The following is a 226,196-nucleotide window of genomic DNA, read 5'->3' as shown; positions in this document are numbered from 1 at the left end:
AGGCCGGTTGTGGCGCAGCGTCGTGAGATAGACACGCCGGATCCGGCGGTTGCGCGCGAAGGTGATCAGGCGCTGGAACAGCTGCGTGCCAATGCCCCGGCCCTGCACCGGCGCCTCGACACTGAAGGCCAGCTCGGCCTGCCGGGGCCAGTCCCGGGCGAGGATCTGGCACTCGCCGGCGGCACGCAGATCACCGCCGACGAAGGCGCCGAAGACGGTGCGCTGCAGCCAGTCGCTGCGGTTGGCGTATTCGATGAGAAAGGCATCGTTGACACGGCCACCGAAGCGCAGATAGCGATCGGTCTCCGAGAGGCGCTCCAGGTGCGCGGCCAGCGCGCCGCGCTCCTGCCAGAGCAGTCGCCGAATGACGACGGGCTGGCCGTCGATGGTGTTCGATTCGTCGTTCACGTTGCATACCCGCTGTGTTGGTGCGGACGATGCGCACGCAAGGGGCCGGCCGCGCTTGTGGCGTGGCGGCGCTTTTGCTGCATCGCAAAAAACAGTATACCAGAGGTCCGGGCGGGCGACGCCCGCCACGCCTCGACAACCAGAACGGGAGAACCTACCCATGCGTTCCGTTTCCATGAGAGCCGGTGCCTTCGCACTGCTGACCGCCACCCTGCTCGCCGGCTGCCAGACCACCGATCCATACACGGGCGAGCCGCAGACCAGCAATACCACCACCGGCGCCGCGGTGGGGGCGGTCGCCGGCGCCGTGGTGGGACTGGCCACCGGCGATGATGCCACCGAGCGCCGGCAGCACGCGCTCATCGGCGCCGGGATCGGCGGCCTCTCCGGGGCGGCAATCGGCAACTACATGGACCGCCAGGAGGCGGAGCTGCGCCAGCGCCTGCGCAACTCCGGTGTGAGCGTCACCCGCAAAGGGGACCGCATCATCCTCAACATGCCCGGCAACGTCACCTTCGCCACGGACAGTGCCGACCTGCGCTCGCAGTTCTTCGACGTCCTCGACTCCGTCTCGCTCGTGCTCAAGGAATATGAGAAGACCGTGATCAACGTCGCCGGCCATACCGACAGCACCGGTCCGGCGGACTACAACCAGCGCCTCTCGGAGCGGCGGGCACAGACCGTGGCGGACTACCTCCGTAACCGTGGCATCAACAGTCAGCGGATCATCGCCCGAGGCTACGGGGAGGACTACCCGATCGCCAGCAACGACACCGAGCAGGGCCGTCAGCAGAACCGCCGCGTGACCCTGGAGCTGACGCCGCTGCGCGCGCAGTAGGCGTACCGCCGGACGGGAACGTCCGGTTTTTTGCGCGATCCCGGGCAAAACGCCGTGTGATGCGGTATGTTGTCGGGCCAGGGAGACACCGGCCTGCCTGCCCGGCCCATGACACGGGCGCACGGCGACGGCGCGCGGCCGCGCACGATCCTTACGCCCGCGGATGCGGGCAACACGGCGTGCGCCCGCGCCCGGGCCGGGATCGCCCACCGGCGCACAGGCAGGGCACCGGCACGGCCGGTGCAGCGGCACACGGCTAGCAGGAGGTGGCCACCATGTATCCGTTCCTCGATTACAAGGTGCATCACGTCATGGTGCGTGACGTAATCACCATCGCCCCGGACCAGCCGCTGTCCGCACTGGATGCCCTGTTCGCGCAGTACGACTTCAACAGCATTCCTGTGGTCGACGACGGTGGCACGCTCTGCGGCGTGATCACCAAGCTCGACCTGCTCGCCGCCTTCCGTTTCGACACCGCGCACATGATGCCGCCCTACGAGGAAATCATGTGCCGTCCGGTGGCGGACGGCATGACCCGGGACCCGCTGTGGGTCCCGCCGGAGCTGCCCCTGACACGGGTGCTCCAGCGCATGGTGGAAATGCGCAACAAGGCCTTCCCGGTCCTCGACGAGGAGCGGCTGGTCGGCATCATCGCGCGCGAGGACATCCTCGCCGCGCTCCACCGCGCCGCGCGCGGCGAGACGCCGGCCGGCATGAACTGATCCACGCCGGGCGCGTCGAGGGGGACGCGCGGGGCATCCACTCACGCGGCAGACAAGGCAGAACCATGAGCCGTGAGCGTCGGGCATACCAGAGACACCCGGTCCAGTGGCCGGCGGAGATTGTCGATCAGGGGCAGAACCGGGTCGCCGTGACCCTGCAGGACGTCTGCGTCGGCGGCGTATTCGCCGCCGTCGACGATTCGGGCGCAGCCGCGTCGCTGACGATCGACGATCACCGCCACGTGTGTTTCTACGATCCCGTCGCCGGCGAGACCCGCGAAATCGCCGCGCGCATCGCCCGCAGCACCCCGGCCGGGGTCGGCCTGGCGTTCGAGAGCCCCCAGCCGGAGCTGGTCGGCACCCTCCAGTCCGTCGCGGGCGCCGGCGCACCGCCGCGGCCGGAATCGCCGGCACCGCGCAGCGGCGCGAACGCCCGGGTCCGCTGGGTCCACGAGGTCTGCCGGCGCCACGCCGAATGGCTATGCAACGAAACCATCCCGACCTTCGCCTCCGACGTGGTGGACGAGCTGTTCAACCGCTCGCGCACCGTGGCCACGACCCAGGAGCAGACGAGCGTCTTCAAGACCTTCCAGATCGTTCGTCGCCAGCGCGAGACACTGCCCACAACCTTCCTGCGTCATGTCCTCGACGGTGTCGACCACCTCAGCGAGGGCAGCGGCGAGATCGACGAGGAGCCCGAGCACGACCCGACACCCGGTGAGCTGTCACTGGTCGACGAGCAGGAATTCGACGACTGGCTGCGCCGCTCCGAGCTCGTCGGCGACGCCGAGCGGCGCAACCGGAATGCGCTGCGCGCGCTCAATCGCCGCCTGAATTACGCCCTGGACGCCTCCCTGGACGATTCGACCAACCCGGTCTCGCCGGAGGGCCTGACCCGCGCCCTCAGCGAGACCCTGGGCCTCGACCGCGTACCGTCGATCGCCGTCCATACCATCTACGAGGTGTTCGGCCAGAAGGTCTTCAGCGCCCTGCCACGTTTCTACGAGCGCATCAACGCCGAGTTCCGCGAGGCCGGGCTGCTGCCCGACGCCGAGAAGGAGCGTCCGGAGATCCGGATGCTCGGCGGCGGACGGGCCCTGTCCGACGACAACGCCCGCTCCGCCGGCAAACGCGGCCGCTCCCGCATTACCGGCCACGGGGTGGCGACCGGCCGCGCGACGGAGGTCACGGAACCGCACCCGACGGCCGCGGCGGGTGGCGGCCACGACGGCGAGCGGGTCACCACCGCCGCGCTCACCAGTGTTGCCCGGGAGCTCGAGACCCTGGCCAACGACACCGGCGGGGCCGGCCCCTCTGATAGTGCCGGCGACCACGGCCCCGCGGCCGCCCCGGCCGACGGCGACACCGGCATCGCGGGACCGACTCCTGCCGCGACGCGCCCGGCCTCGGTGGACCAGCGCCAGAACCTCGCCGCAGTGGATCGCTGGTTCCGCCAGATCCGTGCCGACCGCGCCACCCCGGATTACGTCCGTGACTGGGCCGACGAGCTCGCCGCCGCCGCCCGTCAGGAACAGATCGACAGTGGCGCCTTCCTCGCCGGCGGCACCAGCCCGGTCAACCGGCTTATCGATGCCATGGAGCGCGCCGGGGTGGCCATGAACGTCCTCCCGGAACGCAACGCCCTCGGCCTGCGCCAGACCGTGGACGCGCTCGTTCGCCCGGCACTGGAACGGGGCGAAGCGACGATGGTGGACGACGCCGCACGACGGGTCGCCGAGGCAGCGGCGGAACCACTGCGCGAGCGCGCCCAGCAGATCGAGCGGATTGACAGCCAGCTCGCAGGCCGGGACCGGCTGGAGCAGGCCCGTGAGGCCGTCGACGCTGTCCTCGCGGAGCGTATCGACGGGCATCGCGTACCACAGCTGCTCTCACAGCTGATGACGGACGGCTGGCGGAACCTGCTGGTGCTCGTGCGGCTGCGCTTCGGTGGCGAGCACGATACCTGGCGGCGCTGCGTGGCCGTGATCGACCGGCTGCTCGCCGGACTGGGACACGACGACGAGGCACCGGGCCCGATCCGCGATGCCGAGCGGGTGGTCGAGTACGCACGCTTCCAGCTCCGCCAGTTCTCGCGCCTCACGCCGGGGCTGGCGGACACTCTGGACGCCATCGAGTCGGCGGTGCTCGCCGTGTGCCGCGGCGAGTCCCCGGAGCCGGCGATCGACTACACCGACGCACCACCGCGTCCCCACGGCCCCCCGGAACGCCCGGGCCTGTGGCAGGCACGGGCGCGCCTGCTCGGCATCGGCGACTGGCTGGTCCCCGCGCGCGAGGGCGAGCCGCTCCAGCTGCGCTGGATGGACACGCACCGCCGCCGGTTCGTTTTCCTGGCGCGCGATGGACACACCACCCGGGAGCTGGGGCTGGACGAGGTCGCCAACACCCTGCGCGACGGCTGCCGCGTGGTCGACGACCTCGACGAGGCCCCCTTCACCGAACGCCAGTGGCGCGAGACGCTGGTGCAGGCCCATGACACCCTGATCCGCCGGGCGACACGCGACCCGCTCACCGAAGCCTACAACCGCAAGACCTTCGCGCGGGCCCTGGAGCAGCTCGCGCACTACGGCGCCGGCCGCCGCTACGCGGTGGTGCAGATCGCGCTGCGCGACCTCAATGCCATCAACGAGCGCGCCGGGCGCGTGACCGGCGACCGGCTGCTGCGGCGCGCCGCGCACCTGATCCGCCGTGCCGCCGGCGCCCACGGCATCGTCGCCCGGGTCAGCGGCGACGAGTTCGCCGCGGTGATCGACGTCGCCGACACCGAGGCCGCGGAGCTGCTCACCGAGCGCCTGCGCCGCAGCGTCAGTGCGCTGCCCGGACGCATCCGCGGCGAGCTGGCCGACACCCCCTGGCGCGTCGCCGCCGTGGTCACCGTCTTCGACACCGACAACAGCATCCCGGACCGGCTCCTCGAGCGCCTCGGCGAGGCGTGCGCCCGCGCCCGGGACAACGAGGCCAGCGCACTCGTGCCCGCACCGAGCCACGAGTCCCCGGTGGACCAGGACTATCTCTGCCGGCTCATCGACGACGCCATCCAGGCCGACTCGCTCTCCCTGCGCGCCCAGCGCATCCAGCCACGGGACGGTGAGCGTCAGCGCGAGCAGCGCTACGAGCTGTTCCCCGCCCTCTACGACCGTGGCGGCGAACAGCGGCTGCTGCCCGGAGAGTTCCTCGGTGTCGCCCGCCAGCGCGGGCGCATGCCCCAGCTCGACAGCACAATGATCCGTCACGGCATGGCCCTTGCCCGGCGCCTGGCGGCGCGGGATGGACGCGATACGGTGGTCCACGTGAACATCGCCGCGGCAAGCGTGGATGACGACACCGTCCTCGATACCCTCTCCCGCCTCTCCGCCGGGCGGGAACGCGACGGCAACGCCCGGGTCTGCCTCGAGATCAGCGAGGCCACCGCGGCCGGCCAGCTCGAGCGCGTGGTGCGTTTCCTCGACCGTGCCCACGGCCTTGGCGTGGAGCTGTGCATCGACGCCTTCGGCACCACCCTCGCCGGCTACGATTTCATGCGGCTGCTCCCGGTGGACCTGTTAAAGCTCGACCCCCAGGTGGTCGAGCGCATCGATCTCGACCGCGCCGATCAGGCGATGACCCAGACCGTCACCGAGATGGCCCACCTCCTCGGGCGCCGGATCATCGCCGCGGGCGTCGAGCGCATCGACCTCTTCGACCGGCTCCGCGAGATCGACGCGGACTATCTCCAGGGCTACGCCATCGAGCGGCCACAGCCGCTGCGCTGACACGGCGGCTCACCGACGCCGCCCTGACACGCCCTTGACGACGGCCGGAACGGCACACGGACGTGCGCCCGGACACGCCGCCGGATAACGCCCCGGACCGCGCGGCAATGCTGGCGCGGGACGTGAATTGACTTATTCAATCCCCCGTCGCGGCCATCTATGCTGCAATAACAAACCCCTCACCGGAGGCGGCATTGCCCCCGGCGGGGTGCGCGCGGGCGCTACCGGGAAGAGACAGCACAACCGGCCAGCACAAGGCAGGGAGGAGAGCATCATGAGACGCTATCAGGACGTCTATCGTCAGTCCGTCGACGACCCGGAAGGCTTCTGGCGAGAGCGCGCCCGCGAGATCGACTGGTATGAATTCCCGCAGACCATCCTCGGCCGCGACGAGCGCGGCCACTACCGCTGGTTCCCGGACGGCCGCCTGAATACCTGCCACCTCGCCGTGGATCGCCACGTCCAGCGCGGTGCCGGCGAGCAGACCGCGATCATCCACGACTCGCCGGCCACCGGCACCCAGCGGCACATCAGCTTCACCGAGCTCCAGGATCAGGTCGCCCGCTTCGCCGGCGCCCTGCGGGGGCTCGGCGTGGAGCACGGCGACCGGGTCGTGATCTACATGCCGATGATCCCGGAGACCCTCATCGCCATGCTCGCCTGCGCGCGGCTCGGCGCGATCCACTCGGTCGTCTTCGGCGGCTTCTCCCCCCACGAGCTGGCGGTGCGCATCGACGACGCCCGGCCCAAGGTGGTGGTGTCAGCGGGCTGCGGCATCGAGTTCGACCGGGTCATCCCCTACAAGCCCCTGGTCGACCGGGCACTGGAGATCGCCGCCCACCCGCCGGCACACACCGTGATCGTGCCGCGGGAGCAGGCGGAGGCGACGCTGGAGCCCGGGCGCGACCACGACTGGTTCGAGCTCATGGAAAGCGCCTCCCCCGTCGATCCGGTATCCGTGGCCGCCACCGACCCGCTCTACATCCTCTACACCTCCGGCACCACCGGTAAACCCAAGGGGGTGGTGAGGGACAACGGCGGCCATGCCGTGGCCATGAACTACAGCATGGACGTCGTCTACGACACCCATCCCGGCGAGGTCTACTGGGCGGCCTCCGACGTGGGCTGGGTCGTGGGCCACTCCTATATCGTCTACGCCCCGCTGATCCGCGGCTGCACGACCATCGTCTACGAGGGCAAGCCGGTGCGCACCCCCGACGCCGGGGCGTTCTGGCGGGTGATCGCCGAGCACGGCGTAAAGACCTTCTTCACGGCCCCCACCGCCTTCCGCGCGATCAAGAAGGAGGACCCGGAGGCCAGGCACAAGCAGCGCTACGACCTCTCCGGACTCGCCAACGTGTTCGTGGCCGGCGAGCGCCTGGACCCACCCACCTACGAATGGCTCGACGAGCACCTGGATTGCCCGATCATCGACCACTGGTGGCAGACCGAGACCGGCTGGGCCATCGCGGCCAACCCCATCGGCGTCGAGCGGCTGCCAATCAAGCCGGGCTCCGCCACCGTGCCCGCCCCCGGCTACCGCGTGCGCGTCCTCGACGACGACGGCGAACCCGCCGCCGGGCAGATCGGCAACATCGTCGTGCAGCTGCCGCTGCCCCCGGGGACGCTGCCGACGTTGTGGAATGACGACGAGCGCTTCGAGCGCAGCTACCTGAGCACCTTCCACGGCCATTACCTCTCCGGTGACGGTGGCTATCTCGACGAGGACGGCTACCTGTTCGTGATGGGCCGCACCGACGACGTCATCAACGTCTCCGGTCACCGCCTCTCCACCGGCGCCATGGAGGAGGTCATCGGCGGCTACGAGGCGGTCGCTGAGTGTGCCGTGGTGGGCCTGCCCGACGAGCTCAAGGGACAGGTGCCGGTGGGCTTCGTGGTGCTCAAGGACGGCGTCGACATGACCCCGGAGGCGGTCGAGGCCGCCCTGGTCGCCCGGGTGCGCGAGGAGATCGGCGCCGTGGCCGCCCTGCGCCGGGTGATGGTCGTCCCGCGACTGCCCAAGACCCGTTCAGGCAAGATCCTGCGCAAGACCATCCGCAGCCTTGCCCAGGAGGACGACGTCCCCGTGCCCTCCACCATCGACGACCCGGCGATCATGGACGAGATCCGCGACACCCTCGAGGACGCCGGGGTCGGACGCTTCTCCTGAGTGCCGCGACGGCGCCGTGCGGGGTTGTCTCCCCGGCGCGGCGCCTCCATCCATCTCCGGTAGAGAACCGGAGGTGAGCATGGCAGCACAACAGCCTGTCCGGGTCGACCGGGAGCGTTCCGCCCTGATCGTGGTCGACATGCAGCCGGACTTCATGGAGGGCGGCGCCCTCGCCACCAAGGGTGGCTCGGAGATCCTGGACGGTGTCGCCACAATCATGCGCGACAGCGACTTCGGCCAGATCGCGGCCACCCAGGACTGGCATCCCGCGGGGCATATCTCCTTCGCCAGCAGCCACGAGGGCCGTCAGCCCTTCGACATCATCGAGCTCTACGGCCACGAGCAGGTCCTCTGGCCGGACCACTGCGTACAGGGCACCGCGGGCGCGGCGCTCCACGACGGCCTGCCCTGGGAGCGCGCGTCGGTGATCGTCCGCAAGGGCGAGGACCCGGCGGTGGACAGCTACAGCGGCTTCCGCAACAACGTCGACGCCCAGGGCGAGCGCCCGCCCACGGGGCTGGCCGGTTACCTGCGCGAGCGCGGGGTCACGGACGTGTTCGTCTGCGGGCTGGCCCGGGACTTCTGCGTGAAATGGACCGCGGAGGATGCCGTGGCCTTGGGCTTCAACACCTACCTGCTGTGGGATCTCACCCGGCCGGTGGACCCGGCCAACGACGACGGCGTACGCCAGGCCCTGGCCGACGCCGGCGTGAACGTGACCGACAGCAGCGCCCTCAACTGACGCCCCCGACACCGCGGGGGCACTCAGTGCTCCCGCGTGGCGTGAAAGCCGATCTCCGGCCAGCGTTCCTCGGTGAGCTGAAGGTTCACCCGGGAAGGGGCGATATAAGTGAGGTTGCCGGCGACGTCCTCGGCGAGGTTCGCGACATTGCGCTCGCGGAACTCCTCCAGGCGCTTCGAATCGTCGCTGTCCACCCAGCGGGCGGTCGCCACGTTCACCGGCTCGAAGCTGCACTCCACGCCGTACTCGTTCTTCAGCCGGAAGGCGACCACGTCGAACTGGAGCACGCCCACGGCGCCGACGATCAGGTCGTTGCCCTGCAGCGGCCGGAACAGCTGCGAGGCCCCCTCCTCGCAGAGCTCGACCAGTCCCTTCTGCAGCGCCTTCATGCGCATGGGGTCGCGCAGAACCGCCCGGCGGAAGAGCTCCGGGGCGAAGTTCGGGATGCCGGTGAACTTGAGCTTCTCGCCGGCGGTGAAGGTATCGCCGATCTGGATGGTGCCGTGGTTGTGCAGCCCGATGATGTCGCCGGGATAGGCATTGGCGATGTTGTCCCGGTCCGAGGCCATGAAGGTGATGGCGTTGGCGATCTTCACGTCCTTGCCGATGCGCACGTGATGGACCTTGGCACCCTTCTCGTAGACCCCGGAGCACACCCGCAGGAAGGCGATGCGGTCACGGTGGTTCGGGTCCATGTTGGCCTGGATCTTGAACACGAACCCGGAGAACGTCTCCTCCTCGGCGGCCACCTCGCGGGTCTCCGTCTCCCGGGGCTGGGGCGAGGGGGCGTCCTCAACGAAGCGGTCGAGGAGCTCGCGCACGCCGAAGTTGTTGATCGCCGAGCCGAAGAACACCGGCGTGAGCTCGCCGCGGCGGTAGGCCTCGACGTCGAAGGGATTGCTGGCCTCGCGGATCAGCTCGACCTCCTCGCGCAGGGTCCCGGCGTCGTCGCCGAGCACCTCGTCGAGGCGCGGGTTGTCCAGGCCCTCGATGGTCTCGCCCTCGTTGATCCGCCCCTCGTGGGTGGCGCTGAACAGGTGCACGCGGTCATCGAGGAGGTGGAACACGCCCTTGAAGCCCTTGCCCATGCCGATGGGCCAGGTCACCGGGGCGCAGCGGATACGCAGCACCTCCTCGACCTCGTCCATGAGCGACATCGGGTCGCGCCCCTCGCGATCGAGCTTGTTCATGAAGGTCATGATCGGCGTGCTACGCAACCGGCAGACGTCCATGAGCTTGATCGTGCGCTCCTCGACGCCCTTGGCCGCATCGATGACCATCAGCGCCGAGTCCACCGCGGTAAGCGTGCGGTAGGTGTCCTCGGAGAAGTCCTCGTGCCCGGGGGTATCGAGCAGGTTGACGATCCGCTCCTTGTACGGGAACTGCATCACCGAGGAGGTCACCGAGATACCGCGCTGCTTCTCCAGCTCCATCCAGTCGGAGGTGGCATGGCGATCGGACTTGCGCCCCTTCACGGTCCCGGCGATCTGGATCGCGCCGCCGTAGAGAAGGAGCTTTTCGGTGACGGTGGTCTTACCCGCGTCCGGGTGTGAGATAATCGCGAAGGTGCGCCGCCGGGCGACCTCCTGGAGAAACTCGCTCATGGGGTTCCGTGCGCTCGGGCGTTGGAGTGTGGCATCGTCAAAGCGCCGCGATTATACATGACCCGGCGGATCCGCACCGAGCCCCGGAAACACCGCGCCGACGACGAGGACGACCCGCGCATGACTGGCAGCTTTTCCGGCGCCGCCGAACGCCCGTTCTGGGAGCGCAAGCGCCTCGACGAGCTCTCCGCGCCCGAGTGGGAGGCCCTGTGCGACGGCTGCGGCAAGTGCTGCGTTCACAAGCTCGAGGACGAGGACGGCGACTACCACTTCACCGAGCTGGCCTGCCGGCTGCTCGACACCCACACCGCGCTGTGCAGCGACTATGCGCATCGCCACCGCCACGTGCCGGACTGCATCACCCTCACCCCGGAGCGGGTGGAGCGCTTCGGCTGGCTGCCGAAGAGCTGCGCCTACCGCCGTGTGGCCGAGGGTCGCGGGCTGGCGTGGTGGCACCCACTGGTCTCCGGCGACCCGGAGACGGTACATCGCGCGGGCATGTCCGTGCGCGGCCGGGTGGTCGGCGAACAGGCGGTAGCGCCGCCCTACGATCTCGAGGACTTCATCGTCGAGGACCTCGACGACGACACGGACTGACCAGGGACATCATGACACCCGGAGACTACCCCCTGCTCGAAGGCATCGACTCCCCCGAGGCCCTGCGCGCCCTGTCCGCCGGCGAGCTCCCCGCGCTCGCCCGCGAGCTGCGGGACTTTCTGCTCCACAGCGTGGCCCGCTCCGGCGGCCACCTCGCCGCCGGCCTCGGGGTCGTGGAGCTGACCATCGCCCTGCACTACGTCTACCAGACCCCGGAGGACCGGCTCGTCTGGGACGTCGGCCACCAGTGCTATCCCCACAAGATCCTCACCGGGCGGCGCGAGCGCATCGGCACCGTGCGCAAGACCGACGGCCTCGCCGGCTTTCCCAAGCGCGACGAGAGCCCCTACGATACCTTCGGCGTCGGTCACTCCAGCACCTCACTCAGTGCGGCGATCGGCATGGCGCTCGCGGCCCGCGCCCGCGGCGACGGCCGGCGGGTCTGCGCGGTGATCGGCGATGGCGGCATGACCGCGGGCCAGGCCTTCGAGGCGCTGAACCACGCCGGCGACGCCCGCCCGGACATGCTCGTGATACTCAACGACAACGAGATGTCCATCTCCGAGAACGTCGGCGCGCTCTCGCGTACCTTCGCGCGGCTGCTCGCCGGCGGCCTCTACGGCAACCTCCGTCGCGAGAGCAAGCGCGTTCTCGAGCACATGCCCCCGGCGATGCGCGAGTTCGCCAGGCGCGCCGAGGCCCATGCCAAGGGCATGGTCGTGCCCGGGACCTTCTTCGAGGAGCTCGGCTTCCAGTACTTCGGGCCGGTGGACGGCCACGACCTCTCGGCCCTGCTCCCGGTGCTGCGCCGTCTGCGCACCACGCCCGGACCACTGCTCCTGCACGTGGTCACCCGCAAGGGCAAGGGCTACGCCCTGGCCGAGGAGGATCCCATCGCCTACCACGGCGTGAAGGCGTTCGATCCCGCCGAGGGGCTGACCGGCGGCAGTGGCGGCGGCCGGCCGAGCTATACCCAGGTATTCGGGGAGTGGCTGTGCGATATCGCCGAGCGCGACAGCCGGGTCTGGGGCATCACCCCGGCCATGCGCGAGGGCTCCGGCCTGGTGGAGTTCGCCCGGCGCTTCCCCGGGCGCTACCTGGACGTCGGGATCGCCGAGCAGCACAGCGTCACCCTCGCCGCCGGCCTCGCCTGCGAGGGCGAGCGCCCGGTGCTCGCGATCTACTCGACGTTCCTGCAGCGCGGCTACGACCAGCTCATCCACGACATCGCCCTCCAGGAGCTGCCAGTACTCCTCGCCCTCGATCGTGCCGGCCTGGTGGGCGCGGACGGACCGACCCATAACGGCAGCTTCGACCTCTCGTACCTGCGCTGCATCCCCAACCTCGTGGTGATGGCCCCCGCGGACGAGAACGAGTGCCGACAGATGCTCTACACGGGCTACCGGCACGACGGTCCCGCGGCGGTCCGCTACCCCCGGGGAACGGGCCCCGGGGTCACGGTCTCCCCGGAGATGCAGGCCCTGCCCATCGGCCGTGCAGAGCCGCGCCGGAACGGCCACCGCGTCGCCCTGCTCGCATTCGGCAGCATGCTCGCGCCTGCCCTGGCGGCCGCCGAGCGACTGGACGCCACGGTGATCAACATGCGTTTCGTCAAGCCGGTGGATGAAGACGCGGTGCTGAAGGCCGCCGCCACGCACGAGCTTCTGGTGACCGTGGAGGAGAACGTGATCGCCGGCGGCGCCGGCAGCGCGGTGGCCGAGGCGCTGGACGCCGCCGGGGAGACGGCCGTCTGCCGCCACATCGGCCTGCCGGACCGATTCACCGATCACGGCGACCCGGCCACCCTGCTCTCGCGGCTGGGCCTGGACGCGGACGGTATCGCCGCACAGGTCGGGGAATGGCTGGGGTCGGAGAAGGCGGCGGCCCCGGACACGGGTCGTGGCCGGGGATGCGCCCGGTCTGCGGGTGCCGGGCGGCACCCGCAGACCCGGTGGAGGCGGGGTCTAACCAGACCGTCAGGTTACCGGGAGCCGGCCCGACGGGCCGGGGACGTCATCACATACAGGCCGGGACGGGGCCCCGGCGCCGACACTCCCTCTGCCCTGACGCGGTTTGGTGCGACGGGCTGTCTCTAGACGTTGGCGTCAACGAACTGGGTCAGCTGCGCCTTGCTCAGGGCGCCGACCTTGGTATCCGCGACATCGCCGCTGCGGAAGACCATCAGCGTGGGGATGCCACGCACGCCGTACTTGGGCGCGGTCTCCGGATTGTCGTCGATGTTGAGCTTGCAGACCTTGAGCTTGCCCGCATACTCCTCGGCGACCTGCTCGAGCACGGGGGCGATCATCTTGCAGGGGCCGCACCACTCGGCCCAGAAGTCCACCAGGACCGGGCCATCGGCCTTGAGAACCTCGTCCTCGAAGTTGCCGTCGGTGATGCTGACGATGTTTTCGCTCATCAATGCCTCCAGGGGAACTGAAAAAACGCGCGAAGGATAACGCGCCTGTGGTGGCTTGTATAATCGACGCGGGCGCGGAAGTCGATAGCCAGGATCAATCATTCTACCGGATAATCGCCGGCCAGGGATGTGCCGACGTCATCACGGCGCGATCGTGTCTTGCCTCGCCGCGGGTCTCACAGTAGGGTTAGCGCGAAATTACTAGACCTCTTTCTAGACGCCGGCAACCACCCCCGTCAAGGCGGCACCGCCGCAACACCGGGCAGGGACCTGCCAGGGCCATCGGCCGGACCGCCCGCGGCGCGATCCGGTTCCCCCAGTGGATACGGTTGGGAGACGCATGACAGGACAACCCAGTTACAGCTACGAGGAGCTGCTCGAGTGCGGCCACGGCAAGCTCTTCGGTCCGGGCAACCCGCAGCTGCCGGTGCCGAACATGCTCATGTTCGACCGCATCAGCAGGATATCCTCCGAAGGCGGGGCGTACGGCAAGGGCGAGGTCCAGGCCGAGCTCGACGTCCATCCGGACCTGTGGTTCTTCCACTGCCACTTCCCCGGCGACCCGGTGATGCCGGGCTGCCTCGGGCTCGACGCCCTCTGGCAGCTCCTCGGCTTCTACCTGGGCTGGACCGGCGGCCAGGGCAAGGGGCGCGCGCTCGGCTGTGGCGAGGTAAAATTCACCGGTCAGATCCTGCCCCGTAACCGGCAGGTGACCTACTTACTGGACATCAAGCGCCTGATCCGGCGGCGTCTGACGATGGGTATCGCGGACGGCCGAGTCCTCGCCGACGGCGAGGAGATCTACCGGGCCACCGATCTCAAGGTCGGCCTGTTCATGGACCCGGATAGCGCGCTGTAGGTGCGTTGAGCAAACAGCGAGGAAGGTATCGTGCGACGAGTCGTCGTCACCGGACTGGGCATCGTCTCCTGTCTCGGCAATGATCGTGAAACGGTTACCCGATCCCTGCGCGAGGGCCGCAGCGGCATCCGCTTCCGCGACGCGTATGCCGAGTACGGTCTGCGCAGCCAGGTCGCCGGCGTGGTCGACATCGACCTCGACGAGCGCGTCCCGCGCAAGCCGCGCCGTTTCATGGGCGGCGCCGCGGGGTATGCGTATGTCGCCATGGAGGACGCCATGCGCGACGCCGGCCTGGACGCGGAGCAGATCTCCGATCCGCGCATCGGTCTGATCGCGGGCTCGGGAGGCGGTTCCACCTCCAATCTCGTCCAGGCCGCGGACACGCTGCGCGAGCGTGGCGTGCGCAAGCTCGGCGCCTTCGCCGTGCCGAAGGTCATGGCGAGCACCGTCTCCGCATGCCTGGCCACGCCGTTCGGCATCCGTGGCGTCAACTACAGCATCTCCTCGGCCTGCGCGACCAGCGCCCACTGCATCGGTTCCGCCATGGAGCAGATTCAGCTCGGCCGCCAGGACGTCGTCTTCGCCGGCGGCGGCGAGGAGGAGCACTGGTCGATGACCATGCTCTTCGACGCCATGGGCGCCCTGTCCTCGAAGTACAACGACACCCCCGAGCGGGCGTCCCGCCCCTACGACGCGGATCGTGACGGCTTCGTGATCGCCGGCGGCGCAGGCATGGTGGTGGTCGAGGCCCTCGATCACGCCCTGGAGCGCGGCGCGCCGATCTACGCCGAGCTCGTCGGCTATGGCGCGACGTCGGACGGCTACGACATGGTCGCACCCTCCGGCGAGGGCGCGGTGCGCTGCATGCGCGAGGCCCTCACTCACACCGAAGGCCCGGTGGACTACGTCAACGCCCACGGCACCAGCACCCCGGCAGGGGATATCACCGAGCTGCAGGCGATCCACGAGGTCTTCGGCGAGTCGATGCCGGCAGTGAGCTCGACGAAGTCGCTTACCGGCCACTCGCTCGGTGCGGCGGGAGTGCAGGAGGCGATCTACTCGCTGCTGATGCTCAAGGAGGGGTTCGTCTCCGCCTCCGCCAACATCGAGAACCTGGACCCGGACGCCGAGGGCATGCCCATCGTCTCGGAGTACCGCGAGCAGCCGCTCAACACGGTGATGTCCAACAGCTTCGGCTTCGGCGGAACCAACGCCACCCTGGTATTCCGCCGCTACGAGGACTGACGCGCCGCATCCGCCGGCGGCGCCCCACGGGCGCCGTCAGGCGGAGGCGGCGACCGCCGAGTCCAGCCGCCCGCGCAACGCCGCCACCGCCGGCAGCGGCGCCGCCGACAGCTCCGCCGCCACCGACTCGCCCAGCGCCTGTAACGCCTTCGCCGGCAGGTTGGCCTCCAGCAGTGGGAACAGACCCTCCTCCTCGCGCTGCTCGTGGTGCGCGCTCATGTCCGCCACCCGCCGCGCCGCCGCGATCAGCCCGAGTGCCTCACGCCGCCCCGGTCCGTTGCCGGCGGCATGCTCCGCCACGGCGGCACGATGCGCGCCGGCGAGCTGCTGGAGCCGCGCGTGCTCCGCCCGATAGACCCGCGCGGGCCACGGCGTCTCCCAGTCCGCGCTCTCGAGACACGGCAGCAGCCACGCCTCCTCGGCCCGCGCATGCGCGCGCAGACGCTCGAACCAGGCATCCCATATCTCCACCGCAACAGCGCAGCGGCGCTCCAGAAGCGCCTCCTGGTGGAGCCACAGCAGCTCCTCGAATACGGCATGATCACCACTCAGCCAGCGGACGGGATCGCTGTTCCGCGGGGTATTCCTCACCTTGGCCACCTTCCCTGCAGGGCTTGTACGGCGATGGTACCATTCGCGCCCGTCGACGGCGCGCGGACACCGCTCGCCTTCCAGTCGCCGGGGTGGTACGTTTCGCCCCGCGCAACAACAACGGTCCGGGGTTCACAGGGGATGATGCACAGCATGGCGCCGGTAGCAGACATCAACGCGGCCTTCGAGGCCTGGCTCGACGCCACGGAAGAGGCGGAGCCGATCGGGCAGGACAACACGGGGTTGCGCCACCGCCGCATCGGGCATGCGATCGGCGCGGTGGACACCGAATCCGACTACCTCGTGCTCTGCCGCATCGAGACCGATCCCGGCCACCGCGGCGAAGGCGAGGCAACCCGGCTGCTGGAGCTGCTCAAGGGGATCTGCGAGCGCTACAACGTCACCCTGCTCGGGCAGGCGACGGCGTACGACGATACCGGACTGGATCAGCAGGCCCTGCTGGAGTGGTACCGCCGGCACGATTTCGAGATCGACCACGGCCGCACCGCCCAGCCCCTGGTCTGGTACCCGGCACGGCCGTGATTCCGATCCGTGTCGCCGGCGCTCAGCCGGCGACGCGCACCCTCGCCTCGCGCCCGAGCACCCAGCGCTGCAGCCCGGCCAGTACCACCCCGTACAGCGGCACGAAGAACGCCAGGCTCACCACCAGCTTGGTGGTGTAGTCCACGGCGGCGATCTCCGTCCAGTGCGCCGCCATGAACGGGTCCGGACTGGCATAGAACGCCAGTGAAAAGAACGCCACCGTGTCGGCGAGGTTGCCCAGCACCGTGGACGAGGCCGGCGCCACCCACCAGGCGAAACGGCGCTGGCGCAGGCGGTCGAAGACATGTATGTCGAGGATCTGGCCGAGCACGTAGGACATGAAGCTCGCCATGGCGATACGGGCGACGAACACGTTCAGCCCGACGAGCCCTGCCAGGCCCTGGAACTGCCCCTGCTGGAAGGCGGCGCCGAAGACATAGGACACCAGCAGCGCCGGCAGCATTGCCATGAAGATGATCCGCCGCGCGGGCCCCTTGCCGAACACCCGCACCGTCAGGTCCGTGACCAGGAATATGAACGGGAAGGAGAATGCACCCCACGTCGTATGGACACCCCAGACCTGGATCGGGAGCTGCACCAGGTAATTGCTGGCGGCGATGATCAGGATGTGAGCGGTCACCAGCACCGCCAGGGCACGGCGCAGCTGGGCCGGGGTGAGGGAAAGCATGGGGGCGGTCTACCTCCGGTATGTGTCGGATCTCGGCGCCTGCGTCCCGGCGCCCGGAGAACATAGCGAATGCAGGGCACAAAGGCAAAAACGCTGAATCGAAAGGCATCCTCCCGGGTGGTCGCCCTCGCCTGGCCGCTGATCCTGTCCAACGTCACCGTGCCGCTGCTGGGGCTGGTGGACACGGCGGTGATGGGCCATCTGCCGGACAGCGACTACCTCGGCGCGGTCACCCTCGGTGCGACCCTGTTCAGCTTCCTCTACTGGGGCTTCGGCTTCCTGCGCATGGGCACCACCGGCTTCGTCGCCCAGGCCCACGGGCGCAACGACGCCGACGCCCTACGCGAGCTGCTCGCCCAGGGCCTGGTCATCGCCGCTGCCATCGGCGCCGCCCTGATCGCCCTGGCTCCGTGGGTCGTCCCCGCCGCGCTGAGCCTCTTCGACGCCAGCCCGGCGGTAACCGGGCTGGCCAATACCTACGCCACCTGGCGCATCGCCAGTGCCCCCGCGGTACTCGCCAACTACGTGCTCATCGGCTGGTTCCTCGGGCTGGCACGCACCCGGGTGACCCTGGTGCTGATGCTGGTCAATAACGTGATCAACATCGTGCTGGACCTCTGGCTGGTCGTCGGCCTCGGCTGGACGGTCGCCGGCGTCGCCCTCGCCAGCGTCATCGCCGACTACCTTGCCCTGGCGACCGCACTGGCCCTCGCCGCGGCGCACCTGCGCCGCCTCGGCGGACGACTGCTACCGGCACGGCTCGCCGAGCCTGCACGTTATCTGCGGCTGCTGCGGGTGAACGCGGCGCTGTTCGTGCGCACGCTCTGCCTGCTCTTTGCGATCGCCTTCTTCCACGCCCAGGGGGCACGGTTCGGCGACGACATCCTCGCCGCCAATGCCGTGCTCATGCAGTTCCTGATGCTGACTTCCTACGCCCTGGATGGCTTCGCTCATGCCGCCGAGGCGCTGGTCGGGGAGGCACTCGGGCGTGACAGCCGCCGGCGGCTGGCCGCCGTGGTCCGCGCCGCCACGCTCTGGTCTCTGGTGAGTGCGGTGCTGGCGAGCGTCGCCTTCGCGATGGCGGGTGAGGCGATCATCGCCCTGCTCACCGACCTCCCCCGGGTGCGGGCTATCGCCGCCGACTACCTGCCCTGGCTCATCGCCCTGCCCCTGGTCGCCGTGTGGAGCTACCTCCTGGATGGGCTGTTCATCGGCGCCACCCGGGCCCGGGCGATGCGCGACACCATGCTGGTGGCGGTGATCGCGGTCTACCTTCCGGCGTGGTGGCTGACCCGCGGCTGGGGCAACCACGGCCTGTGGTTCGCCTTCCTGCTGTTCACCCTCGCCCGCTCCGGCGGGCTCGGACTGGTCTTCCGCCGGGCGGACTACGGCGCCGGCTGGCTCCCGGCGGACCCGCTCACCCCAGGGGGGCGAGGCGGGTGAGCACCATGAAGACCGCGGTGCCCGCGGCGATGCTCACCAGCGCGTTGCGCCAGCGCAGGTGGCAGAGCGCGGTCACCGCGATCGCGGCGAGATGGTAGAGACCGAAGGGCGGCGCGAGCGGCTCGACGTCGCGGACCGCGTAGACCACCAGCAGCAGCATCACCGCCGGCGGCAGGTAGCGCCCGAGGTGGCGCACCAGCGGATGCTCCATGTAGCGCCCAAGCACCAGGAACGGTGCCGCACGGGTGAAGAACGTCGCCACCGTCATCGCGGCGATCACCGCCAGTAGGTAGCCGTCCGCACCACTCATGCCGCCTCCCGGGAACCATCGGCCAACAGCACCGCGGTCACGAACGCCAGCGCGACGATGAGCATGTAGTCCCGTCCGCCGAACACGAAGCCGGCCGCGGCGGCGGCCGCGGCGATGACGAAGGGCCGCACGGCGCGCACGGTCATGGCCTGCTCGATGGTCAGGACCACGAACAGCGCGGTGAGCGCGAAGTCGAGGCCCGCGACGTCACCGCCCAGCCCGCTGCCCAGCCAGGCCCCGAGGCTCGTGCCGAGCACCCACCAGAACTGGTTCAGCGCGGCGACGGTCACGCGGAATCGCGCCGGGTCCGCCCCCGGTGGTGCCTGGATGCTCGTGAGCAGGGAGTAGGTCTCGTCGGTCAGCGCGAACACCGGGTACCAGCGCGTCACGCCCCGACGCGGCAGCCGCGGCCCGAGGGACAGCCCGTAGAAGGCGTGGCGGGCGTTGATCACCACCGTAGTCACCGCGATCTCGCCGACGCCGGCCCCCGCGGCAAGCAGCGTCACCGCCATGAACTGCGCAGCGCCCGCGAACACCGCGATGCTCATCAGCGTCGCATACCACCAGGCGTAGCCGAGCTGGACGAAGAGCACACCGAAGACCATGCCCAGGGGCACGTAGCCGAAGAACACCGGCAGGCTCGCCCGCGCCGCCGCGGCCAGCCCCGGTGTGCGCTCGCTCATGCGGACAAACGCGTTCATACGCGGTAGCCCAGTGCCTCGGGCAGCCACAGCGCGACGCCCGGGAAGACGATCACCAGCGCCAGTGCGACCACCATCGCCGCCACCATCCAGGCCGCCCAGCCCAGGGTGCGTTCCATGGGCACCTCCGCGACCTTGGTGGTCACCATCAGGTTCACCGCCACCGGTGGCGTGAACTGCCCCACCGCGATGGTCATCGCCATGAGGATGCCGAACCAGGTGGCGTTCCAGTCGAAGGCACGCATGACCGGCATGAGCATGGGGATGAGGATGAGATAGATGGATACCCCGTCGAGCACCATTCCCGCGACGAGGAGCAGCAGCATCACCATTGCGAGCACGATCCAGCCCGTGTCCGACACGGATAGCATCGCGTGCGCGACGTCGTCGAAGGCCCCGAGCGTGCTGCCCGCCCAGGCGAAAATCCCGGCCAGCGAGATGATCAGCAGGATCACCGCCGAGAGCACGGCGGAGTCCACCAGCGCCCGGTAGAGGGTCCGCAGGTCCAGGTTGCGGTAGACCACCATGCCGATGAACACGCCGTAGGCCACCGCCACCACCGCGGCCTCCGTCGGCGTGAACAGCCCGCTGCGCAGGCCGCCGAGGATGATCACCGGGGCGAACAGCGCCGGCAGCGCACCGACGAAGCTCTCCCGCAGCGGCGGCCGCTCCTCGGCGTCGCGCCGCTCGAAGCCGTTACGCCGCGCCAGCCAGATCGCCGGGACCACCACCGCCAACCCCGCCAGAAGGCCCGGGAAAACGCCCGCGGCGAACAGCGCCCGCAGGTCCACACCGGGGACCAGGATCGAATACAGGATCAGCGCCACGGACGGCGGGATGAGGATCGCCGTGGACGCCGAGGCGGCGATCACGGTGGCACTGAAGGCCCGCGGATAGCCGGCCCGGGTCATGCTCGGCACCATTACCATCGCCACCGCGGCGGCGTCCGCCGGCCCGGAGCCCGACATCCCGCCCATGATCAGGCACACCAGGGTCGCCACCACCGCCAGCCCGCCGGGACGCGGACCGATCAGCGCGCGGGCGAAGCGCACCAGGTTGGCGGCGACACCGGCGCGCTCGAAGATGGTGCCGGTGAGCACGAACAGCGGGATCGCCACCAGCGGGTACTTGGCGATGGCGTTATAGGTGTTCGTCCCAAGGGTGCCGAGCATCTGCGCGGGCAGTCCCATGACGATCCCCACCGCACCGGCGAGCGCCAGCGCGATGGCGATGGGCGAGCCGATCACGATCAGCGCCGCCAGCACGAGGAAGAGCATGACGTCCGGCGTCGGCAGCATCAGTCCGGCCTCCCGCCGCGGAGCTGGCGCAGGAAGCGCCCCACTACCCGCAGCAGCACGACCAGCGCCCCCAGGGGCAGCCAGACGCTGTAGATCCAGTTGGGCACGCCGAGCCCCGGGGACGAGGACTGCCAGCGCCACTCGTCGTAGGCGAAGCCGGTGCCGTAGTAGATGATCAGCCCGAGCACCGTCAGGGTCGCGAGGAAGGTCGCCACCGTGGCCGCCCAGCGAAGCGGCCGGGGCAGGCGCTGCTGGAAGAACCCGATGCGGATGTGCTCGTCGCGCGCGAAGGCAACCGCCGAGCCGAAGAAGGCCATGAACACCAGCAGGAACACCGAGACCTCCTCTGTGAAGGCGAAGGAGGCGTCCGTGGCATAGCGAACCACCACGTTGGCGAGGCTGATGAGGCAGATGATCGCCATGGCCGCCGCGGCCGCCGCCTCCTCGACGGCCAGCGGCACGCGCGGACGATCACGACGGTCGTTGTCCGGCTCAGGCATTTCGGGTCCCCGAACGACGGACACCGGGGCACCCTCGGGCGGCCCGGCGTCCGGTTGGATCACCCGGGGGCACCGGCCCCCGGCTTCGTGCGGCCCGCGGGCCGCTCACTCGGCGTCGCGGTTGGCGACGGCCTCCTTCGCGGTCTCCACGAGGTCCTCGCCGATCCGCGGCGCCCAGGTCTCGTAGACGCTGGCGGTGGCCTTGCGGAAGGCCTCGCGCTGGGCGTCGGTCAGCTCGGTGAGCTCGATACCCTGCTCCCGCAGCGCGGCAAGACGCTCCTCCACGCTGGCCCGGGAACGCTCGATCTCCCACTGCCCGGCGTCGATGGCCGCCTCGCGGATGATCCGGCGGTCCTTCTCGGGCAGGCTCTCCCAGGTGCCACGGCTCGCGGCGAAGATCAACGGATCCGCCATGTAATGCCAGCGGGTGAGATACTCCTGTCCCACCTCCCACATCTTCGCGATCTGGATCACCGACAGCGGGTTCTCCTGACCGTCGACCGCGCCGGTGGCCAGCGCCGGCTTGGCGTCCGCCCAGCTCATCTGGGTCGGGTTCGCACCCAGGGCCTCGAAGGTGTCCTGGAACAGCGGCGAGCCCACGACGCGGATCTTCATCCCCTCCAGGTCGTCCGGATGGGTCACGGGCCGCACGGAATTGGTGAGCTCGCGGAAACCGTTCTCGCCCCAGGCCAGTGGCACGACGCCCTGACGCTCGATGGCCTCGAAGATGCGCTCCCCCACCTCGCCCTGGGTCAGCGCGTCGATGGCGGCATAATCCGGCATCAGGAACGGCAGGGAGAAGACGTTGAGCTCGCTGACCTGGGGCGACCAGTTGATGGTGGAACCGACCGCGAAGTCGATCAGCCCGCTGCGCAGGGCCGCGAACTCCTTGGTCTGGTTCCCCGAGACGAGCTGCGCCCCCGGATAGACCTTGAGATTGATACGCCCGTCACTGCGCTCCTCGACGAGCTTCACCCAGCGCTCGGCGGCCTCGCCCCAGGGGAACGGGGTGGGCAGGACGGTCGAAACGGTATACTCGGACTTGTAGTCCGCGGCACCCGCACTGCCCCCGGCGAGCAACAGGCCCGCCAGACAGGCGACGATGATCGGCGCTTTCAAACGCATGCTCTCCCCCCATGAAATGCGATAGTGGATACGGGCGGCACCCCGGATTGTCCCCCGGCATTGCCGACCGCGCCCGTGCCAATATGTCCACCACGTCGTGAAAATGCAATCCACGGCCGCAACGGCCAACCGCAATCAAGGAGACGAGATGCCCGATACCCGACGACCCGGCCCGCCCGCACGCGAGCCGCAGATCCGCACCATCGCCATGCCCGCCGACACCAACCCCTCCGGGGACATATTCGGCGGCTGGCTGATGTCGCAGATGGACCTGGCTGCCTCCAGCGTGGCGACCCGCGCCGCGCGCGGCCGTGTCGCCACCGCGGCGGTGGATGCCATGAGCCTGATCGCCCCCGTGCACGTGGGTGACGAGGTCAGCCTCTACGCGGAGCTGCTGCGCACCGGGCGCACCTCGCTGACCATCGCCGTGGAGGCGTGGCGGCGGGACCGTTTCTCCGAATCGGCGACGCAGGTGACCGAGGCCACCTTCACCTTCGTTGCCATCGACGAGGATCGCCGCCCCCGGCCGCTGCCGCAGCCGGTGGGCGACGGCCTGCCGCCGGCACCGGGGTGTTGCGGGCCGGGGGCCGGGCGGGGGGGGGCCGCGGGGCGGGGGGGCGCGCCCCGCCCCCGGCCACGCCCGTGACCGGCCCCGGGGCCAGGCCGGGGCTCAGCCGCGGGCCTTGCGCTCGCGGCGGCGGGCGTGGAGTACCGGCTCGGTGTAGCCGTTGGGCTGCTCGCGACCCTTGAACACCAGGTCGCAGGCGGCCTTGAACGCCACCCCGTCATAGCCCGGTGCCATGGGCTCGTAGTTGGGATCGCCCGCGTTCTGGCGGTCCACCACCTCGGCCATGCGCTTCATGGTGGCCATCACCTGCTCCTCGGTGACGACGCCGTGGTAGAGCCAGTTCGCCATGTGCTGGCTGGAGATGCGCAGGGTCGCCCGGTCTTCCATGAGGGCAACGTCATGGATGTTCGGGACCTTCGAGCAGCCGATGCCCTGATCGATCCAGCGGACCACGTAACCGAGCACGCCCTGGGCGTTGTTGTCGAGCTCCTGCTGGATCTCCTCCGCGCTCCAGTCCGCGTTCTCCGCCACCGGGATGGTGAGCAGGTCGTCCAGCCCGGCCCGGCGCTGGCCGGCGAGCTCGCCCTGGCGGGCCATCACGTCCACCTGGTGGTAATGGATGGCGTGCAGGGTCGCGGCCGTGGGCGACGGCACCCAGGCACAGTTGGCGCCGGCGCGGGGATGGCCGATCTTCGCCTCCATCATGTCCGCCATCAGGTCCGGCATCGCCCACATGCCCTTGCCGATCTGGGCGTGGCCGCGCAGGCCGCAGGCGAGACCCACGTCCACGTTCCAGTCCTCATAGGCATTGAGCCAGCGCGAGGACTTCATCTCGCCCTTGCGGATCATCGGACCGGCTTCCATGTCCGTGTGGATCTCGTCGCCGGTGCGGTCGAGGAAACCGGTGTTGATGAAGATGAGGCGCTCGCGGGCCTCGCGGATGCAGGCCTTGAGGTTGAGCGTGGTGCGTCGCTCCTCGTCCATGACGCCGATCTTGAGGGTGTTGCGCGCCAGCCCCAGCGCATCCTCGACGCGGTTGAACAGCTCGCAGGCGAAGGCGACCTCTTCCGGGCCGTGCATCTTGGGCTTGACGATGTAGACGCTGCCGGCGCGGGAGTTGCGCACCGAGCCGTTGCCCTTGAGGTCGTGCACCGCGATCAGGGCGGTGAACAGGGCATCCAGCATGCCCTCGGGGATCTCCTCGCCACTGGCGTCGAGCACCGCGGGCGTGGTCATGAGGTGGCCGACGTTGCGCACCAGCATCAGGCTGCGCCCCTGCAGGGTGAGCTCGCCGCCGTCCGGCCGCTGGTAGCGGCGGTCCGGGTTGAGCCGGCGCGTGACCTGGCGGCCGCCCTTGTCGAAGACGTGCTCGAGCGTGCCCTTCATCAGGCCCAGCCAGTTACGGTAGACGTTGGTCTTGTCCTCGCCGTCCACCGCGGCGACGGAGTCCTCGCAGTCCTGGATGGTGCTGACCGCCGCCTCCATGAGCACGTCCTTGACGCCGGCGGGATGGTCGCGGCCGACGGGGTGCTCGGGGTCGATCTGGATCTCGGCGTGCAGGCCGTTGTTGGCCAGCAGGACGCCGGTCAGGGGCTGGCCGCCGGTATAGCCGGCGAACTGGGCCGGATCCCGCAGGCCCGTCTCGCTGCCATCGCCGAGGGTGACGACGAGCTCGGCGCCGTCCGGGCTCAGGCCGAAGCCGGCGACGTCTGCGTGGCTGCCACGCGCGAGCGGCGCGATCTCGTCGAGATAGGCCGAAGCGTGGCTCATCACCTTCCTGCCACGCACCGGGTTGTAGCTGCTCCCCTTCTCGGCGCCATCGTCCTCGGGGATGATATCGCTGCCGTAGAGCGCGTCGTAGAGGCTGCCCCAGCGGGCGTTCGCGGCGTTGAGGGCGTAGCGCGGGTTGCTCACCGGGACCACGAGCTGCGGGCCGGCGACCTCGGCGATCTCCGGGTCGACGTTTTCCGTGCTGACCTGGAAGTCCCCGCCCTCGGGCATGAGGTAGCCGATCTCCTCGAGGAAGGCCCGGTACGCCGCGGCGTCGAAGGCGCCGTTGTGCTCCCGGTGCCAGGCGTCGATCCGCGCCTGGATCTCGTCGCGGCGGGCAAGCAGCTCCCGGTTGCGCGGCCCCAGGTCGGCGACGATGTCCGCCAGGGCCCGCCAGACCGACGCGGCGTCGACCCCGGTGCCCGGCACGATCTCGTTTTCCAGCAGCTCGTGGAGGGGGCGGGCGACCTTCAGGCCCGCCGCTTCGATACGTTCGCTCATCGACTGTCTCTCCCGTGATGGTCAGGGCGTTGTGACGGGGGACGGCACAAGCCCACGACCGACCCCGTCGCCGCCCTCAGTCTACCGCCGCTGACGGGCACCGGCAATTTTATGGAAAGCGTTTCCACGATAGCTCCGACGCGCGGTCGGCGGAGCGGCGGCCGCGGCCGGCCGTTTCGACCCGGACGGCCCGCCCGGCTATAATGCCCGCTTCGGCCCGGCCGCCGAGCCATGGACGGCCCGGGCCCGATGCGCCATGCACTCGATCAGCGGGACGGTCCATATGAGCGGCAAGCACTTCCATACCATCGTCATCGGCAGCGGCCCCGGCGGCGAGGGCGCGGCGATGAAACTCGCCAAGGCGGACAAGCGCGTGGCGGTGGTCGAGCGCCACAGCGAGGTCGGCGGCGGCTGCACCCACTGGGGCACCATCCCCTCCAAGGCGCTGCGCCACAACGTCCGCCGGATGATGGAGTTCAACAACAGCCCGCTCTTCCGCGAGGTCAGCGAGCCGCGACACTTCTCCTTCCCCACGGTGATGCGCACCGCCGAGCGGGTCATCGACCAGCAGGTGGGGCTGCGCACGAGCTTCTACAGCCGTAACGAGGTGCCGGTGTTCCGCGGCACGGCGCGTTTCGCCGACGAGCACACCCTGGAGGTCGAGGGCGCCAACAACCGGATCACACGCCTCACCGCCGATCACTTCATCCTCGCCACCGGCTCGCGCCCGTACAATCCGGCGGACGTGGACTTCACCCACCCGCGGGTATTCGACAGCGATCAGATCCTCTCCCTGGACCATACGCCGCATACCATCACCATCTACGGTGCCGGCGTGGTGGGCAGCGAGTACGCCTCGATCTTCCGCGGTCTCGGCGTGAAGGTGGATCTCATCAACACCCGCGAGCGCATGCTCGCCTTCCTCGACGACGAGATCTCCGACGCCCTCTCCTACCACCTCCGCGAGCTCGGCGTGCTCATCCGTCACCGCGAGGAGTATGCCCGGGTCGTCCCGGGGGACGATCACGTCATCCTGGAGACCCAGTCGGGCAAGCGCATCAAGAGCGACATCCTGCTCTGGGCGAACGGGCGCACGGGTAACACCGATCGCATGGGCCTGGAGGCCCTCGGGGTCCAGCCCAACGGCCGTGGCCAGGTGGAGGTCAACGAGGATTTCCAGACCGAGCAGCCGCATATCTATGCCGTCGGCGACGTGATCGGCTACCCGAGCCTCGCCAGCGCCGCCTACGACCAGGGCCGCTACGTCGCCCATCACATCATCTTCGGCGAGTGCGATTACCGCCTCGCCCAGGACACCCCCACCGGGATCTACACCATCCCGGAGATCAGCTCCGTGGGCCGCAGCGAGCGCGAGCTCACCGAGGCGAAGATCCCCTACGAGGTCGGTCACGCCTTCTTCAAGGACCTCGCCCGGGCGCAGATCTCCGGACAGACGGTCGGCATGCTCAAGATCCTCTTCCACGTGGAGACACTGGAGATCCTCGGCATCCACTGCTTCGGCGACCAGGCCTCCGAGATCGTGCACATCGGCCAGGCGATCATGGCCCAGCCCGGCGAGGCGAACACGCTGATGTATTTCATCAACACCACGTTCAACTACCCGACGATGGCCGAGGCGTACCGCGTGGCGGCGCTCAACGGCATCAACCGGGTGCCCTGAAACCGTGGCGGCGACTAACGGCAGCGCTACCGGCGGCGAGGATCACCGCATCCCGGTGGTCTTCTATTTCGACTACATCTGCCCGTTCTGCTACGTGGGCGCCCATCGCCTGCAGCGGATCACGCAGCGCTACCCGGTGGCGGTGGAGTACCGCTTCGTCGAGATCCACCCGGACAGCCCCGCCGGCGGGCGGCCGGTCTCCGAGCTCGGCTATCCACCGGAACAGTGGCGGCGGATGAACGAGGCGCTCACGGCGATGCTCGAGGCGGACGGCCTGCTCATGGCCGAGCGTACCTTCACCACCAACTCCCGCCAGGCCCTGCTGCTGGCACGCACAGTGCTTCAACGCCGGCCCGGGCGTTTTCTGGCACTGCACAACGCCCTCTTCCATGCCTACTTCGTCGACGGCCGCAACATCGGCGAGACGGCCGTGCTCGAATCGATAGCGGCGGATCATGACGTCGGCGACTGCCTGATGCCGGTGGACGACCGCCAGGCCCTTGCGGGCCTGCTGGAGGACGTGGAGGCGGCCCGCAGCACCGGACTCACCGGCGTGCCCACCCTGATCGTCGGCGACCGGGCCTTCCCCGGCGCCGTGTCCATGGACACACTGGCCGCGGCCATGGAAGAACACACCCGCGGCGGGGCCCCGGGGGAGACCCACTGATGGCCCGCCTCAAGCTGCCGCTGCCGGAACGCTTCGCCTTCTGCCACGAGCTGGACGTGCGTGTCACGGACCTGAACTTCGGCGGCCACATGGGCAACGAAATGGTCCTGGTCTACGCCCAGGAGGCCCGCGCGGCGCTGCTGCGCCATCACGGCTACTCCGAGAGCGACATCGAAGGGCTGGGGATCATCGTCGCCGACGCCGTGGTCGTCTTCCGTGCCGAGGCCTTCGCCAACGACCCGCTGCGCATCCACGTCGCGCTGGATGACTTCAACCGCTACGGCTGCGATATCCTCTACCGCCTGGAGCACGCCGGGGACGGCCATGAGATCGCGCGGGCGAAGACGGGGATCGTGTTCTTCGACTACGGCGAGCGGCGCATCGCCCGCGCACCGCAGGCGTTCGTCGAGCGCTTCGCCCCCGCCGGGGAGTGAGCCGGTCGGGCAGCGCGGCGGGATCAGCCGCCGAGCATGCCCGATTTGACGTCCTCGTCCGCCGGGTGGGCACCGACGAAGATCGCCAGCCATGCCCGCGCGAGGGCACGGCCCGGTACGGTCCCGGTGACCTTGCCGTTGTACACCACCCGCGTGCCCTGCCCCGGCAGGTAATCGATGGCGATCTCATCCCCGGCCTCGGCGTCGCCGAACAGCTCGTTGAACGCCTCGATCCGCTCCGCCAGGGCCTTGCGGCGGTCCTCTGAGAGGTTGTCCTCGAAACCGTCGTTCCAGGCCTCCACCAGCTTCTCCCGGGAGACGTGATCGTAGACCAGGTGCAACACCACCCGCCGGGGACCGTCCAGCGAGAGCACGTCGTCCGCCCTGCCGGTGGTCTCGGGCAGGTAGAGCCCGCCGACATAGATGTCGAAGAAGAACTTCTCGCGCAGGCCGAGGCCATTGAGGGAGAGGCTCTCCCCGTCCACCTCCATGCGCTCCGGCATGTGCACGCCGGCGAGCTCCGCGGCCGTCGCCGGCCCCGCCAGCAGAACGCCCGCGAGCACCAGTGCCGCGGCACGGCACCCTCTGATCGTGGTAGTCAGCATCGCTCGAACACCCCCGCTGCGCCCATGCCGGTGCCCACGCACATGGTGACCATGCCGTAGCGCAATCCCTGCCGGCGCAGCCCGTGCAGCAGGGTGGCGGTTCGGACGGCACCGGTGGCACCCAGGGGGTGCCCCAGGGCAATGGCGCCGCCCAGCGGATTGACCCGGGCCGGATCCAGCTCCAGCTCGCGCATCACCGCCAGGCTCTGCGCGGCGAACGCCTCGTTGAGCTCGATCCAGCCGAGATCGTCCCGGCCGATGCCCGCGGCGCGCAGGGCCGCCGGGATCGCCTCGACCGGACCGATGCCCATGATCTCCGGGGGCACACCCACCACGCGGTAGCCCGCGAAACGGGCCATCGGGGTAATGCCCAGCTCGCGTACCCGGCGGCCGCTCATCACCACCACCGCCCCGGCACCGTCACTGGTCTGGGAGCTGTTGCCCGCGGTCACCGAGCCCCGCGCGGCGAACACCGGGCGCAGCTTCGCGAGCCGGGCCGCGTCGGTGTCACGCCGCGGGCCTTCGTCCGTCGCCACCGCGCGCTCGCTGATGCGCACGCTCGCCCCTTCCGCCGCCGGGGCGTAGCTGCGCGCGGTCACCGGCAGGATCTCGTCGGCGAAGGCGCCGCCGTCGATGGCCGTGACCGCCCTGCGATGACTCTCGAGTGCGAAGGCGTCCTGGTCTTCCCGGCTGACGCCGTAGCGCTCCGCGACCCGTTCAGCGGTCAGGCCCATCCCGTACGCGATGCCCACGTCCTCGTCGCGTTCGAAGATCGTCGGGTTCAGCGACGGCCGGTGACCCATCCAGGGGATGGCGCTCATGCTCTCCGTGCCGGCGGCGAGAATGCAGTCCGCCTCGCCGCTGCGGATGCGCCCGGCGGCCTGGGCGATGCTCTCGAGCCCGGAGGCACAGAAGCGGTTGACCGTCACCCCGGGCACGCTCTTCGGCAGCCCCGCGAGCAGCGCGGCGATCCGCGCGACGTTGAGTCCCTGGCTCCCTTCGGGCATGGCGCAGCCGGCGATGACGTCCTCGATGCCCTCCGGCGCCAGCTCCGGCACCGCATCCACGGCCCCGCGGAGCACATGGGCCAGGAGGTCGTCCGGGCGCGTGCCGCTGAGCGCGCCCCGGGGCGCCCGCCCCACCGGGGTACGCACCGCGGCGACGATATAGGCGTCCTGCATTTCACTCATTGACGGTTCCCCTCCCCGTGCCGCCGTCGCCGGCGACGTCCAGGCGGTTGTCGGTTCGTTCAGTTGCGCAGCGGCTTGCCGGTGCGGAGCATGTGCGCGATCCGCGCCTGGGTGGCCTCGCTCCTGAGCAGCGTCATGAAGCCGTCCACCTCCAGCTCCAGCAGCCACGACTCGTCGACGCTCGAGCCGGTATCCACCTCGCCGCCGGTGAGCGCCCGTGCTGCGAGGTGGGCGACCCGGGCGTCGTGTCCGGAGATGAAGCCGCCGTCACGGAGGTTCACGATCATGGCCTCCAGCGTCGCCAGCCCATCGCGCCCGGCGACCCGAACCGGCGGCACCAGCGGCAGGCGGTAGGCGCCGGCGGCGAGTGCCCGGGCGTGCTGTATGGCGACATGAAGCACCTCGTCCTCATGAGGCACGACGGTGGTGTGCGCCGGCAGGAACCCGTAGTCCACGGCCTCGACGGCACTCGCCGCCACTTCCGCACGTGCCACGGTCTCGAAGCGCCGCTGGATCGCCGGAAAGGGATCGCCGTCCACCGCCGTGGCCGCCGCGTGGCGCGCCAGCGCCCGGCAGCCGCCCCCCGCGGGGATCAGGCCGACGCCCGCCTCGACCAGTCCGACGTAGCTCTCCAGCGCGGCGACCACGTGGTCGCAGTGCATGAGGAACTCGCAGCCACCCCCGAGGGCCATGCCCCGGGCGCCCGCGACCACCGGTATCGAGGCATCGCGCACCCGGGCGGTGGCCTGCTGGAAGCGCCGGACCATCCGCTCCAGGGTGTCGAAGTCGCCGGCCTCCAGCGCCCCGCTCACCTCCTTGAGGTTGGCGCCGACGGAGAACGGGGCCGAGGGCTGCCACAGCACGAGGGCGTCGTAACGTCCCTCCGCGGCCTCGACGGCCTCCATCACGCCGTCGAGCACGTCCCGGCCCACCGCGTGCTTCGGGCCGCGGAAGCTGAGCACGCCGACGTCACCCTCGAGATGCCACAGCCGCACCCCCGGATGATCCAGCACGGTCTCGCCCCGGGGCGGATGCGGCCCGCCCAGCAGCGCCGGCGGGAAATACTGGCGGCGGTAGACCGCCAGGCCGGAGGGCGGGCGGTAATCGCCGGCCCCGGGCGACCAGGCCCCGGCCGGCGTGTGCGCGGCCTCGATGGCGAACACCCAGTCCGGCAGGGGAACGTCCGCCAGGGTCCGGCCCGCCTCGCGGTCGGCGTCGATGGCCTCCGCCGTCTCCTGCCAGCCGGCGGCCTGCCAGGTCTCGAACGGCCCCTGCTGCCAGGCGAACCCCCAGCGGATGGCGAGGTCCACATCGCGGGCATTGTCGGCGATGGCGCCCAGCAGGTGGGCGGCGTAATGGAAGGTGTCGCGGTGGATCGCCCACAGGAACTCGGCCTGAGGGTGTTCCGAGGCGCGCAGCGCACGTAGCCGCGCCGCCGGGTCGCTCTCGGCGAGGATCTCGCTCACCGCCGGGTCGATCTCCCCCGAAGCCGTGCGATAGTCACCCTGCACCGAATCCACGACCTCGATGCCCTCGCGGCCCTTGCGGTAGACGCCCGCGCCGGCCTTGCGCCCGAGGGCCCCCGCCTCGATGAGCCGTACCATCCAGTCGGGCAGGCGGAGGTAATCCACCCACGGGTCATCCTGCAGCCGTGGCACATTGCCCTCGACCACGTGCCGCAGGGTGTCCAGGCCCACGAGGTCGGCGGTGCGGAAGGTCGCGCTCCTGGGCCGGCCGATCGCCGGACCGGTCAGCGCGTCCACCACGTCCGGCGCTAACCCCAGGCGCTCGGCATGGGCCATGGCCGCGACCACCGCAAACACGCCGATCCGGTTGCCGACGAAGTTCGGGGTGTCACGCCCGCGGATCACGCCCTTGCCGAGGGCCGTGGTCAGGAATGCCTCCAGGCCGTCCACCACCGCCGGCTCGGTCCGTGCCGTGGGGATGAGCTCCACGAGGTGCATGTAGCGCGGCGGATTGAAGAAATGGATGCCGCAGAAACGCCCGTGCAGCGCCTCCGGCAGGGCCTCGGCCAGCGCCTCCACGGACAGTCCCGAGGTGTTGCTGCCGACCACCGCCCCCGCCGGCAGATGCGGGGCAACGCGGCGGAACAGGTCCAGCTTGACGTCCAGCCGCTCTGCCACCGCCTCGATGACGAGGTCGCAGTCCGCGAGCGCGACCAGGTCGTCCTCGTAGTTCGCGGGCCGGATGCGCTCGGCGTACGCCGGACTCGCCAGCGGGGCCGGCTGCAGGTTCCCGAGCCGGCGGATGGCCTCGCGCGCCCCGGAGCGCCGGTCGTCGCCATCGCCGGCGAGCTCGAAGAGCACCGTCGGGATGCCGGCGTTGGCCAGGTGGGCCGCGATCTGCGCGCCCATGACCCCGGCGCCGAGCACCGCCGCCCGCCGCACCGAAATCGCCTCGCTCATCTGTTCTCTCCTCTGCTCGTTTCGGTCAGGCCACGTCCCGGCCGTGTCCGGCACGCGCCTCCAGCACGCTGCGCGGCGTCAGCGCCTCCGCCGGGAACGCGTCGGTGCGCACGGTATCGGCGCGGGCACGCTCGTAGTCGCTCACCAGCGCCGCCGTATCCGTATCCAGCACGCCCGCCTCCACGGCGTTGGCGATCTGCTCGTCGAAGGTGTGCCCGCCCACCTCACCGCGGGCGACCGCCTTGCGGAAGCGCACGTAGTGCGGCTCCGCCTCCTGCAGCAGCCCGAAGGTGTGTTCCACGCGGCCGACGGCGTCGTTCGGACCGCCGATATAGACCAGGTTGGTGATCCGGTCGCGAACCCCGCCGGGCGCCATCATGCGCTCGGCCACGGCCCGCCCGAGGGCGTCCGCGGGGGCGCGGTACGGCCGCCCGAGCGGGAACACCACCCAGCGCAGGACCCGCGCGATGCCCCGGTTCGGGAAGTTGGCCAGGAACTCGTCGAACGCCCGGGTCATCTCCGCGAGGGCGTGGTCCACCGCCCAGCACACGTGGTCCAGCTCGTCCGGATCGCTGCCGCCGTCACGGTGGAACTTGAGCACGGCGGAGGCGAGGTAGAGCTGGCTCAGCACGTCGCCGAGGCGCGCGGACAGGCTCTCGCGGCGCTTGAGCTCGCCGCCGAGCACGCCCATCGCGACATCCGAGACGAATGCCAGCGCCGAGCTCATCCGGGTGAGCGCGCGGTAGCGGCCGGCGAGCGGCCCGCCCTCCGGCGCCCGCGCCAGGCGTGCCCCGGTAAGCCCGAGCAGCAGCGCGCGCGTGCCGCGGCTCAGGGAATAGCCGATGTGCCCAAACAGCGCCCGGTCAAAGGACGTCAGGTCGTCGTTCTGGGCGGCGGTCATCTCCTCGAGGACATAAGGATGGCAGCGGATCGCACCCTGGCCGAAGATCATCATGCTTCGGGTGAGGATGTTCGCGCCCTCGACGGTGATCGCCACCGGTGTCGCCTGGTAGGCATAGCCGAGGTAGTTGCGCGGCCCGTAGATGATGCCGCGGCCGCCGTGGATATCCATCGCGTCGTCGATGATCCGGCGCATCCACTCGGTCATGTGGTACTTGGCGATGGCGGAGACCACCGACGGCTTGACCCCCATATCGCCAGCGCTGGCGGTGAGCCGCCGCGCCGCCTCCAGGGTGTAGGTGCCGCCGCCGATACGCGCCATGGCCTCCTGCACGCCCTCGAACTGGCCCACGGAGAGGTTGAACTGGCGGCGGATGCGCGCGTACGCGCCGGTGGTGCGGTACGCCATCTGGCTGGCGGAGGCGCCCAGCGCCGGCAGCGAGATCGCCCTTCCCACCGACAGGCACTCCACGAGCATTCGCCAACCGGCGCCGGCCATTTCGCGGCCGCCGATGATCCACTCCAGCGGGATGAACACGTCCTCGCCCTCGACCGGACCGTTCATGAACGCGAGCCCCATGGGGAAATGACGGTCGCCGATACGCACACCGGGGTGACCGGCCGGCACGAGCGCACAGGTGATGCCCACGTCCTCCTCGTCGCCGACGAGGTGCTCCGGGTCGTAAAGGCGGAAGGCCAGCCCCACGACCGTGGCCACCGGGGCGAGCGTGATATAGCGCTTACTGAAGCTCACGCGCACGCCGAGGACCTCCTCGCCCTCGTGCTCGCCGCGGCAGACGATGCCGTAGTCCGGCATGCCGCCCGCGTCGGAGCCGACGTCCGGGCCCGTGAGCGCGAAGCACGGGATCTCCCGGCCATCCGCGAGCCGCGGCAGCCAGTACGACTTCTGGTCGTCGGTGCCGTACTTCATCAGCAGCTCACCGGGCCCCAGGGAGTTGGGGACCATGACGGTCACCGCCGCGGAGAGGCTGCGGCTGGCAATGCGGGAGACGATGGTGGACTGCGCCAGCGAGGAGAACGCGAGGCCGCCGTAGGCCTCGGGGATGATCATCCCGAAGAAGCCCTCGTCGCGGATATAGCGCCAGGCGGCCTCGGGGAGATCGTGCTCGCGACGGACGATGTCGTCCTCGTCGAGCATGCCGCACAGCGTCGCCACGGGGCCGTCCAGGAAGGCCTGCTCCGCGTCGGTCAGCGAGGTCACCTGCATACCGTGGAGGCGCCGCCAGTCCGGGTTGCCGCGGAAGAGATCCGTTTCCCACCAGGTGTCACCCGCCTCCAGGGCCTCCTGCTCGGTCCGGCTCATGCCGGGCAACACCCGCTGAAAGACGGGGAAAAGGTGGCGCGTGATCACGCGCCGGCGCAGAGAGGGGCTGTTGAGCACCACCGCCGGCACCGCACCGAGCACGGCGAGCACGATGGCGGCGATAACGCCGATCCCGCCGGTGATCCAAAGGCCGGCCAGGTAGAGCGCCGCCACGGCGGTCGCGCCACGCAGGCCAATACCGCGATAGCAGACGACGAGGATGGCCGCGACCGCGGCCAGGATGGCGATCAGGGCGTACATGAGACACTCCTCCCGGCCCCGGCGGGGCCCGCATTCCTTGTTCGGACGCGCGCGGGCGCAGCCGGCTCAGCGCCGGACCAGCGCGCGCTCGTAGCCGGGGATCAGCGCCTCCCCGACCAGATGCATGTACTCATGGAAGCGCTCGCCCTCCGGGATGGCCTCGGGGGCATCCCGGCGCAGCTGAAGCATGCCGAGGAACATCGAATACGCCATCGCCGCGCGCGCGGCCGCCGTCTCGGCGTCCGCACCCATCGCGGCATAGCACTCGCGCAGGAAGGCGAGCCGGTGCGCCATCACCCGGCGGACCACCTCGGTGATCAGCGGGCTGTCGGTGGCGTTGGCCAGCGCAAGATAGAGCCGGCCCGCCCGGCGGCTGCCGTCCGCCTCGCGGAACAGCCGTGCCAGGCGCTTGCGCGGATCGGTCTCTTCGGCGGCGCGGGCGAGGACCTCATCGGTCTCGCGGCGCTCCCACAGGGCCAGGGCCGCCTGGAGCAGCATCCGCCGGCTGGAGAAATGCCAGTAGAAACTGCCCTTGGTCACGCCCAGGCGCCGCGCCAGCGGCTCCACGGCCACCGCACGCACACCGTCCTCGGCCAGCGCGTCGAGCGCGGCCTCGGCCCAGTCGTCTGCGGTCAGTGTCTGCCTGATCGTGCTCATGAGGCGAACCCTAGTCCGTACGCTGCCGTATGGCAAGCATTGGCGACATTACTCCATACGCTAGCGTATGGCAACCGCCGCACCCGCTTCCCGCCCGGGAATCACTGTCGGTCAGCACAATCGTAGGGTGCGTTCGGACGGAGGCGTCGCACCCGCCCGACGTAAACAGATCTCATCACCCGGTGCGGACGATTCCGCCGGGGGACTGCAACGGCCCCGGGACGCCGGGCGGCGGCGCCCGGCGTCCCGGGGCAGAGGCTGCGAAAGGAACGCGATATAACGCCGGGGGTTACTCTCCCGCCTCCCGCGGGATGTGCGTACGCCGGCGACGGTTACGGAAGCTCACCTTCACCTCCTTGTTCCCCGTCTGGCGGTAGGCCGGGCCGGCGGGTTCAGGGGACTCCGGCGCGGGCGCCGGGGTCGGCGTGAGGCTGCGCGCAGTGGCGCCTTCTTCGGAGACGGTGTCGTCGCGCCCGGACGGACGGGGACGGCTGCGCCCGACACGGGGCGGCCAGCGCCGGAACCGCTTTTTGTTGCTCTCGTCGTGAGGCATTATCGAGGTCCTTGGGGATGGGTTGTCGAATAAGGGCTGGGGGCGTTTAACACGACTTTCAAGCGCCTCCCCTATCATGGCGCGAGTGGGCGTATACGCCCGCGGCAAACCCAGACACATCAACGACGACGGAGTAGAGTGCCCTCCATGGACACGCCCGATCTCAGGAGCCCCGAGCTGTACTTCAACCGCCAGCTCAGCCTGCTGGAGTTCAACCGCCGGGTCCTTGAGCAGTCCCGCGATACCACCAATCCGCTGCTGGAACGGGTCAAGTTCCTCTGTATCGCCAGCAGCAACCTCGACGAGTTCTTCGAGATCCGGGTCGCGGGCCTGAAACAGGCCATGGAGATGGGCGCCTCCCAGTCCGGCCCGGACAACCGGACGGCGCAGGAGGTGCTGCGCGAGATCGGCGTACGCACCCACGAGATCGTCGCCGAGCAGTACCGCGTGCTCAACGACGAGCTCATCCCCGCCCTCGACAACGCGGGGATCCGCTTCCTGCGCCGCTCGGAGTGGAGCCGCGAGCAGGCGGCCTGGGTGAAGGACTACTTCTACCATTCGCTGCTCCCGATCCTCAGCCCCCTCGGGCTCGATCCGGCACACCCGTTCCCGCAGGTGCTCAACAAGAGCCTGAATTTCATCGTGGCCCTGGACGGCAAGGACGCTTTCGGGCGCAACAGCGGGCTTGCCGTGGTCCAGGCACCGCGGGCACTGCCGCGCATCATCCAGCTCCCGCCGGAGCTCTCCGAGGACGGCGGCTGGGACTTCGTATTCCTCTCCTCGATCATCCACGCCCACGTCAACGACCTGTTCCCCGGGATGGACGCGCGCGGCTGCTACCAGTTCCGGGTGACGCGCAACAGCGACCTGTTCGTCGACGAGGAGGAAGTGGACGACCTGCTCCGGGCAATGGAGGGCGAGCTGCCCTCGCGCCGCTATGGCGACGCCGTGCGCCTGGAGGTGGCGGCCAACTGTCCGGCACACATGTCGGACTACCTGCTCGAGGAGTTCGAGCTGACGCGGGACGACCTCTACCAGGTCAACGGACCGGTGAACCTCAACCGCCTGCTCGCGGTCTACGACCTCATCGACCGTCCGGAGCTCAAGTACGCCTCATTCACCCCGGGGCTGCCGGCCCAGCTCGCCCACGCCAGCGACCTGTTCAAGGTCCTCCGCGACCGCGACGTGCTCCTCCACCACCCCTACGAGTCCTTCGCGCCGGTGGTGGAGTTCATCCGCCAGGCGGCATCGGACCCGGAGGTGCTCGCCATCAAGCAGACCCTCTACCGCACGGGCCCGGACTCGGTGATCGTGGATCACCTGGTCGCCGCCGCCCGCGCGGGCAAGGAGGTGACCGTGGTGGTGGAGCTGCGCGCGCGCTTCGACGAGGAAGCGAACATCAAGCTCGCCAACCGCCTCCAGGAGGCCGGCGCGCACGTCGTCTACGGCGTGGTCGGACACAAGACCCACGCCAAGATGATCCTGGTCGTGCGCCGCGAGGGCGGCCAGCTGCGCCACTACATGCACCTGGGAACCGGCAACTACCACTCGCGCACGGCGCGGCTGTACACGGACTACGGGCTGTTCACCGCCGACCCGGTGATGGGTGAGGACGTCCACCGGGTGTTCCTGCAGCTCACCAGCCTGGGCAAGGTGAGCACGCTTTCGAAGCTGCTGGAGTCGCCGTTCACGCTGCACGAGAGCATGCTCGCCAAGATCGAGCGCGAGGCGGCCCATGCCCGCGCCGGACGGCCGGGCCGGATCATCGTCAAGGTGAATTCACTGGTGGAGTCACGCACCATCCAGGCCCTGTACGCGGCGGCCATGGAGGGCGTGGAGATCGACCTGATCGTGCGCGGGATGTGCTCGCTGCGCCCCGGGGTGCCAGGCGTGTCCACCAACATCCGCGTGCGCTCGGTGATCGGCCGCTTCCTGGAGCACACCCGGGTGTTCTACTTCGCCAACGGTGACGCCCCCGAACTCTACTGCAGCAGCGCCGACTGGATGGAGCGCAACTTCTTCCGCCGGGTGGAGACCTGCTTCCCCATCGTCGACCCGGACCTGCGTCAGCGCATTCTCGAGGAGCTGCAGTGCTACCTCGAGGACAACTACCAGGCCTGGGAGCTGCAGCCCGACGGCCAGTACCACCGCTGCACGCCGGCCGAAGGCGAGGCGCCCTACGCCGCGCAGCTCGAGCTGCTGCGCCGCTACAGCGAGGGCGGCTGAGCGGGCATCGCGGCCACCCTGCCCTGCCATGAGGCGGTTCCGCCTGGACCGGACCGCCGCCGCGGTCCCCGTGGCGGCGGTCCCGGCGGCTCAGCCCCCGACAACCAGCTCCACCCCGGCGGAGGCCAGGTAATCCTGCTCCGCCGCCAGGTCGGCGGCGGCCAGCGGGTAATCGTCCAGCCAGCCCTCAGGGAAGGTCAGGCGCAGACGGTCGGCGCCCTCCGCCGCGAGGCGGACGGCCGGCAGCGCCGCCGCGCCCCGCCCGCGGTGCAGGAGCACCGCCAGGCGCAGGAGCACCGCCAGGCCCCGGGCCCGCCGCGCGCGCTCGCCGTGGAGGTCACGGAAGGCGGACGCCGCGAACTTGCGCCGGTGCACCCTTACCAGGGCGGCGAGCTTGACCTGCTCCTCCCGGGAGAAGCCGGGCATGTCGCTGTAATGCAGGATGTAGGCGCCGTGCTTGTGGTATTGGCTGTGGGAGATGTCCAGGCCGACCTCGTGCAGCCAGGCCGCCCAGGCAAGCATGCGCGCCGCGGCGGCGTCCTCCAGCGCCCATTCGGCCGCCACATCGGACAGCAGCGCCGTGGCGGTACGCTCCACCCGCCGGGCGTGGGCCACGTCCACGTGATAGCGCGCCGCCAGCGCCTCCACTGTCGCCTCGCGCACGTCCTGGTGGCGGATACGCCCGACCAGATCGTAGAGTACGCCCTCGCGCAAGGCACCGTCGGCGGCCTCCATGCCCTCGATCCCCAGGGCCTCGAACACGGCCCCCAGCACCGCGACGCCGCCGGGCAGCACCTGGGCCCGGCGCTGGCTGACGCCCTTGAAATCGATATCGTCCAGGCTGCCGGCCTTGCACAGCGCCTTGGTCAGACGCTGCAGGCCGGCGAAGGTCACGGTGCCGTCGGTCCAGCCCTGCTCGCGCAACGCGCCGGCGATCGCGCGGATGGTGCCGGAGGCGCCGACAGCGCGGTCCCAGCCCCGGGCGAGGAAATGCCCCTGCACCGGCTCCAGCTCCATGAGCGCGGCCATCCGCGCCTCCTCCATGGCACGCCGGGTGATCCGCCCGTCCGGGAAGAACCGCTGCGTGAAGCTCACGCAGCCCATGTGCAGGCTCTCCATGTAGCCCGGTACCAGCCGCTCACCCAGTACCAGCTCGGTGCTACCGCCGCCGATATCCACGACCAGCCGGCGCTCGCCGCCCTCGGCCAGGCTGTGGGCCACGCCGAGATAGATCAGCCGGGCCTCCTCGAAGCCCGAGATCACCTCGATTTCGTGGCCGAGCAGCGCCTCCGCCTCCTCGACGAAGGCCGTCGCCGCCCGGGCGCTACGCAGGGTGTTGGTCCCCACGATCCGTACGGCCTCCGGCGGCAATGGCTGGAGCCGTTGACCAAAACGGGCCAGACAGGCAAGCGCGCGTTCGCGTGCGGCCGTGTCCAGCCCCTTCTCCGCGGTGAGTCCGGCGGCGAGGCGAACGGGTTCACGCAGGCGGTCGAGCACCGTCAGGTGGCCGTCATGCACACGCGCGACCACGAGGTGGAAGCTGTTGGAGCCGAGGTCCACCGCGGCGACCTCGCGCCGCTCGCCGTTATCCGCCATCACGTCTCGCCCAACTGCCGGGCGAGACGCGGCGGCAGCAGCCAGCGCAGCCCACCGCGCCCGGGCGTTGGTACCCCCGGGAAACGCACCAGGGCACTCCCCGCCTTCTTGAGCGGGATCGCCGGCCCCGTCCGGCCCCCGAGTGCCGAGCCCAGCCACTCGCCGAGATCGGGCTCGTGGCCGACGATGGCGACACCGTCCTCGCCCTGGGCAAGCATCTCGTAGACCGCCGCCTCGCCCGCGCCCGGCGCCAGGGCCCGCGTCTCGACCAGGCGTGCCTTAGGGAACACCACCGCGAGGAGCTCCGCAGTCTCCACCGCGCGGCGCAGTGGGCTGTGCAGTATCCGCGCCGGGGGATCGGCGACGCGGGCAAGCCCGGCGGCGACCTCCCGCATCCGGCGGATACCCCGCTCGGTAAGCGCGCGCCGTTCGTCCGTAACGCCGAGCCGTGCCGCCTCGTCGCGGTCCTCGGCGATGGCGTGGCGGAGCACCAGGACTTCTCGCATGGATCACGCCCTCATCGGTTGAGTGCCTGCATCGCGGCCTCGAGGCCGTCCGGGGTGAGCGGATACATCCGCTCGCCGATGACCTCGCGGATCATGGTATTGGACTGGGTCGCATCCCAGAACCGGGACGGCTCCGGGTTCAGCCACACGAGATGCGGGAAGGTATCCACGATCCGCCGCAGCCAGGTCTCGCCGGATTCCTCGTTCCAGTGTTCGACACCAGCCCCGGGGAGCTTTACCTCGTAGGGGCTCATGGCGGCGTCGCCAACGATGATCACGCGGTAGTCGGGATCGAAGGTGTGCAGCACCTCGTGGGTGGGCACCGCGTCCGCGTGCCGACGGGTGGCGTCGCGCCAGAGCGTCTCGTAGGGGCAGTTGTGGAAGTAGTAGTAGGTCAGGTGCTTGAACTCGCTGCGTGCCGCCGAGAACAGTGCCTCGCAGATCGCGACGTGGTCGTCCATGGACCCGCCGATATCGAAGAACACCAGCACCCGCGCAGCGTTGTGGCGTTCGGGCACCATTCGCAGGTCGAGCTGGCCGCCGCGGCGCGCGGTGGCGTGGATAGTGTCGTCCAGGTCCAGCTCCTCGCCGGCGCCCTCGCGGGCGAAACGGCGCAGGCGCCGCAGCGCGAGCTTGAGGTTACGCGACTCCAGGGCCTGGTCGCCGTCCAGGTTGCGGAAGGTGCGCTGGTCCCAGACCTTCACCGCGCGGCGGTGACGGGAGCGGTCCTGGCCGATGCGCACGCCCTCCGGGTTGTAGCCCCAGGCGCCGTAGGGCGAGCGGCCCGCGGTGCCGATCCACTTGTTGCCTCCCTGGTGACGCTCGCTCTGCTCCGCGAGGCGCTCGCGCAGGGTGCGCATGAGCTCGTCCCAGCCCATGCCCTCCAGCTCGGCCTTCTCCGCTTCGCTCAGGCTCAGCTCCGCCTGGCGCCGCAGCCACTCCTCGGGAATGTCGGCGCCCAGCGCCGAGGCGATGTCCTCGACGCCGCTGAACCACGCGGAGAAGACCTGATCGAAGCGGTCGAAACGCGTCTCGTCCTTGACCAGGCACGCCCGTGCCAGGAAGTAGAAGTCCTCGACGCTGCCCGGCGTGACCCGGGCCTGCAGCGCCTCGAGCAGGGTGAGGAACTCGGTGACACTCACCCGCAGCCCCGCCTCGCGCAGCGCCTGCAGGAACGAGATCAGCATGATGCCCCTCCGGCTCAGCCCTGCCGGCGACGGCGGGCCATGAACATCAGCCGCTCGAACAGCTGGGTGTCCTGCTCGTTCTTCAGCAGCGCCCCGTACAGCGGCGGCAGGGTCTTCTCCTGGTTGCTCTCGCGCAGCACCGAGGCATCCACGTCCTCGGCCATCAGCAGCTTGAGCCAGTCCAGCAGCTCCGAGGTCGAGGGCCGCTTCTTCACGCCGGGCATCTCGCGCAGGCCGAAGAACAGCTCCAGGGCCTCGCGCACCAGGCCGCCCTTGAGGCCCGGGAAGTGCACCTGGACGATGCGCTCCATGGTCTCCCGGTCGGGGAAGCTGATGTAGTGGAAAAAGCACCGGCGCAGGAAGGCGTCCGGCAGCTCCTTCTCGTTGTTGCTGGTGATGATGATCACCGGGCGGTGACGGGCGGTCACCGTCTGCTGCGTCTCGTAGACGTGGAACTCCATGCGGTCGAGCTCACGCAGCAGGTCATTGGGGAACTCGATGTCCGCCTTGTCGATCTCGTCGATGAGCAGCACCGGCGGCCGCTCCGACTCGAAGGCGCGCCAGACCGGGCCCGGGACGATGTAGTTGGCGATGTCGTGGACCCGCTCGTCACCGAGCTGGGAGTCGCGCAGGCGCGAGACCGCGTCGTACTCGTAGAGCCCCTGCTGGGCCTTGGACGTCGACTTGATGTGCCACTCGTAGTACGGCATTCCCAGCGCCGTCGCCACCTCCTCGGCGAGCAGCGTCTTGCCGGTACCCGGCTCGCCCTTGATCAGCAGCGGGCGCTTGAGCGTGGCGGCGGCGTTGACCGCCATGGTGAGGTCGCCGGTGGCGACGTAGCGTTCGGAACCCTCGAAGCGCATCGGTGCGTTCCCCCTCTGGGGCGCCGCGCCCGGCGGGCGCCGGCGCATGGTGACGGTCGGGCGTGCCCGGAGCGGCGTCAGTAGCCGTCCTCGTCCCGGGGCACGCAGAGGAAGTGCTCGCGGTAATAACGCAGCTCGGCGATGGAATCGCGGATGTCATCCATGGCCAGGTGCGAACTGCGCTTGCTGAATCCGTTCAGGATCTCCGGCGTCCACCGCCGCGCGAGCTCCTTGAGTGTGCTCACGTCCAGGTTGCGGTAGTGGAAGTAGGTCTCGAGCTCCGGCATGCAGCGGTGCAGGAAGCGCCGGTCCTGGCAGATGCTGTTGCCGCACATCGGCGAGACGCCGGCGGGCACCCACTGGCGCAGGAACGCCAGGGTCTCCGCCTCCGCTTCGGCCTCGTCCACCGAGCTCTGGCGCACCCGGTCGGTCAGCCCGGAGCTGCCGTGCTGGCGGGTGTTCCACTCGTCCATGGCGTTGAGGACCTCATCGCTCTGGTGGATCGCGAGCACCGGGCCCTCGGCGAGGATGTTCAGGGTCCGGTCGGTGACGATCGTGGCGATCTCGATGATGTGGTCCCGGTCGGTGTCCAGACCGGTCATCTCCAGATCGATCCAGATGAGGTTGTCCGGGGAGTGCGGCATGCCTGATTCCCGTGGTCCGCGCGAATTGTGCCGCATTCTATCAGAGGCTATCCTGCGGTGCCGGCCGCGGGGCGACGGTTGCTGGAGGCGATGAGCGGAAACACAACAGCGCGCGTGGTCGTGAGCTACGGCCGGGAGGTCATCGTCGAGACCGGCGACGGTGAGCTGCTCGCCTGCCTGATGCGCCGCCGCACCAACGCCCGCCCCGTGTGCGGCGACCGCGTGCGCGTCGCGCACACCGACGGCGGTGGCGTGATCGAGGCGGTCGTGCCCCGGGAGAGCGTTATCGAACGCGGCGATTTCCGCGGCCGTCCGCGGCCGCTCGTGGCCAATGTCGACCGCCTCGTGATCGTGCTCGCCGATCCCCCCGGCCTCGAGCGCCTGCTCCTCGACCGCTATCTCGTGCTCGCCGCCCATGCGGACGTCGCGCCCCTGCTGGTGGTGAACAAGGCCGACGCCCTGGACGACGCGGCGCGCGGCCGGGTCGAGGCGACGCTCGCCTTCTACCGTGATGAGCTCGGGCTGACACCGCTGTACGTCAGCGCGCGCTCCGGCGAGGGGCTGGAGGCATTGCGCACCGCCCTAGCCGGCCACACCGCGATACTCGTAGGGCACTCGGGGGTGGGCAAGTCCTCGCTCATCAACGCCCTGCTCCCAGAGCTCGCGCTGCGCATCGGGGCGCTCTCCGCGGCGAGCGGACAGGGCCGCCACACCACCACCGCGACCACCCTCTTTCCGCTGCCGGACGGCGGCGCGATCATCGATTCCCCGGGGGTGCGCACCCTGCGTCTGGACCACGTGCCCGCGGCGACGGTGCTCACCGCGTTTCCGGAGGTGGCACGGCATGCCGGGCGCTGCCGCTTCAACGACTGCCGTCATGCCGGCGAGCCCGGCTGTGCGGTGGCCGCCGCGCGGGAGCGCGGCGAGATCGCACCGGAACGGCTCGAAACCCTGGCAGTGCTGCTCGCGGAGGCCGGGGACGGCTGAGGCCGGCGGTCAGTCGTAGCGTCGCCGTCCCGCGAAGGCGTGGGAGAGCGTACCCGCGTCAACGTACTCCAGCTCGCCGCCCAGCGGCACACCGTGGGCGATGCGGCTGACGTTCACGCCGTGACCGTGGGCCATCTCCGCGAGGTAGTGGGCGGTGGCCTCGCCCTCGACGGTGGGATTGGTCGCGAGGATGATCTCGCGCACGCCGCCGTCGGCGAAGCGGCCTTCGAGCACGTCCAGGCCCAGCTCCTCGGGGCCGATGCCGTCCAGCGGCGAGAGCTGGCCCTTGAGCACGAAGTACAGGCCGCCGTAGTCGGTGGCCTCCTCCAGCGCATAGACATCCGCCGGGTTCTCGACGATACAGAGCACGCCGTGGTCGCGGCGGGTGCTGGCGCACAGGGCGCACACCCGCTCCTCGGTGAGAATGCGGCAGTGCTCGCACTCGCCCACGCGGTCCGCCGCCGCGGTGACGGCGGCCGCGATCCGGCGGGCGGCATCACGGTCACGCTGGAGCAGGTGCAGCGCCATGCGCTGCGCCGAACGGGGACCGACCCCGGGCAGCTCGCGCAGCGCGTCCATGAGCTCCGAGACGAGGGGCGAGAAGCTCATCGGCTCAGAACGGGAGGTTCATCCCCGGGGGCAGGCCCATGCCCTCGGTGAAGCCTTCCATCTTCTCCTTGCTCACCCGCTCGAGCTTCTGGGCGGCATCGTTGAAGGCCGCCGCGACCAGGTCTTCGACCATCTCGCGATCGTCGTAGACGCTCTCGTCGATACTCACCCGGCGGACCTCGTGGCGCCCGGTCATGACCACCTGGACCATGCCGCCGCCGGCCTCGCCGGTGATCTCCATGTGCTGAAGCTCCTCCTGGGCTTTCTGGAGCTTCTCCTGCATCTGCTGGGCCTGCTTCATCAGGTTGCCGATGCCACCCTTCATTGCCGTTACTCCTGTTCTCGGTCCAGGGGGCGAACGCTCTCGGTGACGACCTCGCCGTCGAACGCCTCCCGGATCGCGGTTACGTTGGGGTCCGTTTCGATGCTCTCCCGCGCGGCGGCCTCGCGGGCCTGGCGCGCGCGCTGCGCGCCCTCCGCCGGCGTCTCGCCCTCGGCGCTGCCCTGGCGGATCTCAAGACGCAGGCTCTCGCCGAAGTATTCGCCGAGCACCCGCGCCAGGCGCGTACGCATGGACTCATTGTTGAGGTGCTGGTGACCCTCTTCAATATACAGACGGATGCAGTCGCCCTCGCGCCCGCCCCAGCGGCAGTGCTGGGCGAGCGCGCGGACCATGCCGCCGACGCGGAGCCCCGCGACCACCGCGTTCCAGTCCACGCCGTCGGCACCCGGCGCCGGCTCGGCCTGTGCCGCGGGTCCGGGAGGCGCGGGTTCCGGGGCCGGGGACTTGGCCACCGGGGGCTCCGGTGCCACGGCCGGCGCCGGCGACTCCGCCGGCATACTCCCGGACGTCGCCTCCGCGGCCGCGACCGGCTCCGGTCGCCCACCGGCCGGTGCACCCGCCTGCACCGCGGCGGCCCCGGCCGGGCCCCCGGCGACGGACGGCAGCCCCGTCCTGCCCGTGGCGCCGGCGCGTGGCGCCGTGGCGGGCCCCGCCGCCCGGTGGGGATCGTTCCGGGGCTTAGCCGCCGGCGGCGACGCGGGCCGGCCACCGCCCTGCCCCGCCTCGCCGGCCGGCACGTCCGCCGGGCGGAAGGCGAGCATGCGCAGCATGGCCATCTCGAAGCCCGTGCGCGCCTCCGGCGCCCAGGGCAGGTCACGGCGGCCATGGAGCGCGATCTGGTAGAAGAGCTGCACGTCCTCCGGGCTCAGGCGTTCGGCGAGGCGGTGCAGGCGCTCGTCCTCCGGCGCCTCACTGCCCAGGGCGTCCGGGGCGAGCTGGATGACGCTCAGCCGGTGCAGCGCGGCGAGGACCTCGTTAATGCCCTCCGCGAAATCCGGGGCGCGTTCGGCCATCTCGGCGATGACCCCCATCACTGCGCCGGCATCCTCGTCCGCCACCGCCTCCAGCAGCGACAGCACGAACTCGCTGTCCAGACTGCCGAGCATGGCACGGACGTCGTCGTCCGTGACCTGGCCGCCGCCATACCCCAGCGCCTGGTCCAGCAGGCTCAGGCCGTCGCGCATGCTGCCGTCGGCGGCGCGGGCCAGGCGCATCACCGCACCGGACTCCGCGCCGATGCCCTCGCGCTCGAGGATGTCGTTCAGGTGCTCGGCGATGAGCGAGGCCGGCAGGTGCTTGAGATTGAACTGCAGGCACCGGGAGAGAATGGTCACGGGCAGCTTCTGCGGGTCCGTGGTGGCCAGCAGGAACTTCACGTGGGGCGGCGGCTCCTCCAGCGTCTTGAGCAGCGCATTGAAGCTGTGCCGCGAGAACATGTGGACCTCGTCGACGAGGTAGATCTTGTAGCGCCCGCGCGTGGGGGTGTACTGGACGTTGTCCAGCAGCTCCCGGGTATCGTCGACGCCGGTGCGCGAGGCGGCATCCACCTCGATCAGGTCGACGAAGCGGCCCTCGTCGATCTCCCGGCAGGCCTCGCACTCGCCGCAGGGCTCGGTGGTAACGCCCTCGCGCTCGCAGTTCAGGCACTTGGCGAAGATGCGCGCGATCGTGGTCTTGCCCACGCCGCGAGTGCCGGTAAACAGGTACGCGTGATGGAGACGATCGTTCGCGATGGCGTTGGCGAGCGCCCGCCGCACGGGGGTCTGCCCGACCAACTCCGCGAAGGTGCGCGGACGCCATTTGCGTGCGAGAACCTGGTAGGCCATGGGATTCGCCGAAGCTGTCGAGACGGCGATTCTAGCACCGCCCGACGGCGGGGTTCACGCGCCGATGCGGGGAAACCCGCCGGAGGGATTGGGTGGCGGCGACGCCAGCCGCACCCCGGCGCCCGAGTCCACTGCTACCGCTGCTCCCTTCCGGGCCTGACGGGGTTCGCAGTCTGTCGTCGCGGGGGGACCGACGCCACCACCATTGTGACGCCGCCATCGTCATGACGGCGGCGAGAGACTACCAGCATTCCGGGGCTCAGACAATCGCCCCGAACGCCGCTCAGCCGCAGAGGCGCTCGCCCTCGACACCGTCCGCCGCCGCGGCCAGTGCCTCGCCGTTCATCAGCTGCAGCCGCCGCCCCTCGAGCTGGATCATGCCCGCGCGCTTGAACTGCGAGAGCGTGCGGCTCACCGTCTCGATCGTGAGGTCGAGATAGGCGGCGATCTCGCGACGGCCCATGCCCAGACGGATCCGATCCGCGGATAACGAACGCCGCTGCCGGCGCTCGGCGAGATCCAGCAGGAACGCGGCCACGCGCTGGCGGGCGGAGCCGCGGCACGCGCGCAGCAGCCGCTCACGCTCGACGGTGATCTCCTCGCGGAGCATCTGGTTGACCGCCTCGCGGACGTCGCCGTCCTCCTCCATGAGGCCCTCGATCCGCTGCCAGGGGATATGGCAGACGTGGGCCTGCTCCAGCGCCACGTAGCGCTCCTCCTCCTGGCCGGCCGGGGACCATTCCAGGCCCAGCGTCTCGCCGGGGAAGTAGAAGCCGGCGATGATCTCCTCGCCGTTGCGGCTGTAGCGGCAGCGCTTGAGCGCCCCTGAGCGGAGCACCGAGAGCCCCTTCAGGCGCGCACCGTCCACGGGCTGGCCGGCCCGCAACGGCTCATGACCGCGCCGGACGACCCCCTGGCGTTCGTGACGCTCGCCGCCCTCGAGCCGGCGCGCAAAACAGATCCGGTACAAACCGCAACGCCGACAGGTAATGGCGTTGCCGCTGTCCCCTGTGGCGGAGTGCTGCTGTCCCTGTCGCATGATCCCTTCACCCAATAGCCTGCATGATTCGACGAGGCGTTTCGGGCACCGCCGGCACCGCGGTGCAACACGCATGTGTGGAGAATATCACACAACGGTGGGCGCGCAGCAGCACCCCCGGTCAGGATTCAGCCGCCCCTTCCACCAGTCCGGCGGCGCCATGCCAGTAGCCGTTGCAACCGCCGACGCCGGTAAGTGGCGCGAGCTCCTCGGCCACTTTCTCCGGCGCGGCGCCGTTGCGCAGCGCATCGAAGCCCGCGACCACCTGTTCCATGTCGTGACTCTGGGGGACCAGCCGAAGCACGCCGGCGCCGGCGTTGCACAGCGCCGGATAGTCGGCGGCGAGGTTCTGCGTCATCGCCGACTGGGTCTGGATGCCGTTAAGGGTGAGGAACGGCTGGCCATCCTGGGTTCGCACCACCCGCCCGTCCGGGTCATCGCCACAGGCGAAGCCGCAGTCGTCCCGGGAGCGGTTCTCGGCCCGCGCGGTGAAACAGCGCGCTGACCACGCCAGGGGCAGCCGTCCCCACGCCAGGATCTCCGACTCCAGCGCCGGCACCGCCGAGGTCAGCGCCCCGGCGGTCTGCGCGCCGAGCTCCACGGGCAGCACCCAGCGCCTGGCGCCGGCGGCGCGCATGCGCTCGAGCGCCGCGGCGTTGTAGAGGTTCAGGGTGGGGCCCGCCACGAATCCACGGCTCTCGCGCTCGAGTACGCCCACTGCGGCCATGTCGTTGGCCTCGACCGTGAACGGGCTGTCCCGGCAGAGGCTGCGCAGGCCGCCCAGCTCCGAGCCCGCCTCGATGAGCGTGAGCGTGGAGATCACCACCTCCTTGCCGGCAGCCGCGAGGGACTCGCCGATGGCGAAGTAGTCGGTGCTGCGCAGGCGGCGGCGCTTCGGGCAGACGGTCTCGCCGAGATAGACCACGTCCACGGGCCAGTCGCGGGCGGCCTCGTAGAAGGCCATCACCGCCTCACGGCTCCAGAAATACGGGATCGGAGCCAGGGACAGGCGCGGTGTGCCGGTTGCGTTCATCGTGCTCACCCCCACTGCCGGTGATAGGCGCCCAGGGTGACCTGCGCGCCCTCGGAGACACTGCGCAGGCGCTCCTGCCATTCCTTCCGGGGCGCACCGGTCCGCCCGGCCATGCAGGCATCGATGGCCTCGCGCAGGACCTCGGTGACCTGGCGGACATAGGCCGGGCTGCGCTGGCGGCCCTCGACCTTGATCGCGGCGACACCAGCCTCCGCGAGCTCCGGGAGGATGTCCACCGTGCTCAGGCTGGTCGGCTCCTCCAGCACGTGCCACGGTGCCGCGCCGTCGAGCTGGAAACGCCCCTTGCAGATGGTTGGGTAACCGGCGCGCTCGCCGCTGCCGTAACGGTCCACCAGCACCCCGTTGACCCGCGCCTCCAGGCCGTCGCCGGTGACCTGCCAGCGCACGTGGGAGGCCGGCGAGCAGGCGCCGTAGGTGTTGGGCGAACGCCCGGTGGCGTAGCTGGAGAGCAGGCAGCGCCCCTCGACCATGATGCACAGGCTGCCGAAGCCGAAGACCTCCACGGGCACCGGCGACTCCGCGGCCACCTGGGCGACCTGGCGCACGGACAGTACCCGCGGCAGCACCGCGCGGCGGATATTGAAGTGGCGGTGGTAGAAGGCCAACGCCTCCGCGTTGGTCGCCGACGCCTGCACCGACAGATGCAGCGGCAGCGCCGGGTGGCGCCGGCTGGCATAGTCGAGCACCCCGACGTCGGCTGCGATGAGCGCATCGACGCCGAGCTCCGCGGCACGATCCACGGCCGCCTCCCACGCGGACCAGCTGCCCGGCTGCGGATAGGTGTTCACGGCGAGGAACACGCGGCAGCCGCGGGCGTGGGCCTCGGCGATGCCGCGCTCCAGGTCGTTCTGGGTGAAGTTCAGGCCCGCGAAGTGCCGGGCGTTGGTGGCGTCGCGAAAGCCGGTATACACGGCGTCCGCACCGGCCGCCACGGCGTTGCGCAGCGCGGGGAGGCTTCCGGCGGGGCAGACGAGCTCCATCGTGGCTCCTCAATGATCGGCGGGTTGGCAATCGCCACACGCTAGCGTATCGCCGCCGCCATGCCTTTGAGCCAGCGCAAACCCGTCGTGGCCACACGGTGCTATGTTGAAGCGCTTTGTCGCTACCCCACAGCGGAGTCACGCATGCGGTTGCACGCCCTCCTGCCCAACGCCGCGCGGATACTCACCCGGACGGTGCCGACCAGCCTGCAGCGCGCGATCATCGAGGACGCGCTCAATCATGCCCTGGCGGAGGCGATCGCGGACGCGCGTTTCGACTTCATGGAGGCCCGGGTGCTCGCCGTCGCCGCCGACGACGCCGGCGTGATCTGGCCGATGACGCTGATTGCCGGCCGGCTGCTGGTCCTGCCGCCGCAAACCCCGGCGGAGACGACCATCCACGGACCGTTGTCGGTGTTCGTCGCCCTCGTGCGCGGGCAACTGGACCCGGATACCGCGTTCTTCCAGCGCGAGCTGATCGTCGAGGGCGATACCGAGCTGGGGCTCGCCGCCAAGAACACCCTCGACGCGCTCGATCCGGAGATCCTGCCGGCACCGGTTCGCCGGCTGCTGGTGCCCTGAATCACGACTCACCGTCCCACCCAAAGCACGGGACGACGGCGCCAGCCGCGGTGGTGCCCTGCGTCGTGCCGTGGCATTCGCCCACCGCCGCCCCGGACCGGGCCGCGGTGTCAGCGCTTGCCATGCCCCGGTGAATGCCCCGCTCCGCTCTCCTCTCCCAGTACCTGCTCGCGCCAGTCCGGCCCCAGGCGCGTCTCGATGTAGTCACGGATGAACTGACGCACCATCTGCGAGGGGGTCACGTCCGCTTCCGCACACAGCCGCTCGAAAACGGCCTTCTTCTTCGGATCGATCAGCAGCGTCAGCCGCGCCGTACGGTTCTCCACGGTCTATCTCCAGATCTAATATGTTAACCACATTAACATTGATTGTTATATATAAGCACATAAAATAGAAATACGTTTAACATCCCGGACCACCACCCGATGCCCCACCGCGCCCATCTGACCCGCGTCTCCATTGCGAGCGCGTTCCGACAGGCCTGCCTGCGCGAGCGCTACACCCTGACCCGCCTGCGCGCCGACGCCCTCGCCGGCGTGAGCGTGGGCATCATCGCCATCCCGCTGTCCATGGCGCTCGCCATCGCCAGCGGCGTACCGCCGCAGCACGGGCTCTACACCGCGATCGTCGCGGGCGTCGTCATCGCCCTCACCGGCGGTTCGCGCTACAGCGTCTCCGGCCCCACCGCCGCCTTCGTAGTTATCCTCTACCCGATCTCGCAGACGTACGGGCTGGCCGGCCTGCTCACCGCCTCGCTGATGGCGGCGGTGATCCTCGTCGCCATGGGGCTGGCGCGGCTGGGCCGGCTGATCGAGTACATCCCGCCCCCGGTCACGCTGGGCTTCACCGCGGGCATCGCCGTGGTGATCGCCACGCTGCAGATCCCGGACTTCTTCGGCCTGGAGACCGGCGCGCTGCCGGAGTTCTACCCGGAGAAGCTCACCCACCTCGCCGCGGCACTACCGGGGCTGGACCCGGCAACCACCACCGTGAGCGCGGTGACCCTCGCGGTGCTCGTGATCTGGCCGCGGCTGCGCCTGCCGGTGCCCGGACACCTGCCCGCGGTGCTCGCCGGCGTCGCCGTCGCCGCGCTGTTCGCTGCCGGCGGCGATCCGGTGGAGACCATCGGCTCGCGCTTCACCTTCACCCATGCCGACGGCACCCTCGGCATGGGCATCCCCGCGGTGCTGCCGGAGTTCACCTGGCCCTGGAACCAGCCGGGCCCCGGCGGCGAGCCCGTCGCGTGGACGCTGGAGCGCGTGCGCGCGCTCCTGCCCGCGGCGTTCTCCATCGCCGCGCTGGGCGCCATCGAGTCACTGCTCTGCGCGGTGGTCCTCGACGGCATGACCGGCCGGCGGCACAGCGCCAACGGCGAGCTGCTCGGCCAGGGCCTGGGCAACCTGGTGGCGCCGCTGTTCGGGGGCATCACCGCGACCGCGGCGATCGCGCGCTCCAGCGCCAATTACCGCGCCGGGGCGGAGAGTCCCGTCGCCAGCGTGATCCATGCGCTGGTGGTCCTGGCTGCCCTGGTGGTCCTGGCGCCGTGGCTGGCCTATCTGCCCATGGCCTCCATGGCGGCGCTGCTGATGATGGTCGCCTGGCAGATGAGCGAGGCACACAAGGTGGTGCGGCTCATCCGCCGCGCCCCCGGCGGGGACATCGCGGTGCTCGCCACCTGCCTCGGGCTGACGGTGGTCTTCGACATGGTCATCGCCATCGGTGTCGGCGTGGTCCTCGCCGCGCTGCTGTTCATGCGCGACGTCGCGACCATGACCCGCGTCACCGACATCACGTCGTCGTCGCGCTTACGCTCACATGCCGTCCCGGACGGCTGGGCGGTGTTCAAGGTCACCGGCGCGCTGTTCTTCGCCGCCGCGGAACGGGTGTTCGCCGAGCTGGAGGCGGAGGCGGCGGGGCGGGACGGGGTGATCGTCTACATGGACGGCGTGCCGGTGCTCGACGCCGGCGGGGTCAGCGCGCTCGAGCGTTTCGTCGAGCGCATGTCGGAGGCCGGTACCCGTGTGATCGTCGCCGACCTGCAGTTCCAGCCGCTGCGCACCCTGGCCCGCGCCCGGATCCGGCCGGTGCCGGACCGCCTGGTCTTCACACCCACCCTCGACGAGGCCGTCCGCCAGGGCCGCGACATGAGCGCTCCCGGCGGGAGCGCCGCGGTACTGTGACATAGTCACTGACCGCGGCACGCCGCGCGCCGGAGACTCTCCGCCAGGCCCCGGGGAATCGCCCCGGGGCACGGCAACCGGTAAACGGGAGGTCCCCATGCGCGCACTCCTCAAGCCCCTGCTCGTGTTCATCGCCCTGCTCGTCACCGCCGGCGTCGCCGACGCGGCGGAACGGCGGCTGCTCACCGTCATCACCGCGGACAGCCCCCAGACGCAGGCCATGGCGCTGATCCTCACCCGCCAGTGGGTCCGCGACGGCGGCGACGCCCGGATCCTGCTGTGCGACGCCGCCGGCGGCATGGCGGTGTCCGCCTCCGACGAGGGCGGCGAAACCGTCCAGCCACCGGACATGGCGCCCCGGCAGATGCTCGGCGGGCTCGTCGACGCCGGTGTGCGGGTGGACGTCTGCGCCATCTACCTGCCCACCGAGGGCCTGTCCGACCGGGACCTGCGCCCCGGCGTCGGCGTGGCCACGCCGTCGGATATCGGTGCAGTGATGGCCGACCCGGCCACCCGGCTGTTCACGTTCTGAACCGGCGAACGCGCCCCTGGAGGTGACACCATGAACGACGCCCGACTGCTGCGCACGCTACGCAACGCCGCCGCGGCTGCGCTGATGCTGCTGCCGACGGCCCTGCCCGCGGCCACCGCTCCGCTGGTCTCCGCCGACTGGCTGGGGGCGCACCGCGACGACGTGACCGTGATCGAGACCGCCAAGGACCCGGCGCTCTTCGACGGGGTCGGCCACATCGCCGGCGCCGTGTTCGTGCCCTACGGCGACATCGCCGTGGAGCGCGAGACCGACGACGGCCCGGTGGACTACCTCGTCCCCGACGCCGGCGCCTTCACCGCACTGATGCGCGACGCCGGCGTCGACGCCGGCGGGACCGTCGTGATCGCCCCCGCCGGCACCCGGGTCGCCGGGGACATGACCGTCGCCGCACGGCTGTACTGGGCCCTGCGCTACTACGGTCACGACGACGTCGCGGTGCTGGACGGCGGTGCCGCGGCCTGGGCCGCCGCCGGCGGCGGGACCGCCGACTCCCCGGCCGGCCTGCCGGGAGACGGCGACTTCGCGGCCCGTCTGGCCCGTCCCGGCATCCGGGTCTCCACCGCGGACGTGGCCGACGTCCTGGAGAACGGCGGCGCCACCCTGGTGGACAATCGTCCGCTGACGCAGTACACCGGCCTCGCCGGCAAGGACTACGTCGACGGCCTCGGCCATCTGCCCGGTGCCCGTCCGGTACCGTTCGACCTGTTTTCCGTCAGCCGCGACGGCATCCACTACTGGCGCGACGGCGAGGCGGTGCGCCGGATCCTCGCGGCGATGGACGTGGGCGAGGATCAGCCGGTGATCGCCTACTGCAACTCCGGCCACGTCTCGTCCATGGCCTGGTTCGCGATCAGTGAGATCGGCGGCCGGGACGACACCGCGCTCTACGACGGCTCGCTCCACGCCTGGACCCGTTCGGCGGACCGGCGGGCCATGCTCCGGCCCTGAGACCATGACACGGCGCCGGAGCGTGCCCCGCGGCCGTACGGGGGTCGCCCCCGACGGTCACGCGCACGGCCGGCGCCCCGGCGGCAGCGCCCGCGGGAGTAAGGCCATGAAAGCACTCGCCCCCGGACCGGGGGATCGGCTCGGTCATTTCCCGGTGAGCATGTTCGCCATCGTCATGGGGCTCGCCGGCCTGGCCATCGCCTGGGAACGCGCCGCCCGGGTCACCGGTGTGCCCGCGGCGGTGGCGCCGGTGCTCGCGACCTCGGTCGCGGCGGTGTTCATCGTGCTGCTCGGCGTCTACGCGGCGAAACTGCTGCGCCGGCGCGCCGATGTCCTCGCCGAGCTGCACCACCCGGTGAAGCTGAGCTTCTTCCCGACGATCTCCATCAGCCTGGTGCTGCTGGGCACGCTGGCGCTGGTCCACGCCCCGGCCGTGGCGCCGTGGCTGTGGGGTGCGGGCGCGGCCGCGCAGCTCGCGTTCACCCTCTACATCGTCGGCGCCTGGCTCCACCAGGAGCGCTTCGAGATCGTCCACGTGAGTCCGGCATGGTTCATCCCCGCGGTGGGCAACATCCTGGTGCCGATCGCCGGCGTACCCCTGGGACTGGCGGAGCTGTCGTGGTTCTTCTTCAGCGTGGGCGTGATGTTCTGGCTGGTGCTGCTGACCATCGTGGTCTACCGCATGATCTTCCACCAGCCGCTGCCGGCGACGCTGATGCCGACGCTGTTCATCCTCGTCGCCCCGCCGGCGGTGGGCTTCGTGGCCTACGTGCAGCTCACCGGTGGCGTGGATGCCTTTGCCCGCGTGCTCTTCCACACCGGGCTGTTCCTGCTGCTGCTCCTGCTCACCCAGTGGCGGCGCTTCACGCGGCTGCGCTTCGCGATCTCGTGGTGGGCGTATTCGTTCCCGCTGGCGGCGATGACGGTCGCCGCGTTCGGCCTCCATGCCAGCGACAGCCGGAGCTGGGTGCTCGTGCTCGCCTGTGCCCTGCTCGCGCTCGTGACCGCGGTCGTCGCCGGGCTCATCGTCCGCACGGGAATCGCCGTTCTGCGCCACGAGATCTGCCGCCCGGAGCCCGACACCGAACGGACATCGGCCGCCTTATATCTCATTTAATTATATATATATAACCATTTATTGACTTATCCCCCGGACGGACCTATAGCTCTCCTATGGGTCCCGCATCGGACCATCCGGACAGAGGAGTATCCCGTGATGAGCCAGCCCGACGTCACCGCCTTCTTCGACGAGGAGACGTTCACGGTGAGCTACGTGGTCGCCGACCCGGCGAGCCGCGAATGCGCCATCGTGGACTCCGTGCTCGACTACGCCCCCAACTCCGGGCGCACCAGCCACGACAGCGCCGATCGCATCGTCGCGTTCGTCCAGGAGAACGACCTGCGCGCGACCTGGATCCTGGAGACCCACGTCCACGCCGATCACCTCACCGCCGCCCCCTACCTCCGGGAACGGCTCGGCGGTGCCATCGGCATCGGCGCCAACATTACGACGGTGCAGAACGTCTTCGGCGACCTCTTCAACGTCGAGGCCGCGTTCGCCCGCGACGGCAGCCAGTTCGACCACCTCTTCGCCGACGAGGAGACGTTCCGCATCGGCGGAATCGAGGCCCGCGCCCTGCACACCCCGGGACACACCCCCGCGTGCATGACCTACGCCATCGGCGACGCCGCCTTCGTGGGCGACACCCTGTTCATGCCCGACTACGGCACCGCCCGTGCGGACTTCCCCGGCGGCGACGCCCGCCAGCTCTACCGCTCCATTCGCCGCGTGCTCTCGCTGCCCGGCGAGACCCGGCTGTTCATGTGCCACGACTACAAGGCCCCGGGCCGGGATGAGTACCGCTGGGAGACCACCGTGGCCGAGGAGCGCGCCACCAACGTGCACGTCCATGACGACGTGGACGAGGAGACGTTCGTGCAGATGCGCACCGAACGCGACGCCACCCTCGACATGCCGCGGCTGATCCTGCCGTCCGTCCAGATCAACATGCGCGCCGGTGCCTTTCCGCCGGCGGAATCCAACGGCGTGCGCTATATCAAGATACCGCTGAACGCGCTCTGAGCCCGCGCGTTCCACGGCAGGGAGGAGAGAGACCGTGGAGACGAGAAAACCGCTGTCGCCGTTCTACGCGGTGACCACCCAGCTCCGGGCGAGCGACCTCGGCGCGCTCGCCGCCGAGGGCGTGCAGACCGTCATCAACAACCGTCCCGACGGCGAGAGCGGGGATCAGCCTGCCGGTGCCGAGCTCGCGGCGGCCGCCGAGCGCCTCGGCATCGCCTATCACTACGTCCCGGTGGTCTCCGGTCAGATCACGGACGACGACGTCCGCGCGTTCGCGACGATCCTCGCCAATGCCCGCGGCCCGGTGGTTGCCTTCTGCCGCACCGGCTCACGCTCCACCAGCCTCTGGGCCCTGAACGAGGCCCGCCACCTCGCGCCGGACGCGGTGCTCGCCACGTGCGCCACTGCGGGCTATGACCTGTCCGGCCTGCGCCCGCGACTGGAAGCGGCCTGGTCCGCCGACACCACCGGCGAGGCCACCGACACCGGCAACGGCCGCCGGTACGACGTGCTCATCGTCGGCGGCGGTGCCGCCGGCCTTGCCACCGCCGCCAGCCTGCTGGCCCGGCGTCCGGCGCTGGATATCGCAGTTATCGAGCCCCGCGAGCAGCACTACTACCAGCCGGGCTGGACGCTCGTCGGTGGCGGTGTCTTCAGGCGCGAGCAGACGGTACGCCCCATGGCCGACCTCATGCCCGCGGGCGCGCGCTGGATCCGGGCCGCGGTCGCGGCCTTCGAGCCCGGGCAGAACCGGGTGGTACTGGAGGACGGCGAGCGCCTGAGTTACCGGACGCTGGTCGCTGCTCCGGGGATCCGGCTGGATTGGGCCGCCATCGAGGGCCTGTCGGAGACCCTCGGCCGCAACGGTGTAACCTCCAACTATCGCTACGAGATGGCCTCCTACACCTGGGATCTCGTACAGGGCCTGCATGGCGGGCGGGCGCTGTTCACCCAGCCACCGATGCCCATCAAGTGCGCGGGGGCCCCGCAGAAGGCGATGTATCTCGCGTGCGATGAGTGGCGTCGCCGCGGGGTGCTCGACGCCATCGACGTCGAGTTCAAGAGCGCCGGCGCCGTGCTCTTCGGCGTCGAGACGTTCGTGCCGCCGCTGATGCGCTACGTCGAGCGCTACGGCATCGATCTGGCGTTCAACAGCAACCTCGTCGCCGTCGACGGCCCGGCGCGGACCGCGCGCTTCCGCGTGCAGGACGCCAGTGGCAACGAGCGGCTGGTGGACAAAGACTTCGACATGCTCCACGTCTGCCCGCCCCAGACCGCGCCGGACGTGGTGCGCGAGGGCCCGCTCGCCAATGCCGGCGGATGGATCGACGTCGATCCGGAGACCCTGCAGCACGTGCGCTACGGCAACGTCTTCGGCCTCGGCGACGCCTGTGGCGCGCCCAACGCCAAGACCGCCGCGGCGGTGCGCAAGCAGGCACCGGTGGTGGCGGAGAACGTCATCGCCACCCTGGACGGGCTGCGCTGCCGCGCCGTCTACGACGGATACGGTTCCTGCCCGCTGACCGTCGCCCGCGGTCGGGTGATCCTCGCGGAGTTCGGCTACGGCGGCAAGCTGCTGCCGACATTCCCGCTGGATCCGACGGTGCCGCGCTGGAGCATGTGGATGCTCAAGGAGAAATGGATGCCCGGCATCTACTTCAACCTCATGCTCCGCGGCCGTGAGTGGCTCGCCAGGCCCCGCCGCCTGCCCCACGATCCGGAGGCCCGGGAGGCCCGCGACGCCCTCCGCGAGGGCCCCGCGCGCCACCGCTGAGCCATCGTCGGCGCGGCGTCAGCGTCCGTCCCCGGGCGCATCCGGCCCGGAGGTGCTCGTGCCGAGGTCCTCGGGGCGGTTCTCCGCCGGTGTGTCCTGGCGGGTGTCCCGCCGCGTGACGGTCGAGGTCTCGCCGAGCACCACGTTCGCCGGCGGCGCGGAGCCGTCCTTGTCCTGGCCGAAGTACATCGTCATGTGCGGGAACGGGATCTCAATGCCGGCATGGTCGAAGTGGCGCTTGACCAGGCGGTTGTAGGCGCGTCCCACCGCCCACTGGTTGCCCGGCGTGGTGCGAATGCGTACGCGGATATTCACCGAGCTGTCGGCGAGCGCGGTGACGCCGTCGATCTCCACGTCCTCCAGGATCTCCGGGCCCAGCGTGGCATCGCTGCGCAGCTCCTCGAACGCCGAGCGCAGCGAGGCGATGGCCTCGTCGATGTCCTCGCGGTAGGCGATGCCGTACTCGCCCATGTGATAGGCGAAGCCGCGCATGTAGTTGGCGACATTATCCACCGACGAGAACGGGATCAGGTGGTATGTGCCGGCGAGGTCGCGCACCCCCACCGAGCGCACGGTGAGCTTCTCGACCGTGCCCGTCACCCCCGAGATCGTCACCACGTCCCCGGTGTTCATGGCGTTTTCGAGCTGGATGAACACACCGGTGATAATGTCCTGGACCAGCTTCTGGGCACCGAAGCCGATGGCGAGACCGAGCACACCGGCGCCGGCCAGCAACGGACCGATGTTGATACCGATCTGGGAGAGCGTGATCATCACCGTCATCGCCACGATGGCGATCACCGCCGCGTTGCTGAACAGTGCCAGCAGGGTCTTCTCCCGCGCGCTGGGCTCGCCGGTCCCGGTCTCCGGACTCATGCGATGCTCGATGACGCTGGCGATGGCCACCCATACCGCCGCGGCGATGAGCAGTGTGATCGCCACACGGACCGCCACCTGGATCACGGCGAGGCCGAACGGCGAGTCGAACCACGCGCCGATATCCATCACCGACCATGCATCCAGCACCCCCAGGGCCACGATGAACGTCACCACCCCGCGGGCAGCGCTCACCATCGCGGGCACGTAGGCGTTCAGGCGATGCTCCAGCATCGGCATGCGCCGCTGCCAGTCCTCCGGCAGTCGGATATGCCGGCGCTTGAGCCGGCCCAGTCCGTCCGCCGCCAGCAGTCCCGCCAGTGCCATCGCGAGGCTCATGCCCGTGGCACGCACCACGAAGGCCAGGGTCCCCGCCGGATCGACCTGACCGCCCACGAACAGCACCGTGGCATAGACGGCGGCGATCAGATGCCAGGTCCGGGCCAGCCCGCCCAGCAGGGCCCGTCCCGGGCCGGTACGCGCGTGGGCCGCTGCGCGCTGAATCACGCCGCCGACCGAGCGCCGGTGCCGGAACACGAGCACCAGCACGTACATGTAACCCACCGCCATGACGACGAGTCCCACCGTACGCTCCGTCTCCGCCACCGTGGCGTGACGGTTCGCCAGCGGCAGGGCCAGCAGCAGACCGTAGCCGAGCCAGGCGATGACCCGGCCCGCGCGCACGTAGACGTAGCGCGCCTGCTCCGTGGCCAGCGGCACCGGCCGCAGGCCGTCGAAACGCGGCGAGAGGACCGCGCGCACCACCACCCGCAGCCCTTCGACCACGATGAAGGCGTTGACGAACAGCGCCGCCCAGTGGGGAAGCCGGGTGCCTCCACCCGGCAGCGACAACGCAATGACGTAGGCGGCGACCGCCGCTGCGACGATGGTCAACGCGTCGACCACCACGCCCACGACCACGCCGGTCAGTGCCCGGCCGGGGTGACGCCGGTAGCCCGCCGCCGCCCACGACGCGACGCGCCGGTACAGCGGGGCCGCGAGCCGGCGAAGCACGGAGAAGATGACGAAGGTCGCCACCACCAGGCCCGCAAAGGGCAGCACGCCGCGAAGCAGCTCGCCGTAATCCCGACCCGGCCGCCAGAGTGCGGCCGCAGCGGCGGCAACGGCGGTGGCGGCGCTGGAGACACGCTCGATCACGCCATGCACCGCGGTCTCGGTGACCGAGGCGACGCGCTGCGGCAGCGAACGTATACGCGCGACCGGGCTGTCCGGCGCGATAGCACCGGACTCGCCCTCTTCCCCGCCCTGCGAGCCGCCCTCATCCTGCTGTTTGCGGGCCAGACGGCGCAGCTCGCCGATCAGCTGCTCGCGGGCCTGCTTGTCCTCGAGCATATCCGCGAGCGCCGCGTAGTCCGGCCGGCCCCCGTTCTCCGCGGACGCCGCACCACCACCGGCCGGGACGGCGCCCGTCTGAGCGGCGGCGGTAGCGGCAGCGAGTGCCAGCACGAGGAGCAGTACGACGTCACGAAACCAGCGCAGTCCTGTTCTCACCGTTATCCCCTTCCCTGCCGAAGGCCGCGCCCGCCACACGGACCGCCCCGCCAAGGTACTAATCCGGGACGGGTTAGTCACGGCGGCACCCGGGACGCGACAGCGGGCGGAAACGAAAAAAGCCCGGCAGGGGTGGCAGACCCTGCCGGGCTTCATATCTGGCGGAGAGAGAGGGATTCGAACCCTCGATGGGCGTTAGCCCATACTCCCTTAGCAGGGGAGCGCCTTCAGCCACTCGGCCATCTCTCCGGGGGCTATGCCGCGTCGGCGGCAACGGGGGCAAAGCTTACGCAAATTGCCCCGCTGCGTAAACCCGGTTCAGTCCCTCTCGCCGGCACTCTCGTCCTGGGCGCCCGGTTCATCCTCGTGCTGGATGCGGTCGTAGATCTCCTCGCGATGCACGGATACATCCCGCGGCGCGTTAACGCCTATACGCACCTGATTGCCCTTGACGCCGAGCACCGTCACGGTGACATCGTCGCCGATCATCAGCGTTTCCCCGACTCGTCGTGTAAGAATCAACATTCCTTGATCACCTCCTTGCCGAAACGGCCCCCCTTAGCCCCCCTGTCATGTCCCGCAATAGCGGTCGGCAGGGTTTCGCGAGCTGCCGATACTCTCGTTGTACACAGTGAACCCGAAAAACACGAACGTCACGCCGTCCATCGGCGATCCATGCCGGACGGCGGGACGACTCGTTCGTCGAGGCGTTACTGCGGCTCGCCTTCCACGCGAACCGTCTCGCCCTCCTTGTTATCCAGCTCGAACGCCCGGTGCAGCGCACGCACGCCGAGCTCGAGGTACTTCTCGTCGATAACGACCGAGACCTTGATCTCGGAGGTGGAGATCATCTGGATGTTGATCCCTTCCGCCGCCAGGGCGTCGAACATCCGGCTCGCCACCGCCGCGTGGGAGCGCATGCCCACACCCACGATCGAGAGCTTGACGATGCCCGTATCTCCATAGACCTCGCGCACGTTCAGCTGTTCCGCCTGCTCGCGCAGGATCTTGAGGGCGTTCTCGTACTCGTTGCGGTGAACGGTGAACGTGAAGTCCGTCAGCCCCTCGTTGCTGATGTTCTGCACGATCATGTCCACGTTGATGTTCGCCCGCGAGATCGGGCCCAGCAGCTGCGCGGCGATACCCGGATGATCCGGCACGCCGATGACCGTGATCTTCGACTCGTCGCGGTTGAACGCGATCCCCGAGATAAGCGGTTCTTCCATGCCTTCTTCCTCATACATGATCAGTGTGCCCGGCCCCTCCTCGAACGTGGAGAGGACACGCAGGGGCACCTTGTACTTACCCGCGAACTCGACGGCGCGGATCTGCAGCACCTTCGAGCCGAGGCTCGCCATCTCCAGCATCTCCTCGAAGGTGATGCGATCGAGACGGCGCGCCTGCGGCACGACCCGCGGATCGGTGGTGTAGACACCGTCCACATCGGTGTAGATCTGGCACTCGTCGGCCTCCAGCGCCGCCGCCAGGGCGACCGCTGTGGTATCGGAGCCGCCGCGACCCAGGGTGGTGACGGAGCCGTTTTCGTCGACCCCCTGGAAGCCGGCGACCACCACGATGCGGCCTTCGTCGAGGTCCTCGCGGATGCGCTCGTCGTCGATGTCCTGGATGCGCGCCTTGCTGAAGGCGCTGTCCGTGAGGATGCGTACCTGCGGGCCGGTATAACAGCGCGCCGGCGCACCGAGGCGCTCCAGTACCATGGTGAGCAGCGAGATCGTTACCTGCTCGCCGGTGGACAGCAGCAGATCGAGCTCCCGCGGGCGCGGGGACTCGGACTGCGAGGCCGCATGCGCCAGCTCCATGAGCCGGTCGGTCTCGCCCTTCATGGCCGAGACCACGACCACGACCTTGTGCCCTGCATCCCGGGTGGCGATGGCCTTGCGGGCGACATGCTCGATGCGCTCGATATCGCCGACCGAGCTGCCACCATATTTCTGAACTATCAGTGACATGTCCGTGTTTCCTGAATGGGTTTGTCAGTTACCCGGCCGTCTCGCCGAGGGCCTCGCCGACCCAGCCGGATACGGCACCGAGCGCCTCGCCCAGCCTGGAGGGGTCGTTACCGCCCGCCTGGGCGAAGTCGGCGCGACCGCCGCCGCGGCCGCCGACGCGTTCGGCGACGCGGTTGACCATATCCCCGGCGCGCACCCGGTCGGTAAGGTCCGAGGTGACACCGGCCACGATGCGGACCTTCTCCCCGTCGACCCCGGCGAGCACGATCACGCCACTGCCGAGCTTGTTCTTGAGCTGGTCCAGGGTGTTCCGCAGTGCCTTGGCGTCCGCGGCGTTGACCTGTTCGGCAAGCACGCGCACGCCACCGACCTCGACCGCCTTGTCCACCAGGTCGCTGCCCGTCTGGCTGGCGAGCCGGGCCCGGGCCTGCTCCAGCTCCTTCTCCAGCTCGCGGTTGCGATCGAGCACCTGGCCGAGGCGCACCTCGATGTTCTCCGGGCTCGCGCGCAGGCGCTCGGCCACCGCGTCGATGCGCCGCTCCGCGCCCTGCGCCCAGGCCAGCGCACCCTCGCCGGTGACCGCCTCGATCCGGCGCACGCCCGCGGAGATGCCGACCTCGGAGATGATCTTGAAGAAGCCGATGTCGCCGGTACGGCCGACGTGGGTGCCGCCACAGAGCTCGGTGGAGAACTCGCCGAAGCGCATCACCCGCACGTCGTCACCGTACTTCTCGCCGAACAGCGCCACGGCACCGAAATCGATGGCCTCGTCGTAGGCCATATGGCGGACGTCCGCGGGCTCGTTGGCCCGTATCCACTCATTGACCCGGCGCTCGATGGTCCCGACCTGCTCCGCGCTCACCGGCTCGAAATGGCCGAAGTCGAAGCGCAGGCGGTCCGGCGCCACCAGTGAGCCCTTCTGGGTGACGTGCTCGCCGAGGATTTCCCGCAGTGCCGCGTGGAGCAGGTGCGTCGCCGAGTGGTTGAGCACCGTGGCCTGCCGCCGGGCCTCGTCCACGTGGGCGGTGACGCCGTCGCCGGCCTGCACGCGCCCCTGGCGGACCACGCCGACGTGGCCGTGGGCGTCGCCGTACTTCACGGTGTCCTGAACATCGAACTCGAAGCCCTCGCCGCTGATCGTGCCGCGGTCGCCGACCTGGCCGCCGGATTCGGCGTAGAAGGGCGTGCGATCGAGGATGATCATGCCCTCTTCACCGGTCTCCAGTGCGTTCACGGCCCGCCCCCCGGCATACAGGGCATCCACCCGGGCGCTGTCGCGCAGGTGCTCGTAGCCCGTGAACTCGGAGCTGCCCTCGTAGTCCGCACCGCCGCCGTGATCCGCCTTGAAGCTGCTCGCCGCCCGGGCACGCTCGCGCTGCTCGGCCATGGCCCGGTCGAAGCCCTCGGTGTCCACCTCCAGGTCCCGCTCCCGGGCGATGTCCGCGGTGAGATCCACCGGAAAGCCGTAGGTGTCGTAGAGCTTGAACACCGTCTCGCCGGGGATGATGGTGCCCTCGAGATCGCGCAGGTCCTCCTCGAGGAGCTTGAGCCCCTGCTCCAGGGTCTCGCGGAAGCGCTCCTCCTCCTGGCGGAGGATCTTCTCGGCCTGGGGCTGGCCGCGCACGAGCTCCGGGAACGCCGCACCCATCTCATCCACCAACGGCTGGACCAGGCGATGGAAGAAGGTCCGGCTCACGCCGAGCTTGTAGCCGTGGCGCACCGCGCGACGGATGATGCGGCGGAGCACGTAGCCGCGCCCCTCGTTGCTCGGGAACACGCCGTCGACGATCAGGAAGGCACAGGCGCGGATGTGATCGGCAATCACCCGCAGCGAGCTGTTGGTGTGATCCTCGCAGCCGGTGACCTCGCCCGCGGCGGCGACCAGGCGCCGGAACAGGTCGATGTCGAAGTTGTTGTGCACGCCCTGGACCACCGCGGCGATGCGCTCCAGGCCCATGCCGGTGTCGATGGACGGCTTGGGCAGGGGCGCCATGTTGCCGTCGGCATCCCGGTCATACTGCATGAACACGAGATTCCAGATCTCGATATAGCGGTCGCCGTCCTCGTCCGGAGAACCGGGTGGGCCGCCGGGCACCTCGGGGCCGTGGTCGTAGAAGATCTCCGAGCACGGCCCGCAGGGACCGGTATCGCCCATGGACCAGAAGTTGTCGTGGGCGCCGATACGCGAGAACCGGGACGGGTCGACGCCGATCTCCTTGAGCCAGATATCGGCGGCCTCGTCGTCCTCCTCGTACACCGTCACCCACAGCCGCTCGGCCGGCAGGCCGATGACCTCGGTGAGGAAGGTCCAGGCATAACCGATCGCCTCGCGCTTGAAGTAGTCGCCGAAGCTGAAGTTGCCCAGCATCTCGAAGAAGGTGTGATGCCGGGCGGTGTAGCCGACGTTCTCGAGGTCGTTGTGCTTGCCGCCGGCGCGCACGCAGCGCTGGCTGCTTACCGCGCGCGTGTAGCCGCGCTGCTCACGGCCCAGGAAGACGTCCTTGAAAGGCACCATCCCCGCGTTGGTAAACAGCAGCGTCGGGTCGTTGCCCGGCACCAGCGGCGAGCTCGGCACGACCTCGTGGCCGCGCTCGTGGAAGAAGTCCAGGAAGGCCTGGCGGATCTCTGCGCTCGTCTTGATCATGTCCCCTCAGCCATTTGCAAGTACGCGGCGGGTCTACTCGTCGTCGGCGAGCCCACCCAGTACGCGCCGTACCTGGTCCGCGCTGAAGCCGCGGTTGGACAGGTAACGCCCGCGCCGGGCCTTCTCGCGCAGCCCCTCGGGGGGGCGGGGCCCGAACCGCTTGTCGTGGATCGCCCGCAACTGCTCCAGCCAGAAGTCCTCATCCGGCAGATGCGGGTCGATCAGCGCATCGTCAACGCCCCGGCGGGCGAGCTCCGCACGGATGCGCAGCGGGCCGTATCCCTGGGCGCTGCGGGAGCGCACGTATTCCCCGGCGAAACGTTCGTCGCTGACCAGCCGCTCGCCGGCCAGCGTCTCGACCACCTCCCCGACAAGGTCCGCGTCGTAGCCGCGCTGCTCGAGCTTGCGGCAGAGCTCGCGGCGCGAGTGCTCGCGGCGGGCGAGCAGCCGCACGGCGCGTTCGCGGACCTCCCCGCAGAGATCGCCGTCGTCCCCGTCGTCCATGCGTGACGGCTCAGGCGCCGTCGCCGCCGGAGGCGCCGCTCTCCTCTTCGGCCGTCTCCTCGGCAGCCGGGCGACCCAGCAGCATCTCACGGAGCTTGCCGTCGATCTCGTCGGCGATGTCCGGGTTGTCCTTGAGGAAGTTGCGGACGTTGTCCTTGCCCTGGCCGATGCGGTCGCCGTTGTACGAATACCAGGCACCCGCCTTGTCCACCAGGCCGTGCTTGACGCCCAGGTCGATGAGCTCGCCGTGGCGCGAGATGCCTTCGCCGTAAAGGATCTCGAATTCCGCCTGCTTGAACGGCGGCGCCATCTTGTTCTTCACCACCTTCACGCGGGTCTCGTTGCCGATGACCTCGTCGCCCTTCTTGATCGCACCGAGACGACGGATATCCAGGCGCACGGAGGAGTAGAACTTAAGTGCATTGCCGCCGGTGGTGGTCTCCGGGCTGCCGAACATCACCCCGATCTTCATGCGGATCTGGTTGATGAACACCACCAGCGTGTTCGAGCGCTTGATGTTGGCGGTGAGCTTGCGCAGCGCCTGGGACATCAGCCGCGCCTGCAGGCCCACGTGGGAGTCGCCCATCTCGCCCTCGATCTCGGCCTTCGGCGTGAGTGCCGCCACCGAGTCGACCACGACGATGTCCAGCGCCCCGGAGCGCACGAGCATGTCCGCGATCTCCAGCGCCTGCTCACCGGTATCCGGCTGCGAGACCAGCAGCTCGTCGACGTCGACCCCGAGCTTCTCGGCGTAGTCCGGATCGAGGGCGTGCTCGGCGTCGACGAACGCCGCCGTACCGCCGGCCCGCTGCGCCTCGGCAACCGCGTGCAGGGTGAGCGTGGTCTTGCCGGAAGACTCCGGCCCGTAGACCTCGACCACCCGCCCCCGCGGCAGACCGCCGACACCGAGCGCGAGGTCCAGGGTCAGCGATCCGGTGGAGACCACCGGCACGTCCACCGCCCGCGCATCGCCCATGCGCATGACGGCCCCCTTGCCGAACTGCTTCTCGATCTGCCCCAGCGCGACGCCGAGGGCCTTCTTGCGGTCTTCGTCCATGTTTTTCCTCTGCGACTGAAGCCCAGCGCCTATGCCAAATGACCGGTCATTATTTCACAAAGGGGGTTCGCCTCCCACCCCGCGCCCGGCGAGCGGCCAGTGCCCCAGACACCGATAGCGCACCCCGTCCGGCCCCTGCTCGGAGGCGAGCAGGCGGAATCCCGTGACCGGCCAGTCGACAGGATCGGGCTCCGGCGGCGGCGTCCCGGCGCGGCGTGCCAGGGTCACGTGGGGCCGGAACCGGCGCCGCTCCCGCGGCAGCCCGTGGGCCGCCAGCGTCGAGGCCAGCCCCTCTGCCAGATCCCCCAGTGCCTCCGGCGGAGCGCCCGGCGCCAGATAGGCGATCCCCTGCCGCCGCCACACCCCCGCCCGGTCCAGGTGCAGCCGGAACGCCGCCGGTACCGAGGCGGCAAGGACGTTCGCCGCGGTGACCGCACGCACCCGTGCCGCCGCGTCGCAGCGCCCCAGGAAGACCAGGGTGAGATGAAGGTTGATCGCTGGTACCCGCCGCCCCCGCTGCACCCGCCACGCTACCGCCTCGAGACGCCGGCGCACGCCCGCCGATGGCCACAGCGCGAAGAACAGGCGCTGGTGCGGGACCTCGCCGCTCACGCCCCGGTGGCCTCGATAAGCCCGTCCAGCGCGACCGCCACGCTCTGCCGGCGTACCGCCTCGCGGTCGCCGTCGAATCTGTGGCAGCGGCACTGCACGCCGCCACCACGGCGGCCCCAGGCAAACCAGACGGTGCCCACCGGGCGCTCCGGCGTGCCGCCGTCCGGGCCGGCCACGCCGGTGACCGCCACGGCGAGCGCGGCGTCGGAAACGGTGAGCACGCCGCGTACCATCGCCGCCGCGGTGGCCTCGCTCACCGCCCCATCCGCCTCCAGCGTCGCCGCGGGCACGCCGAGGAGGTCGCGCTTGGCGGCGTTGCCGTAGACGATGAAGCCGCGCTCGAACCACGCCGAACTCCCGGGGATGTCGGTGAGCACCTTGCCGATCCAGCCGCCGGTGCAGGACTCCGCGGCGCTGACCAGCCAGCCGTGCGCCGCGAGCGCCGCGCCCAGGCGCCGGGCACGGTCGTCGAGCCCCGCGTCGTCCACACCGATGCCCGGACCGTCACCGTCGATTCCCGTCATTCCTGTCTCCCGTCTGCCGTGGTGTGCCCGCGACCGCGCTGCACAGCGCGCGGTACGGGCGGTATACTGCCGCGCACCCGTCGCCGGCAGCCACACCTGCCGTGATCCACCGACCCAGCGCGGAAAGCACGCCATCACCAGTATGACCGACAACGCCACCGCGTCGCGCAAGCACACACCGATGATGCAGCAGTTCCTCCGGATCAAGGCCGAGCACCCGGATATCCTGCTGTTCTACCGCATGGGCGACTTCTACGAGCTCTTCTACGACGATGCGCGCCGGGCGGCGGAGCTGCTGGACATCACCCTGACCACCCGGGGCGAATCTGCCGGCGAGCCCATCCCCATGGCCGGGGTGCCGGTCCACGCCTACGAATCCTACCTCGCCCGGCTGGTGCGCCTCGGCGAGTCAGTGGCGATCTGCGAACAGATCGGCGACCCCAACACCAGCAAGGGCCCGGTGGAGCGGCGCGTGGTGCGCGTGGTCACGCCGGGCACGCTCACCGACGAGGCCCTGCTCGAGGAGCGTCGCAGCAACCTCCTGCTCAGCGTCGCCGCCGGTGACGACGAGTATGGCCTCGCCGCGCTGGAGCTCTCCAGCGGGCGCTTCGTGGTCACCGAGGTCAACGGCGAGGAGGCCCTGGTGGCCGAAATCGAGCGCCTCCAGCCCGCGGAGGTGCTGGTCAGCGAGGAGCACGCTCCGCCGGAGCCCCTGGCCCAGCGCGCCGGGCTCACCCGGCGCCCGCCCTGGCAGTTCGAGCGCGACGGCGCCGAGCGCACCCTCACCCGGCACTTCGACACCCGGGACCTCGCCGGCTTCGGCGTGGCCGGCCTGGACCGCGCCATCGCCGCCGCCGGCTGCCTGCTCCAGTACGTCAGCGAGACCCAGCGCTCGGCGCTGCCCCACATCCGCGCCATTCAGGTGGAGAACCGCGACGAATCGGTGGCCATGGACGCGGCGAGCCGCCGCAACCTGGAGCTGGACTACAACCTCGGCGGTGGCACCGAGCACACCCTGGCCTGGGTGCTCGACACCACCGTCACCGGCATGGGTGCACGGCTGCTACGCCGCTGGATCCATCGGCCGCTGCGCGACCGCACGGTGCTCAATGCCCGCCAGGAGGCCATCGGTATGCTGCTGGAGACGGCGGGCACCGGCGCGGTACGCGACGCCCTCGCCGGCCTCGCCGACGTCGAGCGCATCGCCGCGCGCATCGGCATGCGCTCCGCCCGGCCCCGGGACCTCACCGGCCTGCGCGAGGCCGTGCGCCGGCTGCCCGCCGTGCAGACCGCCCTTGCTGCAATGGATGCCGAACTACTGCTCCAGCTCCGCGCCGACCTCGCCCCCCGCGAGGCGCTGCTGGAGCACCTGGAACGCGCCCTGGTGGACCAGCCGCCGGTGGTCATCCGCGACGGCGGGGTGATCGCCGACGGCTACGATGACGAGCTCGACGAGCTCCGTGGCCTCGCCCGTAACGCCGACGAGTACCTGCTGGAGCTCGAGACCCGGGAGCGCGAGGCCACCGGCATCGCCAACCTCAAGGTCAGCTACAACCGCGTCCACGGCTACTACATCGAGATCAGCCGTTCACAGAGCGACAACGTCCCGGATCACTACATCCGCCGCCAGACCCTCAAAGGCTCGGAGCGCTACATCATCCCTGAGCTCAAGGCCTTCGAGGACAAGGTCCTATCCGCGCGCGAGCGCGCCCTCGCCCGAGAGAAGGCGCTCTACGAGGGCCTGATCGAGTCCCTGGCGGAGGAGATGGACGGCCTGCTGCGCCTCGCCGAGGGCCTGGCGACGCTGGACACCATCGGCGCGCTGGCCGAGCGCGCCGACACCCTGGACTACGCCCGCCCGGAGCTGGTGCGCGACGGGGGCATTCACATCGAGGGCGGACGTCACCCGGTGGTGGAGCGGGTGATGAGCGAGCCGTTCGTGCCCAACGACGTCCATCTCGACGACACCCGGCGCATGCTCATGATCACCGGCCCCAACATGGGCGGCAAATCGACCTACATGCGCCAGGTCGCGCTGATCACGCTGCTGGCCTGCATCGGCAGCTTCGTGCCCGCGGCGGCGGCACGGATCGCGCCGGTGGACCGGATCTTCACCCGCATCGGCGCCTCCGACGACCTCGCCGGCGGGCGCTCGACCTTCATGGTCGAGATGACCGAGACCGCCACCATCCTCAACAACGCCAGCGACCACAGCCTCGTGCTCATGGACGAGATCGGCCGCGGCACCTCCACCTTCGACGGCCTCGCCCTGGCCTGGGCCAGCGCCGCCGAGCTGGTCGCACGCATCCGCGCCTACACGCTGTTCGCCACCCACTACTTCGAGATGACCGCCCTGCCCGAGCACTACCCGGCGGCGGTGAACGTACACCTCGACGCGGTGGAGCACGGCGAGCGGATCGTGTTCCTGCACTCGGTCAAGGACGGCCCGGCCAACCAGAGCTACGGCCTCCAGGTCGCCGCCCTCGCCGGCGTGCCGCGGGAGGTCATCCAGGCGGCCCGGCGCAAGCTCGCCGCGCTGGAGACCGATACCCGGCCGGCGGGCCCGGAGCCCGACGGCCAGCTCGCGCTGTTCGACGCCGCCCCGCCGGACCCGGCGGTGGAACGGCTGCGCGAGACCGACCCGGACGACCTCAGCCCCCGGGACGCCCTCGCCCTGGTCTACGAGCTCAAGCGCCTCAGCGAGGAGGCGCCCTGAGCGGGGCTATTCCCCCCCGGCGTGTGGGTTGATGGCGCCGGGTAACTTGATACGATACCCGCAAACGCTCTCATAAGGTGTCAAAACAATGACTTACGTCGTCACAGAAAACTGCATCAAGTGTAAGTACACGGACTGCGTCGAGGTCTGCCCCGTGGACTGCTTCCACGAGGGGCCGAACTTCCTGGTCATCGACCCGGAAGAGTGCATCGACTGCACCCTGTGTGAGCCGGAGTGCCCGGCGGAGGCGATCTTCTCCGAGGACGACCTGCCCGCCGAGCAGTCCAGGTTCCTCGAGCTCAACGCCGAGCTTGCCCAGCAGTGGCCGGTGATCACGGAGATGAAGGACCCGCCGGAAGACGCCGAGGAGTGGGACGGCAAGTCGGACAAGCTCCAGTACCTGGAGCGCTGAGCCGCGGCCGCGGCGCCCGGGCGCTCAGCCGCCCGGCGCCCGGCGCACGTCCACCACGTTGCGCAGCCCCGCCAGCCGGTCGATCAGCCGGCCGAGCTGCGCCAGATCGCTCACCCGCACCGTCAACGTGATACGCGCCTGCTCGCTGTCCGGGTCGGTGTGTGTGTTCACCGCATCCACCCGCACGCCCTCGTTGCTGATCAGCGTGGTCACGTCCCGCAGCAGGCCCTGACGGTCGTAGGCCAGCACCCGCACGTCCACCGGGTAGCTGCTGTCGGTCTCGTCGTTCCAGCTCACCTCGATGAACCGCCCCGGATCCTCCTCTTCCTGCAGGCGCGCCAGGCTCGCGCAGTCCCGGCGGTGGACCGTCACGCCCTGGCCCCGGGTGATGAAGCCGACGATGGGATCGCCGGGGGCCGGCTGGCAGCATCCGGCCAGGCGCGTCAGCAGGTTGCCGACGCCGTAGATGGTGACGTCGTCGCTGCCGCCGGCCGAGCGCTGCGGTCCGGGACGCCGGCGTGCCGGCGGCGGCGTCTCCCGGCGCGGGCGGAGCTGCTCGTCGAGCAGCCCGGCGATCTGCCCGCCGGTGACATCACCACGGCCGAGCGCGGCGAAGAAGGCGTCGAGCTGGGGGTAGCGCGAGCGTGCCGCCAACCGTTCCAGGTTGACGTCCTGCAGGCCCAACCGGCCGAGCTCCCGGTCGACGATCGCGCGGCCATCCGCCACGTTCTGATCGAAGTCCTGCTGGCGGAACCAGGTGCGCACGTGGGCCCGGGCGCGCGGCGTGACCAGGTAGCCCAGCGCCGGGTTGAGCCAGTCACGGCTCGGCTGGCCGTTGCGGGCGGTGAGCACCTCCACCTGGTCGCCGTTGTGGAGCTGGTAGGTCAGCGGCACGATCCGGCCGTTGACCTTGGCCCCGCGGCAGCGGTGACCGACCTGGCTGTGCACCGCGTAGGCGAAGTCCAGCGGCGTCACCCCGCGCGGCAGGTCGAAGACGTCGCCCCGGGGGGTGATCACGTAGACCCGGTCCTCGAAGACCTCGGCCTTGAACCGGTCGAAGAGGTCCTCGCCGCCCTCCTCCGGGTTCGTCTCCAGGAGCTGGCGGATCCAGGCGATCTTGCCGTCGAAGCCCGGGTCCTGGCCGCGGCCCTCCTTGTAGCGCCAGTGCGCGGCGATGCCGAGCTCCGCGCTCTGGTGCATCTCCCGGGTGCGGATCTGGATCTCCACGTTCTTGCCGCCCGGGCCGACCACCGCGGTGTGCAGGGACTGGTAGTTGTTCTCCTTGGGCGTGGCGATGTAGTCGTCGAACTCCCGCGGGATGGGCTGCCAGAGGGCGTGCACCACGCCCAGGGCCGCATAGCACTGGGCCACGGTATCGACCATCACCCGCAGCGCACGAATATCGAAGAGTTCCTCGAAACTCAGCCCCTTGCGCTGCATTTTTCGCCAGATACTGTAGATATGCTTCGGCCGCCCTTTGACCTCCGCATCGATGCCGGCGTCCCGCAGGGCCTCCGCCAGCGCCTCGCGCACCTCGCCGATGTAACGCTCGCGGTCGACACGCTTCTCCGCGAGGAGCCGGGCCACGCGCTTGTAGGTCGCCGGCTCGGTGAGCGCGAACGCGCGGTCCTCGAGCTCCCACTTGAGCTGCCAGATGCCGAGGCGATTGGCCAGCGGCGCATACAGGTCGAGGGTCTCGCGGGCGAGGGCCGAGCGGGCATCCTCGTCGAGGTGGCGCACCACGCGCATGTCCTGGAGACGCTCGGCGAGCACGAGGAAGACCACACGGATGTCCCGCGCCATGGCGAACAGCATCTTGCGCAGCGCCTCGGTGCGGTCCTCCCCGGTCCCGCCGGGATGGCTGTGCAGCTCGCTGACCACACCGATGCGCGCGGCACCGTCCACCATAGTCGCGATGTCACCGCCGAAGCGTCGGCGCAGGGTCTCGCTGTCGTAATCCGGGAACGACGGCAGGTCGTGGAGGAGCGCCGCGGCCACGGTCTCCGCGTCCAGCCGCAGCGAGGCCACCACGCCGGCCACGGCGACGGCATGGGCCATATACGACTCACCGGAAGGACGTTCGGCCTCGCCGTAGCCCGCAAGGGCGTCCGTCCACGCGCGCTCCAGCAGTGCCCGCCCGCCGTCGTCCGGCGACAGCGGCAGCCGCTCGACCCACTGCGGGAAATCGAGCTCGACGTCGGCGATATCGCCAAGCTCACCGGTGACCTGAACCATGGCTCGCATCCACAGGCGTTGCGAACAAAGCCGGTTATTATACTACCGAGAAGCCCGCGCGTACCGCCTGACGCGGATCAGCGGATGGACGAATGGCGCCTCGCGGCGGCGACGTGCGCCGCCGGCCGCCACTACCGCCCCGCCATGCGGCGCAGGATGGTACAGAAGTGGCGCACCGGCTCGCTGAGCGCCTCGTTCTTGCGGGTCAGGATCCCGAACGGCGAGAGCGTCTTGCCCACCGAGATCGGCAGGGCGACGATCTCGCCGAACGCCAGGTAATCGCGCAGCACCGACTCCGGCAGCACCAGCACGCCGTCACCGCGCTTGACCAGCTGCAGGGCCGCATAGATCGACCCGCACTCGATGATATCCCGGGGCGACATCAGCCCCGCGGTCTCGAACTCCTTCTCGAGCACCTGGCGCAGCGGGCTCTCCAGCGGCTGGAGGATCCACGGCCAGTCGTCCAGCAGCGACGCCAGCGACAGGTCCGCCACCCCGACCAGCGGATGATCGTGACGCACCACCGCCAGCACCGTCTCATTGCCGAGGGACTCGAAGTCGAACAGGTTGTGCTGCAGCGCGGTCACGTAACGGGCGATGGCGACGTCGATGCGGTTCTGTGCCAGCAGTTCCACGAGCTGGTCACTGGTCTCGCCGAGCATGCGCACCTGCAGCAACGGATGCTGGCGCTTCATCTCGACCACCGCCTCGGCGACGAGATCGGGCGCCGCCCCCATGATCGCGCCCAGCACCAGCTGCCCCTGATCGCCCAGGTGATGGCGGTGCAGCGACTCGGCGCAGCGCTCCAGCCGGTTCACCGCCCCCTGGGCGAACTCGATCAGGACCTCGCCGGACTGGGTCGGCCGCACGCCCCGCGAGGTCCGTTCGAAGAGCTGGCATTCGAAGGTGGTCTCGATCTCGCGCAGCATGCGCGTCGCCGCCGGCTGCGACATGTTCAGCGAACGCGCCACCTGATGCAGATTGCGGCACTCGTCGAGCAGCGAGATCAGCAGCAGGTGCTTGTAGCGCAGGCGGTTGAGGACCACCTGGTGGTGCAACTCCTCCGACATCCCTCCCCCGTCGGCAACCCTTGATACGCCCTGGCTATCGCTGCCCTTCCCGCCGGACCTTCGCATTCGGTCAGAAAACCGCGCACTCATGGCGACAGCACACGGAAGGCGTGATAGCGGGCTCACGGCCGCGAAATAAGGCAAAGGTATCAGAAAGCACGGCATTCGTATTAGTCGAGCCCGGACCCCGGTGTTACAAGTCAGTGCACGAAATCGGCCATTCATCCGTCGCAGGGCCGTCGTCGCGCTCGACTCACGAGAGACTCGCATGACCAGGCACGCCTCTCCCGAAGTCACCAAGATGCTCAAGCGGCTGATGCCCTTCCCGCTGCCGGCCTCCGCCCGGGCCTTTCCCGGCCGGACCGGCGGCGGCCCCTGCCTGCTCACCGTCACCACCGTGATCCCCGGTCTGCGGGGCCTCGGCGTTTCCGGCCTGGTGGCGACGCCTCACGGCGAACACCACGACGCGTCAAGACAGGAGACCCGATCCCCATGAAGACGACCATCAAGCACGTCCGCGCCTACACCGTCCGCGGCGGCGGTGCCGACTACCACGATCAGGGCGATGGTCACTGGATCGACGGCCAGATCTCGACCCCGATGAGCAAGTACCCGGAATACCGCATGACCCGCAGGAGCTTCGGGCTCAACGTGCTCGGCACGCTGGTCGTCGAGGTCGAGGCCAGCGACGGCACGGTGGGCTTCGCGGTGACCACCGCCGGCGAGATCGGCGCCTTCATCGTCGAGCGGCACCTGGCCCGGTTCGTCGAGGGCCAGCGGGTCACCGACATCGAGAAGATCTGGGACCAGATGTTCAACGCCACGCTCTTCTACGGCCGCAAGGGCGTGGTGCTCAACACCATCTCCGGTGTCGACCTGGCGCTGTGGGACCTGCTGGGAAAGCTCCGCGACGAGCCGGTGCACGCCCTGCTCGGTGGCCCGGTACGCGAGGAGCTGAGCTTCTACGCCACCGGCGCGCGGCCCGATCTGGCCAAGCGGATGGGCTTCATCGGCGGCAAGATGCCGCTCCGGCACGGCCCCGCCGAGGGCGACGCGGGGCTGAACCGGAACCTCGCCCAGCTTGCCGAGATGCGCGAGCGGGTCGGCGACGACTTCTGGCTGATGTTCGACTGCTGGATGAGCCTCGACGTCAACTACGCCACCCGCCTGGCCCACGGCGCCCGGGAGTACGGCCTCAAATGGATCGAGGAGGCCCTGCCCCCCGACGACTACTGGGGCTACGCCGAACTCAGGCGCAACGCGCCCCCGGGCATGCTGGTCACCACCGGCGAGCACGAGGCGACCCGCTGGGGCTTTCGCATGCTCCTGGAGATGGAGTGCTGCGACATCATCCAGCCCGACGTCGGCTGGTGCGGCGGGATCACCGAGCTGATCAAGATCTCGGCGCTGGCCGACGCCCACAACAAGCTGGTGGTGCCCCACGGCTCCTCGGTCTACAGCTACCACTTCGTGATCACCCGCCAGAACAGCCCGTTCGCCGAGTTCCTGATGATGGCCCCCGGTGCCGACGAGGTGGTGCCGATGTTCAACCCGCTGCTGCTCGACGAGCCGGTGCCGGATAACGGCCGCATTCCCGCCTCGAAGCTCGACGCCCCGGGCTTTGGCGTGCGCCTGAACCCGGGGAGCGACCTGGCGCGCCCCTACACGCACTGACACGCGGGAGACGGCCATGATCGTTCGCGCCTTTCGCATGACCCTGCACCCCGGCCGGGAAGCCGAGTACCGGCGCCGCCACGACGCCATCTGGCCGGAGCTGGTCGACGCCCTGCGCGAGGCGGGGGTCGAGGAGTACCGCATCTTCCTCGACCCGCAGTCACGCCACCTGTTCGCGATCATGTGGCTCGCCGACGACCATCGCGTCGACGACCTGCCGGCGCTGCCGGTAATGCAGCGCTGGTGGTACGCCATGGCGGACATCATGGACACCGAGGCGGATACCTCGCCGCAGAGCGTGCCGCTGGACGAGGTATTCACGCTGCTGCCCGAGGAGTGACGACGATGCAGGTCATCGACGCCCACGTACACTTCTGGAACCTCGGCCTGGGCAACCAGCCCTGGCTCGAGCACCCGGAACCCAACCTGCTCGGCGACTACCGGCCGATGGCCCACGACTACGGCCCCGCCGGGCTGCGCCGCGACAGCGACGCCATCGACCTGCTCGGCGCCGTGCACATCGAGGCCGACGCCGTCGACCCGGTAAAGGAGACCCGCTGGCTGGCGGGGCTCGCCGAGGGGGGCGACCCGCCGCTGCCCTCGGCGCTGGTGATCGGCGCCGACCTCTCGCGGCCGGACGCCGCGCGGGTGATCGAGGAGCAGCTCGCGCTGAGCCCGCGGGTGCGTGGCGTGCGCCAGATCCTCAACGTCCACGACGACCCGCTGTACGACTACGTCGGCCGCCACTACATGAGCAAGCCGGCATGGCGCGACAACTTCCGCCTGCTCGGACGCCACGGGCTGTCGTTCGACCTGCAGCTCTACCCCTCGCAGATGCCCCAGGCGGCACGGCTCGCCGGCGAGCACCCCGACACCCGGTTCCTGCTCAATCACGCCGGGATGTACGTCGACCGCCACGGTGTGCCCGGCTGGCGGGCCTGGCGCGACGGCCTGCGCGAGCTGGCCAGGCGCGACAACGTCGCCATCAAGCTCAGTGGCTTCGGCATGCTCGACCATCACTGGACGACCGGCAGCATCCGGCCGCTGATCCTCGAGGCGATCGACGCCTTCGGCGTGGGGCGCTGCCTGTTCGCCTCCAACTTTCCGGTCGACGGCCTCTACGCGCGCTATGCGGACGTCTGGAACGCCTATGCCGACGTCGTCGCCGACGCCTCGGCGGCGGAGAAACAGGCGCTTTTCGCCGACAACGCCCGGCGTCTCTACCGCCTTACCGGCAACAACGCACCGCAGCATCCATGACCGAGGAGACCCCCATGCTGCTCAATGACAAGACCGTCATCATCACCGGTGCCTCGCGCGGCATCGGCCGCGCCGCCGCCCTGGAATGCGCCCGCCAGGGCGCCAACGTGATCATCGGCTACAGCGGCAGCGAGTCGAGCCGGCCGCTGGTCGACGAGCTGATCGCGGAGATTCGCGGCCTGGGCCGCGACGCCAGCGCAGTGGGCGCCCCCGCCGGCGACCCGGACACCGGCAACAGGCTGGTCGCGTCGGCGATCGAGCATTTCGGCGGCGTCGACGTGTTCGTCAACAACGCCGGGATCTGTCCGTTCCACAGCTTCCTCGACATGCCCCGCGAGACCTACCTGGAGACCGTCAACACCAACCTGAACGGCGCCTATTTCGCCGTCCAGGCGGCGGCCAACCGCATGAAGGACCAGGGCCGCGGCGGCGCGATCATCGCGGTGAGCTCGATCAGCGCGCTGGTCGGCGGTGGCATGCAGACCCACTACACCCCGACCAAGGCCGGCCTGGTCTCGCTGATGCAGTCCTGCGCCGTCGCACTGGGCCCCTACGGCATCCGCTGCAACGCCCTGCTGCCCGGCACCATCGAGACCGACATCAACAAGGACGACCTCGCCGATCCCGACAAGCGCGACTACATGATCGGCCGCACGCCGCTGGGCCGGCTGGGCCGCCCCGAGGACCTGGCCGGCCCGATAGCCTTCCTCGCCTCCGACATGGCGGCCTACGTCACCGGCGCCTCGCTGCTGGTCGACGGCGGCATGTTCGTCAACCTGCAATAGGACACGCCCGTGGAACTCCCAAAGAATCCGTTCAAGGCCGCGCTGACCGGCGAACCCCGCTACGGCTGCTGGGCCGGCTTCGGCACCGCCTACGCCGCCGAGATCCTCGCCACCACCGGCTTCGACTGGCTGCTGATCGACGGCGAACACGCCCCCAACCCGGTGCCGGCGGTGCTCGGCCAGCTCCAGGCCGTGGCGCCCTACCCGAGCGCGCCGGTGGTGCGCACGCTCAACCACGATCCGGCCCTGATCAAGCAGCTGCTCGACGTCGGCGCCCAGACACTGATGGTGCCGATGGTCGACGACGCCGGGCAGGCCGAGGCGCTGGTGCGCGCCATGCGCTTCCCGCCGCAGGGCATCCGCGGCGTGGGCGGCGGACTGACCCGCGCGACCCGCTGGGACGCGGTGCCCGATTACATCCGGACGGCACACCGCGAGCTGTGCCTGATCGTCCAGGTGGAATCACCGCGCGGCATCGACAACGTCGAGGCGATCGCCGCCGTGGACGGGGTCGACGCGGTGTTCGTCGGGCCCGCCGATCTCTCCACCGGGGCCGGACACGTCGGCAACCCCGGCCATCCCGACGTCCAGGCGATGATCCGCCGCGCCCTCGACGCCACCAGGGCGGCCGGCAAGGCCGCAGGCATCCTCGCCCCCGCCGAGACGGACGCCCGGCGCTACGCCGATTGGGGCTTCGACTTCATCGCCGTGGGCATCGACATCAGCCTGCTGCGCCACGCCGCCGTGCAGACGCTGGCCCGCTACCGGCCCGACGACGGCGCCCCCGGAACACCGACATCGGACACGTACTGAGCACAGCGACAACATCAACTGGCACAGGAGGAGAGCCCCATGACCAGCGACATCCCGACCTACCAGAACTACATCGACGGCACCTTCGCCCCCGCCCGCGAGCACATCGAGGTGCGCAACCCCGCCACCGGTGCGGTGCTCTCGCGGGTGCCGGAGTCCGGCGCGGACGACGTCGAGCGCGCGGTGAACGCCGCCCGCGCCGCCCAGAAGCCCTGGGCGCGGCTGCCCGCGGTGGAACGCGCGGTCTACCTGCGCCGGCTCGCCGACGGGATTCGCGGCGAGGCCAAGGCCCTGGCCCGCGTGATCACCGAGGAGCAGGGCAAGGTCTCCGGGCTGGCCGAGGTGGAGGTCAACTTCACCGCCGACTATCTCGACTACATGGCCGAGTGGGCGCGGCGCATCGAGGGCGAGATCGTCGAGAGCGACCGTCCCGGCGAGAACATCTTCCTGTTCCGCAAGCCGCTCGGGGTGGTCGCCGGCGTCCTGCCGTGGAACTTCCCGTTCTTCCTGATCGCACGCAAGATGGCCCCGGCACTGGTCACCGGCAACACCGTGGTGATCAAGCCCAGCGAGGAAACCCCCAACAACTGCTTCGAGTTCACCCGCCTGCTCGACCGGATCGGCCTGCCGGACGGCGTGTTCAACGTGGTCAGCGGCGGCGGTGCCAGCACCGGCAGCGCCCTGACCGCCAGCCCGCGAATCGACATGATCAGCTTCACCGGCAGCGTCGAGACCGGCTCGGCGATCATGCGCGGCGCCGCCGACAACATCACCAAGCTCAATCTGGAACTGGGCGGCAAGGCGCCGGCCATCGTCCTCGACGACGCCGACATCGACCTCGCCGTGAAGGCGGTCCGCGACTCGCGGATCATCAACACCGGCCAGGTGTGCAACTGCGCCGAGCGTGTCTACGTGCAGCGCGGCGTCGCCGACGAGTTCACCGACCGGATCGCCCGGGCCATGGCCGACACCCGCTACGGCGATCCGCTGGCCCGGCCCGAGGTCGAGATGGGGCCGCTGATCAACCAGGAGGGGCTGGACAAGGTCGCCGCCATGGTCGAGCGCGCCGGCCGTGACGGCGCCGAGCTGGTCACCGGCGGGCAGGTCGCCGATCTCGGCGCCGGTTTCCACTACCAGCCCACGGTGCTCAGCGGCTGCCGCGGCGACATGGAGATCATGCGCAAGGAGATCTTCGGCCCGGTGCTGCCGATCCAGGTCGTCGACGACCTCGACGAGGCGATCGCGCTCGCCAACGACTCGGAGTACGGCCTGACCTCCTCGGTCTACACCCGCAGCCTCGCCCGCGCCATGCACGCCTGCCGCGAGATCGACTACGGCGAGACCTACGTCAACCGCGAGAACTTCGAGGCCATGCAGGGCTTCCACGCCGGCACCCGCCAGTCGGGGATCGGCGGCGCCGACGGCAAGCACGGCCTCTACGAGTACACCCGCAGCCACGTGGTCTACCTCGAGACCTGATCCCGCGGCTCGCCCCGGCACCCCCGGCGGCAACGCACGCCGGGGCGCGGGGCGTTGACGGTCATGACAACGGAGGTATGCGCCATGAGCGACATGACCCCTGACGCGGCGGCGCAGGTCGAGCCCAGCGCCGTCGGCGGCGAATACGAGCGCCAGCCCGTGCCCCCGGGGGCACGACTGGGTTTCAAGGACTTCATCGGCATGTACGCCGGCGAGCACACCGCCGGCACCGAGCTGATGATCGGCCCGCTGTTCGTGCTGGCGGGCGTCTCGGCCTTCGACGTGGTGGTCGGCCTGATCGTCGGCAACGCGCTGGCGGTGCTGAGCTGGATGCTGCTCACCGCGCCCATCGGTACCCGCGCACGCCTGACGCTCTACTACCAGCTCGAGAAGATCGCCGGCCGCCACACGGTCATCCTCTACAACCTCGCCAACGGCCTGGCGTTCTGTTTTCTGGCCGGGGCCATGATCACCGTCTCGGCCACCGCCGTGGGGGTATGGTTCGGCTTCCCGCTGCCGACCCTGGGGGACCTGACGCCCAACAGCGTCGGCTGGGTGCTCAGCGTGCTCGGCGTCGGTGTGGTGATCACCCTCGTGGCGGCCTATGGCTACCGCTACGTCTCGCGCTTCGCCAACATCGCCGCGCCCTGGATGGTGCTGATCTTCCTCGGCTTCGGCATCGTCTCGCTGAAGTGGTTCATCGACGCCAGCGCCACGCCGATCGGCTCCGCCGGCGACCTGTGGACGCTGGCCGATACCGCGATCTGGACCGGCGTGCACGTGCCCGGCCAGCCAGACTTCACCATCTGGCACGTGATCTTCTTCGCCTGGTTCACCAACATGGCCATGCACATCGGCATGTCGGACCTGTCGGTGCTGCGCTTCGCGCGCAAGAGCTGGTATGGCATCGCCTCGGCGGCGGGAATGTATGTCGGCCACTTCATGGCCTGGCTGGCGGCCTCGATGCTGTTCGCCTTCCAGATGTACCAGGCCGGGCTGACCTCGAAGAGCGCCGTGGTCAGCGCCGCCGGGGCCGGTAACATCCCCAACCCGCTGCCCGGCCCGCTGGCCGACCAGGCGCTCGGCGTGGCCGGGCTTATCTGCGTGATCATCGCCGGCTGGACCACCGCCAACCCGACCATCTACCGCGCCGGGCTCGCCTTCCAGGCGGTCATCCCCCGGGTCTCCCGGTTCAAGGTGACCGTCGGCACCGGCCTGCTCACCACCTTCGTGGCGATGTTCCCGGCGGTGGCGATGCAGCTGCTGGGCTTCGTGGCCCTCTACGGCCTGCTGCTCATGCCGATCGGCGCGGTGGTCTTCACCGACTACTGGGTACTCCCCCGCCTCGGGCTCCAGCGCTACTACGCCGAGCGGGCCGGCCGCCTGCTGACCATGCCGGCGCTCGCCACCTGGCTGATCACCCTCGCGATCTGCGTGGCCCTGGTGAAGCTCGCCGGGATCGAGATCTTCTTCGTGGCACTGCCGGGCTGGTTCATCGCCGCCGCGCTGTTCATCGCACTGAGCTACGCGACCCAGCGGCGGACGGCCGCCGCCCCCGTCACGACGAAGGAGTAATCGCCATGCGCAGGGTGCTGCAGACGATCTCGCTGCTGATGCTGGTTCTCACGGCAGGGCTGCCCATGCTCTACCTGTTCGACGCGCTCGGCGAGACATCGATGAAATGGTCGCTGCTCGCGGTCACGCTCGTGTGGTTCGCCGTCACCCCCTGCTGGATGGGCCGCGGGGACGACGCCGGCGACTAGCTGTGAAGTCTCAGGAGGTGTCCACGGGGCCCGCGAACGCGGCCCCGGGGGCCCCGGCGCGTTGACGCGTGCGGACCCCGCCCCCGGGCGGGCACCAATGCCAGCGCCGACGGTCACCCGTCCCCGGCGGACGGGTCGCGCTCGATCAGCCCGGGGTCGTCGTTACGCGGCGAGTTCACCCGGGTGCTGACCGGCCACAATCGCAGCTGCTCGCCCGGCACCGGACGCACCGCCGCGCGAATGCGCTCCCGGGCGTTCAGCGCCGGATCCAGCCAGGCCCGCCAGCAGGAAGGGTCCAGGACCACGGGCATCCGTGGGTGGATACGCCGGGCTGCCCCCCGGGCGGGCTCGGTGATGATGGCCATGCCCGGCAATGCCCCGCCGGCGTGACCGCCGGGGACGTGCACCGCCGCGAACATCAGCGGCGCACCCACGTCGAGGTGCCAGGGCTGGCGCACTCCGCCGGGCCCGGCCCGCCATTCGTACCAGCCATCCGCCGGGACCAGACAGCGCGCCTCGCGGAAGGCCCGGGCGAAATAGCGGCTCGACGCCACCGTCTCCGCGCGGGCGTTGATCGGCTGCGGGGCACCCGGGTCGTCCACGTCGTCGGGCCGGAAGCCCCAGCTCGCCATCGTTAGCCGCGGCCCGTCCTCACCGGCCACTGCCACCGGCACGGCGGTTCCGGGCGGGATGTTGTAGCATGCCGGGACCACCGCGTCCGGAGGGGCGATGCCCAGCCACTCGGCGAACGCGGACAGCGGCGTGTGACGTTCGAATCGGCCGCACATGGGTCGCGCAGGATAGCAGACACGGCCCCGCCCGGCGGGGCACGACGACGGGAGGACGCGGGAACATGCGCATCGCGATCATCGGTATCGGCGGGATCGGGGGGTTCTACGCGGCACGGCTGCTGCAGGCCGGCCACGAGGTCATCGCCATCGCCCGCGGGCAGCAGCTGGACGCCCTGCGCGAGCGGGGCCTGACCGTCGAGCACCCCGAGTCCCGGTTCGAGGCCCCGGTGACCGCCATGGATATCGCCGGCCTGCAGGCCGAGGATCCGCACGGCGTCGACGGCGTACTGCTCGCGACCAAGTCCGCGTCGACACCGGCGATCGCCGCCGCGCTGGCCGAGTGGCCCGGGGCCGGCGCTGTGCCCGTCGTCTCGCTGCAGAACGGCGTCGACAACGAACCCGTACTTGCGGATGCCCTGGGCGCCGATCGGGTGATCGGCGGCCTGTCCATCCGCATCGGCACCCACGTCACCGCCCCCGGCGTGATCGAGGCCACCGGCCCCGGGCAGGTCACCGCGGGCATCTGGCCCAACCGGGCCGAAGCACCGGAGGGGCCGGCATCGGCCTTCCTGCCCCGCCTGATGGCGGCCCTGCAGGCGGCGGGCGTGCCGGTACAGGAGACACCGGACATCCGCCGCGAGCTCTGGCGCAAGCTCATCATCAACAACGGCGTGAATCCGATCTCCGCGGTCACCGGCTGGGACAGCCAGCGCCTGACCCACGACGAGCGCATCGCGCCGGTGGTAAAGCGGCTCATGCGCGAGACCGCCACCGCGGCCCGGGCGGACGGCGTCGAGCTCGACGAGACGGACGTGGCGGAGATGTTCGGCATCATCCACGACCTCGACCCCATCAAGACCTCCATGCTCGTGGACCGTGAGCATGGCCGGCCGCTGGAGGTGGACGCCATCTGCGGCCCGGTTATCGAGCGAGCGCGCCGCCTCGGCGGCGATGCCCCGGCCACGGAAATGGTTGCCGCCCTCCTCGACCGGGGCATCTGGTCCACCGACGGCGGCGCCGTCGCCTGAGGCCACGGCGGGACGATGCCGGCCCGTGCAGGCGTACGCACACCACTGCTGACCACCGCGGCGCTGGCGGTGCTCGGCGTGATCCTGCGGGCACTCGCCCTGCTCGTCGCCCTCGCGGGCCTGGACGGCCCCCCGCCGACGATACCCGCCAACCTCCCGGATGTGCTCGGACACAGCGCTACCGCGGTCTTCGCACTCGCTGCCGTCGCCGCGGCATGGAGTGTGGTGTGCGCCGTGGCGGTCCGGTGGCGCTAGTTCCCGGCGGACAGGGACACCGCGAGCACCGCCACGACGGTCCGGAGGATCCAGACGCCGATCGGCAAACCAGCCTCGTGACCGACCCCGGGCGACACCGTCGTGGCTGTCGGTTGCCAGGGGCAGCCAACCTACTCGAACCTTGCCCTGCGCAGCGCTGGCGGAACGCACGCACATCGGGGTTATGGCGCCGGCCGCTCAAGGCAATCGACACAGCCGGCATCGCGGGACGGGATGTTGGCTGCCAGGAGCAGCCAACCTACTCGAGCCTTGCCCTGCGCAGCGCTGGCGGAACGCACGCACATCGGGGTTATGGCGCCGGCCGCTCAAGGCAATCGACACAGCCGGCATCGCGGGACGGGATGTTGGCTGCCAGGAGCAGCCAACCTACGCGGCAGTGCATCCGGCACAGCGATTCCACAAGACCCGCCGTCCCTGGAAGAACCCTCTCCCCCGACCCTTCTCCCGCGAGGGGAGAGGGGTATGACGTGGCGGTAGGTCGGCTGCTCCTGGCAGCCAACATCCCCGCTCAAGGCTGTCCGGCGGCACCCGCCTCTCCAGGGCCTGACTCGAGGCGGCGCGTCTACTAGGCGCTGAGGTAATAGGTTCCCTTTCCGGCGCGCTTGGCGTTGTACATCGCCTGATCCGCCGCTTTGAGCAGCGCCTCGGGATCACCGCCACCAGCGGGACCGACGGCCGCGCCCACGCTCGGGCGTATGGCCACCGAATGCGTGCCGAGCTGGACAGGTTCGTCGAACTGCTCCAGCACGCGGCCGGCAACACCGCGTGCGGTGGCCTCGTCGGCGTCCGCGAGCACCACCACGAACTCGTCACCGCCGACCCGGGCCACGGTGTCGTCCGCGCGCAGGGCCTTGCGGATGCGCGCGACCGCCGCAACCAGCAGCTCATCACCGCAGGCGTGACCATAGGTGTCGTTGATCGCCTTGAAATCGTCGAGGTCGAGCAGCAGCACCGCCGTGCGGCTGCCGGCACGGGCATCACCGGCGCGCAGGGCGGCGAGCCGGTCGTCCAGCAGCGTGCGGTTGGCCGCGCCGGTGAGATCGTCGTAGAGCGCGCTCCGGCGCAGCCCCTCGATGCGGTCCTGGCGTTCAAGGGCGAAGCCGGTAAGGTCGGACAGTTCGTCGAGAAACTCCGCCTCCCATTCCACCGGCAGTCCCGTACGCTCCAGCAGAACCACCAGGCACCCCAGCGCGCCGCCGTCCTGTGCGCGCAGGGGCCAGCACCACACCCCGCGGACACCGCAATGCCGGGCCAGCCGGGCGCATTCACCGCGCCACTCGTCCGCCCCGAGATCCGCGGCCATCACCTGACGGTTGTTCGTGACGGACGTCGCCCATGGGGCGCGGGTGTCATCCGTGGCCAGCGCATCGATGAACGCCTGAGTGCCGTCACTGCCGGCAACCGCACTCTCGACGTCGAGTCCGTCGTTGTGCCGGTGCATCACCAGCACACCGGCACGGGGCCGATGGGTGCGCACCACCTCGCCGACACCGCGCAGGAGCTCGGGCAGCGGCTTCTCCAGCACCACCTGTTTAAGCAGCCTCGCCTGTGCCTGGCGCAGGGCGTGATCCGCGTACTGATGGGTGACGTCGGCGATCACGGACAGACACACCGGGCGGCCACCGTACTCGAACCGCTCGCTGCTCACCGAGGTACGTCGCAACACCCCCTCTGTGGTGAGGATCGGCCATTCCCCGCGCACGCGCAGCCCGTCGTGAATGACACGCCGGAAGCTCTCCGCGACGTCTTCACGGTAATGCACCGGCGTGAGGTCCAGGAACGAGCTACCGGTTAGCGAGGCGGGTTCGCCTCCGAGGAGACGGGCGACATATCCGTTCAGGTCCAGGAAGACCCCGTCCTCATCGAGGAATGCGAACCCCACGCCGACCACGCGCTTCATGACCGGGATCAGATCCGCACTGAGCCCCGAGGCCGGCATGGCGAGCGGCGTTACCGCGGTATTCACGCCGTCACGCACGAGGTCGCCGAGCACACGCAGGCCACAGACGACATGCCCCGGCAAACCCTGCGGCCCGGCCTGGCAGCCGGCCAGGATCAGCGAGATACGTCCCCCCATCGATAGCGGGACACGGGCGGCGAAAGCCAGCCCCATCCCCCTGAGGGCGACAGCGGTCACATCGCCCTCGGGGGCGGCCGCCGCGTCCGCCATGACGACGCCATCGTCGTCCGTCGGCGCGGCCTGGACCACCGCAGCGAGGCGCGGGTAATCCACCGCGCGGAGGTCCCCGCCGGGCCAGGAGCGCCCCCAGCCCAGACACCCGTCGTCACCGCTGCGAATCACCAGGGCCACATCACACCCCGCCAGGCAGGCGCCCAGGGTGGCGATCCGGTCCATATGGCGGTCACCGCCGACCGGTGTGTCACCCGGCCGGTTACCGGGACCAATACTGTCTGTCATCGCCGTCTTCTCTCGCTCCGCCCCGGGAGACCGGAAGGAGCGCGCCGCATCACTTGCGCCGACGCTGATAAAGCCGGGCGTTCCTGCGTGCCACCGGAGCAGCATCTGCCCGGACGGAGATCCTGAACAGATACCGTCACTGCAACATTTAGGACACTCGGGGACACAGTCAAAGCAGTGACGCAACACGACCGTGCGGAAATGCCAAATCGGGCACACATGCCGGCGAGACGCGGCGGGATCGCCATCAAGGCATCCCTGGTTCCACCCGACCGGATTTCAGGTTTCCCCCGATAGGCAGCGGGCATGGTGCCTCCTATTGTGTTTGTTTGGCCGCCAGGGCCAGTACGGCGGCACCTCGCCCGCACCAACGACCAATAGAAACACAAGAGGCACGCCACCGATGCCCGCAGACCCGCGCGCGACGGACGGCCAGGAGGGAACCATGGTCATACTGCATACCGGGGCGCGGGCGCTTGCCCGGCGCTGGCTTGCCTGGTTCCGGGAACACGGCTGCCGCGTGCACGTTCTCGACTCGCGGGTCGATTACCTTGCGGCGCTGCAGGGCGCGAACCATCCGGTATCGGCAGCGTTCGACGACTGGTCGGAACCGGGGGCGACAGCGGGCTTCCTCGGCGTAACCCGCGGCGCCACCGATGCCACGATCTACCTCGGTCGGCGTGACCAGGACCCGCCGCAGCAGCCGGTGGCCGCGCCGGGGGCCACCGGGCCGTGGGGCCTTTTCATGCTCGCCAGCGGCCTGATCGAGGCAGAGGCCGCCCTGGTGGCACCGCCCGTCGTGGCACGTCCGGGGAGCTGAGGTGGCGGTTATACCCGAACGAGGCCAAGGCGAATCGCCGTCTTCACCAGCCCGATCACGTCGCGCACGCCCAGGCGCTGGAGGAGCGCCGCCCGGTGCGTCTCGACCGTCTTCACGCTGACGAACATACGCTCGGCGATCGCCCGGGTACCGTAGCCCTCGCCGATGAGCTGCAGGACCTCCCTCTGCCGATCGGTAAGCCGCGACAGCGGATCGCCCTCCTCCGCCTCGATGCGGTCGAGCTCGGCCTGCACCTCCGCGGCGGACAGTGACTCGCTGAGGTAGCGCTGTCCCCGGTGAACCGCGCGCACCGCCCGTTCGAGCTCCTCCGGGCGCGCGGTCTTGAGCAGGAACCCCCGGGCACCGATCCGTAACGCACGCGCCACGGTGGCGACCTCCTCGTGCATGGAAACCATCAACACGGGTACGGCGGGATACGCGCGGCGCAACCGCCTCAGGACCTCGAGGCCGTTCATGCCGGGCATCTCGACATCCAGGAGGACAACATCGGCGGGAACGTCGTCGAGCAGGCGAAGCAGCGTCCGGCCGTCCCCGACCTCGCCCACTACGCTCACCCCGTCGATCAGCTCGAGCAGGCGGCGCAGCCCGGCACGCACGAGGGCGTGGTCGTCCGCGAGCACCACGTGCACACGGTGCATGTCCGCGGGCAGGCCGGGCACGGCGGTGGGTGGCTGACTCCTGGCATTCATGCGGGTAGCAAGGTCTCTGTGCGATCGCCTGCGTGTGCCGGATTCACGGCGCCGCCTTCCGGTTCCGGATCCGTTTCAGTGTGTAATGTCGTAAGCTGAATGCTGTTTACCGAAACGCCCGGATGTAATCAAGACTGAGAACCACGCCTCATATTGGATAGTTCAGTCATCGGCAACGTTCACCCGGAGTTTAGCGCGGCGGGATGACCTACCCCTTCGGGGCCTCATCGAGGATGGCATTCAGCCGTTCCGCGGTCTCATCGAGCAGGGCGACGATCCGGCGCTGAACGGCCGGGGGCCGGTCGAGGCTGCGGTGGAGGATCGATTTGAGTTCCATGCGCGCCTCCAGCAGGTCCTGGGCAAGGCTGGCGCCTTCCTCGTCGCTATCCGCGATATCCGCCATGGCCTGACGCAGCGCACGGTACTTGCGCCCGGCCCGCTCCAGCCGGGCGACGACGCGCTCGGCGGTCCCGGCGTGTTCCCGCCGATAGTCACGGCCACGGTCGGTGAGGCGGTAGTACTTGCGCCGGCCCTCGCGCTGCTGGGCGACGTAACCGTCGCGGCCGAGGGCGGTGAGCACGGGATAGAGGCTGCCGGGACTGGGGCGGTAGAAGCCCCCGGAGAGGTATTCGATGCGGTCGCCGAGCTCGGTGCCGTAACCGTCGGCGTCCGCCAGCAGGGTGAGGAGCACGAGGCCGAGCTCGTCGCCCGAGAGCTTGCGGGCGGCGGGCATGCCCATGGGAAGGTCCGGCCTCGTGCTCGCTGTCATCGTGCGCCTGCCCGCCGCTGTCGTGTCTCGCCAGTGATACGCGGGCGAGGGTAACACGGCGGCGCCCGCCGCAGCCCGGGGGCGCCGCCGGCGCTCAGAACGACACCGTCACGCCGGCGTTGTAACGACGGCCGTCGAGCACGCGGTTGTAGTCCTCGTAGGCGATCTCCTTGTCCAGCAGGTTGTAGATGCCGCCGAACAGCCGTACACGGTCGCTGACCCGGTAGCTCATGCCCGCGTCCACGAGGGTGTAGCTCGGGTACGCCTCGCTCAGTCCGCCGCGGCCGACGACCTGCTCCGCGGTGCCCTTGTAGCGGGCCTTCGCCCACAGCCGGGCGGCCTCGCTGGCCCGGTAGTTCACGCCCAGGACGGCGCGGTGGCGGGGCTGGTTGTCGAGCGGATGGCCGGCATTGTCACCGGAGTCCTGCTCGCTGTCCGTGAAGGTGTAGCTCATGTTCACCTCCACGCGCTCACCCACGGGGAAGCCCAGGCTGAGCTCCGCGCCCTGGACGTGGGCCTCGCTGACGTTGCGGTACTGCGCGATCATCTCGTAGTCCTCGCCCAGGTAGGTGCAGGACGGATCGCCCTGATCGATGTCGCAGATGGTCGGCTTCTCGATCTTGTTGTCGTAGTCCGTGTAGAACACGGTCACGCCCGCCTCCACGCCGTCGTAGCCCCGCCACAGGGCCGCGAGCTCGTAGGTGATGCTCTCCTCGGGCTCGAGAGCGGAGTTGCCGACGTCGGCACCGTCGCGGCGCGGACCACCGCCGCCCTCGACCCAGTTGGAGTCGCCCTCCTTGAGGTCCGGCGTGCGGTAGGCGGCGCTCACGCCACCCTTCACGGTCAGCCGGGGACTGGCCATGTAGACGCCGTAGAGGCGGGGTACGAGCTCGTTGCCGTAGTTCTCGTCACGCACCCAGCGTGCGCCGGTGGTCAGCGAGAAGCTCTCGCCGAGCATCCACTCGTCCTCGGCGAACAGCGCCATGTCCCAGCGCTCCAGGTTCGAGTGCTCCTGGGCGCGGACCGGGTTCTCCGTCTCCTGCACGCGGTACTGCGCACCCACGGTGAGCAGGTGGCTGGCGAGGGGGAGCACGGTCCGGGTGTTGCCGGTGGTGCGCTCGTAGAGCGATTCCTGGGTCAGGTTCTCCATCTCCGCGTGCTGGACGTAGCTGCTGGTGCGCACGCCGCCGCCCCAGGCGAGGTCGTGGGAGACGCTCTGGTGGCGGCGCACCGTCTCCAGCTCGGAGTCGCTGCCGGTGAGGTCGGCGTGGCCCTCCGTGTCCTGGGTGGCGTAGCCGGCCTCCACGGAGACGTCGTTCGCCTCGTTCGGCGACCACTTCACCCGCGCGGTGGTGTCGTCGCGGTCGTACTCCCGGTAGCCGTTATCGATGTCGTCCTCGTTGCGGCGGAACGTCGAGCCGAAGACCGACACCGCAAGGTGATCGTCGATGATCGGCCCGCTGACGTAGTAGTCGCCCTGCCCCCGGTCGCCGGCGTCCTCGTTCTCCTGGGCCGTGCCCTGCAGGGTGAACGAGCCGCCCCAGCGCGCCGGCGTGTCACGGGTGATCACGTTGATGATGCCGCCGAGACCGCCGGAGCCGTACACCGACGACATCGGCCCGCGGATCACCTCGATGCGCTCGATCGCCGAGATCGGCGGCAGCCAGCCGTACTCCGCACCGGAACCGAAGCCGTTGTAGTAGGCCTGGTCCGAGCCCTGGGGCTGGCCGTCGACCATGATCAGCGTGTATTTCGGGTCCATGCCCCGGATCGAGATCTCCCCCGTGCCGCCCTTGCTGGACGGGCCGTCGTTGACGTAGACCCCGGGCACGCCCTGCAGCGCGTCGGTGATGTCCCGGTAGGAGCGGTCCTCCAGCTCCTCGCGGGTGATCACCGAGACGCTGGCGGGCGCGTTGGCCCGGTCCACCGCGTGCCCCGAGGCGGACGAGGAGGTGACCGTCACCGTCGGCACCTCGCCGCCGGACTGCTGCGCCAGGGCCTCGCCGCCGGCGAGACACGCGGCGGCCATGCACAGCGACATGCCACCGGTGCGGTTTGCTCCGGACACACGGAACCTGTTGATCGCGTTGAACGCCATCACTGAACCCCCTTGATCGATGGTGTTGTTTCTCACGCCCCTGACGGGGCTGGATGGGCGCCGCCCGGGCAGGTCCGGGCGGCGCCCCGCCGGCCTACCCCCGGAACCGGGAGACGCTGAACTGGCCCGGCCCCACGGCGATCAGCCGCGTGGTGAACCGCTCCGGCGAATGGGTGATGAAGTGCCGGAAGTCCCCCGGCTCGCCGTCGAAGTGGTCGAGGTTGTCCGCGACCACCCACGCCCCGGTACGCAGCCGCGGCGTGAGCGCGTCCAGCACCTCGCGGTAGGCGGACTTGTCGCCGTCCAGGAAGACGAAGTCGAGGGGCCCCTCGACGCCGGTCAGGCTCTCCAGGGCGTCCCCCGCGCGGATCTCCGCGTGGCGTGCGAGCCCCGCCTCCTCCAGGCTGGCGAGCGCGTGGGCGCGCTTGTTGTCGTAACGCTCGCTGCCGGTGACGTGGCCCTCGTTGTCCGCCGCGGCGGCGGCGAGGTAGAGCGTGGAGATGCCGAACGAGCTGCCGAATTCGACGATCCGCCGCGCCCCGGCGGCACGGACGAGCATGTAGAGCGTCGCCCCCTGGTCCGGGCCGATCGCGAGATACGCCTCGCTGCGATCGAACGGGGCGTCCGGCCCGGCACGGCGCCGGGCGTCGCGCTGGGCACGCGCCGCGGCGTGTTCCCGGGCCAGCACCCGGGTGACTCTGTCGCTGTCGATGGTGGCGGTCATGGCTGTGAACTCCCGGGCCCTCCGGCCCGCACGGGTGGGTGGATTGCTTGGGGTTACGGCGGACCGTCGCCGGTGGTCACCACCACCGGGCAGTCGCGTTCGGGGTGCGGCAGCACGCACACGGGCTGGCGGTAGACCCGCCGGAGCTGCCCGGCCCGGAGGACGTCCCACGGCGTGCCCTGGGCGGCGACCCGCCCCTGGTCCAGGAGCACCAGGTGGTCGGCGTGGGCGGCGGCCAGGTTGAGGTCGTGCATCACGGCGACCACGCAGTGCCCCGCCGCCGCCCAGTCCGCGGCCAGCGACAGCAGCCGCTCCTGGTGGCGCAGGTCCAACGCCGCCGTGGGCTCGTCGAGCAGCAGTACCGGCGTCGACTGCACCCGCACCCGCGCGAACGTGGTGCGTGCCTGCTCGCCGCCGGAGAGGGTCAGCGCGTTGCGCGCGGCGAGCGGGGCGATCTCCACCTCCGCCATCGCCGTGTGCACGCTCGCCTCGTCCTCCTCCGGCGGCAGGTCGCGCAGGGCGCGGCCCATGCGCACGACGTCGTCGACTCGGTAGGCGAAGCGCAGCACGCTGTCCTGGGGCATCACCGCACGCAGCCCGGCGAGCTCGCGCACCCCGTACTCCGCCAGCGGCCGCCCGGCCAGGCGTACGGCGCCACCGGTGGGCGCGCGGTCCCCCGCCATCAGCCCGAGCAGGGTCGACTTGCCGGCACCGTTGGGCCCGATCAGCGCGGTCAGGCTCCCGCCGGGACACGCCAGCGAGACGTCGCGCAGCAGCTCGCGGTCGTCGATGCGCAGGCTCACGTCCTCGATCTCCAGCATCTCAGCCCCCCGCCGCCTGCCGGCGCGAGACCAGCCACAGGAAGAACGGCCCGCCCAGGGTCGCGGTGAGGATGCCGATGGGGATCTCGTTCGGCGGGTCCAGCGAGCGCGCGCCGATATCGGCGAGCATCAGCAGCAGGCCCCCGCCCATGGCGCTGAACGGCAGCAGGTGGCGGTGGCCCGGGCCGATGACGGTGCGCACCAGGTGCGGGACCACCAGCCCGACGAACCCGATGGTGCCGGTGAACGCCACCGCCGCGGCGGTGAGCAGCGCGGTGAGCGCGATCAGCCGACGGCGCAGGCGGCGCACGTCGACCCCGGCGTGCTGGGCCTGGCGCTCGCCCAGGGCGAGCAGGTCCAGGGGCACCGCCTGACGGCGCAGCAGCACGAGCCCGGCGACGGCCAGCGGCGCGATGGTGAACACCGGCGCCCACGCCACCCGGGAGAGCGAGCCCATGGACCAGAACAGCAGGCTCTCGAGCTGCTCGACGCTGGCAAGGTAGGTGAGATAGCCGGTGAGCGCGCCGGCGATGCTGTTTATCGCGATCCCGATCAGCAGCAGCCGTGCGTTATCGCCACCGGTCTGCGAGGGCCGCGCCAGCAGGTAGATCAGCCAGGTGGTCACGAAGCCGCTCAGGAACGCCCCCGCCGGCAGCGTCCAGCTCCCGAGCACGTTGATCTGCATGACGATGACGAGGACCGCGCCCAGCGACGCCCCGCTGCTGACCCCGACGATGCCCGGGTCGGCCAGCGGGTTGCCGAACAGCCCCTGCATCGCCGCCCCCGCCATCGCCAGCGAACCCCCGACCAGCAGTGCCATGAGCGCCCGCGGCAGGCGCAGGTCCCAGAACACCGCGTGGGCGACGGGCTGGCCCTCCGCCGCCTCCAGCGGCGAGAGCATCACCGCCAGCAGCCGGCCCGCGTCCACCGCGACCACGCCGGTGGAGACCGCCGCGGCCAGCCCCGCGGCGATGGCGAGGGTCAGCCCCGCGTAGAGCGCGACGACCGGCGGGCGCCCACGGCCCGGCCAGGGTCCGCCGGTGACGCCATCAGTCGTCGCCATGGAGCGCCCTCGCCAGCATCAGGGTGGCCTCGCCGCTGGTCACCGCGTCGAACTTCACGGCGCTGTGGCCGAGCACGATCAGGCGCCGGTCTGCCGCCGCCGGGGTATGGGCCAGCCCGGACACCCGCTGCCAGATACCGGTACGTCCGCCCAGGGCGGCCAGTTCCTGGCGGGAGACCAGCACCGCCTCCGGCGCCATGGCGATCACACCCTCCGCGCTCAGGCTCTGGTAACGCTCCAGGCCCGCCTCGGCCCCGACGTTGACGCCGCCGGCGCGCCGGATGAGCCCGTCCGCCGAGGTCCCGGCCCCCGCGCCGGTCACGGCGCCGCTGCTCCCCGCCCCGCTGCTGGAGACGTGGAGCACGCGCACGGGGGCGGCGCCGTCGACGATCTCCCGCGCCGCGGCGTAGTCCGCCTCGATACCCGCGACGAGCTCGCGCCCCCGGGCCTCGCGCCCGACACGCCCGGCGATGCGGCCGATGCGCGCCGGCGCCGGCAGCGTCCGCGGGATCATGGCACTGTCGATGCCCAACCGGTCCGCCTGGGTCATGAGTTCCCGGTCCCGGGCGGGATTGCCGCCGATCAGCAGGTCCGGGCGCTGGGCGAGCAGCCCCTCCGCGGACGGCATACGGTGGTAACGCGCCGCCGCCGGCACGCGGCCGGCGAGCGCCGGGTCCTCCGGCACCAGCACCAGCGCGTCCCCCAGGCCGAGGGCCGTGAGGATCTCCGCGTGGCCCGGGTCGAGCACGGCGATGCGGTTTGCCGGGGCCGCCCCGGCGGGCAGCGCGGAGACGAGCAGCATCGCCAGGGCTGCACAGAGCGCGGCCGCGTCAATACGCGGCCGTCGGCAGGAGGTGGCGTGTGAGATGCGGCGCATGATCCAGCCCTTCGGGTCAATTTATCGTACGATATGTTGAATGCGAATCGTTGTCAATTGCGAGATAAAAAGAGGGCCCGGGCCCGTTCCCTTTTCCACCGCGAGCAGGCAGCCTAGTGCTTCCCCGAACCAGAGACCGCGGCGCCGGACGTGCCGCCCGGAAGACGCCATGTTCGACTACACCCTCGCGCACTGGCTCGCGTTCCTCAGCGCCGCCGTGCTGCTCAACCTCACCCCCGGACCGGACATGGCCTTCATCGTCGGCCAGGCCGCCCGGCACGGCGTCCGCAAGGGCTTCGCCGCGATGTTCGGCGTCTGGATCGGCGCGTTCCTGCACGTGCTGCTCGCCGCACTGGGGCTGTCCGCGATACTCGCGGCCTCCGCCACCGCCTTCTCCGTGGTCAAGTGGATCGGTGCGGCCTACCTGATCTGGCTCGGCCTGAGCGCCTGGCGCGGCGAGGCCGCCGGCGATGCCGACACGGCACCTGCCCCCGCCACCGTGACGGCGACGGCCGTGCTGCGCCGGGGCGTCCTGGTCGCGGCACTGAATCCGAAGGTGGCGGTGTTCTTCCTGGCCTTTCTGCCCCAGTTCGTCACCGCGGGCGCCGGGCCGGCGAGCGCCCAGCTATTCCTCCACGGCAGCCTCATCATCGCCGTGGCCGCGCTGGTCGAGCCGCTGCTGGTCCTGGCCGGCGGACGCCTCGCGCGGGCACTGAAGTCGAGCCCGCGCCTCGGCCGCTGGATGGACCGGGCGCTCGGCTCGCTGTTCGTCGCGCTGGGCATACGGCTCGCCACCGCCAGCCGTGGCTGAGCGGCATCAACGCGGCCGGCGCCACGGGGATACGGGGCGGGCATGAATGACGCCCTTCGCCGCGAGCTGCTGACGATGCAGGCCGCCGACCAGGACCGCCTGCAGACACTGATCGAGACCGGCGAGCTCGAACGCCACGCCTATCACCCGCGTATGCGGGCCGTGCACGAACGCAACAACGCCCGCATGCACGCCCTCCTCGACGCCCACGGCTGGCCGGGGCAACGTCTCGTGGGCGAGGACGGCGCCCGCGCGGCGTGGCTGATCGTCCAGCACGCCGTGCTCGATCCCGGGCTCATGGAGCGCGCCCGGCCCCTGCTCGCCGCGGCCGTCGACGACGACGATGCCGAGGGCTGGTGCCTCGCCTACCTGGAGGACCGCCTGCGGACAATGGCCGGCCGGCCCCAGTGCTACGGCACGCAGCACGACTTCGACGCCGACGGCCGCGCCTACCCGCTGCCCATCGAGGACCCGGCCGGCGTCGACGAGCGCCGCCGCGCCCTGGGACTGGACGCCCTCGCCGAGGCGACGGCACGCATCCAGCGGCGTTACCGGCCCGACGGGGCGTCCGGGGAGTAGACGGGCTCGCGCGCCCCACACGGCGCACCTGCCGCCATCGCGCTCAGGAGGGGGGCGTCTACCCCGCCGTAACGTGGCCGAGTCCGGTGCGTATCCGTTCCCGGAAGGCGGTACCCAGGATATCCGGCGGCAGGTCGGGACCGGCGCGGGGCACGGTGGCACGGGCGGCGACAGCCCTGACCATGGCGGCGAGACCGGCCCTGTCCTCCGTCAACACCGCCTTCGGGAACCGGGCGCGCAGGCACGCTGCCACCTCCGCATCGCCGGCGCCCAGCGCCACGGCGCACAGGCCGCGTTCCGTCACCGCCACCAGCAGACGGCCGAGGGCACAGGGGACGACGGCGTAGCGGATGCTTTCCCCCTGCCCGCCCCCGGCGTAGACGGTAGGTGTCATGCCGAGCCGCTGCGCGACGGCCTCGTAGGCGCGGCTGGGGGCGCCGTAGCCGGCCTCGTACAGGGCCTCCGTCACCATCGCCCCGGCCTTCAGCCTCTGCGCCAGACGCCGGGCCTTGAGCGCCTTGGCGTAGCCCTTGGGGGTAATACCGAGGCGGGCCTGGAACAGGCGGCGCAGCCGGGCGGGCGTCAGGCCGACGCGGCCGGCGAGCTCCTCCAGCGCCGGCTCCCTCTCGGCCTGCTCAAGAACGCGGCAGGCGGCCACCAGGGCGCCCGACGCCGGATCGGCGCCGCCCGCCGGGCGGCAGCGCTTGCAGGGGCGGAATCCGGCGGCCTCGGCGTCCGCGGGGGTATCGAAATAGGCCACGTTGCCGCGCCGCGGCGGCCTGGAGCGGCAGGAGGGCCGGCAGTAGATACCGGTCGTGCGCACGGCGTAGATAAACCGGCCGTCGGCGGCCGTGTCGTTGCCGATGACGGCACGCCAGCGTCCGTCATCCGTGGCAACGTCCTTCCGGGTCATCTCAGGTGCCCTCCTCCCCACGTCCGCCCGCGGCGACTCTGCGCAGCCAGCGGGCCGGACGGCCGTCCACGGCCGCGAGGCCAAGACCGATGATCGCCATGCCGGCGACGTCCCGCAAACCGAGGCGCTCCCCCAGGATCCCCACCCCGAGCAGGATCGCGCTCACGGGGATGAGGAAGGTCACCAGCAGCAGGTTCGTCGCCCCCGCCACCGCCAGGATGCGGAAGTAGAGAAGATAGGCCAGCGCCGTCGACAGCACCACGAGTCCCGCCACGGCGCCCACGACCGCCACCGACGGGACCGGCAGCGTCCACGGGTGATCCACTGTCAGCGCGACCGGCGCCAGCAGGGCGGTGGAGCCGGTCACCTGCCCCGCCGCCGTCTGCAACGGCGTCACCCCGAGCCGCCGGAACCGCCGGCCAAAGACCCCGGCGCAGGCATAGGACACCGCCCCGGCCAGGCAGGCGAGATAGGGCCAGGCGTTACCGCCGCCCCACGCACCCTCCCCCACGAGCACGACCACGCCCAGGAACCCGAGCCCCACGCCGGCCACCCGGCCCGGCGTCAGGCGCTCGTCCGCCAGCACCAGGCCGGCCACCACCACCGTGAACAGCGGCGTCGTGGCGTTGAGTATGGCGGCGAGACTGGACGACAGGTGCGCCTGCCCCCACACGATCAGGCTGAAGGGCAACGCGTTGTTGAGCAGCCCCATCACCAGGAAGGCCCGCCAGACGCCGGCCCGGCGCGGCATCCCGCCACCGCCGGCCAGCGCCACGGCCCACAGCACGACGGCACAGCCGCCGACCCGCAGCAGTACCAGCGTCAAAGGTGGGATGGCGTCGACCGCCACTTCAACGAAGAAGAACGAGCCGCCCCACAGCACCGACAGGGCCAGCAGCATCCCCCAGGCGGCGGCGTTCATGCGCGGCGTGATCGTGGATGACGTCATCGTCGAGTGCTCCCGTCTGTGGTCCTGAGCGGGAGCATGCGGCGGTGGCCGTGACGCCACATCCCGGTTTGGCACAGGCAATTCGTGGCAACCGATTTCCCCGGAGCCACTACGCCGGGGAACAGGCATTCGGCTCATGACGACCCTGGAGCCGGGGCGGACTACCAGGACTCGGGGCCATACCCACCCGGATTTGTCCGGCCCGGTCACCGACCGGGCGCGTTCCCACGTTCCGGGTCCCTCCAGGTGGACGTGCCACGCGTCCCGTCCGCGGCAGCCGGCAGGCCCCCTGGCCCGATTTCGGACACCACCGACGCCCCGGACGCTGGCATGCCTGTATGATCACGGATAATCGGCCGAATCCGGGTCGACAACGGACAACCACCGCAGGGACGACACATCCGGAATACCGACACGAGAGAAACCGCATGTCTGTCGTAGCCGCCCTGAACCGCCCCCTCGCCCGCCTCGGCACCGTTGGTGTCATGTCGCTGGCCCTCGCCGGCGTCGCGCTGATCGGCGTGCTCGACTACGTCACCGGCTACGAGGTCTCGGTCTCCGAGTTCTACCTGGCCCCGGTCGCCCTGGCGGCGTGGTACAAGGGCCGGCTGGCCACCGTGATTATCGCGGCACTGTGCTGCACCTCCTGGTACGTCGCCGACACCGCCGCCGGCCGTCAGCCCGCACCGGAGGCGATCGCGGTGTGGAACACCGTCGTCCGCCTGGTCTTCTTCGTCATCACCGGCGTGCTGCTGGATGCGCTGCGCACGAGCTTCAACGCCCAGCGGCAGCTTGCCCGCGTCGACGGCCTCACGGGGCTGCTGGTGCGGCGGGCATTCAACGACCAGCTACGCCGCGACCTCGCGCTGGCCCGCCGCCACAGCGACCCCATCACCCTGGCCTACATCGACGTGGACGACTTCAAGCTGCTGAACGACAGCCGCGGCCATGCCGAGGGCGACCGCCTGCTGTGGAGCATCGGTGACGCCCTCACCCGCTCGCTTCGTGCCTCCGACGCCGCCGGCCGCCTCGGCGGCGACGAGTTCGCCCTGATCCTGCCACGCACGGACGCCGGCGGCGCGAAGCAGCTCATCAACCGCCTGAACGCGACGCTCCACGAGGTATTCACCAGCAACGACTGGGACGTCGGTTGCAGCATCGGCGTCGTCACCCTGCGCAACACCCGCATGTACCCGGAGGCCGCAATGACGACCGCCGACGCCCTGATGTACGACGTCAAACACCACGGCAAGGGCACAGTGGCATTCCGCGTCATCGAGGCCGACAATGCGTGGCCGGAGCACATACGCGCCGGCTATTCCGCCTGTCAGTAAATGGACCGTGGCCGGAAACATCAGCCCGGCATCCGGCGGCCCTGCGACACGCGTGGAACAATGCGTCCGTAGGACCATCACGGGCACGGCGTGCGGCGCGCTGGACGGACGCACCACCGTTGCGGAGAATCCGAACTGGCTCACCCGAGCGACGTAACGGTGGACACCACGTGAACCGGCCGACGAAAGCCCTATACCGGGGTGGCCGGCCAATGCGCCTGCACAATGAGAAGGGGATGAAACGGGGGATCACAATGACGGCAACCGAAGGCCGTGGTCAGTGACGAAATCGCGGCGCCGATCGCTAAAGGCAAAAGCCATCCGGATCGTGGCGGCAGTCGTCACCGGCTTCGTCGCCCTGAGCCTGCTGCCCGTCGTCACCCTGAGCTGGGTAGACCCACCCACCAGCGCGTTCATCATCCGCCACAACGTCCTCCGGGATGCCCACCCGGACTGGACCGCCGCCGCCTACGAATGGACCGACTGGGACGACATCAGCCCCAACCTCCCCCTGGCCGTCGTCGCCTCCGAAGACCAGCGCTTCCCCGACCACTGGGGATTCGACTTCCAGGCCATCTCCAAAGCCCTGCGGGAATACAGCCGCGGCGACGATCTCCGGGGCGCCAGCACCATCTCCCAGCAGGTCGCGAAGAATCTTTTTCTCTGGCCCGGGCGCAACTACATCCGCAAGGGCCTGGAGGCCTACTTCACCACCCTCATCGAGCTGTGCTGGCCCAAACAGCGCATCCTCGAAGTCTACGTAAACATCGCGCAGTTCGGCCCCAACACCTTCGGCGCCACAGCCGCCAGCCAGCGCATGTTCAACAAATCCCCCGTCCGGCTCACCCCCGCCGAATCCGCGCTCCTCGCCGCGGTACTCCCCAACCCCTACGAATACAACGCTCGTCGGCCCTCCGGCTACGTTCGTGAACGCCAGCGCTGGATAATGCGCCAGATGCAGCAACTTGGGGGCACGGGGTATTTGAAGCGGCTATAATCACCGCAATCGTCCTGTAGACCGCCAAACCGCTAGTCCGTCAAACACCCACCCGACGCCGCAGGGACGCTTTCTCGACAACGACATACGGGACAAGGCTTTCATGTTAGGCGGACGACGTCCGCGTTATAACGCGGACTTGATCCGTCTAATCACTGTTAGCGCTCCACAGAGTAAGTGAGGACACAATGTCACTAAGGGAGATATTGGCTAGGGGGTATTTCCCTAAAGAGCTGCCTGCACCATTTATTACGGACAACTTTGCTGACCTCCTAACGTCCAGCACTGTTCCTGTTTCGGGGGACTTCTCGAAGTCTGTTACGAAGAAGGCCAAAATCCCTAAAGCGAAGAGTTGCCTTTACATGCATGCCCGGGGCGGTCTGCTTAGGCGCAAACTGAGTATATGTCATCCTGTCCTTTACTACCTCTTGTCCCGTGAAGTCGATAGCAATTGGGCCAGCATCGTAAGTGTAGCTAGCGGTTCGGCATTAGCAGCTACAGCCCCAGATAAAAAATCCACTGGTCGTGCGATCGACGGTAAGTTCACGCAGGGTGATCGAGCCAACTTAGCCATCACCACGAGGATCGGCAGGCGATTTATTTTGTCGACCGATATCAGTCGCTTTTATCACAGTATTTACACCCACTCGATCCCATGGGCTTTGCATACAAAGCCAGTCGCCAAAGCCAACCACACATTCGCACTTCTCGGGAACAAGTTGGATTTTTTGGTCCGGCAAGGGCAAGACGGACAAACGGTCGGAATTCCAATCGGCCCCGACGTATCTTTAGTACTAGCTGAACTAATTATGCATCGGTGCGATACCGCACTGACTGATAAGCTGCCTAATATAAAGGGGCACAGGTTTATCGACGATTATGAGCTGAGCTTCAAATCAAGAACGGAAGCCGAAGAAGCGTTCCACTTGCTTGAAATATGCTTATCTGAATATGAGCTTGCGCTCAACCCCAAGAAGACCAAGGTCTCCGAATTGCCGACGCCATTAGAGAGCGCTTGGGCTCGTGAACTGAAGACATTTCAGTTTAGGACGTCGAAACGAAGTCAAGCAGCTGACCTAGAGGCGTTTTTCTCATTGGCATTCGAGCTCCACCGGAATAGTCCGGGCGAACCGGTACTCCAGTTTGCTATTGCTCGCCTTCGGTCAGTGAGGGTCGACAAAGGTAATTGGGAGCTGTTTCAACGATTGATATTGCTTTGCGTTACTCCAGAACCAGCGACATTGCCCTATGCGCTAGAGCAGATAATTAGTCGAGTGAATGCCGGGTATGTCCCTTTGATGCAAGAGATACAGGACATACTTAACAATCTGATAGAGACTCATGCGCCTCTAAGGCATTCAAGCGAGGTTGCCAACTCACTATGGGGCTGTTTGGCCCTAAAGCTACGGGTGCAGGATCAGGCAGCGGACCTGGTGTCCAGTTGCGAAGATTCTTGCGTGGCTCTCCTAGCTCTCGATTGCCAATCGAAAGGGTTAGTGTCGAAGCCCCTCAGAACTGGCCTTTGGGAGACTCAGATGTGTGCGGAGGGGCTATACGACGAGCAATGGCTGCTTGCGTACGAGGCTAACGTGAAAGGCTGGCTTCCAAGCATTGGAGGCGCGGACCACGTACGTGCGGATCCAAATTTCGGGTACTTAAAGGCGAATGGTGTGCACTTCTATGAAGAGACTCGCGCTTCGCCAGTCCAGGGCGGGAGAGTTCCCTCGCCTGCGCTGCCGTCAAAGTTCGTTCAGGCATCATATCAGTCAGTTTAGAAAATAATGTGCGCTAACAATGCGCTAAACCCGACGCCGGAAAGCATTGCGGCGCTTCGCGGTGGGGCTTAACGGCGGCGCGGGTTAGCGGTTCGTTAGGGTAAAGGGAATAAAACATGATTTTTAATCTACTCATGCACATTGTGGCAGGCATCTTTGGTCCACAGCTATTTACAGTATCGTCCCAAGGCATATTGTTGTGCCTGGCGTTCACTGCTGTAGTTCAAGGCGTGGATATGAGAAGAATTTATAAAGAACACAAAGGCTATATATTGGCGAGACCTCCAGAGGTAAGGGAAGAGCAGTTAAAAACATTTAATGAAAGAAAATATTATACATTTCCATGGTTATATGTGACTAAAATGTTATTTTATGGCTCTCTTACTCTTGGGGTTGCAGCAATCGTCAGGTCATTATGAAAGTTATAAAAAGCTCTAACAATAGCCTCAATCAGGACGGTCCTTTTCGCGGCGATGCTGACCTTGCCCGGCTGAATTGGACACGTTCATGCAGCTAGTTTCCGGAATGCGGCCGGCGGTTGAAACCCCAACGCCGATTGTAGCCGACGCCTGTCGTAGAACCGAGGGTAGTCGTCGACGTGGCTGATCAGCGTGGACACGGATTGTTGCAGGCGGCGCTCGGTGACGTCGGACTCGGTCTTCAGTGTGCCGAAAAACGACTCGACATGGGCGTTGTCGTAGCAGTACGGGCGGCGGCTCATGCTCTATGTCAGGTGATGGCGCGCCAACAGTGCCTTGACGCTGTTGGCCGCGTATTCGATGCCCCGGTCGGAGTGGAACAGCGCCCCACGGCGCGGCGGTGGCGCTGCAGAGCGTTGGAGAGTGCCGCACGGGTCAGCGCTGCGCTCCGCCGCAGCGACGTGGGCCACCCGCCCCACCTTCGCCCGGTGAGGCGGACGCGCTCGTCTTAAAATGCCCATCTAACCAGTATGGGCGGCTTCAGGTTCACACCAGCCCACGCAGACCAGACACCTGCTGCGCGATCTGTTTCGCCACTGTCCCAAGCTCCCTGATCCGGTTTATGAGCTCGCCCTGCTCCATATTGCGCTCGCTGGCCTCCTGGACCAGCGCCATCAGGCGCTCGTACTCGCGCTGATCGGTGGTATCCGGCGTGATGCCGTCTATCTGCTCCGGCGTGAGTGCCCGGAGTTCACGGTAGATGCCACCGAACCGGCCATCGAGTGTACGTTCGGCACGATCGGCGGCCCGGTCCATCTCCGCGAACATGGCGTCAAGGTCAATCGCGTCGCTCATTGCTTCCCCCCTCGTGTTAGTCCGTGCCGGTAATCTTTTTCTTTGCGGAATCCATCGCCGAATCCAGCTCCTGTATCCTGGCGACGATGTCCTCTGTCTTACCCTCGATGTCTCTCCCCCGCTCCACGAGATCATCCACGCCACCGGAAACGCGAGCGGTCGCACTGGAGACACGCTGCGGCAGATCTTCAAGGCCGGCCTCGGCCAGCGCTTCGGTCTGCATCTCGCGAACCTTGCGGACAGAGGCGAGGTGTCCGGTCACCACCGCCTGCGCCGACTGGACCTTTCGATAGGAGTCCTCGAGCGCTGTCAGCACCTCCTGGCGCTGCGCCTGTATCGGCTCCAGCAGTTCCCGGCGCTTCTTCTCTATGCGCTGCGTCGCCACCTGGACGAACCGGGTCATGACCGGCAGGAGTTTGTCCGGATCACTCGCCACAATCACTTCGACGTTGTCGGCGAGCCCGAACTCCTTGGCGAATTGCTCGATAAACGCAGGCCGGTAGGTCTGATCGATGAACTCGTTGACGCGCTGCACCTGCTCGTCGAAGTGCAGGTTGACCATCGCTCGGTGGGCGCGGTGTAGCTCTTCCAGGTCACGACCCACGGTATTGGAGAGCTCGACGCTCTCCTGGGGCACCTGCGCACAACCGGCCATGAGCACAAGGGCGCTCAGTAACAGGCCGACTCCCCAGGCACGGCATATCGACACTCGCGTTGCGCTGCTTCCCTTCACGTCTATCTCCCTTATGGCGTGTGTTATTCGGATGCGTATGCCCGTTCTAATTGCGCCGTAACGCATGCGCTTCGAGCTTGCCCGCATACTCGCGAATGCTGTGATCGGTGCCCGATGCCTTCGCACACGTCCGGGCAAGTCGCCAAAGCACCTGCTGCGACTTCCAGAAGAAGTTGGGACTCTTTCGAACCTGAAGCTTCGCAAACGGGAAGCCCCGGGCATCGGGTGTGTTGGGTGCGCCGGAGAGGAAGACCAGATTGCCGAAGTGCGTATACCCGGCGAAGCGCTTGCGAAGGAACTCGGAGATCGCCAACGTCCCATTGAGCGGAATGAGTCTCAGCCCACCGAGGACGATCTTCAGCCCATACCCGAATGGAACCCTGGCCACACCATCGGCGGCGTTAACGACACGGTAGACAGGGGTCTTTATCCCCTCGAAAAACGCATCGTCCCCAACACGGGGGCCCCCGAAGGTGTAGCACGCGCCCGTGCCATTGCGCTCCAGATACCGAGTTGCGACTATCGCCAATGCCCCACCCAGGGAGTGGCCCGTGATGTAGAGGGGCGGACCCGCATGTTTTTCGAGGGCGTGCTCGATGGCGTCGCGTACGCGCTCGAACGCCTCCAGGAATCCCCGGTGGATACGTCCCTGTTTAGGCGCTGTCACCAGATCCGCCTTCACGTCCGTGAGCACATCCGTGATTCCCGGCTGGGTTCCCCGAAACGCCAGGATCAGCATGCCCTCTTCGCTGTCCTCCGTTTTGCTCAGGCGCGCCAGCAGCGCCTCGGTGCCATCGTGGGCAAATGTCTCGAGCAGCTCGAAGTTCGCCGCACGCAGGGCCTCCACCGTATGTGTCGGCACCCCTGACTCCGATTCCACCGCCCGTCTCACCAGCGCTTCCACGGCGTCTGCCGCCTGACCGGAAACAACCGCTTCACGAATCTCTTCCGCCAGGTTGTCCACGGACACCTCGGACGGTAGCGGCTCGTAGACCAGTCGCGCGATCTCCGCCATGATCCACGCCGTACGATCCGAGTATGCGGCCCGTGTGATTGGTGGCCGTTCCAGAAGTTGAGTAGAAACAAAGAACTCAGCCATCACCCCCTCCTTGTATTTGAATACCATGGTGCGGCTTTTGATTTTATTGTGATTCACATTAGCGCGCGCCGACGCTCTGTTTGTCAAACGGAATTAGCCGGGAATTTGCCGGACAGGGCGGAAGTCAGGCATACGGCATATGCGGCCCGGACACCGGGGCGTCCATCTATCCGATTCTTGAATTACAAAACGTGCGCAACCAGGAGAAAAATCAATCCTCGCCGTCTTTGTCCGCCTTCCAGGCACGATTGCGTAATACAACCTCAGGCTGTGAAAGAACCGCCCCCCGGCACTCGCTCCTGTCGCACCGGTGACCAATCCATTAGAGTCTCCCCTGTCGTGCACCGGAAGCACGCTCACCACTCGGCGATCCACGGAGGGAATCATGTCTGCCCGAGCGCTTACCCTGCTGTTCTTCTGTCTCCTGGCCCCGGCCGTCGCGCTGGCGGAGGCCGCACCGCCCCCGCTCCTGCTCGCGAATGTGTACGAGGGGAATGCCGACGTCTCCCAATACTGGGTGAGCGAGAAGCTCGACGGGGTGCGCGGTTACTGGGATGGCGAGCGGCTGCTGACCCGCGGTGGCTACCCCGTGAATCCGCCGGACTGGTTCACGGCCGGATGGCCGGAGCGCCCGATGGACGGCGAGCTGTGGATGGGGCGGGGGCGCTTCGCGGCGGTGAGCGGTGTGGTGCGCACCGACGAGCCCGTGGACGCGGAGTGGCGGGAGGTCCGCTTCATGGTCTTCGACCTGCCGGCGCACGGCGGGCCGTTCGAGGCCCGGGTCTTTGCCATGCGCCGCATGCTGGACGACCCGGACATCCCCTGGCTGCGGCCCGTCCGCCAGTTCCGCGTCGACGACGCGGCGGCGCTCGACGAGCGCCTTGCCGACATCGTCGACAAAGGCGGCGAGGGGCTGATGCTGCACCGTCGCGACGCCATCCACGAGACGGGCCGCAGCGATGCCCTGCTCAAGTACAAACCCTACCGCGACGCGGAGGCGCGGGTCGTGGCCTATACCGAGGGTGAGGGCAAGTACGAGGGGATGCTCGGCGCCCTGGTGGTCGAGCGGCCGGACGGGCTGCGGTTCCGCATCGGCACGGGGTTCAGCGACGCCGAACGGGCGGACCCGCCGCCGGTGGGCAGCCGCATCACCTACCGTTACAACGGCCTGACCGCCGACGGCGTGCCGCGATTCGCACGATTCCTGCGCGTGCGCCCGCGGATGCCGGGCGAACAGTCGGAGTGACAGGGGCCGCCCCGGCGCACTGCCCCGGGGCACGGCCCCTCAAGCGATCCGTCGGCCTTTTGCCGGTCAGATGTCCAGGCAGATCTTGCCGAAGTGGGCACCGCTCTCCTGGTGGCGGAAGGCGTCGACGATCTCCTCCAGCGGGAAGTGCCGGTCGATTACCGGGCGCACGTCGTTGGCCTCGACGGCGCGCACCATCTCCATCTGCTGGCGGCGGCTGCCCACGAGCACCGCCTGCAACCGCAGCTGGCGCGACAGCGCCTGGCGGACCTGGAAGGCGCCCTTCACGCCGGTGAGCACGCCGATGACGGCGATGTGCCCGCCGACCCGGGCGGCGACCATGGACTGCGCGAGGGTGTCGGGGCCACCCACCTCGACAACGTGATCCACGCCGCGGCCGCCGGTCAGCCGGCGTACCGTCTTGCCCCACTCCGGGTCGTCACGGTAGTTGATGAGGTGTTCGGCGCCCATCGCGCGAAGGCGTTCGAGCTTCTCGTCGCTGGAGGACGTGGCGATCACCCGGGCGCCGGCCATGCGCGCGAACTGCAGCGCGAAGATCGACACGCCGCCGGTCCCCTGGATGAGCACCGTCTCACCGGCCTTGAGCGCGCCGTCGTCCATCAGCGTGCGCCAGGCCGTGAGCCCGGCGGTGGTGAGCGTGGCGGCCTCCGCATGGGTGTAGCCCACGGGAGCGCGGGTGAACGCGGTGGCGGGCCGGGTGACCTGCTCACGGGCGTAGCCATCGATGCCGTCACCGGGAACCCGGCCAAAACCTTCCTGCTCCGGCTCGCCGTCGAGCCAGTCCGGAAAGAAGGTGCTGACCACGTGATCGCCCTCGGCGAACTCGGTGACGCCCTCGCCCACGGCGGTGACCTCGCCGGCGCCGTCCGACATGGGGATGCGGGTCTCATTCGGTGCCGTCGCGCCCTTGACCACGCCATAGTCGTGGAAGTTGAGCGAGCTGGCGCGCAGACGCACGCTGATCTCGCCGGGACCGGGCGCGGGCACCGCCCCGCCGTCGCCGATGGAGACGTTGTCGAAGCCGCCGCCCGGGGCGAGATAGACCGTCCTGTTCTGCATCACTGTGTCCTCGTTGATCGTTGTGCTCGTATGCCGCGGCGGAGGCCCTGATGGCGCGCCGCAATGTCCTCGCGCACGCGCCCCCTCACAGCGGGTGACCGTGTTTCCATTCTGGCAATAGCGTCAATATCCCGTTCCCCCGCTCTGCGCCGACGGCGACGCCGGACCGTGGAACGGGGATTCAGGATGATCCGGGAGGCATGCGGGAGGACCACCCGCCGGTCCCCACCTGGGGCGAGCGGCGCGCATCAGCGTCGCCGGTCGGGCCGCCAGCCACCCCGTGCGCGGGCAGCTCCAGCCACGGGATCATCCGGTGCCCCACATGACCGGTGCCACGAGGCGAAGCGCCGTTCAGCCGCGACTCGCCGGGAAAACTGCGCTGCCGGCAATGGAATCGATCGGTACGCCGGACCCCGCTTAGTGCCGAATGGCCTCGACCGCCTGATCGATCGGGGTCTCACCATCGGTGACCTCGAGGATCTCATTCCTGGTGGAAGGACGATCGATCAACGCCGCGAGCACGCCGGCGACGTTGCCCCTCGCCACGTTGCCGTACGGGATGGCCCGCTCCAGGTTCACCAGCCCGCTGCCATCTTCCGTGACCAGCGTCCCGGGACGCACGATGACCCAGTCCAGGCCCGAGGCGACGACAGCGTTATCCGCCTGGCGCTTCATCTTCATGTAGTGCTCGAAGCCCTCCTTGCGAGGCCGGTCGCGCCCCGCGTCCATGAAGGCCGAGACCAGGTACAGACGCGAAATGCCGTTGAATCGGGCCGCCTCGATCAGCTTGACCGGTGTCCCGTAGTCTATGGCCGTCGTCCGGTCCGCCCCGCTCCCTGCCGCTCCGGCGGAGAACACGATGGCATCGTGCCCCTTCGTCGCCTCGACGAGGTCCTCCGTGGTGACCTCCATCAGGTCCCCCGGATAGGGCGTGACACCCACCTCCCGGAGCGCCGCGTCCTGCTCGGGCCGGCGATGCAGCCCGGATACCCCGTGCCCTGCCTCGATCAGCTTGGGCGCGAGCCTGGAACCGATGCCGCCGGTAACACCGACAATAAAGACGTTGCTCATGGAGCCCTCCGCCTCTGGCCGTGGTGACAGATTCAACCTGAATCATTCGCTGGCACATAGTGTAACAACGTACCGACTCGCACCGTGCACGATACACGGCACCGGGGGCGGCCCGGGACGACGCAACGGCAGCCACGCACCACGGCGCCGGCTACGGCAAACGAAGTTCCGGCAGTTCACCCCTGCCTGCGGCCGGCACTGAACGGGCTGGACGGAGACGGGGGACCGCCGAAAAGTGGACAGACTCGTGCCCGCAGTGAAGTGGCCTGCCAGACAGCATCCCGTGTCGTCGTTTCTTCCTTACGAAGACGACAGGCACGCAAAACGGATCAAACGCATCACAGGGAAATGAGAGGGAAGGATTAATGGTGCCCGGACCGGGACTCGAACCCGGACGGGTGAAACCCGAGGGGTTTTAAGTGGTTGCCTCAACACCATATTATGCCATAAACAGCGGGCATTCAGCATGCTTAGCGTTTGGAAGCGACATCGTACGACACTATGCCCTTTGAGGCCGTTGACGCTAAATTGACATATCGACGGCCGCGTCTTGAGCGGGACTGGATATGGCATTTCGGATCGTGGTTCTTATAGCGTTTGAATCAGGAATATCGCGGACGTGCCACCTAATAACGGTTAGTCCTGCATCGTTTAATATCCGGTCTTTAGCGTGATCTCTTTTTTGATCGTGGGAGCTATCATCGAGTTCGATGACAGCTACTATGGATGAGTCATGACGACATAGGACAAAGTCGGCCACTTTTTGTCGAGCATGCGCAAAGTGAGTGAAGCGTTCCTTTCTCGTTCTTCCTTTTGCACCAATGAACTGACTGAACGCGACCTGTGGGAAAACATGGTAAGGCTGGCTCTGGCATAAGCGGTGGAATAGAATCTGCTCAGGTTCCGTCATTACCCGCTTCGCGTAGAAACTACCTGATGGTGGCGGATTTGATTCCCCCACCGTCGGTTCCTTTGCGGTGATGGGCAGTTCATCGGGATTGGAAAGGTGATCTGATTCGACCTCCGGATCTCGTCGTGTCGCGTTCCGAGGCAACTTCGTTTTTAGGGTTGCGATCAGGACCATGGCGACGATCGCCATGACCAGGAGAACGGCTGCCATTCCAAGGATCGTGAAAGCTACGGTAGTAACTGCGTCCAGCATTGGATTCCTTTCCCCCCGATATCGTCATGGGTAGTTGACCCGGACTGGTCTACCCCGATAGCAGGCAACCTGGTGGTTGTCCCCGTCCTACTTGTTCCCGTCTTCGTTGACCGTCCTGGTCGAGAACCACCTCGTGGCGGCTCTGCGTGCTGTCAGGAGGCTTTCGCTGCCCCGTCCGAGTCTTTGCCGGGCCTGTTCCTCGCGGGCTGATTTACCTTTGTCTTAGTCCGTCAAGCCAGTGCCTGATTGTCTGTATTGTAGACATATTACGTACATCAACCACGGCAGCTCCATTCATGTGTGCGCCAAGCGGGACATCAGCGAGGATGATGGACTCAGCTGCCGTGCCGGTATACACGCCACGTCCGGCCCGACATGGCCCACGGCAATCAGATCGGTATATGTACCGTACAGACGGGCCGCGACGACGCACTGGATTGGTAGCGGGGGTGCAACGGCTCACGATCGCCGGCAGTGGTGCGTCTTTCAGGTCGGAACGTGCCATGCGCGCGTCGGCCGGGCGTCTTTGAGGCGCCTTTCTCACATGGCCCGACAATTCCGGCCTGGGAAGGCCCGAGCCACAAAACCGCCCGAACGCGTAACAGGGACAAAGGAGACGGGAAAACCGCGGGGAATGATTGGTGCCCGGACCGGGACTCGAACCCGGACGGGTAAAACCCGAGGGATTTTAAGTCCCTTGCGTCTACCAGTTCCGCCACCCGGGCCGTTGGGCGATCGAGACGGGAAAGGAAATGGAGGCTAGGACCGGAATCGAACCGGTGTACACGGCTTTGCAGGCCGCTGCATCACCACTCTGCCACCTAGCCTCTGCGCGACGCATCATAGCAGCATGCGTATTCGTTGGCGAGCCTCCCGCGGCCATGCCGGCGTGACGCCTGAACGGCGTGCGGAAGCCGCCACGAAAAAGCCCCGGGCGATGCCGGGGCCTTTTCTGGGATCTTGGAGCGGGAAACCGGACTCGAACCGGCGACCCCAACCTTGGCAAGGTTGTGCTCTACCAACTGAGCTATTCCCGCTTGCGTTGTGAGGCGTATTCTACAGCGCTCTGCGTTGCCGTCAACCCCGGGTTACCGGTTCGTTTCGGCGCTGCCGTCGAGCGCGTGCCACGCGGCGTTAAGATAGAGAACCATGGAGTAGATGGTCAACACGGCGGCGATGTAGAGCAGCCAGAAACCGAGGGTGAAGGCGGAGACCCCCGCCACCGGCCCGGCATAGAGCAGCAGCAGGATCGCCGCCATCTGGGCGGTGGTCTTGAGCTTGCCGAGCAGCCCCACGGCCACGCTCGCGCGCAGCCCGAGCTCCGCCATCCACTCCCGCAGCGCCGAGACGGCGATCTCCCGGCCGATGATGACCGCGACGGGCAGCGCCAGCGCCGCTGTCGGATGGGAGGTGAGCACGGCAATGAGCGCCACGGCCACGATGAGCTTGTCCGCCACCGGATCGAGGAAGGCACCGAACGCCGAGGTCTGGCTCCACAGGCGCGCGAGGTAGCCGTCGAGCCAGTCCGTGGCCGCCGCCAGCGCGAAGATCGAGGCGGCGATCACGTTCGACCACGGATACGGCAGCAGGAACATGAGCCCGAGCACGGGGATCATGGCGATGCGCAGCAGCGTGAGGATGTTTGGCAGGTTCCAGCTCATTGGGATCCCTGATCGGGGTTTGTGCGTTGTGCGGTGCGTCCTGTGAGCGCTCACGCTAACACGCCCCGCGGCCGCGTGCCGGGGGTATTTCAGCCGTTGAGCGTCTCGTGGATGCGCTCGGCGAGCGCGCGGTTGATGCCCTGCACCCGGGCCAGGTCCTCGACGCCGGCCCGGCGCACGCCGCGCAGGCCACCGAACTGCTTGAGCAGGGCCTGGCGGCGTTTGGGTCCGAGGCCGGGGATGTCCTCGAGCACGGAGTGCGTGCGCTTGCGCCCGCGCCGGCCGCGGTGGCCGGTGATGGCGAAGCGGTGCGCCTCGTCGCGCACCTGCTGGAGCAGGTGCAGGCCCGGGGCGTCCGGGGCGAGGCGGTACTCCCCTTCCCGCCCGGCGATGTGCAGCACCTCCTCGCCCGGGCGCCGGCGCGGCCCCTTGGAGATGCCGACAACGGTGATCTCGTCGTCGAGCTGGATCTCGCCGAGCACGGCCACGGCCTGGGCGAGCTGACCCCGCCCGCCGTCGATGAGCAGCAGGTCCGGGACCGGCGCCTCGCCGCGTTTGACGCGCAGGTAGCGCCGCTCCAGCGCCTGACGCATGGCGGCGTAGTCGTCACCGCCCTCGATGCCCTCGATGTTGAAGCGCCGGTAATCCGATTTTGCCGGCCCCTCGCGGTTGAAGACGACGCAGGAGGCCACGGTGGCCTCGCCCTGGGTGTGGCTGATGTCAAAGCACTCGATGCGCTCTGGGATGGCGTCCAGCGCAAGACCGTCCTGAAGGTCCTCGAAGCGGCGGTCCATGCTGGCCTGGGTGCTCATGCGCGCGGACAGGGCGTGATCCGCGTTGCTCAGGGCCAGGTCCAGCCAGCGCCGGCGCTCGCCGCGCACCCGCGGACTGATCCGCACGCGGTGGCCGGCATCGCCGCTCAAGGCCTCCTCCAGCACCTCTCGATCCTCGATGTCGTCGCTGACGATCAGCTCCTGCGGCGCCCCGCCGCCAAGGTAGTGGCGGGCGATGAAGGCGTAGAGCACCTCGCCGGCATCGGTGGCGTCCGGCACCCGGGGGAAGAACGTGCGGTTGCCGAGGTTGGTGCCGTTGCGGATGACGAACACCTGCACGCAGGCGACGGCCTCGCGGATGCGGCAGGCGACGACATCCACGTCGCCCTTGGCGCCGGCGACGTACTGGCGCTCCTGGATCGTGCGCAGCGCGGCGATGCGGTCGCGCAGCCGCGCCGCCTCCTCGAACGCCAGGTTCTCGGAGGCGCGTTCCATGCGGGCGACCAGCTCATCGATCACGCGGTTGCTGTCCCCGTCCAGGAACATCTCCACGTGGCGCACGTCGCGGGCGTAGTCCTCCTCGCTGACGTAGCCCACGCACGGCGCGGTGCAGCGCTCGATCTGGTACTGCAGGCACGGCCGGGAGCGGTTCTCGAAGAAGCTGTCCCGGCACTGGCGCACGGGGAAGACCTTCTGCAGGTGGTTGAGCGTTTCGCGCACCGCGCTGGCGCTGGGGAACGGCCCGAAATACCGCCCCTGCCCCTGGCGGCCACCGCGGTGAAAGCTCAGCCGCGGGAAGCGCTGGTGGGTGGAGAGGTGGATGTAGGGATAGCTCTTGTCGTCGCGCAGCAGGACGTTGTAGCGCGGGCGCAGCTCCTTGATGAGGTTGTTCTCGAGGATCAGCGCCTCGGCCTCGGTGTGGGTCACCGCGATCTGCATGTCGGCGACCTGCGCCACCATGGACTGGGTCTTGGCGTTGTGCGCCTGGCGGGTGAAGTAGCTCGACACCCGGCGCTTTAGGTTGCGCGCCTTGCCGACGTAGATCACTGTCCCCGAGGCGTCGAGCATGCGGTAAACGCCCGGGGACTGGGGCAGCGTGCGGATGAAGGCCCGGGCGTCGAAGGCCGGACGGTCGGATTCACTCATGGGATCACTGCCGCGGTCAGCCGCTCTCGTCGACGAGACCGTAGCGGATCACCAGCCTCGTCAGCGCCACGTCGTTGCTCACGCCCAGCTTCTCGTAGAGCCGGTGGCGGTAGGTGCTCACCGTCTTGGGGCTGAGATTGAGACGGTCCGAGATCTCCTGGGGGCGGTGGCCCTCGGTGATCATCATCATTACCTGCATCTCGCGCCGCGAGAGCTTCTCGAACGGTTTGTCCGCACCATCCAGGCCGGCGATGGCCATGCGCTGGGCAATGTCCGCCCCGAGGTAGCGCTCGCCACGCATGACCGTGCGGATCGCGCGCACGATCTCGCGCTCGTCGCAGCCCTTGGTGACATACCCCATCGCGCCCGCCTCCAGCAGGCTGGACGGGTACGGTTCGCTGACGTGCACCGTCAGCGCGATCACCCTCAGCTCCGGGTCCGCGCGCAGGAGCTTGCGCGTCGCCTCCAGCCCGCCGATGCCGGGCATGTGGACGTCCATTAGAACGACGTCCGGGCGCTCGCTCGTGACCAGGCGCAGCGCCTCCTCGCCCGAACCTGCCTCGCCGACGACGCTGATGTCCCCCGCGTCGGCGAGCAGGCGGTTGATGCCCGCGCGCACGAGCTGGTGGTCGTCAACCAGCAGCACCCTGGTCATCCCGACCCGGACTCCCGTTGAGCGACTGTATCCATATCTCTGCCCTCTTCTCCAGCACCCGAAGGCGGACAGCCGACGAAAAATACTATCATTACGCAGCGTCAGCCGTGCCAGCGAGCATGCGCTCCGCCTCCGGCATCATCAGCCCGAGCAGCGCCCCGAGCACCGACAGCACGCCCAGGACCATGATCGCTACCTCCACGCCATGGAACTGCACCACCGCACCGACCACCCCGCCCGCCAGCGCCAGCACGCCCACGCCGGTGTTGGCGAAGGCTACATACAGCGGACGGTCGTCCGCCGGCGCGGCGTCGACGAGATAGGTCTTGCGCCCGAGGCGAACGCCCTGCTCCGCGATGCCGAGGAGCACGAAGACCACCGCGTACAGCCACGGCGAGCGCCACGCTTGCGGCAGCGCACCGATGGCGAGCGCGACCACGGCAATCGCCGCCGCCAGGCAACCACTGGCGATCAGCACGGTACGGCTGGAGCGGTCCGAGAAGCGGCCCCAGACCGGCGAGCTCAGCACGTTGCCGAGCCCCACGGTGAGCACGAACAGCCCGAGCACCGCGGCGCCATTATCGAACAGGGACTGCGCGTAGAGCGCGTAGAACGGCATCGCCAGCTCCACGGACAGCAGCAGCGCGCGCACGCCGAGGAAACGCCGGTAGCCGCTCACCCGTGCGAACAGCCTCACCCCGGCGCCGATCTCGTCGGCGAGCCGCCGGCCACCCTCGGTGGCGCCGGGGTGCTCGCGGATCGCCGCGAACAGCACCGCCGCCAGGGCCCACAGGCCGGCGGCCACCACCACCGGCAGGGTGTACGTCACCACCGCGCTGTCGGCGCCGACCCAGCGCTGGATCACGAGCCCGGCGGCCATGGTCAGCACGCCGCCGATCATCGCGCGGTTGGAGAGCATCCGCCCGCGCCGGCCCTTGGGCACGGTCTTGGCGGCCACGTCCTGGAACGCGACGGAGCCGGTACCGCTCGCCGCGCTGAACAGCGCGAACACCGCGAGCACCACCACGCCGGCCGCCAGCGGCGGCAGCACCAGCGCCGCGGCGGCGATCACCAGCAGCGCGACCGCCTGGATCAGCCCCGCCGCGGTCCACACCCATTTCCGCCGCGCCACACTGCGTATGCGCCCCGCCACGAACAGCTGGGGCAGCAGCGCGGCGAACTGCTTGACCGGCATGAGCAGCCCGATGATGGACGCCGGTGCACCCAGCGCCCCCAGCAGCCACGGCAGCACCAGGTTCGGACCGGCAATCTGCTCGGCGAGCTTGGTGCACGCGCCGTTGCCGACATTAAGCAGGTAGTTGCGCGGCAGCGCCGTACAGGCGGAATCCGGGATCGCGGCACAGGCGCGCTCGTCGCTGTCGTCGCCGCTGAGCACGTAGTAAGCGCGCTCCAGGCGTTCGGATAGGATGCTCAAGCCCCGTCGTCCCCCCAGTCATCGGCACCCGGCGTTATTGATCGAAAGCACGCCGGTGTGCGCTACAGTTAACATGCTCCGCCCATACTACAGGCAACGGGAGAACATCGTGGAGCGCGAGATCCACCGCATCCACCCCGCGCCCGCGGATCCGCGCCCCCTGGCGGGCACCTACCTGGACGCGCCGCTGGCGCCGGAGGACGCGGACGACCGCCTGTTCGTCTACGCCAATTTCGTACGCAGCCTGGACGGGCGCATTTCCGTGCGCGGGGCGGACGGGCGCGAGCGCGTCCCCGGGGACGTGGCCAACCCGCGGGACTGGCGGCTGTTCCAGGAGCTTGCCGCGCGAGCGGACGTGCTGCTCTCCTCCGGGCGCTACTTCCGCGAGCTGGCCGCCGGCCACGCCCAGGACGTCCTGCCCGTGGACAGCGGTGAGGCCTTCGCCGACTGCCGGGCCTGGCGCCGGGAACACGGGCTTGCGCCGCAGCCCGACGTCGCCGTGCTCAGCACGAGCCTGGATTTCACCCTGCCGGAGACGCTGCTCGAACAGGGGCGCCGGGTGATGGTGCTCACCACCCGCGACGCGGACGAGATGCGCGCCAGCCGTCTCGCGGCCGCCGGTGCCGAAGTGATCCGGCTCGACAGCGGCCCCCACGTGAGCGGCGGCAGGGCGATGGACGCGCTCGCCGGCCGCGGTTACCGCCGGGCGTACTCGGTGACCGGGCCGTGGGTGCTGCACGCCCTGGTGGCGGACGACCGCCTGGATGCCCTGTTCGTCACCACGGTCCACCGCCTCATCGGCGGCACCGACTACGCCGGCATCCTGGAGGGCGGGCGACTGGAGCCGGCACGGGAGTGGACGCTGCGCTGGCTCTACCACGACCCCCACGGGCCGGGCCCGGGGGGCCAGCAGTTCGCCCGCTACGACCGCTACGACTGATCCGGCAGGCCGCCCCGGGTGAGCGTCTGCGGATCGAGCAGCCGGTCCAGCTCCGCCTCCGAGAGGTCCGTCATCTCCCGGGCGACCTCGCGCACCGGCCGACCCTCCTGGTAGGCGCGCTTGGCGACGGCGGCCCCCTTCTCGTAGCCGATCACGGAGTTGAGCGCGGTCACCAGGATCGGGTTGCGCTCCAGCGCCTCGGACAGCCGCGCCTCGTTGACGGTGAAACCGGCGATGGCATCGTCGGCCAGAGAGCGCGAGGCGTTGGCCAGCAGCGTCTCGCTCTGGAGCAGGTTGTAGGCGATCACGGGCAGCATCACGTTGAGCTGGAAGTTGCCGCTCTGCCCGGCGATGCCCACGGTCGCGTCGTTACCCATCACCTGCGCGGCGACCATGGCCACGGACTCCGGGATCACCGGATTGACCTTGCCGGGCATGATGCTGCTGCCCGGCTGCAGCGCCGGCAGGGCGATCTCGCCGAGCCCGGCAAGCGGGCCGCTGTTCATCCAGCGCAGGTCGTTGGCGATCTTCATCAGGCTCACCGCGACCGTGCGCAGGTGCCCGGAGAGCTCCACCGCGGCGTCCTGGGCGCTGAGGGCGGCGAAGCGGTTGTCCGCGGCATTGAACGGGATCCCCGTCTCCGCGGCGAGCCACTGCGCCACGCCGGCGCCGAACTCGGGGTGGGCGTTGATACCGGTGCCCACGGCGGTGCCGCCCTGGGCGAGCGCGTGGAGACGCTTGAGGCCGTCATCCAGCCGCTCGATACCGTGGCGGATCTGCGCGGCCCAGCCGCCGATCTCCTGGCCCAGGGTCACCGGCATGGCATCCATGAGATGGGTACGGCCGGTGGTGGTCACCCCGGCGAGCTCTTCGGCACGCGTCTCCATCGTCCCGGCCAGGTGCTCCAGCGCCGGGATCAGCGTCTCGCGGGCGGCGAGCGCGGCGCTCACGTGGATGGCCGTGGGGATCACGTCGTTGCTGCTCTGGCCCATGTTGACGTGATCGTTGGGGTGGACGGTGTCGCCCAGCGCCTCCGTCGCCAGGCGGGCGATCACCTCGTTGGCGTTCATGTTGGTGCTCGTGCCCGAGCCGGTCTGGAACACGTCCACCGGGAAATGGCGGTCGTGCTCGCCGGCGGCGACCTCGCCCGCCGCGGCGACGATCGCATGGGCAACATCCCGCTCCAGCAGCCCGAGGTCCGCGTTCGTCTGGGCCGCCGCCGCCTTGATCAGCCCCAGGGCGCGGATGAACGTCCGCGGCAGCGTCAGCCCGCTGATGGGGAAGTTCTGCACCGCCCGCTGCGTCTGCGCCCCGTAGAGCGCGTCCGCGGGGACGTTGAGCTCGCCCATGCTGTCGCGCTCGACACGAAAGTCCTGATCACCCATATAACTCATGCCTCCCTGACACGGATGCGAGACCCCGCCGCTGGGGGTAGAATTCGTGGCCCGACCGCCCGTTACCAACCGGAGAGCCGAGACCACCATGGACCTGACGCGACTGACCGCCATCTCCCCCGTCGACGGCCGCTACGGCGGCAAGACCGAGGCCCTGCAGCCGCTGGTCAGCGAGTACGGACTCATCCGCCAGCGCGTCGTCGTCGAGGTCCGGTGGCTCCAGGCGCTCGCCGCCGAGCCGGGCATCGCCGAGGTCCCGGCCCTCTCGGGGGACGCCAGCGCCGCGCTGGATGCCATCGTCTCCGGCTTCGACGTCACCGACGCCGAGCACATCAAGGCGATCGAGTCGACCACCAATCACGATGTGAAGGCGGTGGAATACTTCCTCAAGGAACGCATGGCGGATAACGCCGAGCTCGCGGCCATCCGCGAGTTCGTCCACTTCGCCTGCACCTCCGAGGACATCAACAACCTCGCCTACGCGCTGATGCTCACCGAGGCGCGGGACACCGTGATGCTCCCGGCCATGGACGCGGTCGACGAACACCTGCGCGGGCTCGCCCACGCCTTCGCCGAGCTGCCCATGCTCTCGCGCACCCACGGCCAGCCGGCCTCGCCGACCACGCTGGGCAAGGAGATCGCCAACGTCGTCGTGCGCCTGCGCCGCCAGCGCGAGCAGCTCGCCGGCGTGCGCATCATGGGCAAGATCAACGGCGCGGTGGGCAACTACAACGCCCACACCGTAGCCTACCCGGAAGTGGACTGGCCCGCGTTTGCCGAACGCTACGTTTGCGCCCTCGGGCTCGCCTGGAACCCCTACACCACCCAGATCGAGCCCCACGACTACATCGCCGAGCTCTTCGACGCCCAGGCACGCTGGAACACCATCGCGCTGGATCTCTGCCGCGACGTCTGGGGCTATATCGCACTGGGCTACTTCCGCCAGCGGATCGTGGCCGGCGAGGTCGGCTCCTCGACCATGCCCCACAAGGTCAATCCCATCGACTTCGAGAACGCCGAGGGCAACCTGGGCGTCGCCAGCGCGCTGCTGGACCACCTCGCGCGCAAGCTGCCCATCTCACGCTGGCAGCGCGACCTCACCGACTCCACCACCCTGCGCAACCTCGGCGTGGGGCTCGCGCACACCCTCATCGCCTGCCAGGCGCTGGAGAAGGGCCTGGGCAAGCTGGAGGCGGACGAGGCCCGGCTCGCCGCCGACCTCGACGGCAACTGGGAGGTCCTCGGCGAGGCGATCCAGACGGTGATGCGCCGCTACGGCATCGACTCCCCCTACGAGAAGCTCAAGGCGCTGACCCGGGGCCGCCGGGTGGACCAGGCCGGCATGGCCGAGTTCGTCAAGGGTCTGGAGCTGCCGGAGGCCGTGCGCGCCGAGCTCGCCGCCCTCACCCCGGCGCGCTACGTCGGCCTCGCAGCGGAGCAGGCCCGGGCGGTCTGAGATGGCGGGACTGTTCGGCGACATCGACACCGCGACCTTCCTCGCGGAGTACTGGCAGCAGCGGCCGCTGGTCGTGCGCGGCGCCTTCCCGGAGCAGCCGGCGAGCATCACCCCCGAGGAGCTCGCCGGGCTCGCCACCGAGCCGGACGTGGAGTCCCGGGTGGTGATCGGCGAGACGGCCCAGGAGGACTGGATGCTCCTCCACGGGCCCTTCGAGCCGGCCTTCTTCAGCGACACCCCGGACGACGACTGGACGCTGCTGGTGCAGGACGTGGACAAACACCTGCCGGCGTTCACCGACTGGCTCGCGCCGTTCCGCTTCCTGCCCCAGTGGCGCATTGACGACCTGATGGTGAGCTACGCCGCCCCCGGCGGCACCGTCGGCCCCCACCTGGACCGCTACGACGTCTTCCTCGTCCAGGGGCAGGGCCACCGGCGCTGGCGCCTCCAGTGGCCAGCCCCGGAGGCGGAGCGGCTGCGCGGCCACCCGGACCTGCGCCTGCTCGCCGACTTCGAGACCACCGACGAGTGGGTCCTCGGGCCCGGGGACATGCTCTACGTTCCCCCCGGCGTGCCCCACTACGGCATCGCCGAGGACGACTGCATCACCTATTCCGTGGGCTTCCGCGCGCCCTCCGGCGCCGAGCTGCTGGCTCAGTGGGCGCGCGAGCGCGGCGAGGACCCCCGCGACCCCGGCCGATACCGCGACCCCGAGGGCTTCGACGCCGCCCGCGGGCGCCTGCCCGCGGAGGCGCTGGCGCAGCTGCGCCGGCTCATGCGCGAGGCCGCATCGGCGCCGGACGCGGTGCTGGACGACTGGCTCGCGCGCAACCTCACCCGCCCCAAGAGCGCGTTCGCGGAGATCGGCGGCGGCGAGGAGGACGATGCCACCCTCGCCGCCCGCCTGGACGCCGGCGCGACCCTGCGCCTCAACCCCGCAGCACGACTGCTCTGCGCCGAAACCGCCGACGGCCCGTGCTACTACCTCCAGGGCGAGCCGGTGCAGCCGCCCGGGGGGGCGGATGCACTCTGGGCGCGGCTGGCCGCGCGCGAGCCGGTGGAGGCCTCGTCCCTGCCGGACGGGGAAACCGCCCGCACCGGCGCGCTCGCGCTGCTCGGCGAGTGGCGGCGCGCCGGCCACCTGCTCTTCGACGACGAATTCGAGGACTCGATGGATGACGACTGAGCCGTTCACGGTCAGCGACGGCGACTGGAGCGCCGTACACGCCCTGGCGGCGCCGCTGCGGCGGACCGTATTCATCGAGGAACAGGACGTGCCCGAGGCCCTGGAGTGGGACGACCTCGACGCCCCGAGCCGCCACGTCGTCGCCGTGGACGCCGGCGGGCGCTGCATCGCCACCGCCCGGCTCACGCCCGATGACCACATCGGCCGCATGGCCGTCGCCGCCGCCTGGCGCGGCCACGGCGTCGGCCGCGCCGTGCTCGAATACACGATATCCCTGGCCCGGTCGCGGGGGGCCGCCGAGGTCGTGCTTGCCGCGCAACTCACCGCCGGGCCATTCTATGAACGCATGGGCTTCGTCGCCTACGGCGGGGTCTTCGATGACGCCGGCATCCCTCACCGCATGATGCGGCGCCGGCTGGACGGCACGGCGTGACCGCCGGGTCCACGGGCACGACACCACGGCAGAGGAGACGGTCATGCAGGAGGCATCCCCCGGGGAGCAGCGCGAGCTCGCCGACTTCGAGGCGCTGACCGCCGCCACCGACCGCCTCGGCGGCCACGCCACCACACAGGTCGAGATCATCTCCCCCGACCTGGAGCCGCGGCTCTACGACCGCGAGGCGTTCACCGCCATCCTCGAGCGCTTCTGCCTCGACCACCGCGGCGCCCGCATCCGGATCATGGTCGGCGACCCCTACGCCGCGGTGCGCCACAGCCGCCGCCTCATCCCCCTCGCCCGCCGGCTGACCAGCTACTTCGAGCTGCGCCGCCTGAGCCGCACGCACGCGCGCTCGCCCCGCAGCCTGTTCGTGGTGGATGATCGCCACGCCATCTACCGCCCCCAGGCCAGCCGCCCGGAGGGCGTGGTCATCGAGGATGCCCCCGCACGGGTCAAGGCCTACCTCGAGGAAGTGGAGTCCGCGTACGCCATGAGCGAGCCGGACACCGAGCTGCGGGGGCTGTCGCTGTGACCGCCCTGCGCCGCACCGGCCTCGTCCTCGCCCTGCTGTTCGCCGCCACCGCGGCCCTCGCCGCGGACACCGCCGCCGTTATCCCGCTGGAGCACCGCAATGCCGCCGAGCTGTTGCCCACCCTGCGCACCATCGCCGGCGAGGACGCCCGGATCGCCGCCGACGGCGACCGGCTGGTGATACGCGGTCCCGCCGCCACCGTCGACGCCCTGCGCGAGACGGTCGGCGCCCTGGACCATCCCCTGGCCGAGCTGCGGGTGAGCGTACGCATCGCCCCGGACACCGGCACCGCGGCAAACGGCAACACCGAACGCCACAGCGCCGGCACCGCCGCCGCGGCGGTTCAGCGCGTGCGGGTGCGCGAGGGCGGGCAGGCGGTGATCGATACGGGCCGGCTGGAAGCAGAGCCGAAGCGCTGGTACTGGGCGGGCAGCGACGGCACCGGCTTCGGCGAGGTGCCGGACTACCGCGACCTGCCCCGGGGGTTCACGGTGACACCCCAGCTCACCGGCGGGCGGGTACACGTGCGGATCACGGTGCGCCGCGACCGCCGCGACGGCGCCGATATCGACACCGACACCCTCATCACCACCGTGACCGGCCCCCTCGGCGAGTGGCTGACACTCGCCCGCACGGGCACGGACACCGGCGACGACCGGGAGAATGTGAAGACCTGGCGGGCCGGCGGTGACGGCCGCCGTATCGAGCTGCGGGTGGACCGGCTGGACTAGCGGTGTAACCCCCTCGCCCCCGAAACACACAAGCTCCGCTGCATCCGGCGACCGGCATCGTCGCGGACGGGCATACCCGGGTGGGTAGGGCGTGCACGGCCGTGGGCCGTGTGCGGCGCCGCCGACACCGCTCCGGAACGTCGCACGCCTGCGGCGCACGACCTACCCGAACCTGCGTAGCTGTGTAGTCTCCTCGCCGCCGAAACGTACAAGCGCGGCTGCGCCCGGCACCCGACATCGTCGCGGACGGGCATACCCGGGTGGGTAGGTCGTGCACGGCCGTGGGCCGTGTGCGACGCTGCCGGCACCGCTCCGGAATAGGTCGCACGCCTGCGGCGCACGACCTACCCGAACTGGTTCCCGCATCGGCGACGGGCCCTCGTCTAGGGCTCGAACGACGCCAGCCATTTGGCGAGCAGCCTGTCCAGCTCTGCCCGCTCCGTCTCGCTCAGCGCGCCGGTCAGCCGGTGCTGGTTGGCGACGCGCTCGCCCACCACCGTACGACCAACGTCATCTGCGGCTGACAACGGGCTGTCCACGGACACCGGCATGACCATTCCGGCGCCGCCGCCCGATGCAAATGGCGGCGACTACAGGCCGGTCAGCGCCGCTCCCGGCCGGGTGGCGCCCGCTAAAGCCGTCACTCCGGGGGCGTCTGCCGCGACATCGAATCGATCAGGGCCGCGAGCAGGGCATCCAGCTGTTCGCACTGTTCCTGGCTCAGAGCTGCCAGCAGGCTCTCCTCGCCGGCCACGTGTTCTGCCAGCATGGCGTTGATCCGGTTCAGCCCCTGCTCGGTCAGCTCGACGACGACGGCGCGGCGATCGTCACTGTTGGGACGCCGGTTCACCAGACCCGAGCGTTCGAGACGATCGAGGCGATTCGTCATCCCTCCCGAGGACATCATCATCGACCGGTACAGCGCTGTCGGCGAGAGGGCGTAGGGCTCACCGGACCGACGCAGCGTCGCCAGCACGTCGAACTCGCCACGCCGTAGACCATGCCGATTGTGTAAGGGCGTGACGTGCAGCTTGTCCAGCAGGTCCGAGGCTTCGGTCAGCCGGCCGAACAGCGACATCACCGAGGCGTTCAGTTCCGGGCACTCCCGTTTCCACTGCTGTAGAGCCAGGTCGGCGCGGGAGAGCTCTCTTTCATTTTGTCTTGACATAAAGATTCTTTGTATCGAGTATTTTCGTGAAAACAATTGTTGGAGATGCTCATGTCCAAAGTCAACACGAGGGGCTACGTGCTGTTCGCGATCACCGTGATGCTGGTGGGGCTGAATCTGCGGCCGATCATGGCGGCAATCGGGCCCGTCCTCGCGAGGATTCAGCACGATACCGGCATCGGCGATACCGCGGCCGGCCTGTTGACCGCGCTGCCCGTGCTGGCCATGGGCCTGTTCGCGTTTATGGGCGGCACGCTCCAGCGCATCCTGGGCGTGGAGAGAACGGTCCTGTACGGCCTCCTCGCGCTGGGCGGCGCAACACTGGCACGCCTGCCCTTTCACGGTGAATCCGGCCTGATCGTAACGGCCACGATCGGCGGCATCGGAATCGCCGTCATCCAGGCGGCGTTACCCGGCAGGATCAAACGCGACCACGGAGAGAAGGCGGGCCAGCTGATGTCTCTTTACACGGTCGGCATCATGGGCGGCGCCATGCTCTCGTCATCTCTCGTTGCCCCACTGTCGGACATGGGCGGCTGGCCCCTGGCGCTGTCGGTATGGACCGCCTTTGCCGTGCTCGCGGTGCTCGGCTGGCGGCTGGTCAGTGCGCCCCGGTCGGGCGCCGGCGACACCGGCGGCGCCCGTCTGCCGGTGCGCTCGGGCCGGGCCTGGTACCTGCTGGTATTCTTCGGTATCGGCACCGCCGCCTACACCCTGGTGCTGGCCTGGCTCCCGCCCTTCTATGTCCGGCTGGGGTGGTCCGATACGGCCAGCGGCCTCCTGCTGGGCGGTTTGACCCTGGCCCAGGTCATCGCCGCCGTCGGCCTGTCCTCGGTCGTGGACCGGTTCCCCGACCGCCGCCCGGTGCTCTATGCCATCCTCACCGTCATCGCCCTCGGCCTGATCAGCCTCATCGTCGCCCCCGGGCCGCTCGCGATACCGGCCCTGCTGCTGCTCGGCCTGGGCATCGGGGGGCTGTTTCCGATGTCGCTGATCATCGCGGTTGACCACCTGCAGGCGGCGCGCCAGGCCGGGGCGCTGCTGGGTTTCGTCCAGGGGGGTGGTTACGTCATCGCCAGTGTCATGCCCTTCCTGGCCGGTCTGCTGCGCGGCGCCTTCGATGACCTAACCCCGGCATGGGGCATCATGCTCGCGGGCATTCTGGTCCAGCTCGCCATGGTCCGGGTCCTGTCACCGGGACACTCGCTGTCCAGTGAGGACTGGCGCCTCCAGCACGCCGGGATGTCGTGAGCGTGTTCCGCCGCACCGGACCGACGGCCGCCCGGCGCCTCCGCGTCCCGTCGCTCAGTCCGCGCCCCACTGCTCGCGCAGGCGCTCGCGGTTGAGCGCGAGCCACTGGAGGGCGATCAGCGGCATGGCGGCGTGGACGGTGCCGTTCTCGACCATGGCCATGGCCTCGTCGAAGGACATAACGTGCACGAGGATGTCCTCGCCCTCCTCCTCGAGACCATGCACGCCGCCGTGCAGGCCCTCGGCGTCGACCCGGGCGCAGAACATGCTCACCTGCTCCGAGGTACCGCCGGGGCTGACGAGATAGCGGCAGATGGGGACGACCTCGTCGAGGGGGCAGTTGGCCTCCTCGACGGACTCGCGGCGCGCGACGGCCTCCGGGGACTCGCCGGGCTCGATGATCCCGGCGATGGTCTCGATCAGCCAGGGGCCGCGGGGCGCGTCCAGCGCGCCGACCCGGAACTGTTCGACCAGCACCACCTGGTCGCGCACCGGATCGTAGGGCAGCACGCCCACGGAGTGGCCGCGCTCGAAGAGCTCGCGGGTGAGCACCGGGCCCATGCCGCCCTCGAAGCGGGCGTGGCGCAGGCGGTAGCGGCGCATGACGAAATAGCCGCGGAAGGCGTCCTCGGACTCGATGATCTCGTAGTGCATGGTCCCTCCCCTCGCCGTCACGCCACGGCGTCAGTCGCGATCGAACACGGCGATGCTCTCGACGTGCGCCGTGTGCGGGAACATGTCCATGACCCCGGCAGCACTCAGGCGATAGCCATACTCGTTGACCAGGATGCCCGCGTCCCGCGCCAGCGTCGCCGGGCCGCAGGAGACATAGACGATACGCCCCGGGCGCAGCCGCGCCACGTTCGGCAGCACCTCCGCAGCGCCGGAGCGCGGCGGATCGAGCAGCACGCGGTCGACGCCGTCGCCGAGCCACGGCCGGCCGGTGACGTCGGCGGTAAGGTCGGCGGCGTGGAACGAGACATTGTCGATGCCGTTGCGCTCGGCGTTCTCGCGGCCACGCACCACCAGCGGCTCCGCGCCCTCGACGCCGATGACGTGCGCGGCACGCCGCGCCAGCGGCAGGGTGAAGTTGCCAAGCCCACAGAAGAGATCGAGCACGCGGTGCTCAGGCGCCGGGTCCAGCAGCTCGATGGCGCGGCTGACCATCCGGCGATTCATGTCGCCGTTGACCTGGGTGAAGTCGCTGGGCTCGAAGCGCAGGTTCACGCCGAACTCGGGCAGCTCGTAGCTGAGCACCGGGTCCCCGGGCCACAGCGGCGCGATGGTGGACTCGTTGCCGGGCTGCTCGTAGACGTACAGCCCGGTGCGCTGGCCGAAGGCGACCAGCGCGGCGCGGTCGGCCTCGCTCAGCGGCTCCAGATTGCGGAACACCAGGCCGCCGACCTCGTCGCCCAGGGCCACCTCGATCTGCGCCAGGCGCGCGCGTATCGACAGCCCGCCGATCAGCTCCGAGAGCTCGCCGAGGCGGTCCGCCACCCGGGGGTCGAGGACGTGGCACTCGCCGATGTCCGCGACGAACGGGCTCATCTTCTCGCGAAAACCCACGAGTACGCGGTCGCCCTTGGCGGGGACGAACTTCACCCCGAGCCGGGCCTTGCGCCGGTAGCCCCAGGGTTCGCCGGTCAGCGGCTCCAGCCACTGCTCCGGGCGCACGCCGCCCATGTGCTCGAACAGCTCGGCGAGCACCTCCCCCTTGTGACCGATCTGGTCCTCGGGCGAGAGGTGCTGGAGACTGCAGCCGCCGCAGGTGCCGTAGTGCGGGCAGCGCGGCTCGATCCGCCGCGGCGAGCCCTCCAGGACCTCCAGCAGCCGCGCCTCGTCGCGTCGGCGGTGGCGCTTGACGTACTGGAAGCGCACCCGCTCGCCGGGCAGCGCGCCGTCGACGAACACGGGCTTGTCCGCGACGTGGGTGATGCCGCGGCCCTCGTGACTCATACCCTCGATGGCGGCTTCCACCGGCTCGCGGGGAACCCGTCGCTTGCGTCGTGCCATGCCTCTCCCGTGTTGGTCGGTGCCGGCTATGCGCCCTGCCAGGCGGCCAGGAATTCGTTCAGGTGGGGCTGATCCTCCGCCGCGAGGCTCTCGCGCACCTGTTCGCAGGCGGCGGCATAGCCGTCCTCGTCCAGCCGGGCTCGGAGCAGCTCGTAGCGCAGGTAGAGCAGGTAGGTGTTGAGGACGTCCGTCTCGCAGTAGTTGCGCACGGCGTCATAGTCCCCCGCCTCGATGCGCGCGCGTACCTGATCGCCACTCATGCCCATCTTGCCGGGGAAGCCGCAGAGCGTGGCCATCTCGTCCAGCGGCGCGTTGGCCCGGGGCTGGAACCCGGCGAGCACGTCCATGAGGTCGGTGTGGCGCTCGTGGAAGCGGTTCAGGTAGTTGTCGAAGCGGAAGGTGCGGTCGCCGTCGCCGGTCTCGAAGTACTGCCTCGCGCTCACGCCGTGGATCATGCCGCGGTAGTGCAGCACGGGCAGGTCGAAACCGCCGCCGTTCCAGGACACGAGGCGCGGGACGTACCGCTCCAGACCGTCGAAAAAGCGCTGGATGATCTCGCCCTCGCCGGTATCCGCATCGCCGATGGAGAACACCCGGAAGCGATCGCCGATACGCGCGGCCACGGAAATCACGGCCACACGGTGGAGATGCAGGCGCAGGAAGTCGCTGCCGCCGGTCTCCGCGCGGCGGGTGGCGAGCATCGCCTCGGCGACCTGGCTGTCGTCCAGGCCGTCCAGCCCCAGCAGCCGGCGGCCGCCCTCGACGTCCGGCACCGTCTCGATGTCGAACGCGAACACGTTCATGCCGGCCATCAGTCCGGGAACACGCCGCTGGAGAGGTAACGATCGCCGCGGTCGCACACGATGGTCACGATGGTCGCGTTGGACACCTGCTCGGAGAGCCGCAGCGCCGCCTGCAGGGCGCCGCCGGAGGACACGCCGGCGAAGATGCCCTCCTCCGCGGCCATCCGCCGGGTCATCTCCTCGGCCTCCGCCTGGGTGACCTCGACCACCCGGTCCACGCGATCACGCTCGAAGATCCTCGGCAGGTAGGCCTCGGGCCACTTGCGGATGCCGGGGATGCTGGAGCCCTCGCCGGGCTGCACGCCGACGATCTCCACGCCCCGGTCCCGTTCCTTGAGGTAGCGCGACACGCCCATGATGGTGCCGGTGGTGCCCATGGAGCTGACGAAGTGGGTCACGCCGCCGCGGGTGTCGCGCCAGATCTCCGGGCCGGTGCCCTCGTAGTGGGCGCGCCAGTTGTCCGGATTGGCGAACTGGTCGAGCACCCGGCCGCTGCCCTCGGCCTGCATGCGCATGGCGAGGTCGCGGGCACCCTCCATGCCCTCCTCGCGGGAGACCAGCACGAGCTCCGCGCCGAAGGCCTTCATCGAGGCACGGCGCTCGGCGGTCATGTTCTCGGGCATGATCAGCACCATGCGGTAGCCGCGGATCGCCGCGGCCATCGCCAGGGCGATGCCGGTGTTGCCGCTGGTCGCCTCGATGAGGGTGTCGCCGGGACGGATCTCGCCGCGCTCCTCGGCGCGACGGATCATGCTCATCGCCGGGCGGTCCTTCACCGAACCGGCGGGGTTATTGCCCTCGAGCTTGAGCAGGATGGTGTTGCTGCCGGTGTCGGCGATGCGCTGCAGCCGCACCAGCGGCGTGCCGCCCACGTAGTCTTCGATCGTCGGGTATTCCATGCCCGCATTCTACTAACGCGCTCGCAGGTAACACCACCTTTCGGCACGAGCCCCCGCAGCCGCGCCCCGGGGACACCGGCACGGGCGCCCGGGCACGGAAGGCGCGGCGGTGAGCCCGCCGCGCCGGCGGCATCAGTCGATGCCCTGCCAGGCGCCGTCCACCAGGCGGCGCAGCCCGAGCGGGTTGCCCTCCTGCAGGGCCTCCGGCAGCAGCCCCGCCGGGCAGTCCTGGAGGCAGACCGGGCGCAGGAAGCGCTCGATGGCGAGGGTACCCACCGACGTCGTCCCCGGCGCCGTGGTCGCCGGCCAGGGGCCGCCGTGGACCATGGCATCGCAGACCGCCACACCGGTCGGATAGCCGTTGAACAGCACCCGGCCGGCGCGTTGCTGCAGGACGTCCACCAGCGCCCCGGCACCGGCCAGGTCCGCGTCGGTCCCGTGGACCGTGGCGGTGAGCTGCCCCGGCAGGTCCGCGGCGACGTCGCCCATGCCACCGGCATCGTCGACCGCGACGATCAGCGACGCCGGGCCGAAGACCTCCTCGGCCAGCGCCGGCTCCGCCGCGAAGGCGCGCCGGTCGGTGCGGAAAACCCGCGCCGCGGCCTGGCCGGCCGCGTCCCCGCCGGTACCCACGGCCTGCACGCCGCCCATGCCGGCGAGCCGCTCCGCCCCGGCGTCGTAGGCGGACTGGATGCCCTCGTGCAGCATCGTGGCCGGGGCGCGTGCCGCCAGCTCGTCGGCGACGGCGGCGCAGAAGCGATCCAGGTCCTCGCCCGCCTCGGCGAACAGCAGGCCCGGATTGGTGCAGAACTGCCCCGCACCCAGGGCCACCGAATCGACATAGCCCTTGGCCAGCGCCTCCGGTGCCTCGGCGAGGCGTCCCGGCAGCACGAACATCGGATTGACGCTGCCCATCTCGGCGAACACCGGGATCGGGGTGGGCCGCTCCTGTGCCAGCCGCGCCAGGGCCGTGCCGCCGCCGAAGGAGCCGGTGAAGGCGACCGCGGCGATGTCCGGATGCTGCACCAGCGTGCCGCCGACGTCGTGCCCCGCGCCGTGGACGAGGTTGAAAACGCCGTCCGGCATGCCGCTGGCGGCGACCGCACGGCGCACCGCCCCGGCGACGATGGCACTCGTCACCGGGTGCCCCGGGTGGGCCTTGACCACCACCGGGCTCCCGGCGGCCAGGGCCGAGGCGGTGTCGCCCCCCGCCACGGAGAACGCGAGCGGGAAGTTGCTCGCGCCGAACACCGCCACCGGCCCGAGGGGCGCGCGGTACTGGCGGATGTCCGGCTGGGGCGGCGTGCGGTCGGCGTCGGCGTGATCGATGCGGGCCCCGAGGAAATCCCCGCGCCGCACGACGGTGGCGAACAGCCGGAGCTGGCCGGTGGTGCGCGCGAGCTCGCCCCGGGCCCGCGCCTCCGGCAGCGCGGTCTCCCGCGGGACCGACTCCACCAGTGCCTCGACGGTGGCGTCGATCTCGTCCGCCGCGCGCTCCAGGAACGCGGCCCGCTCGGCGAGGGGCCGCGCCCGGTAATCCGCGGCGGCGGCCGCCGCCTCGCGGGAGGCCGCGTCGACCTCCTCGCGGGTGGCCTCGGGCACGTCGCCGCCGGCCGCGGCACTCGTGCGCGCGCCGATCATGTGGTGAATGTCCACGCTCATTGGGAATCCTCCGTCAGTTGCATCGATATTCGTCTCTCAACCCGGCGGCCTCCCTCCACCGGTTCCGGACGAGGGATCGAACCGGGCCGGCGGAAGCCCGCTGACCCCCGGCGTCAGCCGGTAGAGCCCGCCGCCGGTGCCCTCGCCGTCGGGCCGCGCGGTGGTCACGTAGAGCTCGTCGAGCGCCGGACCGGCGAACGTGCACGACGTGATGCAGCGCACCGGCATCCCGATGCGGCGCTCCCGGCGGCCGTCCGGGGTGAAGCGGGACACCAGGCCACCACCGAAGTGCGCCACCCACAGGGCGCCTTCGGCGTCGCAGGTCATGCCGTCCGGGACGCCCTCCGAGGACGGCAGCCGGATGTGCACGCGCCGGTTCTCCACGCGGCCGTCCGGGCGGAGATCGAAGGCGTAGATGCGCCCCGCAAACGAGTCGGTGTGGTAGAGCGTTCCCCCGTCCGGGCTGAACGCGGGTCCGTTCGAGACCACGTAGCCACTGTCGACCGCCGTCATCCCGCCGGCATCCAGGCGATACAGGCTGCCCGAAGCGCGCGTCTCCGCGTCGTCCATGGTGCCCGCCCAGATCCGGCCTTCGGGGCCCGCCTTGCCGTCGTTGAACCGGTTGCCGGGATCCTCGCTCTCCGGTGCGGCCAGTTCGCGGACGATCTCCACATCGTTGTGGTCCAGCCGGAGGTGGACGACACGCGTGCGCAGGCCGGCCACGAAGCCGTCGCCGTCGGTACGCGCCACCAGCCAGCAGCACGCCTCCGGCAGCCGCCACCGGGTGACGTCGCAGTCGCGGCGCCGATACCGGTAGATGCAGGCGCCGCGGATGTCCACGAACAGCACGGCATCCTCGGCGGGCAGCCAGAGCGGTGCCTCGCCCAGCGCGGCCGCGCCGTCCCATACGAGCTGCGGCTCGCGGCTCACGCCGCCTCCGCCGGTGGCAGATCGCTGGCGTCCATGGCCTCCTCCCCTTCGCGATACCCGCCGGTACGGACTGTGCCCATCAGCATAGGCACGCAAGAATAACCAACAAATGCCATTTTCCGTTTCTCCATATACACATACGGGTATACCAGGGATTGGTGGCACCGGCGCCCCGGGATCCGGTGGCTCACGGCAATACCTCTCCGCCGTGGGCCACCGCCGCTCCCGGCAGCGCCGGCGCTACCGGGCGCTTCCCGCGGGTGGACGGTCAGAACTGGTAGAAAAGGCGTAAGCGGTTGTCGTAGAAGCGCTCGGCGCCGTCGAAGTCGGTGATGCCGAGCACGTTCTGAACCTTGAGCCCCTCCAGCTGCGGGCTGAATGCCCCCAGGTCGAAGGTGATCCCGGTATCCCAGCCCCAGCTGTTCTGGTCCTCGACGATCGGCACGCCGGCAGCGTAGCCGCGATCACCGTCATAGGAATAGAAGGCGTGACTCTGGCCGCGTTTGGCCTCGTAGTAGACGTAACGGGTAAACAGGTCCACGCCGTCGGAGAACGTGACGTCGAGGCGGCCGCCGATGCCGTAACCCGGCCCGAGCCCGTCGACACCGTCGTTCATGGTGTCGGTGTAGAACACGCCGCTGAGATCGCTGTAGGGGTGCACGAGTCCGCCGTCGCGGAAACTGCCTTCGTGCTGCGGCGAGTAATGGCCGACCAGCGCGGCGCTGACCCGGCGCGAGTGCACGCCCAGCTTGAGACCGTAGACGTCGGCGTCGATGTCGCCGACGCCGGCACGGCCGGTCTCCTCCTCGCGGGCATACTGCACGCGGATATAGGGCTCGAAGCCGCCCCAGTCGGTACCGGCCATGACCGTGGGCATCTGGTAGCCGGCCTCCACGTACTGCATGCGGGCGGTGTCGAAGAACGTGTAGTGCCAGAGCTGCCCGATGTAGTCGCCGTCGGCGGTATTCTGGCGGATCGTGGTACCCGCCGCGAACAGCCCGGACGTGTCCTCGATATAGCGGTTGTCCGTGGTGAACTCGTCGCTGAACCGGCTCTCGTAGCGGGTCATGCGTGCCGCGTAGACCTGCCACGTCGGCCGGCTGTCGACGGGCGCATCGAACTTGAAGGGCATGTACTGGTTGTTGGCGTAGTCCGGCGGCGCGACGCGTGCGGAGGCCTCCTCGTCCCGGCGGGCCTGCGCCCCGGACGCGTCGTCACCCCCGCCAGCCATCTCCAGCGGCCGGATGGCGACGGAGGCACCGGAGAACGAGCGCGGTATGAAGGTGAACTGGTCCGTGTTCGCGAACGGGGTATTGATGAGCTGGCGCCCGCCCCGCAGTCGCAGCCCCGGCATGTTGTACTGCAGGTACCCCTCCGTGATGGCGTGCAGCCCCTCGTCCGGGCCGACGAGGTTCGCATTGGGGTTGTCGTAGTCGTATATCGGCTCCGCGAACGAGACGCCGAACCCGGCGGACAGACCGTAGAGCATCCCGGTGCGGGCGCTCACGCTGCCGCCGAAGGCATTGGAGCGCGTATCGAAATCGTCGTCCGGGTCGTCGATGTTCGGGTAAGGCCGGTTGGTGTCGTGGAACCGGCGGAAGTCGTAGATGCCCAGCTGACCGTTCAGCTGCGTGCCCTTCACGACCTGCTGCACGAATCGGTCACGGAAGGTCGGTGGCCCGTCGCCACCGTCGCGGGCGACGGCTGTTCCGGCGACCAGCGCCACCGATACCCCCAGCAGTACCGAGCAACGGCAGTGGCGGCGCATGGCGGCACCGCGGCTATTGTGAAATGCATCCTGTCTCACGGTCCTCTCCTCCGGTTGACGCCCTGGCAGGCGGGCGTTATTGCCTCCCCGTGCCGGCTGTCGGACACGACCGGGCCCCCGCCACCGCCTGGCGGTGACGTTTGGGTGTCGCGGCACGCGTGCCCCTCGCCGGAAAGCGATCGCCGTGTGATTGTCAGTGGCTGATCGTCACGGGTGCGTCCGTGTTCGCAGCCGCCGTCCCCGCCGTGGTGGCGCGGGTGACGGCGACGGCGCAGCGGGCTCTAGATCCAGCCGCCGTCGACGATGAAGTTCTGATTGCTGCACATGCGGCTGTCGTCGGCGCTCAGCCACAGCACCAGCCGGGCCACGTCGTGGGGCTGCAGTTTTTCCTTGAGGCACTGCTTGTTCATCAGGTCGGCCTCGGCCTCCTCGGTGAGCCAGAGCGATTTCTGACGCTCGGTCATGACCCACCCCGGGATCACGCAGTTGACCCGGATGCCGTCGGGCCCGAAGTCCCGCGCCAGGCCGCGGGTCAGCCCCTCCACGCCGGCCTTGGCCGTGGTGTAGCCGGGCATGCCGCCCTGGCCGACGTGCCAGCTCGAGGAGCCGACGTTCACGATCGAGCCGCCCCCGCGGGCACGCATCGGCGCCAGCGCCGCCTGCGCGGCGAAGAACTGGTGGCGCAGGTTCACGTGCATGCGGTCTTCCCAGTACTCGAGGGTCACGTCCTCGACCGCGTGGCGCTCGTCGTGCGCGGCGTTGTTCACCAGCACGTCCAGTCCGCCGGCGTCGGCGGCCGACTCCCGGATCGCGCCCTGAAGACGATCGACGTCGCGCAGATCGACGTGGTGGAAGACGGGGGTCCGGTGATCCGGGCGTTCACGCAGCGAACCGACGAGCCGCTGTGCGGGCTCCTCCGCCACGTCCGCGAAGTGCACCGTCGCGCCCTGGGCGCAGAAGTGCTCGACCACCGAGCCGCCGATACCGGAGGCACCCCCGGTCACGAATACGGTGCGCCCCTCGAGGCTGGGATAACGTGCCAGTGCGGTTGTCATGTGTGCTCTCCATGCCCTGTTCGGTTGTCACTGACCGTCACGGCGGGGCGTTCGCCGCCGGGACGGACGAGGGTCATAACCGGCGGGCACCGGGCCCGCCGGTAAGTGACGTCAGCCGGTCACGGCCTCGCTCGCCGAGCGATACTCGTTGACCACGAGGTCCGTGAGCTCCTGTATCGAGGTCTCCCGTGTCGGGCGGTCGAAGGTGATACGCCCGTCCTGGACCAGGTTGATCCGGTCGCAGACGTCGAAGACCTGGGCGTAGTTGTGGGCGACGATGATCACCGATACGTCGGAGTGCTCCTTGAGCCGCCGGATCACGTCGAGGATCAGTGCACTCTCGCGCACGCCCATCGCCGCAGTGGGCTCGTCGAGCAGCAGGATGCGGGCGTCGGAATAGACCGCACGCGCCACCGCCACAGCCTGACGCTGCCCGCCCGAGAGCTTCGAGATCTCGACGTCCACGGACGGCACGTTCACCCCCATGCGCTCCAGGTGCGACGCCGCGGCACGGCGCATGGCCCGGTCGTCGAGGATCCGCAGCGCACCGCCCCGGGTGATCTCGCGCTGCAGGAACATGTTGCGGAAGACGCTGAGCTCGTCGACCAGCGCCAGGTCCTGGTAGACCGGCTCGATCCCCAGGGAGCGGGCGTGCATCACTGACTGCAGGGTCACGGGCTCCCCGTCGATGTGGAGCGTCCCGCTGGTGGGCTGGTGAAAACCGGTGAGGATCTTCATCAGCGTCGATTTGCCGGCACCGTTGTCGCCCAGCAGCGCCAGCACCTCGCCCCGTCCCAGCCGGAGGTTGATGTCGTCGAGGGCGCGCACGGCGCCGAACGACTTGGACAGGTGCTCGCCGCGGAGCACGTCGGTGCCCGGGTTCGTGTCAGTCATGGCTTGCCTCCGGCGCGTATGCGGCTGATGTGCACGTTCATGATCATGGTCACGACGATCGCGATGCCCAGGATCATGTCGAACGTGTAGGCGTTCACCCCGGAAATGGTGAATCCGTCCTTGAGGATCCCGAGCACCACCGCGCCCAGGAACGCACCGACCACAGTGCCGGACCCGCCGGTGAGCAGGGTGCCGCCGATCACCGCCGAGGCGATCGCCATGAACATGATCTCCGTGCCCCCGGCGAGCGGGTCGACGGACTCGATGCGAAACGCGTCGAGGATCCCGGCGAAGCCGCCGAGCACGCTGCAGATCATGAAGTTGCCGATCTTCACCCGGCCGGTGCGGATACCCACTTCCGCCGCACCGATCGGATTACCGCCGGTGGCGATGGTGTGCAGTCCCCACCGGGTCTTGGTGAGCACGAACTGGAAAATCACCACCAGGACCACCGCCCAGGCCACCTGCACGGCGATGTTGCCGCCGAACAGCGTCTTCCAGAACGCCCCGGCCTCGGGCTGCACGGGAAAGCCGCCAGAGATCGTGAGGTTGAAGCCGTTGACGAAGAACAGCATTCCCAGCGTGGTGACGAATGAGGGCACGCGAAGGCCTACGGTGATGGCGCCGTTGAGCAGGCCGACGACCGCCGCCGCGGCCAGCGCCAGCACCACCGCCACGGGCAACGGGGTGCCCGCCTGCTGGGCGAAGTACATCACCAGGGGCGCCAGCGCGTAGACCTGGCCCACGGACAGATCGAGTTCGCGGTTGACCAGGACCATCACCTCGCCGGCGGCGATGATGGCGGTGGCGGCGGCGAACTGTCCCAGCACACCGAGGTTGTCCGCCGAGAGGAAGTACGGCGAGGTCCACTGGAAGTAGATCACCAGCGCGATGCCGGCGAGCGTGATACTGGCCTCGCGCCACTGCAGCAGCACGATCGCCCGACGGTACCAGTCTCCCGCGATCTCGCCGGCAGAGCGCCCGCGGGGCGCGCCCGTGGTCTCGATATTTTCCTGATAGGCCATGGCTCACCCGACGACGATGGGACCGGAACGATCCAGGAGCTTCCGCGCCTCGGCGTTGCCCTGGAAACGGCTCTTTTCCTCGAGATACGGCGTGACATTGTCCGCCGTCACGAACTTGAGGCCCGTATTGATGTTCCCCGGCCCCGTAAGCCCGCCGGAGACCTTGAACATGAACATCTCCAGGACGGTGTAGAACCCCTGGAGATAGGCCTGCTGGTCGACGGTGAAATCCAGGTGGCCCTGATCGATGCCGTTCAGGGTGCCGGGCAGCAGATCGAAGCCGCCCGCGCGGATGCCCTTCCCGCTGAGGCCGTGCTTCTTCATGGTCTTCGCCACCGCTGCCGTGCTGCCCGCGTCGACGGCGAACATGCCCTTGAGGTCCTGGTGGCCGAGGTAGAACGACTCCACCCGCGAGAACTCCTCGTTGATGGTCGCCCCGGTGGCCGTCTCGTGCAGTGTGATGTCCTTGCCGGACTCCTCGATCGCCTCCTTGGCGCCGTCGAGGCGCGGCTGGATGTTGAGCTGGCCCGGCGTCGCGATGAACCCGGCGATCTCGCCGGAGCCCACCAGCTCCACCATCCGCTGGCCGACGGCCTTGCCCGCGAGGAAGAGCTCCTGGCCCACGTAGGCGAGGCGGTTGTTGTCGACATCGGCGTTGTAGGAAAAGACCGGAATGCCCTGGCGCAGTGCCCGGTCCACCGGCGCGTCGAAGGCGTTGCGGTCCACCAAAGCGATGGCGATGCCGTCGGCCTGGGAGGCGATCGCCGCGTTCATCGAATTGACCATCTCGCTGGCGACCGACGTCTGCGAGCCCGTCCACTGGTAGGTACAGCCCAGCAGCTCGCAGGCGTCGGCGATCCCGTACTGCGTGGGCACGAAGAACGGGTTCGTGGACACGTGGTTCACGAACACGAAGTTCCACTTCGGGTGGGACGGATAGGCGCCCCCCTCGGCGGCATGGCCCACGCTCGGCAGGCCCAGGGTGGCCGCCACTGACAGCAGCGCACCGCTGCCGGCGGCGCGGCGCAGCAGCGCACGGCGGGACGGCGAAGGCACCGATTCGATGTCCACGGAATCCAGGGGTTCCCTGCTCATGTCATTCTCCTCCACGGGTTGTAATGCGACGCCTGGGCGTCAGGGCGAGAAGTGGAAAACGGTGGTCTGGTGGTACGGCTCCCCCGGCTCGATCCGGGTCGAGGGGAAGTCCGGATGGTTCGGGGCATCGGGGAAGTGCTGGGTCTCCAGCGTGAACCCGCCCCAGTGCCCGTAGGTCTTGCCGTTCTTGCCCTCGAGCGAGCCGTCCAGGAAGTTGCCGGTATAGAACTGCACACCCGGCTCCGTCGTTCGCATGGTCAGCGTCCGCCCGGAGACCGGGTCGCTCACCCGGGCGGCCAGCGCATCCAGGGAGCCGCCGGTATTCAGCACCCAGTTGTGGTCGTAACCGCCCTGGTCTGGCTCGGTGCGTGCGAGCTGCGGGTCGTCGTCACGTATGTGGGCACCGATCCGGGTCGGCGTGCGGAAATCGAAGGGCGTGCCCTCGACACCCGCGAGGCTGCCGGTGGGGATCAGCGAGGTGTCGACCGGGGTGTAGCGGTCCGCGTTGATCATGGCGACCTGGTCGAGCACGTCCCCCTCGCCGGCGCCGGCGAGGTTGAAGTAGGTGTGATTGGTCAGGTTCACCACCGTGGGGGCGTCGCTGATCGCGGTGTAGTGGATGCGCAGGTCATTGTGCTGGTTGAGCGTGTAGCGCACGGTCACCGCCAGGTCTCCCGGGAAACCCATGTCGCCGTCGCGCGAGAGCAGGCTCAGCTCGACGCCCACACGGTTGGGCGCCTCGATCGCCCGTGCCTGCCAGACGCGGCTGTCGAACCCCTCCGGCCCGCCATGCAGGGCGTTGTCGCCGTCGTTGGTGGGGACGTGGTAGGTCTCGCCGTCGAGCGTGAACGTGCCGCCGTCGATACGGTTGCCGTAGCGCCCGATCAGCGCGCCGAAGTAAGGGCCGTTGTCGAGATAGGGTTTCAGGCGGTCGAAGCCGAGGGCGACGTCCTCTACCCGGCCGTTGCGGTCCGGGACCCGGATCGACTGGACGATGCCACCGTAGGTGAGCACGTCAACGGCCATGCCGGCATCGTTCTTCAGGGTGTATTCATAGACCGGAGTGCCTTCGGGCGTCTCGCCGAAAGGACTGCGGGTCACCGACATCGCGTGCACCGTCCCGGCGGTGGCAACGGCGATCACGACGGCGAGGCCCGTCCGTGCCGTATAGGACATAGCTTCCTCCTCCTTGCGGTTGTCCCGCCGACCGTGGGCCGTTCCGGTTCCCGGCCGGCGCCGTCGCGTCCGTGCATCCGTCCGGATGCCCCGGACGCGCTATGCTTTTTATTCACCATAGAACCTGATCAATAACCTACAAATACGATTTCCCCCATGAATTCATACCCGAACGGTTATACATGCCCACAACGGGTGAGCCACGGCGGCGCGGCCCCGGAGGTGCGGCCCCGGAGGTGCGGTCCGCCGATACTGACGCAGAGCGGATTCAGCGAAAAAGAAGGGCGCCCGCACCGGGCGGGTGCGGACGCGAAACGGGGAGAAGAAACGGCGTGTATGCCTGCCGCTAGTGCAGCGGCCAGGTCGCCACCTGCGGGAAGGTGAGCATGATGGCCAGCACCGTCACCTGCAGCGCGATGAACGGGAGCAGCGAGGTGTAGATGTCCCGCAGGGTGATCCCCGGCGGGGCCACGCCCTTGAGGTAGAACGCCGCCGGACCGAACGGCGGACTCAGGAAGGAGACCTGCATGTTGATCGCGAACAGGATGCCGAACCAGACCGGGTCGTAGCCGATCTGCTCGATGATGGGCACGAAGATCGGCAGCGTGAGCATGGCGATGCCGATCCAGTCCATGAACAGCCCGAGCACGATGAGGATCGCCATCATCACCAGCACGATGGCGATGGGCGGCAGGTCCAGGCCGAGGATGCTGCTCGCCACGAAACGGTTGCCGCCCATGAGGTTGTAAACGCCCACGAGGATGGCGGCGCCGATGCCGATCCACACGATCATGCCGCAGGTATTGATGGTCTGGCTCAGGCTCTCGCGAATGATGGTCACCGAGAGCTCACGGCGCAGCGACACCAGCACGAGCACGCCGAACACGCCCATGGCCGCAGCCTCGGTGACCGAGGCGATGCCGGCATAGATGGAACCGAGCACCAGCGCGGCGACCAGTGCCGGCGGGATCACCGCCTTGAGCGCCGCGAGACGGGAATGCCCCGGTGCCTCCAGCTCCTCCTCCGACAGCGGCGGGCCGAGCTCCGGGCGCAGAAGGCAGCGGCAGAGGACGTAGGCCACGTACGAGCCCATCAGGATCAGCGCCGGGGTGATCGCCGCGGTGAACAGGTCCGCGATGGACTCGCTGGCGAGCAGCCCGTAGATGATGAGCACGATGGAGGGCGGCATCATCGTGCCAAGGGCGCCGCCGGCGCAGACCACGCCGATGGAGATCTTGCGGTGATAGCCGAGGCGCAGCATCTGCGGCAGCGCGAGGATGCCGAGCAGCACGATCTCGCCGCCGATGATCCCCGACATCGCCGCCAGGAAGAACGCAACGATGATGGTCTGCACCGCCACGCCGCCGGGCAGCCGCCCGGCGAACACCCGCATGCCGTTGAACAGGTCCCTCGCGATTCCCGACCGGTCCAGCAGCGAGGCCATGAGCACGAACATCGGTACGGCCACCAGGGAGTACTCCGTGACGAAGCCGTAGATACGCGCGGTCACCAGCGGCAGCGCATCGGGGCCGAAGAAGCCCGCCGTGAACAGCAGCGCCACCAGGCCGGTGATGAACGCCAGCGGCAGGCCGGTAAGCAGCAGCGCGAAGATTGCCCCCACCAGGACGTAGGTCGCCGTTGCGATATCCATGCCCGCGCTACCTCCGCCCGGCGACCGCGCGCAGGGACTGCCACAGGTGCAGCAGTGCCTGCACCAGCATCAGCAGCGTCGCGGCCAGGATGACGATCTTGGTGAAACTGGGGAACGGCGGGTTCCAGCTGGAGCCCGAGCGCTCCAGTGTCCACTCGCCGGTCGGGGCGATCACCGAGCGCTCGACCATCACCCAGCCGGCGTAGGCGATGGCGGCACAGAACAGCACGGTGACCGCGTCGTTGAAGACGTCCAGGGCCCGGCGCAGGCGCGGGCCGGCGGCATCGTAGAGCAGGCGCACGCGGATGTGGCCATCACGGGCGAGCGCCACCGGTCCGCCCAGGCAGAACAGGACCGCGACCAGGAAGATGGTGGTTTCGTGGACCCACGAGGTCGGCGAGTCCAGACCGTAGCGCAGGAAGACCTCGACCACGCTGATGGCCATGGCCACGAAGGCCAGCCAGCCGATATCCGGGGCCAGGCGGTTAATGCACCGATCGAGGCGGGTGCGCGCCCCCTCGGTGGTGAAGGGCCCGTCGTCGGCCTCACCGTGCTCCGCGTCGCGGGACTCGGCAAGCGGGACGTTGGCGCTCATGGTTGCTCCTCCCCTGACAAAGACCGCGGGCCGCCGACGCGGCCCGCGGCGGAGTCACTCACATCAGGTCGCGCTGCTTCAGGAACGCGACGACGGAGTCGTAGACCTTCTGGCACATCTCGTTCTTCTCGGCCCAGTTGGCCCACTCCTTCTGGGCGATGCGGCGGAATTTCGCGCGCTCGGCCTTGGGCAGGTCGATGATCTCGATGTCGTCGTTCTTGCGCGCCTTGGCCACCGCCTTGAGGTCGAGCTGATGCATCCGGAAGGCGGTATCCACGGCGAGGTAGTCCACCGATGTCTCGAGGATCGTCTTGAGATCGTCGGGCAGCTCGCTCCAGACGTCCTTGTTGATCGAGACCGCGCCCATCGGCATGGAGTGGAAACCGGGATAGATGGGATACGGCGCGAACTCGTGGAGGCCGAGCTGCTGGTTATTGGCGAAGGTGTTGTAGTCCGCCGCGTCGATCACGCCCTTCTCCAGGGCGGTGTAGACCTCCGAGGTCGGCAGGTTCACCGGCGTGGCCCCGGCCTTGCTGAACACGTTGTTCACCATGCCTTGGGGGGCACGCATCTTCAGGCCCTTGAGATCCTCGATCTCGCGGATCGGGCGGCTGGAGACGAGTGATTCCAGTCCGGCGACGGAGGCGCCGATGAGGTGGACGCCGTAAGGCTCGACGAGCTGGTTGTAAAGCTCCTCGCCGCCGCCGTAGTTCATGTACTCGATGAACTGCATGGGGTCGCTCCAGGCGCCCACCAGATTGCCGAGCATGCCGAACGCGGGGTTCTTGCCGCTGAAGTAGCTCGGGTCCGTGATGTGGCCCTGGAGGATGCCGCTGCCGACGGCGGTCAGGGTCTGGGACGGCGGCACCACCGCGCCGACGGGCAGGATCTCGATCTTCACCCGGCCGTCGGTCATCTCGTTGACCCGCTCGGCCCAGTCCTTCTGGATCTTCACCAGCGGTGATCCCGCCGATTCCGTGGTCTGGAACTTCCACTCGTAGGTCGCCGCCTGCGCCGGCCCGGCGGCCAGGCTCCCCGCCACCAGGGCGGCCGAGGCGACGGCCGCGGCGAGGCGGCCACGTACAGTACTGGCTTTCATCTCTCTCCTCCTGTCTGTCTTCACTCACTCTGCGTATCGGTCGCAGTCCCGTCGGGCCGGACGGGCCGGCCCTGGCGACGCCGGCGGGCGGCCCAATGTAGCGCCGCGTCATCCCCCGACCTGTCGATACCGTCGCGGTTCCGGTCCGGAAACCGCCCGAGGTCTCCGGACTACAGCAGTCCCCGTGCTGCCAGATTGCGCATCAGTGCCCCGGCGCCGAACGTCCAGCGCGGGCAGGTGTCCGTGGTCCGGACACGGTTGGACAACGTCCCCAGCCGCGGCTCGGCGATGGTGGTGATGTCTCCCGAATGATGGGTGAAACCGAGCCCGGGCTCGTCCCGGTCCTGCACCGGGGCGAACGGCGTGCCGAGCATCAGCACGAGGCCGTCCGGGTACTGGTGGTTGGCGTCGATGGTGGCGGCGACCAGGTCCGCCGGGTCGCGGCTGATCGACGCCATCGGGCTCGCGGCATCCAGGCGGAAGCCGTCATCCCCGCCTTCCACGGTCAGCGCCACCTCCGCGGCGCGCAGGTCGTCCAGGCCGTAACCGTCGTCGAACAGCCGGATGAACGGCCCCAGCGCACAGCTCGCGTTATTGTCCTTGGCCCGCCCGAGCAGCAGCGCGGACCGCCCCTCCACGTCGCGGAGGTTGACGTCGTTCCCCAGGGTGGCACCGACGGCGTTACCGCGGCTGTTCACCGCCAGGGCCACCTCCGGCTCGGGGTTGTTCCACCGCGACGCCGGATGAACGCCGACGTCGGCGCCGGTACCCACGGCGGAGAGCGGCTGGGCCTTGGTGAAGATCTCCGCGTCCGGGCCGATGCCGACCTCCAGGTACTGTGACCAGGCACCACGGGCGATGAGCGTCTCGCGCAGGGCGAGCGCGGCCTGCGAACCGGGCACCAGGGTCGAGAGGTCGGCGCCGACCAGCGCGTCGATCTCCTCGCGCACCGCCGCCGCCCGGCCGGGATCGCCCCCGGCGTGCTCCTCGATCACGCGCTCGAGCAGGCTCGCCACGAAGGTCACCCCGGAGGCCTTCACGGCCTGGAGGTCCACCGGCGCGATCAGGCACGGCAGTGCCGGGGCGCGGCGCTCGCCGTCGGAGTTGGCGAGGACGTCGGTGAGCGCCGCCAGCCGCTCACCCGGCGCGGTCCCCGCCTCACGGGCGGGATCGCGGGTCTCCAGCAGCTCGCGCATCGTCGGCAGCCGCGGGCTGGTGATGTCGTAGACGTAACCTTCCCGCACCGTGACCACGCACGGCCCGCCGCGGCGCGGCGACCAGGCACGGCCGACCAGGCAGGCACGCTCCGCATCCCGGGGCAGCGCGGCCTCGGCATCGAGTTGGGGGGACAGCGTCGTCATGTCGATCCTCCCGGCCGGTGAACGGCCCCGGTCACAGCGCCCGGACCGCGGGGACCGGGGCCTCCGCGACGGTCATCGGGTTGCGCAGGGGCAGCGCGAACGGCCCGGCCTCCAGCTCGAAGATGTCGCCGTCGCGGGTGCTCACGCCGTCGCTGAAGCTCAGCGTCGCCGTGCCGAGAAAGTGCACGTGGAGGTCCCCCGGACGGCGGAAGGCGGCGTACTTGAAGTGGTGGGCCTCGAGGTTTGCGATGCTGTGACACATGTGCTCCTCGCCGGTGACGAAGGGGCGCTCCCAGAGCACCTCGCCGTCACGCCGTATCCGCGAGACGCCGCGCACGCTTGCCGGCAGATCCCCCAGGAGCAGCTCCCCGCCGAGGGCGCAGGCGCGCAGTTTGGAGTGGGCCAAGTAGAGGTAGTTCTCGCGCTCGGTGACGTGGTCGGAGAACTCGTTGGCGAGCACGTACCCGAGCCGGCAGGGGGTCCCATCGGCGGCGATGATGTAGATGCCGGCGATCTCCGGCTCCTCGCCGCCGTCCAGGGCGAAGTCCGGCGATACCAGCGCCTCGCCGGGGCCGGCGACGATGGTGCCGTCGCCCTTGTAGAACCACTCCGGCTGCACGCCCATGGTGCCCGGCGCCGGCCGGCCGCCCTCGACGCCGCGGCGGAACATGCGCATGGAGTCGGTGAGCGTGTCCGCATCGTCCGCCGTGACCCGGTGCATGAGGTCGCGCCCGTCCGCGCTGCCGGTGTGGGTCAGGCCGGTGCCGGTAACCAGCATGTGGGCGGGGTCCGGATGGGCCACCGGTGCTGCCACCCTGCCCGCCTCCAGCGCCGCACGCACATCGACCGTGCCGCCACGCCCGCACTCGTCGACCACCGCGGCGAGGGTCTGTCCGGTGTCCGCCGCACGGCGGGCGAGCTCGTAGACACCGACGGCGCCGTCGACCTCGTGACCTTGAACACCGTCGTCGGCGACGGCCACCACCCGGGTGGTTCCCCCGGTTCCGGCGATCTGGAGCAGCTTCATATTCTCCCCCTGCGGGTCTCTCTCCTCAGCGTTGAGGTCAACCTACGGGGGAAGACATAACCATCCAATGCTTAATGATGTATTATTTTATATGTATTCTGTAATACATATCCATAAACCGGAGCCCAGTAATGCGCGACCTGCCCGCGGACTGGTTCCTGCGCGTGCGGTTGAAGCTGCGCCACATGCAGCTGTTCGTCGCCCTGGACGAATACCGCAACATCAACCGCGCCGCGGCGAGCCTGAACATGAGCCAGCCGGCCGCCTCCAAGCTGCTCAGCGACCTCGAGCACCTGCTCGGAGTATCGGTGTTCGAGCGCCAGTCCCGGGGGGTTCGGCCCAACTGGTACGGCGAGATCCTGATCCGTCACTCACGGACCATGCTCGCCGAGCTCGGTCAGGCGGGCGAGGAGCTCACCGCCCTGCACCACGGCCGCGGCGGCACGGTGTCGCTGGGCACGGTGATGCCGGCGGCGGTAAACCTGCTCAGCGAGGCAATGGAGGCGGTCCAGCGCGAACGGCCGAACCTCAAGGTGAGCATCGAGGTGAACGTCAGTCCACGGCTGGTGGAGGGCCTGCACGACGGCACCTTCGACTTCGTCCTTGCCCGCGCGCCGGAGGACGAGAGCAGCGCGGAGCTCGTCTACGAGGAGATCAGCGAGGAGCCGCTGTGCTTCGTGTGCCGGCGCCACCACCCCCTCGCCGGACAGGCGGCGGTCTCGCTGGAGGACATGGCGCCCTATGTCTGGGTGCTGCAGCCGCCGACGGGGCTGCTGCGCCAGCGCGTGGAACGGCTGCTGCTGGAGAACGCGGTGACGCCGCCGCGGGACATCGTCGACACCCAGTCCATCCTGGTCTCGCTCGCGCTGGTGGAACAGATGGACGCGGTCACGGTGATCTCGCGGCCGGTGGCGGAATGGCTGTGCGACCCGGAGCGATTCACCATCCTGCCGTTCGAACCGCGCTTCACCGTCAAGCCGTTCGGCATCGTCTCCCTGCGCGATCGCCCCCTCTCGCCGGGGGCGGCCGCGCTCAAGGAGACCGTGCACCGGATCGTCGCCCGGCAGCACGAGGCCGCCGGGCCGGGGCCGTGACCGTCGCTCAGTGGCTCTCCCGGGGGACCTCGGCCCCCCGGCAACCGACGAGGAAGTCCAGGTCGGCGCCGGTATCGGCCTGGAGCACCCGCTCCACGTACAGGCTCTGGTAACCGCCCTGCATGGCGTGGGGCTGCGGCTGCCAGCGGGCCCGGCGACGCTCGAGCTCGGCCTCGTCGATCTTCAGCGCCAGGCGCCGGGCCTCGACGTCCAGCTCGATGATGTCGCCCTCCTCGACCAGCGCCAGCGGCCCGCCGGCGGCGGATTCCGGCGCGACGTGAAGCACCACGGTGCCGAAGGCGGTGCCGGACATGCGCGCATCCGAGACGCGGACCATGTCCCGCACGCCCTTCTCCAGGACCTTGCGCGGCAGCGGCAGGTTGCCGACCTCCGCCATGCCCGGATAGCCCTGCGGCCCGGCGCCCTTGAGGACCAGCACGCTGTTCTGGTCGACGTCGAGGTCCGGATCGTCCACGCGGGCCTTGAAGTCCTCGATGCTCTCGAACACTACCGCCCGGCCGGTGTGCTGCATAAGATGCGGTGAGGCCGCCGAGGGCTTGAGCACCGCGCCCTGGGGCGCGAGGTTGCCCTGAAGCACGGCGATGCCGCCCTGGTGAAAGACCGGGTTGTCCCGGTCGCGGATGACGTCGTCGTTGAAGCACTCCGCCGCATTCAGCTGCTCACCCATGGTGCGCCCGGAGATGGTGAACGCATCTTCGTGCAGCAGGTCCCGGATCTTGCCCATCACCGCTGGCAACCCGCCGGCGTAGCAGAAATCCTCCATCAGGTACTCGCCCGAGGGCATGAGGTTGACCAGGCAGGGGACGTCGCGCCCGAAGCGGTCCCAGTCGGTGAGATCGAGGTCCACGCCGATACGCCCGGCGATCGCGAGGAGGTGGATCACCGCGTTGGTCGAGCCGCCGATGGCACCGTTCACGCGGATGGCGTTCTCGAACGCCTCGCGGGTGAGCACCCTGGACAGACGCAGGTCCTCCTCGACCATCGAGACGATGCGCCGGCCGGTGAGTCGCGCCAGGCGGTTGCGCCGGGCATCCACCGCCGGGTAGGCGGCATTGCCCGCGAGGGTGACGCCCAGGGCCTCCGACATGGAGGCCATGGTCGAGGCGGTGCCCATGGTCATGCAGTGGCCGGGCGAGCGTGACATGCCGCTCTCCGCGGCCATGAAGTCCTCTTCGGACATGCGCCCGCTGCGCACCTCCTCGGAGAACTTCCACACGTCCGTGCCCGAGCCCAGGGTGCGCCCCCGGAAACGGCCGTTGAGCATCGGCCCGCCGGAGACCACCGCGGCCGGGATATCGCAGCTCGCCGCCCCCATGAGCAGCGACGGGGTGGTCTTGTCGCACCCGCCCATGAGGATGACACCGTCCAGCGGGTTGCCGCGAATGGCCTCCTCCACGTCCATGGAGGCGAGGTTGCGGAACAGCATGGCGGTGGGGCGGAGCATGGTCTCGCCGCAGGAGAACACCGGGAACTCGAAGGGCGTTCCCCCCGCCTCGATCACACCCCGCTTGATGTGCTCGACGAGCTCGCGGAAATGCGCGTTGCAGGGCGTGAGCTCGGAGAAGGTGTTGCAGATACCGATCACCGGGCGGCCGTCGAAGGCGTCGTCCGGCAGGCCGTTGTTCTTGGCCCAGCTGCGGTGGAGGAAGGCGTCCTTGTCCGTGCCCCCGAACCAGGCCTGACTCCGGCGCTTCCCGGCGTTCTTATCATCGTCGCTCATGCTCGTCGCTCTCCCGGTCGTGGCCCGACGGCGGCGCCGTCACGGCCATGGATGGTTCATGGGAGCGACGCTAGCAAGGCGATATATAGTTTTCTAATATTGGATTCGTCATTTATGTATACACATATATGCATGGATTCAGGGCACCATGCCCCCTGCCCCGCCGGCGGCACGTCGTCGCGACGTGCACCGCGCCCGCCGACGCCGCCATAATGGGTCGCTCCCGGGGAGTCACCGCGCGGCAGAGGCATATGGAAATGGCATCGATGCGCTGGAGCACACGACGTCGCGTCCTGCTGGTCGCGCTGGTGCCCACCATCACGGTGGCGGCGGTGCTGCTCTCGCTGCTCGGCGATACCGAGCTCTCGCGTCTGCGCTCGGCACTGAACCGCGAGCTCGCCGTGAGCGCGCATCAGTGGCGCGTGCCCGCCGCGGAGGCGCTGCACTCCGGCCATCTCCGCACCCTGCAGGGCATCGTCGATTCACTGGTGGACAACCCCACCGTCGCCGAGGCGCGGATCGAGCGCGGCGACGGCTCCACGGTGGTCTCGGCCCGCAGCCACGCCCCGCGTGTCACCTCCATGCTCGGCGGGGCGCTCATGGCGGCGACGGCATTCGAACGGCTCGACGCCGGCGTCATGACGGTGATGCTGGATACGGCCACCACGCCGATGCCGCCCTCCGGCGGTACGCTGACGGTCACTCCCGACCACGGCTGGGCGTATCAGCGCTATGCCGCGGTCATGCTTCCCCCTTTGGGACTCGCCGCCGCCGTCGCCGGCATCGCCACGCTCCTCGCCCTGGCGGTGGCGAACAGCCTGGTCACCCCGACCCGGCGGCTGACCCGGTTCACCACGCGCATCCGGCGCGGCGAGCTCGACGGGCGTCTGCGCGCGGACGCCGGCGGCGAGATCGGCGAGCTGGAAGAGGCCATGAACCGCATGGTGCAGGCCCTGGGCGAGAGCCGCGAGGCCCTGGAGGCGCGGGTGCGCCAGACCACCTCGGAGCTGCGCCAGACTCTGCAGGCCGTGGAGGTGCAGAACGTGGAGCTCGACGTCGCCCGGCGCCGCGCGCTGGAGGCCAGCAAGGTCAAGTCGGAGTTCGTCGCCAACGTCTCCCACGAGATCCGCACACCGATCAATGGCATCGTCGGCTTCGCCGACCTGCTGCATCACAGCCCGCTCAACGCCGAGCAGCGCGACTACGTGGACACCATCCGCCAGTCCTGCAGCAACCTGCTGACCATCATCAACGACATCCTCGATTTCTCGAAGATCGAGGCGGGCAAGATGGCGCTGGACAGCGTCGACTTCGACCTGCGGGACTGCGTCGAGGAGGTCTTCGCCCTGCTCGCCCCGGAGGCGTACGACAAGCGCCTGGAGATCGTCCAGCTCGTGTACGCCGACGTACCCACCCGGCTGCGCGGCGACCCGCTGCGCCTGCGCCAGGTGCTGACCAATCTGGTACACAACGCCATCAAGTTCACCCCCGCCGGCGAGGTCACCGTGCGCGTGATGATCGAGGAGGAAGACAGCGACTCCGTGAGCATTCGCTTCAACGTCAGCGACACCGGCGTCGGCCTGCATGAGTCCGACCGCGACAAGCTATTCCGTGCGTTCAGCCAGGCCGACACCTCGCTGACGCGGCGCTTCGGCGGCACCGGCCTGGGGCTGATCATTTCCCGCAAGCTCGTCGAGCAGATGGGCGGCACCATCGGCCTGGAGAGTGAACCCGGCGTGGGCTCGACGTTCTGGTTCACCGCCCGCCTGGAGCGCCGGCCGGAGCCGGCGTCGCCGGCGCCGGCGACGCCGCTGGACGGGCGCCACGCCCTGCTCTACGACGACAGCCACCTGACCCGCCTCGCGACACGGCACCGCCTGGAGCAGTGGGGCATGACCGTCACCGGGGCCGGCATCGAGACATTGGAGGCACGCCTGGCCGAAAACGACTGGGCGCTACTGGTCGCTGGTATCGGTCAGGCCGCACTGGACACCGCGCTACCGGGACACCTGATCACCACGGCCCACGCCGCCGGCGTCCCCGTACTGGTGCTCGCCAGTACCGTCGACCGTGAGATCCACCAGCAGCTCACCCGGCTCGGCGCGGCCGCCACGCTGCCCCGCGTCGCACGCCGGCAGGCGATCTTCCGCGAGCTCTGCCGGGTGGTGGACTTTGCCGGCACCTCCCTGCCCCGACTGCCGGCACCGGACACGGCCGATGAGGCGGACGCGGCGGACGCCGAGGGAAACGCCCTGGATGGCGCGAACGTGCTCGTCGTCGATGACAACGAAATCAACCGCAAACTCATCACCACCATCGCCGCACGCAACGGCGTGCGGGTGGTGGAAGCCGGCGACGGTACCGCGGCAGTGGACGCGTGCCGCCACGAGTGGTTCGACACAGTCTTCATGGATATCCACATGCCGGGTATAAGTGGCGAGGAGGCGGCTCGACGGATCATCGCCAGCTACGACGGCCGGCGACCGCCGCGGATCATCGCACTCACCGCCAACGCCATGAGCGGAGAGCGCGAACGGCTGCTCGCCGCCGGGATGGACGACTGCCTGATCAAGCCGGTAACGGAGGTGCAGATTCTCGCCGCGATCGGCCGGGACGGCCCGGCACCGGAGCATTCGAGCGTTGATAACGACACCCGGAGCACGCTGCGGGAGATGATGCTCGACGAGCTTCCCGACCATCGCCAACGCATCGTCGCCGCCGTCGAGACCGGAGACCGGGCAACGCTGCGCGAGCACGTGCACAAGCTCCACGGCGCGGCCAGCGTATGCGGGCCGGAGGCCCTGCGCTCGGCTTGCGCCGAGCTGGAGGGACACCTCGTCGCCGGCGATGCTCAGGCGATACCGGGGGCGGTGGACGATCTGCTCGGGGCGATTGACACGGTCTCAGCCGACTCCCCCGCCTGAACCGCCCTCCAGCACGACGAAGGCGACAGCGTAGTCGCGCTCGTCCGAGATGCTAAGGTGACAGCGGAGGATGCCCCTGCGAACGGCGAGCGTCTGCGCCTCGCCCTCGAGCTGCAGCTGCGGCGCCCCGACCTCATCGTGACCGACACGCAGGTGCTGGAAGCTCAGGCCACGCCCGATACCCGTGCCGAAGGCCTTGGCCGCCGCCTCCTTGGCGGCGAAACGGCGGGCGGCGAAGGCCCCGAAGTCCGCCAGCGCCGCCCCCTCGTCGAGTTCCGCCGCGGTCAGCACCCGCCGCGCGAACCGGGTATCCGGGGCCCCGGCGAGGCGACGTATGCGCGCGACCGCGACGATGTCGGTGCCGATGCCGACGATCACGCCCCGCCCCGCACGGCGGCCCCGGTCATCAGACGCCGCATGTCGGCGACGGCGTCGGCGAGCCCGCTGAATACCGCCCGCGCGATGATCGCGTGGCCGATGTTGAGCTCGTGCATGCCGGGCAGCGCCGCGACCGCCTCGACGTTGTGGTAATGCAGGCCGTGACCGGCATTGACGGTGAGCCCGAGGCCCCGGGCGTAGGCGACGGCCTCCGCCACCCTGGCGAAGGTCCGCCGCGCGGTCTCCGGGTCCTGCGCATCCGCGTACTCCCCGGTGTGGATCTCCACCACCGGGGCGCCGGCCCGGGCCGCGGCGTCGAGCTGCACGGGATCGGGGTCGACGAACAGGGAAACCGCCACTCCGGCGCGCGCCAGCCGGGCGCAGACCGCGGCCGTGCGCCCGGCCTGGGCGGCAACGTCGAGGCCACCTTCGGTGGTCAGCTCCTCGCGGCTCTCCGGGACGATGCAGCAGTTGGCGGGGCGGACCGCCTCGGCGATCGCCACCATCTCGTCGGTCATCGCCATCTCCAGGTTCAGCCGGGTCTCGACGGTCTCCGCGAGCAGCCGCACGTCCCGGTCCTGGATGTGACGGCGGTCCTCGCGCAGGTGCACCGTGATCCCGTCCGCACCGGCCTGCTCGGCCACCAGCGCGGCCTGCACCACCTCCGGGTAACGGGTACCACGGGCCTGGCGCAGGGTGGCGACATGATCGATGTTGACCCCCAGCAGGGGGCGATGGCTGGTCACTGACATGCGCTGTCGTCCTCTCCGGTATCGGATGGCCCGCCGCGGGCGTCCGCGGCGCGGAGCTGCTGACGGTAAAGCCCGCGGCTGTAGAGCGGGCGCTCACCGAGGTGCGGCGCCAGCGCCGCGCGCATGAGCTCGCGCGCGGCCCGCGAGCCGGCGGCCCCGGTCTCACCGGCCGCCAGGCCGAGGAGCACGGCACCGTCGATCCCGCGCCCGGCGGCCCCGCCCGCCAACGGGTGGAAGCCCGTGTCGGGATCATAGCGGTAAGCAATGCCGGGCTGCACGGGCGCCCCGCCGGCGTCGTGCCCCAGTGGCAGTCCGTAGCCCAGGCTGGTGAGCAGGTCGCGCTCGAACAGCCGCAACAGCACACCCTCGGCACCGGCCTCCAGCGCGAGCGCAGTCACCAGCCGGGTGTAATGACCGAACAGCTCCGGATGAGGGTCTTGCCGGCGCGTCGTGCGCACCAGCAGCTCATTGGCGTAGAGCCCGCTGATCAGCCGGGTGCCGGCGAGCCGCGCGGGGGTGCCGGCGAGCTCCGCGTCCACCAGCGTGGCAAGATCGCCACGCCCCTGCCAGGAGAGGCTGAGCGGCTGGAACGCCTGGAGCGTACCGGGCAGGCGGGAACGGGCCCGGCGCGCACCCCGGGCCACCAGCCCGACGCGGCCATGGTCCCGGGTGAAGCACTCCAGCAAAAGGCTGGTGTCGCGGTAGGGCCGGCGGTGCAGGATGTAGGCGGGGGCCAGGCTGACCCGGCGCTGCTCGCCCATGGCGCTACTAGAATTCCCCGTAACCGAGGGAGCGCAGCGCCCGCTCGTCGTCAGACCAGCCCTCGCGGACCTTCACCCAGAGCTGGAGGTAGACCCGGCCGTCGAACAGCCGCTCCATCTCCAGCCGCGCGGAACGCCCCAGCGACTTGAGCCGGCGGCCGTCCCCGCCGATGACGATCTTCTTCTGCCCCGGCCGCTCGACCCAGATCACCGCGGCGATGCGGCGCAGCCGCCCCTCCTGCTCGAACGCCTCGATCTCGACGGTGGTCGCATAGGGCAGCTCCTCGCCGAGACCGGCCATGAGCTGCTCGCGGATGAGCTCCGCGGCCATGAAGCGCTCGGAGCGGTCCGTGACCTGCTCCTCCGGGAACAGTGCAGGCCCCTCCGGCAGGCGGGCGACGAGCTCCTGCTCCAGCGCCTCGAGGTTGCTGTGCCGCTGTGCCGAAACCGGCACCACCGCGGCGAAATCATGGCGCTGACTGAGCCGCTCGATCAGAGGCAGCAGCTGGGTCTTGTCGGGGATCCGGTCGACCTTGTTTATCGCGAGCACCACCGGCACCCTGACCGACTTGAGGCGCTCGAAGACGAGATCATCATCCTCGGTCCAGCGACTGGCGTCGACCACCACCAGCACGACATCGACGTCGTCCAGCGCCTGCCCCGCGGCCTCGTTGAGGTAACGGTTCATCGCCGTTTTCGTGGCCCGGTGCAGCCCGGGGGTGTCCACATACACGAGCTGCGCGCCCTCGATGTGGTGCACGCCGATGATGCGGTGGCGCGTGGTCTGCGGCTTGCGGGTAACGATGCTGACCTTCTGCCCGAGCAGGGCATTGAGCAGCGTCGACTTGCCCGCGTTGGGTCGTCCCATCAGGGCGACAAAGCCGCTGCGCATGGTCTCGGTGGCCGTGCTCATCCGGCCCTGCCTCCGTCATTATCGCCCTCGCGCAGACGCGTGAGCATGGATTCGGCCGCCTGCTGTTCGGCACGGCGGCGAGAGTTCGCGCGGCCCTCGCTGGTCACCGCCAGTTCCTCGACATGGCAATGCACACGAAAGGTCTGGTCGTGGGCGCGCCCCTCGACGTCCACCACCTCGTAGGCCGGCAGCGGCAGCCGCCGCGACTGGAGGTACTCCTGCAGACGGGTCTTGGGGTCCTTGAGCTGGCGCTGCTCGGGCAGGTCCGCCAGCCACTCCCGGTAGAGCCCGAGGATGACGTCGCGGCAGGCCTCGAAGCCGCCGTCGAGGTAGATCGCGCCGAGCACCGCCTCGGTCGCGTCGGCGAGGATGGAGTCGCGACGGTGACCGCCGGTCTTCAGCTCGCCGCCGCCGAGGTGGATGTAGCCGCCGAGCTCCAGCCGCCGGGCCAGCCGCGCGAGCGAATTCTTGTTGACCAGGTTGGCACGCAGGCGGCTGAGCTCGCCCTCGCGGGCCTCCGGGCGCCGTTCGAACACGGCGGCGGCGATGACGAAGTTCAGCACACTGTCGCCGAGGAACTCCAGGCGCTCGTTGTTGGGCCCGCTCGCACTGCGATGGGTCAGCGCCTGCTCGAGCAGCGCCGCATCGCGGAATCGGTACCCCAGGTCCTGCTGCAATCGCTCGGCCGTCACGTCACTTGTTTCGGATGAGGGTGGATTTCTTGAAATGGGCGACGAAGTCGAGGTTGGCGATGAACGGCCGCCGTACCTCGTACTCCACCGACGCCTCGATGCCGCCGCGCACCTCCTCGAACTGGAGGTCCTTGGCCTTGATGTTATTGATGTCGTTGATGATCAGCCGGCGCGAGAAGGTCTCGCGGATGTCCTTCTGGTTATTGCCGGTGAACTGCTTCTGCCCGCTTATCCCCTCGAGGATGGTGCCAACGGAGTGGGCCTCCAGGTAGACCGGCACGAGCCGCATGGCGATAAGCGCCAGCAGCCCCGCGGCCACCAGTCCGAGCAGCAGCTGGGTGATGGTCACGCCGCGCTGTGTATGAATCCGTCCCTGCACGATGCCCTCCACGAGCCGTTGTCCCCATCCCTAACAGTTGCTCCGGAACCGCCGCAGGGGAACGCGCACGAAACCCCGCAGCGGGCCTCCGCAAACTACCCTGTCGCACAGATCCCTAGTGAATGATATCGCCGATCCGGCCCCAGTGCAGACCGCCGTTCTCCATGTCCCAGCTCATCCAGATCAGGAAGGCCCGGCCGACGATGTTCCGCTCCGGTACCGGCCCCCAGTAACGACTGTCGCTGCTGCGGTCGCGGTTGTCGCCCATCATGAAGTACGTGCCGTCGGGAACCTGGTAGGTGAACCCGCGCGCGGGGGCCGTCTCGTGGACCAGCAGCTGGTGGTTGACGTCCATGAGGTCCTCGCGGCGAAGCGAGACCAGCGGGTCGCCCCGGTAGTCACCGAGGGTCTGCTGGTCCATGAGCTTGCCGTTGATATAGACGTGCTTGTTCTCGTAGCGGATGGTGTCGCCGGGCAGACCCACGACCCGCTTGATGTAGTCCTGCGACGGGTCCTTCGGGTAGCGGAACACCATGACGTCGCCCCGATCCGGCTCGCCGACGTCCAGGAACTTGTCGTGCAGCACCGGCAGGCGCAGCCCGTAGGCGAACTTGTTGACCAGGATGAAGTCACCCGGCAGCAGCGTGGGGATCATCGACCCGGAGGGGATACGGAAGGGCTCGACCATGAACGAGCGGATCACCAGCACCGCCAGGATCACCGGAAAGAGCGATCGCGGCAGGTCGATGAACCAGGGATCGGAGTCCTTGCTCCGCTGCTCTGCCACACGGCGGGGACGCCGCACCAGCCGGTCCCACAGCCAGATCACCCCGGTGACCAGCGTCACCGCAACGAGAAGCGCCTCGAAATCCCACATACCCGATTTACGCGCCGTGCGCCCCCTGCCTAGTTGTTCTTGTCCACCTGCAGGACGGCGAGGAACGCGTCCTGGGGGATCTCGACCTTGCCCACCTGCTTCATCCGCTTCTTGCCGGCCTTCTGCTTCTCCAGCAGCTTGCGCTTGCGGGTGATATCACCGCCGTAGCACTTGGCGGTGACGTTCTTGCGCATCGCCTTGACCGTGGAGCGGGCGATGATCTTCGAGCCCACCGCCGCCTGGATGGCGACCTCGAACATCTGCCGCGGGATGATCTCCTTGAGCCGCTCGGTGAGCTCGCGCCCGCGCGGATGGGCGTGGTCGCGGTGGACGATGGTGGACAGTGCATCCACCCGGTCACCGTTAACCAGGACGTCGAGCTTGACCAGCGGCGCCGCCTCGAACCGGCGGAACTCGTAGTCGAATGAGGCGAAGCCGCGGCTCGCGGACTTCAGCCGATCGAAGAAATCGAGCACCACCTCGGCCATGGGCATCTCGTAGTCCAGCGAGATCTGGTTGCCCACGTACTGCATATCCTTCTGGGTGCCGCGCTTCTCCTCGCAGAGCTTGATCACCGGCCCCACGTGCTCCTGGGGCACGAGGATGTTGGCATGGATGATCGGCTCGCGGATCTCCTCGATGTCCCCCACCGCCGGCAGCTGAGAGGGGTTGTGCACCTGTATCGTCTCGCCCTCGCGGGTGACCACCTCGTGCACCACGGTGGGCGCGGTGGTGATCAGCTCCAGGCCGTACTCACGCTCCAGACGCTCCTGGATGATCTCCATGTGGAGCATGCCGAGGAAGCCGCAGCGGAAACCGAAACCCAGCGCCTGGGAGGTCTCGGGCTCGTAGGACAGCGAGGCGTCGTTGAGGCGGAGCTTGCCGAGGGCATCGCGGAAGGCCTCGTAGTCGTCCGCGTTGACCGGGAACACGCCGGCGAAGACCCGCGGCTGGACCACCTTGAAGCCCGGCACCGGACTGTCGCAGGGCGTCCGGGCGCTGGTCATGGTATCGCCCACCGGCGCGCCGTCGATGTCCTTGATGCCCGCCACCACGAAGCCCACGCGCCCGGCGCTGATCGACTCCCAGGGCGTGCGCTTGGGCGTGAAGATCCCCAGGTCGTCCACCTGGAACTCGCGGCCGGTGGACATCACCCGGATGCGCTCGCCGCGCCGGAGCTCGCCATCGAACACGCGCACCAGGCAGACGACACCGAGGTAATTGTCGAACCAGGAGTCGATGATCAGCGCCTTGAGCGGCGCATCCGGGTCGCCCTTGGGGGCCGGCACCCGCGCGATCAGCGCCTCCATGAGGTCGTCGACGCCCTCGCCCGTCTTCGCGGATATGCCGAGCACGTCCGTGCCGTCCAGGCCGATGATCTCCTCGATCTGGTGGATCACCCGGTCGGGCTCGGCCGACGGCAGGTCGATCTTGTTGAGCACCGGCAGGACCTCGAGGCCCTGATCCACCGCGGTGTAGCAGTTGGCCACGCTCTGGGCCTCGACCCCCTGGGAGGCGTCCACCAGCAGCAGCGCGCCCTCGCAGGCATACAGCGAACGGCTGACCTCGTAGGAGAAGTCCACGTGGCCGGGGGTGTCGATGAAGTTGAGCTGATAGACGTTGCCGTCTCGGGCCTTGTACTCCAGCGAAACGCTCTGGGCCTTGATGGTGATGCCGCGCTCGCGCTCCAGGTCCATGGAATCCAGGACCTGGGCCGCCATCTCACGGGACGTCAGCGAGCCGGAACGCTCGATCAGACGGTCGGCAAGTGTCGATTTGCCATGGTCGATATGCGCGATGATGGAAAAGTTGCGGATCCGGTCCATCGACTGGGACGCCATAGGGTCTCCGAAAAGCGAACGCACTGCAGTGGCGCCAACGCATTACCGCGGCACACCCCGCCGGTGCGCCGCGGTAACGCCTCGGGGCACGGGTTTCGAGACGCGAACGATACGGCTTTCCGGCGGCGGGCTCAAATGCCCGTCACTGCCCGGGCAACCGCAGGGCGAGGAAACGCGGACCATCCTCCCGGCGCACGAGCACGGCGACGCTGCGCCCCGGCTCCAGCGCGGCCACCGCGTCGCGCAGCGCCGCCGGCGAATCGATCGCCTTGCGGTCGAGTCGGGTAATGACATCGCCGCGGCGCACGCCTGCCTCTCGGGCCGGTCCGGCCGTGACCCGCTCCACCATCACCCCGTCGGCGTCACCGGCCAGACCGAGGGCCTCGCGGGCGCCGTCGTCGAGGGGCGCGACCACCAGCCCCAGACGGTCGATCCTGCCCTCTGGCGCCGGTACCGGGCCACGGGCGGTGAGGTCCTCCGGAAGCTCACCGACACGCACCTGTACCGTCCGCCGCTCGCCCTCGCGGATGATCTCCACCGGCACCTGCTCCCCCACCGGGGTACGGCCGACGATGGCCGGAAGCGCACCGGAGGTCGGTACATCGTGGCCGTCGAAGCGCACGATCACGTCTCCCACGCGCAGCGGCGAGTCCGCCGCCGGGCTATCCTCGAGGATCTGGGAGACCAGCGCCCCGCGGGGACGGCGCATGCCGAAGGACTCCGCGAGGTCGCGGGTGACATCCTGGATCATGACCCCGAGCCAGCCGCGGGCCACGTGACCCTCCTCGCGGAGCTGGCGGGCCACATCCATGGCCAGCTCGATGGGTATCGCGAACGACACGCCCATGAAGCCGCCGGTACGGCTGTAGATGTGGGAGTTGATCCCGACCACCTCACCGTCGAGGTTGAACAGCGGCCCCCCGGAGTTGCCCGGGTTGATGGCCACGTCCGTCTGGATGAAGGGGACGTAGTTCTCCTGGGGCAGGTTTCTGCCCAGGGCACTGACGATCCCTGCGGTCACCGAGTGATCGAAGCCGAACGGCGAGCCAATGGCAAGCACCCACTCGCCGACCTGGAGCTTCGAGGAACGCCCGATGGTCACTGTGGGCAGGCCCGAGGCATCGATGGCGATCAGCGCGAGGTCGCTGCGCGGGTCGGCGCCCACCACCTCCGCATCGAACTCGCGACGATCCGGCAGGCGCACAACGATCTCGGTGGCGTCCTTGACCACATGGTGGTTGGTCAGTATGTAGCCGTCGGCATCGATGATGAAGCCGGAACCCAGCGAGTCCGTCTCGAAAGTCGGGGGCTCCTCGCCGTCGCGGAAACGGTCGAAGAAATCGTGGAAAGGATGGTCCTCGGGCAGTTCCGGCAGTCCGGAGTCAGCGTCCGGGCCGGCCTGTACCGTGCGCTTGGTGCTGATGTTCACCACCGCGGGACTGTTCTCGCGCACCAGCCCGGTGAAATCCGGGAGATTCGCGCGGGTCGCGGCGAGGACCGGCAGCGCCGCCAGCACGAGGAGCATGGCGGCGATGCGGGCGAGGCTTCGATTCATCGGCTCAGACTCCCTCGACGGTGCCCCCGCGGGCGGTTTCGGCATCGGGCGACGGCGCCTCGCCGAGCAGCCGGATACCGGGTATCGGCATGCGGGTCAGCGGCCCCAGCCACCACCACAGTCCCAGCGCACTGGCCATACCCGCCAGCGCACCGGCGTCCGCGGGCAGCTCCAGTCCGAGGGCGGCGGTCCGGCCGGCGATGGCCGCAGCAATCATGAGCACCAAGGGTACCAGATAGGCCGCCACGGAGGCGCCCACCAGTGCGCCCTCCTCGACGCCGATCATCAGGCGTTCGCCCACTTCCGTGGGGCGTCGCGTGGCGATACGCAGTGCGCGGGTGCGTCCGGCCAGATAGGTTGCCAGGCTGCTCACGCCACAGCCGCCGTGGGCCGCGCAGCCGTGGCAGACCGCGCCGGGCTCGCCGCGCACGCGGATCGCCCCCGGCTCCACCGCGACGACGCGCACGGGCTCGCGGATCACTTCGACGGCGCACCCGGCGCGAACGAACGGGCGATCTCCATGACCGCCCTGGGCGGGACCTCGCCGACCACCACGACCTGCCGCTCGTCACTCACGCGGCCGAAGGCGCTGAACGCCCCCATCCGCGAGAGCCCCTCGAACCGCGGCAGCTTGCTGTCGAGATGACTGACGTACACGGACACGGCGGCGAGGCCGTCGGAGTACATCCGGTGCTCCACCGGCCCCTCGATCCCCGTGGGCATATGCCGGCGCTCGCTCAGCCGCAGGGCAAAGCCGCCCGGGATGAAGCCGAGGTGCCAGTCCGGCTCGAATACCTTCTTCTGCCCGTCGTGCTCTTCGCCGTCAGGATCGGCCTTGTACCAGGTGAAATCCCGACCGCTGAGGTGGGGCTCGAGGAGCTTGTCGGGGATATCGTCGGGGAACTGGATCTCGGTGAACACCACCTGTTCCAGGGTGTCGTCGCCGTGGACCAGGTCCGCCCGCAACATCACGCCGGTGCCGGTGTCGATCCAGAAACGGTAGCCGTAACGGTAGTCGTCGGCGGCCTCGATGCGGATGCGCTGGGCCTCGCGCCCGGCGACCCGGGTCACACCGCCGGTATCCAGACGGTAGTAACGGCCGATGGAGTCGGTATCCGCCGGCAGCACGCTGGTGAGCGGGTTACGCACCTGGCGGTGATCCACCATCACACTGCGGCTGTCGGGGAGGATGCAGGTCACGCGGTTGCCGTCGCGGATGATCTCCCGGGCGACGCCGTCGAGGGAGTGGAGCCGTTCCTCCACCTCGTCGGCGGCCTCACCGCCACGGTGCACGATGCGCATCGACTCCGGCGTGGATGCCCCCTGACGGTAGACGAACACCCCGGTGTAATCGGTCTCCTGCATCGCCGAGACCATGCGCTGCAGCCACTGGTGGGCACTGCGCGCATCCGCCGCGGCGGCCTGTGCGGTGACCGCCGCGACCACCACCAGCACCGCACCAAGCCAGCGTCGTGCCCCGCTATTCGGCACGCGCATGCCCGGCGATGCGTGCGTAGTTCAGCATACCGCCGGCCCCGGCGCCGACGGCATTACCGGAATGATTGACCAGATAACCGTTGAGCCGGCGCTGTACGGTGGGATCGAGCCCCTGCCAGGTGACACGCTCAACGGAGTCGGCGGTCGCCGGACCCTCGTCCACGGAGACCCTTTCGGCGAGGCCGTTGCCGCCGCCCGCGGAGGGCGCACTGGCGGTCACCGCCGTTGCCGCCGGGCCGTTGCCGCGCTCCCCCGGACCCGACGGCCAGAGACCGACGGCGAGCACGGCAACGGAGGCGGCGATCGCCGCTCCCGCCACCGGACGGGCGAAGCGCAGCACGCGGCGCCGGTGCGCGGCGGGCTCGGGATGGACCGGGGCCTCGGCCTCCGCCGGATCCAGTGCGGGCTCGGCGTCCAGCGCCGCGGCAACCCGCTCCGCGAAGGCCCCGTCCGCCGCCAGTCCGAGATCGCCGTGCACGGCGGCCCTCGTGGTGTAGTAACGGCCCAGGCGATCCACGAGCTCCGGATCCCGGCCGAGGCGCCGCAGCAGTAGGGGCATCTCCTCGCCGGGCAGCTCGTCATCGGCCAGCGCCGAGAGCTGTTCGTTCACGTGTTCACTCATACCCGTCACCCGTCGCCTCCGACAGCAGCGGCTTGAGCCGCCGGTCTATTGCCTCCCGTGCGCGGAAGATCCGCGAACGCACGGTCCCGATCGGGCAGTCCATCGCCTGCGCGATCTCCTCGTAAGTCAGACCCTCAAACTCCCGCAGGGTCACCGCCGTACGCAGGTCTTCAGGCAGCGCCTCGATCGCGTCGAGCACTGTCTGCTGGATCTCGTCCCTGCGGGCCAGCGCCTCCGGGGACTCCTGATCCTTGAGCGAGGAATCCACATCAAACCGCTCGGCGTCCTGCACGTCCACGTCGCTGTCCGGCGGCCTGCGCCCCATGGCGACGAGATGATTCTTGGCCGTGTTGATGCCGATGCGGTAAAGCCAGGTATAGAAGCTGCTGTCGCCACGAAAGCGCGGCAACGCACGATAGGCCTTGATGAAGGCCTCCTGCGCCACATCCATTGCCTCGGACTGGTCATGCACATACCGCGAGATCAGCTTGATCAGCTTGTGCTGGTACTTGAGCACCAGCACGTTGAAGGCCTGCTTGTCGCCGGCCTTGACCCGCTCGACCAGCGCCGCGTCCGATTCCGAGTCTGCCATTAACGGCGACCCTCGGGACGTGACGCCGGCCATTGCTCAGTGCGGTAGACAATACGCGTCATGGATAGTTCGTGTGCTTCGTCGCGGTAGTGGAACGCCCCCGCCACACAGCAGCCGGCGCCCCTGCCGTGCTAGGCTCTTCGGGCCCGCGCGGGCGCCTCGGACGGTCGTGATCCGGATGGCGTCGTGAGCGTAGCCGATAGCCGAGAACAGGTGCAACTCGATGACCGATACCACCGCGCCCTATGACGTCCTCATCGTCGGCACCGGCGTCGCCGGCCTCACCCTCGCCCTGCGTCTGCCCGCGACACTGCGTATCGCCATGATCGCCAAGGGACCGCTGACCGAGGGCTCCAGCCTCTACGCCCAGGGCGGGATCTCGGCGGTGCTCGACGCCGCCGACTCGGTGGACGACCATGTCCGCGATACGCTCACCGCCGGCGCCGGACTCACCGAGGAGGCCACCGCACGCTTCGTCGCCGAGCACGCACCGGCGGCCATCCGCTGGCTCGTCGATGCCGAGGTCCCCTTTTCCCGCGCCGAAGGCGAAGCCGCCGATCTCCACCTCCACCGCGAGGGCGGTCACAGCCATCGCCGCATCGTCCACGCCGCCGACGCCACGGGGCGCGCGGTGGAGACGACCCTGGAGGGCGCCGTCCGCGCCCGGGAGAACGTCACCGTCCTCGAGCACACCATGGCGGTGGAGCTGATCACCGAGCGCCACACCGGCGGCGAGCCGCGCTGCCACGGGGCCTATGTGCTCGACCGGCGGAGCGGGCGCGTGCGTACTCTGCCGGCGCATACGGTGGTGCTCGCCACCGGCGGCGCGAGCAAGGTCTATCTCTATACCAGCAACCCGGATGGGGCGACCGGCGACGGTATCGCCATGGCGTGGCGCGCCGGCTGCCGGGTCGCGAACATGGAATTCAATCAGTTCCATCCCACCTGCCTCTATCATCCCCGGGCGAAGTCGTTCCTGATCAGCGAGGCCGTGCGCGGTGAGGGCGCTGTCCTGCGCCTGCCCGACGGCGAGCGATTCATGGCGCACTTTGACGAGCGCGCCGAGCTCGCGCCGCGGGACGTGGTTGCCCGGGCCATCGACCACGAGATGAAACGCCTGGGCGTGGACTGCGTCTACCTGGACATCAGCCACCGGGACGCGGCGTTCATCCGCGGGCACTTCCCCACCATCCACGCCCGCTGCCTGGAGTTCGGCATCGACATGACCCGCGAGCCGATCCCGGTGGTTCCTGCCGCCCATTACACCTGCGGCGGGGTCGTGGTCGACCGCCACGGGCGTACCGACCTGCCCGGTCTCCACGCCATCGGCGAGTGCAGCTACACCGGGCTGCACGGGGCCAACCGCCTGGCCAGCAACTCGCTGCTGGAATGCCTGGTCTACGGCATGAGCGCCGCCGAGGTCATCCCGGCGGACTGCGCCGCGCGGAGCGGCCGGGCGCCGGCGGTGCCGCCGTGGGACGAGAGCCTGGTGACCGACTCCGACGAGCAGGTCGTGGTCAGCCACAACTGGGACGAGATCCGGCGGTTCATGTGGGACTACGTCGGCATCGTGCGCACGGACAAGCGTCTGGAACGGGCCCGCCACCGCGTCGACCTCCTCGCCCGGGAGATCGCGGAGTACTACCGCAATTTCCGGGTCACGCCGGATCTCATCGAACTGCGCAACCTGGCGGTGGTCGCCGAGCTGATCGTGCGCAGCGCCACCGCCCGGCGCGAGAGCCGGGGGCTGCACTTCACCCGGGACCACCCGGAACCCTCCGCGGATCCGGCCCCCACCGTACTTACGCCCGGCTACCGCTGACCGCCGCCTCCGCGGCGCGCAGCGCCCGGCAGAGGCCGCGCCAGTCGGCGACTCCGTCGCGGCCAAGCACGCAGCAGCCGCGCCGCACCCCTGCGGCCCAGTGCACCACGAGCAGCGGGCCGGCCCGGTGTGACGCCACCAGCCGCACCCGCCGGATACCGCCGGCGGCGACCAGGTCCAGCCGGTCCTCGCCGGGCAGACGCAACGCCAGCGGCACGCGCCCCCGACCGGGTACCCCGTGGTGATAGAGTCCTCGCGCAAGACCCGCACCGAGCACGGCGAACCAGACTGCGCGCGCCGTCCAGGACCAGTCCGTCAGGAGAAACAGGGGAACGAGACCGGCACCGTAGGTACCGGTGAGTACGGCGCTGACCCACAGGGAGCGGGTCAGTGCCGTCTCAAACGCCGTCGCGGACGCGGCGGACGATATCGCGGAGGGATCCATCCGTGGGCTCGCTCGCGCCGGTCAGCAGCCAGTCCGCCAGCGCATCGTCCTCCTGATCGAGCAACTGCTCGAAGGCCCGGCGCCCGTCCTCGTCGAGCGCCTCGTAGCGACGGCTGACGAACCGTTCCAGCAGAAAGTCCAGTTCCTTGGTACCGCGCCGGCAGCGCCAGCGCAGTCGCGAGACCTCTGACACCGGCCCGGCCTCAGCGGCGCTCGACCATGAGCTTCTTGATCTCGGCGATGGCCTTGGCCGGGTTCAGGCCCTTGGGGCACACCGAGGTGCAGTTCATGATCGTGTGGCAGCGGTAGAGCTTGAAGGGGTCCTCCAGCTCGTCGAGCCGCTCGCCGGTGGCCTCGTCACGGCTGTCGGCGATCCAGCGGTACGCCTGCAGGAGGACCGCCGGCCCGAGGTAGCGGTCCGGGTTCCACCAGTAGCTCGGGCAGGAGGTGGAACAGCAGGCGCAGAGGATGCACTCGTAGAGGCCGTCCAGCTCGGCACGGTCCTCCTTGGACTGCAGCCGCTCGTGATCCGGCGGCGCCGGGCTCTGCGTCTTCATCCAGGGCTGGATGGAGGCGTACTGGGCATAGAAATGGGTGAGATCGGGGATCAGGTCCTTGACCACTGCCATCGACGGCAGCGGGTAGATCCGCACGTCGCCCTTGATCTCGTCGATGCCCTTGGTGCAGGCCAGCGTGTTCTGCCCGTCGATGTTCATCGCGCAGGAGCCGCAGATGCCCTCGCGGCAGGAGCGCCGGAACGTGAGCGTGGGATCGATCTCGTTCTTGATCTTGATGAGCGCGTCGAGAACCATCGGCCCGCAGCTGCCCATGTCCACCTCGTAGGTGTCGAGCCGCGGATTCTCGCCGCTGTCCGGATCCCAGCGGTAGACCTTGAAACGCTTGATGTTGCCCCCGCCCTCGGCGCGATGGGTGACGCCGTCGGTGACGCGGGAATTGGCCGGCAGGCTGAACTTCGCCATCTCGTGAACCTCTTCGCTGACGCTTGACCGGGTTGGAAACCGCGAGGGGGCGGGCCGTTCAGTAGACCCGCTTCTTCGGCGGAATGACCTCCATCTCGTCGGTCAGCGTATTCATGTGCACCGGACGGTAGTCGATGGTCACGTTGCCGCTGCGGTCCATCCAGGTGACGGTGTGCTTCATCCAGTTCTCGTCGTCCCGCTCCGAGTGGTCCTCGCGGGCGTGCGCCCCGCGGCTCTCGGTGCGGTTGCGCGCGGACTGCACGGAGGTGACCGCGTTGGCGAGGAGGTTCTCCAGCTCCATCGTCTCCACCAGATCGGTGTTCCAGATGAGCGAGCGGTCGGAGACGCTGACGTTCTCGAACGACGCGTAGATCTCCTCGATCCGCTTGCAGCCCTCCTCCAGCGTCTCACCGGTACGGAACACGGCGGCGTAGTTCTGCATCGTCCGCTGCATGCGGTCGCGGATGCGCGCCGTCGGCTCCGAGCCGTTGGCGTTGCGCAGTCGGTCGAGCCGCGCCAGCGCCGGCTCGGCGCTGTCGGCGGGCAGCGGACGGTGGTTCGCGCCGGCCTCGTCGACCAGCTCCGCGGCACGGATCGCCGCCGAGCGGCCGAAGACCACCAGGTCGAGCAGCGAGTTCGAGCCCAGGCGATTGGCACCGTGCACGGACACGCAGCCCGCCTCACCGATGGCCATGAGCCCCGGCACGACCGCGTCCGGATCGCCGTCGCGGGGGGCGACGACCTCGCCGCGGTAGTTCGTCGGGATGCCGCCCATGTTGTAGTGGACGGTGGGCAGCACCGGGATCGGCTCCTTGGTCACGTCGACGCCCGCGAAGATGCGCGCGGTCTCGGCGATGCCGGGCAGGCGCTCGTTGATGACCTCCGGGCCGAGGTGCTCCAGATGCAGGTGGATGTGGTCCTGCTCCGGGCCCACGCCGCGGCCCTCGCGGATCTCCACCGTCATGGAGCGGCTGACCACGTCGCGGGAAGCGAGGTCCTTGGCATTGGGGGCGTAGCGCTCCATGAAGCGCTCGCCGTCGGAGTTCGTGAGGTAGCCGCCCTCGCCGCGCACGCCCTCGGTGATCAGGCAACCCGCGCCGTAGATACCGGTGGGATGGAACTGGATGAACTCCATGTCCTGGACCGGCAGACCGGCGCGCAGGACCATGCCGGCGCCGTCGCCGGTGCAGGTATGCGCGGAGGTGCAGGAAAAGTAGGTCCGCCCGTAACCGCCGGTGGCGAGCACCACCACGTGGGCGCGGAAGCGGTGGATCTTGCCGGTGGCGAGATCCAGGGCGATGACGCCGCGGCAGGCACCGTCCTCGTCCATGATCAGGTCGATGGCAAAGAACTCGATGTAGAACTCCGCCTGATGCTTGAGCGACTGCTGGTAGAGGGTGTGCAGGATGGCGTGACCGGTACGGTCCGCCGCGGCACAGGTGCGCTGGGCACGGCCCTCGCCGAAGTGCGTGGTCATGCCGCCGAAGGGGCGCTGGTAGATGCGGCCCTCCTCGGTGCGGGAGAACGGCACGCCGTAGTGCTCGAGCTCGACGATGGACGGGATGGCCTCGCGGCACATGTACTCGATGGCGTCCTGGTCACCGAGCCAGTCGGAGCCCTTGATGGTGTCGTAGGCGTGCCAGCGCCAGTCGTCCTCGCCCATGTTGCCGAGTGCGGCGCTCACGCCGCCCTGGGCGGCCACGGTGTGGCTGCGGGTCGGGAAGACCTTGGTCACGCAGGCCGTGTTGAGTCCCTTCTCGGCCATACCGAAGGTCGCGCGCAGGCCGGCGCCGCCGGCGCCCACCACGACGACGTCGTAGGTATGGTCGATGATCTCGTAATCGCCCGCCATGAATCAGCCTCCCACCGCGACGCGCAGTACCGAAATGATGCCGACCGCGCCGAGCACCACCGCGACGAATTTCACGAGCACGATCAGCGCCTGGCGCAGCGCCTCACAGCCCACGTAATCCTCGAGGACCACCTGGATCCCCATGGCCCCGTGCCAGAACACGAGCCCGACCACCAGCGCCATGAGCGCGGCGTTGAACGGCGCGCTCAGCCACGCGACCGCGGCGAGATAGCCTCCGCTGCTGACCGTCGCGACCCCCACGATGAACCAGAGCATGAGCGGAACGAGCGCGATGGCCGTGAGCCGCTGGAACCACCAGTGGGTGGCGCCGTGATGCGCCGAGCCGAGCCCGCGCGCCTGCTTGATCGGTGTACGAAACTGCATGTCTACCCCCTCGCCGCTCGCGTTCACACGCTCAGCGCGATGATCCACGCCACCAGCGTAAGCACGCCGGCCGCCACGATTGCCGCCATGCCGCTCTTGCGCGCGGTCTCGAGCTCGAACCCGTAGCCCGCATCCCAGAACAGGTGCCGGATGCCGTTGCACAGGTGATAGAAGAGCACGAAGGTCCACACGAACATGAGCAGCTGCACGAAGCCGTTGCCGAGCACGGCATTGGCGGTGGCGTAGCTGCGCGGACCACCGGCCAGCGCGGTCAGCCAGTAAACGAGAACCAGCGCACCGACGCAGAGCAGCACGCCCGAGATGCGGTGACTGATCGACGTCAGCGCCGTGAACGGCAGCCGGTAGATCTGGAGGTGGGGAGAAAGCGGCCGATTATCGGACTGCATGAAACTCGCTCCGCTTCATTCTTTTGGGTAGTTCACTCGATGCCGGCGCTAAAACTATACTTCCGCGCCTGCGCTTGCAAGTGTCTTGCGCTGCAACACGCCTCAAAAACAACCTGTATCCTTTTGATAAAAAAGGAAAATAATAACCGGCCGAAAGCATGCCCCCATGCACCGTTGCGGCGCAACGCGAATGCCCGTCGCCCGGGCCACGTCGCTCGCGATTCAGCCGTCGGGCTCATGCCGCGCGCGCCGCACGGCACCCGTCTCGCCCCGAAGGGATTCCGCGGATGTGCGGGCCCCGGTCCCCACGGACCTCCCGTCCCGGCGGCTCCGCCGGCGCGCCGGGCAGGTGACTAGAAGTCGCTACAGCGCCCGTTGCTCTCCCAGTCGCCGTAGCGGGTGGGCTCCGGCCCGCGGGGACCGCCGATCTCCTCGGGCCAGGCCTCGCCGGGACGCTCGCGCCGGCGCTCCGCCGTGCCGCGGTCGTCGCCCTCCACCGGCTGCTCGGCGCTCGCCTGCTCGGGCTCGCGTTCGTTCTCGCTCATGGCTGCCTCCTGCTTTTTGCCCTCGGCCCCGGACGTGGGAGAATGCCTCTCAATCCGGATTCACCTCCAAGACGGGATCGCGATACGCCCGGAAGGTTCACTCTATGACCGACTCATGGACCGCAATTTTACAGGAACTCGGTACCGGCGGGGACGGCCACCTGGCACCGGTGTCGGACGAGGCGCGCCACGTCGCCGACGGCGGCGTCGCTGCCCCCCTGCCAGGCACCGGTGTGATCCGCGTGACCGGCGAGGACGCCCCGGCGTTCCTGCAGGCCCAGCTCACCAACGCGATCGAGGACATGGATCCCGGCCAGTCCCGGCTCGCCGGCTGGTGCACGGCCAAGGGCCGGGTGCTGGCGCTGTTCCGCGTCATCCGCACGGACGAGGGGTTCCTCCTGCTCACCGCCGCGGAGCGGGTGCCGGCGGTGCTCAAGCGCCTGCGGATGTTCGTCCTCCGCGCCCGGGTCACCCTGGAGGACATCGGCGGGGAGACGGCGGTTATCGGGCTCGCGGGCACCCCCGCGTCCGCGCCGCTGTCCGAACTCGCGGGGACACCGCCTGGTGCCGTGGACGCGGTCACCCGGGCCGGCGATCTCACCGCGGTGCGCCTGCCCGACCCGGAACCCCGCTGGCTGCTGCTCGTGCCCGCCGACGAGGCGGGTGCGGTCTGGGACGCGATCGCACGGGCGCTCCCGGCGGTGGGCCCGTCCACCTGGCGGCTGCTCGACATCCGTGCCGGTCTGCCGGAGATCGTCGACGCCACCGCCGAGCGCTTCGTCCCCCAGATGCTCAACCTGGAGCCGCTGCGCGGGCTCGCCTACGACAAGGGCTGTTACCCGGGCCAGGAGGTGGTGGCGCGGATGCACTACCTCGGCCAGCTCAAACGCCGGCTCTACCGCCTCGGCGGCGCCGGGCGGCCCCCGGAGCCGGGCGCCACCGTGACCGACGCGGACGGCGGCACCCTGGGCGAGATCGTCTCCGCCTCGGCATCCGGCGAGGCCGTGTTCGAGGGCCTAGCCGTGCTGCGCATCGACGCCGCCGCCAACGCCACGCCGCACATCGGGGGCGGGCCGGTGGCGCTGCTCGACCTCCCGTACGCCGCCCCGGGCACGCCGCCGGCAGACGCCGGCTGAACCCGGGCCGTTACTCCGCGGCCTGCGGGCGCATCGCCGGGAAGAGCAGGACGTCGCGGATCGAAGGGGAGTCGGTGAGCAGCATGACCAGGCGGTCGATACCGATGCCCTCGCCCGCGGTCGGCGGCAGGCCGTACTCCAGCGCGCGGATGAAGTCCGCGTCGTAGAACATGGCCTCGTCGTCACCGGCCTCCTTGGCCGCGGCCTGGGCGCGGAAACGCTCGGCCTGATCCTCGGCGTCGTTGAGCTCGGAGAACCCGTTGGCGATCTCGCGGCCGCCGACGAACAGCTCGAAGCGCTCGGTGACGAACGGGTCATCGTCCTTCGGGCGGGCCAGCGGCGAGACCTCCTTGGGATAGTCCACGATGAACAGCGGCCCGTGCAGCCGCTCCTCCACCGTCGCCTCGAAGAGCTCGATCTGGAGCTTGCCGAGCCCCCAACCGGCCTCGACCTCCAGCCCGTGCCGCCCGGCGTAGGCACCCAGGGTCTGGCGGTCGTCCACGGTGGCCGCATCCAGGTCGTCGTTGTAGTCGAGCAGCGCCTGGCGCACCGACAGCCGCGGGAAGCGTGCACCGAAGTCGAAGGTCTCGCCCTGGTAGGTCACCCGCTCATCGCCGAGCACGTCCTGTGCGAGGCCGCGCAGCAGGACCTCGGTGAGGTCCATGAGGTCGTTGTGGTCGGCGTAGGCCTGGTAGAACTCGAGCATCGTGAACTCGGGGTTGTGCCGCGTGGACACCCCCTCGTTACGGAAGTTGCGGTTGATCTCGTAGACCCGCTCGAGGCCGCCGACCACCAGGCGCTTGAGGTAAAGCTCCGGGGCGATGCGCAGGTAGAGGTCCCGGTCGAGGGCGTTGTGATGGGTGACGAAAGGCCGCGCCGTCGCCCCGCCCGGGATCGGCTGCATCATCGGGGTCTCGACCTCGAGGAACCCCCGCGCGTTGAACGCCTCGCGGATGTACTGGACGATCCGGCTGCGCAGCTTGAAGGTCTCGCGCGAGCCCTCGTTCATGATCAGGTCGACGTAGCGCTGGCGGTAGCGAGCCTCGGTGTCGGTGAGGCCGTGGTACTTCTCCGGCAGCGGGCGCAGGGACTTCGTGAGCAGCCGGACATCGTCGCAGCGCACCGAGAGCTCGCCGGTCTTGGTGCGCATGAGCACGCCCTCGGCACCGACGATGTCGCCCAGGTCCCAGCCCTTGAACGCCGCGTACCCGCCCTCCGGGAGGTCGTCCCGGCGCAGGAACAGCTGGATGCGCCCGCTCATGTCCTGGACGTGGGTGAAGCTCGCCTTGCCCATCACCCGCTTGGCCATCAGCCGCCCGGCGACGCGCACCCGCACGTTCGCCGCCGCCAGGGCGTCCGCATCCCAGCGCTCGGCGTCGGCGTAGTCCGCCTGCAGCCGACCCGCCTCCGCGTCCGGCCGGAAGTCGTTGGGGAAGGCGTGGCCCGTCTCCCGCCAGTCGGCGAGCTTGCGCCGGCGCTCGGCGATGAGCTTGTTCTCGTCGGTCTGTTCAGGTGTGGACATGGCGTCTGGAAAGTCCGATTAATCCGTTGTTAAAAGTGCGATTTCGTTGAAACGCGCCGGTTGCCGCCGACCGCGGGCGCGGTGGGCCGGTCCCGGATCGACGGCGGTCAGGGACGGCCATCGTCGGGCGTACAGGGACGTGTTCACAGCGTGTCCGTGACCGGCCTGCCACCCCCACCCGGTCGTTCCGGCCCGGGCAGTGCCCCGCCCCCGTACCGGCGATCACGGCGCGCCCCTCAGAGCCCGGCCTTGAGACTCGCCTCGATGAACTGGTCGAGATCGCCGTCCAGCACGGCCTGGGTGTTACCCACCTCCACGGCGGTACGCAGGTCCTTGATCCGCGACTGGTCGAGCACGTAGTTGCGGATCTGGCTGCCCCAGCCGATGTCCGACTTGCTGTCCTCGACCTGCTCCGCCTTCTCGCGCTGCTTCTGCATCTCCAGCTCGTAGAGCCGGGCGCGGAGCTGGTTCATCGCCGTGGCGCGGTTGGCGTGCTGGGAGCGGCTGTTCTGACACTGAACCACGATCCCCGTGGGGAGGTGGGTGATACGCACCGCCGACTCCGTGCGGTTGACGTGCTGGCCGCCGGCACCGCTGGCGCGGTAGACATCGACGCGCAGGTCCGAGGGATCGACGTCGATGGCGACGTCCTCGTCGATCTCCGGGGAGACGAACACCGCCGCGAACGAGGTGTGACGCCGGTTGCCGGAGTCGAACGGCGACTTGCGCACCAGCCGGTGCACACCGGTCTCGGTACGCAGCCAGCCGAAGGCGTGATCCCCCTCGACCTTTACGGTGGCGCTCTTGATCCCGGCGACGTCGCCCTCGGAGAGCTCGATGATCTCGGCGCTGAAGCCGCGGCGCTCGAACCAGCGCAGATACATGCGCAGCAGCATGTTGGCCCAGTCCTGGGCCTCGGTGCCGCCGGAGCCGGCCTGGATGTCCAGGAAGGCGTTGCGGTCGTCCATCTCGCCGGAGAACATCCGCTGGAACTCCAGCGACTCGACGTCCGCGCGGTAGCGCTCGAGGTCCGCCTCCACCGAGGCCAGGGTGTCCTCGTCGCCCTCCTCGCGGGCCATCTCCACGAGCTCGCCGGCATCGGTGAGGCCCGAGAGCAGCCGGTCCAGCGTGGTGACGATATCGACGAGGCGGGCGCGCTCCTTGTTCAGGTTCTGCGCACACTCGGGGTCGTTCCACACGTCCGGGTTCTCGAGCTCCCGGGTTACCTCTTCGAGACGTTCCCTGCGGTTATCGTAGTCAAAGATACCCCCTAAGGGACTCGGCGCGTCCCTGGAGGTCCTCGAGGGTATGGTTGATGGTGTTGATCTCGGCCATCGCTGAAGCGATCCCCTTTCCGTCCGCGCCCGTCGGGGCGCCGGTGCAAAACGGCTGATTCTACACCAGCGTGCGCGCGCCCGTCAGGCCACTCAGCGGACCTCGTCCCAGGCCTCGGCGAGGCGGCGCTCGGAGACCCGCTCGCGGGTGCCCAGGTCCTGGGCGAACTGCGAGATGCGGTACTCCTCCACGAGCCAGCGGAAATGCGCCAGTGCCGGATCGTTTACGCCCTTGCGCTCGTGCTGGGCGCGGCGTTCCAGGTAACGCTCCCACCAGCGCCGCACGGCGCGATGGGGCTCGGCGTCACGGCCCGGCTCGCGCTCCAGTCGGTCCAGGCGGCGCTCGATGCCGGCGAGGTAGCGGGGCAGATCCTCCAGGCGATCCGCCGGCGTGGCGCTGACGAAGCCGGGATAGACGAGCCCGTCGAGCTGCTCACGGATGTCCGACAGGGCGTTGACCATGGCCAGCGATACCGACCCCCCGGTGCGCTTGCGGATCGCGTGGTGGCGTTCCAGCACCGTGCCCACGGTGGCGGTCAGCGCCTCCGCGGCGGGGACCAGCTCGCTGCGATGCTCGCGCAACCGGGTCTCGAAGTCCGCCCGGGTGCGCGGCACCGAGTCGTCGAGGAACACCCGGTCGAAGACCGCCTGGAGGATGTCGGCCCTGAGCGCATCGCAGGTGCCGATACGGTGATAGAGCAGGCACAGGCGGTCGATGCCGGGCAGCGCGCGGCGCAGGTGCCGGGTCTGGTCCGGCAGGCTCAGCATGAGCAGTCGGCGCACGCCGGCGCGGTGGGCATGCTCCGCCGCCTCCGGGGCATCGAGCAGACGCAGGGCGACGGTCTCGCCCTCGTCCACCAGCGCCGGATAGCCACGCAGGGTGACGCCGTTCTGCTCCAGGGTGACATGGTCCTGCAGGTCGCCCACCTCCCACCGGCGCAGGCCCTCGCGCTCCCGGTCGGCCGTCTGCGGCCCGGCGAAGGACGCGCTCGCCTCGCCGGCCAGGCGCGCCTTGAGGGCGGCAAGGTCGCGGCCCTCGTCGAGGACCCGGCCATCCGCGTCGACCACGCGCACGTTCATGAACAGGTGCCGCGGCAGCTCGGCGGTGTCCCAGGCGTCCAGCGGTATGGCGACCCCGGTCATGCGCTCGAGCTCGCGGCACAGGACCTCCGTGAGCGCGCCCTCCCCCGCCGGGACGCGGTCCAGCACCGCGCGGGCGAAGTCCGGCGCCGGCACGAAGTTCTTGCGCAGCGCCTTGGGCAGGGCCCGGATCAGGGTGGCGGCCTTCTCCTCCACCAGGCCGGGGACCAGCCACTCCAGGCGGTCGGCGTCGAGCTGGTTGAGCGCGGCCACGGGCACGATCACGGTGACGCCGTCGTCGTCGTGGCCCGGCTCGAACTGGTAGGCGAGCGGCAGCTGCACACCGTTGACATCGAGGTGGTCCGGGTAATCCGCGCCGGTGACCTCCCCGGCCTCGCGCTCCATGAGCTGCTCGCGGCTCATGCGCAGGCGCTCGTCATTGCCGTCCCGGCGCACCCAGCGCTCGAAGCTCGGGCCGTCGACCACCTCCGCCGGCAGGCGCTCATCGTAGAAGGCGCGGAGCACCGATTCGTCGACGAGCACGTCGCGGCGGCGGGACTTCGCCTCCAGCGCCTCCACAGCCTCGATCACCTCGCGGTTGTGGGCCAGGCACGGGGCATGGCTGTCGAGGCGGCCGCGGACCAGGGCCTCGGCGATGAACACCCCCCGCGCGGCGGCGGGGTCCACGCGGGCGAAGTTGACCTTGCGGCGGCTGGCAAGCGGCAGGCCGTAGAGGGTGACATCCTCGTAGCCCGCCACCCGCCGGCGGCGCTCCTGCCAGAAGGGCTCGTAGTACTGGCGGCTGACGAGGTGCGCGGCGACGGACTCGACCCACTCCGGACGCACCTCCGCGACCGTGCGCGCGAACACCCGCGCCGTCTCCACCAGCTCGGCGGCGACGATCCATTTGGGCCGCCGCCGTGCGAGCCCGGAGCCCGGGAAGATCGCCAGCGACAGGCCGCGCGGGCCGGTATAGCCGCCGTCCTCCCCGCGCAGGGCCACATTGGACACCAGCCCGGTGAGCAGGGCCTCGTGCAGGGGCTGGTAGTCCGCCGGCTGCTCGTTCTCGCGCCCGCCGCCGCCCTTGAGCAGGTCCCGCAGCTGGCGGTGGACGTCCCGCCACTCGCGCATGCGCAGGTACGAGAGGAAGTGCTCGCGGCACCAGGCGCGCAGCTTGCGCTGGGAGAGGTGGCGCGCCTGCTCGTGAAAGTCGTCCCACAGCCGCACCATCGCGAGGAAGTCCGAGCGCTTGTCCTGCCAGCGCCGGTGCGCCTCGTCCGCGGCCTCCCGGGCCTCCATGGGGCGCTCGCGCGGGTCCTGCACGGATAGCGCGGCGGCGAGGATCAGCACCTCGCGCAGGCAGCCGTGGTCCTCGCCGGCGAGCAGGATGCGGGCGATCCGCGGGTCGATGGGCAGCCGCGCGATACGCCGGCCCAGCTCGGTGAGCGCCTCGGCGTCGTCCAGCGCACCGAGTTCGCGGAGCAGCCGCAGTCCGTCGCGGACGTAGCGCGGGTCCGGCGGCTCGACGAAGGGGAAGGCGTCGATGTCGCCGAGCCGGAGGTACTTCATCTGCAGGATCACCGAGGCAAGGTTGGTCCGCAGGATCTCCGGGTCGGTGAACTCGGGCCGGGACTGGTAGTCATCCTGGCCGTAGAGGCGGATGCACACGCCGGCGGCGACACGCCCGCAGCGCCCGGCGCGCTGGTCCGCGCTTGCCTGGGAGATCGGTTCAATGGGCAGGCGCTGGACCTTGGTGCGGTAGCTGTAGCGGCTCAGGCGCACCAGGCCGCTGTCGACGACGTAGCGGATGCCGGGCACGGTCAGCGAGGTCTCGGCGACGTTGGTCGCGAGCACCACCCGCCGCCCGCCGTGGGGGGCGAACACGCGCTGCTGCTCTGCCGCGGAGAGCCGGCCGAACAGCGGCAGGATCTCGGTACCGGTGGGATGGTGCTTGCGCAGTGCCTCCGCGGTCTCGCGAATGTCGCGTTCGCTCGGCAGGAATACCAGCACGTCCCCCGGTCCGTCGCGGGCGAGCTCGTCGACGGCATCGAGGATGCCCTGCTGGAGACTGCGGTCGCGCTCGTCCTCGTCCTCGCTGGCGAGAGGGCGATAGCGCACCTCCACCGGGTAGGTCCGCCCGGAGACGTTGATGATCGGCGCATCGCCGAAGTGCCGGGAGAAACGCTCCGGGTCGATCGTGGCCGAGGTGATGATGACCTTCAGGTCCGGCCGCCGGGGCAGGAGGTTTTTCAGGTAGCCGAGCAGGAAGTCGATGTTGAGGCTGCGCTCGTGGGCCTCGTCGATGATGATCGTGTCGTAGTCGGCGAGGTCCGGGTCGCCCTGGGTCTCGGCGAGGAGCATGCCGTCGGTGGCGAGCTTCACCCGGGTGCCGTCGGCGACATGGTCGCTGAAGCGGATCTTGTAGCCGACCCCGGCCCCCACCTCGGTACCGCACTCCTCGGCGACCCGGGCGGCCAGGCTGCGGGCGGCGATGCGCCGCGGCTGGGTGTGCGCGATCATGCCGGTCACACCGCGGCCGAGGTCAAGGCAGATCTTGGGCAGCTGGGTGCTCTTGCCGGAGCCGGTCTCGCCGCAGACCACCACCACCTGGTGCTGCCCGATGGCCTCGGCGATATCGTCCCGGCGCTCGATGACCGGGAGATCGAGGTCGAAATCCGGACGCAGCGTACCGGCGGCACGGGCGTTGTGCCGGCGCACGAGGCGCTCCACGTCCGCCTCCAGTGCCTTGAGCCCGCGTTCCGGGCGCCGGCCGCGGCTCAGACGCCGCTCGATGCCGCCGAGACGCCGCGTGAGCGCGTCCCGCCACGGCGCCGGCACCGCCTCAAGGATCCGCGTGCGCAGCGCCCCCACCCGCTCGGCGAGTGCACCGGTGGCGGGCGGCGCGGCGCTCCGGCGACGTCGCCCGCTCATTCGGACTCGTCGTCCCCGGTCTCCCGGGCAGGCCGCTCCCGGCGGCGCAGGGACGGGTAGCGCCCGGGATCGAAACGCAGCGGCTCCACCCGCCACGGCCCGTCGTCGCCGCAGGTCAGCACCAGCATGGACGGACCGCCGTTGGTGCGCGTGCGCCCCGCCGCTCCGGGATTGAGCAGCCAGGGGTGCTCGTCGAGGTCCGTGGACAGGCGGTGACTATGGCCGAACACCACCGCCGCCGCGTCGTGGAACCGGCGGCGGTAGCGCCGCCCGCGCTGGGCCAGGGTGCCGCTGTCGTCACCGTGGAGGACGACCAGCCGGCCACCGGGCAGGTCCAGGGCGGTCTCGGCCGGGAGCGTGTCGAGGACGTGGCGCTCCCCCTCGGACCAGCGCTCCGGCGTGTCGTTGTTGCCACGGATCGCGACCAGCTCCTCGCGGGGCTGGAGCGAGAGGAGCACGTCCGCGCCGCCGATGTCGCCGGCGTGCACGGCGATGTCGCACTCCGTCACCCGCTCGGCGATCCGCGGATCCACGAATCCGTGGGTGTCGGACAGCAGGGCTACACGCATGTCGCCTCGGTCGCGGACTCAGTCCGTCGCCAGGGCCTGGTGGATGTTCCCGGCGAGCCCGTCGTAATCCGTGGCCACCGGGAACTGCGGGAACTCGTCGATCACGTTCTGCGGCGGCCGGAACAGGATACCGGCGTGGGCGGCACCGAGCATGGAGGTGTCATTGTACGAATCACCGGCGGCCACGGTACGGAAGTTCAGCCCGCGGAAGGCCTCCACGGAGCGGCGTTTGTGATCCGCCAGGCGCAGCCGGTAATCGGTGATGCGGCCGTCCCCGGCCACGCCGAGCTCGTGGCAGAACAGCGTCGGCCAGCCGAGCTGGCGCATCAGCGGGCGCGCGAACTCGTAGAAGGTGTCCGAAAGGATCACGACCTGGTAGCGCTCACGCAGTTCGTCGAGAAAGGCGCGTGCGCCCTCCAGCGGGGCCATGTCCGCGATCACCCGCTCGATGTCGGGCAGTCCGAGGCCGTTGCGCGCCAGCACGTCCAGGCGGAAACGCATCAGCTCATCGTAATCCGGCACGTCCCGGGTGGTCGCTCGCAGCTCGTCGATGCCGGTGAGCTCGGCGAAGTCGATCCAGATCTCCGGGACCAGCACGCCCTCCAGGTCGAGGCAGACGATCTTCACGGTGTTTTCCTCCGGCGCATCCCGCGCCCCGTGGCGCAAAGGCGGCAAACTTAAGGGTTTTGCCCCCCGCCTTCAAGGCGCGCCGCACCATCGCCGGCCTCCGGCTCGTTGGCCACGCCGTGGGGGACGTGACCGGTCGCCACCGCCCCCGAGGCCCGTTCGACGTGGCCGTGCTGGTCGTCGAAGAAGATGTCCGCACCGAAGGTCTTGAGGAACGGCGTCTTGTCCATGCCACCGAGGAACAGCGCCTCGTCGATGCGGATCTCCCAGGCCCGCAGGGTGCGGATCACCCGCTCGTGGGCCGGTGCACCGCGGGCCGTGACCAGCGCCGTGCGGATCGGCGAGGCGGCGAACGGGAAAGCGGCCTGGATGCGCTGCAGCGCCTGCAGGAAGCCCTTGAACGGTCCGCCGGAGAGCGGGTCGCGGGCGGCGCTGCGCTCCGCGGCCTGGAACGCGTCCAGGCCCTGCTCCCGGAACACCCGCTCGGCCTCGTCGGAGAACAGCACGGCGTCGCCGTCGAAGGCGATGCGGATCTCGTCGTCCACCGGCGCCCGCGCCACCGCGCCGGGCCCCAGCGCGGCGGCGGCGCAGCCGGCACGCAGGGCCTCGGCAACGTCGCCGGCGTCCGCGGAGAGGAACAGGTCCGCACCGAAGGGCTCGACGTAGCGCCACGGCGGGGAGCCGTTGGTGAACGCCGCGCGGGTGATCCCCAGGCCGTGGTGCTCGATGGAGTTGAAGATGCGCAGACCGGTGTCCGCGCTGTTGCGCGAGAGCAGGATCACCTCCACCAGCGGCCGCTCCCGGCCCTCGTTGAGGCGCAGGAGCTTGCGCACCAGCGGAAAGGCCACCCCCGGCTCCAGGATCTCGCCCTCGCGCTCGATCTGGTAGGTCGAGTAGCTCTCAACGCCGTCGCGCTCGAATACCGCGTGGCTGTCCTCCAGGTCGAACAGCGTGCGCGAGGAGATCGCCACCACCAACTCGGCTTCCAGCGTCACCGGCATGTCGCCCTCCAGTGAACCTGCCCAGGGGAACCCCGCTGTAACCACGCAGTCTACCAGTAGCGGGGATACCTATATGGCTTCCCGCAGGGGAATGGCATACTGCGACCGAACGGACACGACAACCAGGAGGCTATCCACCCATGTCCGAGAACTCTCGCGTCACGCCGATGAACCGTGCCGGTGCGGGCACGTCGGCGCTGGCCACCAACGCGGTCATCCGCAACACCTATCTGCTGCTGTCGATGACACTGCTGTTCAGCGCGGTGACCGCCGGAATGGCAATGGCCACCAACGCGCCGCCGCTGAACTTCATCGTGGTCCTGGTGGGCTACTTCGGCCTGCTCTTCCTGACCAACGCGCTGCGCAACAGCGTGTGGGGCCTGGCAGCCGTCTTCGCGCTGACCGGCTTCATGGGCTACACCCTGGGACCGATCCTCAACCTCTACGTGCACACGTTCAGCAACGGCACGGAGCTGGTGCTCACCGCCCTGGGCGGCACGGGGGCAATCTTCCTCGGCCTCTCCGGCTATGCGCTGAGCACGCAGAAGGACTTCAGCTTCCTGCGCGGATTCCTGTTCGCGGGGATCCTGGTGGCGTTCTTCGCCAGCCTGGGTGCGATGTTCTTCTCTCTGCCGGCCCTGTCGCTGGCGGTGAGCGCGGCGTTCATGCTGCTGATGTGCGGGCTGATCCTCTACCAGACCAGCGAGATGATCCACGGCGGCGAGACCAACTACATCATGGCGACGGTCACGCTGTACGTGGCGCTGTTCAACCTGTTCACCAGCCTGCTCCAGCTCCTCGGCTTCTTCGCGGGCGAGGACTGAGCGCCGTACGGCCGGGCCCGGCGGCGGGCCCGGCCACATCCTACCCCTGCGCCATCGACCAGCCGGCAGCGGCGTTCTCCGCCGCCGGATCGAACCAGTCGAGGCGCTCGCGCAGCCGGACGACCTCCCCCACCACGATGAGGGTCGGTGCCCGCAGGCCTGCATCACGGACCAGCCCCGGCAGCGCGTCCAGCCGCCCAGCGACCACGCGCTGCGCTGCCGTCGTACCCTGCTGGACCACCGCCGCCGGCCGCTCCGACGGTGCACCGTGCGCGAGCAGACCGGCCACCAGGCGGTCAATCCCGGCCAGCCCCATGTAGAACACGACCGTCTGCTGCGGACGTGCGAGCTGGTCGAAATCCAGCGCCAGCTCGCCGTTGGCCTTACGGTGCCCGGTGACGAACACACAGGACTGGGCGTGGTCCCGGTGGGTGAGAGGGATACCTGCGTAAGCGGCACAGCCGCTCGCCGCGGTGACCCCGGGAACGACCTCGAACGGCACGCCGGCGGCCATGAGCTCCTCCAGCTCCTCGCCGCCGCGGCCGAAGATGAACGGATCGCCGCCCTTCAGGCGCACCACGCGCAGACCTCGCCGCGCGTAGTCGATCAGCAGCGCGTTGATGCGCGACTGGGGCACCGGATGACGATCCCGCTGCTTGCCCACGTAGATCCGCTGGGCCGAGGCCGGCGCCAGTGCGACGATCTCGGCGGCGACGAGGCGGTCATGGAGCACCACGTCCGCCGCGCGCAGGCGGCGGTAACCGCGCAGGGTCAGCAGATCCGGATCGCCGGGGCCGGCGCCCACCAGGCTGACGGCGCCGGTACGGCCACCGTACCCGGCGGGGGCAAAGGTCAGGGTCGGGTCTTGATCGGTCACAGGCGGCCCCCGTCTGTTTCGGATGCCCCTACCCTAGCGCCTGACGCATATTTGAAAAAAGAATATAGTCGATTAAAATTAGATCATTCTATTATTTTGGGTATGTGCCATGAAGCTCAACCAGCTCCGCTACATCTGCGAGGTCTCCCGGCGCGGGCTGAACGTCTCCGCGGCGGCCGAGGCCCTGTATACCTCACAGCCCGGCGTCAGCAAGCAGATCCGGCTGCTGGAGGATGAGCTCGGCGTGCAGATCTTCGCGCGCAGCGGCAAACACCTCAGCCACGTCACCCCGGCGGGCGGCGAGATCCTGGACGTCGCCCAGCGCGTGCTCCAGGAGGTGCGCAATATCAACGCCATCGCCCAGGAACACGTGGACGAGTCCCGGGGCAGCCTGTCCATCGCCACCACCCACACCCAGGCCCGGCACGCCCTGCCCCCGGTGGTGAACACCTTCCGGCCGCGCTACCCCAACGTCAGCCTGCACATGCACCAGGGCACGCCCATGCAGATCGCCGAGATGGCGGCCCGCGGCAACGTCGACTTCGCCATTGCCACGGAGGCACTGGAGCTCTTCGAGGACCTGGTGATGATGCCCTGCTACCGCTGGAACCGCAGCATCATCGTGCCCGAGGGCCACCCCTTGTGCAGCGTGCCGCGGCTGAGCCTGGAGGCGGTGGCCGATTACCCGCTGGTGACCTACGTGTTCGGCTTCACCGGCCGCTCCAAGCTGGACCAGGCCTTCAGCGACCGCGGCCTGGAGCCGGAGGTGGTGTTCACCGCCACTGACTCCGAGGTGATCAAGACCTACGTCGGTCTCGGTCTCGGCGTAGGCATCATGGCCTCCATGGCCTTCGACCCGGAGCGCGACCGCGGCCTCGTCGCCCTGGACGCCAGCGAGCTCTTCGAGCCCAGCGTCACCAGCATCGGCTTCCGGCGGGGGACCTACCTGCGCGGCTACATGTACGACTTCATCGAGGCCTTCGCGCCCCATCTGACCCGGGAGGTGGTCGACCGCGCGGTCGCCGCGCGCTCGCCGGAGGACCGCGCCGCCCTGAACGCCGAGCTCACCCCGCATCTGGCCAAGCGCTGAAGGGCGGGCACCGGCACTCTGCTACTCCGCGACCGGCTCCGCCTCCGTGAGCCGGAGGCACTCGGCGAGCACCGTGGTGGCGTAGCTGCCCGGCGGCAGCCGGAAGGCGACGACCAGCTCCGCCGGCCCCTCCCAGTGCCACGACAGCGCCGCCACGCGCAGCCGCAACGCCCGGCGCGCGGCGCGCATCCGCCGGGCCTCCAGGAGTGCGAGCAGGGGCGCCATGCCAGCAAGCGCGTCGGTCTCCAGTGCCGCCGCCTCGGCCTCCACGGTCGCCCCGCCGGTACCCGGTAGCGGACCGGTGGGATGGATGGTCTGCAGGGCCAGCCGGTGCACGAGCCCCGCCGCGCCCTCACGCCCGGCGGCGAACAGGCTGCCGCGCCCGTCCAGGATCATCTGGTCCCCGGGCAGCGCCCGGTCCCAGCAGCCGGACTCCACCCGCCGGCGCAGCACGCGGTTGAACGCCTCGGCGCGTACCGCCGAGAGCAGCAGGCCCTGAACCGACCGGTTCAGCCGTCGGCCCTCCCCGCGGTGCCAGGCCAGCGCCTGCGCGAGATTGCCGCCGTCGCGCCCGAAGCGCTGGGGACCGAAGTAATTGGGCACGCCGCTGCGCGCCACCGTCGCCAGGCGGGCGTCCAGCGACCGGCGGGGGGCGGTGACGTCCGTCAGGCGAATGCGGAACCGGTTCCCCGCCAGCGTGCCCACGCGCAGCTTGCGCCGGTGGCGCCCCGCATTGATCACGTCGAGACCGTCCTCCACCGGCCCGACGGCCGGCGGGACAGCGGGGGCGTGGATGCTGAGCCACTGGGTGGTGAGCGCGTGCCGGTCCTTGAGGCCCGCGTGGCTGATCGCCCGGGGCGGGCAATCGAAGGCCCGGGCCAGGCGCCGGACAGCCTCCGCGGTGGTCAGGCCGCGCTTGCGGATCTCCACAAGCCAGTGCTCCCCGTCGCCGTCCGGGGCAACCAGCGGGATCTCGCGGACCTGGAAGTCCTCCGGCCGACCGCGTATCCGGGCGGTGCCCAGCGGCGGTCCGGCGGCCGGGACCGGTTCGGTGGGGTCGGTAGGCACCGGCCCGGCGGTCTCAGCGCTCATCGCCGGTCACCAGGATCACGGCGGTGGCGGCGATCCCCTCACCACGGCCGGTGAAGCCCATGCGCTCGGTCGTGGTCGCCTTGATGTTCGCCGCCGCCACGGCGATACCCAGGTCCGCGGCGACGTGCTCGCGCATACGCGGGAGGTGCGCCGCGAGACGTGGACGTTGGGCGACGATCGTGGCGTCCACGTTGACCGCCCGCCACCCGTCCGCCGCGGCTAGCGCCACGGCGTGGCGAAGCAGATCACGGCTGTCCGCGCCGGCCCAGCGCGGGTCGTCGTCCGGGAAATGGCCGCCGATGTCGCCCGCACCGATGGCACCGAACAGCGCATCAGTGACGGCGTGCAGCAGGCAGTCGCCGTCCGAATGCGCCTCCAGGCCCTGATCGTGGGGGATGGTGACGCCGCCGAGCACCAGGCGGCCGCCATCCCGGAAGCGATGAGCGTCCAGACCCTGGCCGATACGCAGATTCATGTTTCACGCCCCTCCTGGCGGGCGGCGAGCACGGCGGCCAGCAGCTCCCGGTCCGCCGTGCGTGTGAGCTTGATATTGCCGGGCTCCCCCGGCACCAGCGCCGGGTGCGCGCCGGTACGCTCCATCGCCGAGGCCTCATCGGTGGGCACGACGCCCTCGGCCACGGCCGCTTCCAGGGCAGTACGCAGGGCGCCCAGGGGAAAGAGCTGGGGCGTCTGTGCGGCCCACAGGCCGCTGCGGTCGACGGTGCCGGTGCTGTACCCGGCCTCGCCGCGCTTGAGGGTGTCGGCGACGGGGAGGGCCAGCAGTCCGCCGTCCCGGGGGTCCGCCTGCTGGATCAGTCGCTGCAGGGCCGCCGTGGAGACCGCCGGGCGCGCCGCGTCGTGGACGAGCACGCGGTCATGCGGCGAGGCACCGGCGGCGAGCAGCGCCTCCAGGGCGGCCCGTACGGAGTCGCTGCGCTCACGCCCGCCCCGGCAGCGGTACACGCGGGGGTCGCTGGCCACGGCCAACGTCGCCCAGTCCGCATCGTCGTCGGCCAGTGCGACCGCGACGCCGGCGATCTCGTCGAGGCCGAGCAGCGCCGAGACGCTCCAGTCGAGGACGGCCCGCCCCGCGAGGCGCTCGTACTGCTTGGGGCGCCCGCCGCCGTAACGGCTGCCCCGCCCCGCGGCCGGGACCGCAGCCCACAGGGGTCGAGCCCGATACGTCACCGGCATCCCCCGACGGGAGCCCGGGCCGGCGAGTGCGCCGCCGCCGGACGGCCCGTGCCGGCGGGGCCGCGGCGTGGAGTCATTCCGGGACGATTCGGCGGGTTAGGCGGGTTACCGTCGGTCACGCCCGCCGGTCACCTGGAAGAAGGTCTCGCCCTCGCCGACCATGCCGAGCTCGCGTCGGGCCCGCTCCCCGACCGCATCGAGCCCGTCCTTGAGGTCGGCGACGTCCGCCTCGAGGGCGCGGTTGCGCTCCGCGAGGCGTTCATTCTCGGCGCGCTGCTCCGCCACCCGGTCACGCAGGTGCATCACCTCCGTAACGCCGCCATCGCCGAACCACAGGCGAAACTGCAGTCCGGCGACCAGCGCAAGGAGCAAGGCGAGCAGCACGCCCCGGACCATCGTCAGCCCAGCCCGGGCAGGTTCGGGAAGGCGTCACGCCCGGCATAGCGCGCACGGTCCCCCAGCTCCTCCTCAATGCGCAGGAGCTGGTTGTACTTCGCCACCCGGTCGGAACGGCACAGCGAGCCGGTCTTGATCTGGGTGGCCGTGCTGGCCACGGCGAGATCGGCGATGGTGGTGTCCTCCGTCTCCCCCGAGCGATGGGATACCACTGCTGTATAGCCCGCATCCGCCGCCATGTCGATGGCGTCGAGGGTCTCGGTGAGGGTGCCGATCTGGTTGAACTTGATCAGGATGGAGTTGGCCACGCCCCGGTCGATGCCCTCGCGCAGGATGCGCGTGTTGGTCACGAAGAGGTCGTCGCCCACGAGCTGGACCCGGTCTCCGACACGCTCGGTGAGCCGCTGCCAGCCCTCCCAGTCGTCCTCGGACATGCCGTCCTCGATGGACACGATCGGGTACTTCTCGACCCAGCCGGCCAGGACCTCGGCGAACTCCTCGCCGGAGAAGCTGCGGCCCTCCGATTCCAGGCGGTAGACGCCGTCCTCGCAGAACTCCGAGCTCGCCGCGTCGAGGGCGATCCAGACCTGCTCTCCGGCGGTGTAGCCGGCCCGGTCCACGGCCTCCAGCAGCACCTCGATGGCAGCCTCGTTGGACGGCAGGTTCGGGGCGAAGCCGCCCTCGTCGCCCACCGCGGTGGACAGACCGCGCTCGCCGAGGATCTTCTTCAGCGCGTGAAAGATCTCGGTACCGCAGCGCAGCGCCTCGCTGAAACGGGCGAAGCCGGCGGGCATGATCATGAACTCCTGGATGTCCACGCTGTTGTTGGCGTGGGCACCGCCGTTGAGGATGTTCATCATCGGTACCGGCAGCAGGTGCTCGCCCTCCGGCGCAAGGTGGCGGAAGAGCGAACGCTCGTGATCGCCCGCGGCGGCGCGGGCGCTCGCCAGCGACACGGCGAGCAGGGCGTTGGCACCGAGCCGGCCCTTGTTGTCCGTGCCGTCGAGCTCGATGAGGCGCTCGTCGAGGGCGCGCTGATCGTCCGCGTCCATGCCCACCAGGGCCTCGCGGATGACGGTGTTCACGTTGCTCACCGCGTGGGTGACACCCTTGCCGAGGTAGCGCGCGGCGTCGCCGTCACGCAGCTCCACGGCCTCCCGTGCGCCGGTGGAGGCGCCGGAGGGAACGGCGGCCCGCCCGAAGGCGCCGCTGTCGAGCAGCACATCGGCCTCGACGGTGGGATTGCCCCGGGAGTCGAGGATCTCGCGCGCCTTGATCGCCTTGATGCTCGCCATGCCGTCGTGTTTCCTCCTGGTGCTTTCGATGATTGGGACGTATCAGCCGAGGTCGGACTCGATGAAACCGTCCGCCTTGACCTGCGTGTCCAGTGCTTTAAGCGTGACCAGCAGCTCGCGCATGCGGGGCAGCGGCCACGCGTTGGGTCCGTCGGAGAGCGCACGCTCCGGGTCCGGGTGGGTCTCCATGAACACCCCCGCCACGCCGGCGGCCACCGCCGCGCGGGCGAGCACCGGCACGAACTCCCGCTGGCCGCCGGAGGCCTTGCCCTGGCCGCCGGGGAGCTGGACCGAGTGGGTCGCGTCGAAGACCACCGGCGCCCCGCTGTCGCGCATCACCGCGAGCGCACGCATGTCCGAGATGAGGTTGTTGTAGCCGAAGGAGACGCCGCGCTCGCAGGCCATGATGCGCTCGTTGCCGGTGGCGCGGGCCTTGGAGACCACGTTGGCCATGTCCCACGGCGCCAGGAACTGGCCCTTCTTGATGTTCACGGGCAGGCCCTGGTCGGCGACGCGCTGGATGAAGTTCGTCTGCCGGCACAGGAACGCCGGCGTCTGGAGCACGTCCACCACCCCGGCGACGGCCTCGAGCGGGGTATCCTCGTGGACATCGGTAAGCACCGGCACGCCCACCTCCTCGCGCACCCGCGCGAGGATGCGCAGGCCCTCGTCCATGCCCGGGCCGCGATAGCTCTCGTGGGAGGAGCGGTTGGCCTTGTCGAACGAGGACTTGTAGATGAACGGGATGCCGAGCTCATCGGTGATGGCCTTAAGCTCGGCCGCGCTCTCCAGCGCCATCGCCTCGGACTCGACCACGCAGGGCCCGGCGATGAGAAACAGCGGCCGGTCCAGGCCGACCGGGAAGCCGCAGAGCTCGAAACCGGCCATATCTCAGACCTCCCCGTGCGCCGACGCTGCCTCGGCACCCGCGGTGCGGGCGTCGCGGTGACGTGCCGCCGCGCGGATAAAGCTGGTGAACAGCGGATGTCCGTCCCTCGGCGTGGAGGTGAACTCCGGGTGGAACTGGGATGCAACGAACCACGGATGTGAGGGTAGCTCCACGCACTCCACCAGCTCGTTGTGGCTGGACCAGCCGGACAGGCGCAGGCCCGCCTCCTCGAGGGTCCGGGCGTAGCGGTTGTTGAACTCGTAGCGGTGGCGGTGGCGCTCGCGGATGACATCCTTGCCGTAGATGTCGTGGATCAGCGAGTCGCGCAGCAGGCGCACCGACTGCGCCCCTAGGCGCATGGTGCCGCCGAGGTCGGAGTTCTCGTCACGCATCTCGGTGAGTCCGGCCTCGTTCATCCACTCGGTGATCAGGCCGATCACCGGGTGCTGCGGGTGAGTGAGGAACTCGGTGCTGTGCGCACCTTCCAGGCCCGCGGCGTTGCGCGCGAACTCGATCACCGCCACCTGCATGCCCAGACAGATGCCGAGATACGGGATGCCCTGGGTGCGGGCGTAGCCCGCGGCGGCGATCTTGCCCTCGACACCGCGCTCGCCGAAGCCACCGGGTACGAGCACCGCATCGACATCGGCGAGCATATCCGTGCCCTCGCGCTCGATCTCCTCGGAGTCCACGTAGCGGATGTTCACGCGGTTGCGGGTCTGCACCGTGGCGTGACGCAGCGCCTCGTTGAGGGACATGTACGCATCGGCGAGGTTCGTGTACTTGCCGACCATGGCGATGGTGACCTCGCCCTCCGGGTGGGCCATCACGTCCACGACCCGATGCCAGTCGGAGAGGTTGGCCGGCGGCAGCTCGAGGCCGAACCTGTCGGCGACGATATTATCCAGCCCCTGGCCGTGCAGGGCCTCGGGCACCTTGTAGATGTTGTCCACGTCGAGCACCGAGATCACCGCCGGCGGCGCGACGTTGGTGAACAGTGCGATCTTGCGGCGCTCCTCCTCCGGGATCGGGCGGGCCGCCCGGCACAGCAGGATATCCGGCTGGATACCGATGGAGCGCAGCTCCTTGACGGAGTGCTGGGTCGGCTTGGTCTTCATCTCGCCCGCCGCGCCGACGAACGGCACCAGGGTAAGGTGCACGAACAGGCAGCGCTCGGAGCCGAGCTCGGAGCCCATCTGGCGAATCGCCTCCAGGAAAGGCAGCGACTCGATGTCGCCCACCGTGCCACCGATCTCGACCAGCGCAACGTCCGCGGCGTCCGCACCCTGCTCGATGCTGCGCTTGATCTCGTCGGTGATGTGCGGGATGACCTGCACGGTGCCGCCGAGGTAATCGCCCTGGCGCTCCTTGCGGATCACCGATTCGTAGATCCGGCCGGTGGTGTAGTTGTTGTTGCGCGTCATGCGCGTGCGCAGAAAGCGCTCGTAGTGCCCCAGGTCCAGGTCGGTCTCGGCACCGTCATCGGTGACGTAGACCTCACCGTGCTGGAAGGGGCTCATGGTGCCCGGGTCCACATTGATGTAGGGATCGAGCTTCACCATGGTCACCGACAGCCCGCGGGCCTGCAGCACGCTACCCAGCGAGGCCGCCGCGATCCCCTTGCCGAGCGAGGAGACGACGCCGCCGGTGATAAAGATAAATCGCGTCATTAGAGCCTTCGAAAACCGAGGAGGAAAGAGCCCGGCACGAACCGGTCCGGAATGGCGGGAAAGTTATCAGAACCCCCGGGGTCAGACAATCCGGACCCGTCCCGGCGGGCCACCGCGCGCCGGGCGGTTGTGCGGCGCACGCATCGACCACCGGACAGCCGTTCCCGCCGGTCCGCACCATCCCCCCGGGCGCCGGCACCGGAGAGGGCCGTCTCAGAGCGCGAGCAGCGCCGCCCCCGCGACCATGGCCACGGTGATACCGGCAATCGCGACGGCGATCACGAAACGGCTCATGGACATGGGGCCCCTCCGCACCGGTCCGGATACCATGACGGAGGCGGCAACCGGTGACGACGGCGGCCGTTGGCGGGACCTGCCGCCCGTCCCGGGCAACGCGATTCGAGGCACATCCCTGGCACCCTCTGCGTATCGCTGCGTTTACCGGTCGCCCGGTGACCGCGGGGCGGCCTCGATTGCCCCCTCACGGCCACGGCTACACTGCCAATCTACGCCGGTGCCTCCCCCTGTCAATGACGCCAATCACTCACCTTCCCCCGCCATAAGCGCCCAGCCGGCGGTGACATCCGTGCCGGTGGGCAGCACCGGGCGCCAGACAGGCCACCAGCCCGCGGGCACGGCGTACTCCGTGGCGACGCCGATGCCCGGCACCGCCACGAGGACGTCGTCGAGACGCAGCACCGGCCACCAGTGCCGTTCCCAGGGGGCCAGGCCACGTTCACGGTAGAGCTCGGAGACACGCCGGCGTGGCCCGCCGGAGACGAGGCGCAGCCGCTCGCCCGGTGCCGCGACGCCACACCGCAGCGACTCGCGTATCTCCGGCGAGAGACCATGCCCGGCCGCCTCCCAGTCCAGCCGCCCCGCCGGTCCGTCGGGCACCGGCGCCGGCAGGCGGAACAGCCTGTCACGGTGGCGGCGGAGCTCGCCCTCGTCCCAGGCAAGGACGGGCTCGCGGTCCGCGGCGGCAGCCAGCAGGTCCTGCAGCCCCTGGCGCAGGCGGGCCTCGGGCGGCGGACGCATGCCGACATCGCGCAGCCACGCCCGGAGGGCGGCGTGCGCGACGGGATCGGGCGCACCGGCGAGTCCCGCCGTGGGGGCCGGCCCCGCGCCGAGGCCCAGGCGCTCCGCGGTCCAGGCCGCCAGCGCCCGGGCGTCCCGCGCGTGGCCGGCGAGGCGTCCCAGGCGGGCACCAACGCCGGGCCAGCGCGCGGCGAGCTGCGGCAGGACGGTGTGGCGGAGATAGTTGCGATCCCGCGTGAGCTCGGCGTTGTCCGGATCGTCCACCCACTCCAGTCCGCGTGCCCGGGCGTAGGTGTCGATGGCCTCCCGGGGCCAGGCCAGCAGGGGGCGGATCAGGGTCAGCGGGCCGAGGGGCCGGGACGGCGCGATCCCGGTCAGACCCTCGACGCCGCTGCCGCGGAGCAGTCGAAGCAGGACGGTCTCGGCCTGGTCGTCGGCGTGGTGGGCCGTGGCCACCACCGCGCCCCCGGGGAGCAGGCGCTGGAAGGCGTCGTAGCGGGCGGCCCGGGCCCGGGCCTCGAGATCGCCGCCCGGCACGACCCCGACGCGGCAACTATGGAAGGCGAGCCCGCGGCGTTCCGCCGCCGCCGCACAGAAACGGGCCCAGGCGGCGCTGTGCGTCGCCAGGCCGTGGTCGACGTGGACCACGCCGGCGGCGATGCCGGCACGGGCGGCGAGGTCCAGCAGGACGATGGAGTCACGACCGCCGCTGACGGCCAGGTAGAGGGGGCAATCCCCGACGAGCCGGCGGACCGCCTCGGCAAAGACGTCCGGCCCGAGCGGGATCACGGGATCACTCGCGGAAGCGGCCCAGCCCCATGAGCCGCTCGTAGCGCTGCGCCACCAGGTCCTCGGTGGACAGCCCCCGCAGCGTGGAGAGCTGCTCGTGGAGCACGCCGTCGAGGGCCTGAGCGGCGGCGCTCCAGTCGCGGTGGACGCCGCCCAGCGGTTCGGTGATCACCTCGTCCACCAGGCCGAGCTCACGCAGGCGTTCGGCGTTGATGCCCATGGCCTCGGCGGCGGCGGGGGCCTGCTCGGAGTCCTTCCACAGGATAGAGGCGCAGCCCTCCGGGGAGATCACCGAGTAGGTGCTGTACTGGAGCATCAGCACGCGATCGCCCACGCCGATGGCAAGCGCGCCGCCGGAGCCACCCTCGCCGATGACGGTGCACACGATGGGCGTGCGCAGCCGCGACATGACCTGCAGGTTGTGGGCGATGGCCTCGCTCTGGCCACGCTCCTCCGCGTCCACGCCGGGATACGCCCCCGGGGTGTCGATGAAGGTGAGCACCGGCATGCGGAAACGCTCGGCCATCTCCATGAGGCGCTCCGCCTTGCGGTAGCCCTCCGGCCGCGGCATGCCGAAGTTGCGGCGGATCTTCTCGCGGGTGTCGCGGCCCTTCTGCTGGCCGATCACCATCACCGGCTCGCCGCGATAGCGCGCGAGCCCGCCGACGATGGCGGGGTCGTCGGCAAAGCTGCGGTCGCCGTGGAGCTCCTCGAAATCGGTGAACAGCCGCTCGGCGTAGTCGAGGGTGTAGGGGCGCTGCGGATGGCGGGCAAGCTGGGCGATCTGCCAGGGGGTCAGGCTGGAGAAGATCTGCTCGGTGAGCTGCCGGCTCTTCGCCTGGAGCCGCGCGATCTCCTCGCTGATGTTCACATCGGCGTCGTCGCCGACGTAGCGCAGTTCCTCGATCTTGGCCTCGAGCTCTGCAATGGGACGCTCGAATTCGAGAAAATTCAGACTCATCGCTGCCCGTTCCGCAACACTGCCGACACAAGGCGCACGACTATAACACGCCAGCGCCGGCGGCGGAGGCATGGCGATTCACAGCATCGCCATGCCCTGCGGCACCGTGGCTCAATACTCCACGCGGACGGCGCCCTCGCCCGTCAGCCCGCCGAGACGGCGGAGCAGCTCGTCGGTGGGCCGCACGCGCCACTGCTCGCCGAGCCGGATCGCGGCCCGGGCATCGTTGCCGTGGTAGTCCACCACAACCGGGCATTTTCCGTCGCGATAGGCGCTCAGGGTGTCGCGCAGGGCCGGCACGAAGCCATTGCCGGCACCGGCGGCGTCGACACCGAGCACCAGCCGGCGGGCGAAGCGCTCGCGGGCCTCGCCGATGTCCATGACCGTCTCCGCGGAAACACGGTAACCGTCACTGAACTCGTCGTAGCCGAGATCGCCCTGCACCACCAGCAGCGCATCCTTGACCAGCAGGTGGCGGAAGCGCTCGTAGGTCTCCGGGAAGAGCACCGCCTCCAGCCGCGCGGTGCGGTCGTCCAGGGTGAGTGCGGCCAGGCGCCCGCCGGACTGCGTCACGCGCACGCGCATGCCCACCAGCAGCCCGGCCACGGTGACGCGGTTCTCCCCGGAGCGGCGCCGGCCGCCGCCGTTGCCATTGCCGGTAGCGGTGGCGGTGACGCCGTTGCCGGTGGCCAGCTGGTTGAGCCGGCCGGTGACGAAGGAGCGGATGTCCGGCTCGTACTGCTCGATGGGGTGGCCGGTGAGGTAGAGCCCCAGGATCTCCTTCTCCGCGGCGAGGCGCTCCTGCTCCTCCCATTCGGGCTGCGGCGGGCGCGGGACGGCCACCGCGGCCTCGCTGTCACCGCCGGAGCCGCCGAGGCCGAAGAGGTCGTCCTGGCCGGTGGCGGCATTGCGGCTGGTCTGCTCCGCGGCCTGCAGCGCCTCGGGGAGATAGTGCATGGCCGTCGCCCGGTTCTCGCAGATGCTGTCCAGGCTGCCGGAGCGGATCAGCGCCTCGATCACGCGCTTGTTCAGCCGCCGCAGGTCGACGCGGGCGCACAGGTCGAAGAGGTCCTCGAAGGGGCCGTTGGCCTCGCGCTCGGCGATCAGGCCCTCGATGGCGGCGTGGCCGACGCCCTTCACCGCGCCCAGGCCGTAGACGATGGTGCGGTCGTCGCGGGCACGGAACATCCAGTCCGAGCGGTTGACGTCCGGCGGCTCCACGGACAGGCCCATGGAGCGGCACTCCTCGATGAAGGTCACCACCTTGTCGGTGTTATCCATGTCCGAGGACAGCACCGCCGCCATGAACGGCGCCGGCTCGTGGGCCTTGAGCCACGCGGTCTGGTAGGAGAGCAGCGCGTACGCGGCGGAGTGGGACTTGTTGAAGCCGTAGCCAGCGAACTTCTCCATCAGGTCGAAGATCGCCTCGGCGTGGTCGTGGGACAGGCCGCGCTCGGTCGCCCCCGCCATGAACAGCTCGCGCTGCTTGGCCATCTCGGAGGCCTTCTTCTTGCCCATGGCGCGGCGCAGCAGGTCGGCACCGCCGAGACTGTAGCCGGCGAGCACCTGGGCGATACGCTGGACCTGCTCCTGGTAGAGGATGACACCGTAGGTGGGCTTGAGGATCGGCTCCAGGTCGTCGTGGTGGAGCTCGGCGGTGGGATACGCCACCGGCGTGCGCCCGTGCTTGCGGTCGATGAAGTCCTCGACCATGCCGGACTGCAGCGGGCCGGGGCGGAACAGGGCCACCAGCGCGACGATGTCCTCGAAACTGTCCGGCTGCAGCCGCCGGATGAGGTCCTTCATGCCCCGGGACTCGAGCTGGAAGACCGCCGTGGTCTTGCACGCCTTGAGCAGGTCAAAGCTGTCACGGTCGTTCAGCGGGATGGCGGAGATGTCCAGCGCCGCCTCGCCGCGCTCGGCGCGGATGGCGTTCACCGCCTTCACCGTCCAGTCGATGATGGTGAGCGTGCGCAGGCCAAGGAAGTCGAACTTCACCAGGCCCACGGCCTCGACGTCGTCCTTGTCGTACTGGGTGGCGAGACCGCCGCCACCGGGCTCGCAGTACAGCGGCGCGAAGTCGGTGAGCGCGGAGGGCGCAATCACCACGCCGCCGGCGTGCTTGCCGACGTTGCGCGACATGCCCTCGAGCTTGCGCGCCATGTCGATGAGGGTCTGGACCTCCTCGTCGTCGTTGTAGAGGTTCCGGAGGTCCTCCTCCTGCTCCAGCGCCTTGTCGAGGGTCATGCCCAGCTCGAAGGGCACGAGCTTGGCGATACGGTCCACGTAGCCGTAGGGATGGCCGAGCACGCGACCGACGTCGCGCACGACCGCGCGCGCGGCCATAGTGCCGTGGGTGGCGATCTGCGAGACCTTGTCGCGGCCGTACTTCTCGGCGACGTACTCGATCACCGCATCGCGCTTCTCCATGCAGAAGTCGACGTCGAAGTCGGGCATGGACACGCGCTCGGGGTTGAGGAAGCGCTCGAAGAGCAGGTCGTAGCGCAGCGGGTCGAGGTCGGTGATGTCCAGTGCGTAGGCCACCAGGGAGCCGGCACCGGAGCCACGCCCCGGCCCCACCGGGATGTCGTTCTCCTTCGCCCAACGGATGAAGTCGGCGACGATGAGGAAGTAGCCGGGGAAACCCATCTGCTCGATCACGCCGAGCTCGTGCCTCAGCCGCGACTCGTAGCGCTCCCGGGTCGCCGCCGGGTCCGGGTCGTCCGCGGTGATGATCCGCTCCAGGCGCCGCTCGAGCCCCTGCCGCGCCTCGGCGGCGAGGTACTCGTCGATGCTCATGCCCTCGGGCACCGGGAACTCCGGCAGGACGTTCTGATCGAGAGTCAGCGTCAGGTTGCAGCGCCGGGCGATCTCGACGGTGTTCTCGATGGCCTCGGGGATGTCGGCGAACTGTTCGGCCATCTCCTCCGGCGTGCGCAGGTACTGCTCCGGGCTGTAGTGCCGCGGCCGGCGCTTGTCGTCGAGGGTCCGGCCGTCGTGGATACACACCCGGGCCTCGTGGGCCTCGAAGTCCCCCACCTCCAGGAAGCGCACGTCGTTGGTCGCCACCACCGGCGTACCGGTCTCCGCGGCGAGGGCCACCGCGGCGTGGACGTGATCCTCGTCACCGGGGCGGCCGGTGCGCTGGAGCTCCAGGTAGTAACGCCCGGGGAAGTGCTCCTGCCAGAAGGCCAGCCGCTCACGTGCCTCGTCGTCATGGCCGGCGAGCAGCGAACGTCCGACGTCGCCCTCGCGGCCGCCGGAGAGCACGATCAGGCCCTCCGGCCAGCGCGCCAGCCAGTCGCGCTCCACCAGCGGGATGCCGCTGTCCTGGCCGTGGAGATAGCTCTCGGTGAGCAGCCGTGTGAGCGAACCGTAGCCGGCGTCCGTGGCGCACAGCAGCGTCGCCCGGGCATGTCCCTCCGGCGACGCCGGATCAGCGATGCGGATGTCCGCGCCGATGATCGGCTTCACCCCGGCCGCCAGCGCCGCCTGGTAGAACTTCACCATGCCGAAGAGATTGCCCTGGTCGGTGATGGCCACCGCGGGCATACCGGCGTTCGCACAGGCCTCCATCAGCGGCTTGATGCGGACCACGCCGTCGATGAGCGAGAACTCGGTGTGCAGGTGCAGGTGTACGAAGCGCGCAGTCATCGGTCGGTCGACCTCGTTGGGGCATGTCGTGCGGGGCGCAGGGCCCCCTCAGAGTGTACTGCCGGTGGTGTCCCGGACCAATCGTTCCGCCGCCTCGCGGACCGGGCGGAACGAGTGGCGGTGCAGCGGACAGGGCCCGAGCCGGGCCAGCGCGGCGAGATGCTCGCGGGTGCCGTAGCCCTTATGCCGGGCAAAGCCGTAGCCGGGATGGGCCTCCTCCAGCGCCACCATCTCCGCATCCCGCGCCTGCTTGGCGAGGATGGAGGCCGCAGCGATGGCGGGGACGCCGGCGTCGCCACCGACGACCGGCTCCGCCGGGCAGTCCAGCGGCGGGCACTCGCGGCCGTCCACCAGGGCGAAATCCGCCGGCGGGCTCAGCGCCGCCAGGGCGCGACGCATGGCGAGGAAGGTCGCCTCGCGGATGTTGAGCGTGTCGATCTCGCCGACCTCGGCACGGCCCAGCCCCCAGGCCAGGGCCTCGCCGCGGATGCGCTCGGCCAGCACCTCCCGCCGCCGGGCGGACAGGGTCTTGGAGTCGGCCACGCCGTCGATCCCCGCCGGCGGCAGGATCACCGCGGCGGCCACCACCGGTCCGGCGAGGGGGCCGCGGCCGACCTCGTCGACGCCGGCGGGCCGGGCGGCGGTCCGGGCAAACTCGAAACCCGCCTGTGCACTCATGTCAGCGTCGCCTCCACGGCATCCGCCGCGCGCTCGTCGGCGCCACGGCACAGCGTCTCGTGGAAGGCGCGGAAACGCTCGCCGAGCGCCGCGGCGGCGGCCGGGTCGTCCAGCCAGCCGGTCACCGCGGCGGCCAGGGCCCCGGGCGTCGCTGCCTCCTGGATGTACTCCGGCACCACGGCCTCCCCGGCGAGCAGGTTGGGCAGCGAGAAATGCCGCGTACTCACCAGTCCGAGGCGGCGCACCAGCCAGGCCGTCGCCGGGGCGACCCGGTAGGCGACGACCATCGGGCGCTTGAGCAGCATGGCCTCCAGGGTCGCCGTGCCGGAGGCGGTGAGCACCACATCCGCCGCCCCCATGACGGTCGCCGCGTCGCCCTCGACGAGACGCACGGCGTCAGCGACACCGACCTTGTCCAGTACCTCCCGGAAACGGGCCGCGAGTGCCGGGGTCGCCATGGGCGCGAGCACGGTGAGTCCCGGGCGCGCCCGACGCAGCCGTTCCACCGCCTGTGCGAACAGCGTGCCCAGGCGTTCGAGCTCCCCCATCCGGCTGCCCGGCAGCACCGCGAGCACGGTGGCGTCGGCGTCCACGCCGAGGGCCGCACGGTAGCCCGCAGTATCGGTCTCCATCGGGAAGCGGTCCGCCGCCGGATGGCCGACGAAGCTCACCGGCACCTCGTGCGCCCGGTAGAACTCGGCCTCGAAGGGCAGCAGCGTAAGCATGCGGTCCACCGACCGGGCGATGCCGCGCACGCGCCCCTGCCGCCACGCCCACACCGAGGGACTGACGTAGTGCACGGTGCGCACCCCGCGCTGTCGCAGCCGGCGAGCGAGCCCGAGATTGAAGTCCGGGGAATCGATGCCGATGAACACGTCCGGCGGATCGGCACTCAGGCGCCGGACGAGGTCCCGGCGCACCGCAAGCAGCCGCGGCAGGTGACGCAGCACCTCGACCAGCCCCATCACGGAGAGCGTCTCCAGCGGATAGAGGCTCTCCAGCCCCTCCGCCGCCATCGCCGGGCCGCCGATGCCCTCGAACCGGACCCCGGGGTGACGGCGTGCGAGCGCACGCATCAGCCCGGCTCCGAGCAGGTCCCCCGAGAGCTCGCCCGCCACCAACGCCACGCGCTGCATGGCGGGCACTAGCGGATGATGCCGCGGCGGCTGTCGCGCACGAACCCGGCCAGGGTCGCGACCGCCGGCTCGGAAGCCCCCTCCAGGGCGGCAACGGCATCCTCGGCGCGCAGGCCCTTGCGGTAGAGCGTCCGGTAGGCGGCCTTGAGCGCGCGCACGGCGTCCCGGGAGAAGGCGTGGCGGCGCAGACCCTCCACGTTCAGGCCCCGGGGCGTGGCCCGCTGGCCGGCGGCCATGACGAACGGCGGCACGTCCCGGTCGACATGGGCACCAAAGGCGAGGAAGCCGTGGGTGCCGAGCCGGCAGAACTGGTGCACCAGCGCATAGCCGCCGAGTATGACGAAGTCCCCGACCTCGACGTGGCCGGCGAGCGAGGCGTTGTTGGCGAAAATGGTATGGCTGCCGATGAGGCAGTCGTGGGCGATGTGGCAGTACGCCATGATCCAGTTGTCGTCGCCCACGCGGGTGACACCGCCGCCCTCCCCGGTGCCGCGGTTGATGGTGACGAACTCGCGGATCGTATTGCCGTGGCCGATCTCGAGGGTCGAGTGCTCGCCCGAGAACTTCTTGTCCTGGGGCTCCTCGCCGACGGAGGCGAACTGGAAGATGCGGTTGTCCCGGCCGATGCGCGTCGGCCCATGGATCACCACGTGGGGGCCGACCCAGGTCCCGGCATCGATGCTGACCTCCGCACCGACGATGCTGTACGCCCCGACCGTCACGCCCTCGGCGATACGCGCCGAGGGATCGATCACCGCCGTGGGATGGATATCGCTCACACTTCCCTCATCGTGCAGCGGATCTCGGCGCTGGCGGCGACCGCACCGTCCACCCGGGCCTCCACGGCGAACATCCAGATCCCGCGCATGTTGCGGTTGAACCGCGCCTCCAGCGTCAGGCAGTCACCGGGCTCCACCGGGCGCTTGAACTTCGCCTTGTCGATGCCGACGAGATAGAAGAGCTTGGAGTCGTCGGGCGTGACCTGCTGGGTGCGGAATGCCAGCAGCCCGCAGGCCTGGGCCAGGGCCTCCAGGATGAGCACTCCGGGCATCACCGCGCGCTGCGGGAAGTGGCCCTGGAAGAAGGGCTCGTTGACGGTGACGTTCTTGATCGCCTCGATCGACTCGCCGGGCACGCACTCGCGCACCCGGTCGACGAGCAGGAACGGATATCGGTGCGGGAGGTAGTTCTTGATCTCGTGGCAGTCCATCCCCGCCGCAGTGTCGCTGTGTGTCATGAGTCCTTCCGTTCGTCCGGTTCCGACGCCGCCAGGCGCCGCTCTAGCTCGCGCAGGCGCCGTGCCATGGCGTCGAGCTGGTTGAAACGCGCTGCATTGCGGCGCCACTCCCGTGCCGTAGCCATGGGCGTGCCCGACGCGTAGACGTCCGCGTTGCGTATGTCGTGGGTGACGCGGGCCATGCCCATCACCACGGTGCCGTCGGCGATGTGGAGGTGCCCGTTGATGCCGGCCCCCCCAGCCACCGTCACCCCACGGCCAATGTGGGTGCTGCCCGCCACCGCGGAGCAGCCGGCCATCACGGAATGCGCCCCCACGTGGCAGTTGTGCGCCACCTGCACGAGGTTGTCGATCTTCACGCCCTCGGCGATGACGGTGTCATCCAGCGCGCCGCGATCGACGGTGGAGTTGGCGCCGATCTCGACGTCGTCGCCGAGGATCACCCGCCCCAACTGGGGCACCTTTTCCCAGCGCTCGCCGTCGCGGGCGAAGCCGAAGCCATCGGCGCCGATCACCGCGCCGCCGTGCACGATCACGCGATCACCGAGGCGGCAGTCAGGGTAGATCACCGCCGCCGACATGATCCGGCAGTCCGCGCCGAGCACACTGGCCGCGCCGACCACGGCGTTCGCCGCGATCACGCAACGCGGCCCGATCACGGCGCCCGCCTCCACCACCGCACCGGCGGCGACATGGGCGCTGGCGTCCACCTGTGCCTCCGGCGCCACGCAGGCCTGCGGATGGATGCCCGCCGGCCGTTCGCGCTCGGGGTGCAGCAGCCGCGCCGCCCGCGCGAACATCAGGTGCGGATTGTCGGCGATCAACGCAGCGGAAACCAGCCCCGCCGCATCCTCGCGCAGGATTACCGCCGAGGCGCGCGTATCCGCGAGCTCGTCACGGTGGCGGTCGCCGGTGAAGAAGCCGATCGCCCCCGGTCCGGCATTCCCCAGCGACGCCACCCGGTCGATGCGTATGTCGCCGTCGCCCCGCAGGCCGCAGCCGGTCGCCTCGGCCAGCTCGCGGAGCGTCATTGAGCTGCTCGCGTTCACGAAAGTCCCTTTGCCCGGGCGGCGTCATCCGCCCTGCTGGTTGCGCTCGAACTCCTTGCGGAGGCGCTCGATGATGCGGTCCGTGATATCCACCGCGTCGCTGGCGTAGATCACACCGTCACTGACGACCAGGTCGTAGTCCTGACGCTTGGCGTAGTCGCTCACCGTCTGGAGGATGCGCCGCTGGAGCTCGCCGAGCTCCTCGTTGCGACGCATGTTGAAGTCCTCGCGGAACGCCTCCTGGGTGCGCTGGATATCACGGCGCAACGAGACGATCTGTCGCTGCAGCGACTGGCGGTCCGACTCGCTCATCGAGGCGTTGTCCTGCAGGCGCTGCTCCAGCGAACGGAGCTTCTCCTGCATCGACACGATCTCCTGGTCGCGGGGCGCAAACTCCTTCTCGAGCTTGCGCCGGGCCGCATCCGCCTGCGGGGCGTTGTTGGAGACCTTGGCCGGATTGACGAACCCGATCTTGATCTCCGCCGCCCCCGCCGGCAGCGCGAACGCCAGCCCGGCGGCAAGCGCCGTGACCAGTACCGCGCCCGTCACACGGCGGTGCCGCATGGCCGGCGCCGGCCTAGAAGAACGTGCCCAGAGAGAACTGGAAGAACTGCTTATCATCATTGGACTCTTCATTAAGCGGCCGCGCCACGCTCATCGTCAGCGGTCCCAGCGGCGAATACCAGATCATGCCGAGACCCGCCGAATAGCGCAGGTTCCCGAGGTCCACATTCTCGTCATAGGTGTAATACACCTGACCCGCGTCCACGAACGTGGTGAACCGGAAGCTGCTGTCCTCGCTGCCGGGCGGCGGGAAACGCAGCTCCGCGGTACCCAGCACCCGGGCGTTGCCGCCGATGGGATCGTCGTTCTCGTCCCGCGGGCCCAGCGAGTTGCCGTCGAAGCCGCGGACGGTGGATATGCCACCGGCGAAATAGTTCTCGAAGAACGGGAGCCGGCTGTTCGTACCGTAGCCATCGCCGTACGCCACCGAGCCCTCCAGGGCCAGGGTGAGCCAGTCGGCAAGGGCCTGGTAACGACGATGGCTGTAGCTGGCCTTGTAGTACTCGAGCTCGCTGCCGGGGATCGCCGCGGTCAGGCTCGCGGTCTGCTGACTGCCCTCGGAGGGGAAGACTGCGCGATTGCGCGTGTCGTGGGTCCACGAAAGCGCCACCCGGTAGGTGGTGTTCTGCTTGCCGTAGTCATTGACGAAGGACTGCTGGATATCCGTGGGCTCGTCGTTGAGGGTCAGATCCAGGTTCTCGACCTCCAGGTCCGCGCCGATGGTGTCGTTGCTCGACACCGGCAGGTTATACCCGTAGGTGCCGGTGATGCTCTTGACACCGTAATCGGAGAGGTCCGCCTCGCTGGCGTCGGTATCGCGATAGGCGAGGCTGACATTCCGGTCGATGCCGGAGGTCGTGTAGAAACGGTCGAGGTACGACAGGCGATAGACGGTGTTGGAGCTGTCGTTATTGGCATTGAACGCCAGCCGGTCGCCGGAACCGAAGACGTTGTCCTGCTGAACGCCGAAGTTCAGCAGCAGCCCCTGGGACGTGCCGTAGCCGATACCGGCCTTGATGCTGCCGGACAGGCGCTCCTTGACGGACACGTCGACATCCACCTGGTCGCGACTGCCGGACACCCGCGGCGTCTCGATCGAGACGTCGTCGAAGAAACCGAGGCGGTTGAGACGGTTGCGGGACTCGGAGACGTCCTCGGTGGACAGCCAGGCGCCCTCGTACTGACGCAGCTCACGGCGGATGACGTTGTCCCGGGTGGTCTCGTTGCCGCTGATGTTGATCTGGCGGACGTATACCCGCTCGGCCGGATCAACATAGATGGTGACATCCACCGTGCCCTCGTCCTCGTTGACCTCCGGCACCGGGTTGATGTTCGCGAAGGCGTAGCCGCGCTCACCGAGCTTGTCCCGCAGCGCCTCCGCGGTGGAGACGACCTGGGAACGGGAATAGAGCGCCCCGGGCTTGAGCTCGACAAGCTTGCGCAGCGTCTCCTCCGGGTAGATCAGGTCACCGGCGAGTTTCACCTCGCCGACGCGGAACTGCTCGCCCTCGTCGAGGTTGACCGTGACGTGGATGCGCCGCCGGTCCGGGCTGATGGAGACCTGGGTCGAGGTAATGGTGAAGTTCACGAATCCGCGATCCTGGTAGTAGGAGCGCAGACGCTCGAGGTCGCCGGCGAGACGCTGACGCGAGTACCGGTCGGCGTCCGAGAAGAAGCGGTACCACGGCACCGGCCCCATCTCGAAGGTATCGCGCAGGGTGTCGTCGTCGAAGGCGGAATTGCCGACGAACTGGATCTCCTGGACCGCCGCGGGTTCCCCCTCCTTCACGTCCAGGCGGACGCTAACGCGGTTGCGCGGCAGTGGCGAGACGGTGCTCTCGACCTCGACGTCGTAATAGCCGAGGGAGAAGTACTGCTGGCGCAGCTCGCGCTGCACCTGGGTGAGCAGCGACCGGTCCAGGGTCTTGCCCTTGGCCAGCCCGGCGCCCTCCAGGGCCTTGAGCAGGTCGTCGTCGCCCATCTCATTGTTGCCGTGGAGCTCGATACGCGCGATGGCGGGGCGTTCCGCGACGTCGACGACGAGGACGTTGCCGTCACGGCGCAGCGTCACGTCCTGGAAGAAGCCGGTGTCGTAGAGCGAGCGGATGGCCGAGGCGGCCTGCGAGCCGGTCACCCGGTCCCCCACCTGGACGGGCAGGTAATTGAACACGGTACCCGCCGAGATGCGACGCAATCCCTCGACGCGAATGTCGTCCACCTGGAACGGCTCCATGGCGGCCGCCTGCCCCATCACCGCGGCAAGCGCCAGTGCAAGTAGCGATTTACGCATTCGCTCGTCGATTCCCTATCAGCTCGGCCCGAACAATCGGGCAATGTCGTTGTAGAAGGCCACCGCCATCAGCAGCCCGAGCAGCGCGAGCCCCACCTGCTGCCCGACGGCCTGGGCGGCCTCCGACAGCGGCCGCCCCCGCACCCATTCGAGCGCATTGAACATCAGGTGCCCCCCGTCGAGCACCGGCACCGGCAGCAGGTTCAGCACCCCCAGGCTGATGCTCACGATGGCGAGAAACCGCAGAAACGGTACCACACCCAGCTGAGCGGATTGCCCCGCATACTGAGCGATATTGATGGGCCCGCTCAAGTTCTTCACCGAGGCCTCCCCGGTGATCATCTGCCCGAGCATCTTCACGGTGAGCGCGCTCGCACGCCACGTCTCCCCCGCCGCGACACCCACGGCGGCCAGCGGGCCGTACTGGATCGTCTGCTGCATGCGCTCGAGCGAGCTGCGGTCGAAACGCGGCGATACCCCGAGGCGGCCGATCGGGCCCTGGGCGGAGTCGACCTGGGCCAGCGTCACCGCCACCTCCCGGGGTTCGCCGTCGCGCTCGACCGACAGCGTCACGGACTCGCCGGGCCGGGCGCGGACATAATCGACCAGCCTTGCCCAGTCCGGCATGGGCGTGCCGTCGACCGCCTCGATGCGGTCGCCCGGCTGCAGCCCGGCACCCGCGGCGGGACCATCCGGCATGACCGAGTCGATCACGGGCTCGATACGCGGGCGCCAGGGCTGCATGCCCAGCGCGGCGAGGATATCCGGATTCTCCCCCACCGGACCGATCGCCGCGACGTCCAGGCTGTGACTCCGGCGCGGGCCGTCCTCGCCGGCCACCGTGGTCACCGCCAGGTCCGGGTTGCCGGGCCCCAGGGAGAGGATCTGCATGAGCACGTCGTCCCAGGTGCGGGTATCCTCGCCGCCCACGGCGACGATGCGCTCGCCGGACTGCAGGCCCGCCGCGGCGGCGGGCGTGTCCGGCTCGACCTGGCCGATCACCGGCTTCATCGCCGTAGTGCCGGTCACGAAGATCGCCCAGTAGGCGAGCACGGCGAAGATGAAGTTGAACCCCGGCCCGGCGAAGAGGATGGCGTTGCGCACCCACAGCGGCTGGCGATTGAACGCCCGGTGACGCTCCTGCTCGGGAACGTCGCCCTCGCGCTCGTCGAGCATCTTGACGTAGCCGCCCAGCGGTATCGCCGAGATCGCGTACTCCGTGCCGTCATGGCCCTGGCGGCGCCAGACGATGCGGCCGAAGCCCACAGAGAAGCGCAGCACCTTGACCCCGAGGCGCCGCGCCACCCAGAAGTGACCGAACTCGTGAACCGTGACCAGCAGGCCCAGGGCCACGGCGAAGGCAATGATACTGGTGAGCACGCTCATCGGCGCCCTCCACGGTCGATAGTCGCCTCGGCGGCGCGGCGCGCACGCGCGTCCGCCGCCATTACCTGTTCGAGCGAGGTCACCGGCTCCGCCGGCACCGCGGCCAGGGTCGACTCGACCACGTCCGCGATCGCCATGAAGCCGAGCCGGCGGCCCAGAAACGCCGCCACGGCGACCTCGTTGGCCGCGTTGAGCACCGCCGGGGCCGAGCCGCCCTCGCGCAGCGCCGCCACGGCCAGGCCGAGGCAGGGAAAGCGCGCCGGCTCCGGCGGCTCGAACTCCAGCCGGGCGACGGCGAAGAGATCCAGCGGCGTCACCCCGGCGGCGATCCGCTCCGGCGCGGCCAGGGCGTGGGCGATGGGGGTACGCATGTCGGGATTGCCGAGCTGTGCCAGCACGGAGCCGTCGACGTACTCCACCAGGGAGTGCACCACGCTCTGTGGGTGAATGACCACTTCCACCGCCGACGGTTCCAGACCGAAGAGCAGACAGGCCTCGATGTACTCCAGGCCCTTGTTCATCATGGTTGCGGAATCCACCGAGATCTTGCGCCCCATATCCCAGTTGGGATGGGCGCAGGCCTCCTCCGGCGTCACCCGCGACAGGCTCGCCGGGTCCCGGGTGCGGAACGGCCCCCCGGAGGCGGTCAGCAGCACCCGCCGGACCCCGCTGCCGGCCGCGCCGTCGTGGCCATACGACGGCGGCAGGCACTGATAGATGGCGTTGTGCTCACTGTCCACCGGCAGCAGCTCTGCACCACCCCGGCGCGCCGCCTCCAGCAGCAGCGGACCGGCCACCACCAGGGACTCCTTGTTGGCAAGCAGCACCCGGCAGCCCCGCTCGACGGCCGCCACGGTGGGCGCGAGCCCCGCGGCACCGACGATCGCCGAGACCACCGTATCCGCCGGGCCATCCCGGACCGCGGCCACCAGCCCGGCCTCGCCGGCGAGCACGGCCGGCGCACCGGGGCCGTCGCCCAAGGCCCGGGACAGGGCCCGGGCCGCCTGCGGATCGGCCATGACCGCGACCTCGGGACAATGATGCCGGCACAGCGCCGCCATCGCCTCGACATTACGCGAGGCAGTGAGCGTATGTACGTGGAAACGCTCCGGATGACGGTCAACGACATCGAGCACGCTGGTACCGATGGATCCGGTCGCACCGAGAACGGTCACCTCACGCATGCGCGCCTCCGGCGAGCACGAAGGCCGCCACCGCCACCACCGGTGCCGCCGCGAGCAGCGCATCGATCCGGTCGAGCAGTCCCCCGTGACCGGGCAGCATCTGGCCGCTGTCTTTCAGGCCGCGCTGGCGCTTGAGCATGCTCTCGAAGAGATCGCCGACAATGCTCAGGGCGATCGTCACCACCCCCGCCACGGGCAGCCAGGGCGAGAACGGCAGCCGGCCCTCGCCGGGGATCCAGTCACCCAGCAGCGCAACGAGCGCCGCGGCGGCCAGGCCCAGCACCAGCCCCCCGCCCACGCCGGCCCAGGTCTTCCCCGGGCTGATCGTCGGGGCGAGCCGCCGGCGCCCCCACCGGCGCCCGGCGAAATAGCCGCCGATATCGCCGCCCCAGACCAGCACCAGCAACACCGTGAGCCAGACCGGGGCCGCCGTGGTCTGGATCTCGACCACCATGATCGCGCCACACGCCGCGGCCAGGGTCGCCACGCCGGCAATCGCGTCGAGCCCGTCGTGCGGCGGCAGCCGTCCGCCACTGCGCGCGAACGCGGTGAGCCGGGCGACGGGCAGGGCCCACCAGGCAAGGGTGATACCGGCGAGCACGCCGCCCCGGGTAATCACTGCCGAGGCCCACCACGCGAGTCCGCAGGCGAGCGCACAGGCGAGGGTGTATAGCGCCCGGCCACGGCACGTCGTCAGCCCGGCAAGCCGGGACCACTCCCAGCCGGCCGCCGTCATGACCGCGATCACCGCGACCCCGAGCACCCAGGACGGTGCCCCCCACACCAGCCAGACGGCCAGGGGGGCCAGGATCACGGCGGTGAGCACGCGCGTCCTAAGCACGGCCGTCAGATCCCAGCTGCTCGGCGGTCATGCCGAAACGCCGCTGACGGCCGCGGAACCATGCCAGCGCCTCGTCCAGGGCATCCGCGCCGAAATCCGGCCAGAGCACGTCGCAGAAGTAGAGTTCGGTATAGGCAAGCTGCCAGATGAGGAAGTTGCTGATACGCCGCTCGCCGCCGGTGCGGATGAACAGGTCCGGCTCAGGCAGGTCGGCGAGGCAGAGCTCGCCGGCCAGTGTCCGTTCGTCGACAGCGTCGGCGTCCAGGCTGCCCTCGGCCACACGGGCAGCGAGGCGGTGCGCGGCGCGGGCGATGTCCCAGCGCCCGCCGTAGCCGACAGCGACGTTGACGGTCAGCGCCTCGTTGCCGGCGGTACGCCGCGCCGCGTCCGCCATGCGTTCGCGAAGCGCCCCGGCAAGGCGCTCGTGATCGCCGATGAAGCGCAGGCGCACGCCATTCTCGGCAAGACGTCCCGTCTCGCGCTCCAGTGCGCGCAGGAACAGCTCCATGAGCATGCGCACTTCGCCCGGCGGGCGGCGCCAGTTCTCGCTACTGAAGGCGAACAGGGTCAGGCAGGGAATCCCCCGGTCAAGGCAGTATTCCACCGTTCGGCGTGCGGCCTCGGCACCGGCACGGTGGCCCTGGTGCCGCGGGCGCCCACGCCCGGCGGCCCAGCGCCCGTTGCCGTCCATGATGATGGCGATGTGCCGCGGTTTGACCCCGTCGTCGGGGCCCGGCTTGTGGGATTCGCGGTCTGCCGCTGTCATTATATCTCCACGGGTCGGGAAGACGGCCGGCGCCGCCGCAACGGCGGAAGGCGGCCAGCCGGAGGCCGCGGCCGCATCCTGTCGCCCGCGTCGGCGGGGACGCCCGAGCCGGGGATCAGATCTCCATGAGCTCCGCTTCCTTGTCGCGCAGCAGCTCGTCCACCTCCGCGATGCGCCGGTCGGTGATCTTCTGGATCTCGTCCTCGCCGTGCTTGCGGTCGTCGTCGGTGATCTCCTTGTCCTTGGCGAGGGACTTGAGATCGGCGTTCGCGTCGCGGCGGATGTTGCGGACCGCCACACGGGCCTGCTCGGCCTCGCCGCGGACGATCTTGATGAGATCCTTGCGCCGCTCCTCGGTCAGCGGCGGCAGCGGGATGCGGATGACCGCCCCGGCGGAGTTCGGCGTGAGCCCGAGGTCGGACTCCATGATCGCCTTCTCCACCGGCTGGATCATGTTCTTCTCGTAGGGCGTGACCACCAGCGTGCGCGCGTCGCTCGCGGTGATGTTGGCCACCTGGTTGAGCGGCACCTGCGCGCCGTAGTAGGAGACGGTCACGTGGTCGAGCAGACTGGTGTGGGCACGGCCGGTGCGGATCTTGTGGAAGTCGTGGTTGAGATTCTCCACGCTCTTGGCCATGCGCTGGTCGGCGTCTTTCCGGATCTCGTCGATCATGGTCCTATCCCCTTTCGACGATCGTGCCAATGTCGCGGCCCTCGACCGCGTCGGCGAGGGCGCCGGCACGCGTGATGTCGAACACCATGATGGGCATGCTCTGGTCACGGCACATCACGATGGCCGTGGCGTCCATGACGTTGAGCTTGCGCTCGATGACCTCATCGTAGGTGAGGCGGCGGTAGCGGATGGCGGAGGGCTCCTCCACCGGGTCGGCGGAGTAGACCCCGTCCACCTTGGTCGCCTTGAGCATGATGTCCGCGTTGATCTCCACCGCGCGGAGGCTCGCCGCCGAGTCGGTGGTGAAGAACGGGTTGCCAGTGCCGGCGGCGAAGATCACCACCCGGCCCTTCTCCAGGTGCCGGATCGCGCGCCGCCGGATGTAGTCCTCGCAGACCTGGTTGATCTTGATCGCGGACATCACCCGCGAGAACACCCCGCCGCGCTCCAGGGCGTCCTGGAGCGCGAGGGCGTTCATCACGGTGGCCAGCATCCCCATGTGGTCGCCGGTCACGCGGTCCATGCCGGCGGCCGCAAGGCCGGCGCCGCGGAAGATATTGCCCCCGCCGATGACCAGGGCGACCTGTACGCCCCGGGCGATGAGCTCCTTGATCTCGGTGGCCAGCCTCTCGGTGACCTTCGGGTCGATGCCGTAGGCCTCGTTGCCGAGAAGGCCTTCACCGCTGATCTTGACCAGTATGCGGCGGTATCGTAGCTCGCTCATGATCCGGGCTCCATGACGGGGGTGGGTCTTCGCGCGCGCCGGCGAGCAGCCCTCAGGAGCCCTTGACCTGGGCGGCGACCTCTTCCGCGAAGTTCTCCTGCTTCTTCTCCTTGCCCTCACCCACCTCGAAGCGGGTGAAGTGGGCCACGCGGGCCCCCCTGGACTCGAGCAGCTTGCCGACGGTCTGATCCGGATCCTTCACGAAGGGCTGGCCCACGAGGGTAATCTCCCCGAGCCACTTGCGCAGCCGGCCCTCGACCATCTTCTCGACGATCTCGGCAGGCTTGCCGGAATCCTTCGCCTGCTCGACGAGAATGTCGCGCTCCTTGGCGACCAGCGCCTCGTCGACCTCGTCCGGGGTCACGTGCACCGGATTGCTCGCCGCGATGTGCATGCACAGGTCGCGGGCGAGATCCTCGTCGCCGCCCTCGAGTTCGACCATCACCCCGATGCGGCTGCCGTGGAGGTAGCTCGCGAGCACACCGGAGGTCTCGTAGCGCGCGAAGCGGCGGACCTGGACGTTCTCGCCGATCTTGGCGATGAGCGCCTTCTGCGCCGTCTCGACGTCGTCACCGCTGGCGAGCTTGAGCGCCATCAGCGCGTCGAGGTCCTCGGGGGCGTCCTCGAGCACGCGCTGGGCGACCTCGTTGGCGAAGCCCTTGAAGTCGTCGCCGGCGGCGACGAAGTCGGTCTCGCAGTTGATCTCCACGATCGCACCGCGGCGGGCGTCGTCGCTCTGGGCGATGATGATCGCGCCCTCGGCGGCCACGCGGCCGGCCTTCTTGTCGGCCTTCGCGAGGCCGCGCTTGCGCATCACCTCGACGGCCGCCTCGATGTCGCCCTCGGCCTCGACCAGGGCCTTCTTGCACTCCATCATGCCCGCGCCCGTGCGCTCGCGCAGGTCCTTGACGAGTTGAGCGGAAATCGCCATGGGTAACTCCCCTGTTCGGTATTCGGTAGACAGGTAGCCCGCCCGTTACCGGGCGGGCCCGTGCAATGCTATTCGGCGCCCTGGGCCGGCTGCTCCTCGCCGGTCTCCGCAGCGGCCACGTTCTCGCGCACCTCGACGAACTCGTCATCGCCGCTCGCCGGCTGGGCGGTGGCCATGCGCGCATCGTTGATCGCGTCGGCGGCACCACGCAGGTACAGGCGGATGGCGCGGAAGGCGTCGTCGTTGCCGGGGATGACGTAGTCCACCTCGCGCGGGGAGTTATTGGTGTCCACCACGCCGACGACCGGGATCCCGAGCTTCTTCGCCTCCTTGATGGCGATGTTCTCGTAGCCGACGTCGATGACGAACAGCGCGTCCGGCAGCGCATCCATGTCCACGATGCCGCCGAAGGCACGCTCGAGCTTGTCGCGCTCGCGCGTCAGCGACAGGACCTCGCGCTTGCCGAGCTTCTCGAAGGTGCCGTCCTTCTCCTGCTGCTGGAGGTCCTTGAAGCGGCGGATGGAGCGCTTGACGGTGCGGAAGTTGGTGAGCATGCCGCCGAGCCAGCGGTGGTTCACGAACGGCATGTTGCAGCGCTGCGCCTCCTCGCGGACGGCCTCGCGCGCCGAGCGCTTGGTGCCCACGAACAGGATGCGCCCGCCGTTGGCCGCCAGGCGGCCCATGTAGTTCAGCGCGTCCTGGTAGAGCGGCAGCGTCTTCTCGAGGTTGACGATGTGGATCTTGTTGCGCTCACCGAAGATGTAGCGGGACATCTTCGGATCCCAGTAGCGGGTCTGGTGCCCGAAGTGCACACCGGCCTCGAGCATCTCGCGCATAGTCACGTTAGCCATTGTCTTTCAGCTCCTGATTACGGGTTGAGCCTCCATGCACCCTCACGCGGCAATCCAGTCCCCAACGGGCACAGGACACCCGGCCGCATGTGCCGGTGCATGTGTGGTATTGATGTCCGCCGCACGCTGGCGGCGTGAAAGCTCCCGGGCAGGCCGTACCCGGCAGGGGCCGGCGTTGCCTTGGGAGCGCGCGATTTATACCATAGCGAGGATCGAGTGTCATGCTACGGACGCTCGCGCGGCCCGCCACGACGGGCCGCCGGCGCCACCGCGAGGGCCCGTCCGGGCCGTCACGTCGCCATGCGCAGACAACCCGCCCACGCCACCAGGGTTCCGAATGACCGTAACCATCAAGACAGCCGAAGAGATCGAGAAGATGCGCGTCGCCGGCCGGCTGGCCGCGGAGGTGCTCGACGTCGTCACCCCCCACGTGCAACCGGGAGTGACCACGGAAGAGCTCGACCGCATCTGTCACGAACACATCGTCAACGAGCAGGACGCCATCCCGGCACCGCTGAACTACCGCGGTTTCCCCAAGTCCGTGTGCACGTCCGTTAACCACGTCATCTGCCACGGCATCCCGGGACCGAAGAAGCTCAAGCGCGGTGACATCCTCAACATTGACGTCACCGTCATCAAGGACGGCTACCACGGCGACACCAGCCGCATGTTCTACGTCGGCGAGCCCACCATTCAGGGGCGGCGCATCAGCGAGCTCGCCTGGCGCTGCATGTGGACCGGCATCGAACAGGTTCGCCCGGGCGCGCGCCTGGGGGACATCGGCCATGCCATCCAGACCCTGGCCGAGGGCGAGGGCTGCTCGATCGTGCGCGAGTTCTGCGGTCACGGCATCGGCCGCGGCTTCCACGAGGACCCGCAGGTGCTGCATTACGGCCGCCCCGGCACGGGCATGGAGCTCGCCGAGGGGATGACGTTCACCATCGAGCCGATGGTCAACATCGGCCGCCGCGACAGCCGCATCCTCAAGGACGGCTGGACGGCGGTGACCAAGGACCACAGCCTGTCCGCCCAGTGGGAGCACACGCTTCTGGTCACCCCGGACGGCTACGAGATCCTCACGCACAGCGACGCCTACCGGGACTGATCCATGATCACCCCCGAGGCCGTGCGCAACGACCGCCAGCTCCTCGACATCGAGGCGCTGGACACCGCCCTGATCCGCGGAAGCGCCCCCGTGCCCCTGCTGCGCCAGGCGCTGGAGGAGGCGGATCTGACCATGGAGGCGCGCTTCCTGGAGGGTACGCCGGCCGCCGAGCTCGTACCCCTGCGCGCGCAGGTGGTGGACTGCCTGGTCAGCCGGGTATGGGATCGCACCATGGGCACGCTCGGCAGCGAGGCCGCGCTGGTCGCCGTGGGCGGCTACGGGCGCGGCGAGCTCCATCCCGGCTCGGACACCGACCTGCTCGTGCTCCTGCCGGAGACGGGCGACACCGCCCGCTTCGACGGCACCATTCAGGACCTGGTGACCATGCTCTGGGACATCGGCCTGGAGGTGGGACACAGCGTGCGCACCGTCGCCGAGTGCGAGGCCAACGCCGCCGCGGACATCACCGTCGCCACCAACCTGATCGAGTCGCGCCTGCTCTCGGGCAACCGTGGGCTCTACGAGGACATGGAGGAGGCCACCGGACCGGCCCACATCTGGCCGAGCCGGCTGTTCTTCGAGGCCAAGTGGCAGGAGCAGGTCAACCGGCACCAGAAGTACCACGACACGGCCTACAACCTCGAGCCGAACATCAAGGAAAGCCCCGGCGGGCTGCGGGACATCCACATGGTGGGCTGGGTGGCGAAGCGTCACCTCAACGCCGATACCCTCTACGACCTGGTGCGCAAGGACTTCCTCACCGAGGAGGAGTACGCCGACCTGATGCAGGGCCAGCACTTCCTCTGGGACGTGCGCTTCGCCCTGCACGTGCTCGCCGGCCGGCGCGAGGACCGCATCCTGTTCGACTACCAGCTCCGGCTCGCCGAGCAGTTCGGCTACAAGGATGCCGAGCACACGCTGGCGGTCGAGCAGTTCATGCAACGCTACTACCGCACCATCATGCGGCTGAACCGCCTCAACGAGATGCTCCTCCAGCTCTACCAGGAGGCGATCCTCTACGCCGACGTGGACGAGCCGCCGCGGCTGCTGAACAAGCGCTTCCAGATCAAGCGCGGTTTCATCGAGGTCACCCACCCGAGCGTATTCCGCCGCTATCCGTTCGCGCTGCTGGAGGTCTTCCTGCTGCTGCAGCAGAACCCGGAGATCAAGGGCGTGCGCGCGGCCACCATCCGGCTGATCCGCGAGCACCGCGACCGCATCGACGACCGCTTCCGCAACGACCTGCGAGCACGCAGCCTGTTCATGGAGATCATGCGCCAGCCCCGGGGCATCACCCACGAGCTGCGGCGCATGCACAGCTACGGCGTGCTCGGCCGCTACATCCCGGCGTTCGGGCGCATCACCGGACGCATGCAGTACGACCTCTTCCACGTCTATACCGTGGACACCCATATCCTCATGGTCGTGCGCAATCTCCGGCGCCTGTTCGTGCCCGAGTTCGCCCACGAGTTCCCGTTCTGCAGCCGACTCGCCGGACGGCTCGCCAAGCCCGAGCTGCTCTACCTCGCCGGACTGTTCCACGACATCGCCAAGGGCCGCGGCGGCGATCACTCCGAGCTCGGCGAGCGGGACGCCTACGAGTTCTGCATCCACCACGGCCTGTCGCGCTACGACAGCCGGCTGGTGGGCTGGATCGTGCGCCAGCACCTGCTGATGTCCATGACCGCCCAGCGCAAGGACATCTCCGATCCGCAGGTGATCAACGAGTTCGCCCGGCAGGTGGGCGACCAGCGCCGCCTGGACTACCTCTACCTGCTCACCGTGGCCGACATCCGCGGCACCGATCCCAAGCTGTGGAACTCCTGGCGCGAAGCGCTGCTGCGCGAGCTCTACGAGCTCACCAAGCGCGCCATCCGCCGGGGCCTCGGCAACCCCATCGACGGCGACGAGCTCGTGCGCGAGACCCAGCAGCAGGCCCGCCGGCGGCTGCGCGAACAGGGCCTGCACCACATGACCGTGCGCTCGATCTGGCGGCACTTCACGCCGGACTACTTCCTGCGCTACAGCGCCGAGGAGATCGCCTGGCACACCGCGGCCATCCATGCCCACCGCGGCGAGGACGCCCCGCTGGTCCTCATCGACCCGGAGAGCCCCCGCGGCGGCACGGAGGTGTTCGTCTACACCCGCGACCGCGACAACATCTTCGCGCTCACGGTCTCGGCGCTGGACCAGCTGCGGCTCAACATCCAGGATGCGCGCATCATCACCACGGAGAACGGCTACACCCTGGACAGCTACCTGGTGCTGGAGGACGACGGCAGCCCCATCAGCGGCCACGACCGCGGCGCGGAGATCGCCGGCCACGTCGCCGACAGCCTGGCCACCCCGGACCGGCTGCCGGAGCCCTCGGCACGGACGCTGCCGCGACGGCTGCGCCACTTCAGCACCGAGAGCCAGGTCAACTTCTCCGAGGAGCCGCACAACGAGCGCACGGCGATGGAGCTGATCACCGGCGACCAGCCCGGCCTGCTCGCCCAGGTGGGCTACACCTTCGCCCGCTGCGGCATCCGGGTGCAGAACGCCAAGATCAGCACCATCGGCGAGCGTGCCGAGGACGTATTCTTCATCGCCGGGCCGGACAACGCCCCGCTCACCGCCGCGGAGCAGCAGGAGCTGCGCGCCGCGCTGCTGGAGATCGTCGACGACGACGCCGATATCATGGCCCGCGCGGACGGCGTCTAGGCGTCCAGCGGTTTCCGATCCCGGCCGTGCGTGCCGCACGCGCGGCCCGAACCCGATTCAACGAGGAGGCACAATGGAGCAGCTCAAGTCCACCATCGAGGCGGCGTTCGAGAGCCGCGCCGACATCCGCCCCGACTCCGGCGCACCGGAGCTGCGCGCAGCGGTGGATCGCGCACTGATGATGCTCGACCGCGGCGAGGCCCGCGTCGCCGAGAAGGTGGGGAACGAGTGGCAGGTCAACGAGTGGCTCAAGAAGGCCGTGCTGCTGTCGTTCCGGCTCAACGACAACCAGGTCATGCGCAGCGGAGTGACCAACTACTTCGACAAGGTCCCGCTCAAGTTCGCCGACTACAACAGCACCGAGCTGCGCGACTCCGGCGTGCGCGTGGTCCCGCCGGCGATCGCCCGCCGCGGCGCCTATATCGCCCCCGGCGCCGTGCTCATGCCCTCCTACGTCAACATCGGCGCCTATGTCGGCGAGGGCACCATGGTCGACACCTGGGCCACCGTGGGCTCGTGCGCACAGATCGGCCGGGGCGTTCATCTCTCCGGCGGTGCCGGCATCGGCGGCGTACTCGAGCCGCTGCAGGCCAACCCCACCATCGTCGAGGACAACGTGTTCATCGGCGCCCGCTCGGAGATCGTCGAAGGCGTGATCGTCGAGGAAGGCGCGGTGATCTCCATGGGCGTGTTCATCGGTCAGAGCACCAAGATCTACAACCGCGAGACCGGCGAGGTCCTCTACGGCCGCGTGCCCCGCGGCGCGGTGGTGGTGCCCGGCAGCCTGCCCGCCGAGGACGGCAGCCACAGCCTCTACTGCGCGGTCATCATCAAGCAGGTGGACGCCGGCACCCGCGAGAAGGTCGGCATCAACGAGCTCCTGCGGCCGTGATCCTCCACGGGCTGAAGAGCTGCGAGCGCTGTCGCCGGGCACGCCGCCACCTGGAGGGGCTGGGGGTGGCGTTCACCTTCAGCGACCTCCGCGAGAACGGCGTCGACGCCCCCGCCCTGGCCCGCTGGACGGACGCCGTCGGCTGGGAGCGGCTGCTCAACCGCCGCAGCGCCACCTGGCGGCAGCTCCCCGCCGGAGACCGGGAAGGTCTGGACCGCGGGCGCGCCATCGAGCTGATGGCCGCCCACCCCACGCTGATCAAGCGCCCGGTGCTGGAGCACGACGGCGGCGTGCTGGTCGGCTACCGTCAGGACGACTACGAGGCGCTGGGCTGAGATGTCGGAGACCCTGGAACTCACCTGCGAGCTCATCCGCCGGGCCTCGGTAACCCCCGAGGACGCCGGCTGCCAGGACCTGCTCGTCGAGCGGCTCGACCCGCTCGGCTTCGCCTGCGAGCGTCTGGTCTTCGGTGAGGTCACCAACCTCTGGGCGCGCCGCGGCAACGCCGCACCGCTGTTCGTCTTCGCCGGCCACACCGACGTGGTCCCCACCGGCCCGGAGGCGGACTGGTCAAGCCCGCCGTTCGAGCCGACCCTCCATGAGGGCTTGCTCTACGGCCGCGGTGCCGCGGACATGAAGGGAAGCGTGGCCGCCTTCGTCACCGCGGTGGAGCGCTTCGTCGCCCATCACCCGGAACACGCGGGCAGCGTCGCGCTGCTGATCACCAGCGACGAGGAGGGCCCGGGCATCAACGGCACCCGCCGCGTGGTCGAGTACCTCGGCGAGCAGGCCGAGCGCATCGACTACTGCCTGGTCGGCGAGCCCAGCTCCGAGTCACTGCTGGCCGACACCATCAAGGTCGGCCGCCGGGGCAGCCTCCACGGCCACCTCACCGTCCGCGGCATCCAGGGGCACGTGGCCTACCCCCAGCGCGCGCGCAACCCGATCCACGCGTTTGCCCCGGCACTCGCGGCACTGGCGGACACGCAGTGGGACCGGGGCAACGACAGCTTCCCCGCCACCAGCTTCCAGGTCTCCAACATCCGCGGCGGCACCGGCGCGACCAACGTGATCCCCGGCCAGCTCCACGTGGACTTCAACTTCCGCTTCTCCAACGAGGTCACGGAGGCGGACCTGCGTCACCGCACGGAGGCCATCCTCGCCGACCACGGCATCGACTTCGCTCTGGAGTGGGTGCTCTCCGCACGGCCGTTCCTGACCGAGCGCGGTCCCCTGCTCGCCGCCACCATGGACGCCATCGAGACGGTGACCGGGCGGACGACCACCCCGTCCACCGCCGGCGGCACCTCGGACGGGCGCTTCATCGCGCCGACGGGCGCCCAGATCGTCGAGCTGGGACCGCTCAACCGCAGCATCCACCAGATCGACGAGCACGTCGCCAGCGAGGACCTGGAGACCCTGTCCGCCATCTACGAGGGCATCCTCGTGCGGCTGCTCATGCCCGGGCACTGACTCACAGCGGCTCGACGCGCTCCGCGATCCGGCCGCCCGTCACCAGCTCGCGGAACTCGTCCGCCAGCCGCTCGCTCTCGGCCACGGCGCGGGACCAGTGCCGCTCGCGCTCGTCGTCCGGCAGCTTCAGGAAGTCCCGCCGGTCCGGAACCCGGCCGCCGTAAAGCCGTGACAGGTAACCGGCGCCGGGCGCCAGCACCACCGTCCGTGAGGCCCGCGCCAGCCGACTGCGGCGCCAGCGCAGCGGCTTGTCGAACCACCCCGGGACCAGGTGCGGATAGAAGTGCGGCTGCAGCACCAGCCCCGGGCCGGGATCGAAACCGCCGTCGAAATGGTAGTCCGTCAGGCCGCCGTCGTAGTACACCCCCGGCCCCGCCCCGGGCACCGCCGTCACCGGCAGCATCACCCCGGGGATCGAGCCGGACGCGAGCAGTGCCGCGTCCGCGTTCTCCGGCGTCAGCGCCACGTAGCGCGTCGACAGGCCGTCGTCGAACCGGGCGGCGGCGCCGTCGCCACCGCCGTGGAAGACCACGCGCTCGACGAAGGCACCGAGGACGTTGCGGCGCACGAGATTCGCCAGCGCCGCGCCGCCGAGCCGCCACCGGTGGCGCCACGGTGACGACCCGGGCGCCATCCCGCGCAGGCGCCCGGCCACCAGGTTGATCCGGAAGCGCGGATGGGCTAGTGCGGTCCCCGCGCCCTGCCCCTCGAACACCGCCGACAGGGTGCGGCGGGCCATGTCGGTAACGAAGGCCGGAGACGGCCGCGCCGGGTAGCGCTGCCCGCGATAGGCACGCTCGAAACGGGCGAACGCCTCGCGGGCATCCGGCAGCGCCGCACAGGCCACCCGCCAGGCCCCGGACGACGCCCCCAGCAGGGTTACCGGCGGCCCCTCACCGGCCAGAAACTCAGCGAACAGCGCCACGTCGAGGCCGTAGACGCCCAGCCATTTTGGGCCGCCGGAGGCGGCGGTGACCGCGCTCACGTCGGCGGCACGGAGGCCGTGCTCGCGCAGCCGCCGCCGCGCCGCCGTGCCAGCGAGCACCCGCAGCGCCGGCTCAGCCATCCGTCACCTCCCCGGGCCGATGGTCCGGCTTGAGGCGGATGTAGAGCGTGCGCTCGACCACCGCCACGACCTCGCCGTCACCGTCGCGAATCGCAACTTCGAAACACTCCAGATGCTTGTCGCCGCCCGCCGTGGCGGCACGAATGGCGGCCAGCCGGGCCTCGTCGAGCTCGAATCGCGCGGTCACCGTCCCCCGACCGGGGCGTCGGTAGTCGATCCGCGCGCTCCGGTCCCAGACCCAGTACCGCGATCCCAGGCTGTGCAGGAGCAACAGCATGTAGAACGGATCCGTCATGGCGAACAGGCTGCCGCCGAAGTGCGTTCCAACATAATTGCTGGTCCAGCGCCGGTGATGCAGCGCTACCACCGCCCGCCGCCAGTCGGGGGTGATCTCGCGCACGCGTATGCCGGCACCCAGAAACGGCGGCCAGAGATTCATCAGCCGTCCCAGCCATCTCGCCGAGATGCGCATTCCGCCCTCCTCCGGCCCGCATCCGTCACCCCGGCCGAATGGCCCCGATCACCGGCGGGCCGCCCGCGCGTGCCGATGCGTGAACACCGGCATCCGCCACGCCGCGCCGATCGCAGGGCGATCCGATAAGACATGCGGGCTGATCGAAAGGTGCCAGCCTAACGGCTACCGGCAGCGGCCGGAACCGTACGCTCCGGCGACGGGGTTGCTCAGAGGAAACGCGCCCAGACGATGCGCGCGAGCATAGCGAGACAGACCAGCACCACCAGCGGGCGGATCAGCGCCACGCCGCCCCGGATCGCCATGCGCGCGCCCAGCACCGCACCGGCGAGCTGACCGACGATCATCGCCGCGCCCACGCCCCAGAGGACATAGCCGCCGCTGATGAACAGGATCATCGAGGCGATATTGCTGGTGACGTTCAGCACCTTGGTGAGCGCCACCGCACGGCGGGCGCTGGCACCGAGGAGCGCTACCGCCGAGGCGGTGAAGAACGAGCCCGTGCCCGGGCCGAAGAAGCCGTCGTAGAAGCCGATGGCCGGCGCCGCCGTGAGCCCGTAGCCCAGCCGCCCCATCCGGGGCTCGCTCTCCAGATCGCCGAGCCGCGGCGAGAAGGCGAAGTAGAGCACCATCACCACGAGCAGCAGCGGCAGGAGCCGCTCCACGACGTCATTGTCCATGTACTGTACGAGCAGCGTACCCGCCCCCGCGCCGACGAACGACGCGACGATCAGCCCCCGCGCCCAGGACAGGTCCACCCAGCCCTGGCGGACATAGCTCGCCGCCGCGGTGAACGCCCCCATCGTGCCCTGGAGCTTGTTGGTCGCCAGGGCGTTGAGCGGTGGCACGCCGCTCAGCAGCAGTGCCGGCAGCGCAATCAGGCCGCCCCCGCCGGCAATGGCGTCGAGCCAGCCGGCGGCGAAGCCCACCGCGGCCAGCAGCAGATAGAACTCCGGGGCAACGGCCCATTCCACCGTCGCGACTCCTCTGTCATCGGATACCGGGAAGGCGGGACCATCGCCGGCCCCGGCGGATCAGCCCCGGGGCGGCGTGGCCTCGAAACGGCCGGCACGGCGGTCCTTGCGGACCCGCCCGGCCTCGAACACGCGGCCGTTCATGGCGATATAGACTCCCGGGACGAGCAGCTGCACCGCCGCCAGCGCGAAGCCCAGGTTGAACGGCGCATCGGTCTCGCGCATGCGCGCCGGCTGCATCGCGCCGACCAGCACGATGGTGCGCCCGTCACCGCCCGCCAGGGCCTCGGCGGTCTCCGCCATGGTGTCGGTGCCATGGGTGATGATCACCCGGCGGGCACCGGAGGCCTCGACACGCGCGCGCAGCGCCCGGCGGTCGGCGTCGGTGAGCTCCAGGCTGTCCTTCGCCAGGACGGCCTCCACCCGCCAGGCGACATCCACCCTGGCCTGCTCGAGGATCCCCGGCGCCTGCGGCTCGCCCACGCGGAACTCGCTCAGGGCGTCGGCGTAGACCTTGTCGAAGGTACCACCGGTGGCGAGCACGAGGATCCCGTCATCCGCCCCGCTCACACCCGGCGCGCCCCCGCGGCCGCGATGCTCACCCCGAGGGCGATCAGCACACCCCCGATGATGCGCTCGAACCAGTGGCCGAGCCGGGCGAAGCCGGCACGCACCCGGGCATGACCGAAGGCCACGGCCAGCAGCGAGAACCACGCCGCCGTCGCCACCGCCATGTATCCGCCGTAGGCGACCTGCAGAGCCAGCGGCGTGTCCGCGCTGATCACCACCGAGAACAGCGAGAGGAAGAACAGCGTGGCCTTGGGGTTGAGGCCGTTGGTGAGAAAGCCGGTAACGAACGCCCGGTGCGCCGCCGGTGCAGCCCGCCGCGCGACGACCGAATCCGTCGCCGCGTCCGCGGGACGGGCGCGTAGCGCGCGCACGCCGAGCCATACCAGGTAGGCCGCGCCGAGATACTTCATCAGCGTGAACGCAAGGATCGACTGGGAGACGATCAGCCCGATGCCGAGCAGCGAGTAGGCGACGTGCACCAGGATGCCCGTGCCCACGCCGAGGCTGGTGAGCACCCCCAGACGGCGGCCGTGGCCGACGCTCTCGCGCACGACCACGGCGAAATCCGGACCGGGGCTGGCCACCGCCAGCAGATGGACCGTCGCCACCGTAAGGAACTCCGGAAGATATTCCATGACGCCCTCGCGCAAGCCGTTCAGACGACTACTATACCAGCGGCACGGCCGCGTCAGGCCCCGGCCACCCGCGCGACGGCGCGCTCCAGGCGGACCAGGGCCTCGTCCACCTCGGCCTCCGGGATGATCAGCGACGGAGCGAGCCGCACGACGTCCGGCCCGGCGATCAGCGTGAGCACGCCCTCGTCCAGGGCCGCCCGGAGGATATCCCGCGCGCGTCCGGCCCACTCCGGCACCAGCTGCGCACCGACGAGCAGCCCGCGGCCGCGGATCTCCGCGAAACAGCCGTGGGCGGCGTTGATGCGCTCCAGCCCGGCCCGCAACCGCTCGCCGCGCTCACGCACCCCGGCGAGGACGTCCGGCTGGGAGACGATATCGATCACCTCCGCGGCTACCGCGCAGGCGAGCGGGTTGCCGCCATAGGTGCTGCCGTGGGTCCCCGGCTGGAAGACCTGCGCCACCGCCTCGCGGGTGAGCATCGCGGAGATCGGGATGCCGTTGCCCAGCGCCTTGGCGGTGGTGAGGATGTCGGGCTCCACGCCATAGCCCATGTACGCGTAGAGATCGCCGGTGCGCCCGACGCCGGTCTGGACCTCGTCGAAGATCAGCAGCGCACCGTGCTCGTCGCAGACCCGGCGGGCCGCGGCGAGGAATTCCGCGTCCGCGGGGGTCACGCCGCCCTCGCCCTGCACCGGCTCGACCAGCACCGCGCAGGTGCGCGAGGAGACCGCGGCCTCCAGCGCGGCGATATCGTTGTAGGGCACATGGCGGATGTCTCCCGGCAACGGTCCGAACCCCTCGGTGTACTTGGGCTGGCCGCCGGCGGTGACGGTGAACAGCGTGCGCCCGTGAAAGCCCTGCTCGAAGGCGATGATCTCCGTGCGCGCGGTCTCGCCGCGGTCGTAGGCATAGCGGCGCGCGAGCTTGAGGGCCGCCTCGTTGGCCTCGGCGCCGGAGTTGGCGAAGAACACCCGGTCGGCGAAGGTCAGCTCCGTGAGCCGGCCCGCCAGGGTCATCGCCGGCTCGGTGGCGAACACGTTGGCGACGTGCCACAGCCGCCCGGCCTGGCCGGTGAGCGCGGCCACCAGCCTCGGGTGGGCATGGCCGAGCGCGGTCACGGCGATGCCGCCGGCCAGGTCCAGGTACTCCCGGCCCTGCTGGTCCCACACGCGGGAGCCTTCCCCGCGCACCGGGATCACCCCGGCGGGGTTGTAGTTGGGCACCATGACGGTGTCGTAGAACGCGCGATCGGGATGCGATGTGGTCATTGGACTCCTCGTTGCTGATCGGGGGGACTCATGCGCCGGCGCGCTGGAAGGCGTAAACGCTGCCGAGCCCGAGCAGCCGCGTCAACTCGTCCAGCGCCGCGCGGGACTCCGTGAGCAGCTGCGGGTCCGCCAGGTCGGCGGGGGCGAGGCGGTCCCGGTAGTGCCGGCGGACCCAGTCGGCGAGGCGCCCGTGGCGGTCGGCGTCCAGCCATACGCCCGGCGCGCACGCCGCGGCCTCCTCGTCGGTGAGCACCACCCGCAGCCGCAGGCAGGCGGGTCCGCCGCCGTTGCGCATGCTCTGGTGGACGTCGCGGTAGACGACCCGGGCGAACGGTGCGCCGTGGGCCTCGCAGCGGGCCAGGTAGGCCGCCACCGACGGCACCCGCCGGCAGGACTCCGGCACGACGAGCGCGCGCTCCCCCGCCCCGGTGGTCACGATCTGGCTGTTGAACAGGTACGACGCCACCGCATCCGCCAGGGGCACGTCCCGCTCCGGGACCTCCACCACATCGAGCCCGGGCACCGCCCCGGCAAGGCGTTCCAGCACGGCGTCGTGCTCGGCGAAGGCCCGCTCGTGGGCGAACAGCAGCCGCTCGTGGCCGACGGCGATCACGTCGTTGTGGAACACGCCGGCATCGATGGCCTTCGGGTCCTGGCGGGCGAAGACCACGCGGGCCGGATCGAGGCCGTGCAGGCGGGCCACCGCCTCGCTCGCCGCCCGGGCCTGGCGTGCCGGATAGCGCTGCGGCCCGGCCTGGCCGTCGCCGCCGAAGACGAACAGAGAGACGCCGGGGGCACCAGGGGTGCCGGCAAAACGCGTGTGGTTGGCCGCGCCCTCGTCGCCCAGGCCGGGCGTGGCGGGCAGCGGCTCGTGATGCGCGAACCGGGGCCCCGCGGGGAAGATCGCGCGCAGCACCCGCGCCGTGGTCGGCGCCTCGATGCTGCGGTGGAGCTGGCTCACCAGGTTCGCCGGGGTAAAGTGCACCCGGGCGTCGGCGGTGTCCGCCGAGGGCGAGACGGTGGCCGCGTTGGCGGTCCACATCGCCGCCGCCGAGCTCGCGGCGGCGAGCAGCCGCGGGGCATCGGCGGCCGCGCGCTCGAGCACCCGGGCGTCATCACCGGTGAAACCGACACCGCGCAGCAGGGACAGGCAGGGGCGCTCGTGGGGCGGCAGCACCGCCTGGGCGACACCGAGGTCGGCCAGCGCGCGCATCTTCTCCAGGCCCTGCAGCGCCGCCTCCCGGGGGTTGGCCACGAGCCCGGCATGGCGCATCGAGGCGATATTCCCCCGGGCGAGTCCGGCATAGTTGTGGGTCGGCCCCACGAGGCCGTCGAAATTCACCTCCCGTGCGGTCACAGCGTCACCCCGGGAGGCAGCGTCTCCGGCAGCGCCGGTGCCTCGGTCATCAGCGAGGCCACCGGATAGGCACAGTAGTCCGCGGCATAGTAGGCGCCCGGGCGATGATTGCCGCTCACGCCCACGCCGCCGAACGGTGCCGCCGAGCTCGCCCCGGTCAGCGGCCGGTTCCAGTTCACCACGCCGGCCCGGACCTCGCTGCGGAAGCGCTCGAACGCCGCCGCGTCGCCACCGATAAGCCCGGCAGACAGGCCGAAACGGGTGTCGTTGCAGCGGGCGATGGCGTCGTCGAGCCCGTCGTGCCGGCTCACCCGCAGCAGCGGGCCGAACCACTCCTCGTCCGGGACGTCGATGCCCTCCACGTCCACCAGTCCCGGGCGCACCCGACCGGTGCCCTCGCGCAGGTGGGCGAGCGGCTCGATCACCCGGCCGCCCAGGGCGGCCAGACGCTCCTGGGCGTGGACGAGGACGCGCGCTGCCGCGTCGCTGATCACCGGCCCCATGAACACCTCGGGATCGTCGTCGCAATCGCCCACCCGCAGCGCACGGGCCGCCCCGGTCAGTGCCTCCAGCAGCCGGTCGCCTTCCCTGCCCCGTGGCAGGTAGAGCCGCCGGGCGCAGCTGCAGCGCTGGCCGGCGGTGGCGAAGGCCGACTGCAGCGTGAGCAGCGCCGCCGCCCGCGGATCGGCCCCCGGGAGCACCACCAGCGGGTTGTTGCCGCCCATCTCCAGGGCCAGGATCTTCTGCGGCTGACGGGCAAGGCCCTCATGGAGGGCCAGCCCCGTGGCCTCGCTGCCGGTGAACAGCAGCCCGTCGATCCCCCGCGCCGAGGCGAGCGCCCGGCCGGTGTCGGCACCGCCCTGCACCAGATTCATCACGCCGGCCGGCAGGCCCGCCTCGACCCAGGCGTGCACGGTGGCCTCCGCCACCGCCGGGGCCTGTTCGCTGGGCTTGAAGACCACGGTGTTGCCGGCCAGAAGGGCCGGCACGATGTGCCCGTTGGGCAGGTGCCCGGGGAAGTTGAACGGCCCGAACACCGCCATCACGCCGTGGGGGCAATGGCGCAGCTCGGCGCGCACCGGGGACTCGGCGAGCACGCGCTCGCCGGTACGTTCGTCCCGCGCCTGGCGCGAGATCGCGACCTTGGCGATCATCGCGTCGACCTCGCCGCGGGCCTCCCACAGGGGCTTGCCGGTGTCCTCGGCGATCACCCCCGCCAGCGACTCCCGGCGCTCGCGCAGCATCGCGGCGAAGCGCTCCACGACTCCGGTGCGCTCGTCCACGGACAGCCGTGCCCACGCCGGGAAGGCGCCACGCGCGGCAGCCACCGCCTCATCGACCTGGGCGGCGTCTGCGCCCCTCCCCTGCCAGCAGGCCTCGCCGGTGGCGGGGTCCAGCGAGGTGACCGCCTCGCCCCGTCCGGCCGTCCAGGCCCCGTCGATATACAGCGACGCGTCACTCATCCAGTGCCCTCCCGAGCCAGTGCATGTGCCGCGCATCCGGGTCCACCGGCACCGCGCGGACCGTCTCCCCCGACGGCACCGCCAGTGCCCCGGCCACCGCCTCGTCGACCACTGCCTCGTTGCCACGCACCTCCAGCGGCGCGAGCACACAGCGGAAGGCGGACCAGCGCATGGTCGCCACCAGGCACTGGGGACTGCCCGCCGCCGGCTGCCCCGGGGTCAGGCGCAGGGCCCGGCTGCGTATCACGGCGTCGATGCCGCCGATACGCGCCTCCAGGGTCGCGCCGCCGTCGAAGATGTCCACGTAACCCTCGTAGTGGAAACCCTCCGCCTCCAGCAGCGTCCGGGCCCGGCGGGTATCCGGGTGGACCTCGCCGATGACCTCCTGCGCCGCCGTCGGCAGCAGGGGGACGTAGATCGGATTGCGCGGCATGAGCTCCGCGATGAAGCGTTTGCCCCGGGTGCCGGTGAGGTAGTCCGCCCGGCGGAAGGGCATGGAGAAGAAGTGCCGGCCGAGGCCGTCCCAGAACGGCGAACGGCCGCGGGCGTCGGTGACACCGCGCATCTCCGCGATCACCTTCTCCGGGAAGTGCTCGCGGTGGTTGGCAAGCAGCAGCAGCCGCGAGCGCGACAGCAGCCGCCCGAGGCCGCCGCCGCGGTGGCCGGCGTGCAGGAACAGCGAGCCCACCTCGGTGCCACCGGTGTAGTCGTTGTTGAGGTACAGCGTGGGGATGACCCGGTGCACGCCCAGGGTCGGCGAGGCATGCACCACCGTGCTCACCCGATAGCTGTAGAACGGCTCGCTCAGGCCGATGCCGGTGTGCAGACCGGTGGTGCCGACCACGGCGCCGGTGTCCAGGTTCTCGAGCACGAACAGCAGCGCCCGCTCAGCATCGGCCAGCCGCGCCGGCCCGGCCTCGACGGTTTCCAGCGACGTCTGCACCCGCCGCGCCAGGGAATCGCGGTCCCGGGGCAGCGAGGTCATGCCCACGCCGGTGCCCGTCACCAGCTCGCAGAGGACATCGATATCGGTCTCACGGACCGGCCGGATCACGTGCATCGCCGCCCTCCGGAAACGCCGCGTCCCCCGTCGCGAGCGCCACCAGCAGGCTGCCCACCAGCCCGGCACGCTCGACCAGGGAGTCGATCTCCATGTATTCGCTGTCGCTGTGGATACCGCCGCCGACCACGCCCAGGGTGTCGACGTTGGGCAGCCCGGCGGCGGCGAGGTTGTTACCGTCGCAGCACCCCCCGGTGGGGGCCCAGTCGAGGGTCCCGCCGGTGACCTCGGCGCAGGCCCTCAGTGCGTCCAGAAGGGTCTGCTGGCCCGCGCTCATGGGCTTCGGGGGGCGCGAGAAGCCGCCGTGGAGGGCCACGGTGTAGTCCGGCGGCGCATGGACCGAGGCGACGGCCCGGTCGAGCTGATGCGTCACCCAGGTCGCATCGTCGTCATCGGTGACGCGCACGTTGAAGCGCACCACCGCCCGGTCGGGGACCACATTGCTGGCACCGCCACCGCGCACGAAGGCGGGATTCACGGTGACACCGGGACGCTGGCCGTTCAGGCCGTCGATGGCGGTAATGAAGCGGGCCGCCGCGGCGACGGCGTTGCGGCCCAGGTGGTGCTCACGGCCCGCATGGGCGCTGCGGCCGGCGAACACGGCGGTCCAGTTGCCGCTGCCCCGGCGGGCCCCGGCGAGCGTGCCGTCCGGCAGCGAGGGCTCGAACACAAGGCCGGCCCGATGACGGGCGGCCGCGGCCTCCAGCACGGGGGCGGATACCGGCGAGCCGATCTCCTCGTCGGGGTTGAGGATCACCTCCCAGCCGATGCGCCCCGCGGCCGGGCCGGACTCAAGCGCGTGGAGCGCCTCGCGCATCACCACCAGCCCGCCCTTCATGTCCGCCACGCCCGGGCCGCGCAGCCGCGGCCCCTCCCGCCAGACCGACTGGAACGGGGAATCCGCGGGGAACACCGTGTCCGTATGGCCCACCAGCAGTACCGACGGCGCACCGGGCACCTCCCGGATCAGCCGCACCAGCGGCCCCAGTGTCTCAGAGCGGTGCCCGCCGTCGTCATCCACCCGCTCCCAGGCCGGCAACGTCTCGGTCACCACCTCCGCACCGAGCCCGTCGAATGCCGCCGCCACGGCCTCCGCGACCGCGTGCACGCCGGCGGTGTTGGTGCTGCCGGAATTGATTGCGGCCAATGTCTCGACCATCGCCAGGGCCTCATCGCGCCGGCGGGCTATGCCCTCGCGCAAGGCCGTGTAGATCGCGTCGCTCATCGCACCCTCCGTGTGGCCCCCACCCAGCATAACCGGCAATCGGCGTGTTTGCCCGGCCTCAGCCGGCGCACCGTTCTGTTAGCTTCCTAACAATGTTTTTGCTATCCTAACCGGTTCGGGCGTACGCCCGAATCTCCCGGATTCCCCAGGCAGGACGCCACCAGCAACGCTGGATTGACCGTCCCAGACCCCGGAGAACACAGCCACCATGCCCGGACCCATGCGTCTTCTGCGACGTCTCCTCCCGCGCCGGCCGTCGCGCCGGGGCCTGCGTACCCTGCTGCTGCTCGTCGTGCCGCTCGTGGCGGTCGTCGTCGGCAGCGGCTTCTACCTCCTCGGGGGGCGCTACGTGACCACCGAGAACGCCTATACCGGCGCGGACAAGGTGATGATCTCGCCCCAGGTGCCCGGACCCGTCACCGACGTGGCCGTTCACGAAAACGACGCCGTCGACGCCGGCACACGGCTATTCACCATCGACCCGGCGCCCTACCGCGCCGCCGTCGACAAGGCCGAGGCGACCCTGGCCAACGCGCGCACCCGCATCAGGACACTCAAGGCCCAGTATGCCGAACAGGCCCAGGCGCTGGCGGGCGCACGTCACGACCTGGACTACGCCCAGCGCGAATACGAGCGTCACCAGCGACTCGCCGAGCGCGGCGTCAGCTCCGAGTCCGAACGCGACCGCTACCGCCACGAACGCAATCAGGCCCGGGACAAGGTGGACCAGCTCGAGCGTGCCCTGCAGCGCATCCGCGCAAGCCTCGCCGGCGACCCGGACATCCCGGTGGAGCAACACCCCGATTACCGCGCGGCCGCAGCGGCCCTGAAGTCCGCCCGGCTCGACCTGCAGCACACGCAGGTGACCGCGCCGTTCGCCGGCCGCGTCGCCAAGGTGCCCGATCCGGGGCAGTACGTGACCCCCGGCGGCAGCGCCATGGCGCTGGTGGCGAGCCACAATGTCTGGGTCACGGCCAACGTCAAGGAAACCGCGCTCACCCATGTGAAGGCCGGTCAGGCGGTAACCCTGTACGTGGACACCTACCCGGACGTGCACTGGAACGGTCACGTCGAGAGCATCGCCCAGGCCACCGGGGCGGAGTTCTCCGTGCTGCCAAGCCAGAACGCCACCGGTAACTGGGTCAAGGTGGTCCAGCGCGTGCCCGTGCGCATCGCCATCGACGACGGTCCCTCGGACCGGCCGCTACGCGCCGGCCTGAGCACCGAGGTGAAGATCGACACCGGCTGGCACCCTCGCGGCCCGGCATTCCTGCAGGGGGTCGTGGCCTGGGCACGTGACGCGGTGGCGCCGGCCGTCCACGCCGGGACCATCGACGGCGATCGATGAACGAGGCGGCCGCGACGCCCCACCGCGGCCTGGTGACGGTCTCCATCATGCTGGCGACCATCATGCAGGCCCTGGACACCACAATCGCCAACGTCGCCCTGCCCCACATGCAGGGGGCGATGTCCGCGACCGAGGAGCAGATATCCTGGGTCCTGACCTCCTACATAGTGGCCGCCGCCGTGGCCACACCGCTGACCGGTTTCCTGTCCGCGCGCTGGGGCCGCAAGCGGCTGTTTATCGCCTCGGTGGCCGGCTTCACCGTCGCCTCCGTGCTCTGCGGCGTCGCCCAGTCGCTGGATGAGATCGTGCTCTTCCGCCTGCTCCAGGGCATTTTCGGTGCCGGGCTGGTACCGCTGTCCCAGGCTGTACTGCTGGACACCTTCCCCCGGGAGCGACACGGCTCGGCGATGGCGATGTGGGGTATCGGGGTGATGGTCGGGCCGATCCTCGGTCCCACCCTCGGCGGTTACCTCACCGAGTACTACAACTGGCGCTGGGTATTCTTCATCAATCTGCCTTTCGGACTGCTGGCGCTGGCGGGGATCCTCGCCTTCGTGCAGGAGACACCGCGGCAGGACCGGCGTTTCGACGTCTTCGGCTTCGCCCTGCTCGGGATCGCCATCGGCGCCCTCCAGCTCATGCTCGACCGGGGCCAGAGCCAGGACTGGTTCGCCTCCGGCGAGATCATTATCGAGACCTGCGTGGCCGCGCTGGGGCTGTACCTGTTCGTCGCCCACACCCTCACCGCGAGGGACCCGTTCCTCCACCCCGCGCTGTTCCGGGACCGCAACCTGCTCACCGGACTGGCGTTCATCTTCCTGGTAGGGGTGATCCTGCTCGCAACGCTCGCCCTGCTGCCCCCGTTCCTGCAGAACCTCATGGGCTATCCGGTGGTCACCACCGGCCTGGTGCTCGCGCCCCGCGGACTCGGGAGCATGACGGCGATGTTCCTGGTCGGCCGGCTGGTCAACCGGGTGGACATCCGCTGGCTGATCACCCTCGGGCTGTGCCTCACCGCGACGTCGCTGTTCGGCATGGCGCAGTTCAACCTGGAGATCGCGCCGATGGCGGTGGTCTACACCGGCATCATCCAGGGTCTGGGGCTGGGCTTCACCTTCGTGCCGCTGAGCACCATTACCTTCTCGACCCTCGCCGAACACCTGCGCACCGAGGCCACGGCCCTGTTCAGCCTGATGCGCAACATCGGCAGCAGCATCGGCATCTCCGTGATGGTCACGCTGGTGGCGCAGAACACGCAGATCAATCACGCCGTGCTCGGCGAGCGGCTGACCCCGTTCAACACCGCGCTCACGGGCCTGAGGCTGCCCGGCGGCCTGGATGCCACCCACGGCGCCGGCCTGGCCTGGCTCAACGAGGTGCTCACCCGCCAGGCCGCAGCGATATCCTATCTCAACGATTTCCGGCTGATGGCGGTGATCACCCTCGCCTCACTGCCACTGCTGCTACTGTTCCGACGGCCGAAGCCCCACCGGGACGCAGAGGGGGACGCGGAGGCAGCACCGGAAGAGGCGCCGATCGAGGCGTGATAGCAGGGCGCTGAAACGCCGCGTTGCTCACCGTGCATACAGCAGATGCACTACCCCGGCTGGCGGTACCGGCTCACCATTGATTACCGCATCTCGATTCACCGGTAACTGCCGTCGGGCTGGCGTTTCAGTCCGTAGTAGCTGGGGCGTACGCTGTTGTGCTCCTCCTGCCAGCGGCGGGAGCGGGCGATGGCCTCCTGGACCTGCTCGTCGGTCATCTTCTCGGCCAGCGCCTCTTTCTTCTCGATGTCGCCGGTACCGCCGAGGTCGTACATCATGTACGCCTTCACCAGGTCCTTTTCGGTGCCAATGCCTTTCGCGTAGTAGTCACCAAGACGGCCCTGTGCTGTTAGGTCATCCATTTCCGCTGCTTTTTTTAATAATTGAAACGCTTTTTTTTCGTTTTTATCGACTATGTCACCTCGCAAGTACCGGCCAGCTAGTTCCCACATGCCATCGGTCGCACCGCTC

209 protein-coding genes, 4 tRNA genes, 1 other RNA gene and 1 pseudogene (1 of these 215 running past the window's edge) are annotated in these 226,196 nt (G+C 69.7%); 65 read left to right on the top strand and 150 right to left on the bottom strand.

Annotation, left to right across the window (positions count from 1 at the left end):
- Positions 1–408, bottom strand: partial view of a GNAT family N-acetyltransferase gene (locus ACEZHJ_RS13415; RefSeq protein ID WP_259201542.1) — the 5' portion only. Its footprint begins 192 nt before the window's first position; 408 of the gene's 600 nt are visible here — the first part of the coding sequence; the start codon lies at positions 406–408; its stop codon lies off the left edge, out of view.
- Positions 409–568: 160 nt separating this feature from the next.
- Between ACEZHJ_RS13415 and ACEZHJ_RS13410 the strand changes: the two genes are divergently transcribed.
- The 5 genes from ACEZHJ_RS13410 (at position 569) to ACEZHJ_RS13390 (ending at position 8,650) form a co-directional block, all read left to right on the top strand.
- Positions 569–1,246, top strand: coding sequence for an OmpA family protein (locus tag ACEZHJ_RS13410; protein WP_259201541.1), 678 nt, complete (start codon positions 569–571; stop codon positions 1,244–1,246).
- Positions 1,247–1,521: 275 nt separating this feature from the next.
- Positions 1,522–1,968 (top strand): HPP family protein, encoded by a 447-nt coding sequence (locus ACEZHJ_RS13405; RefSeq protein WP_163138795.1) that lies wholly within the window; start codon positions 1,522–1,524, stop codon positions 1,966–1,968.
- A 65-nt stretch (positions 1,969–2,033) separates the two neighbouring features.
- Complete coding sequence (locus ACEZHJ_RS13400) at positions 2,034–5,738, top strand: DUF1631 family protein (RefSeq protein WP_375036615.1); 3,705 nt, start codon at positions 2,034–2,036, stop codon at positions 5,736–5,738.
- Between the two features lie 274 nt (positions 5,739–6,012).
- Complete coding sequence (locus ACEZHJ_RS13395; RefSeq protein WP_375036614.1) at positions 6,013–7,908, top strand: propionyl-CoA synthetase; 1,896 nt, start codon at positions 6,013–6,015, stop codon at positions 7,906–7,908.
- A gap of 79 nt (positions 7,909–7,987) precedes the next feature.
- The gene (locus ACEZHJ_RS13390) at positions 7,988–8,650 is read left to right on the top strand and encodes a nicotinamidase (RefSeq protein ID WP_163138793.1); all 663 of its coding nucleotides are present in this window, start codon (positions 7,988–7,990) and stop codon (positions 8,648–8,650) included.
- 23 nt (positions 8,651–8,673) lie between these two features.
- Here ACEZHJ_RS13390 and ACEZHJ_RS13385 read toward each other — a convergent pair whose 3' ends face one another.
- On the bottom strand, positions 8,674–10,254 hold the full coding sequence (locus ACEZHJ_RS13385) for a peptide chain release factor 3 (RefSeq protein ID WP_018718943.1): 1,581 nt from the start codon (positions 10,252–10,254) through the stop codon (positions 8,674–8,676).
- A 120-nt stretch (positions 10,255–10,374) separates the two neighbouring features.
- Between ACEZHJ_RS13385 and ACEZHJ_RS13380 the strand changes: the two genes are divergently transcribed.
- Positions 10,375–10,851: a YcgN family cysteine cluster protein gene (locus ACEZHJ_RS13380; RefSeq protein ID WP_375036657.1), complete on the top strand. Its 477-nt coding sequence runs from the start codon at positions 10,375–10,377 to the stop codon at positions 10,849–10,851.
- Between the two features lie 11 nt (positions 10,852–10,862).
- Positions 10,863–12,755 (top strand): annotated as a pseudogene (gene dxs, locus ACEZHJ_RS13375) (1-deoxy-D-xylulose-5-phosphate synthase); the annotation flags it as partial.
- A 188-nt stretch (positions 12,756–12,943) separates the two neighbouring features.
- Here dxs and trxA read toward each other — a convergent pair.
- The gene (gene trxA / locus ACEZHJ_RS13370) at positions 12,944–13,270 is read right to left on the bottom strand and encodes a thioredoxin TrxA (protein WP_018718946.1); all 327 of its coding nucleotides are present in this window, start codon (positions 13,268–13,270) and stop codon (positions 12,944–12,946) included.
- 340 nt (positions 13,271–13,610) lie between these two features.
- Between trxA and fabA the strand changes: the two genes are divergently transcribed.
- Complete coding sequence (gene fabA / locus ACEZHJ_RS13365) at positions 13,611–14,129, top strand: bifunctional 3-hydroxydecanoyl-ACP dehydratase/trans-2-decenoyl-ACP isomerase (protein ID WP_018718947.1); 519 nt, start codon at positions 13,611–13,613, stop codon at positions 14,127–14,129.
- 30 nt (positions 14,130–14,159) lie between these two features.
- Positions 14,160–15,374, top strand: coding sequence for a beta-ketoacyl-ACP synthase I (fabB, locus tag ACEZHJ_RS13360; protein ID WP_018718948.1), 1,215 nt, complete (start codon positions 14,160–14,162; stop codon positions 15,372–15,374).
- A 36-nt stretch (positions 15,375–15,410) separates the two neighbouring features.
- Here the strand turns inward: fabB and ACEZHJ_RS13355 are convergent, their stop codons facing one another.
- Complete coding sequence (locus ACEZHJ_RS13355) at positions 15,411–15,965, bottom strand: hemerythrin domain-containing protein (protein ID WP_163138792.1); 555 nt, start codon at positions 15,963–15,965, stop codon at positions 15,411–15,413.
- A gap of 153 nt (positions 15,966–16,118) precedes the next feature.
- Between ACEZHJ_RS13355 and ACEZHJ_RS13350 the strand changes: the two genes are divergently transcribed.
- Positions 16,119–16,508, top strand: a complete 390-nt coding sequence (locus ACEZHJ_RS13350; RefSeq protein ID WP_156831245.1) for a GNAT family N-acetyltransferase — start codon at positions 16,119–16,121, stop codon at positions 16,506–16,508.
- 22 nt (positions 16,509–16,530) lie between these two features.
- Here the strand turns inward: ACEZHJ_RS13350 and ACEZHJ_RS13345 are convergent, their stop codons facing one another.
- Positions 16,531–17,196 carry a 7-cyano-7-deazaguanine/7-aminomethyl-7-deazaguanine transporter gene (locus ACEZHJ_RS13345; RefSeq protein WP_018718951.1) on the bottom strand — a complete coding sequence of 222 codons (666 nt, stop codon included), beginning with the start codon at positions 17,194–17,196 and terminating at the stop codon, positions 16,531–16,533.
- 69 nt (positions 17,197–17,265) lie between these two features.
- On the opposite strand from ACEZHJ_RS13345, the gene ACEZHJ_RS13340 reads away from it, so the two are divergent.
- A complete protein-coding gene (locus ACEZHJ_RS13340) occupies positions 17,266–18,639 on the top strand; it encodes an MATE family efflux transporter (protein WP_163138791.1) in 1,374 nt (457 codons plus the stop codon).
- Here ACEZHJ_RS13340 and ACEZHJ_RS13335 read toward each other — a convergent pair.
- From ACEZHJ_RS13335 to ACEZHJ_RS13315, 5 genes are all read right to left on the bottom strand, one after another.
- Positions 18,614–18,949 (bottom strand): branched-chain amino acid transporter permease, encoded by a 336-nt coding sequence (locus ACEZHJ_RS13335; RefSeq protein WP_018718953.1) that lies wholly within the window; start codon positions 18,947–18,949, stop codon positions 18,614–18,616. The two genes, ACEZHJ_RS13340 and ACEZHJ_RS13335, sit on opposite strands and share 26 nt — an antisense overlap.
- Positions 18,946–19,650, bottom strand: coding sequence for an AzlC family ABC transporter permease (locus ACEZHJ_RS13330; protein ID WP_018718954.1), 705 nt, complete (start codon positions 19,648–19,650; stop codon positions 18,946–18,948). Before ACEZHJ_RS13330 ends, ACEZHJ_RS13335 begins: the two co-directional genes overlap by 4 nt.
- Positions 19,647–20,948: a TRAP transporter large permease gene (locus ACEZHJ_RS13325; RefSeq protein WP_018718955.1), complete on the bottom strand. Its 1,302-nt coding sequence runs from the start codon at positions 20,946–20,948 to the stop codon at positions 19,647–19,649. Before ACEZHJ_RS13325 ends, ACEZHJ_RS13330 begins: the two co-directional genes overlap by 4 nt.
- On the bottom strand, positions 20,948–21,448 hold the full coding sequence (locus tag ACEZHJ_RS13320) for a TRAP transporter small permease (protein WP_018718956.1): 501 nt from the start codon (positions 21,446–21,448) through the stop codon (positions 20,948–20,950). Before ACEZHJ_RS13320 ends, ACEZHJ_RS13325 begins: the two co-directional genes overlap by 1 nt.
- 105 nt (positions 21,449–21,553) lie before the next feature.
- Positions 21,554–22,573 carry a DctP family TRAP transporter solute-binding subunit gene (locus tag ACEZHJ_RS13315; RefSeq protein ID WP_375036613.1) on the bottom strand — a complete coding sequence of 340 codons (1,020 nt, stop codon included), beginning with the start codon at positions 22,571–22,573 and terminating at the stop codon, positions 21,554–21,556.
- A 148-nt stretch (positions 22,574–22,721) separates the two neighbouring features.
- On the opposite strand from ACEZHJ_RS13315, the gene ACEZHJ_RS13310 reads away from it, so the two are divergent.
- A complete protein-coding gene (locus ACEZHJ_RS13310; protein WP_375036612.1) occupies positions 22,722–23,219 on the top strand; it encodes an acyl-CoA thioesterase in 498 nt (165 codons plus the stop codon).
- A gap of 24 nt (positions 23,220–23,243) precedes the next feature.
- Here the strand turns inward: ACEZHJ_RS13310 and ACEZHJ_RS13305 are convergent, their stop codons facing one another.
- Positions 23,244–25,412, bottom strand: a complete 2,169-nt coding sequence (locus ACEZHJ_RS13305; protein ID WP_375036611.1) for a malate synthase G — start codon at positions 25,410–25,412, stop codon at positions 23,244–23,246.
- A gap of 283 nt (positions 25,413–25,695) precedes the next feature.
- On the opposite strand from ACEZHJ_RS13305, the gene sthA reads away from it, so the two are divergent.
- From sthA to ACEZHJ_RS13290, 3 genes are read left to right on the top strand one after another with little or no spacing between them, the layout of a single operon-like run.
- On the top strand, positions 25,696–27,093 hold the full coding sequence (gene sthA / locus ACEZHJ_RS13300) for a Si-specific NAD(P)(+) transhydrogenase (protein ID WP_018718960.1): 1,398 nt from the start codon (positions 25,696–25,698) through the stop codon (positions 27,091–27,093).
- Positions 27,094–27,097: 4 nt separating this feature from the next.
- Positions 27,098–27,760, top strand: coding sequence for a DsbA family protein (locus ACEZHJ_RS13295; RefSeq protein WP_375036610.1), 663 nt, complete (start codon positions 27,098–27,100; stop codon positions 27,758–27,760).
- Positions 27,760–28,194 (top strand): thioesterase family protein, encoded by a 435-nt coding sequence (locus ACEZHJ_RS13290; RefSeq protein WP_163138788.1) that lies wholly within the window; start codon positions 27,760–27,762, stop codon positions 28,192–28,194. Before ACEZHJ_RS13295 ends, ACEZHJ_RS13290 begins: the two co-directional genes overlap by 1 nt.
- A gap of 23 nt (positions 28,195–28,217) precedes the next feature.
- Here ACEZHJ_RS13290 and ACEZHJ_RS13285 read toward each other — a convergent pair whose 3' ends face one another.
- The 6 genes from ACEZHJ_RS13285 to ACEZHJ_RS13260 all read right to left on the bottom strand — a co-directional run bounded on the left by ACEZHJ_RS13285 (position 28,218) and on the right by ACEZHJ_RS13260 (position 36,110).
- Positions 28,218–28,799, bottom strand: a complete 582-nt coding sequence (locus ACEZHJ_RS13285; protein WP_018718963.1) for a chalcone isomerase family protein — start codon at positions 28,797–28,799, stop codon at positions 28,218–28,220.
- Complete coding sequence (locus tag ACEZHJ_RS13280) at positions 28,793–29,989, bottom strand: acetyl-CoA C-acyltransferase (protein WP_040409566.1); 1,197 nt, start codon at positions 29,987–29,989, stop codon at positions 28,793–28,795. The genes ACEZHJ_RS13285 and ACEZHJ_RS13280 overlap by 7 nt, the downstream gene beginning before the upstream one ends.
- 59 nt (positions 29,990–30,048) lie before the next feature.
- Complete coding sequence (locus ACEZHJ_RS13275) at positions 30,049–32,415, bottom strand: 3-hydroxyacyl-CoA dehydrogenase/enoyl-CoA hydratase family protein (RefSeq protein ID WP_375036609.1); 2,367 nt, start codon at positions 32,413–32,415, stop codon at positions 30,049–30,051.
- Positions 32,416–32,440: 25 nt separating this feature from the next.
- A complete protein-coding gene (locus ACEZHJ_RS13270) occupies positions 32,441–34,900 on the bottom strand; it encodes an acyl-CoA dehydrogenase (protein ID WP_018718966.1) in 2,460 nt (819 codons plus the stop codon).
- Between the two features lie 66 nt (positions 34,901–34,966).
- Complete coding sequence (locus tag ACEZHJ_RS13265) at positions 34,967–35,557, bottom strand: TetR/AcrR family transcriptional regulator (protein WP_163138787.1); 591 nt, start codon at positions 35,555–35,557, stop codon at positions 34,967–34,969.
- 289 nt (positions 35,558–35,846) lie between these two features.
- Positions 35,847–36,110 (bottom strand): hypothetical protein, encoded by a 264-nt coding sequence (locus ACEZHJ_RS13260; RefSeq protein WP_018718968.1) that lies wholly within the window; start codon positions 36,108–36,110, stop codon positions 35,847–35,849.
- A gap of 147 nt (positions 36,111–36,257) precedes the next feature.
- Between ACEZHJ_RS13260 and ppk1 the strand changes: the two genes are divergently transcribed.
- A complete protein-coding gene (gene ppk1, locus ACEZHJ_RS13255) occupies positions 36,258–38,336 on the top strand; it encodes a polyphosphate kinase 1 (protein ID WP_018718969.1) in 2,079 nt (692 codons plus the stop codon).
- 90 nt (positions 38,337–38,426) lie between these two features.
- Here the strand turns inward: ppk1 and ppx are convergent, their stop codons facing one another.
- The 5 genes from ppx to orn all read right to left on the bottom strand — a co-directional run bounded on the left by ppx (position 38,427) and on the right by orn (position 43,132).
- Entirely contained in the window at positions 38,427–39,932 is a 1,506-nt protein-coding gene (gene ppx / locus ACEZHJ_RS13250) for an exopolyphosphatase (protein WP_375036608.1), read from the bottom strand.
- Positions 39,932–40,438 carry a histidine phosphatase family protein gene (locus ACEZHJ_RS13245; RefSeq protein ID WP_018718971.1) on the bottom strand — a complete coding sequence of 169 codons (507 nt, stop codon included), beginning with the start codon at positions 40,436–40,438 and terminating at the stop codon, positions 39,932–39,934. Before ACEZHJ_RS13245 ends, ppx begins: the two co-directional genes overlap by 1 nt.
- 11 nt (positions 40,439–40,449) lie before the next feature.
- On the bottom strand, positions 40,450–41,625 hold the full coding sequence (locus ACEZHJ_RS13240) for a VWA domain-containing protein (RefSeq protein ID WP_163138785.1): 1,176 nt from the start codon (positions 41,623–41,625) through the stop codon (positions 40,450–40,452).
- Between the two features lie 14 nt (positions 41,626–41,639).
- Positions 41,640–42,488 carry a MoxR family ATPase gene (locus tag ACEZHJ_RS13235; RefSeq protein ID WP_018718973.1) on the bottom strand — a complete coding sequence of 283 codons (849 nt, stop codon included), beginning with the start codon at positions 42,486–42,488 and terminating at the stop codon, positions 41,640–41,642.
- Positions 42,489–42,565: 77 nt separating this feature from the next.
- Positions 42,566–43,132 carry an oligoribonuclease gene (gene orn / locus ACEZHJ_RS13230; RefSeq protein WP_018718974.1) on the bottom strand — a complete coding sequence of 189 codons (567 nt, stop codon included), beginning with the start codon at positions 43,130–43,132 and terminating at the stop codon, positions 42,566–42,568.
- 90 nt (positions 43,133–43,222) lie between these two features.
- Here orn and rsgA point away from each other — a divergent pair, with 90 nt between their 5' ends.
- Positions 43,223–44,119 (top strand): ribosome small subunit-dependent GTPase A, encoded by an 897-nt coding sequence (gene rsgA, locus ACEZHJ_RS13225; RefSeq protein WP_084594214.1) that lies wholly within the window; start codon positions 43,223–43,225, stop codon positions 44,117–44,119.
- Between the two features lie 9 nt (positions 44,120–44,128).
- On the opposite strand, the gene recR is transcribed toward rsgA, so the two are convergent.
- The 7 genes from recR to ACEZHJ_RS13190 form a co-directional block, all read right to left on the bottom strand.
- Positions 44,129–44,728 (bottom strand): recombination mediator RecR, encoded by a 600-nt coding sequence (recR, locus tag ACEZHJ_RS13220; protein ID WP_018718976.1) that lies wholly within the window; start codon positions 44,726–44,728, stop codon positions 44,129–44,131.
- 4 nt (positions 44,729–44,732) lie between these two features.
- Positions 44,733–45,053, bottom strand: a complete 321-nt coding sequence (locus ACEZHJ_RS13215) for a YbaB/EbfC family nucleoid-associated protein (protein WP_018718977.1) — start codon at positions 45,051–45,053, stop codon at positions 44,733–44,735.
- 5 nt (positions 45,054–45,058) lie between these two features.
- The gene (dnaX, locus tag ACEZHJ_RS13210; protein ID WP_163138784.1) at positions 45,059–46,897 is read right to left on the bottom strand and encodes a DNA polymerase III subunit gamma/tau; all 1,839 of its coding nucleotides are present in this window, start codon (positions 46,895–46,897) and stop codon (positions 45,059–45,061) included.
- A 99-nt stretch (positions 46,898–46,996) separates the two neighbouring features.
- Positions 46,997–47,093, bottom strand: an RNA gene (gene ffs, locus ACEZHJ_RS13205) — signal recognition particle sRNA small type.
- A gap of 87 nt (positions 47,094–47,180) precedes the next feature.
- Positions 47,181–47,936: a helix-turn-helix domain-containing protein gene (locus ACEZHJ_RS13200; protein ID WP_156831246.1), complete on the bottom strand. Its 756-nt coding sequence runs from the start codon at positions 47,934–47,936 to the stop codon at positions 47,181–47,183.
- Between the two features lie 121 nt (positions 47,937–48,057).
- Positions 48,058–48,969, bottom strand: coding sequence for a U32 family peptidase (locus ACEZHJ_RS13195; protein ID WP_018718980.1), 912 nt, complete (start codon positions 48,967–48,969; stop codon positions 48,058–48,060).
- A gap of 5 nt (positions 48,970–48,974) precedes the next feature.
- Positions 48,975–49,970, bottom strand: a complete 996-nt coding sequence (locus ACEZHJ_RS13190) for a peptidase U32 family protein (protein WP_018718981.1) — start codon at positions 49,968–49,970, stop codon at positions 48,975–48,977.
- 144 nt (positions 49,971–50,114) lie between these two features.
- Here ACEZHJ_RS13190 and ACEZHJ_RS13185 point away from each other — a divergent pair, with 144 nt between their 5' ends.
- The gene (locus ACEZHJ_RS13185) at positions 50,115–50,552 is read left to right on the top strand and encodes an SCP2 domain-containing protein (protein ID WP_375036607.1); all 438 of its coding nucleotides are present in this window, start codon (positions 50,115–50,117) and stop codon (positions 50,550–50,552) included.
- A 110-nt stretch (positions 50,553–50,662) separates the two neighbouring features.
- Here the strand turns inward: ACEZHJ_RS13185 and ACEZHJ_RS13180 are convergent, their stop codons facing one another.
- Entirely contained in the window at positions 50,663–50,878 is a 216-nt protein-coding gene (locus tag ACEZHJ_RS13180) for a hypothetical protein (protein WP_018718983.1), read from the bottom strand.
- A gap of 99 nt (positions 50,879–50,977) precedes the next feature.
- Between ACEZHJ_RS13180 and dauA the strand changes: the two genes are divergently transcribed.
- The 6 genes from dauA (at position 50,978) to ACEZHJ_RS13150 (ending at position 58,090) form a co-directional block, all read left to right on the top strand.
- Positions 50,978–52,732: a C4-dicarboxylic acid transporter DauA gene (dauA, locus tag ACEZHJ_RS13175; protein WP_375036606.1), complete on the top strand. Its 1,755-nt coding sequence runs from the start codon at positions 50,978–50,980 to the stop codon at positions 52,730–52,732.
- Between the two features lie 97 nt (positions 52,733–52,829).
- Positions 52,830–53,264, top strand: coding sequence for a hypothetical protein (locus tag ACEZHJ_RS13170; protein ID WP_375036605.1), 435 nt, complete (start codon positions 52,830–52,832; stop codon positions 53,262–53,264).
- Between the two features lie 30 nt (positions 53,265–53,294).
- On the top strand, positions 53,295–54,233 hold the full coding sequence (locus ACEZHJ_RS13165; protein WP_375036604.1) for a sulfurtransferase: 939 nt from the start codon (positions 53,295–53,297) through the stop codon (positions 54,231–54,233).
- Between the two features lie 106 nt (positions 54,234–54,339).
- Complete coding sequence (locus ACEZHJ_RS13160; RefSeq protein WP_018718987.1) at positions 54,340–55,350, top strand: SLAC1 anion channel family protein; 1,011 nt, start codon at positions 54,340–54,342, stop codon at positions 55,348–55,350.
- Between the two features lie 99 nt (positions 55,351–55,449).
- A complete protein-coding gene (locus tag ACEZHJ_RS13155; RefSeq protein WP_018718988.1) occupies positions 55,450–56,316 on the top strand; it encodes an MBL fold metallo-hydrolase in 867 nt (288 codons plus the stop codon).
- A gap of 34 nt (positions 56,317–56,350) precedes the next feature.
- Complete coding sequence (locus ACEZHJ_RS13150; RefSeq protein WP_375036603.1) at positions 56,351–58,090, top strand: bifunctional protein tyrosine phosphatase family protein/NAD(P)/FAD-dependent oxidoreductase; 1,740 nt, start codon at positions 56,351–56,353, stop codon at positions 58,088–58,090.
- A gap of 18 nt (positions 58,091–58,108) precedes the next feature.
- On the opposite strand, the gene ACEZHJ_RS13145 is transcribed toward ACEZHJ_RS13150, so the two are convergent.
- The 9 genes from ACEZHJ_RS13145 to ACEZHJ_RS13105 all read right to left on the bottom strand — a co-directional run bounded on the left by ACEZHJ_RS13145 (position 58,109) and on the right by ACEZHJ_RS13105 (position 67,789).
- Positions 58,109–60,478, bottom strand: coding sequence for a mechanosensitive ion channel domain-containing protein (locus ACEZHJ_RS13145; protein ID WP_163142680.1), 2,370 nt, complete (start codon positions 60,476–60,478; stop codon positions 58,109–58,111).
- A 159-nt stretch (positions 60,479–60,637) separates the two neighbouring features.
- A tRNA-Ser gene (locus ACEZHJ_RS13140) sits at positions 60,638–60,727 on the bottom strand.
- A gap of 69 nt (positions 60,728–60,796) precedes the next feature.
- Positions 60,797–61,003, bottom strand: a complete 207-nt coding sequence (gene csrA, locus ACEZHJ_RS13135; protein WP_026321190.1) for a carbon storage regulator CsrA — start codon at positions 61,001–61,003, stop codon at positions 60,797–60,799.
- A 185-nt stretch (positions 61,004–61,188) separates the two neighbouring features.
- On the bottom strand, positions 61,189–62,448 hold the full coding sequence (locus tag ACEZHJ_RS13130) for an aspartate kinase (RefSeq protein ID WP_018718992.1): 1,260 nt from the start codon (positions 62,446–62,448) through the stop codon (positions 61,189–61,191).
- 28 nt (positions 62,449–62,476) lie between these two features.
- Positions 62,477–65,092, bottom strand: a complete 2,616-nt coding sequence (gene alaS, locus ACEZHJ_RS13125) for an alanine--tRNA ligase (RefSeq protein WP_375036602.1) — start codon at positions 65,090–65,092, stop codon at positions 62,477–62,479.
- 33 nt (positions 65,093–65,125) lie between these two features.
- Positions 65,126–65,596 (bottom strand): regulatory protein RecX, encoded by a 471-nt coding sequence (locus ACEZHJ_RS13120; RefSeq protein ID WP_018718994.1) that lies wholly within the window; start codon positions 65,594–65,596, stop codon positions 65,126–65,128.
- A gap of 10 nt (positions 65,597–65,606) precedes the next feature.
- Entirely contained in the window at positions 65,607–66,653 is a 1,047-nt protein-coding gene (gene recA / locus ACEZHJ_RS13115; RefSeq protein ID WP_018718995.1) for a recombinase RecA, read from the bottom strand.
- A gap of 54 nt (positions 66,654–66,707) precedes the next feature.
- Positions 66,708–67,265: an RNA 2',3'-cyclic phosphodiesterase gene (thpR, locus tag ACEZHJ_RS13110; RefSeq protein ID WP_259201517.1), complete on the bottom strand. Its 558-nt coding sequence runs from the start codon at positions 67,263–67,265 to the stop codon at positions 66,708–66,710.
- The gene (locus ACEZHJ_RS13105; RefSeq protein WP_018718997.1) at positions 67,262–67,789 is read right to left on the bottom strand and encodes a CinA family protein; all 528 of its coding nucleotides are present in this window, start codon (positions 67,787–67,789) and stop codon (positions 67,262–67,264) included. The genes thpR and ACEZHJ_RS13105 overlap by 4 nt, the downstream gene beginning before the upstream one ends.
- Positions 67,790–67,931: 142 nt before the next feature.
- On the opposite strand from ACEZHJ_RS13105, the gene mutS reads away from it, so the two are divergent.
- Complete coding sequence (gene mutS / locus ACEZHJ_RS13100; RefSeq protein ID WP_375036601.1) at positions 67,932–70,505, top strand: DNA mismatch repair protein MutS; 2,574 nt, start codon at positions 67,932–67,934, stop codon at positions 70,503–70,505.
- A gap of 88 nt (positions 70,506–70,593) precedes the next feature.
- Positions 70,594–70,917, top strand: a complete 324-nt coding sequence (gene fdxA, locus ACEZHJ_RS13095) for a ferredoxin FdxA (RefSeq protein WP_018718999.1) — start codon at positions 70,594–70,596, stop codon at positions 70,915–70,917.
- 24 nt (positions 70,918–70,941) lie between these two features.
- Here the strand turns inward: fdxA and relA are convergent, their stop codons facing one another.
- On the bottom strand, positions 70,942–73,152 hold the full coding sequence (gene relA, locus ACEZHJ_RS13090) for a GTP diphosphokinase (protein ID WP_163141156.1): 2,211 nt from the start codon (positions 73,150–73,152) through the stop codon (positions 70,942–70,944).
- 131 nt (positions 73,153–73,283) lie between these two features.
- Positions 73,284–74,222, bottom strand: a complete 939-nt coding sequence (locus tag ACEZHJ_RS13085; RefSeq protein WP_163141008.1) for a LysR family transcriptional regulator — start codon at positions 74,220–74,222, stop codon at positions 73,284–73,286.
- 268 nt (positions 74,223–74,490) lie between these two features.
- Here ACEZHJ_RS13085 and ACEZHJ_RS13080 point away from each other — a divergent pair, with 268 nt between their 5' ends.
- From ACEZHJ_RS13080 to ACEZHJ_RS13040, 9 genes are all read left to right on the top strand, one after another.
- Entirely contained in the window at positions 74,491–74,718 is a 228-nt protein-coding gene (locus ACEZHJ_RS13080) for a hypothetical protein (protein WP_163141005.1), read from the top strand.
- Positions 74,715–75,896: an L-rhamnonate dehydratase gene (rhmD, locus tag ACEZHJ_RS13075; protein ID WP_163141002.1), complete on the top strand. Its 1,182-nt coding sequence runs from the start codon at positions 74,715–74,717 to the stop codon at positions 75,894–75,896. The genes ACEZHJ_RS13080 and rhmD overlap by 4 nt, the downstream gene beginning before the upstream one ends.
- A 16-nt stretch (positions 75,897–75,912) precedes the next feature.
- A complete protein-coding gene (locus ACEZHJ_RS13070) occupies positions 75,913–76,236 on the top strand; it encodes an L-rhamnose mutarotase (RefSeq protein WP_163141000.1) in 324 nt (107 codons plus the stop codon).
- A 5-nt stretch (positions 76,237–76,241) separates the two neighbouring features.
- Complete coding sequence (locus ACEZHJ_RS13065) at positions 76,242–77,156, top strand: amidohydrolase (protein ID WP_163140998.1); 915 nt, start codon at positions 76,242–76,244, stop codon at positions 77,154–77,156.
- A gap of 14 nt (positions 77,157–77,170) precedes the next feature.
- Complete coding sequence (locus ACEZHJ_RS13060) at positions 77,171–77,941, top strand: SDR family NAD(P)-dependent oxidoreductase (protein ID WP_163140996.1); 771 nt, start codon at positions 77,171–77,173, stop codon at positions 77,939–77,941.
- Positions 77,942–77,950: 9 nt separating this feature from the next.
- Positions 77,951–78,754 (top strand): HpcH/HpaI aldolase/citrate lyase family protein, encoded by an 804-nt coding sequence (locus ACEZHJ_RS13055; RefSeq protein WP_163140994.1) that lies wholly within the window; start codon positions 77,951–77,953, stop codon positions 78,752–78,754.
- A gap of 39 nt (positions 78,755–78,793) precedes the next feature.
- Complete coding sequence (gene aldA, locus ACEZHJ_RS13050; protein WP_163140992.1) at positions 78,794–80,233, top strand: aldehyde dehydrogenase; 1,440 nt, start codon at positions 78,794–78,796, stop codon at positions 80,231–80,233.
- Between the two features lie 84 nt (positions 80,234–80,317).
- Complete coding sequence (locus tag ACEZHJ_RS13045) at positions 80,318–81,808, top strand: cytosine permease (RefSeq protein WP_205599853.1); 1,491 nt, start codon at positions 80,318–80,320, stop codon at positions 81,806–81,808.
- Positions 81,809–81,813: 5 nt separating this feature from the next.
- The gene (locus ACEZHJ_RS13040) at positions 81,814–81,996 is read left to right on the top strand and encodes a hypothetical protein (protein ID WP_163140990.1); all 183 of its coding nucleotides are present in this window, start codon (positions 81,814–81,816) and stop codon (positions 81,994–81,996) included.
- Between the two features lie 113 nt (positions 81,997–82,109).
- Here the strand turns inward: ACEZHJ_RS13040 and ACEZHJ_RS13035 are convergent, their stop codons facing one another.
- A complete protein-coding gene (locus tag ACEZHJ_RS13035; RefSeq protein WP_163140988.1) occupies positions 82,110–82,784 on the bottom strand; it encodes an SOS response-associated peptidase in 675 nt (224 codons plus the stop codon).
- Between the two features lie 65 nt (positions 82,785–82,849).
- Between ACEZHJ_RS13035 and ACEZHJ_RS13030 the strand changes: the two genes are divergently transcribed.
- Both ACEZHJ_RS13030 and ACEZHJ_RS13025 read left to right on the top strand, forming a co-directional pair.
- Positions 82,850–83,815, top strand: a complete 966-nt coding sequence (locus ACEZHJ_RS13030; protein ID WP_375036600.1) for a ketopantoate reductase family protein — start codon at positions 82,850–82,852, stop codon at positions 83,813–83,815.
- A gap of 15 nt (positions 83,816–83,830) precedes the next feature.
- Positions 83,831–84,070: a hypothetical protein gene (locus tag ACEZHJ_RS13025; RefSeq protein ID WP_163142773.1), complete on the top strand. Its 240-nt coding sequence runs from the start codon at positions 83,831–83,833 to the stop codon at positions 84,068–84,070.
- Between the two features lie 586 nt (positions 84,071–84,656).
- Here ACEZHJ_RS13025 and ACEZHJ_RS13020 read toward each other — a convergent pair.
- Positions 84,657–86,510 carry a diguanylate cyclase domain-containing protein gene (locus ACEZHJ_RS13020; protein ID WP_375036599.1) on the bottom strand — a complete coding sequence of 618 codons (1,854 nt, stop codon included), beginning with the start codon at positions 86,508–86,510 and terminating at the stop codon, positions 84,657–84,659.
- A 445-nt stretch (positions 86,511–86,955) separates the two neighbouring features.
- On the opposite strand from ACEZHJ_RS13020, the gene ACEZHJ_RS13015 reads away from it, so the two are divergent.
- Positions 86,956–87,330 carry a hypothetical protein gene (locus ACEZHJ_RS13015; protein ID WP_259201510.1) on the top strand — a complete coding sequence of 125 codons (375 nt, stop codon included), beginning with the start codon at positions 86,956–86,958 and terminating at the stop codon, positions 87,328–87,330.
- 8 nt (positions 87,331–87,338) lie between these two features.
- Here the strand turns inward: ACEZHJ_RS13015 and ACEZHJ_RS13010 are convergent, their stop codons facing one another.
- From ACEZHJ_RS13010 to ACEZHJ_RS12980, 7 genes are all read right to left on the bottom strand, one after another.
- On the bottom strand, positions 87,339–88,040 hold the full coding sequence (locus ACEZHJ_RS13010) for a response regulator (protein ID WP_375036598.1): 702 nt from the start codon (positions 88,038–88,040) through the stop codon (positions 87,339–87,341).
- 208 nt (positions 88,041–88,248) lie between these two features.
- Complete coding sequence (locus tag ACEZHJ_RS13005; protein ID WP_375036597.1) at positions 88,249–88,809, bottom strand: PadR family transcriptional regulator; 561 nt, start codon at positions 88,807–88,809, stop codon at positions 88,249–88,251.
- A gap of 94 nt (positions 88,810–88,903) precedes the next feature.
- The gene (locus ACEZHJ_RS13000) at positions 88,904–90,907 is read right to left on the bottom strand and encodes a TonB-dependent receptor domain-containing protein (RefSeq protein ID WP_375036596.1); all 2,004 of its coding nucleotides are present in this window, start codon (positions 90,905–90,907) and stop codon (positions 88,904–88,906) included.
- Positions 90,908–91,001: 94 nt separating this feature from the next.
- Entirely contained in the window at positions 91,002–91,631 is a 630-nt protein-coding gene (locus ACEZHJ_RS12995; RefSeq protein WP_375036595.1) for an O-methyltransferase, read from the bottom strand.
- Between the two features lie 53 nt (positions 91,632–91,684).
- The gene (locus tag ACEZHJ_RS12990) at positions 91,685–92,452 is read right to left on the bottom strand and encodes a heme ABC transporter ATP-binding protein (protein WP_259201507.1); all 768 of its coding nucleotides are present in this window, start codon (positions 92,450–92,452) and stop codon (positions 91,685–91,687) included.
- 1 nt (position 92,453) lies between these two features.
- Entirely contained in the window at positions 92,454–93,515 is a 1,062-nt protein-coding gene (locus ACEZHJ_RS12985) for an iron ABC transporter permease (RefSeq protein WP_259201506.1), read from the bottom strand.
- Positions 93,502–94,392 carry an ABC transporter substrate-binding protein gene (locus tag ACEZHJ_RS12980; protein ID WP_163140486.1) on the bottom strand — a complete coding sequence of 297 codons (891 nt, stop codon included), beginning with the start codon at positions 94,390–94,392 and terminating at the stop codon, positions 93,502–93,504. The genes ACEZHJ_RS12985 and ACEZHJ_RS12980 overlap by 14 nt, the downstream gene beginning before the upstream one ends.
- A 169-nt stretch (positions 94,393–94,561) precedes the next feature.
- Between ACEZHJ_RS12980 and ACEZHJ_RS12975 the strand changes: the two genes are divergently transcribed.
- Positions 94,562–95,203, top strand: coding sequence for a LysE family translocator (locus tag ACEZHJ_RS12975; RefSeq protein ID WP_163140488.1), 642 nt, complete (start codon positions 94,562–94,564; stop codon positions 95,201–95,203).
- A 42-nt stretch (positions 95,204–95,245) separates the two neighbouring features.
- Positions 95,246–95,782 (top strand): DUF6624 domain-containing protein, encoded by a 537-nt coding sequence (locus ACEZHJ_RS12970; RefSeq protein ID WP_375036594.1) that lies wholly within the window; start codon positions 95,246–95,248, stop codon positions 95,780–95,782.
- A gap of 58 nt (positions 95,783–95,840) precedes the next feature.
- Here ACEZHJ_RS12970 and ACEZHJ_RS12965 read toward each other — a convergent pair whose 3' ends face one another.
- Positions 95,841–96,695, bottom strand: a complete 855-nt coding sequence (locus ACEZHJ_RS12965; protein WP_375036593.1) for a bifunctional transcriptional activator/DNA repair enzyme AdaA — start codon at positions 96,693–96,695, stop codon at positions 95,841–95,843.
- Between the two features lies 1 nt (position 96,696).
- Positions 96,697–97,644: a DMT family transporter gene (locus ACEZHJ_RS12960; RefSeq protein ID WP_205599831.1), complete on the bottom strand. Its 948-nt coding sequence runs from the start codon at positions 97,642–97,644 to the stop codon at positions 96,697–96,699.
- 428 nt (positions 97,645–98,072) lie between these two features.
- On the opposite strand from ACEZHJ_RS12960, the gene ACEZHJ_RS12955 reads away from it, so the two are divergent.
- The 4 genes from ACEZHJ_RS12955 to ACEZHJ_RS12940 all read left to right on the top strand — a co-directional run bounded on the left by ACEZHJ_RS12955 (position 98,073) and on the right by ACEZHJ_RS12940 (position 102,169).
- Positions 98,073–98,978 carry a GGDEF domain-containing protein gene (locus ACEZHJ_RS12955; protein WP_163140492.1) on the top strand — a complete coding sequence of 302 codons (906 nt, stop codon included), beginning with the start codon at positions 98,073–98,075 and terminating at the stop codon, positions 98,976–98,978.
- Between the two features lie 328 nt (positions 98,979–99,306).
- A complete protein-coding gene (gene mtgA / locus ACEZHJ_RS12950) occupies positions 99,307–99,975 on the top strand; it encodes a monofunctional biosynthetic peptidoglycan transglycosylase (RefSeq protein WP_375036592.1) in 669 nt (222 codons plus the stop codon).
- Positions 99,976–100,163: 188 nt separating this feature from the next.
- On the top strand, positions 100,164–101,750 hold the full coding sequence (locus tag ACEZHJ_RS12945; protein ID WP_163142683.1) for an RNA-directed DNA polymerase: 1,587 nt from the start codon (positions 100,164–100,166) through the stop codon (positions 101,748–101,750).
- A 116-nt stretch (positions 101,751–101,866) separates the two neighbouring features.
- Complete coding sequence (locus tag ACEZHJ_RS12940) at positions 101,867–102,169, top strand: hypothetical protein (RefSeq protein WP_163142687.1); 303 nt, start codon at positions 101,867–101,869, stop codon at positions 102,167–102,169.
- Between the two features lie 86 nt (positions 102,170–102,255).
- Here ACEZHJ_RS12940 and ACEZHJ_RS12935 read toward each other — a convergent pair whose 3' ends face one another.
- The 4 genes from ACEZHJ_RS12935 to ACEZHJ_RS12920 form a co-directional block, all read right to left on the bottom strand.
- Entirely contained in the window at positions 102,256–102,471 is a 216-nt protein-coding gene (locus ACEZHJ_RS12935) for an integrase core domain-containing protein (RefSeq protein ID WP_163142690.1), read from the bottom strand.
- Between the two features lie 244 nt (positions 102,472–102,715).
- Entirely contained in the window at positions 102,716–103,024 is a 309-nt protein-coding gene (locus ACEZHJ_RS12930) for a hypothetical protein (protein WP_259201491.1), read from the bottom strand.
- Between the two features lie 16 nt (positions 103,025–103,040).
- A complete protein-coding gene (locus tag ACEZHJ_RS12925; protein WP_375036591.1) occupies positions 103,041–103,757 on the bottom strand; it encodes a hypothetical protein in 717 nt (238 codons plus the stop codon).
- Positions 103,758–103,803: 46 nt separating this feature from the next.
- The gene (locus ACEZHJ_RS12920; protein WP_375036590.1) at positions 103,804–104,856 is read right to left on the bottom strand and encodes a lipase family protein; all 1,053 of its coding nucleotides are present in this window, start codon (positions 104,854–104,856) and stop codon (positions 103,804–103,806) included.
- A 385-nt stretch (positions 104,857–105,241) separates the two neighbouring features.
- Between ACEZHJ_RS12920 and ACEZHJ_RS12915 the strand changes: the two genes are divergently transcribed.
- Positions 105,242–106,102, top strand: a complete 861-nt coding sequence (locus ACEZHJ_RS12915; protein ID WP_163140903.1) for a DNA ligase — start codon at positions 105,242–105,244, stop codon at positions 106,100–106,102.
- Positions 106,103–106,168: 66 nt separating this feature from the next.
- Here ACEZHJ_RS12915 and ACEZHJ_RS12910 read toward each other — a convergent pair whose 3' ends face one another.
- The 10 genes from ACEZHJ_RS12910 to ACEZHJ_RS12865 all read right to left on the bottom strand — a co-directional run bounded on the left by ACEZHJ_RS12910 (position 106,169) and on the right by ACEZHJ_RS12865 (position 115,085).
- Positions 106,169–107,182, bottom strand: a complete 1,014-nt coding sequence (locus tag ACEZHJ_RS12910) for an NAD(P)-dependent alcohol dehydrogenase (RefSeq protein ID WP_163140900.1) — start codon at positions 107,180–107,182, stop codon at positions 106,169–106,171.
- 417 nt (positions 107,183–107,599) lie between these two features.
- Positions 107,600–108,253 carry an SDR family oxidoreductase gene (locus tag ACEZHJ_RS12905; RefSeq protein WP_163140897.1) on the bottom strand — a complete coding sequence of 218 codons (654 nt, stop codon included), beginning with the start codon at positions 108,251–108,253 and terminating at the stop codon, positions 107,600–107,602.
- A 523-nt stretch (positions 108,254–108,776) separates the two neighbouring features.
- Complete coding sequence (locus ACEZHJ_RS12900; RefSeq protein WP_163140894.1) at positions 108,777–109,415, bottom strand: DUF2726 domain-containing protein; 639 nt, start codon at positions 109,413–109,415, stop codon at positions 108,777–108,779.
- 639 nt (positions 109,416–110,054) lie between these two features.
- Positions 110,055–110,140 (bottom strand) — tRNA-Leu (locus ACEZHJ_RS12895).
- 28 nt (positions 110,141–110,168) lie between these two features.
- Positions 110,169–110,242, bottom strand: a tRNA-Cys gene (locus ACEZHJ_RS12890).
- Positions 110,243–110,376: 134 nt separating this feature from the next.
- A tRNA-Gly gene (locus tag ACEZHJ_RS12885) sits at positions 110,377–110,452 on the bottom strand.
- Between the two features lie 51 nt (positions 110,453–110,503).
- Positions 110,504–111,076, bottom strand: a complete 573-nt coding sequence (gene pgsA / locus ACEZHJ_RS12880) for a CDP-diacylglycerol--glycerol-3-phosphate 3-phosphatidyltransferase (protein ID WP_163140891.1) — start codon at positions 111,074–111,076, stop codon at positions 110,504–110,506.
- An 89-nt stretch (positions 111,077–111,165) separates the two neighbouring features.
- Entirely contained in the window at positions 111,166–112,995 is a 1,830-nt protein-coding gene (gene uvrC, locus ACEZHJ_RS12875; protein WP_375036589.1) for an excinuclease ABC subunit UvrC, read from the bottom strand.
- A 16-nt stretch (positions 112,996–113,011) separates the two neighbouring features.
- Positions 113,012–113,650: a UvrY/SirA/GacA family response regulator transcription factor gene (gene uvrY, locus ACEZHJ_RS12870; RefSeq protein ID WP_163140885.1), complete on the bottom strand. Its 639-nt coding sequence runs from the start codon at positions 113,648–113,650 to the stop codon at positions 113,012–113,014.
- A 91-nt stretch (positions 113,651–113,741) separates the two neighbouring features.
- Complete coding sequence (locus tag ACEZHJ_RS12865; RefSeq protein WP_018719524.1) at positions 113,742–115,085, bottom strand: MFS transporter; 1,344 nt, start codon at positions 115,083–115,085, stop codon at positions 113,742–113,744.
- Positions 115,086–115,194: 109 nt separating this feature from the next.
- Between ACEZHJ_RS12865 and ACEZHJ_RS12860 the strand changes: the two genes are divergently transcribed.
- Positions 115,195–116,025, top strand: a complete 831-nt coding sequence (locus tag ACEZHJ_RS12860; protein ID WP_375036588.1) for a RibD family protein — start codon at positions 115,195–115,197, stop codon at positions 116,023–116,025.
- On the opposite strand, the gene ACEZHJ_RS12855 is transcribed toward ACEZHJ_RS12860, so the two are convergent.
- Positions 116,016–117,410: a class II fumarate hydratase gene (locus tag ACEZHJ_RS12855; RefSeq protein ID WP_375036587.1), complete on the bottom strand. Its 1,395-nt coding sequence runs from the start codon at positions 117,408–117,410 to the stop codon at positions 116,016–116,018. The two genes, ACEZHJ_RS12860 and ACEZHJ_RS12855, sit on opposite strands and share 10 nt — an antisense overlap.
- A 97-nt stretch (positions 117,411–117,507) precedes the next feature.
- Between ACEZHJ_RS12855 and purB the strand changes: the two genes are divergently transcribed.
- Genes purB through ACEZHJ_RS12830 form a run of 5 tightly spaced genes read left to right on the top strand, consistent with a single transcriptional unit; the run spans position 117,508 to position 121,763 of the window.
- Positions 117,508–118,875 carry an adenylosuccinate lyase gene (gene purB, locus ACEZHJ_RS12850; protein ID WP_018719527.1) on the top strand — a complete coding sequence of 456 codons (1,368 nt, stop codon included), beginning with the start codon at positions 117,508–117,510 and terminating at the stop codon, positions 118,873–118,875.
- 1 nt (position 118,876) lies between these two features.
- Positions 118,877–120,061, top strand: a complete 1,185-nt coding sequence (locus tag ACEZHJ_RS12845) for a cupin domain-containing protein (RefSeq protein ID WP_018719528.1) — start codon at positions 118,877–118,879, stop codon at positions 120,059–120,061.
- A complete protein-coding gene (locus ACEZHJ_RS12840) occupies positions 120,051–120,494 on the top strand; it encodes a GNAT family N-acetyltransferase (RefSeq protein WP_018719529.1) in 444 nt (147 codons plus the stop codon). Before ACEZHJ_RS12845 ends, ACEZHJ_RS12840 begins: the two co-directional genes overlap by 11 nt.
- Before the next feature lie 43 nt (positions 120,495–120,537).
- Positions 120,538–121,032, top strand: coding sequence for a hypothetical protein (locus ACEZHJ_RS12835; RefSeq protein ID WP_018719530.1), 495 nt, complete (start codon positions 120,538–120,540; stop codon positions 121,030–121,032).
- Entirely contained in the window at positions 121,029–121,763 is a 735-nt protein-coding gene (locus ACEZHJ_RS12830) for a secretin N-terminal domain-containing protein (protein ID WP_375036586.1), read from the top strand. Before ACEZHJ_RS12835 ends, ACEZHJ_RS12830 begins: the two co-directional genes overlap by 4 nt.
- A gap of 383 nt (positions 121,764–122,146) precedes the next feature.
- Here ACEZHJ_RS12830 and ACEZHJ_RS12825 read toward each other — a convergent pair whose 3' ends face one another.
- The gene (locus tag ACEZHJ_RS12825) at positions 122,147–122,290 is read right to left on the bottom strand and encodes a hypothetical protein (protein ID WP_156831210.1); all 144 of its coding nucleotides are present in this window, start codon (positions 122,288–122,290) and stop codon (positions 122,147–122,149) included.
- A 113-nt stretch (positions 122,291–122,403) separates the two neighbouring features.
- Positions 122,404–122,931, bottom strand: a complete 528-nt coding sequence (locus ACEZHJ_RS12820; protein ID WP_259201477.1) for a MarR family winged helix-turn-helix transcriptional regulator — start codon at positions 122,929–122,931, stop codon at positions 122,404–122,406.
- A gap of 51 nt (positions 122,932–122,982) precedes the next feature.
- On the opposite strand from ACEZHJ_RS12820, the gene ACEZHJ_RS12815 reads away from it, so the two are divergent.
- A complete protein-coding gene (locus tag ACEZHJ_RS12815) occupies positions 122,983–124,182 on the top strand; it encodes a CynX/NimT family MFS transporter (RefSeq protein ID WP_375036585.1) in 1,200 nt (399 codons plus the stop codon).
- A gap of 54 nt (positions 124,183–124,236) precedes the next feature.
- Here the strand turns inward: ACEZHJ_RS12815 and ACEZHJ_RS12810 are convergent, their stop codons facing one another.
- From ACEZHJ_RS12810 to araD1, 17 genes are all read right to left on the bottom strand, one after another.
- A complete protein-coding gene (locus ACEZHJ_RS12810; RefSeq protein WP_163144048.1) occupies positions 124,237–124,836 on the bottom strand; it encodes an NUDIX domain-containing protein in 600 nt (199 codons plus the stop codon).
- Positions 124,837–124,866: 30 nt separating this feature from the next.
- Complete coding sequence (gene rlmD / locus ACEZHJ_RS12805) at positions 124,867–126,195, bottom strand: 23S rRNA (uracil(1939)-C(5))-methyltransferase RlmD (protein WP_375036584.1); 1,329 nt, start codon at positions 126,193–126,195, stop codon at positions 124,867–124,869.
- Between the two features lie 26 nt (positions 126,196–126,221).
- Positions 126,222–126,998 carry a 3'-5' exonuclease gene (locus ACEZHJ_RS12800; RefSeq protein ID WP_163142469.1) on the bottom strand — a complete coding sequence of 259 codons (777 nt, stop codon included), beginning with the start codon at positions 126,996–126,998 and terminating at the stop codon, positions 126,222–126,224.
- An 8-nt stretch (positions 126,999–127,006) separates the two neighbouring features.
- On the bottom strand, positions 127,007–127,897 hold the full coding sequence (gene cysM, locus ACEZHJ_RS12795) for a cysteine synthase CysM (protein ID WP_163142466.1): 891 nt from the start codon (positions 127,895–127,897) through the stop codon (positions 127,007–127,009).
- A gap of 132 nt (positions 127,898–128,029) precedes the next feature.
- A complete protein-coding gene (locus tag ACEZHJ_RS12790) occupies positions 128,030–129,559 on the bottom strand; it encodes an aldehyde dehydrogenase (NADP(+)) (protein WP_375036583.1) in 1,530 nt (509 codons plus the stop codon).
- Positions 129,560–129,595: 36 nt separating this feature from the next.
- Positions 129,596–130,489: an SMP-30/gluconolactonase/LRE family protein gene (locus ACEZHJ_RS12785; protein WP_375036582.1), complete on the bottom strand. Its 894-nt coding sequence runs from the start codon at positions 130,487–130,489 to the stop codon at positions 129,596–129,598.
- 268 nt (positions 130,490–130,757) lie between these two features.
- Complete coding sequence (locus ACEZHJ_RS12780) at positions 130,758–132,296, bottom strand: hypothetical protein (RefSeq protein WP_156831208.1); 1,539 nt, start codon at positions 132,294–132,296, stop codon at positions 130,758–130,760.
- A gap of 242 nt (positions 132,297–132,538) precedes the next feature.
- Positions 132,539–133,312 (bottom strand): SDR family NAD(P)-dependent oxidoreductase, encoded by a 774-nt coding sequence (locus ACEZHJ_RS12775; protein ID WP_018718394.1) that lies wholly within the window; start codon positions 133,310–133,312, stop codon positions 132,539–132,541.
- 111 nt (positions 133,313–133,423) lie between these two features.
- Positions 133,424–134,206, bottom strand: coding sequence for an ATP-binding cassette domain-containing protein (locus ACEZHJ_RS12770; protein WP_259201471.1), 783 nt, complete (start codon positions 134,204–134,206; stop codon positions 133,424–133,426).
- Positions 134,203–135,231: an ABC transporter permease gene (locus tag ACEZHJ_RS12765; RefSeq protein ID WP_375036581.1), complete on the bottom strand. Its 1,029-nt coding sequence runs from the start codon at positions 135,229–135,231 to the stop codon at positions 134,203–134,205. The genes ACEZHJ_RS12770 and ACEZHJ_RS12765 overlap by 4 nt, the downstream gene beginning before the upstream one ends.
- A gap of 3 nt (positions 135,232–135,234) precedes the next feature.
- Entirely contained in the window at positions 135,235–136,326 is a 1,092-nt protein-coding gene (locus ACEZHJ_RS12760) for a sugar ABC transporter substrate-binding protein (RefSeq protein WP_259201470.1), read from the bottom strand.
- A gap of 39 nt (positions 136,327–136,365) precedes the next feature.
- Positions 136,366–137,502 (bottom strand): aldose epimerase family protein, encoded by a 1,137-nt coding sequence (locus ACEZHJ_RS12755; protein WP_375036580.1) that lies wholly within the window; start codon positions 137,500–137,502, stop codon positions 136,366–136,368.
- Between the two features lie 346 nt (positions 137,503–137,848).
- A complete protein-coding gene (locus ACEZHJ_RS12750) occupies positions 137,849–139,153 on the bottom strand; it encodes a TRAP transporter large permease subunit (protein ID WP_375036579.1) in 1,305 nt (434 codons plus the stop codon).
- Positions 139,154–139,160: 7 nt separating this feature from the next.
- On the bottom strand, positions 139,161–139,748 hold the full coding sequence (locus tag ACEZHJ_RS12745; RefSeq protein ID WP_259201468.1) for a TRAP transporter small permease subunit: 588 nt from the start codon (positions 139,746–139,748) through the stop codon (positions 139,161–139,163).
- A gap of 58 nt (positions 139,749–139,806) precedes the next feature.
- Positions 139,807–140,847, bottom strand: coding sequence for a TRAP transporter substrate-binding protein (locus tag ACEZHJ_RS12740; protein ID WP_018718387.1), 1,041 nt, complete (start codon positions 140,845–140,847; stop codon positions 139,807–139,809).
- 170 nt (positions 140,848–141,017) lie between these two features.
- Positions 141,018–142,208, bottom strand: coding sequence for a fumarylacetoacetate hydrolase family protein (locus tag ACEZHJ_RS12735; RefSeq protein WP_375036578.1), 1,191 nt, complete (start codon positions 142,206–142,208; stop codon positions 141,018–141,020).
- Positions 142,209–142,239: 31 nt separating this feature from the next.
- A complete protein-coding gene (gene araD1 / locus ACEZHJ_RS12730) occupies positions 142,240–143,235 on the bottom strand; it encodes an AraD1 family protein (RefSeq protein ID WP_018718385.1) in 996 nt (331 codons plus the stop codon).
- Positions 143,236–143,366: 131 nt separating this feature from the next.
- On the opposite strand from araD1, the gene ACEZHJ_RS12725 reads away from it, so the two are divergent.
- Positions 143,367–144,329: a LysR substrate-binding domain-containing protein gene (locus tag ACEZHJ_RS12725; protein WP_018718384.1), complete on the top strand. Its 963-nt coding sequence runs from the start codon at positions 143,367–143,369 to the stop codon at positions 144,327–144,329.
- 7 nt (positions 144,330–144,336) lie between these two features.
- Here the strand turns inward: ACEZHJ_RS12725 and araD are convergent, their stop codons facing one another.
- Positions 144,337–146,070 (bottom strand): L-arabinonate dehydratase, encoded by a 1,734-nt coding sequence (gene araD, locus ACEZHJ_RS12720; protein WP_375036577.1) that lies wholly within the window; start codon positions 146,068–146,070, stop codon positions 144,337–144,339.
- 251 nt (positions 146,071–146,321) lie between these two features.
- On the opposite strand from araD, the gene ACEZHJ_RS12715 reads away from it, so the two are divergent.
- On the top strand, positions 146,322–148,994 hold the full coding sequence (locus ACEZHJ_RS12715; RefSeq protein WP_169509144.1) for an ATP-binding protein: 2,673 nt from the start codon (positions 146,322–146,324) through the stop codon (positions 148,992–148,994).
- On the opposite strand, the gene acpS is transcribed toward ACEZHJ_RS12715, so the two are convergent.
- The 13 genes from acpS to rpoE form a co-directional block, all read right to left on the bottom strand.
- Positions 148,974–149,372: a holo-ACP synthase gene (gene acpS / locus ACEZHJ_RS12710; protein ID WP_018718381.1), complete on the bottom strand. Its 399-nt coding sequence runs from the start codon at positions 149,370–149,372 to the stop codon at positions 148,974–148,976. The two genes, ACEZHJ_RS12715 and acpS, sit on opposite strands and share 21 nt — an antisense overlap.
- Complete coding sequence (pdxJ, locus tag ACEZHJ_RS12705) at positions 149,369–150,124, bottom strand: pyridoxine 5'-phosphate synthase (protein WP_040409462.1); 756 nt, start codon at positions 150,122–150,124, stop codon at positions 149,369–149,371. Before pdxJ ends, acpS begins: the two co-directional genes overlap by 4 nt.
- On the bottom strand, positions 150,115–150,885 hold the full coding sequence (gene recO / locus ACEZHJ_RS12700; protein WP_018718379.1) for a DNA repair protein RecO: 771 nt from the start codon (positions 150,883–150,885) through the stop codon (positions 150,115–150,117). Before recO ends, pdxJ begins: the two co-directional genes overlap by 10 nt.
- 7 nt (positions 150,886–150,892) lie before the next feature.
- The gene (era, locus tag ACEZHJ_RS12695) at positions 150,893–151,798 is read right to left on the bottom strand and encodes a GTPase Era (protein WP_018718378.1); all 906 of its coding nucleotides are present in this window, start codon (positions 151,796–151,798) and stop codon (positions 150,893–150,895) included.
- Positions 151,795–152,490, bottom strand: a complete 696-nt coding sequence (gene rnc, locus ACEZHJ_RS12690) for a ribonuclease III (RefSeq protein WP_156831207.1) — start codon at positions 152,488–152,490, stop codon at positions 151,795–151,797. The genes era and rnc overlap by 4 nt, the downstream gene beginning before the upstream one ends.
- Position 152,491: 1 nt before the next feature.
- A complete protein-coding gene (locus ACEZHJ_RS12685) occupies positions 152,492–152,869 on the bottom strand; it encodes a DUF4845 domain-containing protein (RefSeq protein ID WP_375036576.1) in 378 nt (125 codons plus the stop codon).
- A gap of 115 nt (positions 152,870–152,984) precedes the next feature.
- Entirely contained in the window at positions 152,985–153,746 is a 762-nt protein-coding gene (gene lepB / locus ACEZHJ_RS12680; protein ID WP_018718375.1) for a signal peptidase I, read from the bottom strand.
- Between the two features lie 29 nt (positions 153,747–153,775).
- Positions 153,776–155,587 (bottom strand): translation elongation factor 4, encoded by a 1,812-nt coding sequence (gene lepA / locus ACEZHJ_RS12675; protein WP_018718374.1) that lies wholly within the window; start codon positions 155,585–155,587, stop codon positions 153,776–153,778.
- Positions 155,588–155,729: 142 nt separating this feature from the next.
- A complete protein-coding gene (locus tag ACEZHJ_RS12670; protein ID WP_018718373.1) occupies positions 155,730–157,142 on the bottom strand; it encodes a DegQ family serine endoprotease in 1,413 nt (470 codons plus the stop codon).
- Between the two features lie 4 nt (positions 157,143–157,146).
- On the bottom strand, positions 157,147–157,623 hold the full coding sequence (locus ACEZHJ_RS12665) for a SoxR reducing system RseC family protein (protein WP_259201462.1): 477 nt from the start codon (positions 157,621–157,623) through the stop codon (positions 157,147–157,149).
- Positions 157,620–158,639: a MucB/RseB C-terminal domain-containing protein gene (locus tag ACEZHJ_RS12660; protein WP_084594172.1), complete on the bottom strand. Its 1,020-nt coding sequence runs from the start codon at positions 158,637–158,639 to the stop codon at positions 157,620–157,622. The genes ACEZHJ_RS12665 and ACEZHJ_RS12660 overlap by 4 nt, the downstream gene beginning before the upstream one ends.
- On the bottom strand, positions 158,623–159,261 hold the full coding sequence (locus ACEZHJ_RS12655) for a sigma-E factor negative regulatory protein (RefSeq protein WP_163140482.1): 639 nt from the start codon (positions 159,259–159,261) through the stop codon (positions 158,623–158,625). The genes ACEZHJ_RS12660 and ACEZHJ_RS12655 overlap by 17 nt, the downstream gene beginning before the upstream one ends.
- Positions 159,254–159,853 carry an RNA polymerase sigma factor RpoE gene (gene rpoE, locus ACEZHJ_RS12650; RefSeq protein WP_018718369.1) on the bottom strand — a complete coding sequence of 200 codons (600 nt, stop codon included), beginning with the start codon at positions 159,851–159,853 and terminating at the stop codon, positions 159,254–159,256. Before rpoE ends, ACEZHJ_RS12655 begins: the two co-directional genes overlap by 8 nt.
- A gap of 223 nt (positions 159,854–160,076) precedes the next feature.
- Between rpoE and nadB the strand changes: the two genes are divergently transcribed.
- The gene (gene nadB / locus ACEZHJ_RS12645; RefSeq protein ID WP_375036575.1) at positions 160,077–161,675 is read left to right on the top strand and encodes an L-aspartate oxidase; all 1,599 of its coding nucleotides are present in this window, start codon (positions 160,077–160,079) and stop codon (positions 161,673–161,675) included.
- On the opposite strand, the gene ACEZHJ_RS12640 is transcribed toward nadB, so the two are convergent.
- From ACEZHJ_RS12640 to ACEZHJ_RS12610, 7 genes are all read right to left on the bottom strand, one after another.
- Positions 161,656–162,120: a hypothetical protein gene (locus ACEZHJ_RS12640; protein ID WP_163140478.1), complete on the bottom strand. Its 465-nt coding sequence runs from the start codon at positions 162,118–162,120 to the stop codon at positions 161,656–161,658. The genes nadB and ACEZHJ_RS12640 overlap by 20 nt on opposite strands.
- Positions 162,074–162,313 carry a succinate dehydrogenase assembly factor 2 gene (locus ACEZHJ_RS12635; RefSeq protein WP_163140476.1) on the bottom strand — a complete coding sequence of 80 codons (240 nt, stop codon included), beginning with the start codon at positions 162,311–162,313 and terminating at the stop codon, positions 162,074–162,076. The genes ACEZHJ_RS12640 and ACEZHJ_RS12635 overlap by 47 nt, the downstream gene beginning before the upstream one ends.
- Positions 162,314–162,323: 10 nt before the next feature.
- Complete coding sequence (locus ACEZHJ_RS12630; RefSeq protein WP_018718365.1) at positions 162,324–163,100, bottom strand: succinate dehydrogenase iron-sulfur subunit; 777 nt, start codon at positions 163,098–163,100, stop codon at positions 162,324–162,326.
- Between the two features lie 58 nt (positions 163,101–163,158).
- A complete protein-coding gene (sdhA, locus tag ACEZHJ_RS12625; protein WP_163140474.1) occupies positions 163,159–164,952 on the bottom strand; it encodes a succinate dehydrogenase flavoprotein subunit in 1,794 nt (597 codons plus the stop codon).
- 3 nt (positions 164,953–164,955) lie between these two features.
- Positions 164,956–165,336 (bottom strand): succinate dehydrogenase, hydrophobic membrane anchor protein, encoded by a 381-nt coding sequence (gene sdhD / locus ACEZHJ_RS12620; RefSeq protein ID WP_018718363.1) that lies wholly within the window; start codon positions 165,334–165,336, stop codon positions 164,956–164,958.
- A gap of 23 nt (positions 165,337–165,359) precedes the next feature.
- On the bottom strand, positions 165,360–165,743 hold the full coding sequence (gene sdhC, locus ACEZHJ_RS12615; RefSeq protein WP_018718362.1) for a succinate dehydrogenase, cytochrome b556 subunit: 384 nt from the start codon (positions 165,741–165,743) through the stop codon (positions 165,360–165,362).
- A 353-nt stretch (positions 165,744–166,096) separates the two neighbouring features.
- Entirely contained in the window at positions 166,097–166,288 is a 192-nt protein-coding gene (locus ACEZHJ_RS12610; RefSeq protein WP_018718361.1) for a DUF1674 domain-containing protein, read from the bottom strand.
- 104 nt (positions 166,289–166,392) lie between these two features.
- Here ACEZHJ_RS12610 and ACEZHJ_RS12605 point away from each other — a divergent pair, with 104 nt between their 5' ends.
- Positions 166,393–167,424 (top strand): YgfZ/GcvT domain-containing protein, encoded by a 1,032-nt coding sequence (locus tag ACEZHJ_RS12605; RefSeq protein ID WP_375036574.1) that lies wholly within the window; start codon positions 166,393–166,395, stop codon positions 167,422–167,424.
- Positions 167,425–167,434: 10 nt separating this feature from the next.
- Here ACEZHJ_RS12605 and lysS read toward each other — a convergent pair whose 3' ends face one another.
- The 6 genes from lysS to ACEZHJ_RS12575 all read right to left on the bottom strand — a co-directional run bounded on the left by lysS (position 167,435) and on the right by ACEZHJ_RS12575 (position 176,488).
- Entirely contained in the window at positions 167,435–168,946 is a 1,512-nt protein-coding gene (gene lysS / locus ACEZHJ_RS12600) for a lysine--tRNA ligase (protein WP_375036573.1), read from the bottom strand.
- 236 nt (positions 168,947–169,182) lie between these two features.
- Positions 169,183–170,281, bottom strand: a protein-coding gene (prfB, locus tag ACEZHJ_RS12595) for a peptide chain release factor 2 (RefSeq protein ID WP_375036572.1) whose coding sequence is annotated in 2 segments (ribosomal slippage) — positions 169,183–170,205 and positions 170,207–170,281 — 1,098 coding nt in all. Because the reading frame shifts where the segments join, the coding sequence is not laid out codon by codon here.
- 92 nt (positions 170,282–170,373) lie between these two features.
- Positions 170,374–174,291: an ATP-dependent RNA helicase HrpA gene (gene hrpA, locus ACEZHJ_RS12590; protein WP_375036571.1), complete on the bottom strand. Its 3,918-nt coding sequence runs from the start codon at positions 174,289–174,291 to the stop codon at positions 170,374–170,376.
- On the bottom strand, positions 174,288–174,860 hold the full coding sequence (locus ACEZHJ_RS12585) for a metallophosphoesterase family protein (protein WP_018718356.1): 573 nt from the start codon (positions 174,858–174,860) through the stop codon (positions 174,288–174,290). The genes hrpA and ACEZHJ_RS12585 overlap by 4 nt, the downstream gene beginning before the upstream one ends.
- An 18-nt stretch (positions 174,861–174,878) precedes the next feature.
- A complete protein-coding gene (gene thrH / locus ACEZHJ_RS12580) occupies positions 174,879–175,487 on the bottom strand; it encodes a bifunctional phosphoserine phosphatase/homoserine phosphotransferase ThrH (RefSeq protein WP_018718355.1) in 609 nt (202 codons plus the stop codon).
- Positions 175,488–175,537: 50 nt separating this feature from the next.
- Positions 175,538–176,488 carry a 5'-nucleotidase gene (locus ACEZHJ_RS12575; protein ID WP_163143004.1) on the bottom strand — a complete coding sequence of 317 codons (951 nt, stop codon included), beginning with the start codon at positions 176,486–176,488 and terminating at the stop codon, positions 175,538–175,540.
- Positions 176,489–176,628: 140 nt separating this feature from the next.
- Between ACEZHJ_RS12575 and ACEZHJ_RS12570 the strand changes: the two genes are divergently transcribed.
- The gene (locus tag ACEZHJ_RS12570) at positions 176,629–177,312 is read left to right on the top strand and encodes a Bax inhibitor-1/YccA family protein (RefSeq protein WP_205599920.1); all 684 of its coding nucleotides are present in this window, start codon (positions 176,629–176,631) and stop codon (positions 177,310–177,312) included.
- Positions 177,313–177,352: 40 nt separating this feature from the next.
- Here the strand turns inward: ACEZHJ_RS12570 and cobA are convergent, their stop codons facing one another.
- Positions 177,353–178,189, bottom strand: coding sequence for a uroporphyrinogen-III C-methyltransferase (gene cobA / locus ACEZHJ_RS12565; RefSeq protein WP_375036570.1), 837 nt, complete (start codon positions 178,187–178,189; stop codon positions 177,353–177,355).
- Between the two features lie 109 nt (positions 178,190–178,298).
- Here cobA and cysB point away from each other — a divergent pair, with 109 nt between their 5' ends.
- Positions 178,299–179,279: an HTH-type transcriptional regulator CysB gene (gene cysB, locus ACEZHJ_RS12560; RefSeq protein ID WP_018718351.1), complete on the top strand. Its 981-nt coding sequence runs from the start codon at positions 178,299–178,301 to the stop codon at positions 179,277–179,279.
- 21 nt (positions 179,280–179,300) lie between these two features.
- Here the strand turns inward: cysB and truD are convergent, their stop codons facing one another.
- The 25 genes from truD to rpsB form a co-directional block, all read right to left on the bottom strand.
- On the bottom strand, positions 179,301–180,371 hold the full coding sequence (gene truD / locus ACEZHJ_RS12555; protein ID WP_375036569.1) for a tRNA pseudouridine(13) synthase TruD: 1,071 nt from the start codon (positions 180,369–180,371) through the stop codon (positions 179,301–179,303).
- A complete protein-coding gene (ispF, locus tag ACEZHJ_RS12550) occupies positions 180,361–180,846 on the bottom strand; it encodes a 2-C-methyl-D-erythritol 2,4-cyclodiphosphate synthase (RefSeq protein WP_018718349.1) in 486 nt (161 codons plus the stop codon). The genes truD and ispF overlap by 11 nt, the downstream gene beginning before the upstream one ends.
- On the bottom strand, positions 180,843–181,559 hold the full coding sequence (gene ispD, locus ACEZHJ_RS12545; protein ID WP_375036568.1) for a 2-C-methyl-D-erythritol 4-phosphate cytidylyltransferase: 717 nt from the start codon (positions 181,557–181,559) through the stop codon (positions 180,843–180,845). The genes ispF and ispD overlap by 4 nt, the downstream gene beginning before the upstream one ends.
- Positions 181,560–181,670: 111 nt before the next feature.
- On the bottom strand, positions 181,671–181,961 hold the full coding sequence (ftsB, locus tag ACEZHJ_RS12540) for a cell division protein FtsB (protein WP_018718347.1): 291 nt from the start codon (positions 181,959–181,961) through the stop codon (positions 181,671–181,673).
- Between the two features lie 2 nt (positions 181,962–181,963).
- On the bottom strand, positions 181,964–183,256 hold the full coding sequence (gene eno, locus ACEZHJ_RS12535) for a phosphopyruvate hydratase (RefSeq protein ID WP_018718346.1): 1,293 nt from the start codon (positions 183,254–183,256) through the stop codon (positions 181,964–181,966).
- Between the two features lie 42 nt (positions 183,257–183,298).
- The gene (gene kdsA / locus ACEZHJ_RS12530) at positions 183,299–184,144 is read right to left on the bottom strand and encodes a 3-deoxy-8-phosphooctulonate synthase (RefSeq protein WP_163143556.1); all 846 of its coding nucleotides are present in this window, start codon (positions 184,142–184,144) and stop codon (positions 183,299–183,301) included.
- Between the two features lie 3 nt (positions 184,145–184,147).
- Entirely contained in the window at positions 184,148–185,815 is a 1,668-nt protein-coding gene (locus ACEZHJ_RS12525) for a CTP synthase (protein ID WP_018718344.1), read from the bottom strand.
- Between the two features lie 540 nt (positions 185,816–186,355).
- Positions 186,356–187,642 carry a tRNA lysidine(34) synthetase TilS gene (gene tilS, locus ACEZHJ_RS12520; RefSeq protein WP_375036567.1) on the bottom strand — a complete coding sequence of 429 codons (1,287 nt, stop codon included), beginning with the start codon at positions 187,640–187,642 and terminating at the stop codon, positions 186,356–186,358.
- Positions 187,643–187,646: 4 nt separating this feature from the next.
- On the bottom strand, positions 187,647–188,603 hold the full coding sequence (locus ACEZHJ_RS12515) for an acetyl-CoA carboxylase carboxyltransferase subunit alpha (protein ID WP_163141456.1): 957 nt from the start codon (positions 188,601–188,603) through the stop codon (positions 187,647–187,649).
- Between the two features lie 111 nt (positions 188,604–188,714).
- Positions 188,715–192,257 carry a DNA polymerase III subunit alpha gene (gene dnaE, locus ACEZHJ_RS12510; protein WP_163141459.1) on the bottom strand — a complete coding sequence of 1,181 codons (3,543 nt, stop codon included), beginning with the start codon at positions 192,255–192,257 and terminating at the stop codon, positions 188,715–188,717.
- 48 nt (positions 192,258–192,305) lie between these two features.
- Positions 192,306–192,935: a ribonuclease HII gene (locus ACEZHJ_RS12505; protein ID WP_259202804.1), complete on the bottom strand. Its 630-nt coding sequence runs from the start codon at positions 192,933–192,935 to the stop codon at positions 192,306–192,308.
- Complete coding sequence (lpxB, locus tag ACEZHJ_RS12500) at positions 192,932–194,071, bottom strand: lipid-A-disaccharide synthase (RefSeq protein WP_375036566.1); 1,140 nt, start codon at positions 194,069–194,071, stop codon at positions 192,932–192,934. The genes ACEZHJ_RS12505 and lpxB overlap by 4 nt, the downstream gene beginning before the upstream one ends.
- 8 nt (positions 194,072–194,079) lie before the next feature.
- Positions 194,080–194,850, bottom strand: coding sequence for an acyl-ACP--UDP-N-acetylglucosamine O-acyltransferase (lpxA, locus tag ACEZHJ_RS12495; protein WP_163141468.1), 771 nt, complete (start codon positions 194,848–194,850; stop codon positions 194,080–194,082).
- Positions 194,847–195,308: a 3-hydroxyacyl-ACP dehydratase FabZ gene (gene fabZ, locus ACEZHJ_RS12490; protein WP_018718337.1), complete on the bottom strand. Its 462-nt coding sequence runs from the start codon at positions 195,306–195,308 to the stop codon at positions 194,847–194,849. Before fabZ ends, lpxA begins: the two co-directional genes overlap by 4 nt.
- On the bottom strand, positions 195,305–196,339 hold the full coding sequence (gene lpxD / locus ACEZHJ_RS12485; RefSeq protein WP_018718336.1) for a UDP-3-O-(3-hydroxymyristoyl)glucosamine N-acyltransferase: 1,035 nt from the start codon (positions 196,337–196,339) through the stop codon (positions 195,305–195,307). The genes fabZ and lpxD overlap by 4 nt, the downstream gene beginning before the upstream one ends.
- 42 nt (positions 196,340–196,381) lie before the next feature.
- Positions 196,382–196,921 carry an OmpH family outer membrane protein gene (locus ACEZHJ_RS12480; protein WP_018718335.1) on the bottom strand — a complete coding sequence of 180 codons (540 nt, stop codon included), beginning with the start codon at positions 196,919–196,921 and terminating at the stop codon, positions 196,382–196,384.
- Positions 196,922–196,934: 13 nt separating this feature from the next.
- Positions 196,935–199,211: an outer membrane protein assembly factor BamA gene (gene bamA / locus ACEZHJ_RS12475; RefSeq protein ID WP_375036565.1), complete on the bottom strand. Its 2,277-nt coding sequence runs from the start codon at positions 199,209–199,211 to the stop codon at positions 196,935–196,937.
- Between the two features lie 18 nt (positions 199,212–199,229).
- Positions 199,230–200,597, bottom strand: a complete 1,368-nt coding sequence (rseP, locus tag ACEZHJ_RS12470; RefSeq protein ID WP_163140787.1) for an RIP metalloprotease RseP — start codon at positions 200,595–200,597, stop codon at positions 199,230–199,232.
- Complete coding sequence (locus tag ACEZHJ_RS12465; RefSeq protein WP_375036564.1) at positions 200,594–201,781, bottom strand: 1-deoxy-D-xylulose-5-phosphate reductoisomerase; 1,188 nt, start codon at positions 201,779–201,781, stop codon at positions 200,594–200,596. The genes rseP and ACEZHJ_RS12465 overlap by 4 nt, the downstream gene beginning before the upstream one ends.
- The gene (locus ACEZHJ_RS12460; protein WP_163140789.1) at positions 201,774–202,622 is read right to left on the bottom strand and encodes a phosphatidate cytidylyltransferase; all 849 of its coding nucleotides are present in this window, start codon (positions 202,620–202,622) and stop codon (positions 201,774–201,776) included. The genes ACEZHJ_RS12465 and ACEZHJ_RS12460 overlap by 8 nt, the downstream gene beginning before the upstream one ends.
- A complete protein-coding gene (gene uppS / locus ACEZHJ_RS12455) occupies positions 202,615–203,388 on the bottom strand; it encodes a polyprenyl diphosphate synthase (RefSeq protein ID WP_163140792.1) in 774 nt (257 codons plus the stop codon). Before uppS ends, ACEZHJ_RS12460 begins: the two co-directional genes overlap by 8 nt.
- A 115-nt stretch (positions 203,389–203,503) precedes the next feature.
- Complete coding sequence (frr, locus tag ACEZHJ_RS12450; protein WP_163140795.1) at positions 203,504–204,061, bottom strand: ribosome recycling factor; 558 nt, start codon at positions 204,059–204,061, stop codon at positions 203,504–203,506.
- Between the two features lie 4 nt (positions 204,062–204,065).
- Positions 204,066–204,785 (bottom strand): UMP kinase, encoded by a 720-nt coding sequence (gene pyrH / locus ACEZHJ_RS12445; protein ID WP_163140797.1) that lies wholly within the window; start codon positions 204,783–204,785, stop codon positions 204,066–204,068.
- A 52-nt stretch (positions 204,786–204,837) separates the two neighbouring features.
- On the bottom strand, positions 204,838–205,716 hold the full coding sequence (gene tsf, locus ACEZHJ_RS12440) for a translation elongation factor Ts (protein WP_163140800.1): 879 nt from the start codon (positions 205,714–205,716) through the stop codon (positions 204,838–204,840).
- 68 nt (positions 205,717–205,784) lie between these two features.
- The gene (gene rpsB, locus ACEZHJ_RS12435; RefSeq protein ID WP_375036563.1) at positions 205,785–206,567 is read right to left on the bottom strand and encodes a 30S ribosomal protein S2; all 783 of its coding nucleotides are present in this window, start codon (positions 206,565–206,567) and stop codon (positions 205,785–205,787) included.
- Between the two features lie 337 nt (positions 206,568–206,904).
- Between rpsB and map the strand changes: the two genes are divergently transcribed.
- The 5 genes from map (at position 206,905) to dapE (ending at position 212,740) form a co-directional block, all read left to right on the top strand.
- On the top strand, positions 206,905–207,672 hold the full coding sequence (gene map, locus ACEZHJ_RS12430) for a type I methionyl aminopeptidase (RefSeq protein ID WP_163140806.1): 768 nt from the start codon (positions 206,905–206,907) through the stop codon (positions 207,670–207,672).
- Positions 207,673–207,675: 3 nt separating this feature from the next.
- Positions 207,676–210,375, top strand: a complete 2,700-nt coding sequence (glnD, locus tag ACEZHJ_RS12425; protein WP_375036562.1) for a [protein-PII] uridylyltransferase — start codon at positions 207,676–207,678, stop codon at positions 210,373–210,375.
- Positions 210,376–210,448: 73 nt separating this feature from the next.
- Entirely contained in the window at positions 210,449–211,267 is an 819-nt protein-coding gene (dapD, locus tag ACEZHJ_RS12420; RefSeq protein WP_375036561.1) for a 2,3,4,5-tetrahydropyridine-2,6-dicarboxylate N-succinyltransferase, read from the top strand.
- Positions 211,264–211,602 carry a Spx/MgsR family RNA polymerase-binding regulatory protein gene (locus tag ACEZHJ_RS12415; RefSeq protein WP_163142568.1) on the top strand — a complete coding sequence of 113 codons (339 nt, stop codon included), beginning with the start codon at positions 211,264–211,266 and terminating at the stop codon, positions 211,600–211,602. Before dapD ends, ACEZHJ_RS12415 begins: the two co-directional genes overlap by 4 nt.
- Position 211,603: 1 nt before the next feature.
- Positions 211,604–212,740: a succinyl-diaminopimelate desuccinylase gene (dapE, locus tag ACEZHJ_RS12410; protein WP_163142571.1), complete on the top strand. Its 1,137-nt coding sequence runs from the start codon at positions 211,604–211,606 to the stop codon at positions 212,738–212,740.
- A 1-nt stretch (position 212,741) separates the two neighbouring features.
- Here dapE and ACEZHJ_RS12405 read toward each other — a convergent pair whose 3' ends face one another.
- The 10 genes from ACEZHJ_RS12405 to ACEZHJ_RS12360 all read right to left on the bottom strand — a co-directional run bounded on the left by ACEZHJ_RS12405 (position 212,742) and on the right by ACEZHJ_RS12360 (position 222,830).
- Complete coding sequence (locus ACEZHJ_RS12405) at positions 212,742–213,806, bottom strand: patatin-like phospholipase family protein (protein WP_163142574.1); 1,065 nt, start codon at positions 213,804–213,806, stop codon at positions 212,742–212,744.
- Complete coding sequence (locus tag ACEZHJ_RS12400; protein ID WP_375036560.1) at positions 213,799–214,278, bottom strand: DUF4442 domain-containing protein; 480 nt, start codon at positions 214,276–214,278, stop codon at positions 213,799–213,801. The genes ACEZHJ_RS12405 and ACEZHJ_RS12400 overlap by 8 nt, the downstream gene beginning before the upstream one ends.
- 209 nt (positions 214,279–214,487) lie before the next feature.
- Entirely contained in the window at positions 214,488–215,252 is a 765-nt protein-coding gene (locus ACEZHJ_RS12395; RefSeq protein WP_018718318.1) for a TSUP family transporter, read from the bottom strand.
- Positions 215,253–215,312: 60 nt separating this feature from the next.
- On the bottom strand, positions 215,313–215,822 hold the full coding sequence (locus ACEZHJ_RS12390) for an asparaginase domain-containing protein (protein ID WP_205599850.1): 510 nt from the start codon (positions 215,820–215,822) through the stop codon (positions 215,313–215,315).
- Entirely contained in the window at positions 215,819–216,457 is a 639-nt protein-coding gene (locus tag ACEZHJ_RS12385) for a LysE family transporter (RefSeq protein WP_163140921.1), read from the bottom strand. Before ACEZHJ_RS12385 ends, ACEZHJ_RS12390 begins: the two co-directional genes overlap by 4 nt.
- 53 nt (positions 216,458–216,510) lie before the next feature.
- Positions 216,511–217,725: an aspartate aminotransferase family protein gene (locus ACEZHJ_RS12380; RefSeq protein ID WP_018718315.1), complete on the bottom strand. Its 1,215-nt coding sequence runs from the start codon at positions 217,723–217,725 to the stop codon at positions 216,511–216,513.
- A gap of 28 nt (positions 217,726–217,753) precedes the next feature.
- On the bottom strand, positions 217,754–219,082 hold the full coding sequence (astB, locus tag ACEZHJ_RS12375) for an N-succinylarginine dihydrolase (RefSeq protein ID WP_163140918.1): 1,329 nt from the start codon (positions 219,080–219,082) through the stop codon (positions 217,754–217,756).
- Positions 219,079–220,545 (bottom strand): succinylglutamate-semialdehyde dehydrogenase, encoded by a 1,467-nt coding sequence (astD, locus tag ACEZHJ_RS12370; RefSeq protein ID WP_163140915.1) that lies wholly within the window; start codon positions 220,543–220,545, stop codon positions 219,079–219,081. Before astD ends, astB begins: the two co-directional genes overlap by 4 nt.
- Positions 220,538–221,605 (bottom strand): arginine N-succinyltransferase, encoded by a 1,068-nt coding sequence (locus tag ACEZHJ_RS12365; RefSeq protein ID WP_163140912.1) that lies wholly within the window; start codon positions 221,603–221,605, stop codon positions 220,538–220,540. Before ACEZHJ_RS12365 ends, astD begins: the two co-directional genes overlap by 8 nt.
- On the bottom strand, positions 221,580–222,830 hold the full coding sequence (locus ACEZHJ_RS12360) for a hydrolase (RefSeq protein ID WP_375036559.1): 1,251 nt from the start codon (positions 222,828–222,830) through the stop codon (positions 221,580–221,582). The genes ACEZHJ_RS12365 and ACEZHJ_RS12360 overlap by 26 nt, the downstream gene beginning before the upstream one ends.
- Before the next feature lie 208 nt (positions 222,831–223,038).
- On the opposite strand from ACEZHJ_RS12360, the gene ACEZHJ_RS12355 reads away from it, so the two are divergent.
- Both ACEZHJ_RS12355 and ACEZHJ_RS12350 read left to right on the top strand, forming a co-directional pair.
- Positions 223,039–224,178, top strand: coding sequence for an HlyD family secretion protein (locus ACEZHJ_RS12355; RefSeq protein ID WP_205599849.1), 1,140 nt, complete (start codon positions 223,039–223,041; stop codon positions 224,176–224,178).
- Entirely contained in the window at positions 224,175–225,725 is a 1,551-nt protein-coding gene (locus tag ACEZHJ_RS12350; RefSeq protein WP_259202946.1) for a DHA2 family efflux MFS transporter permease subunit, read from the top strand. Before ACEZHJ_RS12355 ends, ACEZHJ_RS12350 begins: the two co-directional genes overlap by 4 nt.
- Positions 225,726–225,823: 98 nt before the next feature.
- Here ACEZHJ_RS12350 and ACEZHJ_RS12345 read toward each other — a convergent pair.
- Positions 225,824–226,196, bottom strand: a 373-nt coding sequence (locus ACEZHJ_RS12345; protein WP_375036107.1) for a tetratricopeptide repeat protein, incomplete at its 5' end; no start/stop codon positions are given.

It is taken from the genome of Arhodomonas sp. KWT2, assembly GCF_041949875.1.
Classification (GTDB): Bacteria; Pseudomonadota; Gammaproteobacteria; order Nitrococcales; family Nitrococcaceae; genus Arhodomonas; species Arhodomonas aquaeolei.
The sequence above is the reverse complement of the archived record's forward strand: the minus strand, read 5'-3'. Positions and strand labels throughout refer to the sequence as shown.

Bases quoted from the DNA above. Each gene is read 5' to 3' on its own strand.
- ACEZHJ_RS13315 (WP_375036613.1), bottom strand. From the start codon at position 22,573: ATGCGTTTGAAAGCGCCGATCATCGTCGCCTGTCTGGCGGGCCTGTTG.
- ACEZHJ_RS12670 (WP_018718373.1), bottom strand. From the start codon at position 157,142: ATGAATCGAAGCCTCGCCCGCATCGCCGCCATGCTCCTCGTGCTGGCG.
- astD (WP_163140915.1), bottom strand. From the start codon at position 220,545: ATGAGTGACGCGTCGCTGTATATCGACGGGGCCTGGACGGCCGGACGG.
- ACEZHJ_RS12820 (WP_259201477.1), bottom strand. From the start codon at position 122,931: ATGTCAAGACAAAATGAAAGAGAGCTCTCCCGCGCCGACCTGGCTCTA.
- ACEZHJ_RS13010 (WP_375036598.1), bottom strand. From the start codon at position 88,040: ATGAATGCCAGGAGTCAGCCACCCACCGCCGTGCCCGGCCTGCCCGCG.
- ACEZHJ_RS13020 (WP_375036599.1), bottom strand. From the start codon at position 86,510: ATGACAGACAGTATTGGTCCCGGTAACCGGCCGGGTGACACACCGGTC.
- fabZ (WP_018718337.1), bottom strand. From the start codon at position 195,308: ATGACACACAGCGACACTGCGGCGGGGATGGACTGCCACGAGATCAAG.
- ACEZHJ_RS12775 (WP_018718394.1), bottom strand. From the start codon at position 133,312: ATGACAACCGCACTGGCACGTTATCCCAGCCTCGAGGGGCGCACCGTA.
- ACEZHJ_RS13395 (WP_375036614.1), top strand. From the start codon at position 6,013: ATGAGACGCTATCAGGACGTCTATCGTCAGTCCGTCGACGACCCGGAA.
- ACEZHJ_RS13080 (WP_163141005.1), top strand. From the start codon at position 74,491: ATGACCAGGCACGCCTCTCCCGAAGTCACCAAGATGCTCAAGCGGCTG.
- frr (WP_163140795.1), bottom strand. From the start codon at position 204,061: ATGATCGACGAGATCCGGAAAGACGCCGACCAGCGCATGGCCAAGAGC.
- ACEZHJ_RS13265 (WP_163138787.1), bottom strand. From the start codon at position 35,557: ATGAGCACGATCAGGCAGACACTGACCGCAGACGACTGGGCCGAGGCC.
- ACEZHJ_RS13030 (WP_375036600.1), top strand. From the start codon at position 82,850: ATGCGCATCGCGATCATCGGTATCGGCGGGATCGGGGGGTTCTACGCG.
- hrpA (WP_375036571.1), bottom strand. From the start codon at position 174,291: ATGAGCGGGCGACGTCGCCGGAGCGCCGCGCCGCCCGCCACCGGTGCA.
- ACEZHJ_RS13035 (WP_163140988.1), bottom strand. From the start codon at position 82,784: ATGTGCGGCCGATTCGAACGTCACACGCCGCTGTCCGCGTTCGCCGAG.
- rsgA (WP_084594214.1), top strand. From the start codon at position 43,223: ATGAGCGGAAACACAACAGCGCGCGTGGTCGTGAGCTACGGCCGGGAG.
- ACEZHJ_RS12515 (WP_163141456.1), bottom strand. From the start codon at position 188,603: ATGAGTCTGAATTTTCTCGAATTCGAGCGTCCCATTGCAGAGCTCGAG.
- fabA (WP_018718947.1), top strand. From the start codon at position 13,611: ATGACAGGACAACCCAGTTACAGCTACGAGGAGCTGCTCGAGTGCGGC.
- ACEZHJ_RS12750 (WP_375036579.1), bottom strand. From the start codon at position 139,153: ATGGATATCGCAACGGCGACCTACGTCCTGGTGGGGGCAATCTTCGCG.
- ACEZHJ_RS13215 (WP_018718977.1), bottom strand. From the start codon at position 45,053: ATGAAGGGTGGCATCGGCAACCTGATGAAGCAGGCCCAGCAGATGCAG.
- ACEZHJ_RS13185 (WP_375036607.1), top strand. From the start codon at position 50,115: ATGCGGTTGCACGCCCTCCTGCCCAACGCCGCGCGGATACTCACCCGG.
- rlmD (WP_375036584.1), bottom strand. From the start codon at position 126,195: ATGGCACGACGCAAGCGACGGGTTCCCCGCGAGCCGGTGGAAGCCGCC.
- ACEZHJ_RS12405 (WP_163142574.1), bottom strand. From the start codon at position 213,806: ATGGCTGAGCCGGCGCTGCGGGTGCTCGCTGGCACGGCGGCGCGGCGG.
- dauA (WP_375036606.1), top strand. From the start codon at position 50,978: ATGCCCCACCGCGCCCATCTGACCCGCGTCTCCATTGCGAGCGCGTTC.
- lpxD (WP_018718336.1), bottom strand. From the start codon at position 196,339: ATGACGCTCCGCGAGCTGGCCGAGGCGACCGGCTGCGGCCTGCGGGGC.
- ispF (WP_018718349.1), bottom strand. From the start codon at position 180,846: ATGAATCTGCGTATCGGCCAGGGTCTGGACGCTCATCGCTTCCGGGAT.
- araD (WP_375036577.1), bottom strand. From the start codon at position 146,070: ATGAGCGACGATGATAAGAACGCCGGGAAGCGCCGGAGTCAGGCCTGG.
- sthA (WP_018718960.1), top strand. From the start codon at position 25,696: ATGAGCGGCAAGCACTTCCATACCATCGTCATCGGCAGCGGCCCCGGC.
- cysM (WP_163142466.1), bottom strand. From the start codon at position 127,897: ATGGAATACCCGACGATCGAAGACTACGTGGGCGGCACGCCGCTGGTG.
- ACEZHJ_RS12465 (WP_375036564.1), bottom strand. From the start codon at position 201,781: ATGCGTGAGGTGACCGTTCTCGGTGCGACCGGATCCATCGGTACCAGC.
- ACEZHJ_RS13040 (WP_163140990.1), top strand. From the start codon at position 81,814: ATGCGCAGGGTGCTGCAGACGATCTCGCTGCTGATGCTGGTTCTCACG.
- sdhD (WP_018718363.1), bottom strand. From the start codon at position 165,336: ATGCAGTTTCGTACACCGATCAAGCAGGCGCGCGGGCTCGGCTCGGCG.
- rseP (WP_163140787.1), bottom strand. From the start codon at position 200,597: ATGAGCGTGCTCACCAGTATCATTGCCTTCGCCGTGGCCCTGGGCCTG.
- ACEZHJ_RS13330 (WP_018718954.1), bottom strand. From the start codon at position 19,650: ATGAACGCGTTTGTCCGCATGAGCGAGCGCACACCGGGGCTGGCCGCG.
- ppk1 (WP_018718969.1), top strand. From the start codon at position 36,258: ATGGACACGCCCGATCTCAGGAGCCCCGAGCTGTACTTCAACCGCCAG.
- ACEZHJ_RS13195 (WP_018718980.1), bottom strand. From the start codon at position 48,969: ATGAACGCAACCGGCACACCGCGCCTGTCCCTGGCTCCGATCCCGTAT.
- ACEZHJ_RS13340 (WP_163138791.1), top strand. From the start codon at position 17,266: ATGCAGGGCACAAAGGCAAAAACGCTGAATCGAAAGGCATCCTCCCGG.
- ACEZHJ_RS13400 (WP_375036615.1), top strand. From the start codon at position 2,034: ATGAGCCGTGAGCGTCGGGCATACCAGAGACACCCGGTCCAGTGGCCG.
- relA (WP_163141156.1), bottom strand. From the start codon at position 73,152: ATGGTTCAGGTCACCGGTGAGCTTGGCGATATCGCCGACGTCGAGCTC.
- map (WP_163140806.1), top strand. From the start codon at position 206,905: ATGACCGTAACCATCAAGACAGCCGAAGAGATCGAGAAGATGCGCGTC.
- ACEZHJ_RS13245 (WP_018718971.1), bottom strand. From the start codon at position 40,438: ATGCGAGAAGTCCTGGTGCTCCGCCACGCCATCGCCGAGGACCGCGAC.
- ACEZHJ_RS13305 (WP_375036611.1), bottom strand. From the start codon at position 25,412: ATGAGCGAACGTATCGAAGCGGCGGGCCTGAAGGTCGCCCGCCCCCTC.
- ACEZHJ_RS12765 (WP_375036581.1), bottom strand. From the start codon at position 135,231: ATGGCCTATCAGGAAAATATCGAGACCACGGGCGCGCCCCGCGGGCGC.
- ACEZHJ_RS13105 (WP_018718997.1), bottom strand. From the start codon at position 67,789: ATGACGGGAATCGACGGTGACGGTCCGGGCATCGGTGTGGACGACGCG.
- ACEZHJ_RS12960 (WP_205599831.1), bottom strand. From the start codon at position 97,644: ATGACGTCATCCACGATCACGCCGCGCATGAACGCCGCCGCCTGGGGG.
- ACEZHJ_RS12350 (WP_259202946.1), top strand. From the start codon at position 224,175: ATGAACGAGGCGGCCGCGACGCCCCACCGCGGCCTGGTGACGGTCTCC.
- recR (WP_018718976.1), bottom strand. From the start codon at position 44,728: ATGAGCTTCTCGCCCCTCGTCTCGGAGCTCATGGACGCGCTGCGCGAG.
- ACEZHJ_RS13390 (WP_163138793.1), top strand. From the start codon at position 7,988: ATGGCAGCACAACAGCCTGTCCGGGTCGACCGGGAGCGTTCCGCCCTG.
- ACEZHJ_RS13325 (WP_018718955.1), bottom strand. From the start codon at position 20,948: ATGCTGCCGACGCCGGACGTCATGCTCTTCCTCGTGCTGGCGGCGCTG.
- ACEZHJ_RS13335 (WP_018718953.1), bottom strand. From the start codon at position 18,949: ATGAGTGGTGCGGACGGCTACCTACTGGCGGTGATCGCCGCGATGACG.
- pgsA (WP_163140891.1), bottom strand. From the start codon at position 111,076: ATGAGCTGGAACCTGCCAAACATCCTCACGCTGCTGCGCATCGCCATG.
- ACEZHJ_RS12745 (WP_259201468.1), bottom strand. From the start codon at position 139,748: ATGAGCGCCAACGTCCCGCTTGCCGAGTCCCGCGACGCGGAGCACGGT.
- ACEZHJ_RS12995 (WP_375036595.1), bottom strand. From the start codon at position 91,631: ATGACCGCCACCATCGACAGCGACAGAGTCACCCGGGTGCTGGCCCGG.
- ACEZHJ_RS12910 (WP_163140900.1), bottom strand. From the start codon at position 107,182: ATGCAGAACAGGACGGTCTATCTCGCCCCGGGCGGCGGCTTCGACAAC.
- lepA (WP_018718374.1), bottom strand. From the start codon at position 155,587: ATGGCGTCCCAGTCGATGGACCGGATCCGCAACTTTTCCATCATCGCG.
- era (WP_018718378.1), bottom strand. From the start codon at position 151,798: ATGAGCACGGCCACCGAGACCATGCGCAGCGGCTTTGTCGCCCTGATG.
- ACEZHJ_RS13045 (WP_205599853.1), top strand. From the start codon at position 80,318: ATGAGCGACATGACCCCTGACGCGGCGGCGCAGGTCGAGCCCAGCGCC.
- ACEZHJ_RS12915 (WP_163140903.1), top strand. From the start codon at position 105,242: ATGTCTGCCCGAGCGCTTACCCTGCTGTTCTTCTGTCTCCTGGCCCCG.
- ACEZHJ_RS13275 (WP_375036609.1), bottom strand. From the start codon at position 32,415: ATGAGCGAGGCGATTTCGGTGCGGCGGGCGGCGGTGCTCGGCGCCGGG.
- ACEZHJ_RS12570 (WP_205599920.1), top strand. From the start codon at position 176,629: ATGTCCGAGAACTCTCGCGTCACGCCGATGAACCGTGCCGGTGCGGGC.
- ACEZHJ_RS12385 (WP_163140921.1), bottom strand. From the start codon at position 216,457: ATGGAATATCTTCCGGAGTTCCTTACGGTGGCGACGGTCCATCTGCTG.
- ACEZHJ_RS12740 (WP_018718387.1), bottom strand. From the start codon at position 140,847: ATGAAAGCCAGTACTGTACGTGGCCGCCTCGCCGCGGCCGTCGCCTCG.
- ACEZHJ_RS12630 (WP_018718365.1), bottom strand. From the start codon at position 163,100: ATGGCGAAGTTCAGCCTGCCGGCCAATTCCCGCGTCACCGACGGCGTC.
- ACEZHJ_RS13385 (WP_018718943.1), bottom strand. From the start codon at position 10,254: ATGAGCGAGTTTCTCCAGGAGGTCGCCCGGCGGCGCACCTTCGCGATT.
- ACEZHJ_RS12840 (WP_018719529.1), top strand. From the start codon at position 120,051: ATGACGACTGAGCCGTTCACGGTCAGCGACGGCGACTGGAGCGCCGTA.
- ACEZHJ_RS13170 (WP_375036605.1), top strand. From the start codon at position 52,830: ATGCGCGCACTCCTCAAGCCCCTGCTCGTGTTCATCGCCCTGCTCGTC.
- ACEZHJ_RS12760 (WP_259201470.1), bottom strand. From the start codon at position 136,326: ATGAGCAGGGAACCCCTGGATTCCGTGGACATCGAATCGGTGCCTTCG.
- ACEZHJ_RS13285 (WP_018718963.1), bottom strand. From the start codon at position 28,799: ATGCTGACTACCACGATCAGAGGGTGCCGTGCCGCGGCACTGGTGCTC.
- ACEZHJ_RS12900 (WP_163140894.1), bottom strand. From the start codon at position 109,415: ATGCTGGACGCAGTTACTACCGTAGCTTTCACGATCCTTGGAATGGCA.
- ACEZHJ_RS13130 (WP_018718992.1), bottom strand. From the start codon at position 62,448: ATGTCACTGATAGTTCAGAAATATGGTGGCAGCTCGGTCGGCGATATC.
- lepB (WP_018718375.1), bottom strand. From the start codon at position 153,746: ATGTGGGATTTCGAGGCGCTTCTCGTTGCGGTGACGCTGGTCACCGGG.
- ACEZHJ_RS13310 (WP_375036612.1), top strand. From the start codon at position 22,722: ATGCCCGATACCCGACGACCCGGCCCGCCCGCACGCGAGCCGCAGATC.
- ACEZHJ_RS13060 (WP_163140996.1), top strand. From the start codon at position 77,171: ATGCTGCTCAATGACAAGACCGTCATCATCACCGGTGCCTCGCGCGGC.
- ACEZHJ_RS13235 (WP_018718973.1), bottom strand. From the start codon at position 42,488: ATGCGCTTCGAGGGTTCCGAACGCTACGTCGCCACCGGCGACCTCACC.
- glnD (WP_375036562.1), top strand. From the start codon at position 207,676: ATGATCACCCCCGAGGCCGTGCGCAACGACCGCCAGCTCCTCGACATC.
- ACEZHJ_RS13345 (WP_018718951.1), bottom strand. From the start codon at position 17,196: ATGCTTTCCCTCACCCCGGCCCAGCTGCGCCGTGCCCTGGCGGTGCTG.
- dnaE (WP_163141459.1), bottom strand. From the start codon at position 192,257: ATGACTGCGCGCTTCGTACACCTGCACCTGCACACCGAGTTCTCGCTC.
- purB (WP_018719527.1), top strand. From the start codon at position 117,508: ATGGACCTGACGCGACTGACCGCCATCTCCCCCGTCGACGGCCGCTAC.
- ACEZHJ_RS12940 (WP_163142687.1), top strand. From the start codon at position 101,867: ATGATTTTTAATCTACTCATGCACATTGTGGCAGGCATCTTTGGTCCA.
- alaS (WP_375036602.1), bottom strand. From the start codon at position 65,092: ATGATCAAGACGAGCGCAGAGATCCGCCAGGCCTTCCTGGACTTCTTC.
- ACEZHJ_RS12400 (WP_375036560.1), bottom strand. From the start codon at position 214,278: ATGCGCATCTCGGCGAGATGGCTGGGACGGCTGATGAATCTCTGGCCG.
- recA (WP_018718995.1), bottom strand. From the start codon at position 66,653: ATGGACGAAGACCGCAAGAAGGCCCTCGGCGTCGCGCTGGGGCAGATC.
- ftsB (WP_018718347.1), bottom strand. From the start codon at position 181,961: ATGGTCCGGGGCGTGCTGCTCGCCTTGCTCCTTGCGCTGGTCGCCGGA.
- mutS (WP_375036601.1), top strand. From the start codon at position 67,932: ATGACCGACAACGCCACCGCGTCGCGCAAGCACACACCGATGATGCAG.
- ACEZHJ_RS12610 (WP_018718361.1), bottom strand. From the start codon at position 166,288: ATGAGCGAGAACGAACGCGAGCCCGAGCAGGCGAGCGCCGAGCAGCCG.
- uvrY (WP_163140885.1), bottom strand. From the start codon at position 113,650: ATGACCAGGGTGCTGCTGGTTGACGACCACCAGCTCGTGCGCGCGGGC.
- kdsA (WP_163143556.1), bottom strand. From the start codon at position 184,144: ATGGCCGGTTTCGAGCTCTGCGGCTTCCCGGTCGGCCTGGACCGGCCG.
- ACEZHJ_RS13320 (WP_018718956.1), bottom strand. From the start codon at position 21,448: ATGCCTGAGCCGGACAACGACCGTCGTGATCGTCCGCGCGTGCCGCTG.
- ACEZHJ_RS13005 (WP_375036597.1), bottom strand. From the start codon at position 88,809: ATGACAGCGAGCACGAGGCCGGACCTTCCCATGGGCATGCCCGCCGCC.
- ACEZHJ_RS12980 (WP_163140486.1), bottom strand. From the start codon at position 94,392: ATGCGCCGCATCTCACACGCCACCTCCTGCCGACGGCCGCGTATTGAC.
- ACEZHJ_RS13160 (WP_018718987.1), top strand. From the start codon at position 54,340: ATGAAAGCACTCGCCCCCGGACCGGGGGATCGGCTCGGTCATTTCCCG.
- ACEZHJ_RS12920 (WP_375036590.1), bottom strand. From the start codon at position 104,856: ATGGCTGAGTTCTTTGTTTCTACTCAACTTCTGGAACGGCCACCAATC.
- ACEZHJ_RS12380 (WP_018718315.1), bottom strand. From the start codon at position 217,725: ATGACCACATCGCATCCCGATCGCGCGTTCTACGACACCGTCATGGTG.
- araD1 (WP_018718385.1), bottom strand. From the start codon at position 143,235: ATGAAGCTGCTCCAGATCGCCGGAACCGGGGGAACCACCCGGGTGGTG.
- ACEZHJ_RS12640 (WP_163140478.1), bottom strand. From the start codon at position 162,120: ATGGATCCCTCCGCGATATCGTCCGCCGCGTCCGCGACGGCGTTTGAG.
- ACEZHJ_RS12970 (WP_375036594.1), top strand. From the start codon at position 95,246: ATGAATGACGCCCTTCGCCGCGAGCTGCTGACGATGCAGGCCGCCGAC.
- ACEZHJ_RS13190 (WP_018718981.1), bottom strand. From the start codon at position 49,970: ATGGAGCTCGTCTGCCCCGCCGGAAGCCTCCCCGCGCTGCGCAACGCC.
- ACEZHJ_RS12935 (WP_163142690.1), bottom strand. From the start codon at position 102,471: ATGAGCCGCCGCCCGTACTGCTACGACAACGCCCATGTCGAGTCGTTT.
- pdxJ (WP_040409462.1), bottom strand. From the start codon at position 150,124: ATGTCAGTGACCAGCCATCGCCCCCTGCTGGGGGTCAACATCGATCAT.
- ACEZHJ_RS13085 (WP_163141008.1), bottom strand. From the start codon at position 74,222: ATGTCGGAGGAGTTGCACCACCAGGTGGTCCTCAACCGCCTGCGCTAC.
- ACEZHJ_RS13000 (WP_375036596.1), bottom strand. From the start codon at position 90,907: ATGGCGTTCAACGCGATCAACAGGTTCCGTGTGTCCGGAGCAAACCGC.
- orn (WP_018718974.1), bottom strand. From the start codon at position 43,132: ATGCCGCACTCCCCGGACAACCTCATCTGGATCGATCTGGAGATGACC.
- ACEZHJ_RS12855 (WP_375036587.1), bottom strand. From the start codon at position 117,410: ATGGGTGATCAGGACTTTCGTGTCGAGCGCGACAGCATGGGCGAGCTC.
- ACEZHJ_RS12975 (WP_163140488.1), top strand. From the start codon at position 94,562: ATGTTCGACTACACCCTCGCGCACTGGCTCGCGTTCCTCAGCGCCGCC.
- ACEZHJ_RS12525 (WP_018718344.1), bottom strand. From the start codon at position 185,815: ATGACGCGATTTATCTTTATCACCGGCGGCGTCGTCTCCTCGCTCGGC.
- ACEZHJ_RS12835 (WP_018719530.1), top strand. From the start codon at position 120,538: ATGCAGGAGGCATCCCCCGGGGAGCAGCGCGAGCTCGCCGACTTCGAG.
- rpoE (WP_018718369.1), bottom strand. From the start codon at position 159,853: ATGGCAGACTCGGAATCGGACGCGGCGCTGGTCGAGCGGGTCAAGGCC.
- ACEZHJ_RS13280 (WP_040409566.1), bottom strand. From the start codon at position 29,989: ATGAGTGAAATGCAGGACGCCTATATCGTCGCCGCGGTGCGTACCCCG.
- ACEZHJ_RS12360 (WP_375036559.1), bottom strand. From the start codon at position 222,830: ATGAGCGACGCGATCTACACGGCCTTGCGCGAGGGCATAGCCCGCCGG.
- cysB (WP_018718351.1), top strand. From the start codon at position 178,299: ATGAAGCTCAACCAGCTCCGCTACATCTGCGAGGTCTCCCGGCGCGGG.
- ACEZHJ_RS13200 (WP_156831246.1), bottom strand. From the start codon at position 47,936: ATGCGACAGGGACAGCAGCACTCCGCCACAGGGGACAGCGGCAACGCC.
- ACEZHJ_RS12905 (WP_163140897.1), bottom strand. From the start codon at position 108,253: ATGAGCAACGTCTTTATTGTCGGTGTTACCGGCGGCATCGGTTCCAGG.
- ACEZHJ_RS13065 (WP_163140998.1), top strand. From the start codon at position 76,242: ATGCAGGTCATCGACGCCCACGTACACTTCTGGAACCTCGGCCTGGGC.
- ACEZHJ_RS12955 (WP_163140492.1), top strand. From the start codon at position 98,073: ATGTCTGTCGTAGCCGCCCTGAACCGCCCCCTCGCCCGCCTCGGCACC.
- rpsB (WP_375036563.1), bottom strand. From the start codon at position 206,567: ATGGCTAACGTGACTATGCGCGAGATGCTCGAGGCCGGTGTGCACTTC.
- ACEZHJ_RS12990 (WP_259201507.1), bottom strand. From the start codon at position 92,452: ATGCTGGAGATCGAGGACGTGAGCCTGCGCATCGACGACCGCGAGCTG.
- ACEZHJ_RS13155 (WP_018718988.1), top strand. From the start codon at position 55,450: ATGAGCCAGCCCGACGTCACCGCCTTCTTCGACGAGGAGACGTTCACG.
- ACEZHJ_RS12930 (WP_259201491.1), bottom strand. From the start codon at position 103,024: ATGAGCGACGCGATTGACCTTGACGCCATGTTCGCGGAGATGGACCGG.
- csrA (WP_026321190.1), bottom strand. From the start codon at position 61,003: ATGTTGATTCTTACACGACGAGTCGGGGAAACGCTGATGATCGGCGAC.
- dnaX (WP_163138784.1), bottom strand. From the start codon at position 46,897: ATGGCCTACCAGGTTCTCGCACGCAAATGGCGTCCGCGCACCTTCGCG.
- ppx (WP_375036608.1), bottom strand. From the start codon at position 39,932: ATGGCGGATAACGGCGAGCGGCGCGAGGTCGCCGCGGTGGACCTCGGC.
- tsf (WP_163140800.1), bottom strand. From the start codon at position 205,716: ATGGCGATTTCCGCTCAACTCGTCAAGGACCTGCGCGAGCGCACGGGC.
- dapD (WP_375036561.1), top strand. From the start codon at position 210,449: ATGGAGCAGCTCAAGTCCACCATCGAGGCGGCGTTCGAGAGCCGCGCC.
- pyrH (WP_163140797.1), bottom strand. From the start codon at position 204,785: ATGAGCGAGCTACGATACCGCCGCATACTGGTCAAGATCAGCGGTGAA.
- ACEZHJ_RS12810 (WP_163144048.1), bottom strand. From the start codon at position 124,836: ATGCACTACGAGATCATCGAGTCCGAGGACGCCTTCCGCGGCTATTTC.
- ACEZHJ_RS12735 (WP_375036578.1), bottom strand. From the start codon at position 142,208: ATGACGACGCTGTCCCCCCAACTCGATGCCGAGGCCGCGCTGCCCCGG.
- ACEZHJ_RS13025 (WP_163142773.1), top strand. From the start codon at position 83,831: ATGCCGGCCCGTGCAGGCGTACGCACACCACTGCTGACCACCGCGGCG.
- ACEZHJ_RS12985 (WP_259201506.1), bottom strand. From the start codon at position 93,515: ATGGCGACGACTGATGGCGTCACCGGCGGACCCTGGCCGGGCCGTGGG.
- dapE (WP_163142571.1), top strand. From the start codon at position 211,604: ATGTCGGAGACCCTGGAACTCACCTGCGAGCTCATCCGCCGGGCCTCG.
- truD (WP_375036569.1), bottom strand. From the start codon at position 180,371: ATGAGCGCTGAGACCGCCGGGCCGGTGCCTACCGACCCCACCGAACCG.
- eno (WP_018718346.1), bottom strand. From the start codon at position 183,256: ATGGCGAGCATCAAGGCGATCAAGGCGCGCGAGATCCTCGACTCCCGG.
- ACEZHJ_RS12355 (WP_205599849.1), top strand. From the start codon at position 223,039: ATGCCCGGACCCATGCGTCTTCTGCGACGTCTCCTCCCGCGCCGGCCG.
- lysS (WP_375036573.1), bottom strand. From the start codon at position 168,946: ATGTCCACACCTGAACAGACCGACGAGAACAAGCTCATCGCCGAGCGC.
- ACEZHJ_RS13260 (WP_018718968.1), bottom strand. From the start codon at position 36,110: ATGCCTCACGACGAGAGCAACAAAAAGCGGTTCCGGCGCTGGCCGCCC.
- ACEZHJ_RS12755 (WP_375036580.1), bottom strand. From the start codon at position 137,502: ATGTCCTATACGGCACGGACGGGCCTCGCCGTCGTGATCGCCGTTGCC.
- ACEZHJ_RS12480 (WP_018718335.1), bottom strand. From the start codon at position 196,921: ATGCGGCACCGCCGTGTGACGGGCGCGGTACTGGTCACGGCGCTTGCC.
- ACEZHJ_RS13070 (WP_163141000.1), top strand. From the start codon at position 75,913: ATGATCGTTCGCGCCTTTCGCATGACCCTGCACCCCGGCCGGGAAGCC.
- ACEZHJ_RS12655 (WP_163140482.1), bottom strand. From the start codon at position 159,261: ATGAGTGAACACGTGAACGAACAGCTCTCGGCGCTGGCCGATGACGAG.
- uppS (WP_163140792.1), bottom strand. From the start codon at position 203,388: ATGACAGCGGCAGACCGCGAATCCCACAAGCCGGGCCCCGACGACGGG.
- ACEZHJ_RS12715 (WP_169509144.1), top strand. From the start codon at position 146,322: ATGGAAATGGCATCGATGCGCTGGAGCACACGACGTCGCGTCCTGCTG.
- trxA (WP_018718946.1), bottom strand. From the start codon at position 13,270: ATGAGCGAAAACATCGTCAGCATCACCGACGGCAACTTCGAGGACGAG.
- rhmD (WP_163141002.1), top strand. From the start codon at position 74,715: ATGAAGACGACCATCAAGCACGTCCGCGCCTACACCGTCCGCGGCGGC.
- fdxA (WP_018718999.1), top strand. From the start codon at position 70,594: ATGACTTACGTCGTCACAGAAAACTGCATCAAGTGTAAGTACACGGAC.
- ACEZHJ_RS13290 (WP_163138788.1), top strand. From the start codon at position 27,760: ATGGCCCGCCTCAAGCTGCCGCTGCCGGAACGCTTCGCCTTCTGCCAC.
- ACEZHJ_RS12725 (WP_018718384.1), top strand. From the start codon at position 143,367: ATGCGCGACCTGCCCGCGGACTGGTTCCTGCGCGTGCGGTTGAAGCTG.
- ACEZHJ_RS13240 (WP_163138785.1), bottom strand. From the start codon at position 41,625: ATGCTGATCTCGTTCCTGCAGGCGCTGCGCGAGGCGGGGCTGCGGGTG.
- aldA (WP_163140992.1), top strand. From the start codon at position 78,794: ATGACCAGCGACATCCCGACCTACCAGAACTACATCGACGGCACCTTC.
- ACEZHJ_RS12815 (WP_375036585.1), top strand. From the start codon at position 122,983: ATGTCCAAAGTCAACACGAGGGGCTACGTGCTGTTCGCGATCACCGTG.
- bamA (WP_375036565.1), bottom strand. From the start codon at position 199,211: ATGCGTAAATCGCTACTTGCACTGGCGCTTGCCGCGGTGATGGGGCAG.
- recO (WP_018718379.1), bottom strand. From the start codon at position 150,885: ATGGGCGAGCAGCGCCGGGTCAGCCTGGCCCCCGCCTACATCCTGCAC.
- ACEZHJ_RS13015 (WP_259201510.1), top strand. From the start codon at position 86,956: ATGGTCATACTGCATACCGGGGCGCGGGCGCTTGCCCGGCGCTGGCTT.
- sdhC (WP_018718362.1), bottom strand. From the start codon at position 165,743: ATGCAGTCCGATAATCGGCCGCTTTCTCCCCACCTCCAGATCTACCGG.
- ACEZHJ_RS12770 (WP_259201471.1), bottom strand. From the start codon at position 134,206: ATGACTGACACGAACCCGGGCACCGACGTGCTCCGCGGCGAGCACCTG.
- ACEZHJ_RS13405 (WP_163138795.1), top strand. From the start codon at position 1,522: ATGTATCCGTTCCTCGATTACAAGGTGCATCACGTCATGGTGCGTGAC.
- ACEZHJ_RS12945 (WP_163142683.1), top strand. From the start codon at position 100,164: ATGTCACTAAGGGAGATATTGGCTAGGGGGTATTTCCCTAAAGAGCTG.
- ACEZHJ_RS12585 (WP_018718356.1), bottom strand. From the start codon at position 174,860: ATGCGTGTAGCCCTGCTGTCCGACACCCACGGATTCGTGGATCCGCGG.
- ACEZHJ_RS12790 (WP_375036583.1), bottom strand. From the start codon at position 129,559: ATGAGCGTGGACATTCACCACATGATCGGCGCGCGCACGAGTGCCGCG.
- nadB (WP_375036575.1), top strand. From the start codon at position 160,077: ATGACCGATACCACCGCGCCCTATGACGTCCTCATCGTCGGCACCGGC.
- ACEZHJ_RS12505 (WP_259202804.1), bottom strand. From the start codon at position 192,935: ATGAGTGCACAGGCGGGTTTCGAGTTTGCCCGGACCGCCGCCCGGCCC.
- uvrC (WP_375036589.1), bottom strand. From the start codon at position 112,995: ATGAGTGAATCCGACCGTCCGGCCTTCGACGCCCGGGCCTTCATCCGC.
- ACEZHJ_RS12965 (WP_375036593.1), bottom strand. From the start codon at position 96,695: ATGACCCGGAAGGACGTTGCCACGGATGACGGACGCTGGCGTGCCGTC.
- sdhA (WP_163140474.1), bottom strand. From the start codon at position 164,952: ATGGCGGGCGATTACGAGATCATCGACCATACCTACGACGTCGTCGTG.
- ACEZHJ_RS12365 (WP_163140912.1), bottom strand. From the start codon at position 221,605: ATGCACGTGATCCGGCCGGTCCGTGAGACCGATATCGATGTCCTCTGC.
- ACEZHJ_RS12605 (WP_375036574.1), top strand. From the start codon at position 166,393: ATGACCGACTCATGGACCGCAATTTTACAGGAACTCGGTACCGGCGGG.
- ACEZHJ_RS12660 (WP_084594172.1), bottom strand. From the start codon at position 158,639: ATGCGCGTGCCGAATAGCGGGGCACGACGCTGGCTTGGTGCGGTGCTG.
- ACEZHJ_RS13410 (WP_259201541.1), top strand. From the start codon at position 569: ATGCGTTCCGTTTCCATGAGAGCCGGTGCCTTCGCACTGCTGACCGCC.
- ACEZHJ_RS12575 (WP_163143004.1), bottom strand. From the start codon at position 176,488: ATGCCGGTGACGCTGGAAGCCGAGTTGGTGGTGGCGATCTCCTCGCGC.
- ACEZHJ_RS13165 (WP_375036604.1), top strand. From the start codon at position 53,295: ATGAACGACGCCCGACTGCTGCGCACGCTACGCAACGCCGCCGCGGCT.
- ACEZHJ_RS13350 (WP_156831245.1), top strand. From the start codon at position 16,119: ATGGCGCCGGTAGCAGACATCAACGCGGCCTTCGAGGCCTGGCTCGAC.
- ACEZHJ_RS13270 (WP_018718966.1), bottom strand. From the start codon at position 34,900: ATGTACGCCCTGATCGCCATCCTGGCCGCGGTCGCGGCCATCCTCGTC.
- ACEZHJ_RS12845 (WP_018719528.1), top strand. From the start codon at position 118,877: ATGGCGGGACTGTTCGGCGACATCGACACCGCGACCTTCCTCGCGGAG.
- ACEZHJ_RS13120 (WP_018718994.1), bottom strand. From the start codon at position 65,596: ATGGACGACGGGGACGACGGCGATCTCTGCGGGGAGGTCCGCGAACGC.
- ACEZHJ_RS13380 (WP_375036657.1), top strand. From the start codon at position 10,375: ATGACTGGCAGCTTTTCCGGCGCCGCCGAACGCCCGTTCTGGGAGCGC.
- lpxB (WP_375036566.1), bottom strand. From the start codon at position 194,071: ATGCAGCGCGTGGCGTTGGTGGCGGGCGAGCTCTCGGGGGACCTGCTC.
- ACEZHJ_RS12800 (WP_163142469.1), bottom strand. From the start codon at position 126,998: ATGAACGTGTTCGCGTTCGACATCGAGACGGTGCCGGACGTCGAGGGC.